This is a genomic window from Nocardia sp. CA-145437 (genome assembly GCF_050956485.1).
GTDB lineage: Bacteria > Actinomycetota > Actinomycetes > Mycobacteriales > Mycobacteriaceae > Nocardia.
Window position 1 is genome coordinate 2,622,481 of the sequence record NZ_CP191204.1, and the last position, 223,517, is coordinate 2,845,997.

The following is a 223,517-nucleotide window of genomic DNA, read 5'->3' on the forward strand; positions in this document are numbered from 1 at the left end:
GGGTGCGCGGAGGCTGAGGTCGCCCCTCCTCGAGGCTGGGACCGCCGCTACTAGGGAAAGCTCTCCGCTCCTCACCGCCCCGAGTTCGCGAGAAGGTCGATCACGTCGAGCGATACGAGAGGAGCCGGATATGGGTGAGGCGGAAATGCGGGAGGTCACGGTGGGTGACGCGCGGGTGCCGTATCGGGTGCTGGGTGCGGGGCATCCGTTGGTGCTGGTGCACGGCAGCGGTGCGGGCGCGCGAGCCTGGGACGGTGTGGCGGGCGCGCTCGCCACCACCAATCTGGTTGTGCTGCCGAATCTTTCGGGCAGTGATCCGGCTCGCGACGATGGCGGTGAGCTCACCGTCGAGCTGCTCGCCGAGCAGTTGGCCGCGGTTGTCGCGGATCTGGGTGCGGGGCCGGTCGATCTGGTGGGGCATTCACTGGGGGCGGTGGTGTCGGCCGCGCTGGCGGCGTGGCGGCCGGAGCTGGTCCGCAGCCTCGTGCCGGTCGCGGGCTTCGCCGGACCGGGTGACGAGTATCTGCGCAACTCGCTGACCGTGTGGCGCGATCTCCTCGGTGACGCGGCTGCTTTCGCGCGGTATTCGATGCTGCTGGCGTTCAGCCGCGCGCACCTGCGATCGATCGGTCACGCCGCGGTGGAGGAGCTCGCCGTCCGGTTCCAGTCCACCCCGGACCGCCGTCGCCAGATCGAACTGGCTCTGCGCCTGGACATTCGGGACCTGCTGCCTCGCGTCCAAGCGCCGACGCTGGTGATCGGGGCGGCCCAGGACGGGTTCCTGCCCGTGGAGAACGCCCGGGAGCTGGCGGCCGCCATCCCGGGCGCGGTGTACGAGGAAATCGATACCGGTCACGTCGTGATGGTCGAGCGGCCGCGCGAATTCGTGAAGCTGGTCAGCGATTTCATCGCCTGACCGGGGTCAGCTGGTCGGCTGCGGTCGCAGGGTGAGGCTCTGCTGGGCGTAGCCGACCGGGCCGCGCAGGTCGTGCAGGACCGTGGTGGTCAGGCCCTGGCCGCTGTGGCCGAACACCACGGAGGTGTCCATCCCGACCCACGGGGTTTCGGGCTGCCGGTACAGGTGGATGGTCATGTCCACGTTCGGGAACATCCATTTCGTGGGTTCCTGCCGGACGGCGATGCCGTTCGCGGTGTCGACCAGCGCGATGTAGGAGGCCAGCGCATCGGCGTCCTCACCCTCGATCAGGTCCACGGCGGTGGTGATCCACGCGGTGGCGCGGCCGGGTTCGGGGACGCCGACCTGCCGGGCCTCGATCGATTCGATGTAGCCGCCGGGCCAGACGGGGGTGAGGGACCACGGTGCGAGCGAGTCGGGGGCCGGCAGCCGGTCCGGTTCGCCCCCGGCGACGATGCCGGTGTCCTGCGCGCCGAGGAACCAGGCCCGCGCGCTGATGGTGTCGCGGCCGCCGATGATCACCGTGGCCTCCACCAGTTCGATGGTGCGGCCCGGCCGGATGGTCTCGACGCGAATCTCGAACTCCTCGAACGCGATCCGGCCGAGGATGTCGAAGCCGATGCGGCTCAGCACCAGGTCGGGGCGATCGGTGCGGGCGCGCAGGATCTCGTGCACGATCAGCCCGGCCACCGGGCTGAAGTGCTGTTCGCCGGAGGACCAGGCGCCGCCCGCGTGGTGAGTGGGGACGAAGCGGTGGTCGCCGACGCGCCGGAAGTAGGCGGTCTCGGGTGCGGTCGTATCCATCACGTTTCTCAACCTACGGGTCGAGTTTTGATCTGGCCAGTCGGTAGACCAGCTTTGTGGTTGATCTAACGAACCCGCCGGGCGGATATGATCGGGCGATGAGTACGACCGTGGACGAGGAAGCCGCCCCCACCGGGCGCGCGGCCCGCCGCCGTGATCGCCGCAAGGCGGAGATGATCGCGACCGCGCTGCAGATCCTGTCCGGCAGCGGCTACCAGGGCATGCGCTTCGAGGACGTCGCGGAACGCACCGACATCGCCAAAGCCACCCTCTACCACTACTTTCCGAGCAAGGACGCGCTGGTCTCGGCCGCGCTGGAGAAGCTCACCACCGATGTGCTGACCCGCCTGCGCGAAGCGCTCGACGCCGCGGCCGACCGGTCACCGGCCGAGCAGCTGCGGATTCTGATCGCCGAACAGCTGCACATCCTGACCGTGCTCTACCCCGAGGTGGGCAAGCTGTTCTCGTTCCCCGCCCCCTGGCCCGCCGAGCACAGCGAGGCCATCAAGACCATGCGCCGCCGCCACGACCGCATGTTCCGCGAGGTGATCGACCGCGGCATGGATTCGGGCGCATTCGATTGCCCCGATCCCGCGGTGGCCCTGCACTGCCTGCACGGCATTCTCAATCACGCCTCGATCTGGCTGCGTCCCGAGGCCGACCCGGACCACCGCATGCGTGACGCGGTGGTCGGCGAATCGCTGCGGCTGTTCACCCGGGGCTGATCGCGACAGGTCACTCCCGGGTGGTACTGCTAACCCGCGACGGGCTCGATCTTGTGGCGCTTGACCAGCAGGATGATCGCCAGCACCGGGTAGAGCAGGATCGGCAGCATGGTGCCCGGATAGAAGGTCTGGCCCGCGGTGATGGCGGTGCCGGTCAGCAGCGAGAAGTCGAACAGGCCGTGCAGCACGGAGTTGAGCACATTGCCGCGGCTGACTCGGCGGATCAGGTAGAAGAAGTAGCCCGCCAGGCTGACGATGATGGCCTGGGGCAGGGCGCTGAGGCCGTGGCCGACCACATTGGTCAGGTGGACCGCGCCGAAGATGATCGACGACCACAGCGCCACGCGGCCCTCGGTGAGTCCGTGCTCGCGCAGCACGGTCACGCCGAGTCCGCGGAACATGCCCTCCTCGCCCCAGCCGACGAACTGGGTGGCGATGAGCAGCAGCAGGACGTACCCGATGCCCTTGTCGGCCAGCTCCCCGTAGTTGATGCCCACCGCGATGGCGGCGATGAACGCGATCGGCACCACCCACACCCACCGCTGGGTCGGGCGGTCGTCGCGCAGAACCGGGCGGAGCCGGCCCAGGTAGGCGGTGACGCCGTAGACGAAGGCCAGTGCCAGCGCGAGCGGGATGATCATTCCGAAGAAGACGCCGCGGCTGGTGTAGAAGTCGCTCTCGCCGGTGATGTTCTTCAGGATGAGGCCGAGGCCCTGGATGATCGCCAGATAGGCGACGACCGCGACCGCGAACAGCCCGTAGGTGAAGGGCCGGCGAGTCGCCGAGGGGCTGACACGGGTGGCATCGGCGGTGCTCATGCGCAGAACCTACCGGTCATTCCTTCCGTTCGGTTGTATTCGGATCGGGCGGATCGACGAGCCTCGCCACCGCCGGGTTGTCTCACCCAGTTGGACGATTCGCCCGTTCCTCTTCCTGCCGACCCGGCGGCTCGTCAGTCTGGTCGGATGCCCATCAGTGTGGAGGGAGCAGCGTGACCGAGCCCGCGCCGCCCGCGAATCCGCTCCGGCTGTCCGAGCTCGGTGCGGACCCGGCGGCGGTGCTGCGGCTGATCACCCATTTCGACGCCTTCGACGAATCCGCCGCGAACGCCGACACGGTGATTCGCGCCGCCGCGCTCCTGGCCGAATGCCCGGCCGGCGCGAGCTGGCCCTCCGGCACCGTGATCCGCTACGACGCCGCGGGCCGGCTGCTCCCCGCCACGGCCGCCCCCGCCGACGCATCCGGCTCGGACCCGGCCGTCTGGCTGGAGCGTCACCCGCCGACCTCGCTTCCGGTGGCGTCGGGCACGGACGGGGGCCACGCGCAGGAAGCGGATCGTGCGCGCGAAGGGACCGCTCTCCGAGTCGATGGCCGACCCGGCGATTGCGGTGCGGATGTCGACGGCACGCGGAATCGTCTGCGCGGCAACGAGGTCCGGACGGGCGCGCAGGAGTCGCCGCCGCAGCAGTGGCCCGCGGATACGTCGGCCCGGCCGCATCCCTTGGACGGCGTGGTGCTCGATCGGCTCCGGCATTGTCTGCGGGTGGTGGCGGCGCGGCAGGTGGCCGATCCGCTGCGGATGGATGATCCGGCGCTGCTGGAAGTGGTGCTGTCGGAGAAGGAGCGGCGGGAGGATCGGGTGCGGGCGATGCGGCTGCTCGGTCTGGATCCCGGCCGCGCCACGCGGGTGCTCGCGGTGACCGGGCCAGGGGCGGCGGAGGCCGTGCGGATCATCGGCGAGCACGTGCCGATCCTGCGGCAGGCGGTGATCGGGGCGACGACGGCCGTGCTGGTCCAGGATCTGGCCGCCCTGGGGGGATTCGACGGTCGCGGCGTGATCGGTCATCTGGCCGCTGTTCTCGGGGCGGGCAGCTCCACGCGGCAGCCCGGCCCCCGTGCGGCGGGTTCCGCGGCGACGCCCCGCGGCGGCGAGGATTCCGCGTCCGGCCCCGGGCGGCCCTCCATGGTGGATCGCGGTCTGTCGGACACCTTGAACGCTGCTGTGGTACAGGCCTTTCCGGCCTCTCAGACTGGCGCGGCCGGTCCCTGGATCGGGGTGGGCGAGCGGTTGCCCGCGCTGGCGGCGGCCGCGTCGTGGGAGCAGGCGCGGCGGGCCTTGCGGTTCGCGTCCTCGACGTGGCACGGGCGCAGGGTGATCGCGTTCGAGCGCTTGGGGGCGCTGGAGCTGCTCGCGGATCTGCCGGTGCAGCGCCTGCTGGGAACCGCGGATGTGACGCGGATCAACGAATTCGCCGCGACCGAGGCGGGTGCGCTCGTGGTCGACACCCTCGAAGCGTTCTGTGTCTTCGGCACGCTGCGGCGCACCGCGACCGAGCTGCATCTGCATCACTCGACGGTGGCCGCGCGAATCGCCCAGGTGGAGGCCGTGATGGGCTGGGATGTCGACGACGCGCTGGACCGGTTCACGGCCACGCTGGTGTTGTTCGTGCGCCGGATGGCGCTGTCGTCCGCGCAGTTGGCGGGTCCGTCCGCGGTCGACCCGACAAGCGTCGGGTCCCGGCGGTGATACCGGCGACGGGCGGCGGGTGATCCGGGTCACGTCGATGGCCGACGATCGATGGGCACGGCACCGCCGCCGTTGCGGGAGAAGGAGATTCACAGCATGGCCATCGTGGAACCCACCAAGACCTGGAAGCTGCTCGAGGAGCGGCTGGCCGTCACCACCAACGAGCGCCACCGTCAGGTGCTCTCGATCGTCATCGATCACATGAAGGCCGAGGCCGTGCCGGATCTCGACGGTCTGATGAAGACCCTGACGGCGGAGCCGGACTACCACTTCTGGCAGTTCGGCCAGGATGTCGGCCCGAAGGGCTGGGACGGCGTGCGCGACTACTACGCGGCGTTCGTGGAGAGCAAGTCCAACATCCTGGAGTTCGAGCTGGACCGCCTGCTGGTCGACGACGACTGCGTGGTCACCGAGGGCTATCTGCGCCAGATCTACCCCGGCGCGTACGCCGCCCAGATCGGCCTCCCGGTCGAGGACCCCGAGGCCGACTACCTGATCTCGTTCCGTCAACTGCTGCTGTGGCCGGTGGACGAGGCGGGTCTGATCATCGGCGAGGACTCCTACCACTCGGGTCCGGTGGAGATCCGCAAGCTGTCGTTCGAGGAACTGCCCAGCGAATACGTCGAACTCGTGTACCCGGGTATGTGACAACGGCGAGACTCGGCAGATGGAAGGCGAATCGGACATGACGGACCTATCAGTGGCGACCCCGGCGACCCCGGCGGCGCCGGCCCCGGTCGAGCGGCGCGCGGACATCGCGAGCCTGCTGCTCGACCGGCTCGGTGACGAGCGGCTCGGCCTGCGCACCCGGGAGCGGGACTGGACCTGGGACGCGGTGGTGCGGGAGTCGGCGGCGCGCGCCGAACTGGCTCGCGACCTGCGGCGCGACGGGCCGTTCCACATCGGTGTGCTGCTGGACAATGTGCCCGACTTCGTCTTCTGGCTAGGTGCGGCCGCGCTGGCGGGCGCGACCGTGGTCGGCATCAATCCCACGCGTGGCAACGCTCAGCTGGAGGCCGACATCCGCTATGTCGACTGCCAGCTGATCGTCACCGACACCGCCGGCATGGCCCGGCTCGGCGCGCTGGACCTGGGCCTGGAACCGGACCGGTTCCTGCTGGTGGACGATCCGGCCTATGCCGAGCGGGTGGCGGCGCACGCGGCCGAGCCGGTCGCGCACGCCGGTGCCGAGGCCCTGCTGCTGTTGCTGTTCACCTCGGGCACGACCGGCACCTCGAAGGCGGTCAAGTGCACCCAGCGCCGCCTGGCCATCCTCGGCTACGCGGCCAGCGACAAGTTCGGGCACATCCGCGAGGACGTGGACTACTGCTGCATGCCGCTGTTCCACGGCAACGCGATCATGGCGTTGTGGGCTCCGGCGCTGGTGAACGGTGCGACGGTGTGCCTGACCCCGAAGTTCTCCGCCACCGGATTCCTTTCCGACGTGCGGTATTTCGGTGCGACCTTCTTCACCTACGTGGGCAAGGCGCTGGGCTATCTGCTCGCCACCCCGGCGACCCCCGAGGATGCCGACACCACCCTGGTCCGCGGTTTCGGCACCGAGGCGTCGGTGGCCGACCAGGCCGAGTTCCGCCGCCGCTTCGGCGCCGAACTGTTCGAGGGGTACGGCTCGAGTGAGGGCCCGGCCCTGGCGGCGCTGGATCCGGAGGCTCCGGCCGCCGCGCTGGGCCGTCCGGCGCATCCGGGCGTGGCGGTCGTGAATCCGGACACACTCGAGGATTGTCCGCGCGCGGTATTGGATGAATACGGTCGCGTATTGAATCCGGACGAATCGGTCGGCGAGATGGTCGACAAGGCGGGCGCGATCGTATTCGAGGGCTATTACAAAAACGATGTCGCGGATGCCGAACGTTTGCGGAACGGTTGGTATTGGACAGGTGACCTGGGCTATATCGACGAAGCCGGATTCCTGTATTTCGGCGGCCGGAAAGGCGATTGGCTGCGCGTCGACGGCGAGAACACCTCGACGCTGTCCATCGAACAGGTCATCCGGCGGCACCCGGCGGTCATCGCCGCCGCGGTCTACGGTGTGCCCGATCCGCGCTCGGGCGACCGTGTGATGGCGGCCATCGAGGTCGCGGACCCGGACGCCTTCGACGCCGCCGAGTTCGCCGAATTCCTCACGGCCCAGGACGATCTCGGCTCCAAGGGTGCGCCGCGCCTGCTCCGTGTCTCCGGCAGCCTCCCGGTCACGGGATCGAACAAGGTGCTCAAACGTGAACTCCAGGAACAGCGCTGGCACACCGGCGAGCTGCTCTTCCGCTGGTTCGGCCGCGGGAAGCCCGAATACGAACCCCTGACCGATTCCGGCAAATTGGAACTCGAAGCCGAGTTCGTCTCATTCGGTAGAGGGAACCTGTTCTAGCCCTGATTCGGTGACCTGCGCGGACTTTCGTTACCATGAAGTTATCGAAGGTTCTGCAGGGAGGGTTGCCTTGTCTCACGACAGTCATGGGTCCGAAGAACAAACGCCGAAGGGGCTCACCGACGGCGCGCCGTTGCACGTCGATCTCACCGATACCGATCGCCGGATTATCGACGCGATCATCGCGCCGTCGCGGGCCTGGTTCAGCCCGCGCTTCTACGGGATGGAGAACTTCCCGCTCGAAGGCCCGGTGCTGCTCGTCGGCAATCACAGCCTGGCGGGCGGCACCGACGCGCCGCTGCTCGCGCACGAGATCCTGGTGCGCCACGATCGGCTGGTGCGGGGGCTCGCCGAGAACGTCCTCATCGACGTGCCGGGGCTGCGAGATGTGTTGCACCGCTGGGGAATCGTGCGCGGCAACCGCCGCAACTGCACCACGCTGCTCGAGCAGGGCGAAGCGGTGGCGGTGTTCCCGGGCGGCGGGCGCGAGGCCATGCGCGGCAAGGGCCAGAAGTATCAACTGGTGTGGGAGGGTCGCACCGGCTTCGCCAAGATGGCCATCGCGACCGGCGCGCCCATCGTCCCGATCGCCATGGTCGGCGGCGACGATGTGTTCGACATCGTCTTCGACGGCGACCACCCGGCCATGTTCCCGGTCCGCAAGGCCGTCGAGGGCCTGGGCCTGCGCTCGACCCTGACCCCGCCGCTGATCCGCGGGCTGGGTCCCACCCTGGTCCCCAAGCCGGAGCGCTTCTACTTCTCGCTGGGCACGCCGATCGACACCAGCCCCTGGCGCGACATCCCCGACACCGACGCCGCGGCGAACGAACTGCAGGCCGTGGTGAAGAAGGCCCTCGAAGGCGAACTGGACTTCCTGCTCGGCGAACGCGACCGGGACCGCGGTCGCAGCCTGCTGGGTCGCGCCCTGGGCCGCTTCGGCCTCTAGATCCGACTCCATGAATCCCCGGTAGGTTTACCCGGGTTCAGGACCTCCGTTCCGCGACGTCAATGGCGACTGTCGCAGTTCGGACCACTTTCTCGGCCCGTGAAGTTAACCTCCGTTCGACTTTCGAGTACGGTATTGAGCACAGGCGATGGTGCCGATGTGGTCACTGTAGGAGGTTGGCGTGGAGCGCACCCTTTTCGAACCCGAACACGAGCTGTTCCGGGAGTCGTTCCGTAAGTTTCTCGATCAGCATGTGGCCCCGAACCACGAGCAGTGGGAGCACGACGGCGTCGTCGATCGCTCGGTCTGGCTCGAGGCCGGCAAGCAGGGATTCCTCGGCATGGCGGTGCCGGAGCAGTACGGCGGCGGGGGCGAGTCCGACTTCCGCTACAACGCCATCGTGACCGAGGAGGTCACCAAGGGCATGTACTCGGGCCTGGGTTTCGGCCTGCACAATGACGTGATCGCGCCGTATCTGCTGGAACTGGCGAACGAGGAGCAGAAGCAGCGCTGGCTGCCCGGCTTCTGTTCCGGCGAGATCATCACCGCGATCGCGATGACCGAGCCCGGCACGGGTTCGGACCTGCAGGGCATCAAGACCCGCGCGGTGAAGGACGGCGACGACTGGATCCTCAACGGCTCCAAGACTTTCATCACCAACGGCATCAATGCCGACATCGTGATCGTGGTCGCCCAGACCGACCCGGCCGCGGGCGCCATGGGCTTCTCGCTGCTGGTGGTCGAGCGCGGCATGGCCGGTTTCGAGCGCGGCCGCAATCTGGACAAGATCGGCCTCAAGGCGCAGGACACCGCCGAGCTGTCCTTCGCCGACGTCCGCGTCCCCGGCAAGAACCTGCTGGGCACCGAGGGGCAGGGCTTCATCCACCTGATGCAGAACCTCCCGCAGGAGCGCCTGTCCATCGCCGTCATGGCCGCCGCCGCCATGGAGGGCTGCCTGGAGCTGACCTGCCAGTACGTGCGCGACCGCAAGGCCTTCGGCAAACCGATTGGCGCACTGCAGAACACCCGTTTCGTGCTGGCCGAGCTGGCCACCAAGACCACCGCGGTCCGGGTCTTCGTCGACCGCTGCATCGAACTGCTCAACGATCGCAAGTTGAGCGTCGAGGAGGCCGCCATGGCCAAGTGGTGGTCGACCGAGGAGCAGCTCGACCTGATCAACCGCTGCCTGCAGCTGCACGGCGGCTACGGCTACATGCGCGAGTACCCGATCGCCAAGGCCTACATGGATGCCCGCATCCAGACCATCTACGGCGGCACCACCGAGATCATGAAGGAGATCATCGGCCGCAGCCTGAAGCTGACCTGACCCGGGTGACGGCCGCCGCGGCAGGTGACCGGAATATGTTCCGCGTCACCGGTTTCCGCGGCGGCCGGGCCCGATGCCGGGTGGCGACGCCCGGCATCGGAGACTCCTCCGATCCGCAGTGGGCCCGAGTGGTCCGCCGGCCGACACGCGATGGGTTGCTCTAATGTTGCCCTGTTGTTGATGGGCTCTGTCAAAATGGTCCGGACCTTGTCTTATGGCTGGACTTTCGCCTCGTCAGCGCAGGCTCCACGGTCGGTAGCTGCTGATGTTCCGGGGCGTCGGCAGAGCATCCTGGAGGAGCCGGGCGTATGCAGGGATCACGGAGCGACCGCCGGACCACCTACCGTGACCTGGATCGGCGCTCGAATCAGCTGGCGCACTTGCTCATCGGACTGCGGGTCGTGCCCGATGCGGTGCTCGCGGTCGGCATGCCGTGCTCGCCGGAATGGGTGCTGGCGGTCACCAAGCGTCCATTTGCCCTGTCTGGGCCCTCGGATCTGTCATGATCCCATCGGGACCGGCGGCGGGCCGGATCACCGAGGAAAGGCGTGTCGCGTGAGTTCAGAGCTGGTTGTCCGCACCCTCGAAGACGGCGTCGCCACCCTCACCCTGAATCGGCCCGAGAAGCTGAACGCCCTGACCGCGGGCAGTTTCGAGGAGCTGCGCGCCCACCTGGACGCGCTGTCCGGCGCGGACGTGCGCTGCATCGTCCTCACCGGCGCGGGCCGCTCCTTCTGCGCCGGGCACGACCTGGAGTCGCTCGCCGCGGGCGACGCCGTGGAATCGCGCTACGACGAGGCCAAGACCGTCACCATGCTCGAGGAGTTCCCGGTCCCGGTGATCGGCAAGATTCGCGGCCACTGCTTCACCGGCGGCCTCGAACTCGCCCTGGCCTGTGACTTCCTGGTGGCCGGTGACACCGCGCAGTTCGGTGACACCCACAGCCAGTGGGGCCTGGCCCCGGTCTGGGGCATGTCGGTCCGGCTCCCCGAACGCGTCGGCATGGCCCGCGCCAAGGAACTCAGCTTCACCGCCCGCCGCATCAGCGGTGTCGAGGCCGCTGACATCGGCCTGGTGAACCACTGCGTCTCCGACGTCGGCCTCGACGAGTTCGTCGCCCGCCTGGCCGCCCAGATCGCCGCCAACTCAGCGGGCTCGAACCGAATCTACAAGTCCCTCTACGCCAATTCCCGCGACCTGCCCCGCGCCGAGGCCCTGCAGACCGAAACCGACCTCCCCTTCGGCATGCCCGACGACGCCATGGAGCGCCTGACCCGGCGCTGACGCCACCGTCCCGGCGGCGCTCCGGGTCAGACCTCGAGGGTTTCCTCGATGTCGCGCAGGCGGTGCCGGGCCAGGGCCAGGTTGCCGCGGGTGCGGTCGATCGCCACGTACAGGAACAGGCCGCGGGAGCGGCGGCCGCGCAGGGGGCGCACCAGGTGGTACTGGTTGTTCAGGGTGATGAGCATGTCCTCGATCTCCTCATTGAGGCCGAGTTGCTCGATGGTGCGCAGTTTGGCCCGCACCACTTCGGTATTGCCGGCCGACGCCACCTCGAGATCCAGGGATTTCGAGCCGCCGAGCATGCCCAGGGGCATGCCGCTGCCGTAGTCGACGACGGCGGCGCCGATGGCGCCGTCCAGCATCATCATGTCCTTCAGGGCAACTTCCAAGTCCGCCATGGGTTTTCCTCTCCTAGCCGTGACGGGTTCTCGCGATCGGTGACGCTACGCCCGTACGGGCCCCACGGTATGTGGTTTGCTGAAGAATTCCGCAAGGTACGCAATTAACAATTTACGCAATCAGATAGAACGGGCGGTCATGAAAAAACGTGCGGGCGCAACCGTTTCCGGTTGCGCCCGCAGGCATCACCTCAACGGGTCAGCCGCAGAGGCTGCCCGGGGCCGTGGCCGCCTCCAAAATCAGCGCGGCCTCCGCGTCCTCGCCCGCGCCACCCGGCAGCCGCGTCGACAGGTGCTCCCGGGGCACGCCGGCCGCCAGCGCCGAGCAGTACGCCTTGCCCAGATCGACGGCCGCGAGCTTCTGGTCCAGATCGACCAGGATGTCCCCGTGCTCCTCCAGGTAGCTGACGAACACCTGCTCCTGCCCGGTGAGCGCGCGCTCCGCGGCGGCCACTCCGGCGGTCGCGCCCATCGTGGCGGCAGCGGCGGCAACCAGTGCGAAACCCGAAGCGAGACGGCTCTTCTTACCCACGAACTCTCCTTCAACATCGAATGAACCCGGCGAGCGTACCGCGCGCCCGGCCGATGGCCTCGTTGTCGAAGGTGACGGGCTCGGACTACTTCAGCGCCGCGTCCAGCAGCGTCACCCCGGCGGTCAACGCCGCGCCGGCGACCGGCCAGCTGGTGCCCGCCGGTTGGGTCGACAGCACCACGACGGCGTACCGGTAGGGCTGATCCGGCGAGGTGCCGACCAAGCCCGTGGTGTCGAGGGTGGTCGACGAATTCAGGTCCATCCAGCCCTGTTTGACCGCCCAGCTCTTGCGGGCGAGAGCGTCGGGGATGCCGAAGAACTGATCGGTGCCGTCGGCGGCGGTCCGCGCGGCGTCGCGCAGCGCGCCCAGGATCAGATCGCGGGTCGCGGCCGGGGCCGTGGTGGTGATGTAGCGGAAGATCGCCACGACATCGCGTGGGGTGGTGAGGGTTTCGCCCCACTGCGCGGTGTCCTCGGGCGCGGTGGTGGCGGTCAGCCCGATCGCCGCGACCATCCGATCGATGATCGCGTTGTTGCCGCCGGCCTCCCAGAGCTGATCGGCGATGTCGTCGTCACTGGCCGAGAGCATCTGGGTCACCTTCGTCGCGGTGTCCGGATCCGATTGCGCGCCTTGGCTTCCCAAGGTATCGAGCGCGATCAGGAGCTTGACCACCGACGCGGTGTAGAACTGCTGGTCGGCATTGAGACTGGCGATGGCCGTCCCGGTGGTGGTGTCCACCACGTCGATCCCGACCGTGGTGCCCGGCGAGGCCGCCTGGATGGCGGTCTGCATCTGCTGGGCGATGGCGGTCACCGAGATGGGATGCGGCGCGGCCACCGCCGCGGTGGCCTCCGGCGCCCGACCCGGACCGGCCTGGTCGTGCGAGGTGGCGAAGGCGGCGGGCGCGCCCAGCGCCGACAAGGCGACCACGGCGACGAGGCCTCCGGTCGCGATCCACGACCACCGTGCGCGCGGGGTGCGGGCCTGAATCGAGCTCATGCTCCATTACATCGACACGAAGCTCGAGACATTTCCAGCGGAAACCTGTCAATTTCCTGTTAAGCACGCGTCGATCTGATCTCGGTTCGGCGACGGCACTGACCGGCTATTTTGTGGCGAACTAAGATAATCGCTGGGTTGGGAACCATTCCGGTGGAGACAACCATGAGCGCATACCGTGAGATCTTCCGAAATGTCCTCATAAGAAGTCTCGCCCCGGTCGGATTCGGGGTGCTGGCGCTGATTGTCCCGGTGTTCGCACACGCCGACGCGGACTATGGAAGCGGCTGTGCTCTGAACTCCGACAACACATCAGCAACTGTGGACTCGCTCCGGTTCGCATGTGCGCCCGAGCAGCTGGACGCGATCTATCGGGACGCCCCGCGCGGCGACGTCCCGGTCGGCGCGAAGGACGGCTGGGTCGCCGCACCCCTCCAGAGGCAGTCCTGGACACCGCTGGTCTGGATCGGCAAGGACTTCTACACCGGTCCCACCGGCGGATACGTGCAGAACCGCCTGACCCCCGCAGGTCTGGAAGCCTGGCCCGCCACGGTCTATGCCGGGCCGTCCGTCGTCGACGGCGGGCCCGCCTGGATCCTCGACTACGCCCCGTCTCCGACCCCGAACGTGTACGACGAGATCCGCCAGGTCACCCCCGGCGTGTGGCTCGGCTACACGTGGTTCCGCCTGGGCGGCAACTTCGTACCGCAGTTGAGTTTCGTCCTGGCCTGAGCCGCCGGCGGCTTCGGATCAGCGCGCACGTAACCGTCGTGCCCGGTGGTCTCGGATTGATAGACGTGGACTCCGTTGTCCACGAAAGGAATTCGATGACCACCTCGCTGCTTCTTCCTGCCCGCGTCCGGGTCGTGCGGTCATGAGCGCGCCCGCGGAAACCGAGGTGTGGGCGCCGGTCGGGCGCACCGTGGGGGCGGTGTGCGCGGTCGGGATCCTCGTGGTCGGGCAGTTGTACGTGGTGCTGCCGGTGCTGAATCGGCTGGCGGCGGACTGGGATACGTCCACATCCGCGGCCACCTGGATGACCACGGCCTTCGGGCTGGCCTACGGGGCGGGCTTCCTGGTGACCGGACCGCTGTCGGACCGGTGGGGGTGGCGGCCGGTCATCGTCGGCGGGCTGACGGCCACCGTGGTCAGCACCCTGCTGGTGGCGGCCGCGCCGGGGCTGGTGACCGGGCTGTCGGCGCGAATCCTGCAGGGGCTCACGGCGTCGTTCTTCGCCCCCGCGGCGTTCGCCTATCTGTCGGAGCGGATCGCGCCGGAGCGCAGGATCTTCGCGCTCACCTGCCTGACGAGTTCGTTCCTCGGGGCGGGGGTGGTCGCGCAGGTGCTGGCGCAGCTCATCGGGAACGCGCTGGGCTGGCACGCGATCTTCGTGGCCGGGGCGATCGCGTTCGCGGTTTCGGCCGTGGTGCTGCGGGTGGTGCTGCAACCGCCGATCCGGTCGGCGGATCCCCTGACGGCCGACGGTGATGCGGGAACCGCTGTGGCGCCGTCGCGGTCGGTGTTCGCGCCGTTCGTGGATCTGCTCCGGCAATCCCGCCTCGCCCTGCTGTATCTGAGCTGCCTGGCGATCCTGGGCTCCTTCGTGGGCGTCTACACCGGCATCCAGCTCGCCCCGCCCGAGGGTGTGGGCTCCGGCAACGGCGCGCTGCTCGCCCTGCGGGCCAGCGCGATTCCCGCCATGGTGGCGATTCCGCTGCTCGCCGGGCGGCTCGGCGGCATCGCCCCGGCCACCCGGCTGGTCGCCGCGCTGGGGACCGCCGCGCTCGCCGTGGCCGTGACCGCGGTGCCGCTCGGCGGGCTCTGGGTGGCGGTGTGGTTGTTCGTGTTCGTCGCCGCCATCGCGGTGGCCGCCCCCGCCGCCGTCCAGACGATCACGGTCCGCGCGGGTGCGGCCCGCGGCGCGGCCACCGCGCTGTACACCTTCGCCCTGTTCGTCGGCGCGAGCGCGGGCCCGCAACTGGCCAATCTCGTGGCCCGGCACGGCTATTCGGCGGTGGCCCTGGCGGTCGCGGCGCTCTCGGCTTCAGGCGCCGTTCTGGCCGCCGCGGCCGGGTTTCGATCGGCGTGGTTGAAATGATTCTCGAAAGTATCTGCCCCCCATACTGTTTCGCTCACGGTCATGAGTTCCAGCGCGAAGCCCCGGCTCGCTGGGCGGCAACCCTCCGGGCGGTGGGGTGCTCCGGGTGACGACCGGATGGCGGCGAGCGTCGCCATAAGCGTCTTGTTCTCGGAGGGAAAATGTCTGTAGCTCAGCTCGATTCAGCGTCCGCGACCGTGGCGGAGGTGGCCGTCGGCGAGGTGCTGCTGGTGGCCGATCGGTTCCGCGGGATCGCCGCGGATGATCGCGCCTTCACCGTGTCCGGTCTGGTGGCCGCGCTGCGCGCGGGTCGCTGGCGGACGGCGGAGGTGCCGCTGACCGTGCGGCTCGGGCAGGGGGTCACCCGCCACGATCTCGACTACGTCGAGCACGTGGCGATCGTGCACGCCCCGGCGGGTTTGCGGGTGGCCGGGGCGGTCGCCGAACCGGCCCCGCGCCACCAGGTGCACAAGTATCAGCACTCGAATGTGCTGCTGGCCGAGCTGGTCCGGGAATCGGAGACCGCGTTCCGGGCGGATCTGCGGATCCACGGCGACAACGAACTACTGCTCGACCATCAGACCGGCGAGCACGTGCAGGGGATCGTGATCGTGGAGGCCGTGCGCCAGCTGTTCCTCGGCGCGTTCGAACTGGAGTACGGCCGCCGCTGGCCCGAACAGCACTTCTACATCGTCTGGAACAGCATCGAATTGGAGTTCAAGTCCTTCCTGTTCCCGCTGCCGGCCACCCTGCACGCCACGCTGACCCCGGTGTCCATCGACGATCCGGGGAAGCTGGAATTCAGCATCGAGGTGGAGGTGCGCCAGCTCGGCCGCGCCGTCGCCACCACCCGCATCGGCTACGCCGCACTGCCCAGCGAGCGCATCTCGCAGATCGAACGGCACAAGGCGGCCAAGGCGATCGCGGCCTACCTCGACGAGGTGGCATGAGCGCGGGCGCGGCGTTCTTCGACGTCGACGAAACCCTGATCACCGTCAAGAGCATGTTCGCGTTCCTGCGGTTCTGGCTGGCCGAGAACGGCGACGACGGCGGCGAATACGCGCGCCTGACCGGGGAGATCCAGCAACGGGCCGCCGCGGGCACACCGCGGGAGGAGGTGAATCGGCACTACTACCGGGCCTATCGCGGAGTCGAGGCCGCGGCGCTGGACGCGGCCGGGCGGCGCTGGTTCGCGGAATTCGCCGCGAGCGACACCGTCTACTACACCGATGCGGTGGAAAGGCTGCGCGCACACCGCGATTCCGGGCACGCCACGGTGCTGCTGTCGGGCTCGTTCGGCGCGGCCGTCGCACCGGTGGCGACGGCGGTCGGGGCCGACCACGTCATCACCACCGTGCCCGTCGCCGACGAGCACGGCGTGCTCACCGGCGAGGTGTGGCGGCCCATGATCGGCGAGGCCAAGGCCGCGGCCGTCACCGAGTTCCTGCGCGAACACGCGATCGCGCGGGAGAACAGTTACGGCTACGGCGATCACGCCAGCGACCTGCCGTTCCTGCGGGCCGTCGCGCACCCCGGCTATCGCGGTGACGACGCGGTGCTCGCCGTCCACGGCACCGGCTGGATCCACCTGTCCGACCGGGTCGGCGCGTCCGTCGACGACCCCGGCCGCCTTCTCTCCGACCAGGAGGTGCTCTCCGTATGGTGACCAAGCGTTATGAACTGACCCCGACCACGCAGGGGCCGCTCTACCCGCCGAGCGAAGTGCTCGACGCGGACGGCGATTTCATCGTCGTGGGATACCTGACCGTCCCGGGGCCCGGCGGCACCGTCACCCGACGCTGGGGGCGGGCCATCGTCGCGGCCGGCACCCCCGTGCCCGCTTTCGGTGGGCTGGCGGCCTACACGATCGTGCGGGAACTGCCCGACGAGTTGTCGGCGGAGGACGCGGCGGGGGTCCTGCACACGCTGCCGCTCCCGCTGCCCGCCAACAACTATCCGGTGGTTTTCGCTCCCGATCAGCTCCCCGAGGCCGCGAGCGTGACGCGGCCGAGCTACCCGTTCCACGAGACGCCCATCCCGGATTTCCGGCCCGAGGACGGACGCAGGCTGACCGGCCCGGTGACCCTGGGGGACTGGCTGCGGGCACGCGGCACCCTGGACGTGACCGTGGACCTGGACGATGCGCGGCAGGCGGAGTTCCGGTTCGAGTTCACCGGGCTCATTCCGGATTCGCTGTACACGGTGATGTCCTTGCGGGCCAAGGACTTGGACCCGGACGCGCCCACCCGGCCCGGGCCGCTGGGCGTGCCCAATGTGTTCGTCACCGACGAGCACGGCACGGCGAGCTATCGTGCGGTGCTGCCCAACCCGTTCCCGGATCCGGCGCTGCCGGGCGCGAACCGCATCATCAGCGTGGTCGTGCTCTGGCAGAGCTACCAGCAGAACTACGGCGGCGCGATAGGGCATTTCGGGCTGGGCGGTGATATCCACGCCCAGCTCAAACTGCCGGACCCGTCCTTCGACGAGTTCCAGACCACCGACTGAGGCCGGTTACCGCGCGGCGCGGTACACCCGTCGCGCGGTGAGCACCAGCGGAATCTGCAGTGGGAGGCGGAGCAGGGCACCGGCTTTCAACGGCAGGGCGCGGTCGCTGCTCAGCCAGTCGTAGGCCATGTACAGGTTGCCGGGGAAGACGGCGACGAAGAGCAGGGCGGCGAGCCGCGCGCCCAGGCCGCGGGTGCGCGGGATCGCGAGCAGGGCGCCCACGGTCAGCTCGGCCGCGCCCGAAACGTGGGTGTAGGCGCGGGGTTCGCCCGGCAGCTGGGGCGGGATCAGGGTGTCGAACGGTTTGGGCATGAGGAAGTGCAGGGTGCCCACACCCAGCAGCAGGCCGGCGAGCGCGAGGGCGCGCCCCCGAATTCCATTGGTGCCGACGGGGTGGATTGTCGCTGGAGAGTGCGACAGATCTGCTGTCATTGGTGCAGCATAACCGGTTGGTATGTATTGCTCGGAGGGCGGCGGGGATCCGCGTTTCCGGGCGGTGTGTCGTCGTCGGCGAGTGGCCGATCACCAAGGGATAGCGCACAATTAGGCTGCCGTCCGGGTCGAGCAGGGGATGTTATGAAGGCGCACAAAGGGCTTGCGATGGCCCTGCTGGTCCTGAGCATGACGATCGGATGCTCGAAGGAGGCCGCCACCCATCCGGCCAACGCGCCCGCTCAGGCGGTTCCGCAGCCCGCGCCCAAACAGAGCAATTCCGCGATCCCGGTCGGGCCCGGACCCCAGGGCACCTACACCGTGCAGGCGCAGCCCGCGCCCGGCAGCTGCCACTACCGCAAGACCGCCGACGGCCAGCCGCTGCCCGACCCGGCCTGCACGCCGGGCGCGCTGAATCCCACAGTGACAGCGGCCAATCTGGCCGACACCATCTGTAAGTCGGGATACACCGCTTCGATTCGGCCCAACAGCACTATCACCGGCCGCGAGAAGACCGAGAACATCAAGTCCTACGGCTACAACGGCGACCCCCGCGACGGCGAGTACGACCACCTCATCTCCCTCGAACTCGGCGGCGACCCCAATGACGCGCACAACCTGTGGGTCGAGCCGCCGTCCCCGGGGCACAAGGACGGGGCGGGGCCGAACAACCCCAAGGACGGCGTCGAGTCCAAGCTGCACACGCTGATCTGCGACGGCAAGGTCGCCCTCAGCGACGCGCAGGTCGCCATCGCGACCGACTGGACGACCGCACTGGCCACGGTGGGCTTCCCTGCCGGCAAGTGAGTGCGGGGCGCGCGTCGGCCCCGGCGTGCCGCCGCGAAACCACCTCACGCTGATGCCACCGGCCTACGATCGAACGATGCCGGCGTCGCAGGACCGCTCGACCATGATCGAGGGCCGGGTCGTGCACAAGCTGAACAACGCCCTGGAGATCACCTTCAGTGTGGGGCCCGAGGACGCGCTGGCCACCGGGGTGCAGGGCGCGGGCAACGGATTCGCGGCCAAGGCCGCCATCCTGTTCGGCTTCAAGAACGGCGGGACCGGCCGCCATCGCATCACCTACGCCGACGGATCGGTGGTGTGGGTGGAGTCCAAGGACTCCGCGCCCACCGTCATCAGCCGCGGTGACGGCACCTCCATCGGCTCGATCCAGCGCGCCGACACCTCCACGGCCGTCGGATCCACGGCGGGAACGCTTTTCCATTTCGTGCCCGACCCGGACGAGCCCCGCACACCCGAACTGTTCCGGCTGCTCGTGCTCGACCGCATGGGCGCGGAGGTCGGCCGGCTCGACGTGGTGCGCACCGCGGGCGGCTGGACCGTGCGCCGGCTCGTGAACGACGTCTACAACGAGTCGTTCTGGTGGGATCGAGCGGGACAGCCGCTGCCGGTGCCGATCCTGGGCACCCGGCTGTGGCTGAAGCACCCGCTCGACCCCGTGGAACGCGATGTGCTGCTGGGGGTGTGCGTGGACATCGCGCTCGGGCTGCGGCCCTACATCACCGCCATGCGCTAGCCGTCAGTCCGCGACCTTGATGATCAGCTTGCCGACGTTCTTGCCGGTGAGCAGACCCTGGAAGGCCTCGACCGCGTTCTCCAGACCGTCGACGATGTCCTCGAGGTAGGTGAGCTTGCCCTCCGCGATCCACTGCGCCGCGGTCGGCCGGAACTCGCCGATCTGATCCCAGAACTCCGACACGATGAAGCCGCGCACGGTCAGGCTCTTGCGCAGGATGTTCGAGGTGAGCAGCGGCAGCCGGTCCGGGCCGGGCGGCAGATCGGTGTCGTTGTAGTTGGCGACCAAGCCGCACAACGGAACCCGGGCATAGGTGTTCAGCCGCGGCAGCACCGCGTCGAACACCGCGCCGCCGACATTCTCGAAGTACACGTCGATGCCGTCCGGGGTGTCGGCGGCCAGCTGCTCGGCGAAATCGGGTGCGCGATGGTCGATCGCGGCATCGAAGCCGAAGCGGTCCCGCAGCAGCGCCACCTTCTCCGGGCCGCCCGCGATGCCGACGGCCCGTGCGCCCTGGATCTTCGCGATCTGGCCGACCGTCGCGCCGACCGGGCCGGTCGCGGCCGCGACCACCACCGTCTCGCCCGGCTTCGGACGGCCGATGGTGAGCAGCCCCGTGTAGGCGGTCAACCCCGGCATGCCGAGCACGCCGAGCGCGGTGGTGAGCGGCGCGGCCGCCGGATCCAGCTTCTGCAACGCCTGCACGTTCTCCACCGAATGCGACTGCCATCCGGCCCAGCCGAGCACGATATCGCCGGGTTGCAGTGCCGGATCGGTGGATTCGATCACCCGCGACACCGCGCCGCCGCACATGGTGTCGCCGACCTCGACCGGCGGCGCGTAGGACGGCGCGTCGCTCATCCGCCCGCGCATGTAGGGGTCCAGCGACAGATACAGCGTCTGCAACAGCGCCTCGCCCGGCCGCGGGGGCTCGAGCTCCACGGTCTCGGTCCGGAAGTTCTCCTGCTCGGGCATCCCGACCGGGCGGGAGGCGAGCACTATGCGGGTGGATTTCATGCGTACATTGTGGCGATTTCGTGGGGATTCGCGCCCGGGTTCGGAGTGCCCGTCCTCGTCACCGGGATTCGCCAGCATGATGGGTGGCATGGCTGAACAGATGAACACATGCGCGGACTGCTGATCCTGCTGGTCGTGCTGGCGATCGCGCTGATCGTCGGCGACCGCGTCGCGGTCGGCATGGCCCAGAACGAGATCGCCCGCCAGATCGCCGCCGATTACAAGCTGCCCGAGCAGCCCAAGGTCACCATCGGCGGATTTCCCTTCCTCACCCAAGCCCTGGATGGCACCTACTCCGACATCGGCATCCGGATCGGTGACTGGAGCGACCCCGATATCTCCGTCCGCGACCTGGACGTCGAGCTCACCAATGTCTCGGCGCCGCTGGGTGATGTCGTCAACAAGCGCACCGAGAACCTCACCGCCGAAACCGCCACCGCCACGGCCCGCGTCCCCTACGACACGGTCCAGCGCTATGCCCCGGCGGGCGTCGAGTCCATCTCCGACAGCCCCGAGGGCCTCCGCGTCGCCGGAACCTTCACCGTGGCCGGTATCCCGGTTCCCGCAACGGTCTTCGTCACCGTGGCTCTCGCCGACACCGGCATCGTCGTGACCCCGACGTCCATCCAAGCGGCGGCGGGTGGCCCCACCCTGTCCCTGGCGGCGCTCAGCGAGTCCCTGACCTTCACCATCCCGCTGGAGAAGCTCCCCTTGGGCGCCCGCCTGACGTCGATCACGCCCGCTTCGGACGGCCTGCACGTCACCGCCGTCGCCCGCACCGTCCGCTTCTCCGACCTGTCCTGAGCCGCTGCCCGGACGGGCCGGAGTCACCGGCCGAACAGCGGCGGCCGCGCCGCCTGTCCGGAGCGTTCAGCTCCGGGGCAGGTCGGCCCAGTCCGGCGGGAGGATTTCGCAGGACACGTAGGCGATTTCGCCGAGACGGGCTGCGGGGACGCCGATCCGGCTCAGCTGGATGAGGCCCTGGGTGGTCATGATGACGCTGGCGCCGAGGGCTGAGAGCAGGGCCTCGTCGGGATGGGGCATGGCCGGGCGGAGCCGGTCTGCCACAGCGGTTTCCATGGCCGTGGTGGTGCGGGTGGCGATGGTGGCCACCTCGGGAATGCGGGTGGCGAGGTGGGCGATGCTGTTGATCATCAGGCAGCCGCGGTGGTCGGGGTGGGCGGCGCAGTCGTCGATGACCGCACGGCAGAGGGTGCGGACGGCGTCGCGCGCGGAGCCGGGAGCCGACTCGACGGTCTCGCGCACGAAGTGGGCGCGCTGCTCGCAGTAGTGCTCGAAGGCGGCCAGGAACAGCCCGCGCTTGCTGGTGTAGGCGGCGTAGATGCTGCCGTTGCCGACACCGGTCGCGCGGGAGACGTCTTCGACCGACGTGGTGTCGAAACCCTTCGCCCAGAAGAGTTCCACCGCGGCGGCGAGCAATGCCTGCTCGTCGAACTGCCGTGGTCTGCCCATGGGGTCACCGTATCAATATCAATCTGCGATCTCGCACACTCGACTTGTTCTGGAGGCTTGACTCCAGAATACTGGTGGACATGTCAGCCAAATCTTCCGATACGAACCGCCGCAGGGTGGGGATCCTCGTCTTCGATGGTGTGAAGATGCTCGACTTCGCCGGTCCCGCCGAGGTCTTCATGGAGGCCAATCAGGCGGTGCACGGCTACGACGTGGTCTTACTGTCCCCGGACGGGCGGGAGGTGCAGACCTCGATCGGCGCGAAGATGGCGGTGAACGGGGCCGCGGCCGAGGCTGGAACCTTCGACACCGTGGTGATCCCGGGCAGTGAGCTGCCCGCCTCGGTGTTCGTGACGCCGGAACTGCGGGCGGCGACCCGGCATCTGTCCGCGCGCACCCGGCGGCTGGTGTCGATCTGCAGCGGGACCGCGGTGCTGGCCGAACTGGGTCTGCTGGACGGGCGACGGGTGACCACGCACTGGAAGTTCGCACCGGACCTGGCCCGCCGATACCCGGCGGTCGAGGTGGACGCCGACGCCATCTTCGTGCGCGACGGAAACCTGTACAGCTCGGCCGGAGTCGCGGCGGGGGTGGATCTGGCGCTCGCGCTGGTGGAGGAGGATCACGGCGCGGATGTGGCGCGGCGGACGGCGCAACTGCTCGTTGTCTACATGCAGCGGGCGGGCGGACAGTCGCAGTTCTCGGCCTCGCTGACCGGTCCGGTGCCGCGCAGCCCGCTGGTGCGCCGGGTCGTCGATCTGATCTGCGCGGATCCGGCCTTCCCGCACACCGTGCAGACCCTGGCCGCGCACGCACAGGTCAGCGTCCGGCATCTGACCCGGCTGTTCCGGACCGAACTCGAACGCTCCCCGGCCGAATACGTGGCCTTCATCCGCTTCGGCGTCGCCCGGGACCTGCTGCACGCCGGGTCCACGGTGACCGAAGCGGCCATGATCGCGGGCTACGGCAGTGGTGAGGCGCTGCGCCGGGCCTTCGTTGCGCGCCTGGGCGTTTCGCCGCGCAGCTACCAGCAGCGGTTCCGGACGACCGGGTCCGCTAGCTGGGCGGATGACCAGGAATCGGCGGTCGCGGCCGTGTCCTGAATCGTGGATTTCGCGGCCGGTAGGGCGGGGCGCCGCGAGGTGTTTCCGGACGAAAATGACTACCGTGGCGCCTGCCCCCATTCCCGGCGTCGCGGAAAGGATCATCATGTCCGGAAACCCGCACCACCTCTCGCTCGAACCGGCCGCCCAGGAGTTCGTGGACGCCACCTCCCAGCCGCCGTTCCTGTACCAGCTGCCCCCCGAGGAGGGTCGCAAAGCCGTTGACTCGGTGCAGGATTCGCCCATCTTCAAGCCCGAGATCGACGAGGAGTGGATCACCGTCGAGGGCGGTCCCACCGGGTCGGTGCGCGCCCGCATCGTCAAGCCGCAGGGCGTGACCGAGCCGCTGCCGGTCATCGTCTACACCCACGGCGCGGGCTGGGTCTTCGGCGACGCGCACACCCACGACCGGCTGGTGCGCGACCTCGCGGTCGGCGCGCGGGCGGCCGTCGTGTTCCCCGAATACGATCGCTCGCCGGACGTGAAGTACCCGGTCGCCAACGAGCAGTCGTATCGAATCGCGCAGTGGGTCACCACCGATGGCGCGAGCAAGGGCCTCGACGCCACGCGGCTCGCCGTCGCCGGCGACTCGGTCGGCGGCAATATGGCCATCGCGCTGACCCTCATGGCCAAGGAACGCGGCGACGTCACCTTCGCCCAGCAGGTGCTGTTCTACCCGGTCACCGACGCCAACTTCGACACCGGCTCCTACCGGCAGTTCGCCGAGGGCTACTTCCTGACCCTCGACGGCATGAAGTGGTTCTGGGACCAGTACACGACCAGCGCCGAGGACCGCGCCCGCATCGACGTCTCGCCGCGTCGCGCCACCGCCGACCAGCTCGCCGGACTGCCGCCCGCCCTCGTCATCACCGCCGAGGCCGACGTGCTGCGCGACGAGGGCGAGGCGTACGCCGCGAACCTGCGCGCCGCCGGCGTCCCCGTCACCCAGGTCCGGTACGGCGGCATCATCCACGACTTCGTCATGGTCAACGCCCTGCACGACACGCACGCCGCGAAAGCCGCTGTGGCCCAGGCCGTCGCGACGTTGCGCGCGGCGCTGTACCCGGCCTGACCACCGACCTCGAGCTCAGGAGCACACCGTATGACCACAACCCCGACCGTCGTCCTGGTGCACGGGGCCTTCGCCGAATCCTCCAGCTGGAACGGCGTCATCGACATCCTTGCCGCCGAGGGCATTCCGGTCCTCGCGGCAGCCAACCCCCTGCGCGGACTCACCTCCGATGCCGACTACATCGCCTCGGTCGTCGACAGCGTCGACGGCCCGGTGGTGCTGGCCGGTCACTCCTACGGCGGCAGCGTCATCAGCGTTGCCGCCCAAGGGAAGTCGCAGGTCACCGCGCTCGTCTACGTGGCGGCCTTCATTCCCGAGATCGGTGAGAGCGCACTGGAACTGACCGGCAAGTTCCCGGGCTCCACCCTCGGCCCGACCACCCGCCCCGCGACCTATCACCGGGCCGACGGCAGCGAAGCCGCCGAACTCTACATCCGCCGGGAAGAGTTCCCCCAGCAGTTCGCCGCCGACGTCCCCACCGCCGCCACCATGGCGGTGACCCAGCGCCCGGTCGCCGTCGCCGCCCTGGAGGAACCGGCCGCGGCCGCCGCCTGGCGAACCATCCCGGCCTTCGCCCTGCTCACCACCGCCGACAAGAACATCCCCGTCGAGGCCCAGCGTTTCATGGCCGAACGCGCCGGGGCCGACACCACCGAGGTCGACGCCTCCCACGCCGTCAGTGTCTCCCGCCCCGACGCGGTCGCCGACCTCATCCTGCGCGCGGTCCGCCACAACCTCTGAGCCCCCTTCCCGACACGAAGCGTGCCTACACTGGGCCCGGTGTCAGCGCCTACCTTGTTCGATACTCCGGTCCTGCATCGACTGCGGGACTGTGAGCGGGTTCTGATCGCCGGGGCCGGTGGAGGTTTCGACGTGCTCAGCGGGCTGCCGATCGCGCTGTCCCTGATCGAGCGGGGGCGCACGGTGTTCCTGGCGAATCTGACCTTCACCGCCGCGAAGCGCACATCGGCGGTGGAGGTCGGACCAGGGGTTTTCGACGCGCGGCCGGATTCCGATGGGCCGCGGCCCTATTTTCCGGAGAAGCATCTCGCCGCGTGGTTGGCCGAGCGGGGATATGGGGACCGGGTGTACCTGATCAAGAAGGGTGGGACGAAGGCGGTTCGCGCCGCTTATCGGTGGCTGGCAGACGAATTGGGCGTCGACGGGGTCGTATTGGTCGATGGCGGGACCGATCTGCTGATGACCGGGGACGAGGCCGGACTGGGGACGCCGGTCGAGGACATCACCAGTCTGCTGGCGGTGCATGCGCTGGATGTGCCGGTGAAGACGGTGGCGTGTGTCGGGTTCGGGGTGGACGCGCATCACGGGCTGTGCCACGCGCATTTCCTCGAGAACGTGGCAGCGCTGGCCACAATGGGTGCCTACCAAGGTGTTTTCGGTTTGACGCCGGGGATTCGGGCCGTGGACGAGTGGCTCGACGCGGTGGCGTACGTGCAGGGGAACACGCCTGATCGGGAGAGCATCGTGTGTGCGTCCATCACCGATGCGGCGCGCGGGGAGTTCGGGGATCACCGGTCGGTGCCGCGGACTCGGAGCGGGGACTACGAGCTGTTCATCAACCCGCTCATGTCGATGGTGTGGGGGTTCGACCTGGACGCCGTCGCGGGACAGGTGTTGTACCGCAACGAGATCGAGGATGCGGCGACACCGTACGACGTCGCGGCCGCCATCGAGGCGTTTCGCGATCGGATCCCGCTACGGGCCAGGCGCGCGATTCCCGGCTGACGAAGCGGGGGTCACGGCTGGAGCCGGTCCGGTTCGCGGTCCTTGCGGGCTCGCCGGGCGCGGAGCCAGCGCCGGGCTCGGAAAGCCAACCAGCCCAGGAAGATGAGCAGCAGCAGGATGGCGGCGAAGGCGAGGACGGGGACGGCCAGGGCCAGGACAGTCAGGAGCAGGGAGGTGCCGTCCTCGGCGGTGGAGACCACCGGATTGCCCACGCCCGCGGTGGTTCCCGTGACGAAGGGGCGCGCCACCGTGCGGCCCGCGTGGACGCTGCCCGCGGTGACCGCGCCCAGGATGGCGGCGACGGCGGGCGGGAGGTTCGCGGAGATGCTGGTCTCGGCGGTGAAGAGGATCGCGCCGGAGGCGGGCGCCACGAGGGTGCCGATGGCGTGCAGGACCGAGTCGATGGCGGGGATCTTGTCACCGATGAGGTCGAAGACCAGCAGCAGGGCGATCACGATCAAGGCCGGGGTGGAGGAGAGCCAGCCGTAGGAGGAGCCGAGGTCGATCCAGCCCATGCGGTCGGCGACGCCCACCACCAGCAGGGGAAGCCAGGCATTGAGCCCCGCCGCGCCCGACAATCCGAACGCGCCGAGGATCGCTCCGACGGCCGATGTGATCTCCATGGGGACCAGTGTGCAGGCAGCGGGGGAGGGCGGCCGGTATTTGGGGCGGTCGCGGGTCCGGTTGCGGGACTGAACGGTTCATTTGAACAGGGCGTTACGGTTTCCCCGCTCCGGGCGGGATCGAGTGGCGGGGTGGGTGGCGCGGCGGGAGAATTTCGTCGTCCGCCCGGGGTGTGCGGTCGGGGAGAGAGGGACCGCTATGGCGGATCGGCGATACCTGGGTGGCGCGTTGGTCGGACGCGTGCGGGCGAAGGTGGCCGAGGACGGGCTGCTGCCGGTCCTGCGGGACATCGGGTTCGTCAGCCTCGGGAAGTACGGGCAGTTCCTGGTGACCGCGGTGACGGTGCCGCTGACCGCGCGGATGCTCGGGGTGAGCGGCGTCGGGCTGCTGGCCATCGGGATGTCGGCGTACTTCCTCGGATCGCTGGTCGTGGATCTCGGGATCAACACCTTCCTGGCCGCGCTGCTCGGGGATGAAGGACTCGATGAACTGCGGGGGAGCTACCTCGCGGTGCGGGCGGCCGGGCTCGGCGCGCTCGGGGTGGCGCTGGCGGCTGGACTGTCGTTCGGTGCCGGAGCACATCTGCGGATGATCCTGCTCGGATTGTTCGTCGGCGGGTTCCTGTCGATGTCCGAGGACTGGCTGCTGGTGGGGCAGGCCAGATTCGGGGCCTCGATGTCGTATCAGATCGCCGGGCGGGTGGTGTATCTCGTGCTGCTGGTCGGGGTGCTGCCACGGCTGCCGCACGCCGAGGTGGTCCTGGTGTGCCTGCTGCTGTCGTCCGCGGTGACGGTCGCGCTGACCTGGTGGGATGCGAACAAGCGGTTCGGGAAACCCGGGCGGCCGAGCAAGGTGGCGATGATCCTGCGCAAGGGCGCGCCCGTGCTGGCCTCCCGGCTGCTGGTGACCAGTTACGGGCAGGGGACGGCCACCGTGTACTCGTCGGTGCTCGACGCCGCCTCGCTCGGGTTGTATTCGGCGGGGGACAAACTCGTGCGCGCCACCCAGTCCCTGCTGGATCCGATCGGGCTGGCGCTACTGCCCCGGATGGCACGCGAGCGCACCGACCCGGGCTTCTGGCGGCACGAGCTGCGCGCCCTGGCCGCCTGCGTGATGGTGGCAGCCGTTGCGGTGGCGGGGATTTGGATCGCCGCGCCGCTCGCGGTGCGGGTCATCTACGACGACGAATTCCGCGCCGTGGTACCGATGCTGCGGGTCGAGGTGTGCATCCTGGTCGCCACCGCCACCACCTCGTTCGTCACCACCGCGATCCTGCCCGTCCGCCAGGACACCGTCGGCATCATGATCGGCGCGGTGATCGGGACCGCGGTGGCGGCCACCGCCCTGCTGCTCACCCTGCGCACCCACTCGGTGTGGACGCTGGTGTGGGGCACGGTGGCCGCCGAATTCTGTGTCGCGGCCTGGTATCTCGCGCGCACCGGGCAACTGGCCGCGCGCGAGCGGCGTCAGCCGGCGCTACCGGCCAGCCACTGATCCCACGGCAGCGTCCAGTCGCCGTTCTGCCACACCTCCAGGGTCGCCCCGCCGGTGTTGTGCACCTCCACCACATCGCCGGGCTGCGCGAAGTTGAAGAACCACTGCGCGTTCTCGGCACTGAGGTTGAGGCAGCCGTGCGAGAGGTTGGTATTGCCCTGCGCCCACACCGTGGAGTCCAGCTGATGCAGGTAGATGCCGTCGGTGCTGATGCGGGTCGCCCAGCCGATGGTCTCCTTGTACCCGAGCCGCGAGTTGATCGGCAGCCCGTACGACGAGGAGTCCATGATCACCGGGTTGGCCTTGTCCATCACCGTGTAGGTGCCGGGCATGGTCCAGAACGTGAACGTCTTGCCCGCGACGGTCTCCGATCCGCCGCGCCCCATGGAGGTGGGCATGGTGCGGATCAGCTGACCGTTCTCGAACACCTGCACCTGTTTGGTGTTGTCGTCGGCGATGGACACATGCGAGGGCCCGATCACGAAGCGCGACTTCGCGTCCTCCTGACCGAACAGCCCGTTGCCGACCTCCACGCCGTACAGGTTGGCCGCCACGTTCACCTTGGTGCCCGTCTTCCAGTACTCCTTGGGCCGCCAGTGCGCATTGCGGTTGTCCAGCCAGTACCAGGAGCCCTCCACCGGCGGATCGGTGGTGACGACCAGTCGCTTCTGCGCGGCCGCCCGGTCCGGGATGTCCTCGTCGAAGTGCGCGACGATGACCATGCCCACGCCGTAGCTGTTGCCGTCGACGATGGCCTGCCCGCCCGTGGTGTTCAGGTACACCTTCGTCTGGTTCTTCGGGTTGATGGTGGTGAAGGTGGAGGTGATCGGCCCGGTGGGACCGGTCACATCGACGCCGGAAGCCTTCAGCGTGTAGGTGCGGCCGTAGCCGAGCTGGTCATTGGGCTTCCACGCGGTCTTGTCCGGCGTGTAGGTGCCCTCGATGACCTTGCCGTCGTCGTTGGTGAGCACGACGTCGGTCAGCACGCCCCCGGTGGTGCTCACCTTCACCGGCGCCGACGGATCCACCTTGTCCGAGCCCGGCGCGGGCGACACCACGATGGACTGCTCGACCGGCGTGCGCGGACCGACCTTCCCGCTCGGGAGATTGGACGAGCACGCCGCCAGCACCAGCGTGAGCGTGACCAATACGCTCGCTGCGGCGTTCGTCCGAAAACGGCGGGGTGGCATGGCTTCCCTCCTGTAATCGCCGTGCGCCGCATCGCTGCACAGCATCTTGTTACTGCCCAGCGTAGTAGATTACTCGCCGTTTTCGATCTTCCAGCACGAGGTCATCCCTGTGAAATGACACCGATGTGAGACCCGCGAGCGACACGCCGGTCGGCAGTGGTCATTTCAGCGCCTGTTCCTTGATAGCGAGTTGCTGTCGCCCCTTCTGGAAGGTCACCTCGCGAATTCCCAGCGCCTGGTGCAGCTTGCCCGCGGGCAGCGTCACCGGTTTGGGCGCGGGCCCGTCGCCGGGTTTTGGTAGGGGATAGGCGGTGGTGGTGCCGCTGTAGAAGGTGACATTGCCCTCGGTCTTCGTGAACAGCTGGTGCACATGGCCGTTGAGGCAGGTGACCGACGAGAACCGCCGCAGGTAGCTGAGCGCCTGCGTGGCATCGTCTGTGCCCCAGCCCCATTGGGGGTACATGGCGAACAGCGGGATGTGGCTGAACACGATGATCGGTGTGTCGCTGGACAACCCGGCCACATCATTCCGGACGAAGTCGAGCTGATCCTGCCCGAGATGGCCGAGGTCCTTCAGGTTGAGCGTATTGACCAACCCGATCACGTGTACGCCCGCGATATCGAAGCTGTACCAGCCGTCACCGCGCGTGCCGTTACCGAAGACTGACCGGTATCGAGAGCCGCCATCATCACTCGAATCATGTTCTCCCGGAACCGTGAACACGTGCGGCGTCGACAACCCGCCCATCATCTGCTTGACCTGATCGAACTGCTCCGCCGTCGCCAGGTGGGTCAGATCACCGGTGTGGATCACGAAATCGGGCTGATAGCCCAGCGAGTTCACCTGCGAGATGGCCTCGGAGAAGGTGTCGGTGACACCGGTGTTCGCGGTCCCGGTGAACCCGATGTGGCTGTCGCTGACCTGTGCGAACCGCAGCGTCGGCCGGGCCGGGGCGGCCGACGCGCCGCCCGCCACGTGCGACACCACCTCGCCGCCCACCACCGCCAGGCCCACCGCCGCGCCGAACCAGGCACTGTGCCGCATGAGCTGGCGGCGGGTCATCCGCTGCGGATCGCGGGAGTCTTCCTCGTAGTCGTCGCCGGGGAGATCGGTGCTCACGGCGTCACCACCACGGTCGCGTGCATGAACGGATGGATCGAGCAGACGTAGGCGAAGGTGCCCGGCTTGGGGAAAGCGAATGTGTAGGTCGCGCCCGTGCCCAGCGTCGGCGAGCGGAAGCTTCCGTCGTTCGCCACGACGGTGTGCGGCTCCTCGTCCTTGTTGGTCCAGGTCACGGTGGTCCCGGCCGTGACGGTCAGCGAGCTGGGTCCGAACGCGAAATTGTCGATGGCGACGGCATCGGGCCCGGCCGGCGCCGCGGGTTTCCCGGCGGCGGAGGTGCCCGCCGCCGAGGTCATCCCGGGCATGGCCGGGCCCCCGCCGTCCGGCACCATGCCGGGCGTGGCGGTGCCGGAAGCGAAGGTGAATCCGGGCGCGGCCGGGTCCGCGGCTTTTCCGCCGCCGGGGGAGCCGCACGCGGTCGCGGTGAGCAGGGCCGCCGCGGCGACCCCGAGGGCGACGGCTACGCGTCGCGGGCTGCGGGTGGGTCTCATGAATCCGGTCCTCCGTCCGGGATGGGTCCGTTCGCTGCTGCGAACCGGTCATCCATGGATAGGGGAGCGGGTTACACGGGAACCGTTGCGCCTGAACGCCATTGACCCTCAGGCGGGCTCGGTGGGCGCGAATACCTCGATGGTGCCGTGGTGCTCGCGCACCTGGACCAGCGGCAGCGGCGCCGGCGCCACCGGCAGCTGATGGGTGACCACCTGACCCTCGATCGAGAACGACGTCGAATGGCAGGGGCAGCGCAGCCGTTCGGCCGGGGCGTCCAGCCACAGCTTGCAGCCCTGATGGGTGCACACGCCCGACACCGCGACCGGATTCCCCTTGTCGCGGCGCACGAATCCGTTCACCGTCCCCACGTCGAAGGCCACCGTCGCGCCCTCCGGCAGATCCGCGGACCGCGCGATCGGCAGCCACACACCGGAATTGGGCGACAGCGGCGTCTGCTGCGCGGCAGGCGGCGAACCCTCCTGGCCGTGTCCGAGCAGGGTGCGATCCACGACCGCGCCGACCGTGGCGGCGGCCGCGGCGGCCGAGGTCCCGATCAGCAGATTGCGGCGGCGATACCCGGTGGGCGACGCCGATTCCGGCTCCGGTTCCTCCATCTCGGCGGCCAGCCGCCGGTGCAGGCCGCTCAGGAACTCCTCGCTGGGCGCGTCACTGCCCAGCCGGGCGGCGCGCAGCTCGATGGCCGCGCGCATCTCCTCGGCCTCGGCCTCGCCGGGGGTGAATCCCGTGGACCGCTTGCCCGCCAGTAGTTCGTCGACGAACCGCCGCACATCCCGCCCGCTCACCGCACACCTCGCTCAGTCAGCTGGGCCGCCATCTGCACCGCCCGATGCTGCAACACCTTCGCATTCGCCACCGTCACCCCGAGGGTCTGCGCCGATTCCCGGATCGAGAGACCTTGCAGGAACCGCAGTTCCAGGATCCGGCGGTAGCGGTCCGGGAGTTCGGACAACACCGCCTTCGCGCGCGCCTCGGCGCCCGAGTCGTGGAACTCCTCCGGCGGATCGTCGGCGATGTCGCCGTCGATGGTGGTGATCTCCCGGCCCATGCGGGCCTTCCAGTGCGCGGCCAGCACGGTGCGGGCGGTGGTCCGCAGGTAGGCCCGCACCTCGGGGACGCTGGCCGTCATGCGCAGCGGTTTCAATGCCGCGGTGAACACCTCGGCGGTCAGATCCTCGGCATCGGGCCGGTTGCCGACCTTGCCGAACATCAACGCGTACACCCACGTCGCGTTGTCGCGGTACACCGCTTCCCAGCCGGGGTAGCTGTCACCGGACACCAGCCGCAACTCCCGACCCGAGCCGGAACTTGCGTCGGGCTGCGTCCGGCGCTCGGATTCGACCCGTCGCACCATGAACCGCCGCTTCCCGCATCCATCGAAGAGCTCGACGCGTGTTCACGTCTGTCAGTAGATAGCGGGCGGGGTTACAGCGCGGCCGTTTCGACCGGATCGGGCACGATCGGTCCCGGACCGTGCCCTAGCGGGCGGGCCGCAGCAGCTCGCCCAGCACCAGCCCGCGGACGGTCTTCGCGGCCACGACCAGCCAGGCGGCGACCAGCAGCGCGTAGAGGGCCACGGCGGTGACCGCGAACAGATCCGCGCCGGTGTGGCCGTAGAGGGCGGTGCTGCCGGTGACACAGCAGCCGAGCGGGAAGGTGAAGCCCCACCAGGTCAGGTTGAACGGCATCGAGGTGCGGGCGTGCCAGGTGACCGCGACCGCCAGGGCCAGCCACAGCATGGCGAATCCCCAGGTGGGAACGCCGAACAGCACGGTGAAGACATCCATGCCGGCGGCGGTGCGCTCATCCACCGCGCCGGGGGCGACACCGGCCAGCGCGCTCGCGGCGGTCACCGACTGGCCCAGCGGGCCCAGCACCAGCCACACGGTCGCGACCATCCCCGCGGGCGGCAGCCCGTGATGCAGCAGCCGCGACCAGATCAGGGTGATGGTGACCAGCGAGGCGATCAGGCTCAGGCCGAACATGGCCAGGCACGCCACGAACATGGTCAGCCGGGCCTGCCCGGCGGGAGTGTGCGGCACCAGCAACGCGCCCAGCGCCGCCGACACCATGGGCGGCACCACCGGCATGAGCCAGCCGCCGAACGCCGAATCGGGGTCGAAGTGGTGCCGGGTGATCATCCGATAGGGGATGCTCGCCGCGGTCAGCAGTCCGAGAACCGTTCCCGCCGACCACAACACCCAGTCGACGGTCACGGCGGCGGACAACCCGATGACGTCCTTGCCCAGCATCAGGGTGCCCGCGCCGACGGTCATCAACGCCATGGGCGCGGCGCCGTAGAACTGCATCATCACCGGATGCATCCCGTGCCCGCGGGCCTCCTCGGGATAGCGCCGCCAGTGCAGCACCCACGCCCCGGCCAGGACGATCAGGATCAGCGAGGCCAGCGCCCACGCGAGAGTCGCGGCGCCCCGCAATCCGGGGAACCGCATCGGCAGGGTCGCCGCCGCGTTCCCGATGATCCCGGTCCCCATCACCACGGCGAACCAGTTCGGCGCCAGGTATCGCAGCGGCTCCCGGCCACCCGAACGTTCCGCGGTCGTCGTACCCACGCGGGCGGCGGTCGCGGCGGGAACGGTTCGGCGGAAGGTCACGGTGGTCATGCCTCCACCTTGGCCCGACCGCACTTCCGCCGGTAGCAGGCATATTCCGATGGATGCATAGACTCGGTCTATGCCCTGGTTCAGTGAACCGATGGGGCCGCCTTGCGCAGGACCTCCAGGAACGCGCGCATCCACTGCGGATGGTCGGGCCAGGCGCGGCCGGTGATCAGATTGCCGTCGACGTGATCCGGGCTGTCGACCCAGCGGGCGCCCGCGGCGGCGATATCCGGTTCCAGGGCCGGGTAGGCGCTCGACGAGCGATCGCGCAGCACCCCGGCCGCGGCGAGGATGAGCGGGCCGTGGCACAGGGCGGCGATCGGCTTGTCGGCCTGGGCGAAGTGCTGGACGATGCGCCGGCAGTCCGGGTCGCCGCGTAGATACTCGGGCGCGCGGCCGCCGGGCACCACCAGGGCGGCGTACTCGGCCGGATCGACCTCGCCGAACGCCAGATCGGCGGGCCAGGTGCGGCCGAGCTTCTCGGTGTAGGTGTCGAAGCCCGAAGTGAAATCGTGGACCACGAACTGGAGTTGTTTGCGTGCGGGAGCCGCGATGTCGACCTCGTACCCCTCCTCCAGCAGGCGCTGGTACGGGTACATGACTTCGAGGTCTTCGGCGGCATCGCCGGTGATCAAGAGCACCTTCGTCATGGCGCACCTCCCAGTCGATGGTATCGGGATCGGCTGCGCGACTGCGGGTTTTCGGTTCAGCGGAGGGTTCTCGGTTCAGCCGACGATCCAGGCGCGCCGATCGTTCGGCACCGGCCGCAGGTGGCGCACCACCGTCAGGTCGGCAGGCGCGGCGTGGAGGGTGTCGTAGCGGTCGAACACCGCGGCCAATTCCGGGGACCAGCGGGCGAATTCGGCGCGGATCGGGCCCTCGGTCTCCAGCTGGCAGACCACGCCCAGGGCGGTGAGGAAACAGCGTGCGAAGGGGGTGAAGTAGGCGGGCATGTCCAGTTGGCGGTGGACGTTCGAGAGCCGGGGCGCCAGGACCGAGCGGACGTGGCCGCGCAGCCAGGCGGTGGTGAGGCGGAACGTGGGCACGGTGAGCGGCTCGCCGACGGCGTCCAACCCCTCGGCGAGCGCGGCCACGTCGTAGTCGCGGCCGGGGCGGACGAAGCCGTGGCGGCGGACCGCCGCGTCCAGTTCCGGGATGCCGCCGTTGAACGCCGCGTCCATCACCTCGCCGACCAGCTCCTCGAACCCCGGGGGCGGCCAGGGCGTGCAGGCCCCGAAATCCACCACGCCCAGCCGCCCGTCCGGGAGGATCCGGAAATTGCCCGGGTGGGGATCGCAGTACAGCAGGCCGGTGCGGGTCCACGCCGACAGCAGGAAACGGATGATCAGCATGCCGACCCGGCTGCGCTCGGCGGGCGTGCCCGACTCGATGATCCGCGAAACCGGTGTGCCGGTAAGCCATTCGGTGACGATCACATCGCCCTGCTGGACGATCACGTCCGGGATGGCGAAGTCCGGGTCGCCCGCGTAGGCCAGTGCGAAGCGGCGCTGATGTTCGGCCTCGGCGACGTAGTCGAGTTCGTCGGCGACGCAGGTGCAGATCGCCTCGGTCACCGCGGGCACGTCCGCCCCGGGCGCGAACACCGTCGCCAGCACCGAGAGTCGGCGCAGCTGTTCGAGATCGGCGAGCACCGCCGCGTGCGCGCCCGGATACATGACCTTCACCGCCACCGGGCGGCCGTCGTTCCACACCGCGCGATGCACCTGTCCGATCGAGGCGGCCGCCGCCCGGCGGTCGTCGAATTCGGTGAACCGCGAACGCCACTGAGCGCCCAGGCCCGCGATCATCGCCTCGTGCACGGTGGCCGGCAGCATGGTGGGCACCGATTCCTGCAGCTGGGTCAGCGCGGTCCGGTAGGGCGAGGCGATCTCGGCGGGCAGGGCCAGCTCGTAGAGCGAGAGCAGCTGGCCGAGCTTGGTTGCGCAGCCCTTCAATTCGCCCAGCACTTCGAAGATGTGCTGGGCGGTGCGCAGCCGGATCTCGGAATCCACCTCGGCGGCCGAGCGGCCCAGGGCGCGTTTGCCGACGCCGGCGGCCTGGCGGCCCGCGAATGCGACCGGGAGACTGGCGATCCGGGCATTGCGGACGGCAGCGCGGATCGGCGGCCCGCCGGGGTCACCCGCTGTCCGTTCCCGGATTCGCCGAATCGACATTGCTCACCCCATTGTGTGCGCGGCAGGGCCATCGAGTGCACGGCAGCGTCAGGGTCTGCGGAATAGCCCATGCACGTGCAGTTTGGCACACCAGAGCCTAAACTGTCTGGGACGTATCCGAAAGTTGTCGAAAGGTGACGGGATGGGTGCCCAGACGGTCGTGGCCGATGTCGCCGACGAGCTCGCTCGCCGCGTCGCGACCGGGGAATACGCACCCGGTGACCTGATGCCGTCGGTGCGCCAGGTCGCCGAGGAATTCGAGATGAACCGGGCCACGGCGCAATTGGTGCTGGGCCGGTTGGAGTCCTATGGTTTCGTCGACGCCCACCGCGGCCGCGGGTTCAGCGTGCGTGACGTGCGCCGCGCCGGTGGGGTGGACGTGTACCGGCGGCTGTTCCGGCTCAGCCTGCACGCGCCCGAGGTCGCCTCGGAGATGTTCGGCAATATCGTGGCCGCCGAACGCGCCATCGTGCTCGACGCCCTGCTCGACTACACCGCCGCGGAGCGCGGCATCGCACCCGGGGAACTGACCGCCCGGGTCGACGCGCTCGAAACCGAGGCTCGCGGCGCGGAACCCGACCGCACCCGCCTGCTCGGCATCGAGCTCGGTCTGGTGCGCGCGATTCTCACCGACCTGGGCCACACCATGCAGCGCGCGGTGCTGAACTCGGTGGGGGAGATGCTGTTCGAGGTACCCGAAGCGGTCGAAGCGTACTTCGCGGTCTCCGCCGATCTGCACGTCCTGGTGTGGCGCGCCCTGCTCGCGGTCTGGGAAGCCGAGGGTGGGCCCTCACCGGCGCAATTGGCGCTGTTCGAGGACCTGTTCGCGATGTACCACGAAAAGGTGCGGGCCCGCTTCGACGAATTGGCGGGTCTGGACCCGGATTCGGGGACCCGTCCGCACAGCGCGACGGCTTAGGCGTCGCGCTGCACGGGACCCACGAAACGGGCCGATATCTCGGGCAATTCGGGCAGATGTCTCAGACGATCAGCCTCCGGCGAGCATGGCCGCCGCCACGAGCGCGCTGATAATGGCTAGCGCCAGCACCGCGAGGATCACCCGGGCGCTCTGGGTGGGTGGTTCGGCGGGCGGTTGGTCGGCCATGCGTTCATCTCCCTCGTAGGTAACGGGTCGTGCGCGGCTATCGTATTCCGGCGGCTCCCAAGATGTTTGGTGTCCCCCGGGTTCCGGCATAAACACTGCCATTTCCCCGGCCGCGCCGGGGAAACCGGGGTGGCCGAATGCGAAACGCACGACCCGCTGACCTACGGTCCGCCGCGCGCCCGCGGCGCCCGACTGTACCGGTCAGTAACGACCGAACAACACCGCCGCATTGTGCCCGCCGAATCCGAACGAATTGTTCAGTGCGAACTCCACTCCGGTCTTGCGCGGCTGCGTGTGCACCACATCCAGCTCCACGTCCGGATCCTGATTCTCCAGGTTCAGCGTCGGCGGAATCACCTGATCACGCAGCGTGAGCACCGAGATGATCGCCTCCAGCGCGCCGACCGCGCCCACCGAATGCCCCAGCGCCGACTTGGGCGCGTACACCGACGGATGCGTGCCCACCGCGGCGGTGATCCCCTTGGCCTCGGCCAGATCCCCGATGCTGGTTCCGGTGGCGTGCGCGTTCACGTGATCCACTTCCTCGGGCCGCACGCCCGCGGATTCGATGGCCCGGCGCATGGCCCGCGCGCAGCCCGCGCCCTCGGGATCCGGGGCGACCATGTGATAGCCGTCGGCGGTGAGACCGGCGCCCAGCAAGCGCGCCAACGGCTTCGCGCCGCGCGCCCGCGCGTGGTCCTCGGATTCGACCAGCAGCAGCGCGGCCGCCTCACCGAACACGAAACCGTCACGGTCCCGATCGAAGGGGCGGGAAGCCCGCTCGGGTTCGTCGAGCCGGGTGCTCAGGGCGCGCGCCATCGAGAATCCGGCGATGGCCACCGGATTGATGTAGCCCTCGACGCCGCCCGCCACCACCATGTCGGCCTCGCCGAGCACGATCGAACGCCAGGCGTGCACCAGTGCCTCGTTGCCGGACGCGCACGCCGAGACCGGGGTGACCAGGCTCGCGCGCGCCCCGATCTCCAGGCCGACCACGCCGGAGACGCCATTGGGCATGGACATCGGCACCGCGAACGGCGAGACCTTGCGGTAGCCGTGGTCACGCATGGCGTCATTGGCGTCCACGATGGTGTCCGCGCCGCCGAGCCCGGTGCCGATGCACACGCCCAGGCGGTCCTTGTCGACGTCGGGGTTGCCCGCCGTGTTCCACAGGCGTTTTCCCATCACGTACGACATTTGCTGCACGTAACACATGCGGCGCTTCTTGACCCGATCGAGTTCGTCGGTCGGATCAGCCGCGAGTTTGCCACCGATGGTTACCGGCAGGTTCAGCTTGGTGATTTCCGGGTCGTCGAGGGTGCTGATGCCACTGGCTCCGGACAAAAGTCCCTGCCAGGTGCCCTCGGTGTCGGGGGCAATCGAGGTCGTCATCTCCACGGCGGTGACCACGACATTTCGGAATCCGCCATTCCGGGTGGAGAATTCTGCGAGGCTATTCACTTTTCGCGTGTCCTTTTCGGCCAATTGGCAAGTCCTGCAGAGAATTCGCGAGCGCCTGCGAGGTTAACCCGAGAATCGCCGGAGTGCGGCACCGACACTCAGAAATGGTTGGTAACCTGCGCGGCCTCCGATGGAAATGCGACCGACCGGATTCGGGCGGGTTCTTCGGCCGCCCGCTCGACTGTCGCGGTTCGGCAGCTCCGGGTACATTGTCTCAGACGGAGATTCGCTGCAAGGAGACCGATCGCATGACCGAGGCCCCGCACCGGCCCACCGTGACCAGCCCGCCCGTGATCGCCCGCCGCTGGACCATCCACGACATCCCCGACCAAACCGGCCGCACCGCCGTGATCACCGGCGCCAACAGCGGACTCGGCCTGCGCACCGCCGAAGCCCTGGCCGCCAAGGGCGCGCACGTCCTGCTGGCCTGCCGCAACGAGATCAAGGCCGCGGCCGCCCTGGAGCAGGTCGGGGCCGCCGCCACCGGACCGAAACCCGAAGTGCTGCCACTGGATCTGGCCGACCTGGCCTCCATCCGCCGCGCCGCCGACCACCTCGATGTCCGCGGTACGCCGATCGACATCCTGGTCAACAACGCCGGAGTGATGGCCCTGCCGCGGGATCAGCGCACCGCCGACGGGTTCGACGCCCAGTTCGGCACCAATCACCTGGGCCACTACGCGCTGACCGGATCATTGCTGCCGCTGCTGCTGCGCGCTCCCGAACCGCGGGTGGTGACCGTGTCGTCCATCGCGGCGTGGGGCGGGATGATCAACTGGCTGGATCCGAACTGGCGGCGGGTGTACGTGCGCTGGCCCGCCTACAGCCAATCGAAACTCGCCAATCTCCTGTTCACCGCGGAACTGCACCGCCGGGCCGGGGCGGCGGGGGTGCATCTGACCGCGGTGGCAGCGCATCCGGGTCTGTCGGCGACCAATCTCTACACGTCCGCGCCGGAAAGGGGTGTGGCGGCGGTCATTGCGGCGATGCAGCAGCGAATGCTGCTCTCGCTGGCCCAATCCGACGCCAAGGGCGCCCTGCCGCAGCTCTATGCCGCCACCACGCCGGGGCTGGCCGGAAACTCCTACTGCGGGCCCGCGTTCGAAGCGTTCGGATATCCGCGCCGGACGCTGCGGAATCCGCTGGCCTACAGCCGTTTCCAGGCGCGGCGGCTCTGGGAGCTGAGCGAGAAGCTGACCGGCGTCACCTACGCCTGGTCCTGATCGTCACGCGCTCCCCAGTCCACCGGCCCCACCCACTACTGAGTCCGCGTGATCGCGAAACAATGTGCCGCAGAACTGAATTGGGAACGTTCACCGGCGGCGCAGGAGCATTCCCCGGAGGTAGGCGGCTTGCCCCGCGTGCTGGATGTCGTCGTCGATGACGCTGATGAGGCGGACGCCGAGGGTGACCGGGGGATCCCAGCGGGTATCGACGATGCGGGGGAGATCGGCGTCGGTGAGAGCGGAGACGTAGGTGATGGTGGCGGCGTGGACGGCGTCGTAGTAGGCGAGGAGGAGGTCGGCGGGGACGTCGGCGAGGGCGGCGACGTCGGTGGGGTTGTGGGCGTAGCCGGTGGCGGTGGCGTCGAAGGGGAGGTCGAAGCGGGTGGACCAGCCACCGGCGGTCCAGAGTTGCTCGGTGCCGGCGACGTCGGCGATGTGGTCGTCCTGGACCCGGGTGAGGTGCCAGATCAGCCAGGCGATGGAGTTGGCGTCGCCGTCGGGCTGGATGCCGAGCTCGGCCTGGGTGAGGTCGGCGACGGCGCCGTGGACGTTCTCCTTGATCCGGCCGAAGGCGTCCACCAGCAGGTCAGCGCTTGTCATGGTTCGATCCGATCGTCGAGGGACGGAGGATGTTCCGGGCTTACTACAGGCTGAACGCGATCGCGCGCAGCACCAGCACGGCGATGAAGACGACGGTGAAGGCCAGGTCGATCTGGACGCCGCCGAGGCGAATCGGCTTGAGGACCCGGCGGACCGGGGCGATCACCGGCTCGGTCAGGCGGTGCACGACATCACGGGCCTTGCGCAGCGCGGGCGGGGTGTCGCCGAGGACGCCGATCCAGTCGATGATCAGGCGGGCGATCAGCAGCAGCATGAACAGCGTCAGGGCGAGCCCGATCAGTGAACCCAGGAATGACATGGCGGCGGACTCCTTCTTCGTGGCCGGCCTTACGTCGATCAACGCCCGGCGTCGGTCGAAAGTGCCCCCATCGTCGACCATGACCGTCCGGTTCGCGGGCGGGCTCGCCGGAGCCGTGCGAGAATCTGGGCTGCTGTTCGCTCAGCTCGCCCGCGACCGCACAAGGAGTCCACGTGCGCATGAAGTATCTGGTCGGCCTGCCGGTGGCCGTCCTCTCGCTGACCCCGGTCGTCGCCGCCGTCGACGCCGCGACCGCCCAGGCCGCCGCGCCGACCTGGACCTGCAACGCCCAGACCTGGGACGGCCAGACCCTGCCCACCCTGACCGTCGACGCCAAGCGCGGCAAGCATCAGGCCGCGGGCGTCGCGCAGACCAAGTGGGGCGGCATCGCCAAGTACGCGACCATCGACTGCAAGCCCAACAACTGAGCCCGGACCCGTCGCGTCAGATGGCGCGACGGTGGTTCAGATAGGCGAAGGAGGCGAGGCCCAGCGGGATCTGGCACCAGAAGGTGAGGAGCCGGAACCCCAGGGCCGCGCCCACCGCCACCCCGGCGGTCAGGCCCGCGACCGCGGTGAGGCCCGCCGCGATGGTGATCTCCTTGGTGGCCACGCCGTTGGGGGACGGTAGCAGCGGTGCCAGCGCCACGGTCACCAGTTCCACCACGAAGGTGTCCGGCAGGCTGAGATCCGCCCCGACCGCGTGCAACACCGCCCACAACGCCACCACCATGAGCAGCGGCTGCAACAGCGCGCAGATCCACAGCGCCGCCGCCCGCCGCGGTCGGAAAGCGGTGGTGGCCACGGACTTCCACGCGAACTCGGCATCGGAACGGGCATGCCGCAGCCGTTCGGGCAGCCGTCGCCAACCGCCCTGCGCGGCCACCCGCCGATGCAGGACCAGACCCGCCACGGCCGCCACGACGCCTGCCGCGATCAGCATCGCGACCATGATCAGCGCTGTGCGCCAGGGGTTCTCGCCCACGAAGTGATGCCACGTACCCGACGTTCGCGCACCGAGGTCGTGCCACGGGGGCTGTGCGCCATGGCGACTCATCAAACTCGGCGCGGCCAGCACCGCGACCACCACCAGCGGCACCCGGACCATGAGCGCGGCGAACCCCATCAATCCCATGGACGCCATCGCCCCGGTATGGCTGAGCCCGGTCCGGCGCAGGAATCGCAGGCGCAGCAACAGTGAGGCCGCGGGCACCAGCCCGATAGCGGGCACCGCGAGCTGCAGGGCGAACAACTGCCCGGTGGTCGGCCGCGCGGGTATGGAGCCGCGCAACATGAAAACCGAGGTGGGCCACAGGGCGAGGGTGGCCAGCGCGGCGACCAGCAGCCAGCGCGGGTCCGCTCCGGCGAGGGCGTGCACTCCGGTCAGGACCGCGTCCCGCTGCCAGACGGCCGCGGCCGCCACCAGCAGGGTGCACACGACGGTGGGCAGGGCCTTCCTCGCTGTTGCGGGAACGGCCGCCATCCGCCTCTCCTCAGGTATCGCAGACGAAATTTCCCCGGTGAATCGCATACGCGGGGGTCAACATTAACGCGATCGGAGGGCCGTGACCAGGGTTGTCCGAATAGTCCTGTGCGCCATCGGCAACGGAACGGTCGTCTTGTGAACGCGCCCCGGTGATACGCCGTATACCCGAGTAGGCTCACGAACGGATGGGGAGACAAGTCGTAATACAGGGACACGACATGACGAAATCCATGATCACCGAGACCCGCGGGACCGGCTCGATGACTCCGGTGGAGTTGCTGGCGGAACTCGAACCCGTGGCGGAAGCGAATCTGAACCGGCATCTGGGGTTGGCCAAGGAATGGCACCCGCACGATTACGTCCCGTGGGACGAAGGCCGCAATTTCGCCGCCATGGGCGGAATCGATTGGGAACAAGATCAATCTCGGCTCAGTCCGGTCGCGCGCGCAGCCATGGTCACCAACCTGCTCACCGAGGACAATCTGCCCTCCTATCATCGGCTGATCTCCCACGCCTTCTCCCGCGACCGCGCGTGGGGCGCCTGGGTCGACCGCTGGACCGCCGAAGAGAATCGCCACGGCATCGTGATCCGCGACTATCTGATCGTGACGCGCGCCGTCGATCCGGTCGCGCTGGAAAACGCGCGAATGATCTGCCTCTCCCAAGGCATCGACGACCCCACCGGGACCGGCGACAACACCATCCTGCACGGCGTCGCGTACGTGACATTCCAGGAGCTGGCCACCCGCGTCTCGCACCGCAATACCGGCAAGGCCTGCCACGAACCCCGCGCCGACCGCATGCTGACGCGCATCGCGGCCGACGAGAACCTGCACATGGTCTTCTACCGCAATATCTGCGCGGCCGCCCTGGACCTGGTTCCCGACGACGCGCTGGCGGCCGTCGCGGCGGTCGTCCAGAACTTCCGGATGCCCGGCGCCGGCATGCCCGAGTTCCGGCGCAACAGCGTCCTCATCGCCAAGTACGGGATCTACGACCTGCGCCAGCACCTCGACGAGGTGGTCATGCCGGTGCTGCGCCGCTGGAACATCTTCGATCGCACCGACTACTCCGGCCGCGGCGAGCGGATCCGCGACGACCTGGCCGCCTACCTGGAGCGCCTCGGAAACGACGTCCTGCGCTTCGAGGAACAGCGCGACCGCGCCCTGGCGCGCGAAGCTGCCCGCCGCGAGGAGTGAACCCCGGCGCCGAAATGTGAACAGCCACCGCGTTGTCCACAGCGCGCCGTTCTCACCGAGCCCACCCGGCCGACCGCCGCTAGGGTGTGGTGCACGACGACAGGGGGGACCATGGCGGACATGCTGCGCGCCGACATCACGGCGTTGCGCGTCATGGCGGCGAGCCTCAGGGGTGAGGCCGACGCCGTCACGAATATCGACCCGGTGGATCTGATCGCGAAAGTCGGGCAGGCCATGCCCAATTCGGCTATCGGCGCGGCCGCGGTCACCGTCGGCGAGCCGCTGCTCGCCTCGCTCGGGCACATGGCGGATCGGCTCAGTTCCTTCGCTGCCGCGGCCGATCACGGAGCCACCACCTACGAGGCCACGCAGCTGGCGCTATCCGCCGAGCTGGACGGGTACCTGCACGCCACCTCCTGACCGGCGGCGTCCAGCCTCGACCGGCACGCGATGCCAGGAAGCAGGTTCGGTAGGCGATCCGGTCACGGGCGGGAGGGGCGGTGGCGCGAGCGAGCCTGTCCCAGGTGTGCGGGTGGGATCCCACGGCCGCCGACCGCGCGAGTACCGCTGTGGTGGAAGCCGATTCGGAGTTCGCCGCGGCGCAGACCCGGGTCGCGCGAGCGGTCGACACCGCCGTTGCCGGGTGGCGGGGAGCGGCGGCGACCGCGGCGGCACTGCGGGCCGTGGAATCCCAGCTGGCGGCGAACCATCTGGGCGCGGCGCTCATCGAGGTCGCGGACGCGCTCGCCGAGGCCGGCGCACTCGATCGGGTGTGCGCGCTGGTCGGCCACATCCGCGACGAGGCACACGACAATGGATGCCGGATCGCCGAGGACGGCACGGTCACCGGCCCGCACTCCCAGATCGGAGACCTGGCGCTGGACTTCATCTTCCAGGCCGGGTTCGACGCGAAGGCGCTGGCCTTACAGGCGCGGCTGGTGCCGCTGCTCGACACCGCCGGGGAGATCGACGAGCGGGTCGCCGCCCGGCTCGCCGCGGCCGCGATGACGTTGGCGCAATTGCGGGCGGATCCGAGCGGCGGTGGGCCGAGTACCCGGATCAGCGGGTTCCTCGAGGGCGCCGCGCTGCTGCCGGAGGATCCGAAAGCGCTGGGTGCGCTGTGGAAGACGCTCGGCCCCGCCGAGCGCGACGAGCTGTTCGCGGCCGATCCGCTGATCGGGAATCGGGACGGCCTGCCCGCGCTCGCCCGCGACCACTACAACCGGCTCGTCGTGCGGAAGCTGCGCGCGGCGGCGGTGGCGGAGGACCGACGGCTGGTCGACCGGCACCCCGACTGGTATCGGGGTGAGAATCTGCCCACCAGCAGCGGGGATTGGACGCGGCTGCGGGAGTGGGAGGCAGCGCGAGCCGAGGCGCTCACCAGGGTCGCGGGATACGAGGCGCTGGAGGCGCAGCTCGGTCCGGCGCCGCGTGGCCGCCTTCTGCTCGCGGTCGACACCGCCGGGCACGGCGCGATCGCACTGAACAATCCGGACACCGCCGCGAATGTGGCGACCTTCGTGCCGGGCACCGGCTCACCGCTCACCGCGATCGGGGTCGGGGTGCGACGGGTCCGAGCGCTGCTGGGCGCCGCCGAACGGTCCGATCCGCTGGCCCGGACATCGGTCATCGCGTGGTACGGCTACGACGCACCACCGGATCTGGCCGGGGCGCTGGGGGATCGGCGAGCCCACGCGGGGGCGCTCGCGCTGGATCGGTTCGAATCCGGACTGCGCGCAAGCCATCTGGGCCTCGCGTCCCATCAGACCGTTCTCGGCCACAGCTACGGGAGCACGGTGATCGGGGCGGCCGCCAGTGGAGCGAACACGCTGGCCGTCGACGACGTGGTACTGGTGGGAAGTCCTGGGATAGAAGTTGACAATGTTTCAGAATTGCGTTTGATGGGTATTCCGGCGGGCCACAACAGCGCGCATGTCTATGCCACTGCCGACCCCGCTGACCCGGTTCCCGCGTTCGGTCAATTAGTACACGGTGTTAACCCGGTCGATCGCGAATTCCGCGCAACGGTTTTCACATCGTCGGGGGCAACTCTCGACCTGCCCGTGTTGCGGGCCTTGCCATTCGATGTGCTGTCGCACGGAAACTACTGGGAGCCGGGCAATCCGGGCCTTCGCACCCAGGGTGACGTCATTGCGGGCCGCTATCGCCAATGAGGCCGAGCGGCCTGTTCGTTGCGCCGAGATAGCCGCAACTGCGGGTAGCGGATTCGTTGCGGACCATGCCGTACCACTACTGTGGGCGGCCGACCAAACTAGTTTGAAACGGTTGGGTTCATGCTAGGGTTTCGTGAAGTTGGAATGGGAAGTCGGAGACAAATGCGCACTGAGAACATCAATAGGAAGTTCAAACTGCATGACGAGCGCAGGATCGCCGCCCAACTTCCCGAGCAACTTGTTGGTTTGGATGTTGTCGGATTTGGGAAACCCGATGAGTTTCCGGGCGAGTTGCTGAACTACTTCGGCGAATTCGCGAACGGCTCGATCCCGCCGCGCTCGCGCATCTACCGCAATGCCCAGCCCAATCTCATCGACGCCTGGCTGCTGGAGCTGTTGCGCGGCGCCCGCATCGGTGACCGCTTCTACCTTCGCACCGGACTCGAGTACTTCCCGTGGGCCGACTGCCGCGTGCTCGACCACCGCTGGCTCGAATCCCTGCGCCGGGTCCTGGGTACCAATCAGGGTTACATCGCGCACGACAAGAGCTCGGCCGTCATGACCCTCGGCACGCAGTACGAGGTGCTCGGCTTCGTGGCGGGCGCGGGCCTGCCCGGCGCCGTCGACGCCGGCCCGGCCGAAGAAGTGCCGACCCGCCGGATCGTCCACGCCCCCGCGGTGGTGGCCGTCCACGATCTGACCCCTGCCGCCGCTCTTGCCGGCACGCCCGATCTGGCTGCCGCCGCCGCGGTGCCGGATCTATCGATCCCCCAGGTCACCGAAGTGATCCCGGCCCCCGAGCCGGCCGCCGCGCCCACCCCGGAGCCGGAAGCCGCCGCGCCGCGAGCCACCGAACCGGTCGCCGCGAAGTCGGAGGCCCCGGCCGACGAAGCGCCCACCCAGCTGCTGACTCGCATCGTGGAGCCGGCCGAAACCGACTGACCGCGCGGCTCACGATCGAACCGGTCGGGCCCGGCGTACGTTGTACCGATTACGCCGGGCATTCACCGAGTTCGAAAGAGCCGATATATGTCGACAATCAATGGGCTGCCCGCCCATGTCCTGCTGGTGCACGCGGTAGTGATACTGGTCCCGCTGACGGCGGGCCTGCTGATCCTGTGCGCTGTGTGGCCCGCGGCCCGCGCGCGGCTGATCTGGCTCGTGGTCGTGCTGGCCGTACTGGTGACAGTGCTGACCCCGATCACGGTCGACGCGGGGGAGTGGTTCCAGCGTCAGCTGGGAATGCCGCCGCTGCTCGACGAACACGCGCGGCTCGGGCGGCAGATGCCGTACTTCGTTGCGCCACTACTGGTTCCGGCCGCTCTGCTCGCCTTTGCGCAGCTGCGGTCCCGGCGGGAACGGCCGCTGGGCCGGGCGCTGGTGGCGGTGATCGCGGTGCTCGCGCTGGCCGCGGGCGGGGCCGCCACCTGGCAGACCTTCCGGGCCGGGGATTCGGGCGCGCACGCGGTGTGGAACGGCGTGGTGAATCACTGAGAAAGCGACTGTCGTGACCCGGCGGCCGGTCTGCGGGGCGGCCACCGAGTCACGACAGTGCGGCACGGTCAGATCTTGCGGATGACCGTGACGACCTTGCCGAGAACCTGGGCGTCATTGCCCGGAATCGGCTCGAACAGGGGGTTGTGCGGCATCAGCCACACCTGGGAACCGGTGCGCTTGAAGGTTTTCACGGTGGCCTCGCCGTCGATCATGGCCGCCACGATGTCACCGTTGTCGGCGACGTTCTGCTGGCGCACGACCACCCAGTCGCCGTCGCAGATGGCCGCGTCGATCATGGACTGACCGACGACCTTCAGCAGGAACAGCGAACCCTCGCCGACCAGTTCGCGCGGCAGCGGGAAGACATCCTCCACCGCCTGCTCGGCCAGGATCGGGCCACCGGCGGCGATCCGGCCCAGCACCGGGACGTAGGTCGGGATCGGGTGGTCGTCCGAGGACTCCGCCTCGGCATTGACCGCGCGGAGCTGCGACACCCCGGCGGTGGCGCGCACCGCCGTCTCGTCCAGGCCCCGGACGTCCACGGCGCGTGGCCGATTCGGATCGCGGCGCAGGTAGCCCTTGCGCTCGAGCGCCCGGAGTTGGTGCGCCACCGAGGAGGTGGAGGTGAGGCCGACGGCATCGCCGATCTCGCGGATGCTGGGCGGGTAGCCGCGGTCGTGCACCGAGGTGCGGATGACCTCCAGGACCCGGCGCTGACGCACGGTCAGATCGGCGCCGGCGCCGGACGATTCGGACAGGGGGCCGTTACCTTCGGGACCAAGGGGTCCGTTCTCACCGTCCACGCCGCCGTGTTCGCTCACCGCCGCCGTCCTCCGTTCACTGCTGTCGCTCACCGGAATTCGTTCCCGCACGCGCCGTGTCGTACGTCCGGGCAACTCGTGACTCGACTGTAGACCGTGTGACGCGAGTGATCAAACATCTGTTCGACGCATGTCGCGGAAATCAGTGACATTGTCGGGCCGCCGTGGTAGAAATTCGAACATCAGTTCATCGAACACATGATCGAGTCAGTTGTCCAGCACTCTGCGGCCCGCCCTACCTTGGAGGTTACTTCGATGCGCGCCATGGTCAGCGAGATCGACACTCTGGAAAGCGATTTGGGATTCGACAGCCTCCCCTCGGCGCTGCGTTCCGATCGGTCGCCGGTCACCCCGTCCGGGGTCTCGGCACACCCCGTCCTGAACCGCCGGCCCTGCCGTGCGCGAGTGCGTCCCATGCCTCGCCCGGGTGTTCGAACCGATCATGTCGTCGTGCGACACGCCGTGGGACGCGCCCGCGGAACGCATCCGCTGGACCGGGTGCAGCGCGCCCAGACCGGCCTCGCCGCGCTGGCGATCACCGCGCTTCTGAGCGCTCTGGCTGTGGCCGGACTGATCGGCCTCGCGCAATTACGCTCCGGTGACTTCGGTGCGCAGACCACGCCGCCCACGGTGCAGACGGTGCAGCCCGCGGTTCGATAGCAGTGGTGATGCTCGGCCGGTTGCCCGGTCGTAGCGGGTTTCCGGGATAGGGATCCCCGGCCACGACGTGGCCGAAATTGCAGATTGAAAACTGAAACGTGTTGCTACCGTCCCCCTGAATGTGACAGAGGCTACATCCGCGCGGCCGCATCGCGGCGCGCGAGCGACAGGGGGCGTAATGCCGAGAGTTCGAGGGTTGGTCCGGGTGGCCGGAGTGCTCACCTGCCTGATGATCGGGTTGGTGACCGCACCGGCGGTGCACGCCGAAACCGGATATGCCGAATATCTGGACCTGCCGTCGGTGAACGGGGACGGCGCGGCGGGCGGCGGCTTGAATCCCGCCCTGCCACTGGACCCCGACACCCTGCGCGGCGCGCTCGACGCCGCGCGTGCGGCGGGGGTGCAGCCTCGGCACTACGCCACACTGCTGCACCAATACTGGCTGGTGGTCGCCACCCGCAATGCCGAGATCGACCTGGCCGGGTGGGATCCCGGACGCGGCGTCGCGGCCAATACCGCCACCTTCACCCAGGTGTACGTGAATTACCTGCGGCTGAACAACTCTCACCCGGAATACTGGTGGACCGGCCTGGCCGGCCTGGCCGGCGGCTCCTTCGCCTCGGGCTTCTTCGACATGGGCGACGTGTCCGCGATCGTCAGCGTGCCGGGCATCCATCAACTCGGCGACGCGGTCGCCGACCTGTTGCGCGGCACGCCCGGGCCGCTGCTGGACGTCCTGCCCTCCGACATCCGCGCCCTGGGGACCGAGGGAGAACGGCTCACCGCCGACGACCTGGCCTGGTACCAGACCCGGCTGATGATCATGCAGAAGCACATCTTCATCGACCAGGTGCCCATGCACGAGGCGTACGCCGCCGCGGGCGCGGCGGGGGTCGAGGAGATGTACCAGGCCGGGGTGCTCGACGAGAACGCCATCACGGCCTGGCGGGAACTGGCCGGTGGCGCCCCGGAAGGGCTCGCCGACGCCGCGCTGCGCATGACCGACCGCGAACAGAACCAGATCATCGCCGACCAGTGGGATGTCACCTCGCACGGTCGCGGGGCCATGGGGCGGGTGCTGACCTACGTCAGCACCATCGCCGGGAAGGCCGCTGTCCCCGGCGTGCGGGCGCCCGGCGTGTTCGCGCCCACCACCCTGACGTCGGGAACCATGTCGCTCCGGGCCCCGCTGCCCGACTTCAACTGGGCCGACCGCGACACGCGGTGGAACTACATCACCAACGACCTGCTGCCCCGCTACCTGGAACTGTGCGCGAACCCGGCCGTCGCGAGACCGGTTCTGGCCGAACCCTTCTCCGCCAAACTGGTCCAGGGGCGGCTGGTCCAGCGGCTGCCGGACCTGCTGGCCGACATGACCTCGCAATGGCGGTTGACGGCCTGATTCGGGCACGCCGACCCGGGCGGACGCCGCCGACCGCGTCCGCCACGGTATCCTCGAGATTGCTCGAGGTTGCTGTGGAACCCAGGCATCGACGAAGGATCCCGGATGCATTGCCCGTACTGCCGCCATCCCGATTCGAGGGTGGTCGACTCGCGTGAGGCCGAGGAAGGCACCGCCATCAGGAGGCGACGTGCCTGTCCGGAATGTGGGCGCAGGTTCACCACCGTCGAAACCGCCATCCTGTCGGTGGTCAAGCGCAGCGGTGTCACCGAGCCGTTCAGCCGCGAGAAAGTGATCCGCGGCGTCAGCCGCGCCTGCCAGGGCCGCGAGGTCGACTCCGATGCCCTGAACCTGCTCGCCCAGCAGGTGGAGGATGCCGTGCGGGCCAAGGGTTCCCCGGAGGTGCCCAGCCACGAGGTCGGCCTGGCCATCCTCGGACCGCTGCGCGACCTGGACGAGGTCGCCTATCTGCGTTTCGCGTCGGTGTACCGATCCTTCAGCTCCGCCGAGGATTTCGAGCGCGAGATCGCCGATCTTCGCAAGCACCGCGACGAGCACGCGGTCGGGGCGACCGCGGAGTAGCAGAGCGTCCCCACCGGGCGCTGCGCCCCGCGTCCCACTGATTCACGGTCCGGCCCCGAGCAATTCGGAGCCGGACCGATCCGTATCCGACGGCGCCGCCGATCGGGATCCGTCAGCGCTGCTGCGGTGGGCGGCGCGCGGCGTCGATCGCCTTCTCGATCCGCTTCGCCGAGACCGGGTACGGGGTGCCCAGCTGCTGGGCGAACAGGCTGACCCGGAGTTCCTCTATCATCCACCAGATCTCGACGATGTCGCGTCCGCCGCGACGGCCCTCCGGGAGGTTGGCGACCAGCCGGTCGTAGGCCGCGTGCACGCGATCGAGTTCGATCATGCCCGCACGGTCCCGATTGGCGGCCGCGGGCAGCGCCTCCAGCCGCAGCCGGGCGGCCTCCAGATACCGTGGCAGTTCCCGCAATCGGGCGCTACCCCACTCGGAGATGAAGCCTCGGAAGGTCAGATCGTCGAGCTGATGGGTGACATCGTCGGTGGCGTCGCGGTCACGGGAGTCGGCGAGGGTGGCGCGCACCCGATGCGCCTCGGCCAGCACCGGAACCACCGAGCGGACGATATTCGCCACCGCGGTGGTGAACCGCGGGCGGACCTTCTCCACCAGGGCCTGGAACTGCTCGGGGCTGCGCACCGGCCCGCCATTGGCGGCGATCAGTTCGTCGGCGGCGCAGGCGCGGCAGTCCTCCACCAGGGCGTCGAGGGTGCCGTACGGATTCTGGCTCAGCGCAAGCCGATCCGTGGGCGGCAGGCCCGCGGTGACGGCGCGGGTACTGGTGGTGATCGCGCCCAGCAGCAGGGCGCGGGTGCCGGTGCGCATGGCGGTGGCCTGCTCGGCGGGGGAGCTGAGCACCCGCACGGCCACGCCGTCGGACTCGGCGACCAGGGCCGGATAGCCGGTGATGGTCTGCCCGCCGACCTGGCGCTTGACCGCGGACGGCAGGGTGCCCAGGGATTCGGAGGTCCACACGGCGGCCGGGGCCCGCTCCGCGGCATTGTTGGCGCGCGCCACCGACTTCGAGACCTGTTCGGCGAGACGGGTTTTCAGCTCGGCCAGACTCTTGCTGCGGGCCGCGATCGTGCCCGACGGGTCGATGGCGGCGAAGGTCATGCGCAGATGGTCGGGCAGGCCCGCAGGGTCCAGCATGGCGGCGGCGATGGTCACCGAGCCCAGCTGGGACAGCTCCCGCGCCAGGCCGGTGCGCAGCGGTTCGGCGCGCGGGGTGAGACGGTCCAGCGCGGCCTTGGCGAAGTCCGGGGCCGGAACCACGGTGCGGCGCAGCTGCTTGGGCAGCGTCTTGATGAACGCCGCGGCCAGCTCCTCGCGCATACCCGGCACCAGCCAGTCGAAGCCGACCGAGCGCACGTGCGCCAGCTGGGCGATCGGAATGTGCACGGTGACACCGTCGTCGGCCTGGCCCGGCTCGAACTGATAGGTGAGCGGGAAGGTCAGCTCGCCCTGACGCCAGCTGTCGGGGTAGGCGGTCGGATCCAGCAGGGCCGCGTCCTCGTTCACCACCGTGGAGGCGGTGAAGTCGAGCAGGCTGGGATCGGTGCGCTGGGTCTTGCGCCACCAGCTGTCGAAGTGCCGTACCGAGACGATGTCCGAGGGGATGCGCTTGTCGTAGAACTCGAACAGCACCTCGTCGTCGACCAGGATGTCGCGACGCCGCGCCCGATGCTCCAGATCGGCGACATCCTCGAGCAATTCGCGGTTGCGCGCGAAGAAGTCGTGCTTGGTCTGCCACTCGCCCTGCACCAGCGCATGCCGGATGAACAGTTCCCGCGACAGCTCCGGATCGATGCGGCCGAAATCCACCCGGCGCTGGGTCACCAGCGGAATCCCGTACAGGGTGACCCGCTCGTACGCGGCCGCCGCACCTCGCTTGGCGGACCAATGCGGTTCGGAGTAGGTGCGTTTCACCAGATCGCCGGCCAGCCGCTCGGCCCACTCCGGTTCGATCCGCGCCGCCGTCCGTCCCCACAGTCGTGAGGTTTCCACCAGCTCGGCCGCCATCACCCACCGCGGCGGCTTCTTGGCCAGCGACGACCCGGGGAAGATCATGAACTTGGCATTGCGCGCCCCGAGGAACTCCCGGCTCTCCGCTTCCCGCACCCCGATATGCGACAGCATGCCCGCCAGCAGCGCCTGATGAATCGACGTCACATCCCACGGCAGCGAGTCATCCGCCGACCCGGCCTTGGCCGCGAGCGATTCCGCGAGTCCGCGCCCGCCGGAGCCGGATGTGCCGCTGCCCGAGCCACCGCCGCGCCCGGACCGCGCGCCACGAGCCGTGTTGCCGGCGGCAGGCGAATCGCCCACGGTCCTGTCGCCCGCGCGCCCACCGCGCCCAGCGTCACGACCGCGCTCGCCATCGGCGCGTTGTGTCCCCCCGGACTGCCGGGAGTCGTTGCCGCGCTTGGCTTCCGGGGTACGGCCCGGGTTCGCACCCGGCCTCGCGTCATCCGCTGCGCCGGCCCCGCGGCCGCGGCGACCACGGGTGGACTCGCCGCCGCCGTCGGATCCGGTTGCGGTGCGGTCGAATTGGGCGTCGGAGCCCTCGGTGTTCCAGCCCAGGCCGCGGGTGATGGTGCGGAGCTGGCCGTGCAGGTCCTGCCATTCGCGGATGCGCAGGTAGTGCAGGAACTCGTCGCGGCACATGCGGCGGAACTGGTTGGAGGACAGGGCATTGCGCTGTTCGCGCAGGTAGTCCCACAGCCGCAGCGAGGACAGGAAGTCCGAGCCCTCGATGGTGAAGCGGGCGTGCTTGGTGTCGGCGGCCTGCTGGTGCTCGACGGGCCGTTCGCGGACGTCCTGAATCGACAGGGCCGCCACGATGATGAGGACCTCCGCCAGGCAGCCGCCGCGGTTGGCCTCCACCAGCATGCGCGCCATGCGCGGATCGACGGGAATCTGCGCCATCTCGCGGCCGATGGGGGTGAGGACGAGTCCGGCGTCCGGGATCTCGCGCCGTGCGGAGGCGTCGGCCTCGGCGCGGGCGAGCGCGCCGAGCTCCTCGAGCAGGGCGATGCCGTCGCGGATGGCGCGGCCGTCCGGCGGTTCGACGAACGGGAAGCCCTCGATGTCACCGAGTCCGAGCGCGGTCATCTGCAGGATGACGGCGGCCAGATTGGTGCGCAGGATCTCCGGTTCGGTGAACTGCGGCCGGGATTCGAAGTCGTCCTCGGAGTACAGGCGGATGGCGATACCGTCGGCGACACGGCCGCAGCGGCCCGACCGCTGCCGCGCCGAGGCCTGCGAGATCGACTCGATCGGCAGCCGCTGCACCTTGGTGCGCATGGAGTAGCGCGAAATACGCGCCGTACCAGGGTCGATCACGTAGCGGATGCCCGGCACCGTGAGCGAGGTCTCGGCCACATTGGTGGCCAGCACCACGCGCCGCCCGGTGTGCGCCTCGAACACCCGGTGCTGCTCGGCCGCCGAGAGCCGCGCGTACAGAGGCAGGATCTCGGTGCGCGGCAGGCGCAGATCACGCAGCGAGTCGGCGGTGTCACGGATCTCGCGTTCGCCGGACAGGAAGACCAGGATGTCGCCGTCGCCCTCGGCCTGCAGTTCCCGCACCGCGTCGCCGATGGCGTCGGTGGGGTCGCGGTCGACGATCGCGGTGTCCTCGTCGTCGGGATCCGCGGAGGTGACCGGAACCTCCAGCGACAGCGGCCGATACCGGACCTCCACCGGATAGGACCGGCCCGAGACCTCGACAATCGGTGCGGGCGTGCCGTTCTCGTCACTGAAGTGCCGCGCGAACAACTCGGGATCGATGGTCGCCGAGGTGATGACGATCTTCAGATCCGGCCGCTGCGGCAGCAGCTGCTTGAGATACCCGAGCAGGAAGTCGATATTGAGGCTGCGCTCGTGCGCCTCGTCGATGATGATCGTGTCGTAGCGGCGCAGCAGCCGGTCGCGCTGGATCTCGGCGAGCAGGATGCCGTCGGTCATCAGCTTCACCAGCGTGCGATCCGACGCCTGATCGGTGAACCGCACGGTGTAACCGACCACGTCGCCCAGTTCGGTGTTCAGTTCCTCGGCGATGCGCTCGGCCACCGTGCGCGCGGCCAGCCGCCGCGGCTGGGTGTGGCCGATGGTGCCGCGAATCCCGCGCCCGAGCTCCAGACAGATCTTGGGCAGCTGCGTGGTCTTGCCCGAACCCGTCTCACCGGCCACGATCACGACCTGGTGTGCGGCGATGGCCGCGGCGATGTCGTCGCGGCGCGCGGAGACCGGTAGCTGCTCGGGGTAGGCGATGGCCGGGATGGCGGCGCGGCGGGATTCCACCCGGCGCTGGGCGGCGTCGAATTCGGCTTCGAGGGAGGTGAGATCGCCGCCGCGGGCCTTGTCGAGCCGGCGACGCAAGCGATGTTCGTCGCGGATCGAGAGATCGGCCAGGCGGGAACGAAGCTCGCGAGAGGTGGCGGCGGTCCTGGTCATTGCACTGTCAACGATAGCGAAGAGTCGGTCCGTGCCGGTCGCCGCGGTCTCGGATCGCCCGGTCGCACGCTTGCCGGAAGTGTGCCGCATCGGCGTATCGTCCGCATTCGAGTGGTTCGTCATGCGACGATCTGGGCCATGGTCGTCAGAGGTGGTACGCCCTTGTGGATCCGGGCGCTGCGGGTCGTCTTCGCCGTTGTGGGCATTGTCGCGCTGGTCTGGATCCCGCTGCGCAACCTGGATAATCCGAACTACTCGTACCTGAACTTCTTCAGCTACTTCACCATCCAGTCCAACATCATCGGCATTGTCGTGCTGCTGGTCGGCGGCCTGCGCGACCCCGATGGCCGCCGGTGGGAACTGGTGCGGGGCGCGGCCACCCTCTATCTGACGATCACCCTCATCATCTACGCGCTGCTGCTGTCGGACATCGACGTCCAGCTGACCGAGAAGTGGATCAACGACATCCTGCACCGGCTGATCCCCGTCGTGCTGATCGCGGACTGGTTGCTGGTGCTGGCTCCCGGCATCAAGCCGACCGTCAAGCTGGTCCTGGGCTGGCTCGCCTATCCGTTGGCCTACGGCGCGTACGTCCTGATCCGCGGCCCCTTCGCCGACTGGTACCCCTACCCGTTCATCGACCCCCGCGAGCAGGGCTACGGCTCCCTGACCATCGGCTTGGTGGTGATGGCCGTGGTCTTCGCGATCCTCGGTGTGATCGTGGCCGCGGTGACCGGCGTGGTACCCCGGGCGGTCGCCCGCCGCTGACCCCGCGGGCTCAGAGCGCGCGGGTCATGAACACACTGTGCGGGTCCTCGGTATAGTCCGCGAACGGCCCGCAGTGCTCGAACCCGTAGCGCTCGTACAGCCGCACCGCGGGCCGATAGAACTCCGACGATCCGGTCTCCAGGCTCAACCGCGCGTACCCGCGAGCCTCGGCCTCGGCGAGGATGTGCCGCAACAACTGTGACGCGACTCCGCGCCCGCGATACCCGGCCGTGGTCCGCATGGATTTGATCTCCCCATGCGTCGGATCCAGCTCTTTGAGCGCCCCGCATCCGGCGAGCTCGGTCCCGTCCCACGCGGACCAGAAGGTGATCTCCGGCTTGCGCAGCGCCGCTACGTCGAGCGCGTGCATGCTGTCGTCCGGCGAGTTCGCCAGCATCTCGGCGACATGCGCTTCGAGCAAACCGACCACCTCGGGCCCGGTCAGATCATCGACCACAATCCGCATGTCGTCAGGCTAGCGAGCCGCCGTCCCGGGCCCTGAGCGGACTGACCTGGAGCGCCAACTCGCCGACCTGGCGTGCCGCCGGGCCCCGGGTGCCCTGTGCGCAGCCGCCCGACGGGCGACACTCGGTGTGGCCGGAAGGGTTTCGTGATCTTGTCGGGTTACTCCGCCGGTATTCGGAGCGTCGTGGGGCGAACCGTGAGGTGCACATTTCCGAGAGTGCCGGCGCGGGGCGTCGGATACGTGCACGGCGGCCCGAAGCTTGAAGACGGCCCGGTAGCCGCAAGGCTCCGGGCCGTTGCCATGTCCGCGCCCGCAGTCCGATCAGCGCTCGGCCATACCTGCGGTCAGCGCTCGGCGACACCAGCCTCCAGGGCGCTCAGGCGCGCGTCGAAGCTGCGCATCTCCTGCAGGATGCCCTTCATGGCTTCGGTCATCTGCTCGACGGAATAGCGCAGCAGGTTCAGGTTCGCGCGTAGATCGGCGATCGGGTCGACGGGATCGTCGATTCGGCGCGGGCGCTCGGCTCGACTGTGACGCATGGAGTGACTCCTCTGTTCATTGTCTCGATACGAACGTTTCAGGGGAGCCGGGCGAGTGAATCGGCTGGGTAATCGGTCACGAGTGGCGGTGCGGGGGCGGGGGATTCGGCAGCGCAAGTTCCGGGCGGCGCGCGCCGGGGATGTCAGCATGGAAGGGGAGCCGGTCGCCGCGGTGAGAGGTGGTGGGGCGTGGGGTTGTTCGTGGAGCAGTACGGGCTGGTGCGGTGGAGTGCGGTGATCGCTTTCTGCTCGGCCGCCGCCCTGGTCGTCGCCAGGCTGGCACGGGGACGGCCGGTCGGGTGCGACGGGCCGCGAGCGGATCGCGAATCCGATGCCGCGCATCTGGTGATGTGCCTGGTCATGGTGGGAATGCTGGTGTTCCCGACCGCCGTCGACGCACACGCGGTGCGCGGGGTGCTGACGGCCATGGTGGTCGTGTACACGCTGGTGCTGGGGGAACGGATCCTGCGGTGGCGCAACGGGATCGGAGACGCCGGGGCGGGTACCGCCGGGGCGTTCGCCTATCACGTGCTGGCGGCCGCGGCCATGCTGTACGCGATGAGCGGGCCCGGGGCGCACGAGCACGGTGTGTCCGGGCACGGGGGACCCGCGCCCGCCCCGCTGCTGGCGCTCGCGGCGCTGTTCGCACTCGACGCCGTCGTCATGCTGATCCCGGGCCTGCGCCGCCGTTTGCCGGGAGTGTTCCCGCACCCTGTCACCACGGCCGGAGCCCCGGCCGTGGTGCCGCACCTGGTGATGGACCTCGGCACCGCCTACATGCTGGTGGCGGCCGCCGCCGGATGAGCCGCCGCCCGTTCCGGCGCAGCCGGGGGCCGTTCGACCTGTTCACCGTCCTACGGGGTTAGATAGTGAGCAAAGGTCGGTTCGCCCGGTTGGGGGTGGCCGGTATCGGGTGATGGAGGTGCTCTGGATGGGTTCGCTGTGGCATGGCTTCGCCGATATGGGTGCGGTCGAGCGGGACGGGTCGTTCGTGGTGGCGCGGGGCGAGGGCGCCCGCATCTGGGACGAGGGTGGCACAGAGTATCTCGATGCCACCGGCGGACTCTGGTTCGCCAATGTCGGCCACGGCCGCCGCGAGATCGCCGACGCGGTGGCCGCGCAGCTGACCCATGTCGCGCACTACTCCAACTTCGGTGACCTGGTCTCGCCGGTGACCCGCGATCTGGCCGAGCGGCTCTCCGCGCTCGCCCCGGTACCGGGCAGCAAGATCTTCTTCACCTCGGGCGGCTCCGACGGCATCGACACCGCCGCCAAGCTGGCCCGCCGCTACTGGCAGGAGATGGGCCGCCCGGAGAAGACCATCCTGGTCGGACGGCAGAAGGCGTACCACGGCATGCACGTCGGCGGCACCTCGCTGGCCGGGATTCCGGTCAACGGCGAGGGCTACACCGGCGTCTTCATGCCCGACACCCGCACCATCGAATGGGATCAGGCCAAGGCGCTGACCGCGCTGATCGAGGAGCTCGGCGCGGAGCGCATCGCGGCCTTCTTCGCCGAACCCATCATCGGCGCGGGCGGCGTCTACCTGCCGCCGGAGGGCTATCTGGCCGAGGTCCGCCAGATCTGCCGCGACAACGACATCCTGTTCGTCGCCGACGAGGTCGTCACCGGCTTCGGCCGCATCGGCGGATCCTGGTTCGCCTCCTCGCGTTTCGGCCTGGAACCGGATCTCATGACCACCGCCAAGGGCCTCACCTCGGGCTATGTCCCGATGGGCGCGGTCTTTATCGCACCCCGCATCGCCGAGCCGTTCTTCTCCGGCGGCGTGTGGTGGCGGCACGGCTACACCTACGGCGGTCACGCCGGCGCGGCCGCCGCGGCCATGGCCAATCTCGACATCTTCGAGCGCGAGAACCTCTTGGAAGCCAGCAAGAACCTGGAAACGCTACTGCACGAGCACTTCTCGCCGCTGGCCGACCACCCGCGCGTGGCCGAGGTCCGCAGCGGCCTGGGCGCGGTCGCCGCGGTCCAGCTCGCCGATCCGGCCGAGGCGCTCGGGATGGTGAAAACCCTGCGCGCGCACGGTGTCTCGACCCGTGCGGCCGGTCAGGGCGCGCTGCAGATCTCGCCGTCGTTCGTCATCACCGAGGCCGAGGTCGTGCAGATGGCCACCCGGTTCGCCGCCGCTCTGGGCTGAGCGGCGACCGGATCAGTGATCGTGCCCGCCGGACAACTCTCCGGCGGGCACGTGGCGTAGCCGGGCCACGGCCAGCACCGCCACCAGCAGCGCGCCGACCGCTGCCACCCCTGCGGTGACGTGCACCCCGTGGATGAAGGCCGTGCGTGCCGCGACCAGCACCGTCGCGCCGACGTTGTCGGGCAGCGTCGCCGCCACCTGTACCGCCTCGCCGAGGGTCTCGCGCACCGCGTCCGCGCCGGGCAGACCGTGCGGCAGCGAGTCGGCGAGATCGGCCCGATAGATGGCCAGACTGATGCTGCCGAGTATCGAGATGCCCAGCGCGCCACCGAGTTCCGCGCCGGTCTCGGACACGCCCGAGGCTGCTCCGGCCTGCTCGGGCGGCGCGGAGCCGACGATCAGTTCGGTGGTGATGCCGAAGACCGGCGCCAGCCCCAGCGCGATGAGCAGCGACGCGACCACCGCCGCGACCGGTCCGCCGTCCACCGTCAGCCGGGTGAGCATGGCCAGACCGATGGCGGCCAGCACCATTCCGGCCCCGATCAGATACGCGGGCCGCACCGCGCGCACGATGCGCGGGGCCGCCTGCGAGCCGATGATGAACCCGACACTGGACGGCGCCATGGCGACGCCCGCCGCCATCGGCGTCATGTCCAGCGCCAGCTGGAAGTACTGGGCCACGAACAGGAAGTAGCCGAACGCCACGAAGATGGCGATCACATTGATGCCCAGCGCCGTCCGGAACGCGCCGAGCCGGAACAGCCGCAGATCCAGCATGGGATCGGGTCGCGTGAGCTGCCGCCGCACGAACAGCGCGCCCGCCACCAGGCCGCCCGCGACGGCCACCACCGCCACCGGGCCGAGGCCGTCCTGCGCGACCGTCTTCATGGCCAGCACCAGCGACACCATGGTGACCACACTCAGTGCGGCACTGGTCAAGTCGAGCCGCCCGGCCTCGGGATCGCGGAACTCCGGCAGTACCCGGGGACCGAGCACCAGCAGCAGCGCCATCACCGGGACGGCCAGCAGGAACACCGACCCCCACCAGAACCGTTCCAGCAGTACGCCACCCAGCAAGGGGCCGACCACGCCGCCCGCGGAGAACGCGCTCACCCAGGTGCCCACGGCCAGCGACCGCTGGCGGGGATCGCGGAACATGGTGAAGATCAACGACAGTGTCGAGGGCGCGATGGTCGCACCGGCGACACCGAGCAGCGCCCGGCACCCGATCAGGAACTCGGCGGTGGGGGAGAAAGCCGCCACCACCGACACCGTTCCGAACAACACGCCGCCGGCCAGCAGCAGACGTCGCCGCCCGATCCGGTCGCCGAGCGTGCCCATGGTGATCAGCAGACCGGCCAGCATGAAGCCGTAGACGTCGATGATCCAGAGCAGTTGCGCGCTGCTGGGATGCAGCGTCGAACTGATCTGTGGCACCGCCAGATGCAGCACCGTGAGATCCATGGCGTAGACCAGGCAGGCCAGCGCGAGCACGCCGAGGCCGATCCATTCGCGGCGCCCCGCCAGCTCCGGCCGCTCGCGTGCGGCTGTGACGAGGGCGGTATCCACGACGAATCGTCCTTCCGGTGGGGGTGTGGCCGCGGGGGCGACGGCGCGCCCTCCACCATCTCACCGCCCACCGACCGACGCGCAACCGAATTTCGGCCCGGCAGTGGCAGTATGCTGCGGAAATGGTCGAATTCGAGAGCTACCGGGCCAATCTCGAGGTGGCCGACCTCACGCCCACCGTCGAATTCCTGCGCGATGTGCTGGGCTTCGAGGTCGAGGTGGACGAGCCCGCGATGGGATTGGCGCTGCTGCGGCGCGGCGGGGTCGGGCTCGGGGTGGTGCGCACGCCGAATCCGGCGGTCAACGAGACCACCGCGGGATATGTCGGCGTGGCCGATGTGGACGCGCTGTACGCGCATTGCCTGCGGCACGGCGGCGAGATCACCGCCGAACTGACCGAGCACCCCTGGGGGCTGCGCGATTTCGTGCTGCGCATTCCCGGCGGCCACCGGCTCGCCTTCGGTCAGCGCATCGCTCGGTGAGTCTCTAGATCACGATGGGATGGTCGGCGACTACCCGCCCGCCGATCCGGGCCCAGCCGTCGGAGTCCCATTCGGTGAACAGCTGCGAGCCCTGCCCCTGCGTGATGTGCAGGCCGCGGGTGAGCAGCGCGGTCAGCTCGATGGCCGCCGAGCCGGTGGCGTCGTCCTCGGGAATTCCCAGGCCCGGGGCGAACATTCGGGCGCGGACGCCGGCCCGCGATTCGTTGGTCCAGGCCCAGCAGTAGTGCTGGCCGCCGGGGAAGTCGGCCGGGTCGAGGGTGGCGAGCAACGCCGGATCCTCGAACTGGTGGAATTCGAACGACGGTGACCAGGCGGCGCGGGCGCGGGCCCAGGCCATACCCTCGGTGAGCGCGACCTCGACCGGCCCGGCCGGGACATCGATGACCTTCACCGGCGTGCGCTGCTCGTTGAGCCACCACGCGGCGCCGATGCTGGGCAGCCCGGCGAAGGACAGTTCGACCGCCGGGGTGTAGATGCGCATCGCCGCCCGCCCGTCGGCCGGGTCGTCGACCACCGCGGTGAGCGCCTGGCCCACGCGGGCGGCGAGCGCCTGATGGTCGATGTGCTCCACGGCGGAGCGGCGGACGATGCCGAGCGGGCTGCCGAATCGACCGGCCGCGTCGGTGAACACACGCACGACCTCGATCTGGGCGCTATCACTTTCCGGAACGGTCATGTCACGCGAGCTTACCGACAGTTATCGATTCGCGGGAGGTCCACAGGCATCGAGCATGTCGACCAGGGCGCTCTTCTCGGTGGGTTGCACGCTCAATCCCCAGCGCTCCTTGATGCTGACCCAGCGGCGCGCGTACTCGCACTGGTACGCCTGCCGCGGCTGCCACTGATCCGGTGACTTGGAGCCCTTCTCCTGATTGGCCTGCTTCTGGACCGCGAGCAGATTGCCGACGTCGTTGGCGAACTTCTCGCGCTGCTCGGGCTGCCACTGCGAGGCCCCCGAGCGCCAGGCGTCGCCGAGCGCGACCACGTGGTCGATCTCGATATCGGAGGATGTGAAGCGGTCGTAGGGAATTCGCTCCCCGGTGTAGGGATCGTCGAGTGTCCCCGACAGCACCAGGCACGAATTGCTGTCGCCCACACGGGTTTCCGTGAGGTCGCGCTTCATCACCTGTTCGCGTGCGGTGCACCCGCCGCTGAGCGCCGGCTCGCCGCCGCGCCCGGACCAGCCGGGGCCGAAGGCGTTGCGGTCGTAGGTCTCCCAGTTGCGGTTCCACGCGACGGGGAGGCGGTCCAGTCCGGCCCGCGCCCGGGCGGCGTCGAGGATCGGGGTGCCCGCCTGCTCGGGCGGCGGGGGCGAGTCGGCGGCGGGGGTCTCGTGGCGATTCAGATACAGCGCCAGGCCACCCGCGGAGAGCGCGATGAGAAGCACGGAGGAGGCGAAGAGTCTGCGCCGGCGACGCCGGGCTGGGGTCCGGGAGCGCGGAGGCATGCGGGGGAGTCTAGGTGGGCAATTCGGATGTTTCGGGCATTGTTGCCGGATTGCAGCAATCTACGGGCAAATATGCAGGCAGAGGAGACGAGGGGCCGGACACCCTGTGGTGTCCGGCCCCTCGCCGAGAATCCGCGTCCCGGGCAACGCCCGCGATCGACTAGACGGAGGCCGTGGCCAGCGCCTCGGTCGACGCCACGGCCTGGCCCACGCCCGCCACGATCGCGGCAGCGCGCAGCGCCTCGAAGATCACCTCGCGCGACACGCCCGCCTCGCGCAGCGTGTGCTCGTGCGCCTCCAGGCAGTGCTGGCAGCCGTTGATCGAGGAGACCGCGAACGACCACAGCTCGAAATCGACCTTGTCCACGCCGGGAGTGCCGATGATCTGCATGCGCAGGCCCGCGCGCAGATCGTCGTAGCGGCCCTCCAGGAATGCCTTGCCGCGGTAGAACACATTGTTCATACCCATGATCGACGCGGCGCCCAGCGCGGCGTTGTACGCCTCGGCCGACAGCACGTCGGCCGCCTCCTCGGCGATCTCCCGCAGCGTGGTCGCGGACTTGGTGGCCGCGGCCGAGGCCAGCAGGGTGCCCCACAGCTGCTGCTCGTTGAGTACGGTGCTGCGCGCCATGGAGGACAGGTTGAGCTTGAGGTCCTTGGCGTACTCGGGCAGCGAGTTCTTCAGATTATCGATGGTCACGACGAAATTCCTTACGAGCCTTGCTTACACCGACGCGGTCATGAGCTCGCCGGCCTGGATGGTCGGGTCGCCCTTCTTCCAGTTGCAGGCGCACAGCTCGTCGGACTGCAGGGCGTCGAGCACGCGCAGCACCTCGTCGACATTGCGGCCGACCGAACCGGCGGTGACCGATACGAACTGGATCTCGTTGTTCGGGTCGACGATGAAGGTGGCGCGGTCGGCGACGCCGTCGGCGTTGAGCACGCCGGTGGCCGCGGCCAGTTCCCGCTTCAGGTCGCTCAGCATCGGGAACGGGAGCGTCTTGAGCTCCTCGTGCTGGGCGCGCCACTGGAAGTGGACGAACTCGTTGTCGACGGAGGCACCCAGCACCTGCGCGTCGCGATCGGCGAACTCCTCGTTCAGCTTGCCGAAGGCGGCGATCTCGGTCGGGCACACGAAGGTGAAGTCCTTGGGCCAGAAGAAGACGATGCGCCACTTGCCGGCGTAGTCGTCGCTCGAGATCTGGGTGAAGTAGTCGTCGGGCTGCTGAGCGTTCACCTTCGAGAGATCACCGCCGATGACAGCCTTCAGGTTGTACGCGGGGAACTGATCGCCGATGGTCAGCAGTGCCATGAATGCTCCTCGTTGTAGTCATGCCGATTGTGTCGAGACTTCTGTATACGATCCTGGCCGAACAGCGGTGAGAGGTAAAGGTGATCGGTCGCACTACACTCATAGGCGTGACTGATCAAACTTATCAGCCCACCCTGTCACAGCTGCGTGCGTTCGTGGCCGTCGCGGAGTACCGGCACTTCGGTACTGCGGCGACCCGGCTTGGCGTGAGCCAGCCCACGTTATCCCAGGCGCTGGCATCACTGGAAAACGGACTGGGGCTGTTGCTGATCGAGCGCAGTACGCGCCGTGTGCTGGTCACCGCCGACGGCAAACGTTTGCTGCCGCAAGCCATCGCGACCCTCGAGGCCGCTGACCGATTTGTCGCGTCGGCCGCCGGAGAGGGGCTGCGCGGCACCCTGCGGCTGGGCATCATCCCGACCGTCGCCCCCTACGTGCTGCCCACCCTGCTGCCCGAATTGCGCAGGCGGGTACCCGCTCTCGCGCCGCACGTCATCGAGGACCAGACCGCCCGTCTGCTCGACGGCCTGCGCTCGGGCGTGCTCGACGTGGCCATGCTGGCGCTGCCCGCCGACGCGCCCGGCCTCGTCGAGATACCGCTCTACACCGAGGAGTTCGTGCTGGTCGTGCCGCGCGGCCACGAGCTGGCCGGCCGCTCCGACCTGACCCCGGCCGACCTCGACGCGCTGCCGCTGCTGCTTCTCGACGAAGGCCACTGCCTGCGTGATCAGACCATGGACCTGTGCCGTACCCACGACGCGCACCCGGGCGCGGTCGGCGACACCCGCGCCGCGTCGCTGGCCACGGTGGTGCAGTTCGTCGCGGGCGATCTCGGCGTCACCCTGATCCCGGCCATGGCGGTCCCGGCCGAGACCTCACGCGGCACCCTGGAGGTGGCGACCTTCGCCGCGCCCGCGCCGGGCCGCACGGTCGGGCTGGCGTTCCGCTCCTCCACCGCGCGCGGCGACGACTACGAGCTGCTCGCCGAGATCATCCGCGAGGGCCGTCCGCGCTGAGCCCTCGCGCCGGACCGGCCCGCCGGGCGCCACGACAAATCCGACAACCTGCGCGGTTGCGTCACTCTGGGGTGTCTGAAACGCTCGAGCCATGCGCGTCCATCACCTCAACTGCGGCACCATGGGATTCGGCGTCATCGATCACTGCCTGCTCGTCGAGACTCGCGACGCGCTCGTGCTCGTCGACACCGGGTTCGGGCTCGAGACCGTGCGGCAGCCCGGAAAGATGCTGGGTGCCAGCCGTTTCCTGATGGGCGCGAAACCGTCCGAGGGCGAGACCGCGATCCGCCAGATCCAGGCGCTGGGCTACGACCCGCGCGACGTCCGGCACATCATCCTCACCCACCTCGACCTGGACCATTCCGGCGGACTCTCGGACTTCCCCGAAGCCACCGTGCACATTCACGGACCCGAATTCCGGGCCGCCACCGCCACGCCCACCCTGTCCGAGAAGCTGCGCTACCGGGCCGCGCAGTGGGCGCACGGACCCAAGTGGATGGTGAACGAGGTCGAGGGCGGCGAGGACTGGTTCGGCTTCACCGCGGTGCGCGACCTGCCCGGGCTGCCGCCGGAGATCCTGGTGGTGCCGCTGCTCGGTCACACCCGCGGTCACGCCGGGGTGGCCATCGATCACGGCAACGGATGGCTCCTGCACGCCGGTGACGCGTTCTTCACCGAATCCAGCATCCACCCCGAGGAGCCGTTCACGCCGTTCTGGTGGAAGGTGTACGAGACCGGGTCCATCGCGGGGGAGGCGTACCGGCTGAACCAGCGGCGATTGCGGGAACTGCGGAAGCTGCACGGGGACACGGTGACCGTCGTCAACTCCCACGACGCGGGGCTGTTCGCGCGAATCGCCGGGCGATGAACGACCGGTGGGCACGGAGGCTTCCGGCCGCGAGTGATCCACTGTTCGTCTACGGCACCCTGCGGTTCGAAGCCGTGCTGACCGCATTGATAGGCCGCGTCCCGCGGATGGAGCCCGCGCGATTGATCGGGCGGCGGGCCGCCGCGCTGCCCGGGCGGGCGTATCCGGGACTGGTCACCGCGACCGACGCCGTGACAGCGGGCTTCGTGCTCACCGGGCTCACCGCCGACGACTGGCGGGTGCTCGACGCCTTCGAGGACGACGAGTACGACCTGACCCCGGTGTCGGTGCATCTGGGGGAGCGCGTCGGGTACGCGTGGACCTACACCTGGACCGCCGAGGTCGCCGAGGCCGATTGGTCGGCCGCCGACTTCGAGGCCGGGCACCTGCCGTATTACGAGTCGAAATGTGCTGCGTGGCGGCGGGATCTGGTCCTGCTCAGCGAGACTGTATGACACGGGACACACTCGTGCGGTAGAAGTTGGTCGCATGGATGCACAGGGCACTGATCGGACCGTGACGGGCGCGCGCTCGCAGGCGCTCGGAGATCTGCTGCGGCGCAGCGCCGCCCGGGTCCCGGACAAGACGGCGCTGGTGTGGCGCGATCGGCGCGAGAGCTACGCGGATCTGGACGCGGCGGTGAACCGGGTCGCGCACAGCCTGGCCGATCGCGGTGTGGGGCAGGGGGATCGGGTCGCGATCTACTCGCACAACTGCCGCGAGTTCGTGCTCCTCTACGTCGCGCTGGCCCGGCTGGGCGCGATCTCGGTGCCGATCAATTTCATGCTCACCGCCGACGAGGTGGCGTTCATCCTCGAACACAGCGGGGCGGTCGGTTTCATTGCCGAGGACGGCCTCGCCGAGCCGGCCGAGGCCGCGGTGAAACAGCTGGGCGACGGCCAGATCCGGCTGCTCGGCCGCATCGGCCTCGGCGACCTGCCCACGACGACCGGATGGGAGGACGTGAGCGCCTGGGAAACCCATTCCGACGCCTCCGCCCCCGAGGTGTTCGTCGCCGACGACGACCCCATCCAGATCATGTACACCTCCGGCACCGAGTCGCGCCCCAAGGGCGCGGTGCTGTCGAGCCGCGCGCTGATCGCGCAGTACACCAGCGTCGTCGTGGACGGCCGTATGAGCGCCGACGACATCGAGGTGCACGCGCTGCCGCTGTACCACTGCGCGCAGCTGCACTGCTTCCTCACCCCCGACCTGTGGCTGGGCGCGACCAGCATCCTGCTGCCCGGCCCCGACCCGGCCACGGTGCTGCGCACCATCGAGACCGAACGGGCCACCAAACTGTTCTGCCCGCCCACGGTGTGGGTCTCGCTGCTGCGCCACCCCGACTTCGACGGCTACGACCTGTCGTCCCTGCGCAAGGGCTACTACGGCGCGAGCATCATGCCCGTCGAGGTGCTGCACGAACTGGCCGAGCGCCTGCCCGGCGTCGGCCTGACCAACTTCTACGGCCAGACCGAACTCTCGCCGCTGGCAACGGTTCTCGCACCCGAGGATCAGCTCGCCAAGCCCGGGTCGGCGGGCCGCCCGGCGCTCAATGTCGAGACCCGGGTGGTCGACGACGACGACAATCCGGTCGGCGTCGGTGTCGTCGGCGAGATCGTGCACCGGTCCCCGCAGGCCATGCTCGGTTACTGGAACGATCCCGCCAAGACCGCGGAAGCCTTCCGCAACGGCTGGTTCCACAGCGGCGACCTGGGCGTGCTGGACGCCGACGGGTACCTCAGCGTGGTCGACCGCAAGAAGGACATGATCAAGACCGGCGGCGAGAACGTGGCCAGCCGCGAGGTCGAGGAAGTCCTCTACGAACACCCGGACGTCTCCGAGGCCGCCGTGGTCGGCATCCCGCATCCGCGCTGGATCGAGGCGGTCGCCGCGATCGTGGTGGCGCGCACCGGAATCGAGCCGGACGCGGCCGCCGTCCTCGCCCACTGCAAGCAGCGCCTCGCCGGATACAAGGTCCCCAAATACGTGACCTTCGTCGACGCGCTGCCCAAGAACCCCAGCGGCAAGATCCTCAAGCGCGAATTGCGCACGCGGCACGCGCATCTGGCCGCGCAGGACTGATCACCCGATCAGATCCACATGGGCGATGTTCGCCCGATCGCCGGGGTCCGCACTCGGGGCCCCGGCGAACCAGGCGTCGAGAATCTCGCTCAGCTGCGCGCGCGAGGTGAGGCGCAGACTCAGCGCCAGCACGTTCGCGTCGTTCCACTTCCGTGCTCCCTCAGCGGTATACGCGTCCACACACAGCGCCGCCCGCACCCCGGCGACCTTGTTGGCGGCGATGGACGCGCCGGTGCCGGTCCAGCAGCACACGATCGCCTGCTCGGTCCGGCCGTCGGCGACATCGCGCGCCGCCGCCTCGCAGGCCCACGCCCAGTCGTCGCGCTCGTCGGGATCGAGAGCCCCGTGCACGGTCACCTCGTGCCCGCGCGTCCGCAGCTCCTCGACCACGGCCGTGGCCACCCCGGTGTCCTCGTCTGCGGCAACCGAAATCCTCATGCGGTCGTTCTCCTCATCGAGGGCCGGGATCGGGGGGACTAGCGGTTGGTGACGCGCGCCAGCGCTTCGGGATAGCGCGCCCCGGCCACCGATTCGGCCGGTGCGGCGGCTTCGATACGGGCCAGATCCTCCGGAGACAGCACGATCTCGGTCGCGGCCACGTTCTGTTCGAGGTAGGCGCGGCGCTTGGTGCCGGGGATCGGGACCACGTCGTCGCCGCGGGACTGCACCCAGGCCAGGGCCAATTGCCCCGCGGTGACGCCCTTCTCGTCGGCCAGTTCCCGCAGGGCCGCGACGATGGCGAGATTGGCGTCGATATTGCCGTCGGCGAACCGGGGCAGGCGGCGGCGCATGTCATCGGCGGGCAGGTCGGCGGTGGAGGTGATCGCGCCGGTGAGGAAGCCGCGGCCCAGCGGCGAGAAGGGCACGATGCCGATCCCGAGTTCCCGGCAGGCGGGCACGATTGCGGCCTCGATGTCGCGGGTCCACAGCGACCATTCGCTCTGCAGCGCGGTCACCGGGTGGACGGCGTGGGCGGCGCGGATGGTGTCGGCGGAGGCCTCGGAGATGCCGAGGTAGCGGACCTTGCCGGCCTGCACGAGCTCCGAGAGCGCGCCCCAGGTCTCCTCGATGGGCACGTTCGGGTCCACGCGATGCTGGTAGTAGAGGTCGATGTGGTCGATGCCCAGCCGCGCGAGGGACTCGTCGCAGGACTGCTTCACATACGCGGCGTCGCCGCGCGCGCCGAGCGTGCCCTGCTCACCCCAGACGATGCCGAACTTGGTGGCCAGCACGACGCGGTCGCGGCGGTCGGCGATGGCGCGGCCGAGCAGTCGCTCGTTGGTCTCCGGGCCGTAGACGTTCGAGGTGTCGAGCAGGGTGACGCCGAGGTCCAGGGCCCGGTGGATGGTGGCGATGGACTCGGCGTCGTTGTCCTGGACGCCGTAGGCGCCGCTCATGCCCATGCAGCCGAGGCCTTGGGCGCCGACGGTCAGCTCGCCGAGCTTCCTGGTCGCGATCATGCGATGAATCCTCCTCGGTAGGAATGGAATTCGCGGCGGTTCGCCGCCTGCCCACGACGCTACGACCTGGAGTGCGCTCCAAGTCAACCGCGTCGCGGGATCAGCGGCGGTTGGGCAGGTGGTGATGCAGCAGGACGGTGAGCTGGGTGCCCGCGTCGGTGAAGGGAAGGGCGGATTTCAGGGCGCGGCTCTGCACGATCGCGCCCTCGATGACCGAGAGGGCGAAGCCGGACAGGGAACAGGCGGTGGCGCGCTCGATGCCCGCGTCGACCAGGCCGTCGGCCAGCCGGGCGGTCCATTCGGAGAAGGCCTGACCGGCGGCCGATTGCAGGGTCGGGTCGAGTTCGTCGAGGGCCGCGGCCATCATGAACGATCCCGCGCGGAACTCGCTGGTCTCGAGTTGGCCGCGCCAGAAGCCGAGTAACTCGTCGACCCACCCGTCGAGGGAGGGCGCGACCGGCAGCGCGTCGGACATGCGGCTCACGTGGGAGTAGACCATGCGCGACACGATGCGGGCCGCGGTGGCCACCAGCTCCCCCTTGCCCGAAGGAAAGTGCTGGTAGAGCGAGTTTCGGGAGGCGTTGCTGCGTTTGAGGAGTTCGTTGAGACCGGCCGCGTGCACGCCGTGTTCCTGGACGGTGGTGATGGTGCTCGCGATCAATCGGGCGCGTGGTCCCGCCGTCATTGCAATTTCCTCCAGCCCTTGTGTGAACCGATCGGTCCATGTTAAACCTAACCCATGTGGACCGATCGGTTCATATGGGAAAAGAGGAAATCCGCGCATGTCAGCCCAGATCGCCACCGCCACCCCGGTAGCCCACGCCGCCCTGCTCGGCCTGGGCGTGTACCGGCCACGCCGGGTGGTCCCCAACGCCGAGATCGTCGACCGCATCAACTCCTCCGACGAATGGATCCGGACCCGCTCCGGCATCGAGGCCCGTCACTGGGCCGATGACGACGAGACCATCGTCGGCATGAGCACCGCCGCCGCCCGCGACGCGCTCGACGCCGCCGGGGTCACCGCCGAGCAGATCGACGCGGTCATCCTGGCCACCTCCTCGCAGATGGTGTTGGGACCGTCCGCCGGAGCCGTGGTCGCGACCGAACTCGGCATGCACGACACCGCCGCCTTCGACGTCTCGGCCGGGTGCGCGGGCTTCTGCTACGCGCTCGCCAACGGGGCCAACCTGGTGCGCGCCGGTCAGGCCCGCCACGTGCTGGTGATCGGCGTGGAGCGGCTCTCGGACCTGCTCGACCAGGACGACCGCACCTGCGCGTTCATCTTCGCCGACGGTGCGGGCGCGGTCGTGGTGGGCGCCTCCGACGTCGAGGGCATCGGGCCGGTGGCCTGGGGCTCGGACGGCAGCCAGACCGCCGCGATCAAGCAGGACAAGGACTTCAAGACCTACTTCGCCGAGGTCGCCGCGGCGGAGGCGACCGGCGGCACCACCGAGCGGCCCTACATCCGGATGAACGGCGCGGCCGTATTCCGCTGGGCCGTCACGTTCTTGGAGAAGGCCTGCCGCGACGCGCTGGACCAGGCCGGCGTGAACGTGGAGGATCTGGACGCGTTCGTGCCGCACCAGGCCAACGGGCGCATCACCGACGCGCTGGTGCGGGCGCTGCACATGCCCGAAAACATCGCTGTCGCACGGGATATCGCGGAGGCGGGCAACACCAGCGCCGCGTCGATCCCGATGGCGATGGAGCAGCTGCTGCGCTCGGGCGCCTCGAAGCCGGGCGACACCGCGCTGCTGCTGGGCTTCGGCGCGGGCCTGGCCTACGCCGGTCAGGTCGTCACGCTCCCCGCGATCGCGTGACGGACGGTCCACGGGCAACGAAATCCGTTGTGTGAAACGACGAAAAACGAAGCGCCCCGCACAGCCAGGCTGTGCGGGGCGCTTCGCTACGGAGCGGATCGATTAGACGGTCACGCTCACACGCAGCGCGTGCGGCTCGATCGCGCCGCGGACCAGGGCCCGCTCGTCGATGGTCTCGGCCTTGTAGGGCAGGGTCGACAGCGTCTCGGTCATCTTCGCGACCGGGTCCGCGATGGCGGCCGGGGTACCGAAGATGAACGTCCACTCGTGCTCGTCGCTGACGTAGGGAACGACGGTCTCGAACAGGTTGTGGAACCGGGTCCACGAACGCTTCAGGGTCTCGTTGCGCCACATGGTCTGACAGCCGGCCTGCGCGGCGAGCACGCCGCCCTCGGCCAGCAGCGCCTTACAGCGGTTGAGGAAGTCGTCCTCGTAGAGGCGGTTGTGCTGCGCGTCCTCGACCCGCTCGTCCGGCAGGTCGATGCAGATCATGTCGTAGCGCACGCCCGCGGCCTCGGCCTTGGCCAGGAAGTCCCAGCCGTCGGCGTAGTGCATCTTGATCGGGCCGGTCTGCGCGACCGCCTCGGCCAGGTCGGCCAGGGAGTAACCGTAGGGGAGGTGCTCGGCGCACAGCTCCACCTCCAGCTGGTCGATGTCGACGTGGTCGACGAGCGAGGCGCCCGCGGCCACCGACATCTGCGAGGCGACACCCTCACCGGAACCGATGATCAGCACCTTGTCCAGCTTCGCGGCCAGCGCGTACCCCGGGACCAGCATGGCCTCGTGGTAGGTGAGCTGCGAGAACTCGGTGGACTGGCGGTCGTCGTCGGAGAACAGGGAGATGCCCTGCTCGGTCCTGGCGATGACCATGTGCTGGTACGGGGTGTTGGTGTCGACGATGGTTTCCGTCGTGTTCCACACCCGGGTCAGACCCTCGCCGACCGGCTCGTGGATCCGGCGGGCGGTGTGGCCGCGCTGGATGACCTCGATGTTGACCGACCCCGGGGACAGCTCCTGCTGCAGCAGTTCGACGGCCTTGGTGGCGCCGGAACCGATGCTGCCGCAAGTGAATACGTCGACGAAGATGTCGCCGGACTCAGGGTAGGTGTGGATCGAGGCGTGCGACTCGGCGAGCAGGGCCAGGATGGTGACACCCTGCGGCTCGAACTTCTTGCGCACGACATCGCAGATGGTCACCCCCGCGGCGACCAACGATTTTCGAAGCGCGGTTTCGAGTCGTTCGAGGTCGTCGCAGAGGGCAGCGTCGACACCACCGAACTCGGCCAGCACGTGCCAGCCGGTGAATTCTGCCGTGATCATGGCTAAAACTCACTCTCGCTCAGCGCCAGTGACATGGACTGTCAGTGGCGGAAAACCGTTGAAGGACACCGACGAATAGCTCGCCGTATAGGCGCCGGTCTCGAGGATCCGAACGGGATCACCGGCTCGCAACGTGGTCGGAAGGAGGACACGCGTGCGTTGATAGAGTACATCGTCGCCATCACACGTAGGACCAGCGACTACCGCCTCGTCCTTCGGATCCGCGTCCCGATCGGTTTCGAATCGGTAGGCGATGTACTCGTTCTCGGTTTCGGCCATGCCGTTGTAGCGGCCGATATCGAGGTATATCCAGCGCCGCCCGTCCGGCGCTCGGCGAACATTCACCACTTCGGCGTGGATCACACCGGTGTTGCCCACGAGGGCGCGACCGGGCTCCACCACCAGGGCGGTGTGTTCCGGGAGATAGCGGGCCGCCGCATCGGCGATCGCCGCACCCAGCTCCGAGACCCCCGGAGCCGGATCGGCGTACGAAATCGGAAGTCCCCCACCGATATTCACCGCCGTCACTGGAATGTCTTTGATCGCCAACGCTTCCGCGATGGCGCCGGCCTGCTCGATCCCGATGCCCCAGGCCTTCGGGTCCAGCTGCTGCGAGCCGACGTGGAAGTATGGGCCGACCACCGTCAGGCCCAGATCGTGCGCCCGCACCAGCAGCCGCTTGGCCTCACCCGGCGCGCAGCCGAACTTGGTCCCGAACGGGGTCTGCGACTGCGGGGCCGAGGACAGGAACCGGCACTCGACCTCCGAGCCCGGCGCATGCTCGGCGATGCGCTCCAGATCGTCCTCGGTGTCGAAGGCGTAGCGTCGCACGCCCGCCGCGTAGGCGGTGGCGATCTGGGAGGCCTTCTTGATCGGATTGCCGTAGCACATGACGGCCGGATCCACGCCCTGCGCGAGGCAGAGCTCGATCTCACCGACGCTGGCGACGTCGAACTCCGCGCCCTCGTCGTTCAGCAGCCGGATGATCTCCGGCACGGGACTCGCCTTGACGGCGAAGCGAATTCGTGCCGCAGGTAGGGCGGCGTGCAGTGCGCGATAGTTCGCGCGGACCTTGTCGAGGTCGATGACCAGACAGGGCGACTCGGGCATGTTTCGACCGGGCAATCTAAGGGAACTCTTTTCTGTCGGCCAGGGCGGCAGGGACTCAGGCAACCTGCGAGACAATACACGCGTTGAGCCTCGAAAAACGAACCGGTGGACGATCGATTACGTCACTCTAACGCCGGGATTCGTTCATCTGCCCGAGGTGGCGTCTGACGAGAGTGTGACGGCGGACGGCCCGGGCCCGCACTCGATCGGCGGCCGCCGGGAGTCAGCCCGCGGTGATCGACAGATCGTCGAAGACCACTTCGCCCGCGGCGTCGGACTCGGCCAGATCCACGATGGCGTCGATTGACCAGCCGTGGTCGCCATTGGGGTCGTCGAGCACCTGGCGGACATCCCAGAATCCCGGCCGCTGCTCGACCCGGAACAGCTGTGGCCCCCGGGCGTTCGGACCGGTCCCGATGGTGTCGTATTCGTCGAAATAGGGTGCGAGTTCGGCCGCCCAGTCCACGTCGTCGCCCATGTCCTCGAGCGCGTCCCAGTGTCGCAGCGCGGCCAGATCCACCCGCCGGAACATGGCATTGCGCACCAGGACCCGGAACGCCCGCTCATTGGCGCTGATCGGGCGCACTGTCTCCGCCCCGAACGCCACCTGCTGCTCGTCGCCCTCGGCGCCGGGATTGGTGAGCTGCTCCCATTCGTCGAGCAGGCTGGAGTCGACCTGCCGGATCAGCTCGCCCAGCCACTCGGTGATGTCGTCGAGTTCCTCGGTGCGGGCCTGCTCGGGCACGGTCCTCCGCAGCGCCCGGTAGGCGTCGGCCAGATACCGCAGCACCACGCCCTCGGAGCGGGCCAGCTCGTAACCCGACACCAGTTCGGCGAAGGTCATGGACCGCTCGACCATCTCACGCACCACGGCCTTGGGGGAGGGCTCGAACTCCGACACCCAGGGATGCCCGGCCTTGTAGGTCTCGAACGCGGGCTCGATGAGTTCCGCGGCCAGGGGTTTCGGCCAGGTGACCTCTTCGAGGAGCTCCATGCGCTCCTCGTACTCGATCCCGTCGGCCTTCATCTCCGCGACCGCCTCGCCGCGCGCCTTGTGCTGCTGGGCCATCAGCAGCTGGCGCGGATCCTCGAGGGTGGACTCGATGAGCGAGATCACGTCGAGGGTGTAGGTCGGCGACTCCTTGTCCAGGAGTTCCAGCGCGGCCAGCGCGAACGGCGAGAGCGGCTGATCGAGCGCGAAGTCGCGCTGCAGATCCACCATCAGCCGGGCGTGCCGGCCGTCGGCGTCGGGTTCGTCGAGCTGTTGCACCACGCCCGCGTCGCGCAGCGCCCGGTACAGCCGGATCGCCTTGAGGATGTGCCTGCGCTGCGCCGCGCGCGGCTCGTGGTTCTGCTCCAGCAGGTGCCGCATGGCGTAGAAGCAATTGCCCTTGCGCGCAATCACATTCAGCAGCATCGAGTTGGTGACGTTGAACCGCGACACCATGGGTTCGGGCGAGGCCGCCACCAGCCGGTCGAAGGTCTCCTCCGACCAGGACACGAAACCCTCGGGCGGCTTCTTCTTCTGGACCTTCTTGAGCTTCTTGGGGTCGTCGCCCGCCTTGGCGATCAGGCGCGCGTTCTCCACCTCGTGCTCGGGGGCCTGCACCACGACGGTGCCCATGGTGTCGTAACCCGCGCGCCCGGCCCGGCCCGCGATCTGGTGGAACTCGCGGGCATTGAGCCGCCGCGTGCGCACGCCGTCGTACTTGGTGAGCCCGGTCAGCATGACCGTGCGGATCGGGACGTTGATGCCGACGCCGAGGGTGTCGGTGCCGCACACCACCTTCAGCAGTCCGTCCTGTGCCAGCTTCTCGACCAGGCGGCGGTACTTGGGCAGCATGCCCGCGTGGTGCACGCCCACGCCGTGGCGGATGAACCGCGACAGCGTCTTGCCGAAGCCGGTGGCGAAACGGAATTCGCCGATGGCCGCGGCGATCGCCTCCTTCTCCGCCTTGGAGGACATGTTCACGCTCATCAGCGCCTGCGCCCGCTCCATGGCCGCGGCCTGGGTGAAGTGCACGACGTACACCGGCGCGAGGCTGGTGGTCACCAGATCCTCGAGCGTCTCGGTGATGGGGGTGCGCACGTACGAGAAGCTCAGCGGCACCGGCCGTTCCGAACCGGCGACGATGGCGGTCTCGCGCCCGGTCCGCCGGGTCAGGTCCTCGGCGAAGAAGTCGACCTCGCCGAGGGTGGCCGACATGAGCAGGAACTGGGCCTTGGGCAGCTCGATCAGCGGCACCTGCCACGCCCAGCCGCGATCGGGATCGGCGTAGTAGTGGAACTCGTCCATGATGACCTGGCCGACATCGGCCGCCGCGCCCTCACGCAGCGCCAGATTGGCCAGGATCTCCGCGGTCGCGCAGATGATGGGCGCGTCCGGGTTCACCGCCGCGTCACCGGTCACCATGCCGACCCGGTCAGCGCCGAACACCTCGCACAGCGCGAAGAACTTCTCGCTCACCAGCGCCTTGATCGGCGCGGTGTAGTAGCTGCGCTCGCCCTTGTTGAGCGCGGCGAAGTGCGCGCCGATCGCGACCAGCGACTTACCCGACCCGGTCGGCGTGTTGAGGATGACGTTGGACCCGGTCACCAGTTCCAGCAGCGCCTCTTCCTGGGCCGGGTAGAGGTTCAGGCCCTCCGAGCCCGCCCAGTCGGCGAAGGTCTCGTACAACCAGTCCGGGTCCACGTCGGAGACGGCACGGTCGGGAACCAATTCGGACAGCTGCACGCCGACAGACGTTACCGGTCGGCGCCGGGTAATCCCGCAACGACCACTACCGCAGCGGCGGGTTCTCCGGTCCGTCACCGTCGGCGAACCCGGCCTGCTCGGCCAGGAAGCGCTCGAACTCCGCACCCAGCTCGTCGCCGGTGGGCAGATCGTTCTCACTGGCCAGCAGGCTGGACTGGCGTTCCTGGGCGGTGACGAAGCTGTCGTACTGCCGCTCGAGCGCGGCGACCACGGTCTCCACCTCGGAATTGCCCGCGATCTGCTCGTTGACCTGTTCGCGCACCCGCGCGGCGGCGTCGGTGAGCGCGGCCAGCGGCAGTTCCAGGCCCGCGTTCTCGGCCACGTTCTCCAGCAGCGTCTGCGCGGCCTCCGGGTAGGCGGTCTGGGTCAGGTAGTGCGGCACGTGCACCGAGAAGCCGACCGACTCGTGTCCGTGCTGGGCCATCCGGAACTCCAGCAGCGAGGACGCGCTGCCGGGCACCTGCAGCTCACCGGGCCAGCGCTGATGCTCGCCGACCAGGTCGGAGTCCGAGGCGTGCGCGGTGACGCCGAGCGGGCGGGTGTGCGGGATGGCCATGGGGATCGCGCTCAGGCCGATGGTCCGGCGCACGCCCAGCTGTTCGGCCAGCAGACGCACGGCGGTGACGAACCGCTCCCAGCGCAGATCCGGTTCCAGCCCGGCCAGCAGCAGGAACGGCGTGCCCGCGGTGTCCTTGAGCGCCCACAGGCTCAGTTCCGGCTCGGTGTAGTCGGCGAAGTGATCGGTCTTGAAGGTCATGAGCGGACGCCGCGAGCGGTAGTCGAGCAGTTCGTCCATGTCGAACGAGGCGACCAGTTCGTGCTCGAGGCTGTCCTTGAGATGCGAGGTGGCCAGGCGTACCGCGTGTCCGGCGTCGGTGAAACCCTCGAGGCCGTGCACCAGGACCGGGCCCGAGCCGTCGGGAGAGGACAGCTGCGGAGCCGGGAATTCCAGCTCGTACATTCGCGACTCGTAGTCCATCGCGTACTCCTTCCTGCGTGGCCCACTTTCGCGACCAACCCCATTGTCCCTCATGCCCATGACAGGCGCGCAGCACCCGCACCCGCTGTGCAACACGCCGACCCCGGACCCGCATTCCCGCCGTCCCGGCGCGCGGCGTGGCATTCGGTGTGAACAGCCGATTTTCGGCATAGTGGGCCGAGTGACCGAGCCCTCCGCACCCCCCGTACGCAGCACCCGCAGGACCGCGCGGATGGTGGGGATCGTCACGCTGGGCACGGTGCTGGCGGCCTGCGCGACCACGGTCACCGGGCATCCGACCGCCGTGCGCAATCCGGCGCCGGTCGCCACCGCCGACCAGACGCTCACCGCGATGCTGCCCGATCCCTCGAAATTCCCGTCGCGCTATACCGCGGTGGTGCTGTCGCCGGAGACCGCCGCCCAGGCCGCGTACGACCTCGAGGGGTATCTGCCGGGGGCGCAGGTGGATCCGAGCACGTGCGTGCCGGTCGCGCCGAAGACCGGTCCGGCCGTGTCGGTCGGGACCGACGACCACGGCCAGGCGACGCTCACGGTGGTGCTGACCCGCCCGGGCAAGCCGCTGTCGACCCTGCGGGATCAGTTGCGGCAGTGCGGGACCGTGAAGGTCGGGCATACCGGGGTGACGTCGGTGGTGACCACACAGCTCGATCCGCCGCCGCCGGTCATCGCCGACGATTCGCTCGCCCTGCGCCGGACGGTCGGACCGGAGAATCGGCCGGGCGGCCCGGAGAACCGCGATGGCCTCACCCGCAGCATGCAGACGCTGATCGGTCAGGTCGGCGAGGTGCGGGTCGCTGTGACGTACATGACTTCCGGGTCCACCTCCGATACCGAGGCGCTCGACACCCTGTTCACCGCGGCCGTCCGCAAGGTGCGCAAGGGCTGAGCGTCCCCGGGGCCCGGGAAGCCGCGGGAAAGGGAGCCGACCCTGCCTGCTCGGCTCCCGGACCCATCAGCAGGCGGGAAGCGGCTGGTTCGAACCCGAGTTGGAACCGCTGCCGCCCGAGCCGGTGCCCGAGCCGCTGTCGCCGGAGCCGGAGGCCGAGCCGCTGCCGCCCGAACCGGTGCCCGCCGAACCACCCGACGAGCCCGGGATCAGCGAGGAGATCGGCGGGCAGGTTCCGCCCTTGCCGACGATGTAGACAGTCTGCGAGGTGCTCAGCCCCTGGCGGACGCCCACGGTGTAGGTGCCGTCATTGGTCGGGTGCCAGGCCAGGTTCGCGGCCGCGCCGGCGCCGTAGGAGACGGGGGTGAGGGTGCCGATGACCGCGCCGTTGACCAGGAAGTCGACCGGGGTCAGCTGGTCGGCGCCGGTCAGCGAGGCCTGGATGACGCAACCGTCGGCGACACTGCACGGCTTGTCGCTGGTGAGGCCCGCGACATTGACGTCCGAGATGGCGGCGCCCGCCGGGGCGGCGAGCATGGAACCGGCCACCACGGCGAGCGCGACGGCCGCCGTCGCACCCGCGGCGGGCCGTCGCAGATCTGGGTAGAGCTGTTTACTCACGGAGAATCCTTTCGGCGCGTTGAAGGGGTCGCGCCGGGCGGACTGTAACAGTGGCGGACTGTGAAAGTTCACGAAATCGCCAGTGCTGCAACATCATTCGATTTTCGCATAACAGAGAAGCGGTTACTCGCCGGTACGGTAGCGGGTGACGAGCTCCGCGCCCAAGCGCGCCAGTTCCGCACGCACCGATTCCGGCTCCACCACCTCCACGGCCGCGCCCCAGCCGGCCAACTGCTGGGCGATCATGAGCGCCGTCGGCGCGGTGACCGTGGCCCGGACCCGCCCGTCGCCGGTGGGGCCACCCAGAACGCAGTGCCGCCCTTGCTGTTTGCGCAGCACGGGGGCCAGCTCGGCGGTGATCAACACCGTCGCAGCGAGTGAGGAACGCTGCCGTTCGACCTCCTCGACCACCTCCGACCAGGCTGTCGACAGGTCGAAATCCTCCGGCCGGGAGGCGATCTCGCCGGTCGGCTCGGCGCTCGCGATCCGGTCCACGCGGAAGGTCCGCTGCCCGTGCTCGGTTCCGGCGACCAGGTACCAGATGCCGTCCTTGTCGACCAGGCCCCACGGATCGACCAGCCGCTCGGTCCGCTGTCCGGCGCGGTCGTAGCGCAGCCGGATCCGGCTGCGGCGCACCACCGCCCGCTGCAGCTCGTCCACCAGGGCCGGTGGCCGGTCGTCGGGTTCGCCCCAGCGGGCCGGGTCCACCACGATCGCGCCCGCCGCCGCCTCCGCGGTGTCGCGGAAGGTGGGCGGCAAGGCGCGCAACAGCTTCCGCAGCGCGGACTTGGTGGCCGGGCTCGCCGTCGCGACCGGGCCCAGCAGGAGGAACAACGCCTGGGCCTCGGGGCCGGTGAGACCGCTCAGGTCCGTGCGCGCGCCGCCGACCAGCGCCCAGCCGCCGCCGCGTCCGGGCTGCGGGTAGACCGGGACACCGGCTGTCGACAGGGCTTCCAGGTCCCGGCGCGCGGTCGCCACCGACACCTCGAGCTCGGCCGCCACCTCGGCCGCGGTCACCCGGCCCCGGGTCTGCATGAACAGCAGGGTCGCCACCAATCGATCCGCGCGCATGGCTGGAATTCTGCCCGGAAAAGTGCTCATTCGGTGAGCACTTTGCGCGCGACGATGGTGTGGTAACCAGCTGAACCGACCGAGGAGAACCGCCATGCTGCGTGGAATGGCCACCGTCAACTACTTCGCCGACGATCTCGAGGCGGCCAAGGACTGGTACAGCGAACTGCTCGGCGTGCGGCCGTATTTCGCCGTGCCGGGCGGGTACTACGAGTTCCGCATCGGTGACTACCAGGCCGAATTGGGCATCATCGCGGGCAAGTTCGCGCCCTCGCACCCGGATGTCCCGGGTGGTCAGATCGTGAACTGGCATGTCGACGATGTCGCCGCCACCTTCCGGCGGCTGCTCGGCATGGGGGCGACCGTGTACGAGCCGATCATCGAGCGCGGTGAGGGCACCGGTTTCGTGACGGCCTCGGTGGTGGACCCGTTCGGCAATGTCCTGGGGATCATGTCCAATCCGCACTACCTGGCGATCCTGGCCGAGTCCCGGCCCGCCTAGGCGTCTTTCGTTGCACACGGTCTCCTTCCGGCGCTGCCGCGGGGCAGTGCCAGGCGGACACTAGCAGCGGAAACCTGGCCGGGCGGGCGAAATGAAATGATTGCATTTCAGGTTTGCGTGCCGAGGGCTCGGCGCGGGTGCCCGGGCCCGGCGGCCGCGCGGGCGGGCGGACGATACCAACGGGCACCGACACAGTCCGCGCTGCGGCTCCCGGGCCACGCCGAGTACTCCACGACGCGCGATCGGGGCGATGAATCATCCACAGCCCCAGCGAAACCCGAGGTCGGCGATCGGGGACGGGTGCCGGCCGGGCGCACGCTCGACGGCATGAACGCACCCATCGAGCCCATGCCGCCCGTCGAGCCCACCCCGCCGGTCGAACCGGCTCCGCTCGCCGAGTTCACGCCGCGCCCGGCATCGGGGCTGTCCGATCGCCCGGATACCGCGACTGACCCGCCGTTCGAGGATCCGGGGGAGTGCGGGCCGCGGCTGCGCGAGCCCGGTGACCTGATCGCGGCCGTCCCCGCGATGCTCGGCTTCATGCCCGCGCGGTCCTTGGTGGTGACCGTGCTGCGGGCGGACCCGGAGTCGCCGGAGGCCGCGGCGGTCGAGGTGGTGACCCGCATGGATCTCGACAATCGGGGCCGATCCGCGACCGGACTGCTGGTCGAGCGGGTCGCCGGAATCTGTGTGCGGCACCGGGCCGTCGCGGCGCTGGCCCTCGTGATCGACGACCGCGCGACCGAACCCACCGGCCGGCATGCGGGGGTGCGGGCACGCAAATACGGTGACCTCGTCGCCGCCCTCGAACATCGGCTCGACGCGGACGCGGTGCCGCTGGCCGGAGCGTGGGCCGTGCAGGCCATCGGGCCGGAACTGCCGTGGTGGACGCTGTCGGGACCGTGGTCGCGCGGGCTCCAACACGATCCGGCGACCTCGATGGTGACCCTGCGCCACGTCCTCGACGGCCGCCCGCTGCGTGGGTCCCGCCGGGAGTTGACCGACCTGCTCGCGATCGACCCCGTGGCGCGGGACGCGACCGCCGCCGCCCTCGGGATCGCGGCCGCCGCCGCGGCCCGGCGGCCGGCCCGGCTGGTGCAGCACGGCGATCCGCGGGTGCGACTGCGGCTCGAATTGTGCCGGGTGCTGGGCTATCTCGAACGGGTCGAGGCCGGGCTCCGGCTCACCCCGGTCGAGCTGGCGGATCTGGCCGTGGCGCTCCGGGATCCGGCGCTGCGCGACATCATGTTCGGGTTGGCCCCGGGCCCGCACGCCGACGGCGCGGAAGCGTTGTGGACCCAGCTGACCCGCGCGCTGCCCGATCCGGATCGCGCCGAAGCGGCAGCGCTGCTGGGCTATTGCGCGTACACGCGGGGTGACGGCCCCTTGGCCGGCGTGGCGCTGGACGCCGCGCTGACCGCGGATCCGCAGCACCGCATGGCGAGCCTGCTGGAACTGGGCTTGCAGACCGGCATGCCGCCGGAGCGGTTGCGGCGGCTCACGGACTCCGGTCGTGAGACCGCCGCCGATCTGGGCGTGCGCCTCGGGCCGGAGCCGCGGTGATCACACCGCGGACCCCGGACCGGTCCGGAAGGGCTCAGCGGGCGCTGTGCGCGCGGTCGCCGAGAGAGCGCAGGAATTCCCAGGCGTCGGAGACGATCTCGTCGAGATCGGTGTGCTCGGGCGTCCAGCCGAGTTCGGCGATGGCCTTGGCGCTGGAGGCGATCAGCACGGCCGGGTCACCCGCGCGGCGCGGAGCGTCGACCGCGTTGATCGGCAGCCCGGTCACCCGTGCGCAGGCCGAGATGACCTCGCGCACCGAGAAACCGGTGCCGCTGCCCAGATTGAAGATGCGATGCGCACCCGGCTGCGACTGCTCGAGCGCCTTCAGATGCGCCTGCGCCAGATCGCGGATGTGGATGTAATCGCGCACCGCGGTGCCGTCCGGCGTCGGGTAGTCGGTGCCGAACACCGAGATCGACTCACGATGACCCAGCGCGGTCTGCAATACGAGGGGGATGAGATGGGTTTCCACCACACGGTTCTCGCCGAGCCCGGCGTAGGCGCCGGCCACGTTGAAGTAGCGCAGGCTGGTCGCGGCCAGGCCGTGCGCGGCCGCGTACGAGGTGATCGCGTAGTCGATGGACAGCTTCGACGCGCCGTAGGGATTCGTCGGCGCCTTGGGGGCGTCCTCGACGATCGGCACCTGCTCCGGCTCGCCGTACACCGCTGCGGTGGAGGAGAACACCAGCTTCGGCGTGCCCGCCGCCCGCATGGCCTCGAGCAGGGCCAGGGTCTTGACCACATTGCCGTGCCAGTACTTCTCCGGCGCCACCACCGATTCGCCGACCAGCGACTGGGCCGCGAAATGCAGCACCCCGTCGAAGGATTCGGCTGCGATCAGTTCGGTGCCGACGGCGGCGATATCGCCCTCGACGAACTTGACCCCGGCCGGGACGCCGTCGGCGTTGCCGGTGGACAGATCATCGACGACCACGACCTCGTGGCCGTCCTCGAGCAGAACCTGCGCGCACACGCCACCCACGTAGCCGGCGCCGCCAGTTACCAGAAGCTTCACGGATCAGACCAACTTCACCTGGACGGCGTGCGCCATCTCGTCGGACAGTTCGAATCCCTCGTGCCCGGGCACCGAGATGACCACCGCGCCCGGCTTGTTCTCCACGGTGACGCGGGCATCGGGCACCACACCGGCCTGACGGAGCTGGTTGATGGTCTCCGGGTCGGTCTGGATGTGCTCGGACAGCCGGCGCACCACCACGGCCTGGGCCTGCCCGGCGGGCAGGTCGCTGAGCCGGACCAGCTTCTCCTCGGACCCGGCGGCGGGATCGATGCCCAGTTCGTCCAGGCCCGGAATCGGATTGCCGTAGGGGGAGGTGGTGGGGTGGTTGAGCACCTCGACCAGGCGGCGCTCGACCTCCTCGCTCATCACGTGCTCCCAGCGGCAGGCCTCGGCGTGCACGTTCTCCCACTCGAGACCGATGATGTCGACCAGCAGACGCTCGGCCAGCCGGTGCTTGCGCATCACGGCGACCGCCATGGCGCGGCCCTTCTCGGTCAGTTCGAGGTGGCGATCACCGGCGACGTTCAGCAGACCGTCGCGCTCCATCCGCGCGACCGTCTGGCTCACCGTCGGGCCGCTCTGCTCGAGGCGTTCGGCGATGCGCGCACGCAGCGGCGTGACGCCCTCCTCCTCGAGGTCGTAGATGGTACGGAGGTACATCTCCGTGGTGTCGACCAGATCCTTCACCTGTTAAACCCCTTCGTCGGCACGAATTCTACCCATGCACGGCGGCTGCACCGGGCGACAGCTTATTTCGCGAACGCACGGTCAACAGCCAGGACGGGCAGCGTGTTCCCAGCAGGTTTGCTCGGTGGCAGCCTGCCATCCCGGTACGACAGCCCGGCGGGCACCGCGGTGTGCCAAGCCTACGAACCGGCGCGACGCATTAGCGTGGCAGGTATGCCTGGCCGAGCTGGTGGTGAACCGAACCTCGCAGTGGATGGAACGGTCGTATGGACCGATCGATTCCTCGACTACACCTGGACCCCCGAGCACCCCATGCGCCCGGTGCGCCTGCAGTTCACCATGGCGCTGGCCGACGGACTGGGCCTGCTCGATGGCGTGGAGCAACTCACACCGGACGCCGCGGGTGAATCGGAGTTGCTGCGCGTGCACACCCACGACTACATCGAGGCCGTCAAGCACGCGCGGCAACCGCTGGGCTCGGCGCCCACCGCCCCGCCCTACGGACTCGGCTCGGCCGACAACCCGGTCTTCCCGCACATGCACGAGGCGGCGTCGGTGATCGTGGGCGGCACACTGGCCGCCGCGCAGGCGATCGCGGCCGGGCACACCCGCCGGGCGGTGAGCATCGGTGGTGGTATGCATCACGCCATGCCGGCCTCGGCAGCGGGGTTCTGTGTGTACAACGATGTAGCGGTGGCGATTTCGTGGTTGCTCGACAACGGTTTCGACCGCATCGCCTATCTCGATGTGGACGTGCACCACGGCGACGGGGTGCAGCGGGTGTTCTACGGTGACCCGCGAGTGCTGACGGTGTCCATCCACCAGCACCCGGCGACCCTGTGGCCCAATACCGGCTGGCCGGAGGAGACCGGCGTGGGCGCGGCCGAGGGCACCGCCATCAATCTGCCGATCATGCCCGGCACCCGGGATTCGCTGTGGCTGCGCGGGTTCCACGCCGTGGTGCCGGGCGCGCTGGCGGCGTTCCGGCCGCAGATCGTGATCAGCCAGTGCGGTGTCGACACCCACCGCGAGGATCCCCTGGCCGACTTGGAACTCAGCATCGACGGTCAGCGCGCCGCCTTCCTGGCCATGCGTGAGCTCGCCGACCGGTACGCCGAGGGCCGCTGGCTGGCGGTGGGTGGCGGCGGGTACGGCCTGATCCGGGTGGTGCCGCGGGCCTGGACCCACCTCTTGGCCACCGCCTTGGATCGCACCATCGACCCCACGACCGCCACGCCGCCCGAATGGCGTGAGCTGGTCGGCCGATACGCGCCCATGGTGGCGGTGCCCGAGACCATGGGCGACGGGGCCGACACGTCGTTCGCGCGCTGGGACGGCCCCGGCGGCGGCCGCGACACCGGCGACGAGCGCGTGGACCGCGCCCGCCGGGCCCTCGACACATCCGTATTGGCAACGCGCCGGGCGAGTTTCGGCCTGCTCGGCCTGGATCCGGAGGATCCCCGTGACTGACCCCTCCCACTCCGCCGACCCGGCCGCGGTGTCCGGCAACGGCAGCGTGCCCCCGGCGCCGGCTCCGCCGCTGCCGCCGGACACCCCCGGCACCCCGGTGAATCCGCCTCCGCCGCCGGAGCATTGGTTCGCCGACGTGCTGGCCTCCGACGGCGGCGTGGTCGGGCTGCGGCCCATCACCCCCGACGACGCCGAGGCGCTGGAGCGCTTCCACACCGCGCTCTCCGACCGCACCCGCTACCTGCGCTACTTCGGACCGTACCCGCGGATGACGCCCAAGGACCTGTACCGGACCACGCACGTGGACTACCGCGACCGGGTCGGGCTGGTGACCGAACTCGGCGACGAGATCATCGCGGTGGGCCGCTACGAGTACCTGGCCGACCGCCCGGGACCGCGCGCGGCCGAGGTGGCGTTCGTGGTCGCCGACGAGCATCAGGGCCGCGGGCTGGGCTCGATCCTGCTCGAACACCTGGCGGGCGCGGCCGCGGAGAACGACATCGAGACCTTCGTGGCCGAGGTGCTCGCCGAGAACAACGCCATGGTGCAGGTGTTCCGCGACGCCGGTTATCAGGTGCAGCGCAGCCGCGACGGGTCGGTGCTGCACCTGGAATTCGCCATCGACCCCACCGAAGCGCTGCTGTCGGTGCGCGATTCACGTGAGCGGGCCTCGGAGGCGCGCAGCGTCGGGAACCTGTTGTCGCCCAAGTCCATCGCGGTGATCGGAGCCACCCCGTCGACCAGCCGGGTGGGTGGCGCGGTGCTGGCCAACCTGCTCTCGGGGGCCTACCAGGGGCCGGTGTTCCCGGTGAACCGGAACCGCACCGCGGTGCGCGGTGTCCGCGCGTATCCGACCGTGCGCGACATCCCCGACGAGGTCGATCTGGCCGTGATCGCGGTGCCCGCCACCGAGATCGGGTCGGTGCTCGACGATTGCATGGCCAAGGGCGTCAAGGGCCTGGTCGTGTTGACCGCCGGATTCTCCGAGACCGGTCCGCACGGCTATCAGGCCGAACGCGATCTGGTCGACGCCGCGCGGGCGCACGGCATGCGGGTGGTGGGGCCGAGCGCGCTCGGCATCGCCAACACCGATCCGGCGATCGCGTTGAACGCCACCCTCGCTCCGGTGCTGCCCGGGCGCGGCCGGATCGGATTCTTCTGCCAGTCGGGCCCCCTCGGCGCGGCCATCCTGGGCGAGGCCGCGGCCCGGCAGCTGGGGCTGTCGACCTTCGTCTCCGCCGGCAACCGCGCCGACGTCTCCGGCAACGACCTGCTGCAGTACTGGGACAGCGACCCGGACACCGATGTGGTGCTGCTCTACTTGGAGACCTTCGGCAATCCGCGCAAGTTCTCCCGCATCGCGCGCCGGGTGGCGCACACCAAACCCATTGTGGCCGTGAACAGCGGCCGCAACGCGGCGCGGGTGGACGGGGATCAGGATCTGGATCGCTCGCTGGTGCGCAACCTGTTCGCGCAGGCCGGGATCATCCAGGTCGATTCCATCACCGAGCTGTTCGACTGCGCCATGCTGCTGGCCTATCAGCCGCTGCCCGCCGGTCCTCGGCTGGCGGTGATCGGCAACAGCGCCGCGTTGAGCTGGCTGGCCGTCGACGCGGCGCGCGGTGAGGGCCTGACCGTGGACGAGCCCACCGACCTCGGGCCGCAGGCCGGTCCGGCGGACTACCTGACCGCGGTGGCCGCCGCGACCAGCGATCCGGCGGTGGACGCGGTGATCGTCATCTACTCGCCGCCGGTGCCCGCCGCCGTGGCCTCCTTCGCCGAGGCGATTCGCGCGGGCGCGCAATCGGATCCGGCGACCCCGGTGCTCACCACCTTCGTCGCCGATCAGGGCATGCCGAACCTGCTCGCGACTCGGGGGCTGGGCGGCATCCTCGAACGTGGCTCCATTCCGTCCTACGGCGACCCCGAGCGGGCCGCCCGCGCGCTGGGGCGGGCGCGGCGCTACGCCGAGTGGCGCACCCGGCCGCTGTCGCCGATCGCCCGGCCCGGCGGCGCCGACACCGCGCGGGCGCGGGAACTGGTGGCGCGGTGGATGTCCGACGACACCACCGCGTGGCTCACCGACCTGCAGGCCGCGGAACTGCTGGGCTGCTACGGGATCGACGTGGTCGAGTTCCGGGAGGTTCGTGACGCCGAGGCCGCGGTGGCCGCCGCCGACGAACTGGGGTTCCCGGTGGCGGCCAAGGCCACCGGCGAGATCTGGCGCAACCGGCCCGATCTCACCGGCGTGCGCCTGGACCTGTGGCGGCCCGACGCCGTCCGGCGGGCCTTCACCGACCTGGCCGAGATCTCCGGCAACCCGGTGCACATTCAGCGCATGGCCACCAAGGGCGTGGGCTGCACGTTCCGGGTGCAGGACGACCCGTCGTTCGGTTCGGTCATCAGTTTCGGCCTGTCGGGCACCATCATCGACCTGCTCGGCGACCGGGTGTACCGGGCGTTGCCGCTGACCGAGGCGGAGTCGGCCGAGCTCATCGACGCGCCCCGGGCGGCCCCGCTGCTGTCGGGCACTGTCGGCGGGCGCGATCTCGGCAAGCCGGTCGACAAGGGCGCGCTGGCCGAACTGGCGCAACGGATCTCGGCGCTCTGCGACGACCTGCCGGAGGTGCGAGAGTTGCAGTGCGAACCGGTGCTGGCCTCGCCCGAGGGCGCGGCGGTGCTGTACGCGCGGGTGCGAATCGGGCCGGAACCCAACCGGTTCGACATCGGGCCGCGCCGGATGGGTTGAGCAGTAGCCGAACTCGGAGAGGTGAACGTAGTGCAGGCGAATCAGATCGAGACAGCGACCGCGCCGCTGCGCGACGACATCAGGTTCCTCGGCGGCATTCTCGGGGACACCATTCGCGACCATGAGGGCCCGGAGATCTTCGACCTGATCGAACGGGTCCGGGTGGAGGCGTTCCGGATTCGCCGCTCGGAGGTGGAGCGCAGCGCGGTCGCGGACATGCTGCGCGATGTCGACATCCGCACCGCCATCCCGGTGATCCGCGCGTTCAGTCACTTCCTGCTGCTGGCCAACCTGGCCGAGGACCTGCAGCGCGATCGCCGGCGCGCGGTGCACGTCGCGGCCGGGGAGCCGCCGCAGGATTCCAGCCTGGCCGCCACCTACCAGAAGCTCGACGCCTCCGGGCCCGACGGGGCGGTGGTCGCCGACCTGCTGTCGGACGCGCTGGTGTCACCGGTCATCACCGCGCATCCGACCGAGACGCGGCGGCGCACCATCTTCGACGTGCAGGGCAAGATCACCGACCTGATGCGGCAGCGGCAGCGCTACAACAGGTACGAGCCCGAGTTCGCCGAGCTCGAGATCGACATCCGCCGCCAGGTGCTGCAACTGTGGCGGGCGGCGCTGATCCGATTGGCGCGCTTGCGGATCCAGGACGAGATCGACGTGGGGCTGCGGTACTACGACCTGACGCTGTTCGACGTCATCCCGCGCATCAACGACCAGGTGCGGGCCGCGTTGCGGTCACGCTGGCCGGGGCACGACCTGCTGGCCCGGCCGATCCTGCGGCCCGGCTCGTGGATCGGCGGCGACCGCGACGGCAACCCCAATGTGACCGCCGACGTGGTGCACCGCGCCACCCACCGCGCGGGCACGGTCGCGTTCGAGCGGTACCTGAGCGCGCTGGTCGAGCTGGAGAAGACGCTGTCGCAGTCGGCGCGGCTGGTGCCGGTGACACCGGCTCTGGCGGTGCTGGCCGACGCCGGATTCGACGAGTCGCCGCAGCGGGCCGACGAGCCGTATCGCCGGGCCGTGCGCGCGATCCGGGCCCGGCTGAGCGCCACCGCGATCCGGGCGCTGGGCGAGCTCCCCGCGGACGGCGTCGATGCCGGGGCGCTGCCCTACGACGGGCCGGGGGAGTTGCTGGCCGATCTGGACATCGTCGACGCGTCCATGCGGGCGTCTGGGGACGGACTGCTGGCCGATGATCAGCTGGCCTCGGTGCGATCGGCTGTGGAGACCTTCGGGTTTCACCTCCAGGGCCTGGACATGCGCCAGAACTCCGAGACCCACGAGCAGGTGGTGGCGGAGCTGTTCGCCTGGGCCGGAGTGCATCCCGACTACGCCTCGCTCGACGAGGACCAGCGGGTAGCGCTGCTGTCGGCCGAATTGACCACGCGCCGACCGCTGGTCGGGCCCGCCGCGCGGCTGAGCGACCTGGCCGCCAAGGAGCTCGCGGTGGTGCGCGCCGCCAGGAACGCGCTCGACGACCTGGGCCCCGACACCGTGCCCAACTACATCATCAGCATGTGCACCTCGGTCAGCGACATGCTCGAGGCCGCGCTGCTGCTGAAGGAGGCGGGCATTCTCGATCCGGGCGACGCGGACACCGCGCCCTCCAGCCCGGTCGGCGTGGTGCCGCTGTTCGAGACGATCGATGACCTGCGCCACGGCGCCGACATCCTCTCGGCCGCGCTGGAAGTGCCCGCCTATCACCGCCTGGTGGTCGCGCGCGGCATGCAGCAGGAGGTCATGCTCGGCTACTCCGACTCCAACAAGGACGGCGGGTACCTGGCCGCCAACTGGGCGCTGTACCGCGTCGAGCAGAACCTGGTGGACGTGGCCCGCAAGACCGGAATCCGATTGCGGCTCTTCCACGGTCGCGGCGGCACCGTCGGCCGTGGCGGCGGCCGCAGCTACGACGCCATCCTGGCCCAGCCGGCCGGGGCGGTGCGCGGCGCCCTGCGGCTGACCGAACAGGGCGAGGTCATCTCCACCAAGTACGCCGATTCCGGGACCGCGTATCGCAATCTGGAGGCGCTGGTCGCGGGCACTCTGGAATCCACCCTGCTGGATGTGGAGGGGCTGGGCGCGGAGGCCGAGCCCGCCTACGAAATCCTCGACGAGCTGGCCGAATCCGCGCGCATCGCGTACTCGAAGCTGGTGCACGAGACCCCGGGCTTCGTCGAGTACTTCCGGGCCTCCACCCCGGTGGCCGAGGTCGCGGACCTGAATCTGGGCAGCCGGCCCGCCTCGCGTAAACCCACCGACTCCGTCTACGACCTGCGCGCCATCCCGTGGGTCATGGCCTGGAGTCAGTCGCGGGTCATGCTGCCCGGCTGGTACGGCACCGGGACCGCGTTCGAGCAGTGGATCGGCGACGACCCCGACCGCCTGGCCACCCTGTCGGACCTGTACCGCCGCTGGCCGTTCTTCAACACGGTCATGTCGAACCTGGCTCAGGTGATGGCCAAGGCGGACATGGACATCGCCGCCCGCTACGCGGACCTGGTGCCCGATGAAGCCTTGCGCGACACCGTCTTCCGCATGATCTGCGACGAGTTCGCCCGCACCGCACGGATGCACGCCGCCATCACCCGCGCCGACGAACTGCTCGCCGACAACCCGGCCCTGGCCGAGTCCATCCACAATCGCTTCCCGTACCTGGAACCGCTCAACCAACTCCAGGTGGAGCTACTCCGCCGCCGCCGTGCGGGGGACACCTCCGAACTCGTGGAGCGCGGCATCCTGCTCACCATGAACGGTCTCGCCACCGCCCTGCGCAACTCCGGCTAATCGATCCAGGGCCCTGACCCGGAAACCTGGGGCGGCCCGGTTGAGTGGAATGTCTGAATTCCACACTCTGCGAACGCTCCTGTTCGTGAACCTCGCGTACGGGGTTCGCGAACAGGAGTAGCGCATGGGCGCAGGCCATGCGATCGCCCGCGAAATCGGCAGGGGCGCAGTGGTTTTGATGGCGACCGGCGCCTTGGCCGGGCTGGCGACATCGACCGTGTCGGCGTCGGCGTCGGCGTCGGAAGTCGCCGTGACCCTCACCGCTGAGGGCTGATGGTGGGGTTTGACGCGTAGGTAATTTCCTACCTATTGTGGTCGGGTGCCCTACCGCTTGAAATCCGGAGACGCCGATCGTGTGTTCGGCGCGCTGGCCAATCCGACCCGGCGCGACATCCTCGAGCTGCTGCTCGAGGGTGAGCAGTCGGTGCAGGTGATCGCCGAGCGTTTCGACATGGCCCGGCCCAGCGTGTCGGAGCACCTGAAGGTGCTGCGGGACGCGGGCCTGGTGGCCGAGGACAAGCGTGGGCGGCAACGGTTCTACCGCGTGGAACCGGACCCCTTGCACGACGTGCAGTCCTGGCTCGATCCGTTCGAACGGTTCTGGCGGGCCAGGCTGCGTGACCTGGGCGCGGTGCTCGACGCCATGCCCGACGATCCCCACGATCCCGACGAGAAGGACCGACGATGACCGGCGACACCACCAGAATCGAACTCGACCAGTTCTATCCGCACCCGCCCGCCAAGGTGTGGCGGGCGCTCACCACCCCGGAACTCATGGGGCAGTGGATGATGCGGCCGGTCGGGTTCGAGCCGGTGGTGGGCACGGTCTTCGAGATGACCACCCAGCCCATGCCCGGCCAGAACTTCTCCGGCGAGATCCGCGGCCGGGTGCTCGAGGTCGTCGAGCCGGAACTGCTCACCCTCACCTGGAACGACGCCAAGGCCGAGCAGGAGACGGGCTGGGTGATCAGCTGGACCCTGCGTCCCGAGGGACATGGCACCCGAGTCCTGTTCAGCCACAGCGGCTTCGACCCCGAGGATCCGGTCATGCAGCGCGCTCGCAGCATCATGGGCGGTGGCTGGCGGGGCATGCACGACCGGCTCGGCTCGGTCCTGACAGCCGGCTGACCCCGGCTCAGCCCCCGAATTCGGTGCGGTGGTGGCGCACCCAGTCGGCGTAGGTGCGGGGCGCGTGGCCGAGAACCTGCTCGACATCGCCGGTGACGATCGCGTTCCCGCCGTCGCGGACGAAGGCCTGACCGGCCAGGGCGCCGTCCGCGTATTCCTCGGACATGCCCGATTCGAGCATGAATCCGCGGGCCACATCCAGGGGAATGTCGGTGACCTCGACAGCACGGTCGAGCGCCGCCGCCAGCACGGCGGCCTGATGATGGGTGGTCAGCGCCGCGGGACCGGTGAGGGTGTAGATCCGTCCCGCATGGTCGTCGGAAAGCAGGACTTCGGCCGCCACCGCCGCGACATCGCGCGGATCGACCACGCCCTGCGCGCCGGCGCCGGTCATGTTCGGGACCGGCTGACCGGTCTGGATCGGCGCGACCCAGCTACGTGTATTGGAGGCGAAACTGCTGGGCCGCAGGATGGTCCAGTCCACCCCGCTCTCGCGCACCGCCTGCTCGCCGGGCAGATGCCAGGTGCCGACGCGCCCCAGCTCCGGATCCCCGGTGCCGATCGCGGACAGCTTCACCAGGCGGCGCACCCCGGCCGCGCGCGCCGCCGCGACCAGCGCCCGATCCAGTTCCACGTAGTCGGGGCCCAGCAGCCCGACCAGGAACGCAGCCTCCGCGCCGGCGAAGGCGGCGGCCATGGAGTCGGTGTCGGCGTAGTCGCCGCGCACCACCTCGACTCCTGCCGGAACCCGCGCCTGCTCCGGATTCCGGGTCACCGCACGGACTTTCACGTCCCGCTCGGCCAACAACCGGACGACTTCACTGCCGATGGTGCCCGTGGCACCGGTGATAACGATCATGTCCATCACCCTGCCGCCGGGCCCTGCTCGCGAGATAGGAAAAACCGGCACAGCCGGACCGGCCGATGCTGCCTAGAGTGGATTCGGTGACCACCGCGCACACTCTGGCCTCCGTCGTGTCCGCCGAGGACCTCGAGCACCGCACGACGCCGCCCGCCGGTCTGCGCCCCTGGATCGCCGAGATCGCCCACATCCCGACCACCGATCCCGGACCGGTCGCCTTCAGCCACCTGCCTCTGGCCGCCACTTCGATCGTGTTGCGCCGCGAGGCATCCGGCCGCCGCGACGCCTGGGTGCTGGGCCCGCGCACCCGCGCCACCTACGCCCACCCGGAGCGGCCGGCGGGCTGCACCCGCATCCGGCTGGCCCCCGGAGCCGCCCAGCCGCTGCTCGGCGTCCCGGCGGCCGAGCTGACCGATCGGGTCACCCTGCTGTCGGCGCTGCCCGGCCCGGCGGCCGAGCTGGCCGACGTGCTGCTGGAGCTCGACCCGGACGAGGTGACGGCCTTCCTGGAAGCCGAACTCCCGCACCGGGTCACCGAGGATCCGGTGCGCCGCGACCATCGTCGACTCCTGAATTCGGCGGTGACCGCCATGGACACCACCGCACCGGTCGGCGAGCTCGCGACCGGGCTGGCGGTCTCCGAACGCCAGCTCCGCAACCTGTTCACCGCCGGAATCGGCGTGTCGCCCAAGCACTACGCGCGCATCACCCGGCTGCGTCAGGTGCTGGCGGCGGGCGGCAATACCCCGTGGTCGGATCTGGCCCACCCCTCGGGCTACTACGACCAGTCCCACCTGAGCGCGGACTTCCGCTCGCTCATGGGCGTCGCGCCGACCGCCTACTTCCGCGGCGACGTCCCGGCCCCGACGCCGTGCCAGGCGCTGACCCGGCGCTAATTCAGGGCAGCGTGATCAACGGCTGGGTGTCGCCCGCGGGCCACAGTGTTTCGATGACGGCGGTGAGCCGGATGCGGGAGTTGCCGAGGCTGCCGGTGAAGACGCGGCGGCCCGCGGCGGCGTCGCGCAGCTCGGTAGCGTCGGTGAGGGCGAGCGCACGCGCCCAGGTGACCAGCTGGATATTCGACTCGGCGGCGGGTAGATCCGGGTGGACGATGCCGCAGAACTCGGCCTCCGCGCCGGTGGGGTCCAGCCGGGCGCGGCAGTCCCACATCCAGCTCACCGGCGGGAGCGGCTCACCGGCGATCTGGCTCGCATAGGTGTTCACCTGCTGCGACAGGGTGTCGATGGCAATCATCGTCAGCGAATCGGTCACGGGCGACAGATTCCCATCCCCGAGAGCCGGTGCCCCGCAATCCCACTCGTCCCGCGTGTCGACGGGGTCCGGACACGGAAACGCCGGCCGACTCGGCTCGCCCGGAGGGGGACGTACGGGGGAGCGAATCGGCCGGCGAAATCGGGCCAGCGCCTCGAGATGGCCGGATGACCGGTGTGGAGCCGGGCAGGGGGACCGGCTCCACGAGGTCGGAACCGCGGGACTAGCTGGCGTAGGCGCGCAGGCGGTCGGCGCGCTCGCCCTTGCGGAGCTTGGACATGACCTCGCGCTCGATCTGGCGGACCCGCTCGCGGGAGAGCCCGAAGAGCTTGCCGATCTGGTCGAGGGTGCGCGGCTGGCCGTCGTCGAGGCCGTAGCGCAGCCGGATGACCTGCTGTTCGCGCTCGTCCAGGGTGGCGAGCACGACGCGCACGTCGCGGTGCAGCAGCCCGGCGATGACCGCGCTCTCGGCGGAGGTGGCCTCGGAGTCCTCGATGAAGTCGCCCAGCGGAGCCTCTTCGTCATTGCCGACCGGCATGTCCAGCGATACCGGGTCGCGGCTGTGGTCGAGCAGATCGGCGATCTTGTCGACCGGAATGCCGGATTCGCGCGAGAGTTCCGCGTCGGTCGCCTCGCGGCCCAGCTGCTGGTGCAGCTCACGCTTGATGCGCGCCAGCTTGTTCACCTGTTCGACCAGGTGGACGGGGAGGCGGATGGTGCGGGACTGATCCGCCATACCGCGGGTGATGGCCTGCCGGATCCACCAGGTCGCGTAGGTCGAGAACTTGAAGCCCTTGGTGTAGTCGAACTTCTCCATCGCGCGGATCAGACCCAGGTTGCCTTCCTGGATGAGGTCCAGCAGCGGCATGCCACGACCGGTGTAGCGCTTGGCCAGCGAGACCACGAGGCGGAGGTTGGCTTCCAGCAGGTGCTGGCGGGCGGCCTGACCTTCGCGAACCAGGATCGCCAGATCCTTCTTCTTCGCGGCGGACAGGCGCTTGCTCGTCTCCAGCAGGTGCTGAGCATAGAGGCCCGCCTCGATGCGCTTGGCCAGCTCGACCTCGTCGGCCGCCGTGAGCAGCGCCGTCTTGCCGATCCCGTTCAGGTACACACGTACCAGGTCGGCGGCGGGGCTTGCGGCGTCGAGGTCTTGTTCGCTGGTGCGCACGTCAGTGGTGGCGGGGCTTGTCATGACTTGCCTCCTGTCGGTGGTGTCTCGCTCCGTACAACGGGCCCGACTTCAGGAAAGTTCCCCGCCGGAGCCGGTGTAAACCGCACCTGAGCTGCGGTTTTTACGGTGCACGGCTGAGAAGTTCCTGAGAAGCGCGGATCGCCGGGAACCCGGGCCGCCGGCGGACGGGCCCTCGGTGACCGGGTGGTTGCCGCCGCAGGGACCCGAACTTCGCGATGCCGCAATCGAATACGTGTGAACGGCCCTTGCCGGGGGCGTCGTGAAGCGAGTACGCGATAGAACGAAACGGGGTTCGAGCGCATTCCCCGGCCCGACCGGATCGGTATCCGCGCGACATTCGATCGTGACCGACCTCACCGCCGGTCAGCGCGGGTTTCCTGCGGAAACGCCGACGGCCGCCGGGGAGTCCGGCGGCCGTCGCGGGGTGGATCGAGGGGGCTCAGTTCGGATGCACGAGCCCGTGCCGGACCAGTCCGGCGACCACGGTCATGGCAGCGGTCTCGAAGTCGGGCGTCGCCGCGTCCCCGGTCTCGCTGAAGGCCAGCAGGTCGACCAGTTCGCGCAGCGGGAGCCCGTCGGGCCGCATTCCGGCCAGCAGGGCGGCCGTGGTGTCGTCGACCTCGTGCTGCCAGCGCGGCCCGTCGCCGCGGTGCAGCCGGGCCACGGCCTGCGCCCAGCCCTCGTCGCCGGGGAGATAGACGCGTTCGAGCGCGGTGGCCGGATCGACCCGGTAGCGCGAGTCGAGGATCAGGTCCGGGTCGGCGGCCGCGGCGCGCAGCCAGGCCGAGCGCTCGAAGTAGGCCAGCGCCTCGGGTCCGAGCGGGCCGTCGAAGCCGTGGGTGAGGTCCTCGGCGAGCAGCTCGGTGGGGCCGTCGATGGCGCGGAGATAGACGAAGCCGAAGCCGATGCCCTCCACCTCGGATTCCCGGAAGGCGTCGAGCCAGCGTTCGGCGCGGGCCTGGGCGGCGGGCTCGCGCGGGTCCAATCCGGCATCGCGCAGCCAGGTTCCGACGTAGAGGGCGGGGTCGGCGATATCGCGCTGCACGATCCAGGCGTCGATGCCCTGGTCGGGCAGCCAGCTCGCGACCCGGCTGCGCCAGTCCTGGCCTTCGTGGTGGACCCAGGACGCCAGCAGCGCCGCGGTGCCGCCGGGGTTGAGCAGCTCCGGGATGCCGGAGATGACGAGTTCGCTGGCGCCGTCGAGAGCCAGGCCGGAGTCGCGGTAGGTGTGCTCGACCCGGGCCGGGCCCACCACGAACGGGGGATTGGCCACCACCCGGTCGAAGCGGCGGCCCGCGACGGGCTCGAACCAGGAGCCTTCCAGCAGCTCGATATCGAGGTCGTTGAGCGCGGCGGTGGCCTCGGCCAGCCAGATGGCCCGCTTGTTCACGTCGGTGCCGGTGACGCGGCGGCCGTAGGAGGCGGCGTGCACAGCCTGGACGCCGCAGCCGGTGCCGAGGTCGAGCACCGTGCCGGTGGCGGCGGTCGGGGTGGCGCGCAGCAGCGAGAGTGAGGCCTGGCCCACACCGAGCACGTGGTCGGCGTCGAGGGCCCGGCGCCGCATGGAGTCGTCGAGGTCCGACAGCACCCAGCGGGTGCCGTGGCCGAGGTCGAGGGGGCGCAGGTCCAAGGCGGCGCGGATCTCGCCACCGTCGCGCTCGATCAGCCCGGCGGCGGCGGCGCGGTCCAGGTCGACCGGCGAAAGGGCCGCTGCCGCTTCGCGTTCGGGGACCGGATCGCCGAGCAGCAGCAGCCGCACCAGGGTGCCCAGCTCGCCGAGGTCGGCGGCCGCCCGGCGGATCGGGACGGGTTCGCCGCGGCCGAGGGCGGCGTGGGCCGCGTCGCCCAGCGCCTCGAGCAGAGTGTCCGCGTTGTAGCGGACGCGGGTCAGCGCCGCGCGGAGATCGGGCGCGAGGTCGGCGAGCAGTGACGATGTGGTCGTCTGGTTCGTCGGCATGTACGGAACTCTGCCACCGCTACCCGTGGGCATCCGGCAGTGGGCTCGGTTGCGGGCGTTCGAGCCGGGCGACCGGGTCGCCCGGACCCAAGGAAACCGGTTGGTTGCTGGCCGCCGTTCCCGCCGAATCCCGGCTCACTTGCCGATGAATTCATGATCTCACCTGCGGTTATTCGACCTTGTTACAACCACTTTCGTTGCTACTGTGACCGGCATCACCAGGAGGTATCGCAGTTGACAACTGAAACCCAGACCGGCGGACCGGATCCCGACTGGCCTCAGGTCTTCGACAGCCCCGAGTTCCAGAGCCTGCGGCGGCGCTTCCGCCGCTTCGTCTTCCCCATGACCGCCCTGTTCCTGGCCTGGTACGCGCTGTACGTGCTGCTCGCCGACTACGCGCACGGCTTCATGTCCCACAAGGTGGGCGGCAACATCACCGTCGGCCTGATCTTCGGCCTGCTGCAGTTCGTCTCGACCTTCGTCATCACCGGCCTCTACGTCCGCTACGCCGACCGCACCCTCGACCCGATCGCCGAGGGGATCCGCGCCGAACTGGAAGGGCCGACCCGATGACCACCTATCTGGCCGCCGCCGTCGAGGGCAGCCGTCCCGGCCTCAACATCACCATCTTCGCGATCTTCGTGGCCATCACCCTGGGCATCGTGGTGTGGGCCAGCCGCGACAACCGCACGGCCGCTGACTATTACGCGGCCGGCCGTGCCTTCTCGGGCCCGCAGAACGGCATCGCCATCTCCGGCGACTACCTGTCCGCCGCCAGCTTCCTCGGCATCGCCGGGGCCATCGCGCTGTACGGCTACGACGGGTTCCTCTACTCCATCGGATTCCTGGTGGCCTGGCTGGTGGCGTTGCTCCTGGTGGCCGAGTTGCTGCGCAACACAGGCAAATTCACGCTCGGCGACGTGCTGGCCTTCCGGATGCGGCAGCGGCCGGTGCGAGCCGCGGCGGCCACCTCGACGCTGGCGGTGAGTCTGTTCTATCTGCTCGCGCAGATGGCGGGCGCGGGCGTGCTGATCTCGCTGCTGCTGGGTGTATCCGGTTCGGCGGGACAGAATCTCGTGATCGCCGTGGTCGGTGCGATCATGATCGTCTACGTGCTCGTCGGCGGGATGAAGGGCACCACCTGGGTGCAGATCGTGAAGGCTGTGCTGCTCATCGGCGCGGCCGCCGCCATGACCGTGTGGGTGCTGGGCCGCTACGACTTCAATTTCTCCAGCCTGTTGCAGGACGCGGTGAACCACGGTGGCAAGACCGGCGCGAAGCTGCTCGAGCCGGGCGCGAAGTACGGCAAGACCGGTACCAGCAAGCTCGACTTCCTCTCGCTCGCACTGGCTCTGGTGCTGGGCACCGCCGGGCTGCCGCACGTGCTGATGCGGTTCTACACGGTGCCGACGGCCAAGGAGGCGCGCCGCTCGGTGGTGTGGGCGATCGGGCTGATCGGCGTCTTCTATCTGTTCACCCTGGTGCTCGGCTACGGCGCGGGCGCGCTGGTGGGGCCGGAGAAGATCGCCAAGGCGCCGGGCAAGGAGAATGCCGCCGCGCCGCTGCTGGCGTTGGAGCTGGGCGGGCCGGTGCTGCTGGGATTCGTTGCGGCCGTGGCGTTCGCGACGATTCTGGCGGTGGTCGCGGGGCTGACCATCACCGCGTCGGCGTCGTTCGCGCACGACGTGTACGCCAATGTGCTCAGGCGTGGCCGTGGTGAGGGCACGGATGCGGGGGAGGGCAAGGACGGCGAGGTGCGGGTCGCGCGGATCACCGCGGTGGTGATCGGCGCGCTGGCGATCGTGGGCGGCATTCTGGCGAAGAATCAGAATGTGGCGTTCCTGGTGGCGCTGGCGTTCGCGGTGGCCGCCTCGGCAAACCTACCGACCATTTTGTATTCATTGTTCTGGCGGCGCTTCAATACCGCCGGCGCGCTGTGGAGCATCTACGGCGGACTGGCCGTCACCATCGTGCTGATCGTGTTCTCCCCGGCGGTCTCAGGAGCGCCCACCGCCATGATCAAATCCCATGACTTCCACTGGTTCCCGCTCGCCAACCCGGGCCTGGTGTCCATCCCGGTTTCGTTCGCTCTGGGCTGGCTGGGAACCGTGCTGTCCAAGGAGCACGACGACGGCAAGTACGCCGAGATGCAGGTGCGATCGCTGACCGGCATCGGAGCGGAAAAGGCTGTGCAACACTGATGTCCGAATTAATTGGCGGAAAGTTCGCTGAAAAGCGTTTCAGAATTTCAAGATCAACAATTTGAAGATCAAAAATACTGCCCCGCAACGAGGTTGGGCTGTGTATGCTATTGATCATGCACGGCCCCACTACGAGGTGGGATGACGGCGAGGCGGTGTCGTATTGGACCTCAACAGGCTCCGGATGCGGAGGGCGACTGCAATTGCGATCGCTTTCGGCGTACTGGCATTGATGGTCACTGGTGCGTTGGATCGATTGTTGCTGGGTGTTTTCATGGCTACCGGTCTGACGCTCGGCTGGGTTAATGCCCGGCTCACGTGGATGTCCATCGTGCGCATCACTGATGCGGAAACTCCTAGCAAACAGAAGTTGGCGCTGTCCTCGGCGTCTCGATTGATCATTCTGACCGGGCTGTCGATTCTGGTGGCATTCCTGACCCGTCCCTACGGCGTCGGAATCTTCTTCGGGCTGGCGGTCTTTCAGCTGATTCTGGTTCTCCATACGGCTCTGCCCGAGGTGAAAGGGCTTCGACAGCAGTCATGAGCATCTACGCCATACTGGCCGCCGAGGAACCCTCGGGTGAGGCCAAGATCCACGTCGGCGATCACGCCCAGGCGCACCTGCTGGGCATGACCTTCAATGTCGACACCATCGTCTCCACCGCGGTGGCCGCGCTGATCGTGCTGGGCCTGGCCTTCTATCTGCGGGCGAAGATCACCTCGGGCGTGCCCAACGGGGTGCAGCTGTTCTTCGAGACCATCACGGTCCAGATGCGCTCCCAGGTGGAGACCGCCATCGGGATGACGGTCGCGCCGTTCGTGCTGCCGCTGGCGGTCACGCTGTTCACGTTCATCCTGCTGTCGAACTGGTTGTCGGTTCTGCCCGTTCAGTACGGTTCGGGCGAATTGATCGCGCCGCCGGCGTCCGACTTCAACTTCACGCTGGCGCTCGCCCTGTTCGTGTTCCTGCTCTATCACGCCGCGGGCGCGTGGCGGCGCGGGGCGGGCGGGCACGCGAAACAGCTGCTCAAGGGCCACACCGGCTGGGGTCCCATGGTTTTCATCAATGTGGTCGAGGAAATCGCCAAGCCGCTGTCGCTCTCCTTGCGACTTTTCGGCAACATGTTCGCGGGCGGCGTCATGGTTTCGGTGATCACGTTGTTCCCGTTCTGGATCAGCTGGGGGCCGAATGCCGTCTGGAAACTCTTCGACCTGTTCGTCGGGGCGATTCAGGCGTTCATCTTCGCCCTGCTGACCATTCTGTACTTCAGCCAGTCTATGTCGCTGGAGAGTGAAAACCACTGAGCGGCTTCGGCCGTTCGGCGTTGCGCCCATTTGGGTTGCATCTATTTTTCAAAACAAGGAAGTGAACAATGGCAGACCCAGCAACCGCGAGTATCGTTCAAGGCGCCCTCATCGGCGGCGGCATCATTCTGGCGGGCGGTGCCATCGGTGCGGGCATCGGTGACGGTCTGGCCGGCGCGGCGTTGATCAACGGCGTCACCCGGCAGCCGGAGGCGGAAGGCCGCTTGCGCGTGAACTTCTTCCTGACCGTCGGTCTGGTCGAAGCGGCCTACTTCATCAATCTAGCGTTCATGGCACTGTTCGTATTCGCTACTCCCGGTAAGTAGAAGTCATCATGTCTCCCAGAACGGATGTGGAGGCCGCGGGGAACTTTCTGGTTCCCAACGGCACCTTCGTCGCCGAGTTATTGATCTTCCTGATCGTGCTCGCAGTCATCTGGTTCTTCGTGGTTCCGCCGATCCGAAAGGTGCTGGCGGAAAGGGAGGCACGTGTCGAGGTCACGACGGCGACCGCCAAGGAAGCCAGCGAAACCTTCGCCGAAGCCGAAGCGCGCTACGAGGCAGCCCTCGAGAAGGCCCGACTGGAAGCGGCCGACATCCGCAACCAGGCCCGGGCCGAGGGGCGGGCAATCCTCGAGGGAATGCGCGGCGAGGCCCAGAAAGAGGCCGACCAGATCGTGGCCGAGTCCACGGCGCACCTGCGCGCCGAGGCCGACCAGGTCGCCGCCGAACTACGCGAAGCCGTCGAACCACTCGCTCAGGACCTGGCCGGCCGGGTCCTGGGCGGGAACGATCGTGCCCGGACCAGTGCGGGCCAGCAGAGAGGACGGGGGTCTGCATGATCCTCACCGATACCCATCTCGCCGAGGGTATTTACCACATCACCTTCGATTGGCCCGTCTTCCTCAGTCAGCTGTTCGGCTTCGCCGTCATCGTGTGGTTCATCATGAAATACGTTGTGCCACCGGTGAAGAAGATCATGAACAACGCTCAGGACCAGATCCGCAGGCAACTCGAGGAGAGCGAAGCGGCGGCCGATCGGCTGGCCACCGCCAAAGCCGCCTACGACAATGCCGTCGCCGAGGCCCAGGCCGAACTCGAGCGTATGCGCGAGGAGGCCCGCGCCGACGCCGACCGCATCATTCTCCAGATGCGCGAGGCCGCCGCGGCGGAGGTGGAGCGGGTCCGCAAGCAGGGCCGCGATCAGATCCTGCAGTACCGCAGGCAGATGATCCGGGACCTGGAACAGGATCTGGCGGCCGCCATGCTCGCGCTCACCGAGGAGAAGGTGCGCGAGCAGATCGGATCACCGCAGTCCCGCGCCGACAGTATCGAGAGATTCCTCGAAGATCTGGAGGCGCTGGCCAATTCCGGTGAGGCGCGGCGCCAGCCGCAGACCGAACGGAAGTAACACCAACCCTCGGTGGGGCTCTCGGGGATTCCCGAGCCCTGCCCGAGCTCGAGCCCGGCACCCCGGATCCGATCCGGGGTGCCGGGCTCGTTCATGCCGGTTGGCGACCGGTGAGGCAGTAGGGCAGGCCCGACGGGTCGGCCATGACGAGCCAGTGCTTGCCCTGCTCGACGCGGCGCGCGCCCAGACCCTCGTGCCAGGTCGCGGTGGCTTCGATATCGGTGCAGGCGATATCGGGGTGCGCGGAGGTGGGCCGGTCCTCGCCGAGGCGCTGCAGCAGGAGCTCGAGGGGGAGTCCGGGGCGGGCCGAGAGGCGGGAGAACTCCGGCAGGCTGGCCGGTTTCCAGGCCCACCCGGTCAGCTCGGTCCAGAAGCGGGATTCGGTGTCGTAGTCGCTCGCCCCGATGTCGAGGCAGATCTGATCCAGCCGGCTGCGATCGCCGGACGGCCCGGTGACGGTGGGCGTGAGCGGGCCGGTGGCGTCGCGGAACGGCGTGAAACAGAACGGCATTCCGGCGGGGGAGCGCAGCACGGCGTAGCCGATGCGCTCGGTGAGGATGTAGTCGCCGTCGAGGGTGGCGCCGAGCTGTTCGGCGCGTTCGGTGGCGGCCACGACATTGTCGACATCGAGGTCGAGGTGGATGCGGCCCGGCCCGCCGGTGGACTGCATCTTGAGCGTGGGTGCGCCGGAGTCCGGCAGCAGCGTGAGGAATTCGTCGTGTTCACCGCGCGGCGCCGACCGTGTGGTCGCGGTGACTCGGGTCCAGAATTCGGCGCAGTCGTCGAATTCCGCGGCGGGCCGGTCGAGAAAGGCCCATACCCAGCGAATGGTCATGCTGTCTCCAGAGTTTCGCGCTTGCGGAAGGTCTTACGGTAGGTCAACGGCGGCACGCCCAGTTCGGAACGCATGTGATGGCGCAGTGAGGCGGAGGTGCCCAGGCCCGCGTTGCGCGCCACCTCGTCGACGGGCAGGTCGGTGGTCTCGAGCAGATGCCGGGCGTGCCGGACGCGCTGCTGCAGGATCCAGGCGCCCGGCGCCATGCCGGTCTCGGCCTTGAAGCGGCGGGTGAAGGTGCGCACGCTCATATGGGCGTGCGCGGCAAGGGCGTTCAGATCGAGTTCGTCGTCGAGGTGGTGCAGCGCCCAGCGGCGGGTGGGCGCGGTGCCGTCGCTGCCGGCCTCGGGGACCTGTCGTTCGATGAACTGCGATTGGCCGCCTTCCCGCCACGGCGGCACCACGCAGTAGCGGGCCGCGCCATTGGCGGCGGCGGTGCCGTGGTCGGTGCGGATCAGGTGCAGGCACAGGTCGATTCCGGCCGCCAGTCCGGCGGAGGACCAGAGGTTGCCGTCCTGCACGAACAATTGGTTCTCGTCGAGGGCGACCCGCGGATACAGGGCGCGGAACTGGTCGGCGAACCGCCAGTGCGTGGTGGCGCGGTGGCCGTCGAGCAGTCCGGCCGCGCCCAGCACGAACGCTCCCGTGCAGATGGACACGATGCGTGCGCCGGGGCGGATGGTGGCGAGGGCGTCGGCGAGCTCGGGTGGCAGCGTGCCGTCCTGCCGCGGCCCGGGGATGCGGGTGCCGGGCACGATCACGGTGTCGGCGAGCGCGAGCAGTTCCGGTCCGTGCCCGGGGATGACCGTGTATCCGCCGACCGCTGTGATGCCGCCGCTGCCGAGACCGCAGATGCGCACGTCGTAGAGCGGTTCGCCGTCCTCGCCCGTGGCCGCGCCGAGCACCATGGACGGAATGGTCATGTCGAAGCCGACGGTGGGTTCCAGGACCAGGACGGCGACGAGGTGGGGTGCCTGCACGGTGTCTCCCCTCACGGTTGGCTAGATCTTGACGCATTGTGGCATTCAGGCCACTCGTGCCGGTAGGGGATTTCGGTCACGCTCGATCGGTGAGCGAACTGAAGGATGACCTGGACCGGGAATCGCCGGACGGCGGCACGGTCTGGGCCGAGGCGGAGTCCACCGTTGATCGGGCGGGATCCGGCTCGGGCACAGGCGCGGCGGGCGAGCCAGGCGACCTCCCGATGCGCGGGGGATTGCACCCGGCCTGGATCGTCGCCGTGGTCGGCTTCATCGCGCTGCTGGGCGCGGCCGGATTCCGCTCGGTGCCCGGCGTGCTCATGGATCCGCTGCATCAGGAATTCGGCTGGTCACACGGCACCATCGGGGCCGCGGTCTCGGTGAATGTGCTGCTGTACGGCCTGATCTCGCCGTTCGCGGCGGCGCTCATGGACCGGTTCGGCATCCGCCGGGTGGTGGCGTGCGCGCTGGTGCTGATCGCGGCCGGGGCGGGGCTCACGGTGTTCATGACCCGGCCGTGGCAGCTCATGGCGACCTGGGGCCTGCTGGTGGGAGTCGGGGTCGGGTCGATGTCCATGCCGTTCGTGGCCACCATCACCGGCCGCTGGTTCGTGAAGCAGCGCGGCCTGGTCACCGGTGTGCTGACCGCGGCGGGAGCGACCGGGCAGCTGATCTTCCTGCCGTTGATCGCGAGCCTGGCGCGCGATCACGGCTGGCGCACCCCGTCGATCGTGGTGTCGGTGGCGGCCTTGGCGGTAGTTCCGCTGGTGTTGCTGTTCATTCGCGACTTCCCCGGTGATGTCGGGGTGCGCGCCTACGGCGCGGAGCCGGGCAGCGCGGTCGGGGTGCGGACCACGGCTCCCGGTGGTGCGGCGCGGGCGCTCACGGTGCTGGCCGCCATCGTCCGCAAGCCCGTGTTCTGGATGCTGGCGGGCGGTTTCGCCATCTGCGGGGCGTCGACCAACGGCCTGATCGGCACGCATTTCGTGAGCGCCGCCCACGATCACGGCATGCCCGCGACCACGGCCGCCGGGCTGCTGGCCGTGGTAGGCGCGTTCGATGTCGCGGGCACCATCGCCTCGGGCTGGCTCACCGACCGCCTGGACTCGCGCTACCTGCTGGTCGCCTACTACACGCTGCGCGGGGTCTCGCTGCTGTTCCTGCCGGTGCTGTTCGGGCCGGACGTGCAGCCGAGCATGTGGGCGTTCATCATCTTCTACGGCCTGGACTGGATCGCCACCGTGCCGCCGACGGTCGCGTTGTGCCGCAAGCACTTCGGTGAGGACGGTCCGGTCGCGTTCGGCTGGGTGTTCGCCTCACATCAGATCGGTTCGGCGCTGGCCGCTTTCGGCGCGGGCGTGATCCGGGACGTGCAGGGCAGTTACACGACGGCGTGGTTCGTAGCGGGTGCCCTGTGCGGTATCGCGGCACTGCTGTCCGCGGCCATACCCGCCCGCCGGACGGCGGCGGGGGAGTCGGGGCTCACCCCTGGAAGCCCTTAGGGGTCGGCGTTCCGTCGATGGACTTGTGCGGTCCTGATTCCAGGGCGGTCTGATCGCGCCGCCCGTCCCAGCGGCTCGGCTCGTCGCTGCGGCGGGGTGGCCGGTCGTTGGCGATCAGGACCGCGATCCACGGCAGCGGCACCGAGACGCCGATGATCAGCAGCGAGATCCACCAGCTGTGCCACAGCCCGTAGGCGGCTGCCGCGCCGATCAGGCATGGGATGCGGAACGCCATGATGGTGATGTACCGCCGCACCCGGTCCCGATGCTGCTGTTCGAGCGAGGTCTGCGCCTCGGTGATCAGGGCAGGATGCTGTTTCCCCTCGCCCGGGAAGTACCCCTGGGAGGGCCGGGGAGGTTTCGGGATCGAACCGGCGGGGTGGAACTCGACGTCCGGGCGACCCTCGCCGCTACTGCCGTCGGCCTGGGATTCGCCGTCACGCTGCATACCCCGAGTCTTCCACTACAGCGCGTCGGATGCACACGCCGCCCGCCCGGTGGCAAGCCGACCTGGCATCATTGAACCCGTGAGCACTGACACCCTGGTCCGTCCGGAAGAGACCACCGACAACTCGACCGACAACGACACCCCCAAGGTCTTCCACTACGTCAAGAAGAACAAGATCGCCGAGAGCGCCGTCATGGGCACCCACGTCGTGGCCCTGTGCGGCGAGGTCTTCCCGGTGACCAAGTCCGCCAAGCCCGGCTCCCCTGTCTGCCAGGAGTGCAAGCGCATCTACGAGCAGATGAAGAAGGACTAGCTCCTCCTCGCTTCAGCGGCGCGCGGCCGGCCGGTGATCGCGCCCGGCTTCGGCGGGCGCCAGGCGCGCGCCGATCTCGCGGGCGACGCGGTGGCCGGATTCGGCGGCGCCGTCCATGTAGCCGGCCCATCGGGTCGCGGTTTCGGTGCCTGCCCAGTGCAGTGGGCCGATGGGGGCTCGGAGGGCGGGGCCGAAGCGGGTGAGCGTGCCGGGGGTGGTGAAGGCGCCGTAGCAGCCGCGGCTGTATTCCTCGTCGGCCCAATCGCGTTCGATGAAGGCAATGGGGTTGCGGGCCTGCGGGCCGAAGTATCCGGCGAGGTCGTCGAGGACCTGGGCGCGGCGCGCGGCGGGGTCGAGGCGGGCGCCGAGGTCGGCGTGGCGGCCTTCGAGGAAGCCGACCAGCACGGCGGGGGAGTCTCCGGGCAGGGTGTTGTCGAAGACGGTGCCCAGCGGTCGCTGATCGCTGTTGGCCTGGCCGCTCAGACCCGCACGGCGCCAGAAGGGCTCGTCGTAGACGACATTGAACTTGATGACGCGGCCCATCGGCATACGCTGGATGAGCTGGTCGCGATCACCCGGCAGGCCGGGGGTGTAGCGGATGCGGGCCGCCAGGGGCGGCGGCACCGCGACCACGGCGCGGCGGGCGCGCACCGTCATCCCGCGTGCTGTGACGACGACTCCCGTTGCGTCCCAATCGATGTCGGTGACAGGTGCGTCGAGGACGATCTGGTCCGCGAGTTCCTCGGCCAAGCGCAGCGCGATGGTCTGTGAACCGCCCACGATGCGGTCCTGCTGTGCTCCGCCCCGGGTATTGATCAGCGCGTCCAGTCCGCCCGCCGCGTTGATGTAGAAGGCGGCCCACAGCGCGGACAGATCCTCGGGCCCGGCGGAGAAGACCGCCTCGGTGATCACACGCAGGAAACTCCGCCCGCCGGTGGTGCGACCGGCGTGTTGCAGCCAGGTGGCCAAGGTCTGGGCGTCCAGTTCGGCGGCCCGGTCGGCGTGCCACGGCGCGTCCGTCGGGACCTGGCGCGCCAGGCGGTCCAGTCGCCATTGCAGCTGCGCGAAGTCGGCCAGCGCCAAGGGGTTCAACTTGGGGATCCGGCCGACGTATTCCGAACGGCCGCCGCCGATTTCGGCGATATGACGACCCGTGTCATAGGTGGGGAAGGTGGTCAGGACCAGCTCGTCGATCAGCCCGAGGATCTGATCCTGCCCCGGTCCGACCCACTGCCCGCCGACCTCGATCGGTGCGCCGCCCGGTAGCTCCTGGTTCAACAGCCGCCCGCCGACCCGGTCGCGCGCCTCGAGTACGAGCACCTCGGCCCCGCCCCGCGTGAGGTCACGAGCGGCGAGGAGGCCCGCGATGCCCGCCCCGATGACAACGACGTCCACTGACTTCTCCATGACAACCAGCCTTCATACAGCGTGTATCTGACATACGGACTGTATGTGATATTCATTCTGTATGGAATCCTTTCGCGGGAAATACGCGGAGAACACCAGGCAGGCCCTGCTCGAGACGGCCGGGCAGCTGTTCGCCCACCGTGACTACGCGGATCTGTCGGCGGAGGAACTGGTCCGCGCCGCGGGCCTGACCCGCGGCGCGCTGTACCACCATTTCGACGGCAAACGCGGCCTGTTCGAGGCGGTCGTCGACGACTGGGAAAGTCGCGCGGCACAGCGCATCCGCGCCGCCATCGAGTCGGCCTCCGCGCCCTTCGACCGCGTCGACCGCGGTGTGGAGGAGTTCCTGAACGTCTGCGCCGAACCCGACTACCGCCACATCGTCCTGCTCCAGGGCCCGATCGGACTGGGCTGGCAGCGCTGGCGCGAACTGGATCAGCGCCACCTCGGCAGCCTGATCGTCCAGGCGGTCCGGAATCTGCTGGAGGCCGGACTTATCCGGCCCCACCCGGCCGAACTCATCGCGGGCGCCTTCTACGGCGCGCTGACCGAACTGTCGCTACTGATCACCGATAGCGACGACCCGCACCAGGCGCGCAGTCGGGCCGAGGCACTCGTGCACGACCTCCTCGGCGGATTGGCCACCGGCGCAACGGAGAAGGGCCCGGCCGGCTCCGAGTAGTCGGCCCGAGGGTCCGTCAATGGGCCGCGACCGTATCGGTCGCGCCTCCGCGTCCCGATGCCGATGACGGGATCGAGGTCAGTGCAGTACGCCGGCCAGGAAGTCCAGCTGGTCGGCCGCCGCCCGGCGCTGCCACGGGCCCTGATAGATATCGAAGTGGTCGACGGGGTACTCGCGGATCTGTGCCCGCCGCCCCGCCTTGGCTGCCGCGCGACGGGCGGCAGCGGGTGGCGCCACGCTGTCGTCGGTGCCGACCTGCACCAGGATCGGGCACCGCAGCTGTCCGGCGAAAGTGATCGGCCGGTTCAGGCCGACCTCCAAGGCCGCTCGTGCGCACACCTCGTTGCGCCAGGTCGGTCCGGCAACCGGGAGCACGGCTTCGACGGCTCCAGGACTACTCATCATGGCCGCCGATCCGGGCGGACCGACAATCGGCACATGATGGGGTGACCGGCCGATCAGGGCGCGCGAGAGATCGCGCAGACCGTGCCCGGCGGCGCGCGCCAGCCCGCGGAAACCGCTGCGGTGCACCACATGTGCCAGGGTGGCGAGACCGTCCATGGCGGGCGTGATCGCCACGATCGCCGCGATCCGCCGATCCTGGGCGGCGACCACGACCGCGTGGCCACCGGAGTACGAGGTCCCCCACAGCACGATGCGATCGGGATCGACGCCGGGCAGGCGCCGGGCGGCGGCGATGGCGGCGTGATAGTCCTCGCGTTGCCGCCGATACGAAACATGCTGCCGTGGAGTGCCTTCGGAGTCCCCGAAGCCGCGGTAGTCGAACACCAGCACATCGAACCCGGCGGCCACGAAATCACCGGCGTAGCCCAGCAGGCCGGTATCGCGTGTGCCGCCGAAGCCGTGCGCCATCACCACACACGGTCGTTCGGGCGCGGCGCCGATCCCGGAGAAATGCCATGCGGCGCAGCTGGTTCCGTGGCTGGTGAAGGTGATGCTCCTCATCGGTCTCCGCCCGTCGTGGTCGCGAGTGCCGGTGTCTCGGCGGAGCCGGGCGCACCGGAGGTGAAGCGCAGGGCCGCATCCTGGATCGATCCGCCGCGCAGGCGCTCGGCGTCGCGTTCGTACGCCATCTCGACCGACCACGGGCCGGTCGTGCCCGCCCGCGGGAAGCCCTCGATTCCGCGCTGGACATACCCCGAGTTCAGATCGCCCACCAGCGGTACGCGCCCCATACCGGGGTCGGCAGCCACCGGCGCGACGGTGTGAAAACCGTTGGCGTCCATGTGATCGAGCAGACGGCAGAAGTGCTCGCTGACCAGATCCGCCTTCAGCGTCCAGGCGATATTGGTGTACCCGACGACGAACGCCAGATTCGGCACCTCGGACAGCATCATCGACTTGTAGACCGTCGTCGACGGCAGATCCACCTCGCGTCCGTCGACCTCGAGCCGAATGCGTCCCAGCGGCGAGAGGGCGAAACCTGTTGCGGTGACGATGATGTCGGCGGTCAGGTGCTGCCCGGACTCGAGCTCGATGCCGGTCGGGGTGAACCGTGCGATCCGGTCGGTGCATACCGAGGCGCGCCCACTCGAGATCGCCTGGAACAGGTCGCCGCCCGGAACCACGCACAGCCGCTGGTCCCACGGGTTGTAGCGGGGCGTGAAATGGGTGTCGACATCGAAATGCGCGGGCAACTGCCGCCGCACCAGGCCGATCAGCAACCGGCGCGTCAACCGGGGAGCGCGCTTGCACGCCTTGTAGATCCCGCGAGTCATCGCGATGTTCTTGCGCCGGATCATCGCCGCGGCGCGCTCGTGGCCGAACACCGTGTTCAAGGCGTTGGCGATGACGTCCTCGGCGGGCATCGAGAAGACGTAGCTCGGCGAGCGCTGCAGCATGGTGACGTGAGCGGCCTTGTCCGCCATGGAGGGGATCAGTGTCACCGCCGTCGCGCCGCTGCCGATCACGACGACGCGTTTGCCGGTGTAGTCCATCTGCTGCGGCCAGTGCTGCGGGTGCACGATCCGGCCTTCGAACTCGTCGGCCCCCGCGAAATCGGGGGTGTAACCGGCGCTGTGGTCGTACATCCCGGTGCCCAGGAACAGGAATCGCGCGGTGAACCGCACCGGCTCGCCGCCGGTCCGTTCGGCGAGCACGGTCCAGCGTGCGGTCGATGTGGAGAACCGCGCCTCGAGCACTCGGTATCCGAGCCGAACGTGTTCCGAGAGACCGTTTTCGGTGACGGTGTCACGCAGGTAGTCCAGGATCAGGTGCCCGTCCGCGATCGACTTGCGATGCGTCCACGGCTTGAAGCCGAAACCGTAGGTCGGCATGTCCGAGTCCGAGCGGATGCCCGGATACCGGAACAGGCTCCACGTGCCGCCGACGGAATCGCGGGCCTCCAGGACCGCGAACGTGGTGCGCGGGCGGCGCGTGGCGAGGTGATAGGCGGCACTGATGCCGGATACTCCGGCGCCGATGATCAGCACGTCGAAATCGGTCGTGCCGGTATGGCTGGATTGCGTTGTCACGAATGGTCTCCTGGCCGCGGGCTGTGATTCAGTTCACCCTAGGAGCGGCTCCGGCCCGTGGGTATGTCCGCAGAGCCGCACTTTGCCTTCGAATATGTGCTGCGGCACACTGGCCTCATGAACAGTCCCGCCCCGGCGCCCGAGCTCATCGACCTCATGGGCCGGGTGGCCGAGCTGATGCTGGCCGACCTCGACCAGTTGGTCGCGGAGATGGACGCTGCCGAGATCGAGTTGACCCCGATGGTCGGTGCGGACGCGGCCCTGGTGGCGGACATGTCGGCCAGCAATCGCGCCAATGCGGCACGGCTGCTCACCATTTTCGCCCGCCGCGAGGCCCGGCTGTCCGCGATCGACGTCCCACCCGAGGCGCTCGACGTGGCGCGCACGGTCGCGCGCCGCGGACTGGATCTGGATGTGATCTTCCAGTCCTATCGGCGCGGGCAGAACATCGCGTGGCGGCACTACCTGGCCCATGCCACCCGTATCGCCGGCACCGGCCCGCTGCTGGTGCCGTTGCTCGAGGTGTCGGCGCAACGCATGTTCGAGTACGTCGATCAGGTTGTCGCGCGGGTTATCTCGGTCGCGCAGCGGGAGCGCGAGGAGATCCTCGGCGGGGCGCTGGCGCGCCGAACCGAAACCATCCGCCTGATCCTCGACGGCGCGCCGATCGACAGCCGCCGGGCCGGCGAACGGCTCGGATACGACCTGGCCCGCACCCATATCGCGCTGGTGCTCTGGTCGGCCTCGGCCGGTGAGGTGCAGGGCGCGCTGGAATCCGCGGCCACCATGCTGGCCCGGGCGGCGGGGGCGCGGCCGCCGCTCACTCTCTCCGCGGGCGGTTCCGCGCTCTGGGCGTGGATGAGCGGCGACACCCTGCCCTCCATCGATGTCTTGCGTGGCGCGTGGGATGCTGCGCAGCCGGGCATCCGGGTGGCGGTCGGGCCGCCGCGTTCGGGTATCGCCGGATTCCGGCGTTCGCACGAGGCCGCGCTGGGAATGCACAATCTGCTCGCCGGGCATCCCGACGCTGCCCCGGTGACTCTCTTCCGTGATCTCGAGGTCACCGCGCTGGCGGCGCAAAACCCGCCCCGCGCAGCGGAATTCGTCGCCGACACGCTGGGCCCATTGGCCGCGGACACCCCGGCGGCCTGGCGACTGCGCGAAACATTGCGGGTATTCCTGGATGAGGCCGAGAACGCACCGCGCGCCGCGGCGCGGCTGCACACCCACCGGAACACGGTGCTACAGCGCGTCGCCCGCGCCACCGAGCTGCTCGGCTACCGGCCGGGTGAACGGCGGCTGGCGGTGGAACTCGCCCTGGAGATCGCGCATCGGCTCGGAACCCGGGTGCTGTCCCAGGCCTGAACCCCGTTCAGCGAACGCGGTGAAGACTCGCGAGCACGGCCTTCCCGGCTTGCTCGCCCGATTCGGCTGCCTCGGCGAGTGACGGCATCTCGAGTTGATAATCGCCTGCGAGGTAGATGCTTCCGAGCGGGGCGCGCAACGCCGGCAGTGAGGTCTTTCGCCCGGCTGCCCAGAAGGGTACGACCCGATGGTGCCGCCGCACGATGCCATCGCTCAGCTTCCCCTCGAGTTCGGGGTACAGGGTGATCAGGTCTTTCGTGAACCGCGAGACGACCTCGTCGTCGGACAGGGCGAACAGCTTGTCGGCCTGGGCGCCGCCGGCGAAACAGGCGAGTGCTCCACCCGGCTTCCGCTCGCCGGCGGTGCGCATCGCCGCGGCGTGATTGAACATCGCTTGGAACGACATCTGCGGGGTCGAGACGCCGAAATAGTTGTCCCAGCGTTGCGGACCGACCTCGTCGGTGAAGAACCCGACGACCAGGTAGCGACCGTAGGCGATGTCGTCGAAAGCGGTCCGGTACCGCTGGGGGAGGTCCGGGATGATCCGCTCGGCGATGTCGGCCGGCACGGTGACGATGGCGTGCCGGGCACGAAGGCGCACCGGTCGATCACCGTCGAGGTACTCGACGACCACGTCGTCACCGTCCTGCCGGACCGACCGCACGACCGAGTTCAACCGGATGCGGTCGCCGAGGTCTTCCGCCAGCACGTCGGTCAATGTCTGGTTGCCGCCCACCGGCAGCGAGAAGTTCGGAACCTTCTCCGGGTCGGTCAACGCGATGCCCACCGACGTGACGAACTGGGTGGCAGCGGTTTCCTCCACCTCGCAACCCATCCACTGCGCCGCCCATGACCGGACGATGTCGGCGGCCAGCTCGGACCGGACGCCCTTCAGCAGATAGGACGCCGACTTGGCATCGAGCTTGGCGCGAAGACGTCGCGCGAATCGGCTCTGCGACTCCAGGAACGGTGCGACCGCGAGAATGCGTGCGCCGACCATGGCCATGCCGATCCGGTCCATCAGGGACATTCGCGTCCGGAACATGAGAGCGACGGGATTCGCGGTGTCCACCAGTCCGCCATTGAGGTACAGCGCGACGCTCTTGCCCGCGAGCGAGCCCCGTTCGATGCCGTGACGGTCGAGGGCATCGATCAGCGCGCCGGTGCCTTCGGTGAATTGCGTGCCGACATTGATCCAGTAGTCGCCCTGCCGGACGGTCTCGACCCGTCCGCCGGCGCGATCGCTGGACTCGAGCACGACCACCTCCGCCTCTCGCGCCAGCGTGGTCGCTGCCGCCAGGCCCGCCATTCCCGCGCCGACGACTACTACCTCGGTGGATTCCTCACGCACTTCCTGCGCTGCCATTACGACTCCTGACTCTGGCGATCATGAGTGCTACCTCATGAAATTAACTCGAACTCGAATCGTATTCGAATTCGGATCCCTGTGCCACCCTCCAGCGCGGGTGCGGGCGGCCCGCCTTGATACGATCTCGAATCGTGTTCGATAATCGGCAGAGTTCCCGGACATCCGTTCGCCCCGCCCCGGTGCAACGCCGTGGCGTGGAACGCGTGCAGGCCATTCTCGATGCCGCCGAGAACCTGCTCGCCGAACAGGGTTACGACGCGGCGACTCTCAAGGCGATGGGGGAGCGAGCAGGCATTCCGCTCGCCTCGGTCTACCACTACTTCGCCGATCGCGCCCAGGTCGAGACCGAACTCGCACAACGGCATCTGCGCGAACTCGACGCACGGGTCGGCGCGATGCTGGACGCCGCGCCCGCCACGTTGGCGGAGATCTGCGATGCCATCATCGACGTATACCTCGGGTACTTCCGGGAGCACCCGAGTTTCGCGGTGCTCTGGTATGCCGGGCGTAATTCGACACTCGGTGAGTTGGCGAGCATTTTCGATGTGGCGCAGGCGGCTCGATTGTGGCGGCACCTGGTGGACCGGGACCTGATCCGGCCGGACACCCCGGAACTCGTCGTCGAGCTGGCATTCGAGGCCGGCGACCGGATTTTCGACGTCGCCTTCCGGAAGGATCCGAACGGCGACGACGTCACCCTCGAACAGGCCAGGCGGCTGGTCTCGGTCTACCTGTCGTCCTACGCGCCGGAGGGCTGAACCGCGGTTCGGTCCGGGGCCGGAATTCGTTGGCGGCCACCGTTGCTGTCGTACAGCGCGCGATAGGCGTAGTAGTACACGACCATCTGGCACGCCCAGGTGGTGAGGGCCAGGATGTAGAAGATCGTGTGGTGCTCGTCGTCGCCGGGGATGCGGTAGAAGTCGTAGATCCCGGCGATCGCCGCCGCCGCGGCCGTGACGGCCACGACCGCGAGCGCCTTGCCGTGTTCGCCGACCCGCCACAGCCGCCGGGCGAAGTAGAGCAGGAACAGGCTGGTCAGGGCATTCATGGCGACGTAGAAGATGGACCCCGCCAGGCCGAGTTCATCGGCGAAGCAGGACATCACCAGTCCGCCCACGATGGCCAGCCCGAAGACGCTGACATCGACGGCGAGCGACGGCTTGAACCCGTGGGTGACCTGCATCAGACCCAGGACGAGAATCACGGTGATTCCGATCGACCGGGAGAACGCGTCGAAGAAGAACGCGAGGTGATACATCGGGCTGGTTTCGCCGGCGCCGACGAGTCCGAAGACGAGGAAATTGGTTCCGGAACTCGCGACGATGATCCATTCGAGGCCGAGCAGATAGTTTCCGTAATTCCGGATGAACTTCCAGCCGTAGCTGAATCCGGCGACGATCATCAGCAGATCGGCGAGCGCGTACAGTGCGGTTTTCAGATCCATGATCAACCCCGGGTCCTAGTGCGAGACGTCGAAGATCTCGTCGCGCGGGGTGCCGACGCGTTCGAGGCCTTTGTAGAAGCGCTCCGGCTCGGCCCATTCCTCGGGCGTGAAAACTCCTGCGCGCGTGCCGGGTTGCTCGTCGAGCGCCACCACCATGAACGCGGCGCAAGCCGTTCCGGTCGCCGCGGCCATATCGGTGAACAGATAGGTGCCGGGTCCACTGACCGGGGTGCGCCGGCTGACCGTCGTCGGTAGTCCGTTTCGGAGTCCGGTCACCTCGACCTTCAGGCCGGTCTTGTGGGGAAAGGTATGGCCCACCGCCGCCAGCGCGACGAACTTGATCAGTTCCGTGCGGGTGGCTTCTCCGGTGCGCACGAGGTTCCGCAATCCGGATAACGCGTTGCGCCAGCCCTGGACGTTGCCGAACTTGTTGGTCATCAGGGCCTCGAGGAAGTCGATGGCCTTCACCATGGGCATCGTGCCCTTCTGCACGGCCAGTCCGACACCGCGGACGATGCCGTTGTAGGGCGCCGGATCCAGTCCGCCGAAACATCGGATGTTCTTGGCGTCCGGGTACTTTCGGGGCAGGGTCACCGGCTCGGGGTGCGCGGTCTCGTGCACCATGGTCAGTCCCAGTCCGCCGCCCAGCTCCGTCCAGCGGGTCTCGACCCAGGACTGGTGCAGCACCGGCCCGCCGTTCTCCCAGGTCATGCAGGGGCCGGCGGCGACCCGCAGCATGTGGTCGAGCACGGCGCGGCCGATGGAACCGCGTTCATCGCCGACCACCCAGTACACGTCGATATTGTCGACCCGGTCCAGTTCCGCGGCCGCGTCGGCGACCAGCACGTTGGTGAAGCCGGGCGACGCGCCGCAGCCGATGTACATCGGCACCCCGGCCGCTACCGCGTCCTCGTGCAAAGACAGTGCGTGCAAGGTGCTTTCGATGTCGTCGTCGAAATCGAGATACGGCACCCCGGCCTCCAGGCATGCCGCCATCACCGGGCCGGCGGTGCGGATGTACGGACCGGCGCCGAGCACGACGAGCGCGGCCCCCTCGATGGCGGCGCGCAGTCCTTCGCGGTCGTACAGGTCGAGCCGCGCGGCGCTCGCGCGGCCCGGCGGCAGCCGCCGTACCAGCTGTTCGAGCAGTTCGGGGCGGATGTCGTAGAGCGCCAGCTCCCAGTCGCCACCGGCGACGGCGAACCGTTCGATGGCCAGCCGGCACATCTCTCCCGCGGCCCCGATGAAGACGATTCGTTGGGTCCTCATGGTCGTTCTCCTGTGGGTCATGGCCCGTCCGTGGCCCGGGCCTATCTCGTAGTCGAATCGAGTTCGAGTTTGAGTAGGATAGTGCGGCCGCGAGACTTGCGCCAGACCCCGCGTCGGGATGTGCGCCCGCACAATCAGCACCCATATCGGTGAGCGCCGGCACATGGTGTTCATCGCCCTGGCCACGCAGTATCGACATCGACAGTGACCGGGGTCATAGCGCCCCGATATCGGGATGAATCAAGAGAGGTGCCGATCGTGTACGACTACGTCGTCGTAGGCGCGGGGTCCGCCGGATCCGTGCTGGCCAGCAGATTGTCCGAGGACCCGAGCGTGCGCGTGGCGCTGATCGAGGCCGGGCCGCGGGACACCGCCGAGGAGATTCACCTGCCGATCGCCTTCCCGTCGCTGTTCAAGGGTCCCCTGGACTGGGACTACGACTCCGAACCCGAAGCGGGACTGCACTTCCGCCGCGCCTACCTGCCGCGCGGCCGGGTGCTGGGCGGATCCAGCTCCATGAACGCGATGATCTACATCCGCGGAGCGCGCGCCGACTACGACGGCTGGGCGGCGAACGGCGCGGACGGTTGGAGCTACGACGAGGTGCTGCCGTACTTCGTGAAGGCCGAGGACAACGAGCGCGGCAAGGACACCTACCACGGCGCCGGCGGCCCGCTGTCGGTCAGTGACAGCCGGTCGGAACATCCACTGGCGGAAGCGTTTCTGGACGCGGCCGAACAAGCCGGTCATCGTCGCAACGACGACTTCAACGGCGCCACTCAGGTGGGAGTGGGCCGGTATCAGGTGACGCAGCGCAACGGGATGCGCTGCAGCGCCGCCGTCGCCTATCTGCATCCGGTGCTCGAGCGCCCCAATCTGACCGTGCTCACCGATGTGCTCGCGCACCGGGTAGTGGTCGAGAAGGGCCGCGCCACGGGCGTGGTGGTCGGCCGAGGCGAGGGCGTCGAAGTGATTTCCGCTCGACGGGAGGTCATTCTGACCGCGGGCGCGTACGGGTCGGCGCAGCTGCTGTTGCTGTCGGGCATCGGCCCGGCCGAGCAGTCGGCGGCGTTCGGGTTCGAGGTCGTCAGCGATCTGCCGGTCGGCGAGAACCTGCAGGACCACCTGTCGGTGTTCCTCAACTACCGGACCGACCGTGAGTCGCTGATGACCGCGCTCTCGTTGGAGAACCTCGGCCTGCTGGAGAACGCGGGCCGTGGTCCGCTGACCTCCAATATCGGTGAGGCGGGTGGATTCGTCGAAACCCGAACCGGACTCGCGGGACCCGACATCCAGTTCCACATGGCCCCGGTGCTCTTCCACGGTGAGGGCATGGGCGTCGCGACCGAGCACGGCTACGCGTTCGGCCCGTGCCTGGTCAACCCGGAGAGCCGTGGGACGCTCACGCTGCGCTCCGCGTCCTCGGCGACCGCGCCGCGCATCCACCACAACTACCTCGCCACCGAGGCCGATCGCGCCGGCGTGATCGCGGGTCTGCGCGCCGCCCTCGACATCGCCGCGCAGCCCGCGCTGCGCGAGCTCACCACCGGCGAATTCCTCACCCCGGCGAGCGATTCCGACGCCGACCTGCTCGACTTCGCGGCGCGCACGGCACAGACCCTCTATCACCCGACCTCGACCTGCGCCATCGGCGCGGTCGTGGACCCGCGACTGCGGGTACTGGGCGTGGACGGCCTGCGGGTGGCCGACGCGTCGGTCATGCCGTCGGTGGTCCGCGGCAACACCAACGCCCCCACCATCATGATCGCCGAGAAGGCCGCCGACATGATCGTCGAGGACGCCGATTCCGCCGGAGGTCACTCATGACCGGCACGGTGACCGCGACGGCCGACGCCGCCGTCGCCGCGCTGCGGAACGGCGAAATTCAATGGGCGCGTACGTCTTTGTCCGCGCGCCGGGTGCTGCTGGACGAGATCCATGCCAATACCGCCAGGTTCGCGCAGGAGTGGGTGGACGCCGCCGCCCGCATCAAGCAGCTGTCCCCGGACTCGCCGCTGCTGGGTGAGGAATGGGTCAGTGGACCGTACTCCTTGCTCACCGCCACCACGGCGCTCGCGGAATCGCTGCTCGCCCTGGAGGAGGGGCGCAGCCCGGTCGACGGCTACCCCGTGCACGCCGCGCCCGGCGGTCGCACGGCTGTCGACGTGTTCCCGCACGGCCTGTTCGATACCTTGCTGCTCAACGGTTTTCGCGCCGAGGTCTGGTCGCGGCCCGGCGTCGACGCCGAGACCGTGCGCGCCCGTGCGGGGCTCGGACAGCTGACCCCGACCGCGACCGGCGGCGTCGGCGTCGTGCTGGGCGCGGGCAATATCTTCTCCATCGCCCCGCTGGATGTGCTGTATCAGCTCTACGCCTACAACCGCGTGGTGGTGTTGAAGCTCAACCCGATCACCGATCCGCTGTTGCCGGTCTTCGCGAAGATCTTCGCGCCGCTGGTCGAGCGCGGCTTCCTGCGCCTGATCACCGGCGGACCGGACATCGGGGCGGCCCTGGTGCACCACTCCAATGTGAGCGCGGTGCACATGACCGGCAGCGCGGTGACCCATGACGCGATCGTGTTCGGCTCCGGCGTCGAGGCCATGCGGAACCGGGCCGCGGGCACACCGCTGCTCACCAAACCGATCACGAGCGAATTGGGCGGCGTCTCACCGACGATCGTGGTCCCCGGCCGCTGGTCGGCCGCGGATCTGCGCTACCAGGCCGAGCACCTGGCCACCCAGCGGTTGCACAACAACGGGTACAACTGCGTCGCCGCCCAGGTCGCGGTGATTCCCGCCGACTGGCCGCAGAAGGACCGATTCCTGGACGAACTGCGCGCGGCGATCGAACGCGCGCCGCGCCGGTCCGACTACTACCCGGGATCGGCGGATCGGGTGGCGGACGCGTGTGCCGCCTATCCGCAGGCGCAGCGGATCGGCGCACGGGTGCTGATCGAGGGCCTGGCGCCCGAGCGCGACGAGCCCGCGTTGCACACCGAGTACTTCGCGCCGGTCCTCGGCGTCATCGAATTGCCCGGCGGCCCAGCCGAATTCCTGGACCACGCGGTCCAGGTGTGCAACGCGGAGATCGAGGGCACGCTGGGGGTGAACCTCATCGCCCACCCCGCGACCATGCGTGAGCTGGGCGACCGGTTCGACGCCGCGGTGGCCGCGCTGCGCTACGGCACCGTGGCTGTCAACGCCTGGACCGGCTTGGGCTACCTCACCGCCCGCGCCACCTGGGGCGCGTTCCCGGGGCACACCATCGCCGACATCCAGAGCGGAATCGGCGTCGTGCACAACGGATTGCTCATCGCCGACCCCGAACGCACCGTGGTGCGCGGTCCCTTCCGGCCCGCCCCGAGATCGGTGCTGAACGGCGAGTTCACGCTCTCGCCGAAGCCGCCGTGGTTCGTCACCAACCGCACCGGCGCCACCACTCTGCGACGCCTGACCGGCTTCGCGCACAAACCCGGTTTCGCCGCCTTGCCCGGGATCTTCGCCTCGGCGCTGCGCGGTTGAGCCCGCTCGGTCGACCCGGCCGATTGCCAGAGAACAGCTCGCACGTGCCGGCGGCGGCCCCGCCGGCACGCTCACAGGGAGAAAGAACGTCATCATGAATTCAGGCCGCCTCGCCGGGACCGTCGGATGACCCCCGCGATCGTCCGTATCCCGCGCTCGTACAACCCTTTCGAGCGATCCGCGGTGGAGACCGACGAACGGGGTATCGCGCACTACGCCGATCTGCCCGCCACGTTGGTGGAGATGCTGCGCGCGCACGTCGATGCCCGCCCCGAGGCCGAGGCGGTCGTCGAGGTCGGCGGTGAGCGGCTCACCTACGGGCAGCTGTGGGATCGCGCGGCGCGCGTGGCCGGTGGGCTGCGCGCCGCGGGTGTGCGACCCGGTGATCGGGTCGCCATCCGGTATCCCGCGGGCGTGCGGTGGGTGCTCGCCTTCTGGGGCACGGTGCTGGCGGGCGGGATCGCGGTGCCGGTCAATACCCGGTCGGCGGAGCCGGAGGTCCGGTACGTGCTGGACGACGCGGGCGTCACCGTCGAGCTGACGGCCGATTCGCCCCTGCCGGACGGTGACCCGTACCTGGCGTCCGCGCTCAGGACCGGCGAAGTGGCGGCACTGTTCTACACCTCCGGCACGACCGGACACCCGAAAGGTGTGCCGACCACGCATGAGGCGTTCATCGCCAACGCCGAGAACATGATTCGCTGTTCCGGGATCGCCCGCGACAGCGGACCGGCCCTGCGCACCCTGATCTCCGTCCCGTTGTTCCACGTCACGGCCTGCAATTCGCAGCTGCTGGTGGCCGCCTACGCGGGCGGGACCTCGGTGATCCTGCCCGCGCTGGATCTGCCCACACTGATCGATGTGCTCGAGGCGGAGCGGATCTCGTTCGTTGTGAGCGTGCCCGCCGTGTATTCCCTCCTGCTTCGTCACCCGGAGTTCGCCGGAGCGGACAAGTCCGCGGTCCGCACCGTCGGCTACGGCGGCGCACCGATCGCGCCGTCGTTGGTGCGGGCGCTGAAAGCCGCCTTCCCGCAGGCGTCTCTGATGAACGGCTACGGCATGACCGAGACGGCGGCGGTGATCACCGTGCTGCCCGATCCGGACGCGGCCGCGCACGCGGATTCGGTCGGGTACGCCGTGCCGACGGTGGATATCGCGATCGCCCCGATCGGCGATGACCCCACTGTCGGGGAGCTGGTCGTCCGGGGCGCGAATGTCACCGCCGGCTACTGGAACAAGCCGGTGGCCACCGCGGACGCGATTGTCGACGGCTGGCTGCACACCGGGGATATCGTGCGTGTCGACGAGGCCGGGCGGGTGCACATCGTCGACCGGATCAAGGACATCATCATTCGCGGTGGCGAGAACGTCTCGAGCGTCGAGGTCGAGGCAGTGCTGCTCTCGGCCCCGGGGGTCGCAGACGCGGCGGTGCTCGCGGTGCCCGACGACGTGATGGGGGAGAAGGTCGGGGCCGTGCTCTTCGGCGACGTGGCCGCCGTCGATATCGACGCGGTGCTCGCGCACTGCCGCGATCACCTCGCCGACTTCAAGATTCCGCAATTCGCCGCGGTCCGCACCGAGCCCCTGCCGCGCAATGCGGGCGGCAAGCTGCTCAAGAACCAGTTGCGTGAGCAGGTGCGCTGGGGCGCCCCGCTGCGCTAGCCGTCCGCCTACGAAGGAAATTCACCCACTCATGACCCCATTCGATCTCACCGGCCGTACCGCGATCGTCACCGGCGCGTCTCGCGGTATCGGTCTCGCCGTGGCGAAAGCCATTGCGGCGGCGGGCGGAAACGTCGTCCTGACCTCCCGCAGCCAGGAGTCGGCGGACGCCGCCGCAGCCGAAGTCGGGGGCGCCGCCCTCGGTGTCGGCGCGCACGCCGCCGACGAACCGAGCGCCCGGCGGTGCCTGGACGCGACGCTCGAAAGATTCGGCAGCATCGACATTCTCGTCAACAATGCCGGAACGAACCCGTCCTACGGGCCCGTCATCGACCAGGATCATGCCCGGTTCGCCAAGACCTTCGAGGTGAACCTGTGGGCGCCGATCCTCTGGACCGGACTGGCGGCCCGGGCGTGGATGGGTGAGCACGGCGGCGCCGTCGTCAATATGGCCTCGATCGGCGGCCTGGTGTACGAACCGAACCTCGGGCTGTACAACGCCTCCAAGGCCGCGCTGATCCATCTCACCAAGCAGCTGGCCCTGGAGCTGTCGCCGCGGGTGCGGGTCAACTCCGTCGCGCCGGGCGTGGTGCGCACCACGCTGGCCGAGTCGTTGTGGAAAGAACATGAGGGACAGTTGAATTCGAGCATCGCGGCGGCCCGGATCGGCGAGCCCGCCGATGTCGGCTCGGCGATCGCCTTCCTGGTGTCCGACGCCGCGAGCTGGATCACCGGGGAGACCTTCGTGATCGACGGCGGACAACGCCTCGGTGACGCCGCGCTGTTCCGGGCGGAGGCGGCGGCCCATGCCTGACACCACGACGGCGCCGGGTATCGACATCGATGCGGTGGCGCACTGGCTGGCGACCCTGCGTATCGACTGCGCGCCGCCGTTGCGGCTGCGGCGGATCGGCCAGGGCTACTCGAATCTGACCTATCGCCTCACCGACGCCGGAGGCCGCGCCTGGGTGCTGCGCCGTCCGCCGCTGGGGCAGCTGGTGAATTCCGCTCACGATGTGGTGCGTGAGGCCCGCATCATGGCGGCCCTGGCCGACACCGGCGTACCGGCTCCCCGAATCCTCGGTATCGCAACCGATTCGGAGATCGCGGACGTACCCGTCGTGTTGATGGAGTTCGTCGACGGCCTGATCGTCGACACGATGGAGGTCGCCGAGACCCTGACTCCGGAGGGCCGCCATCGGATCGCCACCGCGCTGCCGGGCACCTTGGCCAGGATTCACGCCGTCGACCTGGCCCGCACGGGCCTCGCGGACTTGGCGAGTCACACGCCGTACGCCCGACGTCAGCTCAAACGCTGGGCCGGACAGTGGGATCTGACCAAGACCCGGGAGTCGGCAGCGGTGGACGCGCTCACCCGGCGGCTGTCGGCCGCGATTCCCGAACAACGCGAAATCAGTCTGGTGCACGGCGATTTTCACCTGCGCAACCTGATCACCGCACCCGAGACCGGACGGGTGACGGCGGTGCTGGACTGGGAGCTGTCCACCCTGGGCGATCCGCTGGCCGACATGGGCAGCCTGCTCACCTACTGGCCCGAACCCGGCGAGCCGTCGGTCGGCGTCTTCGAAGCCTCCACCCTCGAAGGCTTCCCCGACCGCGCGGAAATGGCGCGGCTCTACCTCGCCGCCACCGGCCGTGACCCGGCCGCCCTCCGGTACTGGCACGCGTTCGGCCTGTGGAAGCTCGCGATCATCGCCGAGGGCGTCCGCCGCCGGGCGTTGCACGACCCGCACAACGAATCCGCCGCGGGGACACCGACTCTCGCGCACATCGACGGCCTCGTGCACAAGGCCGGCGAGATCGCCGACTCCGCCGGGATCTGACGCCGATGAGCCCACTCGACATCGCCATGATCGAATTCGCCGCCGAGTGGGCTCCCTTCGGCGGCAACGACGAAGAGGCGTTCCTGCGCTTCGGACTCGGACCCGCGGAATTCCACGGCCGCCTGACCCGCCTGCTCGCCTCCCCGGCCGCCCGGACGCTCGACAACACGACGATCGCTCGGCTCCGGGATCAATGCGCCGATCGCTCGGCCGGCCGGTAGCCGGGACCCCCACCCCATCCGATGCCCTTCAACCCGCGCCCCCGGACGACACCGGTGCGCGGGTATGACGCGTTATGCGCGGTCCGTGCCGGTTTCCGGCGCGAGCGGTCCGTACAGCGCGGATATCCAGATGTTGTAGAGCGCGTCGACGACCCGCTTCGGATCCGCCGGCGGCGTGTGCCCGAAGGACTGGGTCAGATAGCGTTCGTCCATCCAGACCAGGGCCCGGGCGGTTTCGGCGGCGTCGAGTTCGGCGCTGATGCGGCCGGCGTCCTGGTCGTCGATGATCCGCTTGGCAGTCGCTTCGATGAAAAGTTGCACCAATCCGTGGTAGGCGGCCTCGACCTTCTCGTCGCTGCCGGCCGCGTCGGAGAGTGCGCGCAGGACCGCGCCGTGCCGCAGATAGACATCGGCCAGACCTTCGAAGGCCGCTCGGGCGTCGTTGAGCAGATCGGTCCCCACCAGCCAGCGATCGATCATCTCCGACAGTTCTTGCCCGAGTTCGTCGGTCACCCGGAGGGCGAGGTCGTGGCGGTCACGGAAATGCACGTAGAACGCCGGCCGCTTGAGCCCGGTCCGGCTCATCACGGCGTCGACGGTCATCTCGCGGAACGGCCGCTCGCGCAGGAATTCCCTTGCGGCGTTCAGAATCTCGCGTTCCGATTCCTTCGGATCGTGCTTCGGACGTCTGCTCATCGTCTCCCCACTACATCACGACATCGGTGATTACGCGAAGCCGCCGCCGGGCGTGTTCACCCGGCGGCGGGAATCCACCGTCATCTGGCCGGACCGGCACCGACGACAGATCGATCGCACTCCGTCCGTTCGTTGTGGCGCCGCATCGCGCGATAGGCGTAGAAGTACGTCATCATCTGGAATCCCCAGGTCGCGAGCGCGGCGATGTAGAACAGCGTGTGGTTCTCGTCATCGCCGGGGATGTGATAGAGGTCGTAGGTGGCGGCGATGACGAACCCCGCGGCGGTCGCGATGACGACCCGGACCGCTTCTCCACGCGCATCGATGTTCCAGAGCCGCCGCGCGAAAGAGAGCAGGAACACCGACGTGACGACATTGACCGCGATGTAGAAGACCGCTTCCGCGATACCGACGCGATCGGCGAATATCGACAGGAACAGGCCCGCGACGGTAGCCAGCGCGAAGACACCGATATCGGTGGGCAGCGAGGGCTTGTAGCGGTGCGTCACCCGCATCAAGCCCAGCACCAGAATCAGGGTGATTCCGACCGACCGGGAGAACGCGTCGAAGAACAGCGCGATGTGATACATCGGACTGGACCGGTGCGCACCCGTCAACGCGAAGACGAAGAAGTTGGTGCCGGAGGTCGCGACGATGATCCATTCGAGGCCGAGCAGGTAATTTCCGTAGTCCCGGATGAACTTCCAGCCGTACGTGAACCCGGCGAAGACCATCCAGAGATCGGCGAGCAACAGCAGTGCGTCTTTGAGTTGCATGTTCATCTCGCCAATCGATCGGACAAGCGGTCGCCGAACCAGCCGAGATCCAGCGCCGGTGAGCTGACGAAGCTGGGCCAGAATCCGCCCCGGCCGTGCCATATGGTTTCCAGGTCCGCGGGCATGGATTCACCCGTGAGCCGGCCGGCCAGCAGATGGCCGACATATTGAGCCTGCGCGAAGCCATGTCCGTTGCACGCCAGCGAGTACAGCACTCGAGGCGAGGCTTCCCCCGCCACCGGCAGCCACGTGGAGCTCATGCCGATCCAGCCGCCCCACGCCCGTCGCGGAGCGACATCGCCCAGCCCGGGAAAACGGTCCCGGAAGCCGCGAACGAGATCGTCGACGACTCGGGTCGACGGCGTCCGGGCGAGCAGCGGTCCCCGGGTCGTCTCCAATCGCCGGGTGCCGAACACGATCGTGTTCCGGGGAGTGACCCGGTAGCTCTCGAGAATCATGTGGGCGGTCACCATCGGGGCGCGGCTGGTCCAGCCGATGTCGTCCAGGCGTTCCGGCGCGATCGGCTCGGTCTCCACCAGGGAGGTCCAGACCGGCGAGACCAACCGGCGCGGGCTGATCGCGAGGTCTTTGCCGTAGGCGTTGGTGGTGAGCAGCGCCTGGTTCGCGTGCACCCTGCCATGAGCGGTCCGGATGGTCACCCCGGTGTCGCCGTCGGTGACCTCCTGCACGCGGCTGCGCTCGAATACCCGTGCCCCCGAGGCCAGGACGACGTCGCGCAGTCCGAAGGCGTACTCGGCCGGGTTCAACGTGCCGCCGACGCCTTCGCGCATACCGCCGAGGAAGCCGTCGGGCAGCCCCGCCTCCGGTCCCTCGACGAACTCCGCCGACGAGCCCGCCTCGGCCATGATCCTCGCGTTCCGCCGCGCCTTGCGCAGCTGACCCTTCGAGATCGCGGCCTGCACGATGCCGGCCTTCTCGAACTCGCAGTCGATGCCCCGGTGCGCGATGGTGTCCTGGGTGAACTCCACCGCGGATTCGGCGAATTGGAACAGCGCGCGAACCTTGCTGCGGCTGAACAGCATTGCCAGCAGAGCGGGGTCGGCGGCGATCGAGTTGGTCACGTAGCCGGCGTTGCGTGAGCTGGGGCCCCACCCGCAGGTTTCGGCTTCGAGCAGGACCACATCGCGCCCCGACTCGGCGAGCCGCAGCGCCGCCGACATGCCTCCGACGCCGCCCCCGATCACGGCGACATCGCAGGTGGTTTCCTCGGTTAGTGCGGGCACGGCGGTGACAGGTGGTGCGGTCCAACCGGTTTCGGTGAGGAGATCCATGCCCGTCACCGTTCGTTCGGGCTGGCCGAGGCGCCCACCCTCGCCACGGTCAGCGCGGTGCTGGGCGTGACCACCGCTTCGACGACCTCGCGGGGTTTCGATCCGCCGGTCTTGGCGAGCGCCGCGTAGAAGCGTTCCGGATCGGCCCAGTCCTCGGGCGCCAGCACACCGGAACGGGCACCGAGTCCCTCGATGGCGAGCAGCATGAACGCCGCGGTCGCCGAGCCGGTGGCCGAGGCCATGTCGGTCCACGCGGTCCCCGGACCGCTGACCGGCACCCGGCGCACCGAAACCACCTGTTCCCCATCCCGTGTGCCGGTCACTCGGACGTAGTTGGTCCCGCGGAACTCGGGGTGTTTGCCGCCCGCCGCGGCGGCCAGGTACTTCAGCACTTCGCCGGCGCCGATCTCGCCGCGACGAACGGTGCCCCACAGCCCCGACAGCGCGTGCTTCCACACCCTGGGCGAGCCCACCTTGTCGGTCATCACGTCGTTGACGAAGTCGATCGCCTGGTCCATCGAGATCTTGCCCTGTTGCACCGCCACCGCGATGCCGCGCATGATCCCGTTGACCGGCGGCGGGTCGAGCGCGCCGAGCACCCGGATCCGATCGGCGCCCGGCCACCGTCGCGGCATGGTCACCGCCTCGGGATGGGCGCATTCGTAGAGCCGGTAGGAATCGCCGAGGGTATTGCCCAGTGCGACCACATCCGTTTCCAGGAACGTCTGATGGATCACGGACTGCCCGTGCTCCCAGGTGTGACAGGGTCCGGCATAGCCGCGGATGGCGTGATCGAGCACCGCGCGGCCGTAGGGCACCGGCCCCTCGTCGCCGGTCACCCAGCACACATCGATGCGGTCGACGGTGTCCATATCGCGGGCGGCGTCGGCGGCCATCACATTGGTCAGGCCGGGCGAGGCGCCGCATCCGACGAAGATCGGCACCCCCGCCTTCCGCGCCCGGGCATCGAGGTCCATGGCGGTGAGGGTGCTTTCCTCATCGTCGTCGAGGTCGAGGTAGGGCACCTTCTTCTCGATGCACGCCTGCATGACCGGCTCCGCGGTCTTGTTGTAGGGCCCCGCGCCGAGCACGACGAGCGCGGCACCCGAAATCGCCTTGCGGAGCGCGACCTTGTCGAACAAGTCGAACGAGCCGACCGTCACGCCCGCGACGGGCAACGTGGCGACGAACTCCTCGAGCACATCGGGCCGGATGTCGTACAACTCCAGCTTCCATGCGCCGTGCCCGGCTGCTCGGGCGAAGCGATCGATCGCGACGCGGCACATATCGCCGGCCGCGCCGATGAAGACGATTCTCTTTGCTGTGGTCATGGTCACAGGCTAAAACGCTACTTACGTCGTGTCAATGACACGGCGTAAGTTTAATTCCGCTGATACATGATCGACATTTCCCCTGGTCATCCAACTGGGCCGAGTAGGGCAGGGCGTTGTGCGCTCGCTCGGGCCTGGTCGCCTCGTACCGTGTGAGCCATGAGCGAACGCGTGGTGATCATCGGTGGGGACGCGGCGGGGATGGCGGCGGCGTCGCAGGCGCGCAGGTTGCAGCCGGTCGGGGAGTTGGAGATCGTCGTTTTCGAGCGTGGGCATTTCACCTCGTATTCGGCGTGCGGGATCCCGTACTGGGTGGGCGGGGAGGTCGGCGGGCCGGACGAGCTGATCGCACGGACTCCCGCCGAGCATCGGGCGCGGGATATCGATCTGCGGCTGCGGACCGAGGTGCTGGAGATCGATGTGCCGGGGCGGCGGGTGCGATCGCGCGGGCTCGACGGCGGGCGGGAGGATTGGACCGGCTACGACAAGCTCGTGATCGCCACCGGCGCGACGCCGATCCGGCCGGAACTGCCCGGTATCGATGCGGCCGGGGTGCACGGGGTGCAGACCCTCGATGACGGGCAGGCGCTCATCGACACCCTCGAATCGATCTCGGGACGGCGCGCGGTGGTGGTGGGCGCGGGGTACATCGGCGTGGAGATGGCGGAGGCGCTGATCAATCGGGGATTCCAGGTCACCATGATCAACCGGGGTGCCGAGCCGATGTCCACGCTCGATCCGGACATGGGTGCGCTGATCCGGAAGGCCCTGCAGGGCATGGGAGTTCAGGTCATCGGCGATACCGAGCTGACCGCGGTGCGCACCGACGCGCAGGGCCGGGTCACCGCGGTGGCGACCGACGATGCCGAATATCCCGCCGATGTCGTGATTCTCGGCATCGGAGTGCGCCCGGCCACCGACCTCGCCCGAGCCGCGGGACTCCCGCTCGGGGAATCCGGGGGTCTGCTCACCGATCTCGCGATGCGGGTGCGCGGACACGAGAACATCTGGGCGGGAGGCGATTGCGTGGAGGTGCTCGACCTGGTCTCCGGCTCCGAACGCCATATTCCGCTGGGCACCCACGCCAACAAGCACGGCCAGATCATCGGTGCCGGTGTGGGCGGCGACTACGGCATCTTCCCCGGCGTGGTGGGTACCGCGGTGAGCAAGGTGTGCGATCTGGAGGTCGCCCGGACCGGTCTGCTTGAACGGGACGCGCACGCCGCCGGCCTGCAATTCGTCACCGTCACCATCGAATCCACCAGCCGCTCCGGCTATTTCCCGGGCGCGGCTCCGATGACGGTGAAGATGCTCGCCGAACGTCGCACCGGCCGCCTGCTCGGTGTCCAGATCGTCGGCCGCGAGGGTGCGGGCAAGCGCATCGATATCGCCGCCGTGGCCCTCACCGCCCGCCTCACCGTCGACCAGATCGTCGCCCTCGACCTCGGCTACGCCCCACCCTTCTCCCCGGTCTGGGATCCGGTCCAGGTCGCCGCCCGCAAGGCCGTCGCCGCGGTCCGCTTAGACGCCACCCGGTAGCGCTCCTGACCTGCGCCGCGGGCTGACCCGCGACGCCGGTCCGTTCGGGCACATAGACTGCCGTCATGACCGCGGCGCGTGAGATCCCCGATCCCTGGGCGGTGGGCCGCGCGAGGCAGCACTGGGTCCCGTCGCGGGGATTGAGCAACGGGCTCGACGCGCGAGGCTGGGGAATCCTCGCCGACCTCGACGAGTCCCAGGTCTATCGGGTGCTCTTCGCACTCTCCGATATCGGTGTGGCCGCCTACGTCCTCCCGGTCCGCGTCACCGTGCTCGAGGCCGGAGACCCGGAGGTCCTGTGGCGGCTGTGGGTCGACATCCCGCGGTATCGCGCGGCGGAGGACCTGCTGATGGTCCTGCTGCGGCACGGCCGCAGGCGCCGTTCCGATCGCCCCGCCCCGGCCCGTCGCCGCCGTCGGCGCGTGCCGCTGGTTCGCGAACGCTGAGCTCCGGGTCAGATGGCGTCGAATTGCGCCAGCACGTCGAACGCGCTTTCGGCGGTACGGCGTTCCAGCTCGATCTCCGCTTCCACGGCCGGTGCGAGCGACGGATTCTCCAGCGCGAGACCGTTGGCGAAGATGGTGGTGTTGGCCGCCAGGTCGGCGAACACCAGCATCGGCTTGGTCGCCACACCCTGACCGAGCGCGGCGTCGAGTCCCTCGCCGAGGAAGTAGAAGCGCCACAGCGGGCCCAGCTTCGCGCGGTAGATCCGGTCGGTGCGCTCGGTGATGACGTCGCCGATGCTCGCGATCCCGGCGACGATCGTGAAGTAGTCGCCCGCGTCGGCCGGAGTGGAGCCCGCCGCGGCCACGGCCCGGGGCAGGTCGACCACCAGGTGCGCGTTGTATCCGGCCAGCGCGACGCGGGCGGGGGAGGCCGAGCAGTCGGCGGCCGCGGCGAAGTAGTTGCGCCAGTGCGGTTCCGGGGTGCCGCCGCTGAATTCCGCGTGCACATTGTCGAGGAACCGGCGCAGCAGATCGAAGCTGACCCGATGGGCGTATTCCGGATCGGCGAACGCCCGCGGATTGTGCTGGAGCGGCATCACGGCGAGCTGCTCCACCGTGTCCAGGCCGGTCGCGAAGGTGCCGCGCCGATCGGTGTGGCGTTCGAGGATCTCGGTGAGGCCGTGATCGCGGGCCACCGCGTCGTCGAGCCGCGCGAGCTCGTCATCGCCGGCGAGGGCGCTGGTATCGGAGAGTCGCACGATCTCGTCGATCTCGGCGGGGGACAGGGTGGGCGCGCAGTCCGACGGTTCGGCCGGCGCGGCGAACGCGATCGCGGGAGTGACGATCGTGGCTGCGGTGACGGACAGGGCGGCCAGGGAACGCGCAAATGCATTGAGCACGATGGATTTCTAGCAGGAGTCCCCGCGCGAGTACAGCCTGACACTCCTGAGCAGCGGGCCGATCTGTCAGGCGAGGCCGGGCAGATGCTCGAGGGGCTCACGCTGAGGGTCGAGCGGTTCACGCGGCGGGTCGCTGACCCGGTCGGCCGGTGGCGTTGGGGCGGACCGGGATTCGGCGGGTGGGGCGTCCGCGGGGCGGATTCCGAGGAAGAACTGCATGCTTCCCGGGTAGGACGGGTCGTCGGTGACGCCGTAGAGCTGGGCATTGATGGTGTACTCGTGGCCGGTCACGGGGTCGCGCAGGCGCATCGCCGGCTCCGGTCGGCCGTAGCTGGCGGGGGCTTCGTCCCACAGTTCCCGGACGATGTCGAAACGGGAGAGTTCGGCGAGGAATTCGCGGGCCCCGTCGGCGGCGCTGTTGTCGGAGAGCAGTCCCCGCAATCCTTGGACGGCGAACCGGATCTCGTTGTCCAGGTCCGGGAGTACCCGGCGGGAATTGTCGTCGGTGAGATACCAGTGCAGGAGATTGACGCCGATATCCAGTCCGGGGAAGGACCGCCGGTAATTCTCGTTGCACGCCAGCACTGTGCCCCGGATATCCAGATAAGCGGCCGGATTGGGTTCGTGCAGAACCAGCGCCTGCCGCATTTCCGGGCTGACCGCCGCCGTCAGCTCCTCGCTGGTCGGGAGCGCGGTGTGGCCGAGTCCGGCCAGGTCCAGCAGGTGCCGTTGTTCGGCGGACGAGATCGGGCTGTGCCGGTCCAAGTGTCTGACGATGGCCGCGACCACCTCGTGGCCGGGATGGGTGCGGTACCCCTTCTCCAAATGCACGATGTAACTGGCGCTGGTCCCGATCCCGAATGCCAGCCGCTCCCGCGAGATTCTTCGCGCCCGCCGCAATCTGCTCAGCAGCGCCCCGAACGTGGGCGGTCGTAACCGGGGTTCGTCGAGCTCCGGATTCACCTGCAGCATTGCGCCATCCCACCGTGTCGGATCAGCGCGGCAACCCATCCGAGTGACCCACATGTTGCCAAGCCGATCGAATATGTAAATCCGCCCGAACGTAACACCCGGGAAAGGACTTCCGGATATTCGACACGACCCGAAACCTCACGCTTCGTCAGTCGTCCGCCGTAGCAACAGGTTTCGCCGCCTCAGCAAATATCCGACATATGGGACATTGGAAACAATTACCCCACAATGGTATCCATCGAGCTCAGCGCAGCGAGTAGACGTAGCGGCTGGTGGGGATGACGTCGATGTCGCGGTCGGCGCCGAAGCGGGAGGTGCTGTCGAGCATGTTGGAGAGGCGGCGTTCCAGTTCGGCGTCGTCGCCGCCGCTGCCCCAGTAGGCGTGCGGGTCGGACATGGCCTCCATGGGGAAGAGTTCCTCGACGATGGCATCGGCTCGAGCGCCGGCGGTCATGGTGGCCAGCACCGGGTTCTGGATGTAGCCGACGGCGGCTTGATTCTCCAGGGAGACCCGGGTGTGGTCGCCGATCCAGGTCTGCAGCCACTCGTCTCGGGGCATGCCCGGGGGGATGCGCAAAATCGCGATGCGGGCCAAGGCTTCCGCACGGGCGCCGCTGTCGGTGCGGGGCGGGGTCACCGGCGTGTACTCGTCGACCAGGAAGCCCTCGAGGCGATCGGCGAGCGGTCGCAGCAGCGAGGTGACGAAGTCGGCGTCCTCCACGCCGCGCATGGTCACCACGGCGTCGACGGGCGTGTCATAGGTGCAGAACCAGAGTTCCGAGGCGGCGACGTACTCGTCGCGGATGTTGATCTGCAGTTCGCTGACACCGGAGCGGGCCAGGGTAATCCGCAGGTCGCGGTCGTGCAGATTGGTCTTCAGTTCGGCCCCCCACAACAGATACGTCAGTTTCATAGCTTCACTCACCGTTGTGTGATGTGGATCATCCTGCGTACTGGACAGTAACCCAGACAATCCGCCGATCACCAGGTGATCTCGGTCACTGGGACCGATGACCGGCGCGGGAGCGTGAGCTGGTGAAACGCTTCCCGGCCGGTGTCGTCCTCGACGCGGCGAGGCGGAACCGACGGACTCAGCAGTCGGAGACGATGGGCCAGATGGTGCCGACATTGGACCGCGAGACCCAGCCCTTGTGGCCCGCGCTGTTCTTGATGTAGACCCACAGGTTGCCCGCGTTGTTCTTCTCGGTGCACACCACCTTGATCGCGGCGCCCTCGGCCACGGTGTATCCGGTGTGGTCGCAGCTCGAGGAGTTTCCGGTGTACAGGTTGTAGGTGTTGTAGGGGCCGTCCATCACCGAATCGCCGTAGATCGCGTGGCCCACATCGCTGGGGTACCAGTTGCACGCCTGCCCCGCCTGCGCGGCGGGCGCGGCGAACACCGACAGACTCGTCGATCCGATCGTCACCGCTGCCGCCAGCAGAAGTCTCACCTTCATGACAGTTCCTTTCCCTTCCCGCACACGACAATCCATGTGCGAGTCAGGAGAACGTAAGGGGCGCAGAGCTTTTGGCTCAACCAGATCAGGCTGGCAACTAATTGTCAGCGCTCGGCGAGCGGCGATGTCAGGTCGGCGAAATCCCCGGTCCGGGCCAGCGCGCGCAGCAGCTGGAGCAGATCCTCGGGCGGGGCGGTGAGCCGTCGGCGGGTGAGGTCGAGCCAGCCTCCGGTCGAGGTGACCGTGGCCGCGACTCTGCCGTCGGCGCGGGTGAAGGTATTGCGCAGCACGAAGCGCGCGCCGTCGGGTGCCAGGCCGGCCAGTTCCAGGGTGAGTTCGGCGGGGTCGAGCAGGCGCAGCTCGGCGCGGTAGTGCAGCTGGTCGGTCTGGATGACCGGTCCGAGGCCGCGGCGCGCGAATTCGGCCGCGGAGAAGCCGGATCCGGTGAAGTACTGCATCCGGCTGTTCTCCGCCGCCGCCAGATAGGCATTGGTGCGCATGTGGCCGTTCTGGTCCATATCCGACCATTGCGGGTGAAACGGGATCGCGAAGATGGTTCGCTGCCGGGCGTTAGCTAGCTGATCGCTCATGCGATCCATGCTCGGACCACGGGCTCGTATGATCCAGTTCAATCTTTGAACCACGGTCGGTGAGGAGCCGGGATTACGCTGGCCGGATGAGTGGTTACGGTCAGTTCTGCGCGGTCGCGCGGGCCCTGGAGGTGCTGGGCGAGCGATGGACGCTGCTCGTCGTGCGGGAATTGCTGATGGGCGCGTCCTCGTTCGGCGACATCCGCCGGGGCTTGCCGCGCATCCCGAAGGCCACGCTGTCGGCGCGATTGCGGGCGCTGCGGGCCGCCGGAATCATCGACGCCGACTACCGGCTCACCGAGACCGGCTCGGCGCTCGCGCCGGTCGTGCGGGAGCTGGCCCGGTGGGCGGTCACCACCGACGCCGTCGCTCTCGCCGAACACGACCTCGACACCGCCGCGCTGACCTGGGACATGCAGCGCCGCATCGATATCGACGCGCTCCCAGCGCAACCGGTCGTGCTCGCGCTGGAATTCTCCGATCGCCCGCCCGCCGACCGCCGCTTCTGGCTGCACTTGTCCCGCCGCGGCGTCAACCTCTGCCGCGACGACACCGGCGCCCCGGTCGACCTCTGGCTGACCGCGCCGACCGAGACCCTGACCCGATGGTGGCTCGGCGAAAGCCGGTGGGCCGATGTCCTCGGCCACCCCGGGGTCCGCCTGCACGGCGACCTCGCCCTGCAACGCCGCCTGCCCGCCTGGTTCCGGCGCTATGCCTTCACCCCGGATGCTCTCGCATCCGCGAGCGGCTGAATCGATCAGGCGCGCCCCGGTTCCCGCTGGGTGTCGGGTGTCGCGGATCGGTCGGACGCAGGTGTTCGCACTGCCCGGTGGCGGCACCCGCCACACTGGCTGGATCGCGGCCGGGCTGTTGCCGACGGTCGTGGGCGGCGTCGGCGGGTTCGAGTGCCAGATCGTGCCGCTGGAACCGACCGTCCATGCCGATTTTCGATGCAGCGAACCTTTGGCAATCGAATCTCCCGCTCGGCGTCGGGGTGGGAACGATGTGCCGCTCTCGATCCTGTGTGTGGCGGGCGGGGTTCGATTCCCGAGGGCTGGTTGCCTGAGCTTTGCCAGGTTTTCATCCTATCTGCTCTTTTTCAACTCGGGCACTCGACCAGTCACTACTGTTCGTTCGATTGGTACCAAGTGGAAGGGGATTGGTGTCCGGCATGGTCGATTTGATCGAAATCATGTCTCCGGCTATGCCGAGTTTCGGGGAGTTTCTTCGGCACCTGCGGGATGAGCGGAGTCTGTCTCGGGAGGGGTTGGCGAGGTCCGCGGGTGTCAGCGCCAGCTACATCAACCACCTGGAGATCGGACGCCGTGACCACCCGACTCGGCCGATAGTGGAGGCGCTGGCCGGGAATTTGGAACGGGCGCTGCCACTTTCGCAGGACGAACGGAGATACTTGTTCGACCTGGCGGGACTACCGGATATCGAGGTGCCCGAAGTCGCCGATCTGCGTGCCGATATCTCTCCTGAGATGCTGCGCCGGATCGACCGCTGCGGATCCGATCCGGCCGGGTACTTCGATTTGCGCTGGAATATCTTGGCGCTCAACGACGCGGCCCACCAAGCATTCCCGGGATTGCGGGAAATCGGCAATGTCATGCATTGGTTGCTGTCGGACGGGCGTTCGGGCGCCGTGCTGGCCGAGCACGACCTGGTCGTGGAGTCGGCCGTGGCCGCACTCCGCGCGCGTATCGCTTTGCCCTGCAATGCCGTGTGGGCGGGTCAGTTACTGGCCGACCTGTGCCGCTATCCGGAATTCGCCGGGCGGTGGGCGGCCGGGCGAGTTGCCTACTCGCTGGCGCAACCCGCGGTCAGGCTGCGAGATCGAGTGTCCGGCAAGCTATTCCGACTCGATCTGCAACTCTACGACGTCGACACCGCCCGGCATCCCGGCTGGACGCGGATGTTCTGGGGAATCGGGGCGCGGTGAGGTAGTGCGGGGCCGCGCGGGCTTCGCCTCACCCAGCAGCTCGTCCTGAACGACCTCGAGCATGCAGGTGTTGTTGTCGAGCAACCCCAGCAGCTCGTCCAGCTTGTCGTTCTTCATCCAGCCATCGTCCCGCGCCCGGGTCGGGCAGACAAGGGAAAGGGCCGCGGACCGCACTCTCGTGCACGACCCGCGGCCCCGGCGGTTGCCCGTGGGCGTCCACGGTTACCTGCGGCGCCGGCTCCGGGCGACGACGACCGCGATGAGCACGCCGCCGATGACGACGACGATGGCCCCGACCGCCGCGGCGATCAGCAGCAGCGTCGAATTCGACCGCGAATCCGTGGAATCCGCCGCGACCGGCGCGCCCGGCGTCCTGCCCGACGGGGACGTGCGGCTCACGCTCGGGCCGGAGTGCTCACCGAAGATGTCGGCGGTACTCGTGTAGCGCGGACCGCTTTCCTCGGTGCCGCCGACGGTCAGATCCAATCGCACCGGGACGGGTGTGTTCGAACCCATGGTGGTGTGGTTGGAGCCGACCTTGACCGAGATGTAGTACCAGCCCGCCAGTGCTTCCTTGTGCGACTCGTACCGGTCGGCGGCGCGGTTGGCGTATCGGATCGGCGTGGTCGCCAGCGCCTTGTTCGAGGGCAACACCGTGTCGCTGCCGGTGTAGGCGCCGGTGTCCGAGCCGATCTCCTCGCGGATCGGGTTGTAGAGCGCGGTGCGGATATTGGAGACGTTGTCCGATCCGCGCGCGCCGTTCCCGCCGTAATCGACCCGGTACGACAGCGCCTGACCCCAGTCCAGATGCACCCGGTAGAAGACGAATTCGCCCGGCCGCACCACATCGGTGTAGCGCCCGCCGCCCGGGAGGTCGGCGGCGACGGTGAATGAAGCACCGCCCGACACCGGTGTGCCCGGTCCGCTCTGCTCGACGAAGGTGATGGGCTTGGCGGCCGCCGCGGGCCCGGGGTCGGTCACGCCCGGTTCGATCGCGAAGAGCAGTTCGATCGGAAGCCGTTCCGGCGTACCGGTGGCCACCGTGTCCCACTCCAGCTGGAAGAAGTACTTGCCGCCGCCCTTGCAGGTGTCGGAGGGGTTCTCGCGTTTCTGGGTCGCCAGCTCGAACGACTTCGCCACCGTCATGGCCACGCCGTCACTGGAACTGGTGGTCTGCTGGAACTCGTAGAGATTGCAGTCCTTGCCGTCCGCGCCGAAGGCGCGCATCCGGATGACGTTCATGTCCTCGACGACGCCGACACCGGCGACCCGCGGAAACGACACGGTGCCACTGAAATACGCGGTCGCGCCGTCCGGGATGTCGATACCCCAGTAGCGCTTCTCCTTCTGGCCGATGGTGTCCAGGTACAGCCCGGGCGTCGCCACCGGGGCGGTGTCATGGCTGCCGGTGCCGGTGATCGGCGTGCCCACCGCCTTGTAGTTGCGCAGTGCGGAGGCGGTGACGCGCGGCAGCGTGCGCTGCAGTGCGGCCCCGTCGGCGGCGTCGGTGTAGGTGCCGCCGGTGGCCTGGGCCATGCAGGTCAACTGCGCCCGCGCTTTGCCGTCCACGGCGAAACCGATGGTGTGCAGCACCAGATCCAGGCCGCGCTGCTTCAATTCGGCCGCCACCTCGCAGGGGTCGGGCGGGGAGCAGGTGTCGTCACCGTCGGAGACCAGCACGATCGAGCGCGGTCCCGAAGTCGGCAGGGCCGCGGCGGCTTGCCGCAGCGCGGTGCCCATGGGCGTCCAGCCGCGCGCCTTGACGCCGTCGACGGCGCTGCCGAGCGCGGCCCGGTCGAGGGTCTCGGGCTTGTGCAGGACCTGCACGTCCTGGCACCCGGCGGCCTTGTCCGCCTCGGTGTTTCCGGTGCCGGTGCCGTACACGGCCAGCCCGACCCGCGATTGGGCAGGTGCGGTGTCGACGAACGAGTGCACGGCGATCTTCGCGGCGTCCATCATGGTGCCCGCCGGATCGGGCCGTTCCATCGATCCCGAAGCGTCCAGGATCAGCATTGTCGGTGCGTAGTCCGGTGTTTCCTCCGCCGCCGCGGGCACCGTGACCCCGGCCAGCGCGATGAAACCTACGGCGGCAGCGGCCGCCCAGTGTCGGAGTGTTGCAGTGGTATTCGTCATCGTCCTCGTCTATGGGTCGTGATTCAGAACGAAACAGACATTACGGACATTCAATGGATGGTGGGACACCTGAATTTGCGGGGCCTACAATCCCGGCGTGAGTCTCACCCCCGCCGACCTGGTCGGCTATATCGATCGCGATCTCGACAACGATCTGGTGCGCTGGTTCCCGGACGCCGAGCCGGTGCGGATCCCGGAGGAATCCCGTCCCGTCGCACCGTTTCTCGCCCGTCTGGACGATGAGCACGCGGCGGCGCTGGCCGCGTTCGACGACCGCGTCCGATCGGGACGCATGCCGCAGTTCCTCGACATCTTCGACTGGTCCTACGCCTTCGATTTCGCCGGAAACGACTGCGGCATCCTCGATTCGGACTACTCGACCGAGCTGACCGACGACGACGTGTACTCCGTCGGCGCCGACGGCGGCGGCAATCTGTACGTGGTGCTCACCAATGGTCAAGTGGCCGTGTGGTTTCACGAGGAAGAGGTGGTCGAGGACGGCACCCGCTTCGACAACCTCGATGTCTTCGTCTGGTCCTTCGTCCGCTACAGGGCCGTGCGGGCAGGCGTGCTGGAGCGCTCGGCGGTGGAGGCGGACTTCCTCGCTCTGGGCCAGGACGGCGCGCTCGAGCCGGAACTCGGGCTGCTGCGCCTGATGAAGTAGTCGGGGATCAGGCGCTCGGCCGCTTCCCGAAGGTGCCGAGCAAGGCGTCGGCCTCCGCGTGCACCCGGGCGCGCAGGGCCTCGACCACCGCGGCCACCTCGGGGCGGCGCAGGGTCTCGGCGCGCGAGACCAGCCAGTAGGTGAGGCGGACGCCGACCTGGTCGGGCAGTACGCGCACCAGGTCGGCGTGGCGGTCGGCCATGAAACACGGCAGCAGGCCCAGGCCCGCGCCGGCCCGGGTCGCCTCCACGTGGACGAAAACATTGGTGGAGGAGATGGATTCGCGCATGGCCGGGGCGAATCCGGAGGCCAGGTCCAGGTCGTCGACCTGGAGCATGGAGTCGATGAAGTAGATCAGGGGATGGTCCGGCAGGTCCGCGACCGAGGCGGGAGCGCCGTGCTCGGCCAGATACGCCCGGGACCCGTACAGGCCCAGCACGTAATCGCCCAGGCGCAGGGCCTCGGCGCGGCGGAGCCGGGGTTCGCCGACCACGACCTCGAGATCCAGGCCCGAGCGCTGCGGGGACGCGCGCCGGGTGCCGGTGACGATCTCGACGCTGATCCGAGGGTGCGGGCGCTGGATGTCCGCGATCGCCGGGGCGGCCAGGTAGGCGCTGAAACCGTCGGTCGCCGACATCCGGACCACGCCTTCGAGCACGCGCTCGCCGCGCGCCCCGGTGAGGGACTTGACCGCGGATTCGACGGATTCGGCGGCCCGCAGGGCGGCACGGCCCAGATCGGTGAGTTCCCATCCACCCGAGCCGCGGTCCAGGACCCGTCCGCCGAGCGCCCGTTCGAGCGCTGCGATGCGGCGCGAGATCGTGGTGTGGTTGATGCCGAGTTCGTCGGCCGCGGAGACGTATCGACCGCTGCGGCCGACCGCGAGCAGCACCAGCAGATCGTCGGGGCTCGGGGTGGCGGAGGTCGCGCTCATTTCTGCATATTTGCAGATATCGGTTGCGAAAGTGGTTATTGCAGCGACTTCGGTCTGCACGAATACTCTCCTTCAGTGCTGTGGGCTGCGTCACAACGCGGCCCGTGTGTGAAGGAGATCAGGCATGAGCGTCCGAGAAGCGGTGCGGCAGGCGGGAACCGGTCCCGCCGCACTCCGGAGGGTGGTGGCGGCCTCCATGGCCGGCACCGTCGTGGAGTGGTACGAGTTCTTCCTCTACGGCACCGCGGCGACGCTGGTGTTCAACAAGGTGTTCTTCGCCAAGGGCACCAGCGATCTGGATGCCATCCTCGCCGCGTTCATCACCTACGCGGTCGGCTTCGCGGCGCGCCCGATCGGCGGAATCGTGTTCGGGCACTTCGGTGATCGGCACGGCCGCAAGAAGCTGCTGCAGCTGAGCCTGGTGCTGGTCGGCGCGGCCACCTTCCTGATGGGCTGCCTGCCCACCTTCGCGCAGGTCGGCTACCTGGCTCCGGTGCTGCTGGTGACGCTGCGATTCATCCAGGGCTTCGCCATCGGCGGCGAATGGGGCGGCGCGGTACTGCTGGTGGCCGAGCACAGCCCGAGCCGGGGCCGCGCGTTCTGGGCGTCGTGGCCACAGGCGGCGGTGCCGCTCGGGAACATGACCGCCACCGTCGTGCTGCTGGTGCTGACCTCGTCGCTGTCGGACGCGGCGTTCCTGTCGTGGGGCTGGCGGGTCGCCTTCTGGCTCTCGGCGGTGGTGGTGCTGATCGGCTACTACGTGCGCAGCAAGATCACCGACGCGCCCATTTTCCTTGCGGCGCAACAGCAGGCGGAGCGGGAGAAGGCCGATTCGTTCAGCCCGTTCGAGGTGCTGAAGCGCTACCCGCGCGGTGTGTTCACGGCGATGGGCCTGCGCTTCGGCGAGAACATCATGTACTACCTGGTCGTCACCTTCTCCATCACCTATCTCAAGGTGCACGTCGGCGCGAACACCAAGGTGATCCTGTGGTGGCTGCTGGCCGCGCACGCCGTGCATTTCCTGGTGATCCCGCTGGCGGGGCGGCTCAGCGACCGATACGGGCGCAAGCCCATCTATCTCATCGGCGCACTGGCGGCGGGGACCTGGGGCTTCTTCGGATTCGCGATGATGGACTCCAAGCACAATGCCCTGATCCTGCTCGCCGTCATCATCGGGCTGGTGTTCCACGCCCTCATGTACGCGGCGCAGCCGGCGATCATGGCCGAGATGTTCCCCACCCGCATGCGGTATTCCGGTGTGTCCCTGGGCTATCAGGTGACCTCCATCGTGGCCGGGTCGCTCGCGCCGATCATCGCGGTGAAGCTGCTGGACGTCTACAAGTCCGCGGTGCCGATCGCCGTGTACCTGGCGGCCGCGTGCGCGGTGACCGTGATCGCGGTGCTGTGCGCGAAGGAGACGAAGGGCCTCGACCTCGAGGCCGTCGACCGCGCCGACGCGGAAGAGACCGCGACGCAGGCTGATTCGAAGACGGTGAGCGCATGAGGCCGGGCGATCGCGGCGAGGGTGACCTACACGGGCGGACGGTGCTGGTCACCGGCGGCGGAAGCGGGATCGGCGCGGCGTGCGCGCGGGAACTGGCCCGGCACGGCGCGGCGGTGCGGGTCGCCGACATCGACGGGGTGGCCGCCAAGACGGTGGCCACCGAGGTCGGCGGCACCGCATGGGAAGTCGACCTGTCCGACGTCGCCGCCCTGGAGAACCTGGAATTGGACGTCGACATCCTCGTCAACAATGCCGGCGTCCAAACCGTCGCTCCCATCACCGAATTCCCGCCCGAACGGTTCCGGACCATGCTCGCGCTCATGGTGGAGGCGCCGTTCCTGCTCACCCGCGCCGCGCTGCCGCACATGCAGCGGCAGCGGTTCGGGCGGATCGTCAACGTCTCCTCCGTGCACGGCCTGCGCGCCTCGGCCTTCAAGTCCGCGTATGTGACGGCCAAGCACGCCCTCGAAGGTCTGTCGAAGGTGACGGCGCTGGAGGGCGGGCCGTTCGGGATCACCAGCAACTGCGTCGATCCGGGCTACGTGCGGACCCCCTTGGTGGACAAGCAGATCGCCGATCAGGCCAAGGCGCACGGGATCGCCGAGCAGGAGGTGGTCGAGACCGTCATGCTGACCGAGAGCGCGATCAAACGGCTCGTCGAACCGGAGGAGGTCGCCTCGCTGGTCGGCTGGCTCACCTCCGACATGGCGGGCATGGTGACCGGTGCTTCGTACACCATGGACGGTGGATGGAGCGCACGATGACAGGGATCTTCGCGCCGGCGGGCGGCCCCGAGCCGCAGTGGACACCGGGACTCGACGTCATCGAGGACGCGCGGATCACCCGGTTCGCGCGGTTCGTCACCGCGCGGACCGGCGTGCGCCTGCCCGACTATCGAGCGCTGTGGCAGTGGTCGGTCGATGATCTGCCCGGCTTCTGGCGAGCGGTGTGGGACTGGTTCGAGCTCGGCGACGTGCCCGGTGCGGTGCTGGCCGACGACTCCATGCCGGGAGCCCGCTGGTTCCCCGGCGCCACGGTCAACTACGTCGATCAGGTGGTGCGGCAAGCGCGCACCGACCGGCCCGCCATCGTGACATTGCGCGAGGACGCCCCGCCGGGCGAGCTGTCCTGGACGGAATTGCTCACGCGCACAGGCGCGCTCGCCCGGTCGCTGCGCACCCTGGGTGTCGGACCCGGGGATCGGGTGGCCGGGTACCTGCCCGATATCGCCGAGACGGTCATCGCCTTCCTCGCCACCGCGAGCATCGGCGCGATCTGGAGTGTCTGCGGGCAGGACTATTCGGCCCAGGCCGCGCTCGACCGGCTCGGGCAACTGGAGCCGACGGTGCTGATCACCGCCGACGGCTACCGGTACGCGGGCCGGGCGCACGACAAGCGCGACGAGATCGCGGCATTGCGCGCCGGATTGCCCACCCTGCGGGCGACCGTGGCGGTCTCCCGGCTCGGGCTCGCGGTGAACGGAGCCCTGACCTGGGACAGCGTCGCCTCGATGGAGTGGGCCGGGTCCGGAATCGACACGGTGGCAGTGGATTTCGACCACCCGCTGTGGGTCCTGTACTCCTCGGGCACCACCGGAAAACCGAAGGGAATCGTGCACGGGCACGGCGGGGTGCTGCTCGAACACCTGAAATCGCTGTCCCTGCAATCGGATATCGGGCCCGAGGACACCTTCTTCTGGTACACCAGCCCGTCCTGGATGATGTGGAACTACCAGGTCGCCGGATTGCTCGTCGGGGCCACCATCGTCTGCTACGACGGCAGCCCCGCCCACCCCACGCCGGACGGATTGTGGCGGTTGGCGGCCCGCACCCGCGCGACCGTGGTGGGCACCAGCCCCGGATACCTGCTCGCCTGCGAGAAAGCCGGCGCGGCACCGGGCCGCGACCACGACCTGTCAGCCCTGCGGTCGGTCGGCGTCACGGGTGCGGCACTGCCGCCGTCGTCCTCACTCTGGGTGCGCCACGCCGTGGGTGAGCACGTGCCGGTGTCCTCGATCAGCGGCGGCACCGATGTGGTGTCGGCCTTCTGCGGCGGCGTGCGGACGGTGCCGGTCTGGCCCGGGGAGCTGTCCGCCCCCTATCTCGGTGTGGCGCTGGACTCCTGGGACGAACACGGCCGCCCCACCCGGGGCGAGGTGGGGGAGCTGGTGATCACCGCGCCCATGCCGTCGATGCCGCTGCGATTCTGGAACGACCCCGACGGCGCCCGATACCGCGAGGCGTACTTCGACGCCTACCCCGGTGTGTGGCGGCACGGGGACTGGATCACCCGCACCGAACGCGGCAGCGTGATCGTGCACGGCCGTTCGGACTCCACCCTCAACCGCAACGGGATTCGCATGGGTAGCGCGGACATCTACCGAGCCGTGAGCGCCCTGCCCGAGATCGCCGACGCGCTGGTGCTCGGCGTCGAGCAGCCCGGCGGCGGTTATTGGATGCCGTTGTTCGTCGTGCTCGCCGACGGCGCCGAGCTGACCGACGAGGTGCGCCACCGGGTGAATACGGCCATCCGCAGCGAACTCTCGGCGCGGTACGTACCCGACGAGATCATCGCCGCCCCGGGCATCCCGCACACGCGGACCGGCAAGAAGCTCGAAGTCCCGCTGAAGAAACTCTTCCAGGGCCGTGATCCCGGCGAGGTCGTCGCGCGCGGGGCCGTCGACCGCCCCGAACTACTGGACTGGTTCGCGGCACTGCGGCCCGGGTGACCCGTCCGGCTCAGGTGATCGCCCGGGCTCCGGATCACTCGATTCCGGCGCGGGCGGTCTGCGCGACTGCCACCAGTCGCGGAGCTGATCCCAGCGGGTGGCGCGCGCGGGCCAGAACTCCTCGACGCTGGCATTGAACTCCGCGCCGAGGATGATCGCGAAGCCCAGGAAGAAGGTGAACAGCAGGAAGGCGATCGGGGCGGCGAGCGCGCCGTAGGAGATGCCGGTGCGGGTGATCCAGGCCAGGTAGCGGCGCAGGCCCTCGCTGGCGGCCATGAAGAAGACGCCCGCGACCAGTGCCCCGCCGAAGAGGCGATGCCACGGCAGGGTGCGGTGCAGCGCGGTCTTGTAGAGGAAGGTCAGCCCGACGATCAGCAGCAGACCGGTGGCCGGGTAGTAGAAGGCGTCGATCAGGCGCAGACCCGGTTCGCGCCAGCCGTGCGGGAGGACCCGGCCCATCAGGGTCGGGCCCAGCGCGATCAGCGGCAGGATCAGCACCGCCACGACCAGGAAGCCGACATAGAGCAGCAGCGCGAAGATGCGCTGCCAGACCGGGTGGCGGGCGGTGGCCTGGCCGTGCGCGGCGGTGATGGCGTCGACGAAGGTCGCCATCGCCGAGGACCCGGCCCACAGCGACAGCACGAAGCCCACCGACACCACACCGCCGTGACCGCGTTGCAGCACGTCGTTCACGGTCGGCTGGACCAGGGTGTCGACCACGCTGGGGCTGAACGCCTTCCGTGCGAAGCTCACGATCTTGGACTGCACGATGCTCACGGTGTTCGGCCCGAACCAGTGCCCGACATAGCCGAGGCTGCCGAGCAGACCCAGCAGCAGCGGGGCCAGCGACAGGGTCTGCCAGAAGGCGGCCGCCGCGGATTTGGCGAAGATGGAGTCGCCCCACGCCTTGACCGCGACGTGCGTCACGAGCTGCCGGGTGCGACCCCAGCGGGTGTCGGCGAGCACGACGGGGGCGCCGGGCGGGGACGCGTCGGCGTGTTGCGGAGATTCGTCGTGCGCGTTCATCGTGGTCCAAGCATCGCCTACCAGGGCTTCGAATGGGATGGGACCCGCAATGTGTCGTGCGGCACTCGAAGGGGCTGTGTCGGATTGGAAAGCAGTCGGTCGCACTCGCTAATCTCTTCCGAGTGACTTCGGGTGGTGGCGGTTCGCTACGTGCATGGCAACGCAGGGCGCTGACGAAGTATCTGACTGCCAAGCCACGGGACTTCCTCGCCGTCGCCACGCCCGGCGCGGGTAAGACGACCTTCGCGTTGCGGGTGGCCGCCGAGCTGCTCAACGACCGCACGGTCGACCAGGTGACGGTGGTCGCGCCCACCGAGCACCTCAAGCATCAGTGGGCGGCCTCGGCCGCGCGCACCGGCATCCAGCTGGATTCGAACTTCTCCAACTCGACCGGTTCCACCTCGTCGGACTATCACGGCGTGGTCGTCACCTACGCGCAGATCGCGTCGCATCCGTTCAAGCACCGGGTGCGCACCGAGAACCGCAAGACGCTGGTGATCATGGATGAGATCCATCACGCCGGCGACGCCAAGAGCTGGGGTGAGGCGGTCGAGGAGGCGTTCAGCGACGCCACCCGCCGCCTGCACCTGACCGGAACCCCGTTCCGCAGCGACGACTCCAAGATCCCGTTCATCACCTACGAGGCCGACGAGTCCGGGTTCGAGAAGTCACGCGCCGACCACACCTACGGCTACTCCGAGGCGCTCGCCGACGGTGTCGTCAGACCCGTGGTGTTCCTCGCCTATTCCGGCGAGGCGCACTGGCGGGACAGCGCGGGCGAGGAGTACTCGGCGCGCCTGGGTGAACCGTTGAACGCGGAACAGACCGCGCGGGCCTGGCGCACCGCCCTGGACCCGGCCGGCGACTGGATGTCGAAGGTGCTCACCGCGGCCGACACCCGGCTGCGGCAGTTGCGCGCCACCGGCATGCCCGACGCGGGCGGGCTGGTGATCGCCACCGACCAGGAGAAGGCGCGCGACTACGCCGAACTGCTGGAACACATCTCGGGCACCAAACCGACCATTGTGTTGTCCGACGATCCGGACTCCTCCGACCGCATCGGCGAGTTCAGCAACAACACCGACCCGTGGATGGTCGCGGTGCGCATGGTGTCCGAGGGCGTCGACGTGCCGCGGCTGGCGGTCGGCGTGTACGCCACCAGTGCCTCCACCCCGCTGTACTTCGCGCAGGCCATCGGTCGTTTCGTGCGTGCCCGTAAGGCCGGTGAGACCGCGAGCGTGTTCCTGCCGTCGGTGCCGGTGCTGCTGGACCTGGCCGCGCAGCTCGAACTGCAGCGCGACCACGTCATCGGCAAACCGCACCGCGAGGCCGACGGTCTCGAGGACGAACTGCTCATCGACGCCAACAAGCAGAAGGACGAGCCGGGCGAGGAGGAGAAGAAGTTCATCGCCCTCGCCGCCGACGCCGAACTCGACCAGGTCATCTACGACGGCGACTCCTTCGGCACCGCCACCTTCTCCGGCAGCGACGAGGAAGCCGACTACCTCGGCATCCCGGGCCTGCTCGACGCCGACCAGATGCGCGCGCTGCTGCGCGAACGCCAGTCCCGCCAACTCCAGGACCGCAGCGCCGCCGCCGAGGCCCGCCCGTCCGGGGCCGGCGTGGAGGCGGCCGCCGAACGCGCCGCCACCGCCGACCGCCTGGGGGAATTGCGCCGCGAACTCAACAGCCTGGTCGCCATGCACCACCACCGCACCGGCAAACCGCACGGCGTCATCCACGGCGACCTGCGCCGCGAATGCGGCGGCCCGCCCACCGCGCTGGCCACGGCCGACCAACTCTCGCAGCGCATCGCCGCCCTGCGCCGGGTCTGAGCCGGGCGTCCCGCGCCCGACACGGACGAGAGCACTTGTCGCCGACCGCGTCCCGACATGTCTGTGACGATGCCGGATCCGGTCATCGCGGCGCGATCTCGGCCGGCATCCACCGCAGGTGCGGACCCCGCCGATCTCGATGACGGTGTTCGTCGCCGACTGATCGAGACATCGGCGCGCGGCCGGGCGACGTGACCGGCCGAGCCGGATGGGACGAACGGCAACGCCGGCGTGAACCTGGCGCGCGGGGTAGGTGAGGCTGAGGCCGGTCCCGGGGCGAGGGCCGGGCGAGAACCGCCGGTCCGTGACGAGAGCGCATGTCGCGGACCGCATCCCGCCGTGGCGGCGTGGCTAGGCGATCCGTAGTTCGACGACGACGGGGTCGCCCGCCGCGAGCCCCTCGGCGGTGCGCACCGCCTTCTTCATCGGCAGTACGTAGGTGCCGCGCTTGCTGTCGGGAAAGATCGAGGTGGACCAGCGGCTGGTGCCGACGGTGACCTTCACCTTGACCGAGCCGAATCCGGCGGCGGTGTGGCCGTAGAGTTCGTCGATCTCGTCGGTGACGGCCTCGGGCAGGCTCACGAAGTGCCACGCGGCCTGGGCTTCCCATTCCCAGAGCTCGGCGGTGAACGTGTACGTGGACTTCGCCATGCCCCGACGATAGCCGCGAGGACCGACAGGTTCGGGGTGCGACGCTCAGCGGGTGAAGTAGCGGGCCGGGGAGACGCCGACCTCGCGGTGGAAGGCGGCGACGTAGGCGCTCGGGGTGGAGTACCCGACCCGGGCCGCGATCCGGGCGACCGGCAGACCCGAGGCCAGCAAGGGCAGCGAGGCGGCCAGCCGGAGCTGGGTTCGCCACTGGCCGAAGGTGATTCCGGTCTCGGCGAGGAAGCCCCGGGCCAGCGTGCGGGGACTGGTGGCCACCGCGTCCGCCAGTTCGGCCAGGGTGCGCTGGTCGGCCGGGTCGGCGCGCAGCAGCTCGGCGACCCGGCGGGTGCGCGGCTCCTCGGGGGTGCGCGCGCCGATGGGGATCACCTCCACCGGATCGAGCAGGTCGAACACCACCGCCTCGGTGCGCTCGCGCTGGGCGTCGGTGGTGGTGGTCGCGGTCAGGTGCAGGAACAGTTCGTGCAGGAGCCGATCCACGCGCAGCATCACCGGGTCCGGATAGTGCACCGGCGACTGATCGGGGGTCAGGAAGATGCCGTGCATGATCGCGCCCTCGAGGGTGCCGGTCCGGTGGACCGTCCCGCCGGGGATCCACAGTGCGCGCGTCGGCGGCAGCACCCAGTGTCCGCCCGGTGTCTCGACGGTCAGCACTCCCTGTGCGGCCCAGGCGATCTGGTGCTGCTCATGCTCGTGTTCGTCGAACCAGTACCCGGCGGGCAGTGTGCCGAGGCCGAAGACCATGGCGGTCGGCCCCGGCGGCGGGGCCAGCACCCGGGTCTGACCGTTTGGCGACATAATCTGTCACTGTAGTCCCTCGCGGCCATGCATGCCTCGTTCTAGCGTTATGGCCATGGGGATGAACTACTTTCACCAGCTTCTCTGCCGCTCGAGCACCTGGGAGCGGGCCAGCGCGAACCAGATCGTCCCGTGGGCGTTGCGGGACATCGACCTCGGCGACAACGCCCTCGAGATCGGACCCGGCTACGGCGCGAACGTCGACACCCTGCGCGCCCGCGTCCCCGCCCTCACCGGCCTCGAGATCGACCCGGCCCTGGCCGCCCGCCTGCGCACCCGCAAGGCCGGCACGATGCGGATCATCGAGGGCGACGCCACCGCGATGCCCTTGCCCGGCACCGAGTTCAGCTCCGTGCTCAGCTTCACCATGCTCCACCACGTCCCCACCCCCGCCCTGCAGGACGAGCTCTTCGCCGAGGCTTTCCGGGTCCTGCGCCCCGGCGGCGTCTTCGCGGGCAGCGACGGCATCGACCGCCTCACCTTCCGCCTCATCCACCTCGGCGACACCTGCGTCCCGGTCCCGCCCGAGACGATGCGGGCCCGCCTCGCCCGCGTCGGTTTCACCGACATCGAAGTCCACAGCGCGGCAACCTACTTCCGCTTCCGCGCCCGCCGCCCCGAGTAGGCCGGACTGCCGCCGCTGACCGGCCCCTCAGGTCCGAAGCGTGGTTGGACGGCCACCCCGGCCGGCGCTGGTGAACCCATTGCCGCACAGCGCGGTTGGGCCCGCCGGGTGGCGCGGCGACCCCCATCGGCACGTCTTGCCGCCGCTCAGTGAAGGACGGCTGATTGCTCAGCCGAAGAACACCGCCGGGTCGAGGGCGTCGATAGGCGTCCAGCGAGGAATCGAGATCGGGGCTTCGGCGTCGGCGGCCGGCGGGTCGAGGCGGTAGCCCTGCAGATCCAAGGCGAGCCAGGGGTTCTCGTCGATCAGCCGCACGACCGCGTAGCAGGCGGCCAGCATGTGCAGGCAGCGGGCGTTGCGGGCGCGGCAGGAGCAGTCGGTGGCCGCGAGGATCGGGGTGACCGAGATGCCCGCGGCGAGGACCGCGGCGTGCAGATCGTCGCTGAGGGTGAGGCTGTCGGCGGGGACCACGGCGGCGATGGCGTCGATGGTGGAGCGCGGGAACGAGGTCAGTTCCAGGTGGGTCACCGAGGCTTCGGAGCCGCGGTGGATGTGGGCCCGGACCACCGTGCCCTCGATCTCGGTGCGGACGCCGTTGTTACGGGCGATACTGCGGGCGCGGGGGAGCAGCGGCTCGGGTTTGGTGAGGTTCAACGGTTCCGCGAGCCGGACCCAGTCCTTGCCCCAGGCGGTGTATCCGAATTCGTTGTCGGCCATGTCAGTTCCCCCGCTTCCGGCGCAGCAGTCCCAGCAGTCGTTCGTCGTCGAGGCGGGCGAGTTCGGCGACACCCGCCGCGTCGGTGAGGTCGGTGAGCGCGGACTTGCGGTCGTGCATGCCCGCGATGTGCTCCTCGATGGTGGTGCCCGAGGTGAGGGTGGTGATGGTGACGGTGCGGGTCTGCCCGATGCGGTGCGCGCGATCGGAGGCCTGCGCCTCCACGGCCGGATTCCACCAGCGGTCGTAGTGCACGACGTCGGCGGCCCGAGTGAGGGTCAGGCCGGTGCCCGCGGCGCGCAGGCTCAGCACCAGGATCGGTGGGCCATCCGGGGATTGGAAGCCGGAGACGATCTCGGCGCGCTGCTCGGCGTTCAGTCCGCCGTGAAAGAACGGCGCCGCCACCCCGAACTCCTTGGCGCAGTGCCGGACCAGCAGTTCGCCGGTCTTGCGGTACTGGGTGAACACCAGTGTGGGGGAGTCGTTGTCGAGGTTGCCGGCCAGGATGTCGGAGCAGACGTCGAATTTGCCGGAGCGCCCGGCCAATTCGCTCAGGTCCCCGGTGATCAGCCCGGGGTGATTGCACACCTGCTTGAGTTCGGTGAGCACGGCCAGCACCCGGGTGTGCCGTTGCGCGCCGCTGCCGAAGCCCTGGGCCTCGGCGCGGTCCAGCAGCTGGTCGTAGATCCGTTCCTGTTCCGCGGTCAGGTCGCACACCAGGTCGGTGTGGATCTTGGGCGGGAGGGTCGCGGCGACCTGGGTCTTGCGGCGCCCCAGCACAACCGGCTCGAGGGCGTCGCGCAAGCGCAGCACCGCATTCGCCGAGCCCTCGCTGATGGGCCGCACGAACCGCCGCCGGAACTGCGCCTTGTGGGTGAACTCGCCGGGCACGACCAGGTTCAGCAGCGCCCACAGTTCGTCGAGGTGGTTCTCCACCGGCGTGCCGGTCAACGCGATGCGCGCGTCGGCGGGAATCGCCCGCGCCGCCTTGGCGACCTGGGTGCGCGGATTCTTGAGCACCTGAGCCTCGTCGAAAACGACGCTCGCCCAGCGTTGCCCGGCCAGGGCCTCGCCGTGCCCGCGCAGGGTCGGGTAGCCGGTCACCACGATGGCGCCCGCGTCCGCGTCCGGGGCGTCGCCGCCGCGCCAGGCCACGGCCCGCAGTCCGGGTGCGAATCGCTCGATCTCATGCGTCCAGTTGCCGACCAGTGATGTTGGACACACTACGAGTTGTGGCCCGTCTCCGGCCTTCCCGAGGAGGTAGCCGATGGCCTGCACGGTCTTGCCGAGGCCCATCTCGTCGGCCAGTACCGCGCCGCCGTGTGTGGCGGTCGTCTCACGCAGCCAGGTGATGCCGCGCGCCTGATACGGCCGTAGCTCGGCCTTCAGCCCGGAGCGCAGCTCGGCGCTCAGCGCGACGGTGTCGCGCAGCGCCCGCAGGGTCCGGGCCGCGGACACCACGGCCGTTCCGGTGGCGTTGGGGACGGCGTGCGCGGCCGTGGGCAGGAGGCGGATCTCGAGGCCGTCGTCGAGGGCTTCGCGTAACCGATGTATTGATTCGCCGGGATTGGCGATAGCCAGAGTGCATAACCGTTCCGGTTCCACCAGAGCGCATTCCACGTCGGCGACGCCGATGCCGTCGCGGTCCGGGACGGCCAGGGCGAGGGTCTGCACCTCACCCAGTTCGCGCGGCGCGGGTCCGGGACCGTGGCCGGTCCACGTCCAGAGCGCGACCATATGACGATCCAGCAGGTAGGTGGCTTGCGAGGTCTGCGGCACCCATCCGTTGTACCCGGCCGGACTTGTCGGGCGCACATGACGCTTCTCGCGTTGCGCGCAGTACTTTTCACGTGTCTTCGGCCACAGTTGTGATCGCTACCACGTTTTATAGCAGCCATGCATAGCGAAAGCGGGCGACCTGCCGGTCGCCCGCTTTCGGGGTTTTCTGTTGGGAAGATGGAATTGTCGTGAGTTGGGAGGAGCTGTTACAGCGCCGGTGCCGACTCCGAGTCGATCACGGCCTCGAGCTCACGAAGACGGTCCATGTGCTCATTGGCGTGATGCTGGCAGAAGAGCAACTCTCCACCTGCGGGCAAGGTCGCGCGCACGCGCGCAGCCGCCCCGCAGCGGTCGCAACGATCGACCGCGGTCAGTGGGGTGCTTGTCAGGGTTCCTGGCATGACTCCTCCGTCCTGGCTCTGGGTGTTCACGCACCGTTCGCCTGGTGTGGGGGCCCGCGGACCATTCCGCGAACCTCGCTACCGCTACTTCCCAGCAGTGGCTTGTTGACTACTCTGTCAGACGTTCGGCGAGAGGACTTTGTTCCCGTGCAGTTTCCCGTGTGTTTTCAGTAACACGACCTGGGATTTCGCTGAAAGCGAACAGGTCCTGGTGACTGCCCATTAGGACGGAGGAACCTCCCGTTCGAACACGCTGATCGAGTTGTCTATCGGGAGACTACCCGGGCGCACCGACACTCACACTCCGATTGGCTGTCGTGCCCTGCGCGCCAGCAAACCGTAATCAAGGCGGCTGAATCGGAGACCTGGCCGCGACCGGCGCGACCTCGAGTTCACCGGGGGCCTCGATACCATCAGGGGGTATGCCCTTCCTGCATCGTTCGCCCATCGCGAACGGCCGCGCCGCTCGGCGTGTTCAGAACCAGGATTCGTCGAGTTCCACGGTGGTGCGATCGCCGGAGTCGAGCAGGTCGAATTGCGGTGCGGTGCGGGGGAGTTCCCAGCGGAAGAAGTACCGCGCGGCCAGTCGCTTGCCGTGGCCGAAGGCCGACTCGGGCAGCGCGTGAGCGGCCACCGCCTGCTCGAGCCAGATCCAGGCCAGCACCACATGGCCGAACGCCTCCAGATAGACCGCCGAATTGGTCAGCGCCGCTTCGGGGTTGCCCGTGCCCCACAGGCCCGCCGTGGTGGCGGCCAGCCGGCCCATGGCGGCCTCCAGGGCGTCGGCGAATCCGGCCAGCTCGGCGTCGCCCGCGCCGCGGGCCGCGGCGCCGGTGGCCGCCATCGTCTCCAGCAGGGCCGCCAGGGCGGCGCCGTTGTCGAGGGTGACCTGCCGGCCGAGCAGGTCCATGCTCTGAATGCCGTGGGTGCCTTCGTGAATCGGGTTGAGGCGATTGTCGCGGTAGTGCTGTTCCACGTCGTAGTCGCGGGTGTAGCCGGCGCCGCCGTGGATCTGGATGGCCAGGTCGTTGGCGGTCAGGCACCACTGGCTGGGCCAGGACTTGGCGATCGGGGTCAGGATGCGCAGCAGCGTGCCCGCCCGCTCGCGGCCGGATTCGGTTGCCGCGGTGCGGTGCTCGTCGACCAGCTTGCCGCAGTAGAGCTGCAGCGCCAGCGCGCCCTCGGCATAGGCCTTCTGCGCCAGCAGCATGCGCCGCACGTCCGGGTGCTCGATGATCGGGACCTGCGCGCCGCCGCGGGCGCTGACCGGGCGGCCCTGCGGGCGGGTGCGCGCGTAGTCGAGCGACTTCAGGTAGCCGGTGTAGCCGAGCGCGGTGGACGCCAGGCCGACGCCGATGCGGGCCTCGTTCATCATCGTGAACATCTGCGCCAGACCGTGATTCGGCTCGCCCACCAGATAGCCGACCGCACCCGGCTCGCCGCCGGGGGTGAAGTTGCCGTCGCCGAACACCGGCGCGGTGTTGACGGTGCCGCGCCAGCCCATCTTGTGGTTGATGCCCGACAGCACGACATCGTTGTGCACGGTCGGTTCGCCGTCGGCGTCGGGCAGGAACTTCGGTACTACGAACAGTGAGATGCCGCGGGTGCCCTCCGGCGCGCCCGGGATCCGGGCCAGCACCAGATGCACGATGTTCTCCGACAGTTCGTGGTCGCCGCCGGAGATCCACATCTTGTGTCCGAACACGCGGTAGGAGCCGTCCGCCGCGGGCACGGCCCGGGTGGTGATGTCGGCCAGGCTGGACCCGGCCTGCGGCTCCGACAACGCCATGGTGCCGAAGCTGCGGCCCTCCAGCATGGGGCGCACGTAGGCGTCGATCTGCTCCGGGCTGCCGTGCGCGGCAAGCAGATTCGCGTTGCCGGTGGTCAGCAGCGCGTAGGCGGCGGTGCCGACATTGGCCGCGTGGAACCACGACATGCACGCGGTGTAGACCGAGTGCGGCAGCTGCATCCCGCCGACCTCGTAATCCATTGCCGCGCCGATCATTCCGGCGTCGGCGAAGGCTCGCAGCGCCTTGCCGACGGCGGGGATGATGTGCACGCGCTCGCCGTCGAAGCTGGGCTCGTGCAGATCGTTCTCGCGATTGTGCGGGGCGAAGTAGGCCGCGGCCAGGTCCTGGCACAGGCGCAGCACCTGGTCGAAGGTGTCGCGGGAGTGGTCGGCGAAGCGGTCCCGGGTGGTCAGGGACTCCACGTCGAGCCAGTCGTAGAGCAGGAACTCGAGGTCGCGCGCGGACATGATGGTGGAGGGGTTCATGGTTCCTCGGACGGTCGGGTACGTGAAGTCGTACCTGACGGTCTACCAGATGACCGGTCCGCCGCGCTGACCAGCATCGACGCGCCGAAACCTACCGGAGCTGGTTCAGGGTCGGTAGGGAGTTCCGGTAACTCCGCGCACGGATGGCCGAACCATCACCCGACGCCGCGCGCACTGTCACGACCGCGCCGTCGCGCCTGCCTAAGGCACCGTCGCGATCGCACCGCGTGGCGGCCGCGGTGGGCGCGGCCGAAGTGTCCGGGCGACTGGCCCTTCCAGGACAGATTCGCCTGGGGGAGTGGGGTTTCCAAGGTGACGGTCTGGAATTCCATGCGGGACCGCGGCATCGAGAAGCGCACGTCCTCGACGCCGAAGACCGCGCCGAACATCTCGTAGATGGGGTGGGTGTCGAGAGAGAGCTCGACGCGCACGGCGGGGACGCGGGTCGGAATAAGGTCCTGCTGGACGGTGGCGATGGCCGCCGGTCGCCGCGGGACGCGCCGCCGCCCGCCTCGCCCCCGCCCGGGTCGCCATCAAACGACGTCGGCCCGCAGGTGGCCCGGCCCCAGCCGTACCGAGTCGCGCCGAGCCGATGCGGATCGGCCGCCCTCGCCTAGATTGGACGGGTGGGAATCGAACAGGACACGACACCGGCCACCCTGCTGCACATCTGCTCCCGCGACGAATGGGAGAGCGCCCGCGCCGCAGGCGAATACCGCGCGCCGTCGCTGGCCGAGGCCGGATTCATCCACCTGTCGGCCCCGTACCAGGCGCACCTGCCCGCGAATCGCCTCTTCGCCGGCCGGACCGATCTGGTGCTGCTGCACCTGGATCCCGCCGCGCTCGGTTCGCCGGTGAAATGGGAGCCGGGTGTGCCCACCGATCCGGATTCCATGCTGTTCCCCCACCTGTACGGCCCGCTGCCGCTGGCGGCCGTCACCGCGGTGACCGATTTCGTGCCCGGACCCGACGGCGGCTTCGCCCCGCTGGAAGCGAACTGATCACGCCCCGGACGCAGCTCCCCGCGATTCGAGCGGGTTGTCCTAATCTGGACCTGTGAACGTCGATGTGACTGCCCTGCCCGGTATCGGTGTCCGCAAGGACTTCGAAGTCAGATCGGGCCGGCGGATCGGAGTCGTCGCGCACCGGGACGGCGGAATCGACCTCATCGTCTCCCAGCGCGACGACCCGGACGCCTGTATCGCGCAGGTGCCGCTGACCCCGGACGAGGCCGCGGTGCTGGCCAACCTGCTGGGCGCGCCGCAGCTGGTGCAGCAGCTCAGGGAAGAACACTCCGACCTACCCGGGATCACCACCCGGCAGCTCAGCGTCAGCGGGAGCTCGCCGTATCGAGGGCGCATGCTCGGGGAGACCGCCATGCGGACCCGCACCAAGGCGTCCATCGTCGCGATCATGCGGGCGGGGCAGGTACAGCCGTCGCCGGGTCCGGATCAGGTGCTCGACTCCGGGGACATCCTGGTCGTGGTCGGAACTCCGCACGGGCTGGACGCGGCCGCTCGCATCCTGGCCGACGGCTGAGCCCGGTGGACTCGACCGGCCTAGCCCTGTTCGAACTCGGCGCGATCTTGTTCGCGCTCGGCATGCTGGGCCGGCTGGCCGCTCGCTTCGGCATGTCGCCGATCCCTCTCTATCTGCTGGGCGGCCTGGCCTTCGGTCAGGGCGGCATCGTGAAGATGAAGGCCGCCACCGAATTCGGGCACATGGCCGGCGAGATCGGCGTGGTCCTGCTGCTCCTGCTGCTCGGGTTGGAGTACACCGCCGCCGAGTTGGTGACCGGTCTGCGCCGCTCCTGGGTGGCGGGTCTGCTCGACATCGTCGCCAATGCCACGCCGGGCGTGGTGGTCGCGCTCATGCTCGGGTGGGGCCCGGTCGGCGCGGTGACCATGGGCGGCGTCACCTACATCTCGTCCTCGGGCATCGTCGCCAAGGTGCTCAACGACCTCGGGCGGCTCGGTAACCGCGAGACGCCGGTGGTGTTGTCCATCCTGGTGTTCGAGGATCTGGCCATGGCGGTGTATCTGCCGATCCTCACCATGATGCTGGCCGGGCTGAGTTTCGCCAGCGGACTGCGATCGCTGGCCATCGCGCTGGTGGCGATCACCGTGGTGCTCATCGTGGCCCTGCGTTACGGCCGCTACGTGTCGGCCATCGTGGACAGCAACGACCGGGAAGTGTTCCTGCTCAAGCTGCTCGGCGCGGCGCTGCTGGTGGCGGGCGCGGCTTCGGCGCTGAAGGTGTCGGCGGCGGTCGGGGCGTTCCTGCTCGGCATCGCCATCTCCGGATCCACCGCCCAGGAGGCGGCCAAACTCCTCGAACCCCTGCGAGACCTGTTCGCGGCCATCTTCTTCGTGGCCTTCGGGCTCAATACCGACCCCACCGCGATTCCGCCGGTTCTGGGCTGGGCGGTGCTGCTGGCCGTCGTGACCGCGCTGACCAAGATCGGCACCGGGTGGTGGGCGGCCTCGCGGCAGGGGATCCGGCGGATGGGCCGGGCGCGCGCGGGCGCGGCGTTGGTGGCGCGCGGCGAATTCTCCATCGTCATTGCCGGGCTGGCGGTTTCGGTGGGTGGGGTGGATCCACGGCTGGCGGCGCTGGCCTCGGCCTACGTACTAATGATGGCCGTGCTCGGCCCGATCGCGGCCCGCGTCGTCGAGCCCGCCATCCGGCTGGTCCAACGCGACCGCGGGCGGATCGATCCCGTCCCCAGCTGAATTCGCGTTGTTTCCGGCCGTATCGGTGGGTCGCGTCCCACCGGTGGCGGCCGGATTCCGCTTCGCCGCCTTGCGCTCGCGCACCGCGATCAGCCGGTGCGAGAGCGCCACCGCGACCGCGCCCACCGCGAAACCGATGAGCAGCGCGAAGAAATGGCCGTAGTCGGTGAACGTGCGCCCGTGCCACACCCCGTACCCGTACCAGACCAACATGGCCAGCGCCCACATCCAGCGGGCCGGACCCCGCAACCGGAAGGCCAGCACCGCCAGCATGGCCGAGATGCCGTAACTGGGGCCGACGTCCGAGGCGAACGCCACCCGGGTCGGGATCAGCTGCTTGTCCAGTTTGTGCGCGATGCCGAGCACCGTGATCAGGGTCGCCCCGACATGGCCGATCGCCACCACCACGATCCAGCGCAGCGAACCCAGCCACCGTTCGGCCAGCGCCATCAACGTGATCAGGATGACGATCTCGCCCCAGGGGAAGCCGCCATCGGTCCAGAAGGCCGAGGCCACCAGCACCTGGATCGGATCCCGCTGCATATTGCGCAGATTCGTCGAGGCCGAGAAGATCAGCCGCCGGCCCACGATGTCGCTCGCCCCGCGCAGCGTCCACCAGGTGATGAACAGGGTGAACGCGTAGGCGATACACGCCGGGGTGACCGCGAGCAGATCGCGATAGGCCTGGATCCCGCGTCGCACCCGATGCGGCTGCGCCCACCACTGGACGAGTGCGCCGAACCGCTCACCCAGGTCAACGGTCCGCAGCCAGGGCGGCTGATAGGTGCCCAATGCCATTGCGTCATGCTAACCCGAGGTCAGGGCCCGGTCAGTGCATCGCCGCGACCCGCCTGCGCACCGCGACCGGCGCGATCGAGCCGTATTCGGCCACGGTCACGGCGGTGCCGCGCTCCATACCCGATCCATGACCGGGGTCGCAGTCGCCGCGAGCCGCGATCACGGGTCATGAGCACCTGCGCGGATCGTGCTCGGCCCGGGGCGATGGCGGCGCGGCGGCGGGGGACTACCGTCGATGCGGTGCGCGGGCATTCGATCGGCCGGTGCGCGAGTATTCGATGCTGGAGCCGTTGTCAGGAGGGGTGACCGGGTGCGGATGTTTCGGGGCGTCGTGCTGTGGGCCGGGGCCGTGGTGGTGGCGCCGTTCCTCGGATTCACCGGATACACCCTCGGGCGGGCCCGGCGGGCGCCGCGGCCGGGCGCGGAGGTGGTGGTCGTGCTCGGCTGCCGGCTGCGCGGCGACAGGGTCTCGCCCATGCTGGCCCGGCGGCTGGATCGGGCGCTCGAGGTGATCCGGGACGAGCGGGGGCGCAGGCCGCTCGTGGTCGTTTCCGGCGGGCAGAGCGGCCGCGATACCGTGCCGGAGGCGATGGCGATGGCTGATTACCTTGTGGCGCACACGATTCCGGCGACGGGCATCGTCGCGGAGAATCGGTCCCGGAACACCGAGGAGAATCTGCGGTTCACCGCCGAGGAACTGGACTCGCTCGGCATCGACCCGCGCGTGGCGCGAATCACGGTGGTCACCAGTGATTTTCACGTATTGCGTACGCGGCGGCTGGCTCGGCGGCTGGGGTTGCGGGCCGAAGTCACCGGGGCGCGGACCACCCGTCTGCTGACCCGCAAGTCCTTCGCACGCGAATTCGTGGCCGTCCTCGTCTCGCTGGGCCGGAACGGATAGTCGCGCGATCAGGTGTGCCGGCCTGCGGCGGGGGCTGCTCAGTTGGCCGCGCCGCGCAGGTCCAGACGGCGCATCACCCGGTCCACCACATCCGGCGGGACGCCGGGTTCGCGGCGGGCGGCCAGAGCTTCGGCGCGGCCCGCTTCCAGTACGTCACTGGTGATGGCCCGCATCTTGGCGGTGAAGGCGATCGCGCGGTCGGTGGCCATGCGGGCATTGCTGTCGGCGGCCTCGGGGTCGGCGTGGGCGAGGCGGCGTTCGAAGCCGGACCGCAGCCGGTCGTAGACCTCTTCGGGCAGGTGCTCGGTCTGTGAGATCTCTTCCAGGCGTGCGAGTTCGGCCTGCAGCACCCGGGTCCAGAGCTCGCGTTCGATGACGCGTTCCGCGCCGGTGTCGGCCCGCACGCCGGTGGCGCGCACCACCGCGGGCAGGGTCGGGCCTTGCAGCAGCAGCGTGAACAGCACGACCGCGAAGGCCGTGAACAGGATCTCGGTGCGGCCCGGGAACGGTTTCCCGGTGTCGGTGGTGAACGGAATGGCCAGCGCGAGCGCGACCGTCGCCACCCCGCGCATACCGGCCCACCAGGTGACCAGGGTCTCGCGCCAGTTGTAGGGCTCGTCGCGATCGCGGGCGCGCCACCAGGATTGGAAGAGCTTGGTGGTGATCAGCAGCCAGATCAGTCGTAATCCCACCACCACCGCGATGACGACGGCGGCCCCGCCGAGGAAACGCGGCCAGTCCGGTCCGGAGTCGCGCAGCACCGTGCTCAGTTCCAGTCCGATCAGCCCGAACGCGAACCCGGTGACCAGCATTTCGGTGATCTCCCAGAAGGAGTCGCCGACCAGGCGGTAGTCGCTGTCGCCGAAGTCGGTGGCGGCGTCGGTCAGGTACATCGAGCACACCAGCACCGCCAGGACCGCCGACCCGCCACGCGATTCGGAGAACCCGTACGCCGCGAACGGCAGCAGCAGCCCGAGCGCGACCCGCCACGGGGCCTCGTCGAGCCGTTGCATGAGTTTGCTTCCGGCCCAGCCGAACAGCAGCCCCACCGCCGCCCCGACCAGCGCCGACACCCCGAAGTCGAGCAGTGCGCCCCAGGCGGAGAAGGTGCCCGACACCACCGCCTGCACCGCGACCGTGTACAGCACGATCGCGGTCACGTCATTGAACAGCCCCTCGCCCTCGAGCACCGCGACCAGTCGCCGCGGCAGCCCCAGCCTGCCGGCCAGCGCCGACACCGCCACCGGATCCGGCGGCGCCACCAGCGCGCCCAGCGCGACCGCCGCCGCGATCGGGACGGCCGGATACCAGAGGTGGAAGGCCCAGGCCACGGCCACGGTGGTGACGATGACCAGCACCACGGCGCGCAGGCTGATGGCCGCCCAGTTCTCGGCGAACTGCCGCCACGAGGTGCGTCGCGCGGCCGCGTACAGCAGCGGCGGAAGGACCAGCGGCAGAATCAGTTTCGGTTCGATCTGGATATTGGGGACCTGCGGGATGAGCGCGAGCACCACGCCGAAGGCGGTCATCAGGACCGCCGGGGCCTGGCCCAGCCGTCGTCCGAGCGGCTGCGCGAGGATGGTCGCGAACAGGACCGCGAAGATCAACTCCAGCTGATGGTGGTCCACGGCCCTCAGTTTGCTGTGGATGCGCCTGAAAGTCGAACACCGCAGACCGATTCTCAGCGAACGCGACCCGTGATTCTCAGGCTGCCGGGCAGGTGGTTCTCAGCCTGCCCGGCCGGGCGGTTCAGCCCGCGCGGTAGCGGTCCGAATGCCAGTCGCCGGGGACGGCCATCTCGTGACGGCCGGGCGCCTGATAGTCGGCGGCGGGCGGATACAGGCCCGCCGTCCGGTAGTCGTGCGGTACGGGTTCGTCCTGGCCCGAGCCGCGCGCGGCGGCCGCCGAGCCGGCCTGCAGCGACCAGCCGGGACGGTGTTCCGGGGCGGGCCGGGTTTCCGGCATGGGCCGTGCGGGACCGGGCATCATCGACCGTTCGTCCACCTCGGTGAGCCCGACGTGGATGAGCAGCACCAGCGTCACCATGCTGACGCTGATCATCAGTGGCGCCAGCAGCTCCATCGCGCCCGCGCCGTGCGGGGTCTCGGCGTGGTCCATGTGGTGCGCGTTCATCGACGCCATGCCGGTGTAATGCATGCCGCACACCGCCACGCCCATGATCAGGGCCGCGCCGATGGTCGCCCAGATGCCCGTGATGACCAGGGTGAACCACAGCGCGACGGTCGCCGCGACCACCGCGATCACCATCGACAGCGTGACGATCCAGACGTCGTAGCCGATCATGGCGTCCGACTTCATGGCGTACATGCCCGAATAGTGCATCGCGCCGACGCCCAGGCCGGTGACCGCGCCGCCCGCGAACAGCGAATAGCGGCCGAACGGCTCGCGCGCCACCACGAACAACCCGGCCCACACCACCAGGATCGAGATCACGGCGCTGAGCAGGGTGAGCGGTACGTCGTAGCGGATGACGGCGCCGCGAATGCTGAAGCCGAGCATCGCGATGAAGTGCATGACCCAGATGCCGGTGCCGCCGATCGCGATCGCCGCCGAGATGAGCCAGCCGCCGCGCCCATCCCCTGTCCGAGCGCGCGCCGTACACCGCAGACCGAGCAGCGATCCGGTGACGGACATGATGTAGGCCAGGACGGGGGTGATCCATCCATAGCTGAAGTGGTGAATTTCCAGCACTCGAACTCCATTGCCAGAACAGGGGTTTCGCAATCGCAGTCGCGACGGGGGCACACTACCGGGCATGATTCGAATTGGGAAATTGAAAGGGAATGTTTCATCTAAATTAATTCCGGCTGGGACGTTTCCGGGTGGACAGCAACCTGCTGGTTGCCGGAATGTCATGTCCCCGTGCGACTTTGGCTGGTGCGACCGATTCGAATCATGTGTCATACGCATGACGACTGGGCAGATTCTGTGGCGTAGTTATCATTCGGCAGCATTGTCGGCGAACGGCTTTCGCCGCGACGCCGGATCGTGTCGCGTAGCGTGCCGATCCGGTAACCCTTCGTTCACGGCCCAGGGGCGGCGCATGACCACGCGACTGACGACATTCACCAATGACGGACTCGCCTTCGATGTCGTCGACGAGGGTCCGCTCGACGGCGTCCCGGTCGTGCTGCTGCACGGGTTTCCGCAGACCGCCGCCCAGTGGGCGCGACTGACGCCGCACCTGCACGAGCGCGGCTACCGCACCATCGCGCCGACGCAGCGCGGCTATTCGCCCGGGGCCCGGCCGCGCGGCCGGGCCTCCTACCGGGTCAGCGCCCTGGTCTCCGATATCGCGGCGCTGATCAGGACCCTCGGCGCCGGGCCGGTCCATCTGGTCGGGCACGACTGGGGTTCCACGGTGGCCTGGTCCACGGCCGCCACCCATCCGCATCTGGTGCGCACCCTGACCTCGGTGTCGGTCGCGCATCCGATGGCGTTCATGCGGTCGATGGTGAGCAGCACCCAGTTCTTCCGCACCTTCTATATGGTGCTGTTCCAGCTTCCGTGGCTGCCCGAAGCCGTGATCACAGGACTCTTCCGGGCTCTCGACGCGCCCGGCAATCCGGAGCGCCGGGTGCGCGCGCTGGCCGTGTCCGGCATGGACGAGGACCAATTCGACCGGCTCGCTCGCGATGTCATCGCCGCCGGGGCGCTGCCGTACGCGCTCAACTGGTATCGCGCCATGCTCATCGTCGACCCGCGCGAGACGACGCGGAAGATCACCGCCCCCACCACGCACGTCTCCAGCACCCGGGATCCGTTCATCGCCGCCAAGTCCGCCGCCCTCACTCCCGATTACATGGCCGCGCCCTTCACCCATGAGATCCTCGACGCCACCCACTGGATCCCCGAGGAACGCCCCGCCGAACTCGCGGCCCTCATCGCCGCGCGCGCCGCCACCGCCTGAACCGGCCGCCCCGCACGCGTGTCGTTGTCCGATCCCGGTGGCGCGCAACGGTCATTATGAGGGGGACCGTGCCGGGTGCGCACCCGGCCGGAACCGATCAGGAGGCTGTAGTGAGCGACCACGAAGTGAAGATGATCATCCTGTCCACCGATGACCTGGACGAGTCGATCAGCTTCTACACCGAGACCCTGGGCATGCCGTTGAAGTTCCGCGACGGCGCGCATTTCGCGGCGATCGACGGCGGGCCCATCACCCTGGCGCTGGCCACCGCCGTCGACCACCCGATCCACGGGCAGGTGGTCGTGGGCATCAAGACCGCGGACGTGGACGCCGCGGCCAAGGCGATCGAGGCCGGCGGCGGCGGCATCGTGACCGCGCCCTACAACGACGCGCACGAGCGCCGCGCGGTCGTCTACGACAACAAGGGCAACGGTCTGGTCTTCTACAGCCCGCTGCCGAAGTGACCGCCGGCTACCGCACCGAACTACTCCGCCGCCTCGCCTGACTCGCGCGCGGTCTTGCCGCGCGAGGCCAGGGAGGCCGCCGCCGCGACGGTCGGCCAGGGCTTGGGTCGCGGCGGCTTGGTGACGTCGGCCCGAATCAGATGGTCGCCGTAGGGTTTCGCGGCCTCCTCGTCGAGGCCGTGATCGGTGATGAGGGTGTGGATCTCGTCGAGTCCGGCGACCCGGGCCAGGGCGCGGTGGCCGAACTTCGAACTGTCGACGACCACGGCGGTGGAGCGCGCGGTCGCGATCATCGCCCGCTTGACCGGAACCTCGAGGGTGTTCGTATTGGTGATCCCGGCGTTCGTATCCACCGCGTCCGCGCCGAGGAATGCCCAGTCCGCCGCGTAATCGCGCAGGAACTCGACCGTGCGGTCGCCGGCGAGGGTGTAGACCGAGCCGAGCAGTTCGCCGCCCGCGACCAGCAGCCGGAAGCGTTGCAGGCCCGCGATGTACTCGGCGATGCGCAGATCATTGGTGATGACGGTGAGATTCTCGCGGCGGCTCAACGCGACCGCGACCTCGTAGGTGGTCGAGCCGCTGTCGAGGATCACCGTGTCACCGTCGGCGACCAGGCCCGCGGCCACGCGCGCGATGGCCGACTTCTCCTGCAGCCGTGTGTTTCTCTTCGCCGAATACGGCAGATCCGAGGTGACGCCCGGGATGGGCCGCGCGCCGCCGTGGGTGCGCTGGATCTGGCCGTCGCGTTCGAGCGCTTCCAGGTCACGGCGGATGGTCGAGGTGTCCACTCCGAGCTCGCGGGCGAATTCCTTCGCCTCGACGTAGCCGTCGGTGGTCAGCCTGTCGAGGATCTGACGCCGGCGGGTGCTGGAGAGCAACGGACCTCCTGAAGGGTTGTCGAGCCATCGTCGCCGTCTCGGATGGTACGCGATCCTGCGCGAAACATTGACAGCAATCGGCCCCGGCTGCATGATTTCGTGCAACATCTGCTCGAAAACGAGCAATCGCAGACTGTGTATGGCAGAGGTATTCCTATGAGTGATCCGTTGCAGCTCCTCGCCCGAGAAGGTGTCTCCCTCTGGCTGGACGACCTGAGCCGCGGCCGGATCGAATCCGGTGGACTGGCCGAATGGGTCGAGCGGGGCATCACCGGCGTGACCACCAACCCGGCGATCTTCGAGGCCGCCCTGCGCGGGTCCGAGCAGTACGGCACGCAGCTGCGTGAATTCGCGCAACTCGGCATGGGCACCGCGGACGCCGCACGCATCCTCACCAGCTGGGACGTGCGGGCCGCCTGCGACGTGCTGCGGCCGGTGCACACCGCGACCGACGGGCTCGACGGCTACGTGTCCCTCGAAGTCGATCCGGCGTGGGCGCACGACACCGATCGCACGGTGAGCGAAGCGGTGCTGCTGTCGTGGCTGGTCGACCGGCCCAATCTGATGATCAAGGTTCCGGCCACGCCCGCCGGACTGCCCGCGATCACCGCCATCCTGGGGCGCGGGATCAGTGTCAACGTGACGCTCATCTTCTCGCTCGGGCGGTATCGGGATGTGCTCGACGCCTTCCAGGCCGGGCTGGAGCTGGCGCGCGAGAACGGGCACGACATCGCCCGGATCGCTTCTGTCGCTTCGTTCTTCATCTCGCGGGTGGACTCCGAGGTCGATGTCCGGCTCGACGCGCTGGGCACTGACGCGGCGCGGGGGGTGCGTGGCCGCGCCGCCATCGCGAACGCGGTGCTCGCCTACGAGGCGTTCGAGCAGACGCTGCGCGGGGAGCGCTGGGCGGCGCTGGCCGCGGTGGGTGCGCGGCCGCAGCGGCCGTTGTGGGCGTCGACGGGGGTGAAGGATCCCGCCTACGACGACACCCGCTACGTGGTGGATCTGGTCGCGCCCGGGACCGTGAACACCGTGCCCGAGCCGACTCTCGCGGCGGTCATCGATCACGGCAAGGTGGTCGGCGACCAGGTCACCGGCCGCTACGACGACGCGCACCGGGTGTTCGCGGAGCTCGACGTGCTCGGCATCGACATGAACGACATCTCCGCCAAGCTGGAGCGGGAGGGCATCGCCAAGTTCCAGCAGGCATGGCGCGAGCTGATCGCCGGCGTCGAATCGGCGCTGGCCGATCGTGGCGCCGCGGTGCGGGGATGACCGGCTCCCCGGCGTGGGCGCGGCTGGCCGCGCACCGCGAAGAGTTTGCGGGAGAGCGGATCTCGGAGCTGTTCGGGCGGACGCCCGATCGGGGTCCGGCGATGACCGTCGAGCACGACGGGATCGTGCTGGACTATTCGAAGAATCTGGTCACCGGTGAAACCATCGACCTCCTGGTCGAACTCGCCGCCGAACGTGGCCTGGCCGCGGGCGTCGAGGCGATGTTCACCGGTGCGCCGATCAATGTCACCGAGCGGCGCGCGGTGCTGCACACGGCGTTGCGCGCGCCCGCGGACGCGGTGGTGGAGGTCGACGGCGTCGATGTCGTGCCCGCCGTGCAGCGCACCCTCGAGCGGATGGCGGGGTTCGCGCAGGCCGTTCGGTCGGGGGAGTGGCGTGGGGCGACGGGGGAGCCTATCGAGGCGGTGGTCAATATCGGGATCGGAGGTTCGGATCTCGGACCGGCGATGGCGTGCCTGGCATTGCGTGAATACGGCACGGGCACACTGGAATCGCGATTCGTCGCCAATGTGGACGGGCATGATCTGACCCGGGCGCTGCACGATCTCGACCCGGCGACGACGCTTTTCGTGGTGTCGTCGAAGACATTCACCACCGTCGAGACTCTCGCCAATGCGCGGGCGGCCCGGGATTGGCTGGTCGACGCGCTGGACGATCCTGCCGCTGTGGCCAAGCATTTCGTCGCGGTGTCGGTGAACGCCGCGGAGGTATCGTCCTTCGGCATCGATCCGGCCAATATGTTCGAGTTCTGGGATTGGGTCGGCGGGCGTTACTCGCTGAGCTCGGCGATCGGACTGTCGGTGATGATCGCGATCGGCGGTGAACAGTTCCGGTCGTTCCTCGCGGGCGCGCATTCGATGGACGTCCACTTCCGCACCGCGCCGGCGCATCGCAACCTGCCGATCCTGCTCGGGCTGCTCGGGATCTGGTATCGCAACTTCTGGGACGCCCAGACGCACGCGGTGCTGCCCTACGATCAGCGGCTCGCCCGGCTGCCCGCGTATCTGCAGCAGCTCGAGATGGAGAGCAACGGCAAGTCGGCCGATCGGGACGGGAATCCGGTCGCTGTCGGCACCGCGCCGATCGTATGGGGCGAGCCCGGCACCAATGGCCAGCACGCCTTCTTCCAGCTGCTGCATCAGGGAACCATCACGGTCCCTTGCGATTTCATTGGCGTCCTCACGCCCGCGCATGATCTGATCGGGCACCACGACCTGTTGATGGCGAACCTGTTCGCCCAGTCGCAGGCGCTGGCCTTCGGGCGCGCCGGCGACGACGCGGGGGAGTACCGCGTGTTTCCCGGCAACCGGCCGAGCAGCACCCTCCTGCTGGATGAGCTGACCCCATATTCGCTGGGCGCGCTCGTCGCCCTGTACGAGCACAAGGTGTTCACGCAGGGATGGATCTGGAACATCAACTCGTTCGACCAGTGGGGCGTCGAACTCGGAAAGATCCTCGCGACACGCCTTGTCGACGATATCGAGTCCGGATCCGCACTGTCACATGACAGTTCGACCAATGCCCTCATCGAACGTTACCGCCGCCTGCGCAAGGCGGCCGATCACCCTGAGAAAGCGGTACCGCGATGACCCTGAAGATCGGCTACAAGGCCTCCGCCGAGCAGTTCGGCCCCCGCGACCTCGTCGAATACGCCGTGCGCGCCGAGGAGTTGGGCCTCGACAGCGTGGTCGTCTCCGACCACTTCCTGCCCTGGCGGCACAATGGCGGGCACGCGCCCTTCGCCTTGTCGTGGATGTCGGCCGTCACCGAGCGCACCAGCCGCGTCCAGATCGGCACCAGCGTCCTCACCCCGACATTCCGTTACAACCCCGCCGTCATCGCCCAGGCCTTCGCCACCATGTCGCTGCTGTCCAACGGGCGCGTCATGCTGGGTGTCGGCACCGGGGAGGCGCTCAACGAGATCGCGGTCTCCGGCCGGGAATGGCCGGAATTCAAGGAACGCTTCGCCCGCCTGCGCGAAGCCGTCAGCCTGATGCGCAAACTCTGGACCGAATCCGATGTGTCGTTCGAGGGTGAGCACTTCACCACCGTGAAGGCCAATATCTACGACCGCCCCGAGCAGCCGGTCCCCGTGTACATCGCGGCGGGCGGCCCGGTCGTCGCCAAGTACGCGGGCCGCGCCGGCGACGGCTTCATCTGCACCTCCGGCAAGGGCATGGAGCTCTACAACGACAAGCTCATGCCCGCCGTCGCCGAAGGCGCGGCCGCCGCCCACCGCGACCCGTCGACCATCGACAAGATGATCGAGATCAAACTCTCCTACGACCGCGATCCCGAACTGGCCCTGGCCAATACGCGTTTCTGGGCGCCGCTGTCGCTGACCCCCGAGCAGAAGCACAGCGTCGACTCCGCCGTCGAAATGGAAGCCCTCGCCGACCAGCTCCCCATCGAGCAGGTCGCCAAGCGCTGGATCGTCGCCTCCGATCCGGACGAGGCGATCGCGGGCATCAAGCCGTACCTCGACGCGGGCCTGAACCACCTCGTCTTCCACGGCCCCGGCCACGACCAGGAACGCTTCCTCACCCAGTTCGCCACCGACCTCCTCCCGCGCCTGCGCGAACTCGGCTGAGCCACCACCGATCTCCGCTCCGAAGGATCCCCCCATGCATATCGGAATGGTCGGCGCGGGCCGAATGGGCTCCGGCCTGGCCCGCCGACTGGTCCGCGCGGGCCACACCTACACGGTCTACGACCCCAACCCCGCCGCCGTCGCCACCCTGACCGCCGACGGCATCCCCGCCGCCGGTTCCCTCCCGGAACTGGTTGCGGCGCTGCCGAAACCGTGCACGGTCTGGACCTGGTCCCCGCCGAGCTGACCGGCACGGTCGTCGACGACCTGACGCCGCTGCTCGCCGCCGGTGATGTCGTCATCGACGGCGGCAACTCCTTCTACCGAGACGCCGTCGCCCGCTCCCAGGCCTTGTTCGAGCAGGGCATCCACTACCTCGATGTGGGCACCAGCGGCGGCACCTCAGGCCTCGACCGCGGCTTCTGCCTCATGATCGGCGGCCCTGCCGAAGCAGTCGAACGCCTCGACCCGATCTTCCGCACTCTCGCCCCCGGCATCGACGCCGCCCCACGCACCCCCGGCCGTGACGGCATCCCCACCCCCGCCGAACAGGGCTACCTCCACTGCGGCCCGTCCGGCGCGGGCCACTTCGCGAAGATGATCCACAACGGCATCGAGTACGGCCACATGGCGGCCCTGGCCGAGGGCATGTCCATCCTCCGCGCCGCCGGAACCGGTGTAGCCGAACCCGATTCGCCCACCGCCCCCGCCTACGCCTTCGACGTCCCCGCCCTCCTGGAACTCTGGCGCCGAGGCAGCGTCATCACCTCCTGGCTCCTCGACCTCACCGCCACCGCCCTCCACACCGACCCCGACCTCACCGAATTCACCGGCCACGTCCCCGACTCCGGCGAAGGCCGCTGGACCGCCCAAACCGCCATCGCCCTGGCCGTCCCCGCCCCCGTCCTCACCACCGCTCTGTACTCCCGCTTCGCCTCCCGCGACGGCGGTTCGTACGCCAACAAGTCCCTGTCCGCCATGCGAAAAGCCTTCGGCGGCCACACTGAACACCGCGCATTCGCCGAATGACCAGCTGATTCGGTCGATCAGCAGGAGGACGCCGAACTGGCCGGATGCCGAACGCCAGCCGCGGAATGCGACGGGAGAACCGCCCCGACGTGTTCCGCGAACCGCACGACGGGGACCGGTGGGGTTACGGGCTCGATCCTTTGATCACGCTCTCCTATGACGAGCTGATCCTCTGAGCGGATGGCGTCCCGTATGTCGTCTCCGAGGTCGTGCTTCTGTGGAAAGCGAAAGCCCTTCGAGTCAAAGACGAACCAGGCTTCCTGTACGCCCTCCCTGTGATGGATCGATCACGGTTGCCCAGCCGGCTGTCATGTGTCCACCCGGCCATCCTTGGTTGGGATACTCCAGGGGTACAAGGGGTCATAAGAGACTCAGGGTTCGGTGTTGGATTCCTTGTCCGCGGGACCAGACGGTTGGTTCACTCAAGGGGATGCTAGCCAGTTCATTTTGGAGCCGGAGTAGTTAGAATTCTCTTCGCGACATCAGCTGTGCTGATCTGGCTCTGAGGTGATGGGGGAGTAGCAACGCGATGGAGAAAGTTGTCCTTGTGTTGGTGCACGGCATCGACTCAGACGGTCATTCCTGGGATCGGTTGATCGAGCTTCTCGACGGTGATGACAAGCTCCGTGGGAACTTTTCGATTTCCAACTTCGAATATCCGACCGGCAAGGCCGAATGGCGTTCCAAACGCAGCTTCCCGAATATCGCCGCGATCGCGCGCGGTCTGGCTACCAGGTTGAAAGAAACAGTGCCGCAGGATATTCCGGTCGTGTTCGCCGCGCACAGCCAAGGCGGGCTAGTCGTACAGCGGTATCTGGTACAGGAGCTCGACGCGGGCCGGGGTGAGGAGTTGCGGCGCGTAAAACGTGTACTGATGTTCGCAACACCCAACTCGGGGTCGGAATACGCGTCGATGCTTCGTAAGATCGCCGGTCGATTCGTATCCAACGCCCAGGAAGCAGAACTCAGGCCGATCGCCGAACAGGTCACCGACACCCAGAACAAGCTTCTCGATCGTGTCGTGAACGCCGCGGCACTGACTGCTACGACTACGCCGATACCGTTCGAGGCCTATGCCGGGCTGTCCGACAACGTGGTCAAGCACACGTCGGCTACCTTCGTCTTCCCATACCGCGGCGCGCTCAGCGGTGACCACTCGTCGATCATTCGACCGCGCGACCGCGAGTCCGAAGTCTATCGAATCGTGCAGGCGCGCTTGCTGAACGAAATCAATGTGCCACAGCCCCCAGGCTCGCCGCCGGCTGGACGCGACCAGCGCTCGGTCATCACACGGGCATTGTCGGAGATCAACTCGCTCGGCAAGTACAGCGGCAGGCACGCGTTCGTGGCCGGAATGCCTCCGAGAATCAAGAACTACGTGGTGCTGAGCCCGGACAACCCGCCGATGCTGGACCTTAGACAGATCGTCGACGTTTGCCTCCGATATGAGGCGACCGGGCGTGGGGACTTGATGACGGCGATGAGTGAACTGCTCGAAGCCGCTGATCCGGCGGTCGGTCGTGCTATCGCAGCGGTCGAGGAGTCCTGGCCGGTCCGATGATGAGCACTGAACCAGCACCGCCCGCGCAGGCAATCGCCCAGGCGCTGGCACGGATCACGGCCCTGGCGGGCTACGGCGGGCGTCACGCCATGGTTGGCGGTATGCCGGAGTGCATCAAGAGCCGGATGACCTTCGATGCCGACCACCCGCCGGTACTGGACCTGCGGCGCCTGGCCGAGGTGTGTTTGAAACATGAAGGTCTGGGTTACCGCGAGCTGACCGAGGGGCTGCGGACCTCGTTCGATCCGTCCGATCATGCTGTGCAGCAGGCACTGTCGGTGATCGAGGAGCAGTGGCCGACCGCGCGGCGCAAGCAGCCGCGCGATCGCCTACTCGAAGTCAACCGCACCCTGGACGGTCTGGCCGGCCAGCTGGCCAACGTCGTTCGGCGCGAGCTCAAGGACGAGGTGCGGCGTTGGCGGGTCGACTATCCGCCGATCCTCGGGGTGCGTTGGCGGGTCGCGCCGGATCGGCTGATCGTTCCGTGGGCTGAAGTCCCCGTCGGTCAGGACGAGCAGACGTTGCAGCGCGGCGTATTCCAGGACATCGCCCAGCTGTACGAGGAGATTCCCTCAGGACGCCTGGCGGTCCTCGGCAAGATCGGCTCCGGCAAGACCACGCTCGTGAACTTCCTGGCGCTGGCCATGCTGGGGGAGGAGGCTTCGCGGGATCCCGCGACTCCGGTGCCGGTCATCTTCAACCTCGCGTCTTGGAATCCGCAAAAGACCGGCATCTACAAATGGATGGCCGGGGTCATCAACCGAGACCATCCCGGCATCAGCATCGAGGACGGCGGTCGGCTCCTGGCCGGCAACCGCATTCTGCCGATCCTGGACGGTCTGGACGAATACAAGCATGTGCCGCGTCGTGCTGATGCGCTCGAGGCATTGAGTGATGTCGATATCCCGCTTGTGGTGGCCTGCCGTGTCGACGAGTACAGCGAAACCGTTCAACAGAGTCGTCCGCTGCGCAGGGCATGGGCGATTCAGCTCGAACCGCTGACCCTGGACGACGTCCGGGACTTCCTGCCCGCCAAGGCGCATTCCCAGGAGGGGCGACAGCTGTGGCGTGAGGTCCTCGACCGTATGGGACAGGAGGAACCCGATACCGAGGTTCTTCGCACCGTGCTCGACAGTCCGTTGATGGTGTCGCTGGCACACGTCATGTACGGGTCAGCGGCGGCGCACAAGAATCCGCTGGAATTGGTTCGAACTACCTGGCAGAGCCCCCGGGAGCTCGAGCGTCACCTGTGCGCCGGATTCGTCGACACGCTCTATCCCAAGTCCAGGAACGACACCCCACCCGGCTATGAGGGCAACGAGCGGCCCAAGCGGTATTACGCTCCCGCCGACGCCAAGCATTGGCTGCACTTCATCGCGGGTCAGGTCGAGGACGGCGAAATACAGTGGTGGAGACTGGGAAATGGGGCGTCCCGTGCTCTTCGGCTGATGATCTTCGGTGTGTGCGCTGGACTGATGGGTGCGGCCGCGGGCCTGGCCATCGCTGGCCGGGTAACGTTGCTCGGCTTGGCGCCGCCCATCGGCGGCACAGCGGCAGGATTGGTACTGGGCGCACTCGCTGGCGCTGCGTACGGCTGGATCTACCAGGGCGAACGGCCGATCCAGGTGCAGCTTTTCAGCCGGGCGGGCAGGCGGAACCTGCGCTATGAGCTTGTCAAAGCTCCCCTGTACGGCATCACCGCGGTCTGTGTCGGCTACCCCCTGGTTGTCTTGGGGCTGCACGCATCCGGGCGCTGGGGCTGGTTCCTTTTCGTTATCGGCGGCATCGTTGCGGCGATTCCGCCCTCCCTGGTTCAGCACTGGGCAAAGCAGCCCGGCCGCAAACCTCTGATCACCGAAATCCAGATCGCCAGTAGCGGTGGCGCATTGACCTGTGTGGTGCTGGCGCTGATCGGCGCAATCCTCGACCGGTGTGCCGGTCCCTTCTCGATCTGGCTCGCAGCGGCGGTCGTTTACGGCGTTCTGCTCGCCTTCGTCTATGGTCCGCAGGCCCCTATCGACGCCAACGAGCCTGCCACTCCGATCGAGATGGTCGGCAACAGCCGCCGCCACTTCGTCTACTACACGTCAGTGATCGGTGTGACGTACACGGCGTCAACGATCTTCGTGATCGGACCGACCCTGACCGGCCTCGTCGGTGCGGCAACCTACGGTGCGGTCGTGGCGGTTGCTGCGGGCGTCGCCAACAACGCCTGGGGTCGGTGGGCACTGCTGACTCGAGGCTGGCTCCGTATGACCGGGGATCTCCCCACCGATCTTCTGCCCTTCCTCGAGGAAGCCCACCGCCGTCACATGTTCCGCCAATCCGGGGCCGTGTACCGCTTCTCCCACGAAGCGCTCGAACGTTACCTGCGGGAACTGTCGCCCGAAGCGTGGTCCGACCGCGAACACTGACCTAAGCGGCCGGCTGGGGCGCTTTCGGTCAACCAGTTTGGGATGACTGTCCGGACGTAGTCACTGATGCATTCCAGGGTTGGGCTGGAAAGGATCTCACCGAGAAAGTAGATGCTGTCCCGGCCCTGGATCGCATCCACGTCCTCGAGCCAGCCGTCCCGGATCGCCCGGGAGCTCGGGTACGCAGGCCATTCGGCGATCCGCTCGGCGACGAGTTCTGGTTCGGGGAACAGGAAGAGGCTGTCCTTGGCCAGAGACCACGCCTCGGCGTCGGAGATGGAGAGGTCGGAATTGCTGAAGCAGACCCAGTAGGGGCCGGGATGCTGCTTGTTGACGGCGGTGATCCGGTGCAGTGATTGTTCGGGGTCGGTGTCGGTGAAGCTGCCGTAAGGGTTGATCAGCCAGAAGCCCAGGGGCTCAGCCGAATCGGGGTGACGGGGGAATGTGAGAGGTTCGTGATCCGCGCGGATCAGATAGCGCCGAGTCCACACCGGTGGGCAATTCAGCTCGCAGAACAAGGTGTGGGCGTCGCTGGTGCGGAAGCTCCGCCCCCGCCTTGAGAACATCGACGTTCTCATACCCGAGCCGCCGCAGCCCAGCCGCCACCAGGACGCCCGTCTGACCTGCTCCGACAATGCACACGCGCGCCGCGGGATCCATCGAAACTCCTTGCGGCGCTACGAGTATGCGCGCCGGAGCTGCACCGTCCCGCCGAACCCCCACGGTCTGTTTCTGTGCACAGCCCGCAGCTGATCACCGCAAGCTCGCGGCGCAGAACTACGGGCCGTCAGAGGTGGAGGGCCACCTGACCGGAGTCGGTCTTCCAGTACTTGCGGTTCAGCTGGGCTTTGCCGGTGCCTTCGGTGTACGGCACGAGCACGGGCAGGCCATTGGTCGGCTTCAGCGTCACGGACCAGGTCTCGACCCGGCCCGAGCATTGCAGGGTCACTCCCGGCGGCGAGCTGGTCAGCTGGATCGTGCCGCTGCCGCTGGTGCCCATCTGCGCGGAAACATCGAGATATCCGATTCCGCCGTCGCACAGATAGGTTCCGGTGGCGTTCAAGCCATCGGGCGTCGACGTCACCACGGAATTCAGCGTGATGAACTCGTCCTCTTGGGCGGCACTCGCCGGGCCCGATCCCAGCAGCGTCATCGCGGCCCCCACGACCGCGACCACCGCACACCTGGTAACAAACATCGCGCAACCTCCTGAAACATCAACTGCCACGGGAAGAATCGCTCTAGATGGTAACCAGCCGCAGCTCAGGCCACGCAGAATTCGTTACCTTCGGGATCGGCCATCGTCACCCACGTGAACGGCCCCTGCCTCCCGTCATGCAGCACCTTCGCGCCCATCCCGATCAGCCGCTCGACCTCCGCCGCCCGCTTCTCGTCCCCGACCCGAATATCCAGGTGCAGCCGGTTCTTCGCGGTCTTCGCCTCGGGCACAAGCTGAAACAACACCCGCGGCCGGTCAGGATGCCGAATCGCCCCACCGATCTTCCACACGAGTTTCCCCCGATGAGTGGTCGTCTCCTCCTCGGTCGCATGCCCCTGCTCGACCATGCTCCGAATGAACCCCTCATCCTGCGGCTCGACCTCCCACCCGAGCGCCTCCGCCCACCAGTCGGCCTGCGTATGCGGGTCGGAGCAGTCCACGACGACCTGAAACTCATATCCCATGCCCGGCACCCTAACCGCGTACCCCGACAGCGAGCGTCACCTCCTCAACGCGGGTATCCGATGTCGCCGATATCGCCGTCGAGATCGGCAAATTCGACCTCGGGATTGAGCCGCGCCACCACAGCCGGCGTCAACGGTCGCAGCGCGTACACGTGCTCCACCTCCGAAAGGCTGACGGTGGTTCCGTAATAGTCCTCAGCCCATCGCTGGTATGCCTGCGGCCTCCCTTCGATCAGCAGCTCGAACAAGCCTTCCCCGCCCCGATCGGACACGCCTCCGTCCCGCTGCCTCACCGGCTACGCTGCAACTGAAATGGCTCGCGGCAAGAACGAAGGACCGAGACAGGTCGAACTCATCGGCCCATACGCCGGTGTATTCACCTACACCACAGGCGCCGCCCTGACGCTGCTCGGCCCCATCCTCGGCCTGACCGGCGACGGGTGGGCCGACGGCCTGTGCGCCGGCGTCTTCACCTTCCCGATCGGCCTGGCTCTGGTCGCCAGCACATACGAATGGCGCCGAGCAGAGCGACGATTCCAAACAGTCGGAGTTCCCGGCACCGGAGAAGTCCTCTCCGTCAACGAGATTCACCCCGGCGGCGAAAACCCGGACACAGCCGACCTGACAATCCGCATCACCGGCCCCACCCTCGACTCCTTCACCGCGGAATGCACCCTCGACAACCACTCCGGCCTGACCCGCGGCCACACCTTCAACCTCATGGTCGACCCCACCGACAACTCCTTCGCCATCGGCTTCGACCACCTCTTTCCCCAGGGCGACGACGAGGAAGATCCGCAGAAGGACTGAGTCATTCGCTTCCTGGCAAATGGCTCGACCGAGACGGGTTCGGCTGCGTACGGTGCCGGCATGTGCATCTACCCGAGCCGGACACATCGCGTCTGCCTGCACTGCCGGGTCTCCTACAAGGGCTCGATCGGAGTCGGCTCAGGCCGGTGTGTGCGATGTGCGGGGGAGCTCATCGACGCGGGGCCGCACCTCGAGGTGCCCAGAAGAGCCGACACGGCCGGGTGGCGAGCCCTCACCGCTGTCCTCGACTCCGGCCTGACCTTCTACGGCGGTTGCTGCGGCACCGGTCCCGGCTATCGCCCGCGTACTCCGCGCGAGGTTCGCGAGCGGCTGGGGCTGGCCGAACGCGAGGGCATCCCGGTCGCCGACGCGTTGGCCACCGCCGACCCCGCCGACTCCAGAACCCTTGCGGCGATGAGGCACTGACCCGAGCTGATATGTCGGTGCGCCATGCGACCATGCCGACATGTCACTGGAGTTCTTCAACGGGTTGTCCGGAACGCTGTCGATCGAGCTGTCCGAGCCGACGATAGACATCGCGGCGAACCTCTCGAATCAGCGGGCGAAAGCGACTGCGGAGATCAAAGAGCTCTCGTTCGCACCGCAGGTCTTTCAGGACAACAGCTTTCGCGACCTGACCGCTGATGAGCTCGAGCGGGTGGTTCTGGAATCGACCATGCTGAATCTGCAGGGTGAGGGTGAACCCGTCGCCCACTCGGCGCCGAACGGCACATGGTTCACCGTCCGTGACCTGATCGCCGCTATCACCGAAACGGAGCGGCGTACTCGCCCCCAGTCGCAGTGGTTCGGCGGCATCGACGTGCATCACGTCTTCTTCGAAGGCATCGACCAGGAGGAAGGCGGAACCTGGAGAATCTTCTGGGGATCGTGAGGGGGGTGGTCGAGCGTTAGGGTGCGCAAGACTCGATTGGAGAGTTGTGCTGTGCTACAAAGCAATCAGGATCGAATAGAACGCGAGGTGTCAGGTGTCCTTCGAACAATGGTGCACACGTTGGGAATCGGTACCGCTGTCGGAGGCGGCGGAGCGCTACGACATCGGTGAAGCCAGCGACACCCGCGTGGAGGATCTGGAGGAAGTCTTCGGGGAAGAACCGGAGTGCTTCTTCGTCCACCAGGGTGACCTCACCATCGACGGGCCCTTGTCGATCGGGAACGACCCCGATCTGGCACCGGACACCGTGTACGTGATCGACGGCGACCTGACGGTCAACGGTCCGATGCGCATGCTGAACGGAGACGTCTACACGCCTCTGTATGTCACCGGTTCGGTCACCGCACAGCACCTGATGTGCCTCATGGACAGCAATCTGTTCATCGGCGGCTCGCTCACCGTCGGGGGCCTGTTGATGACGGAACTCTCCGACATGGGGCTGCTCGTCGTCCACGGGGCGACATCGGCGGGCGCATGGCTCGAAACCTGGGACAGGGGCGAAGTCGCGTTCAACGGGGATCTGAAGGCCCGGCATCTGCGCGTATCCGGCGGCGACTACCTCGAGGACGCGAACGCGGATGACGCGGCCGACATCCTGCTGCCCGAGTTCCTGGACGATGACGCTGAAGATGCCGCGAAGAAGCTCTGGGCAGCCGCGCTCGAAGGGAGTCCTCTACTGCGCCACTGACGTCCGGTCAGCGGATCGGCATCCTGCTGGAGAACGTATCCGCGCTCAAGGGTGCGGCGGCGGGCTGCCCACACCGGTCTCGGGCGGATTACCGCCGGGACCCCGCCCGCCGCGCTGGTCTGAACCATTGCCTGGCGGCTGCCCGGAACCACTGCCTGGCGGCTGCCCGGAACCATTGCCGGACTGGGCATTCTGTGACTTCGCGGCAACGCCGACCGTCAGCCCCGAAGAGGGAGTGCCTGTCACCGTAGCGAGTTCGGCATCCCAGCCGTCGCCGAAGACATTGTCGGACGACAGCGATACACCGCTCATCGTGGAGATGCTGCGCGAGTAGCCGGAGTCGGAGGCGTAGACCGAGGTACACACGTCCTGTGGCAGTGCGATCTGCGAAGTGAGACGGGCATTTTCGCCCGCGACTGCGTTGGCCAGCGAGTCGTAGATCTCGAAGTGGATGTGCGGCCAGCGGCCCGAGTAGCAGGCGGGGAAGATCGAGGTGAAGGTGACGGTGCCGTTCGCGTCGGCGACTTGCACACCGCGTAGATAGTTCTGATCGGTGATTCCGCTGCTGTACAGCGAGTAGTTGCCGTCGCGGTCGCAGTGCCAGACGTAGACGGCCATGCCCGCACCGGCCGCCCCGTTCTTGGTGAGGTCCTCGAGATTCAGTGTGAGCGTCAGTGGAACGCCTTTGGCCACACCGGAATACGCGCCGAAACTGGTAGTGATGTCTGAACGCACCACCCCCGACTCGATCAGCACATTCGGTCCGTTGGAACCGTCGCCCGGGTAGGGCCCCGCCGTTTCCTGCGGTGTGGCGGCCGTCGTGCCGGAGCCGTTCGCCGCCGAGCTGGTAGCGCCGCTCGTCGCCGACGCGTTCGACCCGCCGCTTCGCGAGCAACCGGCCGCCACCGCCGCGACACCCGCGGCCCCGACCGCCCGCAATGCGCGCCGCCGATTCATCAGCCGCATATCGTGCGCCAGCCCGAGATCGTGCTCATGCCGCTCGTGACCACCGCCGGAATGCTGTTCCACCGCAGACCTCTTTCGTCGTCCTCACTGTTCGATTTCGAACCGTATGGAGCCCCGCGCCGCCTCGACCTCGGGCGAAGCTGTGAAGTAGCCGAGAGAAGCGGTGGTTCTCGGATCAGGTGCGCGACCCGCTCTCAGCCGGAAGCTCGTAGATCGTCTGCTCGAAGCTGGTGGGCCGGCGGTCCAGGGCGCATCCTAATGTGGGTCGGCCGAACGATCAGCCGTCGCACAAAGGCGTCGACGCCCGCACCAACGCCGCAGCATGCAACGCGTCGAGCTGCTTGCTCCCGGCGACGGCGACCACTCCCGCAGCGACCCGCGCCGGACAATCGACCGCAGCCAATTCCATTCGGTCAGAGGCTAATTCGGTGATTATTGCGGTATTCAGCCCATCGATCACCGGCCGCACACCCATGAGATCCATACCCGGCACCCCAGCCGCCGCCAGCCCATACCGCCACTCCGTCACCAACCCCCGCTGCACGAGTTTGTTGGCCTCGATCTGTCCCTGAAAAACCTCCCGCACCAGCTCGCCGGGCAACCCCCGCTCCGCCCCCGCCTGAGCCATCGCGTCATAAATCGCCGCCTCCCGCCCGGGATCGTCGATCACCGGCTCAGCCCCATCCCGAACCGCGGCCTCCCATTTGATCGCCGCGACGGTATCCGCGGTAGCGAGCCGCTCCGCAAGCAACCCCACCAGCCGCTCCGCACTCCCGGCGTCCGCCTCGGCCACGCCGCCTTGCCCCGCCAACAGAACCATCGCCGCGGCAGCCGCAGTCGCCAGATTCCTCATAGCCCTGGTGCTTCCCACGCGCCCACGCTACCCGGACGACAAGAATCACCTGGTCTATGACAGGGTCGGCGTGGTGAGTCTTGGTTCGCGATAGCATTCGTGCCGATGTTCTTTCCCCCGATCGACCCGTACGCCGACGGAATGCTCGAGGTCGGCGACGGAAACCAGGTGTACTGGTGTGCCAGCGGTAACCCGGTGGGTCGGCCGGCGCTGGTGGTGCACGGCGGGCCTGGCAGTGGGAGCAGCCCCGGTCCTCGGAAGTCGTTCGATCCGAACATTTTTCGGATTGTGCAGTTCGATCAGCGCGGTTGCGGACGGAGCATTCCGAGCGCCGCCGACCCGGCCACCGATATGGCGGTGAACACCACCGAACACCTGATCGCCGACATGGAGCGGCTGCGTACCCACCTCGGCATCGACCGCTGGCTCCTCTACGGCGGCTCCTGGGGTTCGACGCTCGTCCTCGCCTACGCCGAGCGATACCCGGAACGGGTCACCGGGATCGTGCTGATCGGCGTCACCAGCACCCGACGCCGCGAGATCGACTGGCTGTACCGCGATCTCGCGCGGCTGCTGCCCGCCGAGTGGGAGCGATTCCGGGCCGCCGTGCCCGGCGACGGTGACCTGGTCGAGGGCTACCGCCGGCTGCTGGAAGACCTGGACCCAGCGATACGTCGCAGCGCCGCGATCGAGTGGTGTCGCTGGGAGGACGCGGTGATCGCACACGAATCCCTGGGCAGCCCAGGGCAGTACAGCGCCAAGCCGGACGACGCCATGCTCGCCTTCGTCCGGATCTGCACGCACTACTTCGCCCACGCGGCGTGGCTCGACGAAGGTGTGCTGCTACGCGAGGCCTGGCGGCTGGCCGGGATCCCCGGCGAACTGATCCACGGCCGCCTCGATCTCAGCGCCCCGGTCGAAACGGCGTGGGAACTCGCGAAGGCCTGGCCGGACGCCCGCCTACGGATCATCGACGACTCCGGCCACACGGGGAGCCCCGCCATGGGCGAGGCACTCGCCCACGCCGTCTCCCGCTTCGCGCAGCCCGAAGCCGATCCGATCAGCTAGGACAACGGAATGGCACCATTATCGGTCCGGCTGTGCCCTGAAGAGTTGGCCCACTTCGACCGCCGCGCGCGCGTCGGGCGTGCTGATCTCGAAGTACTGTTCGGGCGACACATGGTGGAGCGAAGCCACTATGGCGGCGGGGATGGATTGGATTTTCGTGTTCAGGGCGCGGACGTTCGCGTTGTAGAGCCGCCTGGCGGCGGCGATTCGATCCTCGACATCGCTCAGTTCGCGCTGCAATGCCCCATAGTTGTGGATGGCTCCCAGGTCGGGATACTGCTCGGCGAGAGCCGACAGTTGCGACAGCGCTGTGGTCAGAGTGTTCTCGGCTGTTGCGATCCCGTCGAGATCAGCGCTGGTTCGGCCCGGGCCGGTGGCGAGTGCGCGCGCGTGATTCCGCGCAGTTGTCACGGCCTCCAGGGTTCCGCGCTCGAATGCGGCGGCACGCTCGACCGTGGCCACCAGATTCGGCACCAGGTCGTGGCGCCGCTGCAATTCGACATCGACCTGCTGCCATGATTCGGCGATCAGATTTCGCAGCCGAACGAAATCGTTGTGCACGGCGAAGTACCACAGAATCGCGACCAGCGCGATGGCGGCAGCAATGACGATGACAGCGGGGCTCATGCGATGGTCCTTGTCGCGGGTGTTCCGTAGTCGTTCCACACGAATCGTGGGATGCCGTCGGCGATTATGCGCATCGCGTCGAATACGCCACCGATCTCGTGCGGCCGATTGCCGAGGGTGGTGATGCCGACGAGAAGATCTCCGACGATCTCGAACTTGGTCAGGGTCACCGCGCCGCCATGCTGTCCGGCGAGGTCCACCAGCTTGCCGATCGTGCGGGGCGTCAGGACCGCGTGTGCGAACGCAGGGTTCGAGGAATGCACCGAGAACTGATCATTGAAGTTGGCCGATTCGAACTCCACCCGATCGCCGATGCTGCCGTCCAGCGTCACGCCGACCGTCATTCTCGGCAATGCCGTGGGGAGCTTCATGGTGAAGACATTCCGATAGTGGGTGCTGACATTGATCCGGTTGTTGTGCAGCCAGGTCAGATGGAAGAAGCGCGCCGGATAGGTGCCGACCGTGCCCTGCATCGTGTCACGGACCCGGAAGCGTCGTGCCCGGCCGATGGTGAACGGCGGGAAATCCCATGCGGGCACCGGCCAGTCGCTCACCCGACGGTAGACGAACCCGTGTTCCTCGGCCCACCCCGCAGTCCACCGCTTACGGAGCGATTTCACGATGATCCCCGCGGGCACGAACGCCAGCAGCGGAGTGGCGGGCAGCAACACCCACGAGAACGGCCGCCCGTGATCATGCCACCACCGATACTGCGCGATCACCAGCACAGCAAAAGTCGTCAACGACAACGCATTCAGCACGCGTGGCCGAGACCAGAACGAACCGCTCTCCCCGCTCGATGTCCCACCGCTCGTATCGCTCATGATTCCCCCTACCCAACCCACTGCTGGACAGGGACAGCCTCGGCGATCAAGTCGTGCCTAGGCAAACTATTTGCGTGTGGCCCACGCGGCGTCGGATATGAGAAAGGGCCGCCGAGCAGCAGCTCAGCAGCCCTTCTCAGAACTGGACTAGTCCAGGTAGTCGCGCAAAACCTGCGAGCGGCTGGGGTGGCGCAGCTTCGACATGGTCTTGGACTCGATCTGGCGGATGCGTTCGCGGGTGACGCCGTAGACCTGGCCGATTTCGTCCAGGGTGCGGGGCTGGCCGTCGGTCAGGCCGAAGCGGAGGCGGACGACGCCTGCTTCACGCTCGGAGAGCGTTTCGAGGACCGACTGGAGCTGGTCCTGTAGCAGGGTGAACGACACCGCGTCGACGGCGACGACAGCTTCGGAGTCTTCGATGAAGTCACCGAGTTGGGAGTCGCCCTCGTCGCCGATGGTCTGGTCCAGCGAGATGGGCTCACGCGCGTACTGCTGGATTTCCAGCACCTTCTCCGGCGTGATGTCCATTTCCTTGGCGAGCTCTTCCGGGGTGGGCTCGCGGCCCAGATCCTGAAGGAGTTCGCGCTGGATGCGGCCGAGCTTGTTGATGACCTCGACCATGTGCACGGGGATGCGGATGGTGCGGGCCTGGTCGGCCATGGCGCGGGTGATGGCCTGACGGATCCACCAGGTGGCGTACGTCGAGAACTTGTAGCCCTTGGTGTAGTCGAACTTCTCGACCGCGCGGATCAGACCCAGGTTGCCTTCCTGGATGAGGTCCAGGAACGCCATGCCGCGGCCGGTGTAGCGCTTGGCCAGCGAGACCACGAGGCGGAGGTTGGCCTCCAGCAGGTGGTTCTTGGCGCGGTTGCCGTCCCGCATGATCCACTGCAGGTCGCGGCGCGACTGCACGGGCAGCTTCTCGCCCTTGTCGGCGAACTCGCGCAGCTTCTCCGTGGCGTAGAGGCCGGCCTCGATGCGCTTGGCGAGCTCGACCTCCTCCTCGGCGTTGAGCAGCGCGACCTTACCGATCTGCTTCAGGTACGCGCGGACCGAGTCGGCGGAAGCGGTGAGCTCGGCGTCCTTACGGGCCTGGCGCAGCGCCTCGGATTCCTCTTCGTCCCAGACGAAGTCACCGGACGCCTTGTCCTTCGCGGACGGCTCGTCGGCCTCCTCGGAGTCGTCGGCCTCGGCGGCGGCGGCAGGCGCGGCGGCCTCGCCCTCCTCCTCGTCGACGGACTCGTCGACGATCTCCTCGTCCTCGAGCTCGTCCTCGTCGAGCTCGATGTCACCCAGGTCGTCGAGTTCCAACGACTCGTCGTCGATGGCCTCGTCGCCCTCGCCACCCTCGGCACCGGGCTCGGCCGCCTTCTTCGGCGACGCCTTCTTGGCGGCCGTCTTCTTGGCGGTCGCCTTCGTGGCCTTCTTGGCCGCGGTCTTCTTGGCCGCGACCTTCTTCGCAGCGGCCTTCTTGGCCGGAGCCTTCTTGGCGGCGGCCTTCTTGACCGCGGGTGCTGCGGTGGTGTCTGCTGAGTCGGCGGCTGCTGCCGAATCGGCGGTGTCCTGGGTATTCGTGGCTACCACGTACGCCCTTTCGTGACGGTCTCGTGCGGCGTCACGCCAGAGTGATCATCCGGCGGAGCGGTTCTGTCGGGGGGATAAGCCGGCTCTCGTGCCGGTGTCGGTTTCCGGCTCACCGCCGGGCATGCGTTCCATTGTAACGATCGAACCAGCTTACTTACGGTGCGATACCGGCTGACACCGCCATGGCGGCTCCGACGATGCCCGCGGTGTTGCGCAGAGCGGCCGGCACCACGGGGGTTCTGTTGGTGAGCAACGGAATCCACTCCTGGTGATCGCGGCTGATGCCGCCACCGGCGACGAACACGTTCGGCCAGAACAGGTTCTCCAAGGTGACCAGCACCTTGGACACCTCCACGGCCCACTCCGGGTAGCTCATGCCGACCCGATCCTTGACCGACGCGGCCGCCCGATGCTCGGCCTCGCGGCCGTCCACCTCGATGTGCCCGAGCTCGCTGTTGGGCATGAGCACACCGTTATACATGACCGCCGAACCGATACCGGTGCCGAAGGTGAGCAGCATTACCAGACCGCTGAGATCCTTTGCCGCGCCGTAGCGGTCCTCGGCCATGCCCGCGGCGTCCGCGTCGTTGAGCACCGTCACGTCGCGGCCGCCGAGCGCCACCGAGAACAGGTGCCGGGCGTCGATGCCGATCCAGGTCTTGTCGATATTGGCGGCCGTGCGCACCTGGCCGTGCAACACCACACTGGGCATGGTGATGCCGACCGGGCCCTCCCAGCCGGCCTGCGCGACCAGCTTGGCCACCGACTCGGCGACCGCGTTCGGGGTGGCCGGGTGCGGCGTCGCGATCTTGATGCGCTCGTAGACCAGCTCACCGGTCGCGAGATCGACCTCGGCGCCCTTCACACCGCTGCCACCGATATCGATGCCGAACGCGTGCCCGGGATCGGACATGGACCACACCTCGTTCTCTCCCTCGACCTGCACCTTGTGTCGTGCACGACAAGCCTAATGCGCGCGATGCCGGATCTGTGCTGCGATGGAGCTCGTGCCGGAATCGAATTTCACTTCCACCGCCCCCACCGACGCCACGAACACCGACACTTCAGACATAGCCGAACTGCGCCGGGTCGCGGTGCATCTCGCCGAGACCGCCGCCGCCCACGTCCGCGAGCGCCGCCCGCAGGTCTTCGGGCCGGGCGCGCACGCCACCGCCGCCGTGCAGTCCAAGTCCACCCCCACCGACCCCGTCACCATCGTCGACACCGAGACCGAGCAGCTGGTCCGCAAGCTGGTCGCCGAGCTGCGCCCCGGCGACCGGGTGGTCGGCGAGGAGGACGGCGGCACCATCGCCGACGACCCGGACCTGGTGCACTGGGTGGTCGACCCCATCGACGGCACCGTCAACTTCGTCTACGGCATCCCGTCCTACTCGGTGTCGGTGGCCGCGGTCCGCGGCGGCCGACCGGTCGCGGGCGCGGTCGCCGACGTCGCGCACGCCGTCACCTACAGCGCCGGGCTGGGCCTGGGCGCGCACCGCGCCGACTCCAGCCCCGACGGCGCTGCCCCCGGCGGCGACCCGGTTACGTTGCGCGCCAACCCGGTCGACACGGCGTCCATGGCGCTGGTGGCCACCGGCTTCGCCTACGCCACCGAGCGCCGCACCCGCCAGGGTGAACTGATTGGCAAGGTGCTGCCGCACATTCGCGACCTCCGCCGCTTCGGTTCGGCCGCCCTGGACCTGTGCGCGGTGGCCGAGGGCCGAACCGACGCCTACTTCGAGCACGGCCTGAACCTGTGGGACTGGGCCGCGGGCGCGCTGATCGCCACCGAGGCGGGCGCACGGCTGATCCTGCCGCCGGAGCTCGACTCGCCGGGCACGGCAGGCGATTTGGTGTCGGCGGCAGCGCCCGGCATCGCTGACGAACTGTTCGGCATGTTCGAACGGTTCGATGTCACCACCCCTATCCCGATTCCCTGACAGAGGGCTGGACAGCCGATCGCCGCGACCGAGGCGGTCGCGGCGATCGATTCGTCCCGGGGCATCGGGCCCCGGGGCATCTATTCGACTGTGACGGCGCGAGTTTCGCGGACGGCGCGAACGGTCAGAGCCGCGCCGTCGCGAAAGAGATTCTCAACACTTCGCGTGGCGCGCGGCGTCGAGCAGCTTCGGGTCCACCGCGGGCGCGGTGCCCGGCGTCGGGTTCTTCAGCGCCCGCAGCACCTCTTCGGCATCGGTACTGGGCCGGATGTCGCGGAACAGCGAGCCCAGCACCATGTCCACGGTCTCGTCCTGGCGCTGATCCTCGATCAGCTCGGCGCAGGGCACGACCAGCTGGACCGCGGCCGCGGCGGGCCGTCCCTTCACACCGAAGCGGATCTGCCCGGTGCACTCCAGGTCGCCGTTCACATAGACCGGGTCATTGCCGATCTGCACGTCCGGGGCACTGGCGAAACCGAGATCGCCCAGCTGGGAGGCCACATGCGCGGCCTGGCCGCGCTGTCCGTTGGCGTTGAACACCCGCACCTTGGAGGCCGCCAGCGCCGCGGGCTGCACATCGCGCAGCCGCGAGTTGCCGACCCGTTCGCCGAGCGGCGTGGGCTTGGCCGCGGCGGTGCTGGAGGCGGGGCTGGGGGAGTTGCAGGCCATCGCGCCCTGGTCACCCTCGCTCGTCGTCAGCGCCTTGAACCACACGACGACGCAGATCAGGGCGATGACGCCGACCATGGCGGCCCAGGGCTCCCAGCGTCGGCGAATGAACGTCCGCCCAGTCGGATCGGTCGTTTTACCTTGGGTGATCAGTGAAACCACGCCCACACTCTACGAAAACGTCGGGAATGTCGCGTGAACGGCTGCGGCAAGTCGGGCACCGGTGTGGCGCCCGGGGTGTCGCGAAGGTGGAGGGGAGGTCTCGAGGCGGTGCGGAAGATCTCGGACAGTTCCCTCAGCGGTGACGATTGCCCCTCAGTTTCAACTCGCGCGGGTTTTGATTGCGACTTTGGTCCCGGGGTCCGCTATTGTCTGGCGGCCCAGATCGTACAACCCAGGTGAATCTGGGGTTCGATTTCGGGAACAACAAGGGCATGTCCTGCGTTGACCGAGCGCGATCCGGTGCGGATGAGGAACTATCCGGCCCGGATCTGTGACCGGTGTACGCGTGACGTACACCACGGGCGGGGCGGTACCGCGGCCCGATCAGGCTCCGGCAGGAGGCGGTCGGACGGGTGCCGGTCCGGGATATACGGAGTGAGGACGAGGGGAAGACGACATGGCAACCGACTATGACGCACCGCGGCGCAATGAATCCGACGATGTTTCGGAGGACTCGCTGGAGGAGCTGAAGGCTCGCCGCAACGAAGCCGCGTCCGCCGTCGTGGATATCGACGAATCCGATACCGCGGAGTCGTTCGAGCTTCCCGGCGCGGACCTTTCCGAGGAAGTGCTCTCGGTCCGGGTCATCCCGAAGCAGGCGGACGAATTCACGTGTTCGAGCTGCTTCCTGGTGCACCACCGCAGCCGCTTGGCCAGCGAGGCCGGCGGTCAGCTGATCTGCATGGACTGCGCCGCCTAAGGCTCGGTCCCTCGGAGCGTGTCCGGCCAGCCCGCGCTCGGTTCGCCGAGCGCGGGCCGGGCCGGATCGCGCAGTACTTCTCAGGAAATGTGATCGAAGGGGATCAGGCCGATTCGGCCGCGTTCTCCAGGCCGAGCGCTGCGATCACACGTTCCGGATGACGCGTGCTGACCAGCCAGTACGGCGTCGGATCCTCGGGATCGTCGAGGACGAGCAACACCATGGGCCCGATCCAGGCTCGATGCTGGACGAAGGCGGCGGGGTCGAGTTGTCGACCCAACGCCGCACTCTTCGCGCTGGCCGGAACCGGCGCAGCCCGCTTGACGAAGGTCGCGGGCAGATGCGCGCGGCCGGTGCGCAGTTCCGGGACGCCGTCCGCGTCCGGGGCCACTTCCAGGCGATGACGCGAGAACCACAGCAGCACCCACGCCGCGACGGGGAACAGCAGCACATAAGGCAGCCAGGCCCGCACACCCGGTGCGCCCATGTGGATTTCGGCTGCCAGCAGTCCGGTCACGACGAGCGCGGCCGGCCACCACCACAGCGGCACCCAGAGGCGCTCGGTGTAGAGGGGCTTGGTCTGCGGCTGAGGTTTCACCTGAGGGGGCTGGTCGGACACGACCTCAGACTAGGTCAATGGCTGTTGCTCGACGGCGGCGGAGTCGGGTGCCTGCGTGGTTACGCTCCGCTACCTACTCCGGCCCCGTCGACTCCGCCGCGGGCGGTCGAACGCGTAGGCTCGGCGCACGTGACCGGTATTCCACCTATTCCCCTGCTGCGGCTCGATCCCGGCATCCCCGTACCGACGCGTGCTCACGAGGGCGACGCCGGCGTGGACCTGTGCACCACCGAGGACGTCATCATCGAACCGGGGGAGCGGGTGCTGGTCGGTACCGGCATCGCGGTGGCCCTCCCGATCGGCACGGTGGGGCTGATCCATCCGCGCTCCGGGCTGGCGGCCAAGGCGGGCCTGTCGGTTGTCAACACCCCCGGCACGGTCGACGCGGGATACCGAGGTGAGATCAAGGTATGCCTGATCAACCACGATCCGCGCACCGCGATCGAGCTCCGGCGAGGTGACCGCATCGCACAATTACTGGTGCAGAAGGTCGAGTTGGTGGACTTCGTCGAGGTGGAGACCCTCGACGACACCGCGCGCGGCGCGGGAGGATACGGATCCAGCGGTGGGCATGCCAGCCTCGCGCAGTCCGGTGGGGCGGGTCAGGCGACCGGCAAGGAGGCATGACGATGGTGTTCGGACGCAAGAAGAGCAAGGGCGGCGACAGAGACGACGCGCCGCAGTACGACGACGAGTACGCCGAGTACGACGAGTACGAGGACGAGTACGACGAAACCGCCGACGCGGCAGACGAATACGACGACGAGCCGGCGCCCGCGCGCGGCCCCGAGATCGGCCCGTACGACTACGAGGACGTCGCCGACCGGCTCGAGGCCATCGCCGAACAGCGCCTGGACCTGGGCTCGGTCATCGTGCCGGTGCCGCCGGGCGGGCAGCTGCAGGTCGAGATGACCCCCGACGGCACCCCGCAGGCGGTGCACCTGGCCACCCAGCACGGCCGCATCACCGTGGCGGCGTACGCCGCGCCCAAGTCGGCGGGCCAATGGCGTTCGGTGGCAGCCGATCTCGCGGAGACGCTGCGCAAGGACGGCGCGCAGGTGTCGGTGGTGCAGGGTCCGTGGGGCCGCGAGCTGCACGCCATCACCCAGGGCGCGGATCTGCGGTTCATCGGTGTGGACGGTCACCGCTGGATGGTTCGCCTCGTGGCGGCGGGCCCGACCGGCGCGGCGGACGAGAACACGCCGCTGGTCGCCGCCGCTCGCGCGGTCATGGGTGAGACCGTGGTCCGCCGTGGCGACGAGCCGCTACCGGTCCGCGAACCCCTCCCCGTGGTCCTACCCCAGGAGCTGGCCGACCAATTGGCCGCCGCCCACCAGCAGCAGCTGGCGGCCCAGCAGCAGGCCATGCAGGCCCAGATGGACGCCATGCAGGGCGGTCCGGCCTTCCAGCCCGAGCAGGCCCCGACCGAGCCGCGGCGCGGCGCGGAGGGCTCGGCCATGCAGCAGCTGGGTCTGAACTGACCGAGCGGTAGAGGTCCGCACCGAGCTGTCCGGGTCGCGATCACCGACCCGGATTCGGCTCTGACACACGACGAAACGGGGCATCGCCACACGGGCGGCGCCCCGTTTCGCTGTCAGCGGAATCGGTGTCCGCGCGGCGGACGGCCCGGCCTCGGACCCGGCGAACACGGTCGGCTGGGCCGGAGTTGTGCTGCGCTGGGCCGGAGTTGTGCTGCGGTGGGCCGGAATTCGGTCAGGGGGTGGTGACGCGGCGAGGGAAGAGGGCATTGATGCCACGGGTACCCAGAATCGAGGGGTCCGAACCCAACTCGTCGAGGGTGATCCGGTGCAGCGTGGCGTGGGGGAGGTGCGCGGCCCACTGCTCGGCCACCGCCAGCGGGTGCACCGGGTCGTCGACCGCGGCGATGATCTCGACGGGTGCGCTGACCCGGCTGAGCAGCCCGGGTTCGGGCCAGGCGTAGGCGGCGGCCTCCTCCAGGGCGGACGGCAGTTCGGGCCACTGGGAGGTCCAGGAGCGGGTCAAGGCGTCGGCCAGCCAGGCGGGGCTGGATGCGCGCATCCGGTCGATGACGGCGTCGAGGCCGTCGGCGCGCAGCTGGGCGGCGGTGGCGGCGGCGGACAGGGCCGCGGGGCAGCCGGTGGTGTCGGCGCCGGTCCAGGCGGGCAGGGCGGCGACCACGCCGAAGGCCGAGTCGGGGTGCTCGGCGGCCCAGTCCACGGCGACGGCCGCGCCGAGCGAGATCCCGGTGACCAGGACGGGTCCGGAGCGGGCGGCGGCGTCGAGGGCGGCCCGGTAGCTCTCGATCACGGCGCGCGGGTCCGGGTCGACCGCCAGGAACGGCAGATCCAATGCGGCGCAGGCGGATCCGAAGGCGCGGCGGGCGAAATGGGCGTCGGAGCCGGTTCCGGGCAGGGCGACGGCGACCGCCGGACGGGGAAGATCGGGCACCGGCCGACTGTAGCGGGGACGGGCGCGCGTGGCGGGTGCAGCCCGTCCCATCTACAGTGGCGGAGGTACGGCCACGAGCGGCCGGGTGGCAAACCGCCCGGTCGACGTGGAAGGAACGAACGACGTGAGACCCACGCCGTCCGAGCTCTACAGGAGAGCGTGCGAGATGCCATCCGCGGGTGGGAAGGACACCCCGTCAGGCTATTTCCGGCGGCTCGGCCGCAGACTGACGGAGGACCTGGATCGTTTGGATGCCGAGGAGCTCGCCGAGACGTCGGAGGCGTCGGGCGCGTCCCGGGCATCGGAATGCCGGCGTGGTGAGGAAGTCACCATGGTCGGCCGGCTCCGCAGTGTCGAGGCCTGTCCCAAGGCCCGCGGGGCGGAGGTCGCCGCCGAATTCTTCGACGGCACCGACAGTGTGGCCCTGGTGTTCATCGGCAGGCGTCGTATCCCGGGAATCGAACCGGGCCGTCGTATTCTGGTCCGCGGCCGCGTCGGTGAACGCGATGGCGGCAAGGTCATCTACAACCCCTACTACGAACTGCGCGGGAATTCCTGACACTCATGCCGAACCCCACCAGCAGCGGCGACGAGGGCCGCGGCCCCGCCGAGCCCTTTGGCGCGCCCGCCTTCGATCCGCCCACGGTCCAGCTCAACGCGGTACCGGAGGCCGGTGAGACCCCGTGGCGGCTGGACAAGGCGCTGCTGGACGACGACATGCAGGCGATGGTCGACGCCGAACGCGCCGCCGACCAGGACCATGAGGGCGCCGAGGACGGCCCCGAGCCCACCCTGCTCGAGCAGATGGGCGGCCTGTCGGGCCTGATCTACTCCTCGCTGCCGGTACTGGTGTTCGTGCCGGTGAATTCGCTGCGCGGCCTGACCGCCGCGATCTGGGCGTCGCTGGCCGTGGCCGCGGCGATCCTGGTGTGGCGCTTGGTGCGTCGCGGTCCGATCCAGCCCGCCATCTCCGGTTTCCTGGGGGTGGGCGTGTGCGCGTTCATCGCCTACCGGATGGGTGAGGCGAAGGGCTTCTTCCTGTTCGGCATCTACGCGAGCCTGGTGTACGGCGGGGCGTTCCTGCTGTCGCTGGTGGTGCGCTGGCCGTTGGCGGGCGTGATCTGGGGCGCCCTGAACGGGCACGGCACCGGGTGGCGTTCGGACAAGCGCGCCATGCGGCTCTATGACATCGCGACCGCGGTGTGGGCGCTGGTGTTCGTGGCCCGGTACCTGGTGCAGAACCACCTGTACGCGGCCAACAGCACCGGTCTGCTCGCGGTGGCGCGCATCGCCATGGGGTGGCCGTTGACCGCGGTGGCGGCGTTGGTGACCTTCTGGGCGGTTCGCAAGGCCGGTCATCTGCCCTCTGCCAGGGCGAATGCGGCCGGGGCCGCGGACTCCGCCGTCTAGCTCAATCGTCCATTTCGGGCACTTATCGCGCTAAATCCGCGTCGCGCAACACCTTCGGGGCCGTCGGGGGACGGAAGGGGGTGACCAACCCACCCCTGGGGTACCTATTTCGGCGGCCTCCCGGCGAGCACGATCTTTCTCAGAAGCTCTCACAGGCTACGGAGAAAGGAACGCGGTGTTGAGTACCGACGGCAAGGCAGTGGCAGCGCAGGAACGGGGCGAGGGGCTCGGGACCGCGGTGCAGATTGCAGCCTCGCGCCGGCACCCGGCGGGGCGGGGAGGCAGCAAGTCCGGCAGTGTGGCGACCTCGGAGTCCCGGCGCGCCGCAGCGGAATTGGAGAAGCTGATCGGCCCGGCCGCCGCCGGTGACCGCGCCGCCGTCTCCGAGATCCTCAAGATCGTGTACCCGCTGGTGCGCCGCTACTGCGCGGCTCGCATGGGCGGCGCGGGCCACCTGCACGTGACCGCGGACGATGTGGCGCAGGAGATCTGCCTGGCGACGGTGCAGGCCATCCCGCGCTATCGCGACCAGGGCAAGTCCTTCCTGGCCTTCGTCTACGGCATCTCGGCGAACAAGGTGGCCGACGCGTTCCGGCGGGCGCAGCTGCACCCGGCCTACCCGGTGGCGGAGTTCCCCGACGCCCCGAACACCGAGGCGGGCCCGGAGGAGCGGGCGCTGGCGATGGAGACCCGTCGCGCCACCCGCGACCTCATGCAGGTGCTGTCCTCGACCCACCGTGAGGTGCTGGTCATGCGGATCGTGCTGGGCTGGACCGCGGCCGAGACCGCCGAGGCCATCGGCACCAGCCCGGGCGTGGTCCGGGTCATGCAGCACCGCGCGCTGAACCGGCTGCGCGCCGAACTGCGGGAGGCGTCCTGAGGGTTCGGGGGGTGAAGACGGCGAATGGGCCGGGCGCAGGGGGTGCGCCCGGCCCATCGCCGTATGCGGGGGTCGCGGGTCAGGCGGTGGCTTCGGCCGAGCCGAGCCCGTTGACCCCATTGACGCCGAGCGTCTTGCGCAGCTCGTCCTCGGCCTCGATGGACGTGACGAACAGCAGTTCGTCCTCGCCTTCCAGCGGATCGTCGGCCTGCGGGACGATGACGCGCCCGCCGCGCAGGATGGTGACCAGGGCGGCGTCGCGGGGCAGGGTGAGGGTGCGAACGGCCTTGCCCGCCAGGGGGGTATCGGTGGGCAGGGTGATCTCGACCAGGTTGGCCTGACCCTGGCGCAGCGTCATCAGTCGCACCAGGTCGCCGACCGAGACCGCCTCCTCGACGAGCGAGGCCAGCAGCCGCGGCGTGGACACCGCGACGTCGACGCCCCAGGAGGAGTCGAACAGCCACTCGTTGCGTGGGTCGTTGACCCGGGCCACCACCCGCTGCACCCCGAATTCGGTCTTGGCGAGCAGGCTGAACACCAGGTTCACCTTGTCGTCGCCGGTGGCGGCGATGACCACGTCGTAGGTCTCGAGTCCGGCTTCCTCGAGGGTCTCGAGCTCGCAGGCGTCGGCGTGGGTCCAGACGGCGGCGGGCGCGCTGGTGGGGTCGATGTGGTCGAGGCGGCGCTCGAGCAGCATGACCTGGTGACCGCCGCGTAGCAGTTCCTGGGCGATGGAGCGTCCGACGGCTCCGGCCCCGGCGATGGCTACCTTCATCGGGATTCCTTCACGATCAGTGCTCGGGGGCAGGGGGATTGGCGGCCAGGGCGACGGCTTCGCCCACGGTGCCGGAGGTGGCGGCGATGTAGACCAGGTCGTCGGCCTGCAGCATGGACTTGCCGGTGGGCAGGACGCCCTGCCCGAAGCGGATGACGAAGGCCACTCGGGCGCCGATGGCCTCCTCGAGATCGTGTACCGAACGCCCGTACCAGTTCTCGTGCACGTCGAGTTCGGTGACCGCGACGGTCCCCGTGGGGTCGCGCCAGGTGGTGGTGGATTGGTCGGCGACCAGGGTGCGCAGGAACCGGTCGGTGGTCCAGGGCACGGTGGCGATGGTGGGAATGCCGAGGCGCTCGTAGACGGCGGCGCGTTTGGCGTCGTAGATGCGGGCGACCACGCGCTCCACGCCGAAGGTCTCGCGGGCGACGCGCGCGGAGATGATGTTGGAGTTGTCGCCGGAGGAGACGGCGGCGAAGGCGCCGGCGCGTTCGATTCCGGCCCGGGTCAGCACATCTCGATCGAAGCCGACACCGGTGATGCACAGGCCCGGGAAGTCGCGGCCCAGGCGCAGGAAGGCGCTCGAGTTCTGATCGATCACCGCGACCTCGTGGCCGATGCGGACGAGGGCGCGGGCGAGCGAGGATCCGACCCGCCCACATCCCATGATCACGACGTACACCGTACGAACCCCATTCCCGAAAACCGTGGTGTGCGGTCTGGTTGCTTGATCGAAATATCGGCCGGGTGGCAACCGTACCGCTCGAGTTTCACTGCGGGCACTTTCCCCCTCCGGAACATGTTCAAACCGGAACCGGAAAAACCTCACAGCGCCCGAGGTCACCCTACGGCCGCGGACCGGCCACGTCGCGCCGCGAACACGGTCCCCCGCGGACTGACCTATGCTGCCAGGAGTGTCGAAGTTGACGACGGCCGCCAAGCGCATGCTGGTGGGCCGCCCATTCCGCAGCGATTCTCTCGGTCATACGCTGCTGCCCAAGCGGATCGCGCTCCCGGTCTTCGCCTCGGACGCGCTGTCTTCGGTGGCATACGCGCCCGAGGAGATCTTCCTGGTGCTGTCGGTGGCCGGTCTGTCCGCCTACGTCTACGCACCCTGGATCGGTCTGGCGGTCGCGCTGGTGATGGCGGTCGTGGTGGCCAGCTATCGGCAGAACGTGCACGCCTATCCCTCCGGCGGCGGCGACTACGAGGTCGCCACCAAGAATCTGGGACCCACCGCGGGGTTGACGGTCGGCAGCGCGCTGCTGGTCGACTACGTGCTCACGGTGGCGGTGTCGATCTCCTCGGCGGCGTCCAATATCGGGTCGGCGGTGCCGTTCGTCTCGACGCACAAGGTGCTGTTCGCGGTGTCGGCGATTGTGATCCTCACCGCGATCAATCTGCGTGGCGTGCGCGAGTCCGGCACGGCGTTCGCGATTCCCACCTATGCCTTCATGATCGGCATGTTCATCATGCTGATCTGGGGTTTCGTCCGGATCTTCCTGGGCCAGACCGTGCACGCCGAGTCGTACGGGTTCGGGCTCAAAGCCGAGGACGAGCATCTGTTCGGCCTGGCGTTCGTATTCCTCATCGCCCGCGCCTTCTCCTCCGGCTGTGCGGCGCTGACCGGTGTCGAGGCCATCTCCAACGGTGTCCCGGCCTTCCGCAAACCCAAGTCGCGCAATGCCGCGACCACCCTGCTGCTGCTGGGCTGCATCGCGGTCACGCTGTTCATGGGCATGATCGTGCTCACCCAGAAGGTCGGCATCGTCTACGCCCACAACACCTCGGACCTGATCGGCGCGCCCGCGGGCTACGAGCAGAAGACCCTGGTGGCGCAGCTGGCGGGGGCGGTGTTCTCCGGCTTCCCGGCCGGGTTCTACTTCATCACCATCGTCACCGCGCTGATCCTGGTGCTGGCGGCCAACACCGCCTTCAACGGTTTCCCGGTGCTGGGTTCGATTCTGGCGCAGGACCGTTTCCTGCCGCGTCAGCTGCACACCCGTGGTGACCGGCTGGCGTTCAGCAACGGCATCTTGTTCCTGGCGGGTGCGGCCATCGCGTTCGTGGTGCTGTTCGGCGCGGAGGTGACGCGCCTGATCCAGCTCTACATCGTCGGCGTGTTCGTGTCGTTCGTGCTGAGCCAGACCGGCATGCTGCGGCACTGGACCCGGTTGCTGCGCACCGAGACCGATCCCGCTCAGCGGATGCGGATGAAGCGGTCGCGAGTGATCAACGCCGTCGGCCTGACCATGACCGCGACCGTCCTGATCATCGTGCTGGTCACCAAGTTCCTGGCGGGCGCCTGGATCGCCATCATCACCATGGCGGCGATCTTCGGCCTGATGAAACTCATTCGCCGCCACTACGACTCCGTGTCGCGGGAGCTGGACGAGGCCGACTGGGACGCGGTGCTGCCCAGCCGCACCCACTCCATCGTGCTGGTGTCCAAGCTGCACATGCCGACCCGGCGCGCCCTGGCCTACGCCCGCGCCACCCGGCCCGACACCATCGAGGCCATCACGGTCAATGTCGACGAACCCGACACCCGGGCGCTGGTGCGCGCGTGGGAGTCCAGCGATATCGCGGTGCCGCTCAAGGTGATCGAATCGCCGTACCGTGAGATCACCAAGCCCGTGGTGGATTACGTGAAGCGCGTGCGCAAGACCTCACCGCGCGACGTGGTCACCGTGTTCATCCCCGAATATGTGGTCGGTCACTGGTGGGAGCAGCTGCTGCACAACCAGAGCGCGCTGCGCCTGAAGGGGCGTCTGCTGTTCGAGCCCGGCGTCATGGTGACCAGCGTCCCCTGGCAGCTGTCCTCGTCGGCGGGGCGGGCTCACCCGAGCCGTGTGGTCAACGCGCCCGGTTCGGTGCGTCGTGGTTTCGGGGACGAATCGTGAGCGGACCCGACTGGTACGGCGAGGTCTTCGAGGTTCGTCTCGGCCCGCCGGGCCACGGCGGATTCTGCGTGGCCCGCCACGAGGGCCGCGTGCTGTTCGTCCGCCACGGCCTACCGGGCGAGCTGGTCCGCGCCCTGGTCACCGAGGATCGTGGCGGCTCGTTCTGCCGTGCCGACGTCATCGACATCCTCGACCCGTCGCCGGACCGCGTCCCCGCCACCTGCCCGGTCTCGGGCCCCGGCGGCGCGGGCTGTTGTGACTTCACCTTCGCTACCCCCGAGGCGCAGCGCGCCCTCAAGCATCAGGTCGTCGCCGACCAGCTGCGTCGCCTCGCCGACTGGGAGCCGGACTTCACCGTCGAACCCATCCCGGTGCCCCTCGGGCTGCCGACCGGTGCGGCGGCGCAACCGGACTCCCGCACCGGACTGATCGCCCTGCCGGGCAGTTCCGGACGGACCCGTGGCGTGACCACGAGTCTCGGCGCGACCCTGCTGGCGGGCTCGAGCCCCGAATCGCAGCCGACCGCGGGTGCCTCCGAGCCTGCCGTGCCCGAAAAGGCTCAGTCGGGACCGGTATCCGAATCGCGCGCCGGGGGCCGCCCGGACACGGGTGTCGCGCCGGGCCGGATCGGGGGAGTGGCCACGCATGTCGCGAGCGCCCTCATCGGCAGTTCCGCGACGCACGACGCCGGGCCCGGACACGGCGTGCGGCTGGTCGGGCCGCCGTCGGCGGACGCGTATGCCGGCGGCTGGCGCAGCCGGGTGCGGCTGGTGGTGGACGCTGACGGGCGGGCCGGGGTGCACCGGTATCGGAGCACCGAGGTGATCACGGATCTGGGGTGCCCACAGCCGATGGCGGGGGCCATGGAGGGGATCGCCGAACGCGAGTGGACGCCCGGGGCCGATCTTGTGGTGGCCGTCGACGGGGACGGGATGCGGCATCTGGTCGAGATCGCGCCCGCCGGGGACGAACGCAGTGGGCAGCGGGAGCGGCGTGAGCGGGGCGGTCGCGCCGGGGATCGGCGCAGTACCGCCGCGCGGCGGGCGGCGGCGCACAGCGCCCGGACCGAGCGGGTGGTGGATGGCACCGGGCGGGCGGTGCAGTATGTCGCCGAGCGCCGGTGGGAGCTGTCGGCGACCGGGTTCTGGCAGCCGCATTACGGTGCGGCGCAGTGCTATTCGGATGTGGTGGCCGAGTGGGCCGATGCCGCGCCGGGCGCGCTGGTGTGGGATTTGTACTGCGGTGTGGGCGTGTTCGCGGCGCGACTGGCCGGGCAGGTCGGCGACACCGGTGTCGTGCACGGTGTGGAGTTCGCCCGCACCGCGGTCAGCGAAGGCCGGGCCGCGCTGCGGGATATGCCGTGGGTGGATCTGACCGCGGAGCGGGTCGAGCGCTGGATTCACGAACAGTCCGGCGCCGCACCGGATGTCGTGGTCCTTGACCCGCCGCGCGCGGGTGCGGGCAAGGACGTGATCAACGCCCTGAGCGAGCATTCTCCGCGCCGCATCATCCATATCGGTTGCGACCCGGCCTCTTTCGCCCGCGACGTGGGCCTCTACCGCTCCGCCGGGTACCGCCCCGTGGCCCTGCGGGTCTTCGACGCGTTCCCCGGCACTCATCACGTCGAGTGCATCGCCGCCTTCGAACGCTGACCTCCGGGATCGGGGAGCTGTCATCGCGGGATTCCCTCCGATTCCCCGCCTCGACCGCTCCCTGATCTTGTTGTGGCGCAGGTGGGTTGGCGGGCGGCGGCGTCGGGGGCTGCGCCAAGATGTTGCCCATGAGTACGTTGTCGGATCCGACGCTGGCGTCGGTCCTGGAACTGATCTACGGGGATCAGTCGAAGTTCCACTCGCTCGAGGCTCTGCTGCTGGGGGTGGATCTCAAGCGGCCGGAGTACGGGGTCCCGATGTGGGTGAACGCCGACAGCTACTGGGGGCGGCTGGTGAGTCCGGTGTACGGGGCGCGGGTCGCAGCGCAGGGCGGGAACGCGGAGGCGGATCGGGCGCTGCTGGATCTGGTCGAGGTGACGGTGTCGCGCTTCCTGCGGGGGGAGTCGTTGCAGCGCAAGAGTCTTCCGGCGTGGATGCCGGAGCTGCGCCGGGCGCTGCTGGCCGACGGGTATCGCATGAAGGTCGACCGGGTGACGGGGGAGGGCCCCGACGGAACCGTGCGCTGCCGCCTCAAACCCACCGGCGAGCTGCCGGTGCGGCTCGCCGACCGGGTCACCCTGCTGGAGACCGAGTTGGAGGTGCGCGGCCAGCAGACCGCCCTCGACCATCTGCGTGCCGCCGTCAAACACTATGGGCGCGGCCGTTTTCCGGCGTGTGAGAAGCGTCTGCGTTCGGCCCTGCTCCAGGTGACCGCCTACGCCACGGGCACCGGCGACCTCGACGGCACCCGCAATGTCCGCCACCTCGTCGACACCGGCCGCCTCACCATCGCCGAGGGCACCCGCCTGCTGCACGACCTGCGCGGCCTGACCGACGAGGACCCGTTCCCGCACCGAACCAGGGCCGACGCCACCAGATTCCGCGTCCAGCTGACCCTCGTCCACGCCACCGCCCTGCTGGCTCGAGTCCAGCACTGAATCGAAGCTAGGCGAGCTGCCAGGTGACGCGGATGCTGGTGGACAGCTCGCTCTCGCCGAGCTCCACCGGCATGGCCGGGGCCCCTCCGGCTTTCGCGGCGGCGGCGAAGGCGATGCGCGGGGCCGGGGTGGGTCCCGAGATGTTCTCGGTGATCTCGACGATCGGCCCGAGTGTGCGGCCCGCCCGCGATACGTACTGTTCGGCCTTGCTCACCGCGTGATCCCAGGCTTCGTCGCGGGCACGGACCATCAGCGATTCCTCATCGGCCACGGTCAGCGTGAGCCCGCCGAGCCGCACATCGTCACCTCCGGCGGCGACGGCGTGGGCGATGATCGCGGCGGGCCCGCCGTCCTTGCCGGACTCGGCTTCCCCGTCGGGCCCGGCGATGTCACGCAGTGTCACGGTCAGCGACGTCCCCGCCGTATAGCCGACCAGCTTCTCCCGATTGCCATCGGTCCATACGGTTTCCGCCCGCACGGTGAGCCCGCTGGTGGAGATGTCGCGTCCCTGTACTCCGTCCCCGCGTAGCGACTGGATCACCGCGTCGGCCTGTTCCCCGGCGCGCGCGTAGGCCGCGGCCACGGTGTCGGCGCGGGTGTCCACGGAGATGGCTACCCGCATGATGTCCGGTGTCGCACTGGCGCTCCCGGATCCGATCATCGTGATGGTGCCGACGTTATCGCTGGTCACGCGGTCCTCCTCGGTCGATGCGGGCGCAACCCAGCCGATGCTACCGACGTCGGGTGACCCGTCGCCCGTGCCGCGCGGACGGTCCGCCTCAGGCGGCCGGATGTCCGGTGCCCGTGGCCTCGGCGAGGGTGTCGGCGAGTGAGCGTGCGCCCGTGGCGATCTCGCTCGCCGCGGCGAGGTCGAGCCGCAGGTCCAGGTCGGGGGTGTCGGCAGGTCCGTCGTGGTGGGTGAGGCCGGTCTCGGTGATCACGTAGTGGAAGGCGGTGTCGCCGATACGGACCGTGACCGTGCCCGCGGGGACGAGTTCGGCGACGGCCCGCCCGAGGGGGAGCGCGAACCAGTGGGCGCGGACGGCGTCGGTGGCGCGCTGCTCGCCGAGCTGGGCGGTGCCCCAGGCCGAGAGGGTGTCGAGGACCGGCCGCAGCGCCGCGCCGGAGTCGGTGAGTTCGTAGAGCGCGGTACCCGCCCTGGGCCCGATGCGGCGTTTGGTGAGAATCCCGTCACGCTCGAGGTCCTTGAGCCGGGCGGCCAGCACATCGGTGCTGATGCCGGGCAGGTCGGCGAACAGGTCGCTGTAGCGGCGCGGGCCCGAACAGAGTTCGCGGACCACCAGCAGATTCCACCGGTCGCCGACGATGTCGAGGGCGCGGCTCACGGTGCAGTAGTGGTCGTAGCTTCGGCGTGGCACGATCCCACTGTAACCAACAACTTGGAAATACCAAGTGCAAACTTGGAAATTCCAAGTAGAGTGTGCGGCAACCACACCGAGAAGAGGTCGTTCATGCAGGTGAAGCAGTCGAGCAAGCTGTCGGGCGTGTCCTACGAGATCCGTGGACCGGTCGCCGAGCATGCCGCACGGCTGGAAGCCGAGGGGCATCACGTCGTGAAGCTCAATACCGGTAACCCGCTGCCCTTCGGCTTCGAAGCGCCCGCCGAACTGCTCCAGGACATGGTCCGCAACCTGCCGCAGTCCAGCGGCTACTCCTCGTCCAAGGGCCTGCTCTCGGCGCGCCGCGCGGTGGTGCAGTACTACCAGACCCTGGGTCTGAGCGAGATCGACGTCGAGCAGGTCTTCCTCGGCAACGGCGTCTCCGAACTGATCATGATGGCCATGACCGCGCTGCTGGAGAACGGCGACGAAGTCCTCGTTCCCGCACCGGATTTCCCGCTCTGGACCGCCGCCACCGCGCTCAACGGCGGCCGTCCGGTGCACTACATCTGTGACGAGCAGGCCGACTGGATGCCGGATCTGGCCGATATCGAAGCCAAGATCACCGACCGCACCCGCGCCCTGGTGATCATCAACCCGAACAACCCCACCGGCGCGGTGTATTCGCCGGAGGTGGTGCGGCAGATGCTGGAGATCGCGCGCCGCCACAACCTGGTGGTCTTCTCCGACGAGATCTACGACAAGATCCTCTACGACGACCTCACCCACACCGCGACCGCGGCCCTGGCCCCGGATGTGCTGTGCCTGACCTTCTCCGGGCTCTCGAAGTCCTATCGCGCGGCCGGTTTCCGCGGCGGCTGGCTGGTGGTCTCCGGCCCGGTCGAGCACGCCGAGAACTATCTCGAGGGCCTGACCATGCTGTCCGGGCTGCGTCTGTGCGCGAATGTGCCCGCGCAGCAGGCGATCCAGGCCGCGCTCGGCGGCCACCAGAGCATCTACGACCTGACCCTGCCCGGCGGCCGCCTGCGCGAGCAGCGCGACCGCGCGTGGGAGGCGCTCAACGCGATCCCGGGCATCTCGTGCGTGAAGCCCAAGGGCGCCCTGTACGCCTTCCCGCGCATCGATCTCGACATGTACAAGATCCACGACGACGAGCAATTCGTCCTGGATCTGCTGCTGCGCGAGAAGATCCACATCGTGCAGGGCACCGGCTTCAACTGGCCCCGCCCCGACCACTTCCGCATCGTGACGCTGCCCCACGCCGACGAACTCGAAGCCATCATCGAGCGCATCGGCCGCTTCCTGGCCACCTACAAGCAGTGACAATTCACCGAGTGGCACATCCTGGAGGGGATATATCCGATTCCGCCTCCAGCATGTGCCACTCGGCGGATCAGGCGGGGCGGCCGGCTGTCATGCCGCCGTCTACGACGAATTCGGCGGCGTTGCAGTAGCTGGATTCTTGGCTGGCCAGGAAGACGACCACGTCGGTGACTTCCTGGGGGGTGCCCAGGCGGGCCAGGGGGTTGGCCGCGCGATCGGCGGTGGTGCCCTCGGGGACCCCGATCATCGGGGTCAGGATTCCGCCCGGGTGCACGGAATTCACTCGAACCCCGTGCGGGGCGAGCTCGATCGCCGCGGACTTGGTCAGCCCGCGCACCCCGAACTTGGAGGCGGTGTAGGCGTGCGCGCCCGGCACGCCCTGGATCCCGGCGGCCGAGGAGATGTTCACCACCGACGCGGGCCGCGCCGCCACCAGAGCGTCACGGGCGGCGGTCAAGCCCAGGAACGGGCCGGTCAGATTGATGGAAAGCGCGCGCTGCCACTGTTCTTCGGTGTATTCGCCGAGCGGTCCGAAGTCGAGGATGCCGGCATTGTTGATCAGCACGTTCAGCTTGCCGAACCGTTCGACGGCCGCGTCCACCGCGGCCCGCCAGTCCGCGGCGCTGGTCACGTCGAGGTGGATGAACGCCGCCGCGTCACCGAGTTCGGCGGCCAGCTTCGTCCCCGCCTCGTCGGAGATGTCGCCGATGAGCACCGAGGCGCCCTCGGCCACGAACGCGCGCGCGTGCGACGCGCCCATTCCCGATGCGCCGCCGCTGATCAGGGCGACCCGCCCGTCGAGCCGTCCGCTCATGCCGTGTCCATTCGAGCCTGAGCGGAGCCCTCCGTGGTTACGCTCCGCCGCCGCCTCCGGGCTTGCCCCGCTCATGCTCGTTGCCTTCCGTCGAAATCGATGATGGTCCGCTCCGGCCGGAACACGCAGCGGGTGGAGGTGTAGATCGTGGGCATGCACTTGTTGCAGTGCACGCAGGCGGACTGGGTGCCCGCCTCGGATTGGATGCGCCGCAACAGGTCCGGTTCGCGCAGCAGCGCCCGGCCCATGGCGACGAACTCGAAGCCCTCGGCGCGGGCCAGGTTCATGGTGTCGAGATTGGTGATGCCGCCCAGCAGGATCAGCGGCATGGACAGTTCCCGGCGGAACTGGCGGGCCCGCTCCAGCAGGTACGCCTCCTGGTACGGGTACTCCTTGAGGAAGGCGCGCCCGACCACCTTGAAGCCGAGCCGTGCCGGACCGGGCAGGACCTCGGCGAATTCCTTGCGCGGCGCGTCGCCGTGGAACAGCAGCATCGGGTTGAGCAGGGAACTGCCCGCGGTCAATTCGAGCGCGTCGAGGGCGCCGTCGGCTTCGAGCCAGGCGGCCACCTGCACGCTCTCGGGGATGGTGAGCCCGCCGCGGCGGCCGTCCTCCATATTGAGTTTGGCGGTCACCGCGAGCCGGTCGCCGACGGCTTCGCGGACGGCGCAGGCGATTTCGCGGGCCAGCCGGGCCCGGTTGACCAGCGGCCCGCCCCAGCGGTCGCCGCGCCGGTTGAGCAGCGGGCTCAGGAACGAGCTGACCAGATAGTTGTGGCCGAAATGGATTTCGACGGCGTCGAATCCGGCCTGTTCGGCGAGCAGCGCGGCCCGCGCGTGCGCGGTGATGAGTTCGCGGATCTCGGCGTCGCCGGGCACCTTCATGGCCTTCATGCTCAGCGGGCTGAACAGGGGGCTGGGCGCGAGCGCGGGCACTCGGTTGGAGGCGGCATTGGCGACCGGTCCGGCGTGCCCGATCTGCGCGCTGGCGGCCGCGCCCTCGGCGTGCACGGCGTCGGTCAACTCCCGCAGTCCGGCAACGGCTTCGGGCCGCATCCAGATCTGGTGCCGGTCGGTGCGCCCGCCCGGCGCGACCGCGCAGTAGGCGACCGTGGTCATGCCGACCCCGCCCGCGGCGACCTCGCGATGGAAGTCGATGAGCTCGGGGGTGACCAGCGCCTCGGGGGTGCGGCCCTCGAAGGTGGCGGCCTTGATCACCCTGTTGCGCAGGGTGATCGGGCCGAGTTTCGCCGGTGCGAAGATGTCGTTCATGGTTGTTCTCCCGATGCGGTGAGTCCGGCCACCACGAAGGTGCGCAGGGCCGTGAGCGCCGATTCCGGCATGCCGTGATCCTCGATCTCGGGTGCGCCGAATCGCATGATGATGAGGTCGAAGGCCAGCATCCAGCGCTGCGCGGCCTGGCCCCGGGACAGTTCGGGCAGCAGCGGCGCCCAGGAATCCATCTGGAACCACGGCCCTCGCCAGGTGGTCAGATGCCGTCCCAGGACGAAGCGGGCCAGCAGCCGTAAGTGCAAGCGCCCCAGCGGATCCGCCGCCAGCGTGACGAACGGCGCGAGGATGGCGTCCACCACCGTGGGCACCGAATCGCGCCCGCCCCGCGCTCCGGCGAGTCCCTCGGCCCACAACGGCCCGAGCCGATCCTCGATGAGCGCGCCGACCAGCGCCTCCTTGGACCCGAAGTGGTAGTGCACGGCCGCCGGATTGGCCCCGGCCGCCGCGCACACCGCCCGCACCGAGACCTCGTCGTACGGCTCGGTCAGCAGCAGTTGCTCCGCCGCGGCGATCAGCCGTTCCCGCGTTCCCGCGGACACCTTCTCGACCATGCCAAGCAGTGAAACACGGTTCCATCAGTATTTCAATCAGTGATTGAAATACTGATGGAAGCGGTCCCGGTGAGCGGCTACTCGCTCTGGGCCCACGCGGCGACGGGCAGTGTCAGATACACGCCGATCGTGGCGTCGACGAACTTCTCGATATCGGCCAGCAGCCGGTCACAGCGCTCCTGCCGGTTGTCGGCGCGGCTCGCGAAGTACTTCGACCGGATCTCGATGACCACGTCCAGTCCGGACCGGTCGAACGTGCCCAACGGCCGGAAGCGAATCTCCACGTCCCCGGGCTGCAGATCCCCGTCGTAGGGCTCCTCGGGGCACTCGACCGCCTGCGACACCAGGTGGGGCAGCCATTTACCCAACTCCCGCAGGATCGTCTCGGGCAGTTCCGCCTTGTGGGTCACCTCGACGAGGGGCATCGCCCCAGTCTATGGAGCGCGATTCAGCGGGCGTCGAGGGCGCGCGCGACCAGCAGCAGCATGTCGATGATGGGCTTGGCGGCCAGACCCGGGACGGACGTGGAACCGGTGTGCTCGAGCCGTAAGACCTTCGTGGCCAGCGCTTCCCGGATCGCCGTCGCCTCGGCCTCGTACCGGGCGGGCCACCGCCGGTCGTACTCCTCGAGGATCACCGGCGCCGAGTAGGGCCGCACCTCGACGAGGAAGGCGTCGGCGATGGCGTCGTCGTCCATCGTGGCCATGGCGTCAGCGCAGGGGTCAGGAGGTGCGGACGCTGGCGATGATCTGCTTGGCCTGGTCGGCGGCGAGCTCGCCGGTGGTGCCGCGGTCGGCCAGGATGGCCAGCACCAGCAGGGCGTTCTTGGGGCCGGTGAAGGCGAAGGTGTAGATCGAGTAGGTGGTCGTGGTGCAGCCGGCCGGCTCGGGCTTCCAGCTGCCGGAGGTCTCCACCTGCTGGCCGGCGATGCCGCTCTTGGTGGTCACCGCGCTGGGCGCGCCCGCGGCGCCGCCGGACTTGTCCATGTAGCCGCCCTGGGCGGAGATCTTCGCGATCTTGAGCGCGGCCGCGGCCGGATCGCTGCCGTCGGCGCGGGTGACGTAGGCGAGCGACCGGTACGCCGAGCCGGGGCAGTAGCCGCCGCCCTCGGTGGCTTTGCCGTGCCCGGTGAACGTGCCGTCGATCCCGCTCTGCGGCACGGTGTCGGACGGGTCGCCGACCGACCAACCGCTCGGCACGTCGTAGCTGACGCCGTAGGCCGGAACGGCCACCGTCCCCGCGCCCGGCTTGGGCGCACCGGACTTGGACGGCCCGGTCGACGGTCCTCCGGAGCGGCTGGTGGGAGCCGGGCCCGTGGTGGTACCGGGAGCGGCGGTGGTGGAGCTCGACGAGTCCCGGGTCAGCGCGTACGCCGCGATCCCGCCGCCGACGACTACGATCACGGCCACGATGGCGGCCAGCACGATCCAGGTGCGATTGCCTCCGCCGCCCGGCGTGGGCTGCGACTGTCCGTACCCCGGAACGGGCTGCTGGCCAAAGTAATTCGGTGCCGACTGCTGACCCGGGTACGCACCGGGCGGGTAGCCGGGAACGGGCTGACCGGGGTAGACCGCCGCCGGATCCTGTCCCGGGTATCCCGGAATCGGCTGCTGCCCTGTGTATACCGCCGTCGGCTCATAGCCGGGCGGGTTCGGGATCGGTGTTTGGCCGGGGTAGACCGCGGTTGGTTCGTAGCCGGGCTGGTTCGGAACTGGCGCTTGCCCGGGGTAGATCGCAGTCGGTTCGTACCCAGGATGATTCGGGGCCGGTGCGTTGCCGGGGTGCACCGCCGTTGGTTCGTAGCCGGGCTGGTTCGGAACTGGCGCTTGCCCGGGGTAGATCGCAGTCGGTTCGTACCCAGGATGATTCGGGGCCGGTGTGTTGCCGGGGTGCACCGCTGTGGGCTCGTATCCGGGCTGGTTGGTCACCGGGTTCTGGCCGGGGTACGCGGCGGTCGGTTCGTAGCCGGGGTGATTCGGGACGGGCGCTGGTCCCGGGTGGACGGCCGTCGGGTCATAGCCCGGGTGGACCATGGTCGGGTCCGGCGTTATCGGCTGGTGCCCAGGGTAATTCGTGGTCGGCTGTTCGCCCCAGGCGCGGTTCGGGTCCTGCGGGGAGTGCGCGGGCGTCGCCGGGCTGTCGGGGTTGCGCCACTGATCATGGTTGTCCGTCACGGTGTTTCGCCCCTCGTCCCCGGCTCGTCGCCTGTCGGGGCCCACCCTAGCGGCTGGGTATCAGGCGTGCTCGGCGGGCGTGTCCGGGTCGGCCGGGGGCGCGGGGGACACGCGGATGACTCCCGCGTCCAGGTCGAGGCTCACGCGCGGCTGGTGCAGCTGGCCGCCGCCGTCCTCGCTGCCGTCGTCCTCGAGCTTCTTGCCGGGGAACAGTTCACCGAATACACCCACGGATCCACCATAGCCGTCAGCCGCGGTGGTAGCGCGGACCGTGATAGCCGTAGCCGCGCCGGCCCCGCGCGAACACGAAGAACAACACCGGGAACAGGAAGAACGGGAAGATGTGGGTGACGATCGCGAACACCAGCGCGAGCACCACCAGCGCGCCCGCCCCGACCGGCACCAGCGGCAGCGCGCGGCGCGGAGCGGGCGGCGCGGCCTGGACCCGCGGTGCCGGAGGTTGCGGCCGGGGTAGGTCGCCGAACAGGACAGCCAGCTCGCCCGCGGTTTTCGCGGCGTAGGCGCGTCCCACCCGGTCGTCGTATTCGGCGAGGTCGAGGCGGCCGGCCGCGAAATGCTCACCCAGCGCGGCGGCCGCCTGCTCGCGTTCCGCGGTGCCGACACGCACGGTGGGCGGTCCGTAGACCGCGGGATCGAAATCGGTCATGACATCCGCCTCGTGGGAGGGAAGGAATTTCGTTGTCCGCCAGCGTAGGCGTGTTCCCGGCGGCGCGCCTGCACGCGTTGGCGTAATCGGGCGTACGCCCGCCGACGTATCCGGCGCCCGCTCGGCGGTGGCCCGGTCGCGGGGGCCGCCGGGCGGCCCCGATGATCGGCCGCGCGAGCACTCGCAATCGCACCGTCCCGCGAGCAGTGGCGGTCGCATCGTCGAGCCAATTCCGGGTGTCGCGCACGGTGGGCGCACGAGCCCTCGAGCCGGCGGGGGTCGGCGGAGTGCTGCCGTGGTCAGGCCCCGTCGTGTGCCGAGACCGCGCGCACGGCCGCCTCGGCCTGGGCGTACGCCGCGGCCGCCAGCCGTTCCAACAGCGCGAGCTTGATCTCCGGGGCCTGGTCGGTGAGCTCGTCGAAGCGTGCGGGCGGCAGCACGGCCAGCCGGACGGTGGTCTCGGCGTACACGTCGTTGGCGTAGCGCATGTCCGCCAGCATCGAGGTCTCGCCGAACGACATGCCCGGGGTGAGGGTGATCAGCCGGTGCCGGCGGTGGTCGCGGTCGGTGAAGGTGAACCGCACCCGTCCGTCGAGGATCAGGAACAGCCCGCAGCGTTCGCTGTCGCGGGGCACGATGAGTTCGCCGCGCGCGATGGTGCGGGTCTCGAATTCCTTTGCCAGCCGCTCCCGCTCGTCGGCGGGCATGTCGGCGAGCGCGGGATGCTGGTCGACGGTGAGGGCGGCGGGCTGTCGCTGCCCGGCGGGCCGATGCTTGTCGAGCATGAGTTGTTCGCACCATTCGGTGGCGGCGTCGCGGTCGATGAACACCCGCCCGTGCACGTCGGCGGGATCCAGACTGGAGGCGAGCTGTCCGAGTTTTGCGTCCGGATCGACCAGTCCCACAGGGCAACCGGCGGTGGCCAGCTCGGTGCGCAGGTCCTCGATCATGCGGACCGCGATCGGGCTGACGTCGCCGACTTCCTTCAGATCCAGGACCAGGGCCTCGAGTTCACCGGCGGTGTCCTCGACGGCGCGCACGGCGGATTCGGCTCCGGCGAACAGCAGGTCGCCGTGCAGTTCGAAGATGCGCGCGCGGTCGCCGAATTCGTGCAGCACCGCCAGTTCGTCGGGGTCGCGGCGCAGCCGGGAGGGCGCGTCGGCGACGGTGTAGGCGGTCCGGATGGCGGTGTGCGCGGCCCGGGTCACGTGCAGGAAGTGCAGTCCCAGCCGGGTCGACAGTTCCCGGCACGCCTTGACTCCGCGCACGCTGCTGCCGTGCGCGTCCAATCGCGGTGAGTACACCGCGATTCCGATCTGTCCCGGCAGTACCGCCAGGATGCCGCCGCCCACACCGCTTTTGGCGGGCAGTCCGACGGTGGTCACCCAGTCCCCGGCCGCGTCGTACATGCCGCAGGTGGTCATGACCGAGAGCACCTGTTGGACGAGCGGTCCGGTCAGGGCGCGTTCCCGGGTGAGCGGGTTGACGCCGTTGTTGGCGAGGGTGGCGGCCATGACGGCCAGATCGCGGCAGGTGACGTCGATCGAGCACTGCCGGAAGTAGCGGTCGACCGCCTCGTCCGGTTCGACGTCGATGATGTCGGCCCCGCGCAGCAGGTATCCGATGGCGCGATTGCGGTATCCGGTGCGCGCCTCGGAGGCGTACACGTCCTCGTTCATGGTCAGTTCGCGTCCGGCGAATCGGCCGTAACTGCGCCGGATTCGGGCGAATCGGTCGGCGGCATCGGTCCCCTTGACGAGTCCGGCCGCCGCGATGGCCCCGGCGTTGATCATCGGATTGCGCGGCCGCTGGGTCCGCGGATCGAGGCTGATCTCGTTGAACGGCTCGCCGGTCGGCTCCACGTCGATGCGCCGAGCCACTTCGGCCGGCCCCTGATCGGCGAGGGCGAGCGCGTAGGTGAAGGGCTTGGAGATCGATTGAATGGTGAAGGCGGCGTCGAGATCTCCGCTGCCGTAGATACGCCCGTCCGCGGTTGCCAGGCAGATGCCGAACGAATCGGGTTGCACGGCGGCGAGTTCGGGAATGTAGTCGGCGAGCGTTCCCGACGTGTCGGCGCGACAGAGCTCGTACACTTCCTCGATGATGCGCGCCACGACGCCGCCGGAGGGGAGCACAGGCCCAGCGTAACGGGCGTAATCTGTGTTGAGCCTCACATCTGTCACGGATGTCGCAGGTGGTGTTTCGTTCCTGGCATCGGGGGCCGGAAAGGGCTCCGTAGACTGTTGCAAACACAGGAGACATCCGGAGGGAGCAATAGCCGTGGGAGTGCTTTCCCGGGTCGACATGCCCGAGGATCTGCGCCGGCTGTCGGTACCGGAGTTGCAGGAGCTGGCCGAGGAGATTCGCGAGTTCCTGGTGCGCAAGGTCGCCGTCACCGGCGGGCACCTCGGGCCGAACCTCGGCGTCGTGGAGCTGACCATCGCCCTGCACCGGGTTTTCGACTCGCCTGCCGACCCGATCATCTTCGACACCGGGCATCAGGCCTACGTGCACAAGATCCTCACCGGCCGCAAGGACGGGTTCGACACGCTGCGCAAGGAAGGCGGGCTGTCGGGGTATCCGTGCCGCGCCGAGAGCGCCCACGACTGGGTGGAGTCCTCGCACGCGTCGGCCTCGCTGTCCTACGCGGACGGGCTGGCCAAGGCGTTCGCGCTGACCCGGCAGAAGCGGCACGTGGTCGCGGTGGTCGGTGACGGCGCGCTCACCGGCGGCATGTGCTGGGAGGCGTTGAACAATATCGCCGCCGGGCAGGACCGCTCGGTCATCGTGGTGGTCAACGACAACGGCCGTTCCTACGCGCCGACCATCGGCGGTCTGGCCGAGCGGCTCGCGGGCCTGCGCACCCAGCCCGCCTACGAGCACGCGCTCGACGCCACCAAGCGGATCGTGCAGAGCATTCCGCGCGTGGGGGATTCGGCGTACTCGATGCTGCACGCCATCAAGACCGGCATCAAGGACGCGGTCGCCCCGCAGGAGCTGTTCAGTGATCTCGGGGTGAAGTACGTGGGCCCGGTCGACGGGCACGATCAGGTCCAGCTGGAGGCGGCGCTGCGTCGCGCCAAGGACTTCGGCGGTCCGGTCATCGTGCACGCGGTGACGCAGAAGGGTCGCGGGTACAAACCGGCCGAGGATCACGAGGCCGATCAGATGCACGCCATCAATCGGATCGATCCGGAGACCGGTGTGCCGGTGGGCGGCCCGTCCGGGCCGAGCTGGACCTCGGTGTTCTCCTCGGAGCTGATCGCGCAGGCCGAGCAGCGGGACGACATCGTGGCGATCACCGCCGCCATGCCCGGACCGACCGGTTTGACCCCGTTCGGAAACCGCTTCCCGGACCGCATGTTCGACGTCGGCATCGCCGAACAGCACGCCATGACCTCCGCGGCCGGCATGGCCCTGGGTGGTCTGCACCCGGTGGTGGCCATCTACTCCACCTTCCTCAACCGCGCCTTCGACCAGCTGCTCATGGATGTGGCGCTGCTGAAGCTCCCGGTGACGCTGGTGCTCGACCGCGCCGGCATCACCGGTGACGACGGCGCCTCGCACAACGGCATGTGGGACCTGTCGGTGCTGGGCATCGTGCCCGGCATCCGGGTCGCGGCGCCGCGTGACGCGGTGCGCCTGCGCGAGGAGCTGGGGGAGGCCCTGCACATCGGTGACGGGCCCACCGCGATCCGCTTCCCCAAGGGCGCTGCCGTCGAGGAGATCGAGGCGGTCGAACGTTTCGAGGATGTCGACGTGCTGCGCCTGCCCGACACGGGCGACGCCGCGTACGTGCACGCCGATGTGCTGCTGGTGGCGGTCGGCGCGTTCGCCGGGCTCGCCCTGGAGGTCGCGGATCTGCTGGCGGCCGAGGGTGTTTCGGTGACGGTGGTCGACCCGCGCTGGGTGCTGCCGGTCTCGGACACGCTGGTGAAGCTGGCCGGGAACCACCGGCTCGTGGTCACCCTGGAGGATTCGGGTCTGCACGGCGGTATCGGTTCGACGGTGTCCGCGCGGCTGCGCAGCGCGGGTGTCGACGTGCCCGCCCGCGATCTCGGTGTGCCGCAGCTCTTCCTGGACCATTCCGCGCGCGGCAAGATCCACCAGGATCTGGGCTTGGTGCCCGGTGAGGTGGCGCAGCGCGTGCACGGCTGGCTCGGTGCGGTGTCGACCGGCGACCTGACGGCCTCCGGTGATGATCTCGCCGAAGCGCTGTTGCCCGCCGTCGAGTAGCCGGCCGACCGACGCCGGGTGACCGGCTCGCAGCTCACGGACCCGCGATCCTCGGATCGCGGGTCCGTCTTTCTAGGCGGAGCTGGACTTCTCGCGTAGATTCTGTAACAGGTTACAGTTTTCTGGTCAGGAGTTCGGATGTCGTTTGTGCTGGTCGAGAAGCCGCGTCCCCAGATCGCGCTGGTCACGTTGAATCGGCCGGAGCGGATAAACGCCATGGCGTTCGATGTCATGGTGCCGCTGCGCGAGGCCCTCGAGGAGGTCTCCGCCGACAACGAGGTGCGCGTGGTCGTGCTCACCGGCGCCGGGCACGGCTTCTGCTCGGGCGCGGATCTGCAACACGCGGGCAAGGTGCCGGGTGTAGAGGGCTTGACGCGCACCACCATCGGCCGCCGCTCGATGGAACTGCTCGACAATGTGATGCTCACGATCAAGCGCATGCACCAGCCGGTGATCAGCGCCATCAACGGCGCGGCCATCGGCGGCGGCTTCTGCCTGGCCATGGGGACCGATATCCGGATCGCCGCGGAGGACGCGTACTTCCGCGCCGCGGGCATCAACAACGGTCTCACCGCCGCTGAACTCGGCATCAGCTACACGCTCCCGCGCGCCATCGGCTCGACCCGCGCCTTCGAGATCATGCTGACCGGCCGCGACGTCGACGCCGCCGAAGCCGAGCGCATCGGCATCGTCTCCCGCGTCGTCCCCGGCGACAAACTCCTCGAGGCTGCCTACGACACCGCCGACCAGATCCTGCGCTGGAGCCGCAGCGGCGGCGAACTCACCAAGCGCCTGCTGTGGAGCGGTCTGGAAGCGGGCAGCTTCGAATCCCACATGCAGACCGAGGGCATGGCCCAGCTCTACGTCCGTCTCACCACCGAGAACTTCGACGAGGCCGTCCGCGCCCGCCGCGACCGCCGCCCACCCAACTTCCTGGACTGAGCGACGGCCGGATCCCTCGGCTCCCTGCCGAGCCGAGGGGCGGATCACCGGCGGCTGCCGCTACCGGTCGGGAACAGCTGCGAGCTGCCCGAGCTGGGACCGATGACGATCTTGGGGAGCGCCGCGCTGCCGGAGATCGTGCCGTCCCCGTGGCAAGGGGCCTGCGCGGGCGGCGTGACGCTGGTCGAACCTGGCGGCGCGGCGACGACGGTGACGGTGGCGTCGGCGAAGTAGGAGCCCTTGATCACTCGGATCTTGTGCGTTCCCGAGGTGGTCGGAAACCAGGTGATCTGCGTGTAATCGTGGATCCCGTCGGAGACGCCGGTCGTCACGGTGCCCGCGACGCACGCTCCGTTGTCGAAGGCGTCCACGAAGCGGTTGGTCTCCGCTCCGTCGAGTCCGTAGTCCGTCCCGTACGGAGCGGAAATCGTGTACGCCTGGCCCACCACATACGACCCCGGCGTCACGCACGGTGCCGATGCTGCCGGGTCCGACGGGCAAGCCAGGATCTGGACCGGACCGATGTCCGCGAGCGCGATCGGCGCGGTCAACGCGGTAACCGCCGCACCAACGGCCAAAGTGGTTGCGCCCCAGCCGATATGTCGCAACGTCCGGTTCTTGTTCGCCATTCGTGAGCTCCTTCTGCATCCCCTGGGTGTGGGGGTCGGCAGAATCTATCCCGCGCGCCCCGGGTGATGAGAAGGAAGCGGAAAACCCATGTGCCCCAACTTCTTTGGGCCACAGAGCAGGGGGCCGCGAGGGTGGCTCGGCGACGTCCGCCGCTACGCCTTCGGGTAGAGGGCTTCGCTGAGGCGCGGCACGGTCAGGGCGCGCTGCCAGGGGCGGGCGCCGCCGACGGAGAGGAAGTCCTCGATGAGGGTCGGGGCCTCGCCGTTGGTGACGGATTTGGGGAGGCCGTCCCAGCACATGCGGCGGAGCAGGTCGGGGGTGAGGAGGTTTTCGACGGGGACCGCGACCTCGGTGGAGAGTTCGGTCATGGCGGCGCGGGCGCGTTGCAGGCGGGCGGCGGCGGCCGGGTCGCGGCGTTCCCAGCGGTTGACCGGGGGCGGGCCGTCGAAGGGCTGGGTGAGCGGGGGGAGCTCGGTGTCGGGGAGGGCGCGGGCGCGTTCGACGGCGCCGAGCCATTCGCGGGAGTAGCGGCGCTGGCGGGGGCCGCCGAAGATCGGCAGGGCGCGCAGGGCGGCGATGGTCTTGGGCTCGCTGGTGGCGGCCGAGACGATGGCCGAGTCGGGGAGGATGCGGGCCGGGGCCACGTCGCGCAGGCGCGCCAGGCGGTCGCGGGTCGTCCATAGTTCGCGGACGATGGCGAGCTGGCGGGTGCGGCGCAGGGTGTGGATGCCGGAGGTGCGCCGCCAGCGGTCGGCCTTGGGGCCGGAGGGTTCGGCGGTGCGGACGTGCTCGAATTCCTGTGCGGCCCACTCGGATTTGCCCTGGTCGGACAGGTCGGCGGCGACGGCGGCGCGCAGTTCGAGCAGTAATTCGACGTCGAGGGCGGCGTAGTTCAGCCAGTCGTCGGGCAGCGGGCGGGTGGACCAGTCGGCCGCGCCGTGGCCCTTCTTCAGTTCGCGGCCCAGCAGCTTCTCGACCATGGCGGCCAGCCCGACCCGCTCGTATCCGGCCAGGCGTCCGCCCAGCTCGGTGTCGAACAGTTCGGCCGGGTACAGCCCCAGCTCGGCGAGCCCGGGCAGGTCCTGGTCGGCGGAGTGCAGCACCCATTCCAGGCCGTTGATGGCGTCCGCGAGCGGGGCCAGGTCGCCGTCGACGGGGATGGGGTCGATGAGGAAGCTGCCGGCGCCCTCACGGCGCAGCTGGATCAGGTAGGCGCGATTGGAGTAGCGGAAGCCGGAGGCGCGCTCGGCGTCGACCGCGAGCGGGCCGGTGCCGGCGGCGAGGCGGCGGGCGGCCGCGACCACTTCGGAGGCAGAGTCCAGTACCGGCGGTACACCGTCCACTGGCGCGAGCAACGGTACCGCGGCAGTGGCTTCGGGTTCATCTGGTACGGACATGGTCTTGAACTCTACGGGTTGGGCAAGGGCGAGCCGCGTCACGTCGGTGAAACGACCGGCCGTGACACTGCGTCGGGCCATGGGGAATCGTACTCATCGGCTAGCGATTTCGTTGCAGTACAGATGTTCTCGCAGGCGAGAGGGGGTTTCCCGCCCGGACGGGCGGGAATTCGGCGAGCGGTGGGCGCGACCGGGGCCGCAACTACTCGGTGCCCTCGCCCCGGCGCACGTCCAGTCGGGTGACCCCGGCGGGCGGCAGCCCGGCCGCGTAGGCCAGCACCTCGCAGAACGCCTCCACGTGCGGGCGCAGGTTGGTGTCGGTGACGGTCCAGGAGGCCCGTACCTCGAGCTGGTGGGCGCGTGGCGGCCCGGCGATGTCGCCGTAGCGGACCGAGCTGGTGGCGGTCACCGTGCCGCCCAGGGCGGTGAACGGGGTGCGCGAGTCGAGCGCGTCGACCAGCCAGCTCCACGCCACCTCGGGCAGCAGGGGGTCGGCGGCGAGGGCGGAGTCGATATCGGCCTGGCAGTACGCGACCAAGCGGAACACGCCGTGCCAGGCGTCCTGCCCGGCCGGGTCGTGCAGCAGGATCAGGCGGCCGAACGCGTCGCCGTCGGAGTCGACGGGCACCACATTGCTGTCGGGTCGCGTGACTTCCGCGCCGAGGGCGTAGGAGTACGGCGCCAGGCGCTGGGGCGGGCGGATCGGTGCGAGTTCGATGCGGGGATGCACTGACGCGGTTCCCATGGCCTCGACCGCGGCGCGGAACCGGGCTGGTTCTTCGGGCTCCGGGGTCGGGGCAGCGCCGTCGCGGAAGTCGAGCGGTGTCACGAAACGCAACCGTAGACCTCTCGGGCACCCAGCAGTGCGAGGCGCGCCGCCGCGCCCCTTTACGATGGGCGGCGATGACTACTCACGCCCGCCGCCAGCTGACCGATGCCCCGTTCCTCGCCGCCGCCACCGGTGGCGTGCCGCATCGGCGTCCGGTGTGGTTCATGCGACAGGCCGGTCGGTCCCTCCCCGAGTACCGGGAGGTGCGTGCCGGAATCGGCATGCTGGAATCGTGTTTCGACCCGGAACTGGTGTGTGAGATCACCATGCAGCCGGTCCGCCGCCATCAGGTCGACGCGGCAATCCTGTTCTCCGACATCGTGGTTCCGCTCAAGGCCGCGGGCATCGACCTCGACATCGTGGCCGGTGTCGGCCCGGTCGTGGCCGACCCGGTGCGCACCGTCGCCGACGTGCGCGCCCTGCCGCGGCTGCGCCCCGAGGACGTGGGCGCGGTCACCGCGGGCGTGAAGCTGCTGCTCGACGCCCTGGGCGAGACCCCGCTCATCGGATTCGCCGGTGCCCCGTTCACTTTGGCGTCGTACCTGGTCGAGGGCGGGCCCAGCAAGAACCACGAGCGCACCAAGGCGATGATGCTCGCCGACCCCGAGACCTGGCACCAGCTGCTGGGCGTGCTCACCGACATCACCATCGAGTTCCTGCGCGCGCAGATCGCCGCGGGCGTGGACGCGGTGCAGCTGTTCGACTCGTGGGCGGGCGCGCTGTCGCTGGCCCAGTACCGCGAATACGTTATGCCGCACTCGGAACGGGTCTTCACCGAGATCGCCGACGCCGGCGTGCCGCGCATCCACTTCGGTGTCGGCACCGGAGAACTGCTGGGCGCCATGGGCGAAGCGGGCGCGGATGTCGTCGGCGTCGACTGGCGGATCCCGCTGAACGAGGCCGCCCGCCGGGTCGGCCCCGGAAAAGCGTTGCAGGGCAACCTGGATCCGGCCGTCCTCTTCTCCGGACCCGCTGCCATCGACGCGGAGGTCCGCCGCATCGCCCGCGAGGCCGACGAGGCGATCACCCTCGGTGCGAAGGGTCACATCTTCAACCTGGGCCACGGTGTCCTCCCCAACACCGACCCGTCGGTCATCACCGACACCGTCGCCCTGATCCACAGCCTCCCCACCCCGCTCTGACCACGGCGGTGCGGGCCTGAGCGCTGCTCTCGGGCGACGTCGGCGCGGCACCCACGAGCGCGTGCGGGCGACCGGTCGGGCCGCTGTCGCCGGTCGCCGGCTCGGTGTGGAAGATCCGCCGGGCGAGATCGCTCGGTCGCGCTCGGACGGTCACAGCGGGCCGGTCGGGCGATGATCCTTCGGACGCTCCCGCGCGTGGACGATGGCCGGTCCGGGTTGGCGCGTACGGGTACGCCAGGGCGCGGGAACAGGCTCGCGGACGTGGCACCGACGCGGGGCGGGCCGGGCGGCGGGAGTAGGTTTGGCGTCGGAGCGGCTCGACGTCGAGGTGCGGGTCGCGCGCTGCGAGCCGTGCGTTCGCGGCGGTGACGAGCGGGCGAGGAGTGGTCGATGCGGGTCGCGGTGGTCGGTGGCGGGATCAGCGGGCTGGTGGCCGCGTACCGGCTGCGTCAGGCCCTGGGGGAGTCGGCGGAGCTGGTGCTCGTCGAGGAGCGCGACCGGGTCGGGGGGATTCTGCGGACCGTCGACATCGACGGGGATCCGGTGGATCTGGGGGCCGAGGCGTTCGTGGGACGACGGCCCGAGATCCCGGAATTGATGCGGGAATTGGGGATCGAGGATCAGCTCGTGTTCCCGGCCGGAAAGCGGCCCCTGGTGTGGTCGGAGGGGACCGGGCATCGCCTGCCCGAACGCACCCTGATGGGTATTCCCGCCACACCGGAATCGCTTGCGGGACTGGTGGATGCGGACACCCTGGCCCAGGTCGAAGCGGAGCCCTCGCGGCCGCTGTGCTGGAAGCCGGGCGCGGATGTCTCGGTGGGGGACCTGGTCGGTGACCGCTTCGGCGAGCAGGTGGTGCGTCGCAGCGTCGACCCGCTGCTCGGCGGAGTCTATGCGGGCCTGGCGAATTCGATCGGCGTGCGCGCCGCCCTGCCCACCCTGGCCGCGGCCCTGGATCGGGGCGCGACCAGCCTGACCCGGGCCGTCTCCGAGGCCCTCCCGCCCCCGAGTACGGCCCCGGTGTTCGGCGGCATCCGCGACGGCTACCGCGTCCTGCTCGACGCCCTGCGCGCCGCCGCCGACGTGAAGTCCGAAACCGGCACCGCCGCAACCCGTCTCACCCGCACCGCGACCGGCTGGCAGCTGGACCCGATCGGCGAGGTGGACGCGGTCGTGCTCGCGACCCCCGCCCCCGTGACCGCGCGTCTCCTGCGCGAGGTGGCCCCCGACGCCGCCGACCTGGCCGCCGGTATCGAACTCGCCTCCTCGGCCGTGGTCGCCCTGACCCTGCCCGCCGACACCGCCCTGCCGGACAACTCCGGCATCCTCGTCGCCACCGGTGAACCCTTGCGCGCCAAGGCCTTCACTCTTTCCAGCCGCAAATGGCCCCACCTCGCCACCCGTGACGTGGCCCTGGTCCGCGCCTCCTTCGGCCGCTTCGGCGACGACTCCACCCAGTCCTGGTCCGACGCCGCCCTCACCACCGCCGCCGTCGAGGATCTCGCCACCGTCACCGGCGCCGACATCCGCCCCCTGCACGCGGTCGTCCAACGCTGGCCCGGCGGCCTCCCGCAGTACGCCCCCGGCCACGTCACCCGCATCCTCGACCTGCGTTCCACCACAACGGATCTCCCCGGCCTGGCCCTCGCGGGCGCCTACCTCGACGGCGTCGGCGTCCCGGCCTGCGCCGCCAGCGGCAGCAAGGCCGCCGCCCGCATCGCCGCCCACCTGGCCTGAGGCGCTCGCCCTGATCCTCGGCGGCTGGATCCCCACTCGGCCGTGCCGACCCGCCGCTGAGGATGGCCTGCGCCACTGGATATCTGCCGCCGCGGGAACGCCCTGCGGCGCTCGCCCTGATCCTGTTGGGGGCGGATCCCCGCCCGGCCGTGCCGACGCGCGGCTGAGGATGGCCTGCGCCACTGGATATCTGCCGCCGCGGGGACGCTCTGCGGCGCCGGATATCCGCCGAGCGTGCCCGGCGGTGCGCGCCGGTGGTGTCAGTGATCGTCGAGTGTCATCGTGCGACGAGGTCGGCCGGGTCGGTGTTCGCGCCGCACACGACAACCGCCACCGTCTCGCCGGGCGAGGGGACGTAGACGCCGGACAGCAGGGCTGCCAGGGCGGTCGCGGCTCCGTGTTCGACGGCGAGTCGCCGAGTGTCCCACAGGGTTTGGCGGGCGGAGGCGATCTGCTCGTCGGTGACCAGGACCGACCGGACGTCGCCCGCGGCGGCGGCGGACAGGGCGATGGGGGTGACGCGGCGCGCGCCCAGGGAGTCGGCGGCGACGGAGTCGATGTCGACGTCGACGGGTGCCCCGGCGGCGAGGGCGGCGTTGAAGGCGCGGCAGTTCTCGGGTTCGACGGCGACCACCCGCACGCCGTGGTGGTTGGCGGACACCGTGATTCCGGCGAGCAACCCGCCGCCACCGACCGCGACCAGCACGGTGTCGAGGTCCGGGAGCTGGGCGACGATCTCCTCCAGGAGGGTCCCCGCGCCCGCCGCGATGTACGGGTCGTCGTAGGCGTGGGAGCGCAGCGCCCCGCTGACCGCCGCGAACCGCTCGCATTCGGCGGCCGCCTCGGCGTATCCGCCGTTGCCGCACAGCACCTGCGCGCCGTGCGTCCGGAGCCGAGCCAGTTTGACGGCGGGGGTGGCGTCGGGCAGGAACACCGTGGCGCTGGAGCCCACCAGTCGCGCCGCCCACGCTCCCGCCACGCCCGCGTTACCGCCGGAGGCCAGCGTGATGCCGACCCTCGGCAGCCGCCCCCGGGCCTGGTGCGCCAGCACGAAATTCGCGGCCCCCCGCGCCTTGAAACTGCCCGTGTGCTGCATGTGCTCGAGCGCCAGCCAGACGTCCCCGGCCACCGGCACCGTCTCGGTGTCCGCCCGGGCGAGCACGACGGACCGGGTGTGTCCGGCGATCCGTTCGGCCGCGGTCGTCACGTCGGCATGGGTCAACTGCACGTGCGCTCTTTTCGCTCGATCTGGTCAGACTTCCGGTCGGGCACGTTGTTCCGCGCGCACGGCCTGCGGGAACCCCCGGGCCGATCGACCCCCTGGTTACACTGTAACTTACGATGGATACATGCCCAGGAACTCCCAGTCGCTGGCCGAGGCGACTCCCGAGGCGATCGCCCGCGCGGGGTTGGAGATCATCGAATCCCGAGGCGCGAGCGAGCTGAGTTTCCGCGGCATCGCCGCGCATCTGCGGGTCTCGCACACTACCGTGGTGCGCCGCGGCGGCGGCGATTTCAACGGCCTGGTCGAACTCGTGGCGGACGTCCTGGCCCTGGACCTCCCCGAGGTTCCGCCCGGCTCCGGCGACTGGTCGGAGTCCACCGAGCGCCGGTTCTCGGCCTGGTACGACCTGCTCACCGCCTACCCGGGCCTGGTCATGCTGCGCGGCCCGCGCCCGTGGGTGGGTCACCGCATCCTGGCCCGGCTCACCGAACCGCAACTGGCCGACAACATCTCGCTCGGGCTGACCCCGGAGCAGTCGTTCTTCGCCTACCGCGAGTGCTATCTCTACACGCTGGGCTGCGCGAGCCTGGTCGAGTTCCGCGACCGCAAACCCACCCAGCTCGCCACCCGGGGCCGCCTGGCCGCCCTGGATCCCGATGAATTCCCGATCATGGCAACCCATCTGGACACCGTCACCGAATTGCTCACCAGCGACGCCGTCTTCCACGACGGCCTGCGCCGCATCATCGCCTCCTGGGCGGCCACCGCCCGCTGAATCCGCTGTCCGTCCTGCCCGATTCCGGGCGGTCGGAGGGGCAGTGGCACGATGGGGGCCATGGCGCGACTCGACTTCAAGGCCCTCAACGACACCATCCGCTACCTCATGTTCTCGGTGTTCCAGGTGGAGCCCGGCGAGCTCGGTGAGAACCGCACGGCGGCGATCAAGGAGGCCACGGCCTTCTTCGAGTCGCTCGAGGAGCGCGGTGTCGTGGTGCGCGGCATCTACGACGTCGCGGGTCTGCGCGCCGACGCCGACTTCATGATCTGGTGGCACGCGGAGCAGATCGAGGATCTACAGGCCGCGTACTCCGATTTCCGCCGCGTCACCGAGCTGGGCCAGATCTCGAACCCGGTGTGGAGCCAGGCCGCGCTGCACCGCCCGGCCGAGTTCAACAAGTCCCACATCCCCGCGTTCCTGGCGGGCGAGGAGGCGGGCAACTACATCTGCGTGTACCCGTTCGTGCGCTCCTACGACTGGTACCTGCTGCCCGACGAGGATCGTCGCAAGATGCTCGCCGACCACGGCAAGGCCGCCCGCGACTACCCGGACGTGCGCGCCAACACGGTCGCGTCCTTCGCCCTGGGCGACTACGAGTGGATCCTCGCGTTCGAGGCCCCGGAGCTGCACCGCATCGTGGACCTGATGCGCGATCTGCGCGCCACCGAGGCGCGCCGGCATGTGCGCGAGGAGATTCCGTTCTTCACCGGTCCGCGCGTGGAGCTCGAGCAGCTGATCAACGCGCTGCCCTGACGTGTTCGGCGGGTTGCCGCGGCGGTCGTTGCCGCACGGTAACCCGCTGCCTGCCCGCAGAATTCGGGGCATGCGCGACATCGGGGGCCGCCCATAGAGTTTCTGCGAGCCGATCCGCCTGTGCCGCCCGAGGGGTGTGGCCCGCGCGTGGTCGGTTCGACGCGGTAGCGCTTGTTTGCGGGCGCGGGACATCTCTCGCCCTCGAACACGTGCTCCCCGCGGCGCATCGCGACTGGCCGGGTTCGAGAAGCCACATCTGACAGTTGCCGGTCGATAGCCTCAATAGGTGCACACCCTCGACTCCGCGATCGTCGACATCAATGACGCCATCGTGCACGGCGTTCATCATCCTCACCGCGAATCCGGTGAGGTCGGAGCGTCGCGGCGCCGACATCACCCGGCGCTCGCTCGAGCAGACCCTGGGCGCGTGGTCGGGTCACACGCTGACGGTGATCGTGGTGATGCTCGCGTTCAGTTCTCTGATCGGCAATTACTACTACGGGGAGGCTGATGTCGAATTCCTGACCACCAGCCGGCCGGTGCAGCTCGGTTATCGAATGCTGGTGCTGCCGGCCGTATTCGGCGGTGCGCTGGGGTCACCGAACCTGGTGTGGAATCTCGTCGATGTATTCATGGGCGTGATGGCGCTGGTCAATCTGGCCGCGAAAGATCCGGTATATGTGCACAACTCGGATATAGCGGACCCGTCGGGTGTCGAATGCCGGCAGGACTCGCCGATGCGGCAGTCGGCATGGGAGCCCGACAGACTACTGTGAGCGCGATCGATTGGTCTGCAAGTTTGTCTCTACCGACATCGGAGGGCTTTGCATGGCGAAAGAATTGACGCAACTCGAGCTGCTGACCGAATTGGAACCGGTCGTCGGCCAGAATATCGATCGGCACCTCGCCATCGCCAAGGAGTGGAATCCGCACGATTACATTCCGTGGGACGAGGGCTACAACTTCGCCGCGATGGGCGGAACCGATTGGGAGCCCGGGCAATCCAGGCTCTCGGAGGTCGCCAAGGTCGCGATGATCACCAATCTGCTCACCGAGGACAATCTTCCGTCCTACCACCGCACCATCGCCGAGAATTTCTCGATGGACGGCGCGTGGGGCACCTGGGTGGGCCGCTGGACGGCCGAGGAGAACCGCCACGGCATCGCCATGCGCGACTACCTGGTCGTCACCCGTGCGGTCGATCCGGTCGCGCTCGAGCACGACCGGATGGTGCACATGACCCGCGGCGTGAACGCGCCCGTGGGCTTCGGCGGGGTGATGGACCAGGTCGCCTATGTCACCTTCCAGGAGCTCGCCACCCGCGTCAGCCACCGCAGCACCGGCCGCGTGTGCGAGGACCCGGTCTGTGACCGCCTGCTCGCCCGCATCGCCGCGGACGAGAACCTGCACATGATCTTCTACCGCAATGTCGCGGGGGCCGCGATCGACCTCGCCCCGGATCAGGCCATCGAATGCATCAATTCGGTGGTGATGAACTTCGCGATGCCGGGCCACGGCATGCCGAACTGGCGGCGCAACGGCGTACTCATGGTCAAGCACGGCATCTACGATTTACGGCAGCACCTCGACGAGGTCCTGTGGCCCGTGCTGAAGATCTGGAAGATCTTCGAGCGCGACGACTTCACCGCGCGCGGCGAGAAGGCCCGGGAGGAACTGGGCCTGTACATGGAGAACCTCGAGAAGGACGTCATCCGATTCGAGGAACAGCGGGCCCGCATCCTGGCGCGGGAAGCGGCCAAGGCCGAGAGCGGTCTCGCCGCCAGCCGGTGAGCTCAGCTGGTGGAGTCCTCCGCGGGCCGCAGTCGCAGTGAGAGGGAGTTGATGCAGTAGCGCTTGTCCGTGGGCGTGGGGTAACCCTCGCCCTCGAACACGTGCCCCAGGTGACTGTGGCAGTTGGCGCACAGCACCTCGACGCGTCGCATGCCCAGGGAGTCGTCCTCCACCAGCACCACCGCGTCCGACTCGGCCGGGTCGAAGAACGACGGCCAGCCGCAGTGCGAATGGAATTTCTCGGTGCTGCGGAACAATTCGGCCCCGCAGGCCCGGCAGGAGTAGACGCCCTCGGTCTCGGTGTCGGTGTATTCGCCCGTGAACGCCCGCTCGGTGCCCGCTTCGCGCAGGACGCGGTATTCGTCCGGGGTCAGTTTGGTGCGCCATTCCTGCGGGGTGAGCTGGATGCGCGGGACCGGCAGAGCGGTCGGGGTGGGTTCGGCGTCGGAACTCATGGCTCCACGCTAGTACGCCGCGCCTGCCTTGGTCCGGGGCGCGACGACCGGTTCCGGTTCGGCGGCGGCCCACTCGGGGTGCATCCAGGCCGGGTCCAGGGACTTGCCGGCCCGCAGCCGGCCCTCGCGCTTGGCGGCCAGGTAGCGATCACCGAGGACGCAGAACGCGACGATGAGCAGCAGGCCCCAGCCGAAGGTGGTGCGCAGGTACTCGACCACGCGGCCGGGGTGCTGCCAGCGGTCGGAGAGCCACTTGTCGTAGGACATGAACCCGAACACCGCGACCCAGGCGGGCCAGTTGCGCATCACCGAGTTCGGCAGCACCACGGTCATCAGCAGCGGGAACAGGTACATCGAGTAGTACATCTGGCCCAGCGAGCCGAGCAGCAGGGTCGCGGTGATCATGATGCCCGCCGAGGTGCACACGAAGAACACCTCGTCCTCGCGGTAGTAGCGGTACAGCATCCACAGCGTGAGCGCCACGATGGCGGCCATGGCGATCCGGATGACCCAGACCAGCCAGTCGGCGACGCCGTAGTAGGCGCCGTTGCCGACGATCGCGCTGTTGAAGTAGTCGCGCGACTCGGTCAGGTAGGGCAGCGTGTGCGACCAGAACTGGTCGAAGTCGACGATCAGCGGCCATGCGATCAGGTTGAGCGCCACCGGGATTCCGAGCGCGGTGATGAACACCTTCCACTGCCCGCGGGCCAGCGCGATCAGCAGCAGCGGCGCCAGCAGCGGCCCCTTGACCGCGATCGCCAGGCCGAGCGCGACGCCCGCCCACAGATCCTTGCGCTTCAGGATCAGGGGGATGAACACCATCATCGACAGGAACAGGCAGCCGTTGATATTGGTGAACACCAGCGTGTTCGTGACCGTCTCGGAGGCGAACATGCCCAGCAGCAGCGCGGGCGCGGCCACCGACTTCAGCGAGTAGTCGAACAGCTTGAGCAGCAGGTACCAGGCCAGCAGGATGGCGATCGCGTTGACCAGGATGAACCCCCACCGCGACTTCTCCGGGTCCAGGATGGCCAGCGGCGAGATCAGCAGCGTCCCGCTCGGCGGGTACAGGTAGTGGGGGTCGGTGGTGTCGTAGTTCTCACCGTAGATGGCGTGGTGGTTGAGGAACGCCAGCGAGGCGTTGTACACCGGACGGAAGTCGTCGGTGATGAACCCGTTGACAGCCTTGATGAACACCCGGTTCAGCACCGTGAGTATCGCGAACGGCCACAGGACGAAGTTCAGTACTTCGGATGTGGTGCGAGCGGTGCGGGGCTCGAGCTGGCGAAGGAACACTCGGGCACGGTACACCGAATCCCCGCGTCACACATGCGCCGACTCCCCCGCCTCCCCGAATATTCAGCGGGTGGCTCGGGTCCCGTCGCCGGTTTCGCATCCGTGCCGGCGGCTGGGAGCCGAACCGATTCTGGGCGTACCCGGGGAGTTACCCCGACCGTTGCGAGATCAGTGGTCGCGTTGGCCTACGGAGGGACAGCTCGACGCACCATCGTCGCGAAGGTCGGCCTTGCCGGACCAGGGTGTCGGCCGCCGCTGAGGGACAGCCGACGGGTCGTCGCCGGCGCGGTCGGCCATAGTCGATGGAGGTTGCCGGTCCCTATTCTCGAGCCCGCGAAGGCGCGCGGCCGCGGTGTCAGGCGGGGCACGCGGTGCCGTCGGCGGGGAGCTTTCCTTCCTTCAGGTAGTCGGCGAGGGACTGCTGGGCGCAGCCGGAGTGGGCGAAGGTCGGGTGGCCCCAGCCCTGCCAGACGACGGTGGCGGTGCGGGCTCCCGCGGTGCCGAGGGCACCGGTCACGGTGGGGCGCCCGTCCTGGCCGGTGACCGGGTCGGCGCTGCCGCCGATGACCAGCACCGGAAGGGTGAGCTTGTCGGGCAGTGCCATGGGGGTGGCGGCGGGCCAGGCCGAGCAGGCCATCAGGTCGATGGCCGCGACCTTGCCGAACACCGGATAGTGGGTGGCCCAGGCGGTTTCGAGTTCCTTGGCCTTGCCGGGGGTGGAGGGCTCGTGATTGTCGGTGCAGCGGTTGACGTATTCGCCGTCGGTGGCGATCGCGGCGGTGGCGCGCAGCACGAACGGGGTGATCGGGCCGCGGTCGCCCTTGCCGAGGGCGGTCAGGGCGTCGGCGAATTCGGTGATCTGCTGGTTGCCGTGGGCGCGGGAGTCGCCGAGGTAACCGCTCAGCGTGGTCACGAACGCGGAGGCGGACAGATCGGGCAGCTGCCCGGCGGCGGCCCGGTTGGCGAGGTCGACGACCGTCGCGCGCGGATCGGCGCCGAGCGAGCAGTTCAGGGAGGCGCAACGCTGCGCGTAGGCGGTGAGCGCGGCCTCCTGGCCCTTCACCTTCTGCTCGGCGCGCCCGTTGGCGTCGAGCCCGACAGCCTGGGGCGAGTCGAGGATCAGACGGCCCAGTTTCGGTCCGTACTTGCGCGCGTAGTTCAGCGCCACGTTCGCGCCGGTGCCGGTGCCCAGCAGCGCGATGTGGTCCACCTGCAACTGCTTGCGCAGCTGTTCGATGTCGTCGGCGGCGTGCGGCGCGTCGTAGAGGCCCTGGCCCGGGGCCAGGAAGTCCAGGCAGGCCACGGTGGCCTCGCGGCCGGCGGTCGCCATGGCGTCCACGGGATCGGTTGTGCCGCGCGTGAATTGGGCCTGGTCGGCCAGCACCCGGCGTTGCGGGTCGGTCATACAGCTGACCGGCACCGAGCTGCCGATGCCGCGCCGGTCCACCGCGATGACGGGCCGCGCGGCCAGCAGCGCGCTGGCGGGCCCGGCCGCGAGTCCGGCCAGGGTGGAGGTG

At 69.0% G+C, this 223,517-nt stretch carries 226 protein-coding genes, 2 pseudogenes and 1 riboswitch (1 of these 229 running past the window's edge); of the genes and pseudogenes, 117 read left to right on the plus strand and 111 right to left on the minus strand.

Annotation, left to right across the window (positions count from 1 at the left end; genetic code table 11):
- Positions 1-130: 130 nt before the first annotated feature.
- Entirely contained in the window at positions 131-916 is a 786-nt protein-coding gene (locus ACQPYY_RS11910) for an alpha/beta fold hydrolase (protein WP_433593772.1), read from the plus strand.
- A 6-nt stretch (positions 917-922) separates the two neighbouring features.
- On the opposite strand, the gene ACQPYY_RS11915 is transcribed toward ACQPYY_RS11910, so the two are convergent.
- On the minus strand, positions 923-1,720 hold the full coding sequence (locus tag ACQPYY_RS11915; RefSeq protein WP_433593773.1) for a thioesterase family protein: 798 nt from the start codon (positions 1,718-1,720) through the stop codon (positions 923-925).
- A gap of 98 nt (positions 1,721-1,818) precedes the next feature.
- Here ACQPYY_RS11915 and ACQPYY_RS11920 point away from each other — a divergent pair, with 98 nt between their 5' ends.
- Positions 1,819-2,445: a TetR/AcrR family transcriptional regulator gene (locus ACQPYY_RS11920; RefSeq protein WP_433593774.1), complete on the plus strand. Its 627-nt coding sequence runs from the start codon at positions 1,819-1,821 to the stop codon at positions 2,443-2,445.
- A 29-nt stretch (positions 2,446-2,474) separates the two neighbouring features.
- Here ACQPYY_RS11920 and ACQPYY_RS11925 read toward each other — a convergent pair whose 3' ends face one another.
- Entirely contained in the window at positions 2,475-3,263 is a 789-nt protein-coding gene (locus ACQPYY_RS11925) for a CPBP family glutamic-type intramembrane protease (protein ID WP_433593775.1), read from the minus strand.
- Between the two features lie 1,160 nt (positions 3,264-4,423).
- Between ACQPYY_RS11925 and ACQPYY_RS11930 the strand changes: the two are divergent.
- The 7 genes and pseudogenes from ACQPYY_RS11930 to ACQPYY_RS11960 form a co-directional block, all read left to right on the plus strand.
- Positions 4,424-4,972, plus strand: a pseudogene (locus ACQPYY_RS11930) (PucR family transcriptional regulator); the annotation flags it as partial.
- Between the two features lie 96 nt (positions 4,973-5,068).
- Positions 5,069-5,620: a nuclear transport factor 2 family protein gene (locus tag ACQPYY_RS11935; RefSeq protein WP_433593776.1), complete on the plus strand. Its 552-nt coding sequence runs from the start codon at positions 5,069-5,071 to the stop codon at positions 5,618-5,620.
- Between the two features lie 37 nt (positions 5,621-5,657).
- Positions 5,658-7,358 (plus strand): AMP-binding protein, encoded by a 1,701-nt coding sequence (locus ACQPYY_RS11940; protein ID WP_433593777.1) that lies wholly within the window; start codon positions 5,658-5,660, stop codon positions 7,356-7,358.
- 70 nt (positions 7,359-7,428) lie between these two features.
- Positions 7,429-8,304: a lysophospholipid acyltransferase family protein gene (locus ACQPYY_RS11945; protein ID WP_379096574.1), complete on the plus strand. Its 876-nt coding sequence runs from the start codon at positions 7,429-7,431 to the stop codon at positions 8,302-8,304.
- 181 nt (positions 8,305-8,485) lie between these two features.
- Complete coding sequence (locus ACQPYY_RS11950) at positions 8,486-9,631, plus strand: acyl-CoA dehydrogenase family protein (RefSeq protein WP_433593778.1); 1,146 nt, start codon at positions 8,486-8,488, stop codon at positions 9,629-9,631.
- Positions 9,632-9,939: 308 nt separating this feature from the next.
- Positions 9,940-10,137, plus strand: a complete 198-nt coding sequence (locus tag ACQPYY_RS11955; RefSeq protein WP_433593779.1) for an AMP-binding protein — start codon at positions 9,940-9,942, stop codon at positions 10,135-10,137.
- Positions 10,138-10,186: 49 nt separating this feature from the next.
- Positions 10,187-10,915, plus strand: a complete 729-nt coding sequence (locus tag ACQPYY_RS11960; protein ID WP_379096582.1) for an enoyl-CoA hydratase/isomerase family protein — start codon at positions 10,187-10,189, stop codon at positions 10,913-10,915.
- Between the two features lie 26 nt (positions 10,916-10,941).
- Here ACQPYY_RS11960 and ACQPYY_RS11965 read toward each other — a convergent pair whose 3' ends face one another.
- The 3 genes from ACQPYY_RS11965 to ACQPYY_RS11975 all read right to left on the minus strand — a co-directional run bounded on the left by ACQPYY_RS11965 (position 10,942) and on the right by ACQPYY_RS11975 (position 12,845).
- Positions 10,942-11,313 carry a hypothetical protein gene (locus ACQPYY_RS11965; RefSeq protein WP_379096585.1) on the minus strand — a complete coding sequence of 124 codons (372 nt, stop codon included), beginning with the start codon at positions 11,311-11,313 and terminating at the stop codon, positions 10,942-10,944.
- 199 nt (positions 11,314-11,512) lie between these two features.
- Positions 11,513-11,845, minus strand: a complete 333-nt coding sequence (locus tag ACQPYY_RS11970; RefSeq protein WP_379096588.1) for a DUF732 domain-containing protein — start codon at positions 11,843-11,845, stop codon at positions 11,513-11,515.
- Between the two features lie 85 nt (positions 11,846-11,930).
- Positions 11,931-12,845, minus strand: a complete 915-nt coding sequence (locus tag ACQPYY_RS11975) for a hypothetical protein (RefSeq protein WP_433593780.1) — start codon at positions 12,843-12,845, stop codon at positions 11,931-11,933.
- A 165-nt stretch (positions 12,846-13,010) separates the two neighbouring features.
- Between ACQPYY_RS11975 and ACQPYY_RS11980 the strand changes: the two genes are divergently transcribed.
- From ACQPYY_RS11980 to ACQPYY_RS12000, 5 genes are all read left to right on the plus strand, one after another.
- Positions 13,011-13,577 (plus strand): hypothetical protein, encoded by a 567-nt coding sequence (locus tag ACQPYY_RS11980; protein ID WP_433593781.1) that lies wholly within the window; start codon positions 13,011-13,013, stop codon positions 13,575-13,577.
- Between the two features lie 142 nt (positions 13,578-13,719).
- Positions 13,720-14,943, plus strand: coding sequence for an MFS transporter (locus ACQPYY_RS11985; RefSeq protein WP_433593782.1), 1,224 nt, complete (start codon positions 13,720-13,722; stop codon positions 14,941-14,943).
- A gap of 38 nt (positions 14,944-14,981) precedes the next feature.
- Positions 14,982-15,091: riboswitch (SAM riboswitch) on the plus strand.
- 13 nt (positions 15,092-15,104) lie between these two features.
- Entirely contained in the window at positions 15,105-15,893 is a 789-nt protein-coding gene (locus ACQPYY_RS11990) for an AfsA-related hotdog domain-containing protein (RefSeq protein WP_433593783.1), read from the plus strand.
- Entirely contained in the window at positions 15,890-16,609 is a 720-nt protein-coding gene (locus ACQPYY_RS11995) for an HAD family hydrolase (protein ID WP_433593784.1), read from the plus strand. The genes ACQPYY_RS11990 and ACQPYY_RS11995 overlap by 4 nt, the downstream gene beginning before the upstream one ends.
- Positions 16,603-17,448, plus strand: a complete 846-nt coding sequence (locus tag ACQPYY_RS12000) for a hypothetical protein (RefSeq protein ID WP_433593785.1) — start codon at positions 16,603-16,605, stop codon at positions 17,446-17,448. Before ACQPYY_RS11995 ends, ACQPYY_RS12000 begins: the two co-directional genes overlap by 7 nt.
- Before the next feature lie 6 nt (positions 17,449-17,454).
- On the opposite strand, the gene ACQPYY_RS12005 is transcribed toward ACQPYY_RS12000, so the two are convergent.
- Positions 17,455-17,880 (minus strand): DoxX family protein, encoded by a 426-nt coding sequence (locus tag ACQPYY_RS12005; protein ID WP_433593786.1) that lies wholly within the window; start codon positions 17,878-17,880, stop codon positions 17,455-17,457.
- A 144-nt stretch (positions 17,881-18,024) separates the two neighbouring features.
- Between ACQPYY_RS12005 and ACQPYY_RS12010 the strand changes: the two genes are divergently transcribed.
- Together ACQPYY_RS12010 and ACQPYY_RS12015 are read left to right on the plus strand one after the other, a co-directional pair.
- The gene (locus tag ACQPYY_RS12010; protein WP_433593787.1) at positions 18,025-18,687 is read left to right on the plus strand and encodes a hypothetical protein; all 663 of its coding nucleotides are present in this window, start codon (positions 18,025-18,027) and stop codon (positions 18,685-18,687) included.
- A 76-nt stretch (positions 18,688-18,763) separates the two neighbouring features.
- Entirely contained in the window at positions 18,764-19,420 is a 657-nt protein-coding gene (locus tag ACQPYY_RS12015; RefSeq protein WP_433593788.1) for a hypothetical protein, read from the plus strand.
- A gap of 3 nt (positions 19,421-19,423) precedes the next feature.
- Here the strand turns inward: ACQPYY_RS12015 and ACQPYY_RS12020 are convergent, their stop codons facing one another.
- Positions 19,424-20,437, minus strand: coding sequence for an NADP-dependent oxidoreductase (locus ACQPYY_RS12020; protein WP_433593789.1), 1,014 nt, complete (start codon positions 20,435-20,437; stop codon positions 19,424-19,426).
- Positions 20,438-20,545: 108 nt separating this feature from the next.
- On the opposite strand from ACQPYY_RS12020, the gene ACQPYY_RS12025 reads away from it, so the two are divergent.
- Complete coding sequence (locus ACQPYY_RS12025) at positions 20,546-21,241, plus strand: LmeA family phospholipid-binding protein (RefSeq protein ID WP_379096617.1); 696 nt, start codon at positions 20,546-20,548, stop codon at positions 21,239-21,241.
- Between the two features lie 66 nt (positions 21,242-21,307).
- On the opposite strand, the gene ACQPYY_RS12030 is transcribed toward ACQPYY_RS12025, so the two are convergent.
- Positions 21,308-21,910 (minus strand): TetR/AcrR family transcriptional regulator, encoded by a 603-nt coding sequence (locus ACQPYY_RS12030; RefSeq protein WP_433593790.1) that lies wholly within the window; start codon positions 21,908-21,910, stop codon positions 21,308-21,310.
- Positions 21,911-21,990: 80 nt separating this feature from the next.
- On the opposite strand from ACQPYY_RS12030, the gene ACQPYY_RS12035 reads away from it, so the two are divergent.
- The 4 genes from ACQPYY_RS12035 to ACQPYY_RS12050 all read left to right on the plus strand — a co-directional run bounded on the left by ACQPYY_RS12035 (position 21,991) and on the right by ACQPYY_RS12050 (position 25,831).
- Positions 21,991-23,013 carry a GlxA family transcriptional regulator gene (locus ACQPYY_RS12035; protein WP_433593791.1) on the plus strand — a complete coding sequence of 341 codons (1,023 nt, stop codon included), beginning with the start codon at positions 21,991-21,993 and terminating at the stop codon, positions 23,011-23,013.
- Between the two features lie 106 nt (positions 23,014-23,119).
- Complete coding sequence (locus ACQPYY_RS12040) at positions 23,120-24,085, plus strand: alpha/beta hydrolase (RefSeq protein ID WP_379100171.1); 966 nt, start codon at positions 23,120-23,122, stop codon at positions 24,083-24,085.
- A 30-nt stretch (positions 24,086-24,115) separates the two neighbouring features.
- The gene (locus ACQPYY_RS12045; RefSeq protein WP_433593792.1) at positions 24,116-24,826 is read left to right on the plus strand and encodes an alpha/beta fold hydrolase; all 711 of its coding nucleotides are present in this window, start codon (positions 24,116-24,118) and stop codon (positions 24,824-24,826) included.
- Between the two features lie 39 nt (positions 24,827-24,865).
- Positions 24,866-25,831 carry a DUF1152 domain-containing protein gene (locus tag ACQPYY_RS12050; RefSeq protein WP_433593793.1) on the plus strand — a complete coding sequence of 322 codons (966 nt, stop codon included), beginning with the start codon at positions 24,866-24,868 and terminating at the stop codon, positions 25,829-25,831.
- 11 nt (positions 25,832-25,842) lie between these two features.
- On the opposite strand, the gene ACQPYY_RS12055 is transcribed toward ACQPYY_RS12050, so the two are convergent.
- Positions 25,843-26,454: a DUF4126 domain-containing protein gene (locus ACQPYY_RS12055; RefSeq protein ID WP_379096632.1), complete on the minus strand. Its 612-nt coding sequence runs from the start codon at positions 26,452-26,454 to the stop codon at positions 25,843-25,845.
- Positions 26,455-26,683: 229 nt separating this feature from the next.
- On the opposite strand from ACQPYY_RS12055, the gene ACQPYY_RS12060 reads away from it, so the two are divergent.
- Entirely contained in the window at positions 26,684-27,949 is a 1,266-nt protein-coding gene (locus ACQPYY_RS12060) for a lipopolysaccharide biosynthesis protein (protein WP_433594627.1), read from the plus strand.
- Here ACQPYY_RS12060 and ACQPYY_RS12065 read toward each other — a convergent pair.
- The 8 genes from ACQPYY_RS12065 to ACQPYY_RS12100 form a co-directional block, all read right to left on the minus strand.
- Positions 27,922-29,139 (minus strand): L,D-transpeptidase, encoded by a 1,218-nt coding sequence (locus tag ACQPYY_RS12065; RefSeq protein ID WP_433593794.1) that lies wholly within the window; start codon positions 29,137-29,139, stop codon positions 27,922-27,924. The two genes, ACQPYY_RS12060 and ACQPYY_RS12065, sit on opposite strands and share 28 nt — an antisense overlap.
- A gap of 160 nt (positions 29,140-29,299) precedes the next feature.
- A complete protein-coding gene (locus ACQPYY_RS12070; RefSeq protein ID WP_433594628.1) occupies positions 29,300-30,202 on the minus strand; it encodes a metallophosphoesterase family protein in 903 nt (300 codons plus the stop codon).
- Between the two features lie 53 nt (positions 30,203-30,255).
- The gene (locus tag ACQPYY_RS12075; RefSeq protein WP_379096641.1) at positions 30,256-30,753 is read right to left on the minus strand and encodes a cupredoxin domain-containing protein; all 498 of its coding nucleotides are present in this window, start codon (positions 30,751-30,753) and stop codon (positions 30,256-30,258) included.
- Between the two features lie 108 nt (positions 30,754-30,861).
- Complete coding sequence (locus ACQPYY_RS12080; protein ID WP_433593795.1) at positions 30,862-31,557, minus strand: Rieske (2Fe-2S) protein; 696 nt, start codon at positions 31,555-31,557, stop codon at positions 30,862-30,864.
- A complete protein-coding gene (locus ACQPYY_RS12085) occupies positions 31,554-32,126 on the minus strand; it encodes an RNA polymerase sigma factor (protein ID WP_433593796.1) in 573 nt (190 codons plus the stop codon). The genes ACQPYY_RS12080 and ACQPYY_RS12085 overlap by 4 nt, the downstream gene beginning before the upstream one ends.
- Before the next feature lie 124 nt (positions 32,127-32,250).
- Positions 32,251-33,396, minus strand: a complete 1,146-nt coding sequence (locus ACQPYY_RS12090; protein WP_433593797.1) for a TDT family transporter — start codon at positions 33,394-33,396, stop codon at positions 32,251-32,253.
- A gap of 80 nt (positions 33,397-33,476) precedes the next feature.
- Positions 33,477-34,043, minus strand: coding sequence for a DJ-1/PfpI family protein (locus ACQPYY_RS12095; protein ID WP_433593798.1), 567 nt, complete (start codon positions 34,041-34,043; stop codon positions 33,477-33,479).
- 75 nt (positions 34,044-34,118) lie between these two features.
- Positions 34,119-35,567 (minus strand): ABC1 kinase family protein, encoded by a 1,449-nt coding sequence (locus ACQPYY_RS12100; protein ID WP_433593799.1) that lies wholly within the window; start codon positions 35,565-35,567, stop codon positions 34,119-34,121.
- Between the two features lie 142 nt (positions 35,568-35,709).
- Between ACQPYY_RS12100 and ACQPYY_RS12105 the strand changes: the two genes are divergently transcribed.
- Positions 35,710-36,486, plus strand: coding sequence for a winged helix-turn-helix domain-containing protein (locus ACQPYY_RS12105; protein ID WP_433593800.1), 777 nt, complete (start codon positions 35,710-35,712; stop codon positions 36,484-36,486).
- Positions 36,487-36,873: 387 nt separating this feature from the next.
- Here the strand turns inward: ACQPYY_RS12105 and ACQPYY_RS12110 are convergent, their stop codons facing one another.
- Positions 36,874-38,133 (minus strand): KasA/KasB family beta-ketoacyl-ACP synthase, encoded by a 1,260-nt coding sequence (locus tag ACQPYY_RS12110; RefSeq protein WP_433593801.1) that lies wholly within the window; start codon positions 38,131-38,133, stop codon positions 36,874-36,876.
- A 248-nt stretch (positions 38,134-38,381) separates the two neighbouring features.
- Here ACQPYY_RS12110 and ACQPYY_RS12115 point away from each other — a divergent pair, with 248 nt between their 5' ends.
- Positions 38,382-39,356: an oxidoreductase gene (locus ACQPYY_RS12115; protein WP_433593802.1), complete on the plus strand. Its 975-nt coding sequence runs from the start codon at positions 38,382-38,384 to the stop codon at positions 39,354-39,356.
- A 90-nt stretch (positions 39,357-39,446) separates the two neighbouring features.
- On the opposite strand, the gene ACQPYY_RS12120 is transcribed toward ACQPYY_RS12115, so the two are convergent.
- A complete protein-coding gene (locus ACQPYY_RS12120) occupies positions 39,447-39,959 on the minus strand; it encodes a mycothiol transferase (protein WP_433593803.1) in 513 nt (170 codons plus the stop codon).
- A 43-nt stretch (positions 39,960-40,002) separates the two neighbouring features.
- Positions 40,003-40,278, minus strand: a complete 276-nt coding sequence (locus tag ACQPYY_RS12125; RefSeq protein WP_433593804.1) for a YggT family protein — start codon at positions 40,276-40,278, stop codon at positions 40,003-40,005.
- A 173-nt stretch (positions 40,279-40,451) separates the two neighbouring features.
- Between ACQPYY_RS12125 and ACQPYY_RS12130 the strand changes: the two genes are divergently transcribed.
- A complete protein-coding gene (locus ACQPYY_RS12130) occupies positions 40,452-40,706 on the plus strand; it encodes a hypothetical protein (RefSeq protein ID WP_379096671.1) in 255 nt (84 codons plus the stop codon).
- Positions 40,707-40,722: 16 nt separating this feature from the next.
- On the opposite strand, the gene ACQPYY_RS12135 is transcribed toward ACQPYY_RS12130, so the two are convergent.
- Positions 40,723-41,760 carry a lysylphosphatidylglycerol synthase transmembrane domain-containing protein gene (locus ACQPYY_RS12135; RefSeq protein WP_433593805.1) on the minus strand — a complete coding sequence of 346 codons (1,038 nt, stop codon included), beginning with the start codon at positions 41,758-41,760 and terminating at the stop codon, positions 40,723-40,725.
- 221 nt (positions 41,761-41,981) lie between these two features.
- On the opposite strand from ACQPYY_RS12135, the gene ACQPYY_RS12140 reads away from it, so the two are divergent.
- The 5 genes from ACQPYY_RS12140 (at position 41,982) to ACQPYY_RS12160 (ending at position 46,630) form a co-directional block, all read left to right on the plus strand.
- Positions 41,982-42,962: an acyl-ACP desaturase gene (locus tag ACQPYY_RS12140; protein WP_433593806.1), complete on the plus strand. Its 981-nt coding sequence runs from the start codon at positions 41,982-41,984 to the stop codon at positions 42,960-42,962.
- A 111-nt stretch (positions 42,963-43,073) separates the two neighbouring features.
- On the plus strand, positions 43,074-43,382 hold the full coding sequence (locus ACQPYY_RS12145) for a hypothetical protein (protein ID WP_433593807.1): 309 nt from the start codon (positions 43,074-43,076) through the stop codon (positions 43,380-43,382).
- Positions 43,383-43,462: 80 nt separating this feature from the next.
- On the plus strand, positions 43,463-45,136 hold the full coding sequence (locus tag ACQPYY_RS12150) for an alpha/beta hydrolase (RefSeq protein ID WP_433593808.1): 1,674 nt from the start codon (positions 43,463-43,465) through the stop codon (positions 45,134-45,136).
- Between the two features lie 291 nt (positions 45,137-45,427).
- On the plus strand, positions 45,428-46,078 hold the full coding sequence (locus ACQPYY_RS12155; protein ID WP_433593809.1) for a hypothetical protein: 651 nt from the start codon (positions 45,428-45,430) through the stop codon (positions 46,076-46,078).
- 87 nt (positions 46,079-46,165) lie between these two features.
- Positions 46,166-46,630: a DUF2231 domain-containing protein gene (locus tag ACQPYY_RS12160; RefSeq protein WP_379096689.1), complete on the plus strand. Its 465-nt coding sequence runs from the start codon at positions 46,166-46,168 to the stop codon at positions 46,628-46,630.
- Between the two features lie 68 nt (positions 46,631-46,698).
- Here the strand turns inward: ACQPYY_RS12160 and lexA are convergent, their stop codons facing one another.
- Positions 46,699-47,391 (minus strand): transcriptional repressor LexA, encoded by a 693-nt coding sequence (lexA, locus tag ACQPYY_RS12165; protein ID WP_433594629.1) that lies wholly within the window; start codon positions 47,389-47,391, stop codon positions 46,699-46,701.
- Between the two features lie 318 nt (positions 47,392-47,709).
- On the opposite strand from lexA, the gene ACQPYY_RS12170 reads away from it, so the two are divergent.
- The 3 genes from ACQPYY_RS12170 (at position 47,710) to nrdR (ending at position 50,098) form a co-directional block, all read left to right on the plus strand.
- Positions 47,710-48,114 (plus strand): hypothetical protein, encoded by a 405-nt coding sequence (locus ACQPYY_RS12170; RefSeq protein ID WP_433593810.1) that lies wholly within the window; start codon positions 47,710-47,712, stop codon positions 48,112-48,114.
- A 178-nt stretch (positions 48,115-48,292) separates the two neighbouring features.
- Entirely contained in the window at positions 48,293-49,516 is a 1,224-nt protein-coding gene (locus ACQPYY_RS12175; protein ID WP_433593811.1) for a hypothetical protein, read from the plus strand.
- 105 nt (positions 49,517-49,621) lie between these two features.
- Complete coding sequence (gene nrdR / locus ACQPYY_RS12180) at positions 49,622-50,098, plus strand: transcriptional regulator NrdR (protein ID WP_357282979.1); 477 nt, start codon at positions 49,622-49,624, stop codon at positions 50,096-50,098.
- Between the two features lie 112 nt (positions 50,099-50,210).
- Here nrdR and hrpA read toward each other — a convergent pair whose 3' ends face one another.
- Entirely contained in the window at positions 50,211-54,554 is a 4,344-nt protein-coding gene (hrpA, locus tag ACQPYY_RS12185) for an ATP-dependent RNA helicase HrpA (RefSeq protein ID WP_433593812.1), read from the minus strand.
- A gap of 138 nt (positions 54,555-54,692) precedes the next feature.
- On the opposite strand from hrpA, the gene ACQPYY_RS12190 reads away from it, so the two are divergent.
- Positions 54,693-55,322, plus strand: coding sequence for a Pr6Pr family membrane protein (locus ACQPYY_RS12190; RefSeq protein WP_433593813.1), 630 nt, complete (start codon positions 54,693-54,695; stop codon positions 55,320-55,322).
- A 10-nt stretch (positions 55,323-55,332) separates the two neighbouring features.
- Here the strand turns inward: ACQPYY_RS12190 and ACQPYY_RS12195 are convergent, their stop codons facing one another.
- Both ACQPYY_RS12195 and ACQPYY_RS12200 read right to left on the minus strand, forming a co-directional pair.
- Positions 55,333-55,788, minus strand: coding sequence for a GNAT family N-acetyltransferase (locus ACQPYY_RS12195; protein ID WP_433593814.1), 456 nt, complete (start codon positions 55,786-55,788; stop codon positions 55,333-55,335).
- 344 nt (positions 55,789-56,132) lie between these two features.
- On the minus strand, positions 56,133-56,327 hold the full coding sequence (locus ACQPYY_RS12200; RefSeq protein ID WP_433593815.1) for a hypothetical protein: 195 nt from the start codon (positions 56,325-56,327) through the stop codon (positions 56,133-56,135).
- A 189-nt stretch (positions 56,328-56,516) separates the two neighbouring features.
- On the opposite strand from ACQPYY_RS12200, the gene ACQPYY_RS12205 reads away from it, so the two are divergent.
- A complete protein-coding gene (locus ACQPYY_RS12205) occupies positions 56,517-57,131 on the plus strand; it encodes a DUF5134 domain-containing protein (RefSeq protein WP_433593816.1) in 615 nt (204 codons plus the stop codon).
- A gap of 127 nt (positions 57,132-57,258) precedes the next feature.
- Positions 57,259-58,485: an aspartate aminotransferase family protein gene (locus ACQPYY_RS12210; protein WP_433593817.1), complete on the plus strand. Its 1,227-nt coding sequence runs from the start codon at positions 57,259-57,261 to the stop codon at positions 58,483-58,485.
- A 12-nt stretch (positions 58,486-58,497) separates the two neighbouring features.
- Here ACQPYY_RS12210 and ACQPYY_RS12215 read toward each other — a convergent pair whose 3' ends face one another.
- On the minus strand, positions 58,498-60,054 hold the full coding sequence (locus ACQPYY_RS12215; RefSeq protein WP_433593818.1) for an MFS transporter: 1,557 nt from the start codon (positions 60,052-60,054) through the stop codon (positions 58,498-58,500).
- Positions 60,055-60,176: 122 nt separating this feature from the next.
- Here ACQPYY_RS12215 and ACQPYY_RS12220 point away from each other — a divergent pair, with 122 nt between their 5' ends.
- Positions 60,177-60,536, plus strand: coding sequence for a VOC family protein (locus ACQPYY_RS12220; protein ID WP_379096719.1), 360 nt, complete (start codon positions 60,177-60,179; stop codon positions 60,534-60,536).
- Positions 60,537-60,540: 4 nt separating this feature from the next.
- On the opposite strand, the gene ACQPYY_RS12225 is transcribed toward ACQPYY_RS12220, so the two are convergent.
- The 4 genes from ACQPYY_RS12225 to ACQPYY_RS12240 form a co-directional block, all read right to left on the minus strand.
- Complete coding sequence (locus ACQPYY_RS12225; protein WP_433593819.1) at positions 60,541-61,233, minus strand: PhzF family phenazine biosynthesis protein; 693 nt, start codon at positions 61,231-61,233, stop codon at positions 60,541-60,543.
- Positions 61,234-61,254: 21 nt separating this feature from the next.
- The gene (locus ACQPYY_RS12230) at positions 61,255-62,004 is read right to left on the minus strand and encodes an HNH endonuclease family protein (RefSeq protein WP_433593820.1); all 750 of its coding nucleotides are present in this window, start codon (positions 62,002-62,004) and stop codon (positions 61,255-61,257) included.
- 160 nt (positions 62,005-62,164) lie between these two features.
- Positions 62,165-62,704 (minus strand): carboxymuconolactone decarboxylase family protein, encoded by a 540-nt coding sequence (locus ACQPYY_RS12235; protein ID WP_433593821.1) that lies wholly within the window; start codon positions 62,702-62,704, stop codon positions 62,165-62,167.
- A gap of 24 nt (positions 62,705-62,728) precedes the next feature.
- Positions 62,729-63,316, minus strand: a complete 588-nt coding sequence (locus ACQPYY_RS12240; protein WP_213556646.1) for a peroxiredoxin — start codon at positions 63,314-63,316, stop codon at positions 62,729-62,731.
- 107 nt (positions 63,317-63,423) lie between these two features.
- On the opposite strand from ACQPYY_RS12240, the gene ACQPYY_RS12245 reads away from it, so the two are divergent.
- The 4 genes from ACQPYY_RS12245 (at position 63,424) to ACQPYY_RS12260 (ending at position 67,285) form a co-directional block, all read left to right on the plus strand.
- Entirely contained in the window at positions 63,424-64,332 is a 909-nt protein-coding gene (locus ACQPYY_RS12245; RefSeq protein ID WP_379096732.1) for a LysR substrate-binding domain-containing protein, read from the plus strand.
- A gap of 91 nt (positions 64,333-64,423) precedes the next feature.
- Positions 64,424-65,200: an MBL fold metallo-hydrolase gene (locus ACQPYY_RS12250; protein WP_433593822.1), complete on the plus strand. Its 777-nt coding sequence runs from the start codon at positions 64,424-64,426 to the stop codon at positions 65,198-65,200.
- Positions 65,197-65,655, plus strand: coding sequence for a gamma-glutamylcyclotransferase family protein (locus tag ACQPYY_RS12255; RefSeq protein WP_433593823.1), 459 nt, complete (start codon positions 65,197-65,199; stop codon positions 65,653-65,655). Before ACQPYY_RS12250 ends, ACQPYY_RS12255 begins: the two co-directional genes overlap by 4 nt.
- A gap of 34 nt (positions 65,656-65,689) precedes the next feature.
- Positions 65,690-67,285 carry an acyl-CoA synthetase gene (locus tag ACQPYY_RS12260; protein ID WP_433593824.1) on the plus strand — a complete coding sequence of 532 codons (1,596 nt, stop codon included), beginning with the start codon at positions 65,690-65,692 and terminating at the stop codon, positions 67,283-67,285.
- Here the strand turns inward: ACQPYY_RS12260 and ACQPYY_RS12265 are convergent, their stop codons facing one another.
- The 3 genes from ACQPYY_RS12265 to ACQPYY_RS12275 all read right to left on the minus strand — a co-directional run bounded on the left by ACQPYY_RS12265 (position 67,286) and on the right by ACQPYY_RS12275 (position 69,430).
- Entirely contained in the window at positions 67,286-67,723 is a 438-nt protein-coding gene (locus ACQPYY_RS12265) for an RpiB/LacA/LacB family sugar-phosphate isomerase (RefSeq protein ID WP_433593825.1), read from the minus strand.
- 38 nt (positions 67,724-67,761) lie between these two features.
- Positions 67,762-68,745 (minus strand): aldo/keto reductase, encoded by a 984-nt coding sequence (locus ACQPYY_RS12270; RefSeq protein WP_433593826.1) that lies wholly within the window; start codon positions 68,743-68,745, stop codon positions 67,762-67,764.
- Between the two features lie 100 nt (positions 68,746-68,845).
- Complete coding sequence (locus ACQPYY_RS12275; RefSeq protein ID WP_379096750.1) at positions 68,846-69,430, minus strand: TetR/AcrR family transcriptional regulator; 585 nt, start codon at positions 69,428-69,430, stop codon at positions 68,846-68,848.
- Positions 69,431-69,527: 97 nt separating this feature from the next.
- On the opposite strand from ACQPYY_RS12275, the gene ACQPYY_RS12280 reads away from it, so the two are divergent.
- Complete coding sequence (locus tag ACQPYY_RS12280; RefSeq protein ID WP_433593827.1) at positions 69,528-70,565, plus strand: beta-ketoacyl-ACP synthase III; 1,038 nt, start codon at positions 69,528-69,530, stop codon at positions 70,563-70,565.
- 102 nt (positions 70,566-70,667) lie between these two features.
- Here the strand turns inward: ACQPYY_RS12280 and speD are convergent, their stop codons facing one another.
- The 4 genes from speD to ACQPYY_RS12300 form a co-directional block, all read right to left on the minus strand.
- Positions 70,668-71,882: an adenosylmethionine decarboxylase gene (gene speD, locus ACQPYY_RS12285; RefSeq protein WP_433594630.1), complete on the minus strand. Its 1,215-nt coding sequence runs from the start codon at positions 71,880-71,882 to the stop codon at positions 70,668-70,670.
- Positions 71,883-71,894: 12 nt separating this feature from the next.
- Complete coding sequence (locus tag ACQPYY_RS12290; protein ID WP_379100179.1) at positions 71,895-72,995, minus strand: type III PLP-dependent enzyme; 1,101 nt, start codon at positions 72,993-72,995, stop codon at positions 71,895-71,897.
- Between the two features lie 223 nt (positions 72,996-73,218).
- The gene (locus ACQPYY_RS12295) at positions 73,219-75,687 is read right to left on the minus strand and encodes a DEAD/DEAH box helicase (protein ID WP_433594631.1); all 2,469 of its coding nucleotides are present in this window, start codon (positions 75,685-75,687) and stop codon (positions 73,219-73,221) included.
- Positions 75,688-75,775: 88 nt separating this feature from the next.
- Positions 75,776-76,729 (minus strand): proteasome assembly chaperone family protein, encoded by a 954-nt coding sequence (locus tag ACQPYY_RS12300; RefSeq protein WP_379096757.1) that lies wholly within the window; start codon positions 76,727-76,729, stop codon positions 75,776-75,778.
- A 181-nt stretch (positions 76,730-76,910) separates the two neighbouring features.
- Here ACQPYY_RS12300 and ACQPYY_RS12305 point away from each other — a divergent pair, with 181 nt between their 5' ends.
- The gene (locus ACQPYY_RS12305) at positions 76,911-77,636 is read left to right on the plus strand and encodes a sensor domain-containing protein (RefSeq protein ID WP_433593828.1); all 726 of its coding nucleotides are present in this window, start codon (positions 76,911-76,913) and stop codon (positions 77,634-77,636) included.
- A 66-nt stretch (positions 77,637-77,702) separates the two neighbouring features.
- Here the strand turns inward: ACQPYY_RS12305 and ACQPYY_RS12310 are convergent, their stop codons facing one another.
- Together ACQPYY_RS12310 and ACQPYY_RS12315 are read right to left on the minus strand one after the other, a co-directional pair.
- Positions 77,703-78,257 (minus strand): hypothetical protein, encoded by a 555-nt coding sequence (locus tag ACQPYY_RS12310; protein ID WP_379096763.1) that lies wholly within the window; start codon positions 78,255-78,257, stop codon positions 77,703-77,705.
- A 123-nt stretch (positions 78,258-78,380) separates the two neighbouring features.
- Positions 78,381-79,328, minus strand: a complete 948-nt coding sequence (locus tag ACQPYY_RS12315) for a helix-turn-helix transcriptional regulator (protein ID WP_379096765.1) — start codon at positions 79,326-79,328, stop codon at positions 78,381-78,383.
- 94 nt (positions 79,329-79,422) lie between these two features.
- On the opposite strand from ACQPYY_RS12315, the gene ACQPYY_RS12320 reads away from it, so the two are divergent.
- Complete coding sequence (locus tag ACQPYY_RS12320; protein ID WP_433593829.1) at positions 79,423-79,830, plus strand: VOC family protein; 408 nt, start codon at positions 79,423-79,425, stop codon at positions 79,828-79,830.
- A 327-nt stretch (positions 79,831-80,157) separates the two neighbouring features.
- Positions 80,158-81,393, plus strand: a complete 1,236-nt coding sequence (locus ACQPYY_RS12325) for a DUF4192 domain-containing protein (protein ID WP_433593830.1) — start codon at positions 80,158-80,160, stop codon at positions 81,391-81,393.
- 34 nt (positions 81,394-81,427) lie between these two features.
- Here ACQPYY_RS12325 and galE read toward each other — a convergent pair whose 3' ends face one another.
- Both galE and ACQPYY_RS12335 read right to left on the minus strand, forming a co-directional pair.
- Positions 81,428-82,408 carry a UDP-glucose 4-epimerase GalE gene (galE, locus tag ACQPYY_RS12330; protein ID WP_433593831.1) on the minus strand — a complete coding sequence of 327 codons (981 nt, stop codon included), beginning with the start codon at positions 82,406-82,408 and terminating at the stop codon, positions 81,428-81,430.
- Between the two features lie 3 nt (positions 82,409-82,411).
- Complete coding sequence (locus tag ACQPYY_RS12335; RefSeq protein ID WP_357093423.1) at positions 82,412-83,098, minus strand: metal-dependent transcriptional regulator; 687 nt, start codon at positions 83,096-83,098, stop codon at positions 82,412-82,414.
- Positions 83,099-83,311: 213 nt separating this feature from the next.
- Between ACQPYY_RS12335 and ACQPYY_RS12340 the strand changes: the two genes are divergently transcribed.
- The 6 genes from ACQPYY_RS12340 to ACQPYY_RS12365 all read left to right on the plus strand — a co-directional run bounded on the left by ACQPYY_RS12340 (position 83,312) and on the right by ACQPYY_RS12365 (position 91,238).
- A complete protein-coding gene (locus ACQPYY_RS12340) occupies positions 83,312-84,568 on the plus strand; it encodes an acetoin utilization protein AcuC (RefSeq protein WP_433593832.1) in 1,257 nt (418 codons plus the stop codon).
- 46 nt (positions 84,569-84,614) lie between these two features.
- Positions 84,615-87,317 carry a GNAT family N-acetyltransferase gene (locus ACQPYY_RS12345; protein ID WP_433594632.1) on the plus strand — a complete coding sequence of 901 codons (2,703 nt, stop codon included), beginning with the start codon at positions 84,615-84,617 and terminating at the stop codon, positions 87,315-87,317.
- A gap of 30 nt (positions 87,318-87,347) precedes the next feature.
- Positions 87,348-90,110, plus strand: coding sequence for a phosphoenolpyruvate carboxylase (ppc, locus tag ACQPYY_RS12350; protein ID WP_433593833.1), 2,763 nt, complete (start codon positions 87,348-87,350; stop codon positions 90,108-90,110).
- Positions 90,111-90,234: 124 nt separating this feature from the next.
- Positions 90,235-90,384, plus strand: a complete 150-nt coding sequence (locus ACQPYY_RS12355; RefSeq protein WP_433593834.1) for a hypothetical protein — start codon at positions 90,235-90,237, stop codon at positions 90,382-90,384.
- 45 nt (positions 90,385-90,429) lie between these two features.
- Complete coding sequence (locus ACQPYY_RS12360; RefSeq protein WP_379096787.1) at positions 90,430-90,798, plus strand: ArsR/SmtB family transcription factor; 369 nt, start codon at positions 90,430-90,432, stop codon at positions 90,796-90,798.
- Positions 90,795-91,238 (plus strand): SRPBCC family protein, encoded by a 444-nt coding sequence (locus tag ACQPYY_RS12365; protein ID WP_433593835.1) that lies wholly within the window; start codon positions 90,795-90,797, stop codon positions 91,236-91,238. Before ACQPYY_RS12360 ends, ACQPYY_RS12365 begins: the two co-directional genes overlap by 4 nt.
- A gap of 7 nt (positions 91,239-91,245) precedes the next feature.
- Here ACQPYY_RS12365 and ACQPYY_RS12370 read toward each other — a convergent pair whose 3' ends face one another.
- A complete protein-coding gene (locus ACQPYY_RS12370; RefSeq protein ID WP_433593836.1) occupies positions 91,246-92,097 on the minus strand; it encodes an NAD(P)H-binding protein in 852 nt (283 codons plus the stop codon).
- An 86-nt stretch (positions 92,098-92,183) separates the two neighbouring features.
- Here ACQPYY_RS12370 and ACQPYY_RS12375 point away from each other — a divergent pair, with 86 nt between their 5' ends.
- On the plus strand, positions 92,184-92,996 hold the full coding sequence (locus tag ACQPYY_RS12375) for a helix-turn-helix domain-containing protein (protein ID WP_433593837.1): 813 nt from the start codon (positions 92,184-92,186) through the stop codon (positions 92,994-92,996).
- 1 nt (position 92,997) lies between these two features.
- Here ACQPYY_RS12375 and ACQPYY_RS12380 read toward each other — a convergent pair whose 3' ends face one another.
- The 3 genes from ACQPYY_RS12380 to ACQPYY_RS12390 form a co-directional block, all read right to left on the minus strand.
- On the minus strand, positions 92,998-93,372 hold the full coding sequence (locus tag ACQPYY_RS12380) for a hypothetical protein (protein WP_379096800.1): 375 nt from the start codon (positions 93,370-93,372) through the stop codon (positions 92,998-93,000).
- Positions 93,373-93,595: 223 nt separating this feature from the next.
- Positions 93,596-94,564, minus strand: coding sequence for a sigma-70 family RNA polymerase sigma factor (locus tag ACQPYY_RS12385; protein ID WP_357093448.1), 969 nt, complete (start codon positions 94,562-94,564; stop codon positions 93,596-93,598).
- Positions 94,565-95,003: 439 nt separating this feature from the next.
- Positions 95,004-96,521 (minus strand): DUF7059 domain-containing protein, encoded by a 1,518-nt coding sequence (locus ACQPYY_RS12390; protein ID WP_433593838.1) that lies wholly within the window; start codon positions 96,519-96,521, stop codon positions 95,004-95,006.
- Positions 96,522-96,755: 234 nt separating this feature from the next.
- Here ACQPYY_RS12390 and ACQPYY_RS12395 point away from each other — a divergent pair, with 234 nt between their 5' ends.
- The 7 genes from ACQPYY_RS12395 (at position 96,756) to ACQPYY_RS12425 (ending at position 101,437) form a co-directional block, all read left to right on the plus strand.
- Positions 96,756-97,094: a DUF485 domain-containing protein gene (locus ACQPYY_RS12395; protein ID WP_357093453.1), complete on the plus strand. Its 339-nt coding sequence runs from the start codon at positions 96,756-96,758 to the stop codon at positions 97,092-97,094.
- On the plus strand, positions 97,091-98,722 hold the full coding sequence (locus tag ACQPYY_RS12400; protein WP_433593839.1) for a solute symporter family protein: 1,632 nt from the start codon (positions 97,091-97,093) through the stop codon (positions 98,720-98,722). The genes ACQPYY_RS12395 and ACQPYY_RS12400 overlap by 4 nt, the downstream gene beginning before the upstream one ends.
- Positions 98,723-98,906: 184 nt before the next feature.
- A complete protein-coding gene (locus ACQPYY_RS12405) occupies positions 98,907-99,266 on the plus strand; it encodes a hypothetical protein (RefSeq protein ID WP_213561291.1) in 360 nt (119 codons plus the stop codon).
- Entirely contained in the window at positions 99,263-100,027 is a 765-nt protein-coding gene (gene atpB / locus ACQPYY_RS12410; RefSeq protein WP_379096811.1) for a F0F1 ATP synthase subunit A, read from the plus strand. The genes ACQPYY_RS12405 and atpB overlap by 4 nt, the downstream gene beginning before the upstream one ends.
- Before the next feature lie 68 nt (positions 100,028-100,095).
- Positions 100,096-100,353, plus strand: coding sequence for a F0F1 ATP synthase subunit C (locus ACQPYY_RS12415; protein WP_040810042.1), 258 nt, complete (start codon positions 100,096-100,098; stop codon positions 100,351-100,353).
- An 8-nt stretch (positions 100,354-100,361) separates the two neighbouring features.
- Positions 100,362-100,868 (plus strand): F0F1 ATP synthase subunit B, encoded by a 507-nt coding sequence (locus tag ACQPYY_RS12420; RefSeq protein WP_357093465.1) that lies wholly within the window; start codon positions 100,362-100,364, stop codon positions 100,866-100,868.
- On the plus strand, positions 100,865-101,437 hold the full coding sequence (locus tag ACQPYY_RS12425) for a hypothetical protein (protein WP_379096815.1): 573 nt from the start codon (positions 100,865-100,867) through the stop codon (positions 101,435-101,437). The genes ACQPYY_RS12420 and ACQPYY_RS12425 overlap by 4 nt, the downstream gene beginning before the upstream one ends.
- Before the next feature lie 91 nt (positions 101,438-101,528).
- Here ACQPYY_RS12425 and ACQPYY_RS12430 read toward each other — a convergent pair whose 3' ends face one another.
- Both ACQPYY_RS12430 and ACQPYY_RS12435 read right to left on the minus strand, forming a co-directional pair.
- Positions 101,529-102,272, minus strand: coding sequence for a VOC family protein (locus tag ACQPYY_RS12430; RefSeq protein WP_379096818.1), 744 nt, complete (start codon positions 102,270-102,272; stop codon positions 101,529-101,531).
- Positions 102,269-103,195, minus strand: coding sequence for a GlxA family transcriptional regulator (locus ACQPYY_RS12435; RefSeq protein WP_433594633.1), 927 nt, complete (start codon positions 103,193-103,195; stop codon positions 102,269-102,271). The genes ACQPYY_RS12430 and ACQPYY_RS12435 overlap by 4 nt, the downstream gene beginning before the upstream one ends.
- A gap of 281 nt (positions 103,196-103,476) precedes the next feature.
- Here ACQPYY_RS12435 and ACQPYY_RS12440 point away from each other — a divergent pair, with 281 nt between their 5' ends.
- Positions 103,477-104,754, plus strand: a complete 1,278-nt coding sequence (locus ACQPYY_RS12440) for an MFS transporter (protein WP_433594634.1) — start codon at positions 103,477-103,479, stop codon at positions 104,752-104,754.
- Here ACQPYY_RS12440 and ACQPYY_RS12445 read toward each other — a convergent pair.
- Complete coding sequence (locus tag ACQPYY_RS12445; protein WP_433593840.1) at positions 104,735-105,202, minus strand: DUF3099 domain-containing protein; 468 nt, start codon at positions 105,200-105,202, stop codon at positions 104,735-104,737. The two genes, ACQPYY_RS12440 and ACQPYY_RS12445, sit on opposite strands and share 20 nt — an antisense overlap.
- 79 nt (positions 105,203-105,281) lie before the next feature.
- On the opposite strand from ACQPYY_RS12445, the gene ACQPYY_RS12450 reads away from it, so the two are divergent.
- Positions 105,282-105,515, plus strand: coding sequence for a DUF3039 domain-containing protein (locus ACQPYY_RS12450; protein WP_357283025.1), 234 nt, complete (start codon positions 105,282-105,284; stop codon positions 105,513-105,515).
- A 12-nt stretch (positions 105,516-105,527) separates the two neighbouring features.
- Here ACQPYY_RS12450 and ACQPYY_RS12455 read toward each other — a convergent pair whose 3' ends face one another.
- Positions 105,528-106,922, minus strand: a complete 1,395-nt coding sequence (locus tag ACQPYY_RS12455; RefSeq protein ID WP_433593841.1) for a flavin monoamine oxidase family protein — start codon at positions 106,920-106,922, stop codon at positions 105,528-105,530.
- A gap of 61 nt (positions 106,923-106,983) precedes the next feature.
- On the opposite strand from ACQPYY_RS12455, the gene ACQPYY_RS12460 reads away from it, so the two are divergent.
- Positions 106,984-107,604, plus strand: a complete 621-nt coding sequence (locus ACQPYY_RS12460) for a TetR/AcrR family transcriptional regulator (protein ID WP_433593842.1) — start codon at positions 106,984-106,986, stop codon at positions 107,602-107,604.
- A 78-nt stretch (positions 107,605-107,682) separates the two neighbouring features.
- On the opposite strand, the gene ACQPYY_RS12465 is transcribed toward ACQPYY_RS12460, so the two are convergent.
- On the minus strand, positions 107,683-108,570 hold the full coding sequence (locus ACQPYY_RS12465) for an alpha/beta hydrolase (protein WP_433593843.1): 888 nt from the start codon (positions 108,568-108,570) through the stop codon (positions 107,683-107,685).
- Positions 108,567-110,099, minus strand: a complete 1,533-nt coding sequence (locus ACQPYY_RS12470; protein ID WP_433593844.1) for a flavin-containing monooxygenase — start codon at positions 110,097-110,099, stop codon at positions 108,567-108,569. Before ACQPYY_RS12470 ends, ACQPYY_RS12465 begins: the two co-directional genes overlap by 4 nt.
- Positions 110,100-110,216: 117 nt before the next feature.
- Between ACQPYY_RS12470 and ACQPYY_RS12475 the strand changes: the two genes are divergently transcribed.
- Positions 110,217-111,464 carry a PucR family transcriptional regulator gene (locus ACQPYY_RS12475; protein ID WP_379096840.1) on the plus strand — a complete coding sequence of 416 codons (1,248 nt, stop codon included), beginning with the start codon at positions 110,217-110,219 and terminating at the stop codon, positions 111,462-111,464.
- Positions 111,465-111,471: 7 nt separating this feature from the next.
- On the opposite strand, the gene ACQPYY_RS12480 is transcribed toward ACQPYY_RS12475, so the two are convergent.
- Complete coding sequence (locus ACQPYY_RS12480) at positions 111,472-112,830, minus strand: flavin monoamine oxidase family protein (RefSeq protein WP_433593845.1); 1,359 nt, start codon at positions 112,828-112,830, stop codon at positions 111,472-111,474.
- Between the two features lie 134 nt (positions 112,831-112,964).
- Between ACQPYY_RS12480 and ACQPYY_RS12485 the strand changes: the two genes are divergently transcribed.
- The gene (locus ACQPYY_RS12485) at positions 112,965-113,591 is read left to right on the plus strand and encodes a TetR/AcrR family transcriptional regulator (protein WP_379096844.1); all 627 of its coding nucleotides are present in this window, start codon (positions 112,965-112,967) and stop codon (positions 113,589-113,591) included.
- Here the strand turns inward: ACQPYY_RS12485 and ACQPYY_RS12490 are convergent.
- Both ACQPYY_RS12490 and ACQPYY_RS12495 read right to left on the minus strand, forming a co-directional pair.
- Positions 113,573-114,277, minus strand: a complete 705-nt coding sequence (locus tag ACQPYY_RS12490; protein ID WP_433593846.1) for a transporter — start codon at positions 114,275-114,277, stop codon at positions 113,573-113,575. The genes ACQPYY_RS12485 and ACQPYY_RS12490 overlap by 19 nt on opposite strands.
- Positions 114,278-114,292: 15 nt before the next feature.
- The gene (locus tag ACQPYY_RS12495; protein ID WP_433593847.1) at positions 114,293-115,546 is read right to left on the minus strand and encodes a saccharopine dehydrogenase family protein; all 1,254 of its coding nucleotides are present in this window, start codon (positions 115,544-115,546) and stop codon (positions 114,293-114,295) included.
- A 258-nt stretch (positions 115,547-115,804) separates the two neighbouring features.
- On the opposite strand from ACQPYY_RS12495, the gene ACQPYY_RS12500 reads away from it, so the two are divergent.
- The 6 genes from ACQPYY_RS12500 (at position 115,805) to ACQPYY_RS12525 (ending at position 122,794) form a co-directional block, all read left to right on the plus strand.
- Positions 115,805-117,373 (plus strand): GMC family oxidoreductase, encoded by a 1,569-nt coding sequence (locus ACQPYY_RS12500; protein WP_433593848.1) that lies wholly within the window; start codon positions 115,805-115,807, stop codon positions 117,371-117,373.
- Entirely contained in the window at positions 117,370-119,067 is a 1,698-nt protein-coding gene (locus ACQPYY_RS12505) for an aldehyde dehydrogenase family protein (protein ID WP_433593849.1), read from the plus strand. Before ACQPYY_RS12500 ends, ACQPYY_RS12505 begins: the two co-directional genes overlap by 4 nt.
- A 126-nt stretch (positions 119,068-119,193) precedes the next feature.
- On the plus strand, positions 119,194-120,729 hold the full coding sequence (locus ACQPYY_RS12510) for a class I adenylate-forming enzyme family protein (RefSeq protein WP_433593850.1): 1,536 nt from the start codon (positions 119,194-119,196) through the stop codon (positions 120,727-120,729).
- 31 nt (positions 120,730-120,760) lie between these two features.
- Positions 120,761-121,543, plus strand: coding sequence for an SDR family oxidoreductase (locus ACQPYY_RS12515; protein WP_433593851.1), 783 nt, complete (start codon positions 120,761-120,763; stop codon positions 121,541-121,543).
- Positions 121,536-122,573, plus strand: a complete 1,038-nt coding sequence (locus ACQPYY_RS12520; protein ID WP_433593852.1) for a phosphotransferase family protein — start codon at positions 121,536-121,538, stop codon at positions 122,571-122,573. The genes ACQPYY_RS12515 and ACQPYY_RS12520 overlap by 8 nt, the downstream gene beginning before the upstream one ends.
- Before the next feature lie 5 nt (positions 122,574-122,578).
- Positions 122,579-122,794, plus strand: a complete 216-nt coding sequence (locus ACQPYY_RS12525) for a DUF3263 domain-containing protein (RefSeq protein WP_379096868.1) — start codon at positions 122,579-122,581, stop codon at positions 122,792-122,794.
- Between the two features lie 72 nt (positions 122,795-122,866).
- Here the strand turns inward: ACQPYY_RS12525 and ACQPYY_RS12530 are convergent, their stop codons facing one another.
- The 4 genes from ACQPYY_RS12530 to ACQPYY_RS12545 all read right to left on the minus strand — a co-directional run bounded on the left by ACQPYY_RS12530 (position 122,867) and on the right by ACQPYY_RS12545 (position 126,889).
- On the minus strand, positions 122,867-123,490 hold the full coding sequence (locus ACQPYY_RS12530; RefSeq protein WP_433593853.1) for a TetR/AcrR family transcriptional regulator: 624 nt from the start codon (positions 123,488-123,490) through the stop codon (positions 122,867-122,869).
- Between the two features lie 80 nt (positions 123,491-123,570).
- Positions 123,571-124,266: a transporter gene (locus ACQPYY_RS12535; protein ID WP_433593854.1), complete on the minus strand. Its 696-nt coding sequence runs from the start codon at positions 124,264-124,266 to the stop codon at positions 123,571-123,573.
- 2 nt (positions 124,267-124,268) lie between these two features.
- The gene (locus tag ACQPYY_RS12540) at positions 124,269-125,558 is read right to left on the minus strand and encodes an NAD(P)/FAD-dependent oxidoreductase (protein WP_433593855.1); all 1,290 of its coding nucleotides are present in this window, start codon (positions 125,556-125,558) and stop codon (positions 124,269-124,271) included.
- Positions 125,559-125,563: 5 nt separating this feature from the next.
- On the minus strand, positions 125,564-126,889 hold the full coding sequence (locus ACQPYY_RS12545) for a saccharopine dehydrogenase family protein (protein ID WP_433593856.1): 1,326 nt from the start codon (positions 126,887-126,889) through the stop codon (positions 125,564-125,566).
- Between the two features lie 159 nt (positions 126,890-127,048).
- Here ACQPYY_RS12545 and ACQPYY_RS12550 point away from each other — a divergent pair, with 159 nt between their 5' ends.
- Positions 127,049-128,428 (plus strand): FAD-dependent oxidoreductase, encoded by a 1,380-nt coding sequence (locus tag ACQPYY_RS12550; RefSeq protein ID WP_433593857.1) that lies wholly within the window; start codon positions 127,049-127,051, stop codon positions 128,426-128,428.
- Positions 128,429-128,493: 65 nt separating this feature from the next.
- Positions 128,494-128,874 carry a hypothetical protein gene (locus tag ACQPYY_RS12555; RefSeq protein ID WP_433593858.1) on the plus strand — a complete coding sequence of 127 codons (381 nt, stop codon included), beginning with the start codon at positions 128,494-128,496 and terminating at the stop codon, positions 128,872-128,874.
- 8 nt (positions 128,875-128,882) lie between these two features.
- Here the strand turns inward: ACQPYY_RS12555 and ACQPYY_RS12560 are convergent, their stop codons facing one another.
- The 5 genes from ACQPYY_RS12560 to ACQPYY_RS12580 all read right to left on the minus strand — a co-directional run bounded on the left by ACQPYY_RS12560 (position 128,883) and on the right by ACQPYY_RS12580 (position 132,792).
- Positions 128,883-129,773 carry a DUF5995 family protein gene (locus tag ACQPYY_RS12560; RefSeq protein WP_433593859.1) on the minus strand — a complete coding sequence of 297 codons (891 nt, stop codon included), beginning with the start codon at positions 129,771-129,773 and terminating at the stop codon, positions 128,883-128,885.
- Between the two features lie 66 nt (positions 129,774-129,839).
- The gene (locus tag ACQPYY_RS12565) at positions 129,840-130,745 is read right to left on the minus strand and encodes a helix-turn-helix domain-containing protein (protein WP_433593860.1); all 906 of its coding nucleotides are present in this window, start codon (positions 130,743-130,745) and stop codon (positions 129,840-129,842) included.
- A gap of 244 nt (positions 130,746-130,989) precedes the next feature.
- On the minus strand, positions 130,990-131,658 hold the full coding sequence (locus tag ACQPYY_RS12570; RefSeq protein ID WP_379096894.1) for a hypothetical protein: 669 nt from the start codon (positions 131,656-131,658) through the stop codon (positions 130,990-130,992).
- Positions 131,659-131,836: 178 nt separating this feature from the next.
- Positions 131,837-132,202: a hypothetical protein gene (locus ACQPYY_RS12575; protein WP_379096897.1), complete on the minus strand. Its 366-nt coding sequence runs from the start codon at positions 132,200-132,202 to the stop codon at positions 131,837-131,839.
- 104 nt (positions 132,203-132,306) lie between these two features.
- Positions 132,307-132,792 (minus strand): thioesterase family protein, encoded by a 486-nt coding sequence (locus ACQPYY_RS12580; RefSeq protein WP_379096900.1) that lies wholly within the window; start codon positions 132,790-132,792, stop codon positions 132,307-132,309.
- Between the two features lie 86 nt (positions 132,793-132,878).
- Here ACQPYY_RS12580 and ACQPYY_RS12585 point away from each other — a divergent pair, with 86 nt between their 5' ends.
- Together ACQPYY_RS12585 and ACQPYY_RS12590 are read left to right on the plus strand one after the other, a co-directional pair.
- The gene (locus tag ACQPYY_RS12585) at positions 132,879-133,544 is read left to right on the plus strand and encodes a winged helix-turn-helix transcriptional regulator (protein WP_379096903.1); all 666 of its coding nucleotides are present in this window, start codon (positions 132,879-132,881) and stop codon (positions 133,542-133,544) included.
- Positions 133,545-133,963: 419 nt separating this feature from the next.
- Positions 133,964-134,737 carry a helix-turn-helix domain-containing protein gene (locus tag ACQPYY_RS12590; RefSeq protein ID WP_433593861.1) on the plus strand — a complete coding sequence of 258 codons (774 nt, stop codon included), beginning with the start codon at positions 133,964-133,966 and terminating at the stop codon, positions 134,735-134,737.
- A 222-nt stretch (positions 134,738-134,959) separates the two neighbouring features.
- Here ACQPYY_RS12590 and ACQPYY_RS12595 read toward each other — a convergent pair whose 3' ends face one another.
- A complete protein-coding gene (locus ACQPYY_RS12595) occupies positions 134,960-136,870 on the minus strand; it encodes a vWA domain-containing protein (RefSeq protein WP_433593862.1) in 1,911 nt (636 codons plus the stop codon).
- Between the two features lie 97 nt (positions 136,871-136,967).
- Between ACQPYY_RS12595 and ACQPYY_RS12600 the strand changes: the two genes are divergently transcribed.
- Entirely contained in the window at positions 136,968-137,534 is a 567-nt protein-coding gene (locus ACQPYY_RS12600) for a hypothetical protein (RefSeq protein WP_433593863.1), read from the plus strand.
- A 7-nt stretch (positions 137,535-137,541) separates the two neighbouring features.
- Here ACQPYY_RS12600 and ACQPYY_RS12605 read toward each other — a convergent pair whose 3' ends face one another.
- Complete coding sequence (locus ACQPYY_RS12605; protein ID WP_379096911.1) at positions 137,542-138,468, minus strand: LysR family transcriptional regulator; 927 nt, start codon at positions 138,466-138,468, stop codon at positions 137,542-137,544.
- A 124-nt stretch (positions 138,469-138,592) separates the two neighbouring features.
- Here ACQPYY_RS12605 and ACQPYY_RS12610 point away from each other — a divergent pair, with 124 nt between their 5' ends.
- From ACQPYY_RS12610 to ACQPYY_RS12620, 3 genes are read left to right on the plus strand one after another with little or no spacing between them, the layout of a single operon-like run.
- On the plus strand, positions 138,593-139,972 hold the full coding sequence (locus tag ACQPYY_RS12610; protein ID WP_379096914.1) for an MFS transporter: 1,380 nt from the start codon (positions 138,593-138,595) through the stop codon (positions 139,970-139,972).
- Positions 139,969-140,736, plus strand: a complete 768-nt coding sequence (locus tag ACQPYY_RS12615) for a 3-hydroxybutyrate dehydrogenase (protein ID WP_433593864.1) — start codon at positions 139,969-139,971, stop codon at positions 140,734-140,736. The genes ACQPYY_RS12610 and ACQPYY_RS12615 overlap by 4 nt, the downstream gene beginning before the upstream one ends.
- The gene (locus ACQPYY_RS12620) at positions 140,733-142,700 is read left to right on the plus strand and encodes an acetoacetate--CoA ligase (RefSeq protein ID WP_433593865.1); all 1,968 of its coding nucleotides are present in this window, start codon (positions 140,733-140,735) and stop codon (positions 142,698-142,700) included. The genes ACQPYY_RS12615 and ACQPYY_RS12620 overlap by 4 nt, the downstream gene beginning before the upstream one ends.
- Here the strand turns inward: ACQPYY_RS12620 and ACQPYY_RS12625 are convergent.
- Positions 142,665-143,726 carry a YihY/virulence factor BrkB family protein gene (locus tag ACQPYY_RS12625; protein ID WP_433593866.1) on the minus strand — a complete coding sequence of 354 codons (1,062 nt, stop codon included), beginning with the start codon at positions 143,724-143,726 and terminating at the stop codon, positions 142,665-142,667. The genes ACQPYY_RS12620 and ACQPYY_RS12625 overlap by 36 nt on opposite strands.
- Positions 143,727-143,848: 122 nt before the next feature.
- Here ACQPYY_RS12625 and ACQPYY_RS12630 point away from each other — a divergent pair, with 122 nt between their 5' ends.
- Positions 143,849-145,561 carry a DEAD/DEAH box helicase gene (locus ACQPYY_RS12630; RefSeq protein ID WP_357093597.1) on the plus strand — a complete coding sequence of 571 codons (1,713 nt, stop codon included), beginning with the start codon at positions 143,849-143,851 and terminating at the stop codon, positions 145,559-145,561.
- A 351-nt stretch (positions 145,562-145,912) separates the two neighbouring features.
- On the opposite strand, the gene ACQPYY_RS12635 is transcribed toward ACQPYY_RS12630, so the two are convergent.
- Positions 145,913-146,212 (minus strand): DUF1905 domain-containing protein, encoded by a 300-nt coding sequence (locus ACQPYY_RS12635; RefSeq protein ID WP_433593867.1) that lies wholly within the window; start codon positions 146,210-146,212, stop codon positions 145,913-145,915.
- A 45-nt stretch (positions 146,213-146,257) separates the two neighbouring features.
- Positions 146,258-147,025 (minus strand): helix-turn-helix domain-containing protein, encoded by a 768-nt coding sequence (locus ACQPYY_RS12640; RefSeq protein ID WP_433593868.1) that lies wholly within the window; start codon positions 147,023-147,025, stop codon positions 146,258-146,260.
- 55 nt (positions 147,026-147,080) lie between these two features.
- Here ACQPYY_RS12640 and ACQPYY_RS12645 point away from each other — a divergent pair, with 55 nt between their 5' ends.
- A complete protein-coding gene (locus ACQPYY_RS12645) occupies positions 147,081-147,650 on the plus strand; it encodes a class I SAM-dependent methyltransferase (RefSeq protein ID WP_433593869.1) in 570 nt (189 codons plus the stop codon).
- Between the two features lie 168 nt (positions 147,651-147,818).
- Here the strand turns inward: ACQPYY_RS12645 and ACQPYY_RS12650 are convergent, their stop codons facing one another.
- The 5 genes from ACQPYY_RS12650 to ACQPYY_RS12670 form a co-directional block, all read right to left on the minus strand.
- Complete coding sequence (locus ACQPYY_RS12650; protein ID WP_433593870.1) at positions 147,819-148,367, minus strand: hypothetical protein; 549 nt, start codon at positions 148,365-148,367, stop codon at positions 147,819-147,821.
- 1 nt (position 148,368) lies between these two features.
- Positions 148,369-150,102: a DEAD/DEAH box helicase gene (locus ACQPYY_RS12655; protein WP_433594635.1), complete on the minus strand. Its 1,734-nt coding sequence runs from the start codon at positions 150,100-150,102 to the stop codon at positions 148,369-148,371.
- A 248-nt stretch (positions 150,103-150,350) separates the two neighbouring features.
- Complete coding sequence (locus ACQPYY_RS12660; protein WP_246597932.1) at positions 150,351-150,545, minus strand: DUF7455 domain-containing protein; 195 nt, start codon at positions 150,543-150,545, stop codon at positions 150,351-150,353.
- 475 nt (positions 150,546-151,020) lie between these two features.
- Entirely contained in the window at positions 151,021-152,820 is a 1,800-nt protein-coding gene (locus ACQPYY_RS12665) for an acyl-CoA dehydrogenase (protein ID WP_433593871.1), read from the minus strand.
- A 155-nt stretch (positions 152,821-152,975) separates the two neighbouring features.
- Complete coding sequence (locus ACQPYY_RS12670; protein ID WP_433593872.1) at positions 152,976-153,251, minus strand: hypothetical protein; 276 nt, start codon at positions 153,249-153,251, stop codon at positions 152,976-152,978.
- Between the two features lie 201 nt (positions 153,252-153,452).
- Here ACQPYY_RS12670 and ACQPYY_RS12675 point away from each other — a divergent pair, with 201 nt between their 5' ends.
- From ACQPYY_RS12675 to ACQPYY_RS12685, 3 genes are read left to right on the plus strand one after another with little or no spacing between them, the layout of a single operon-like run.
- Positions 153,453-153,821, plus strand: a complete 369-nt coding sequence (locus ACQPYY_RS12675) for a DUF952 domain-containing protein (protein WP_433594636.1) — start codon at positions 153,453-153,455, stop codon at positions 153,819-153,821.
- 55 nt (positions 153,822-153,876) lie between these two features.
- On the plus strand, positions 153,877-154,359 hold the full coding sequence (locus ACQPYY_RS12680) for a cation:proton antiporter regulatory subunit (protein ID WP_357283060.1): 483 nt from the start codon (positions 153,877-153,879) through the stop codon (positions 154,357-154,359).
- A 5-nt stretch (positions 154,360-154,364) separates the two neighbouring features.
- Positions 154,365-155,552 (plus strand): cation:proton antiporter, encoded by a 1,188-nt coding sequence (locus ACQPYY_RS12685; RefSeq protein ID WP_357283061.1) that lies wholly within the window; start codon positions 154,365-154,367, stop codon positions 155,550-155,552.
- Here ACQPYY_RS12685 and ACQPYY_RS12690 read toward each other — a convergent pair.
- Both ACQPYY_RS12690 and ACQPYY_RS12695 read right to left on the minus strand, forming a co-directional pair.
- The gene (locus tag ACQPYY_RS12690) at positions 155,451-156,350 is read right to left on the minus strand and encodes a rhomboid-like protein (RefSeq protein ID WP_433593873.1); all 900 of its coding nucleotides are present in this window, start codon (positions 156,348-156,350) and stop codon (positions 155,451-155,453) included. The two genes, ACQPYY_RS12685 and ACQPYY_RS12690, sit on opposite strands and share 102 nt — an antisense overlap.
- A 31-nt stretch (positions 156,351-156,381) precedes the next feature.
- Positions 156,382-156,513, minus strand: a complete 132-nt coding sequence (locus ACQPYY_RS12695; RefSeq protein ID WP_433593874.1) for a hypothetical protein — start codon at positions 156,511-156,513, stop codon at positions 156,382-156,384.
- Between the two features lie 153 nt (positions 156,514-156,666).
- Between ACQPYY_RS12695 and ACQPYY_RS12700 the strand changes: the two genes are divergently transcribed.
- Positions 156,667-157,251 carry a YdcF family protein gene (locus ACQPYY_RS12700; protein WP_433594637.1) on the plus strand — a complete coding sequence of 195 codons (585 nt, stop codon included), beginning with the start codon at positions 156,667-156,669 and terminating at the stop codon, positions 157,249-157,251.
- Positions 157,252-157,289: 38 nt separating this feature from the next.
- Here the strand turns inward: ACQPYY_RS12700 and ACQPYY_RS12705 are convergent, their stop codons facing one another.
- Together ACQPYY_RS12705 and ACQPYY_RS12710 are read right to left on the minus strand one after the other, a co-directional pair.
- Positions 157,290-158,879 carry a Na+/H+ antiporter gene (locus ACQPYY_RS12705; protein ID WP_433593875.1) on the minus strand — a complete coding sequence of 530 codons (1,590 nt, stop codon included), beginning with the start codon at positions 158,877-158,879 and terminating at the stop codon, positions 157,290-157,292.
- Between the two features lie 121 nt (positions 158,880-159,000).
- Positions 159,001-159,963 carry an MHYT domain-containing protein gene (locus tag ACQPYY_RS12710; protein ID WP_433593876.1) on the minus strand — a complete coding sequence of 321 codons (963 nt, stop codon included), beginning with the start codon at positions 159,961-159,963 and terminating at the stop codon, positions 159,001-159,003.
- A gap of 352 nt (positions 159,964-160,315) precedes the next feature.
- Between ACQPYY_RS12710 and ACQPYY_RS12715 the strand changes: the two genes are divergently transcribed.
- The gene (locus tag ACQPYY_RS12715) at positions 160,316-161,182 is read left to right on the plus strand and encodes an alpha/beta fold hydrolase (RefSeq protein WP_433593877.1); all 867 of its coding nucleotides are present in this window, start codon (positions 160,316-160,318) and stop codon (positions 161,180-161,182) included.
- Between the two features lie 110 nt (positions 161,183-161,292).
- Complete coding sequence (locus ACQPYY_RS12720) at positions 161,293-161,646, plus strand: VOC family protein (RefSeq protein ID WP_357283067.1); 354 nt, start codon at positions 161,293-161,295, stop codon at positions 161,644-161,646.
- A gap of 20 nt (positions 161,647-161,666) precedes the next feature.
- Here the strand turns inward: ACQPYY_RS12720 and ACQPYY_RS12725 are convergent, their stop codons facing one another.
- Positions 161,667-162,524 (minus strand): DeoR/GlpR family DNA-binding transcription regulator, encoded by an 858-nt coding sequence (locus ACQPYY_RS12725; protein ID WP_379096963.1) that lies wholly within the window; start codon positions 162,522-162,524, stop codon positions 161,667-161,669.
- Positions 162,525-162,680: 156 nt separating this feature from the next.
- Between ACQPYY_RS12725 and tal the strand changes: the two genes are divergently transcribed.
- The 7 genes and pseudogenes from tal to ACQPYY_RS12760 all read left to right on the plus strand — a co-directional run bounded on the left by tal (position 162,681) and on the right by ACQPYY_RS12760 (position 171,414).
- Positions 162,681-163,799 (plus strand): transaldolase, encoded by a 1,119-nt coding sequence (gene tal, locus ACQPYY_RS12730; RefSeq protein ID WP_433593878.1) that lies wholly within the window; start codon positions 162,681-162,683, stop codon positions 163,797-163,799.
- A complete protein-coding gene (pgi, locus tag ACQPYY_RS12735) occupies positions 163,796-165,409 on the plus strand; it encodes a glucose-6-phosphate isomerase (protein WP_433593879.1) in 1,614 nt (537 codons plus the stop codon). The genes tal and pgi overlap by 4 nt, the downstream gene beginning before the upstream one ends.
- Entirely contained in the window at positions 165,406-166,410 is a 1,005-nt protein-coding gene (gene fgd, locus ACQPYY_RS12740) for a glucose-6-phosphate dehydrogenase (coenzyme-F420) (protein WP_379096972.1), read from the plus strand. The genes pgi and fgd overlap by 4 nt, the downstream gene beginning before the upstream one ends.
- 34 nt (positions 166,411-166,444) lie before the next feature.
- A pseudogene (gene gnd, locus ACQPYY_RS12745) lies at positions 166,445-167,439 on the plus strand (phosphogluconate dehydrogenase (NAD(+)-dependent, decarboxylating)).
- Positions 167,440-167,483: 44 nt separating this feature from the next.
- Entirely contained in the window at positions 167,484-167,615 is a 132-nt protein-coding gene (locus ACQPYY_RS12750) for a hypothetical protein (RefSeq protein WP_433593880.1), read from the plus strand.
- Between the two features lie 353 nt (positions 167,616-167,968).
- Entirely contained in the window at positions 167,969-169,000 is a 1,032-nt protein-coding gene (locus tag ACQPYY_RS12755) for an effector-associated domain 2-containing protein (RefSeq protein ID WP_433593881.1), read from the plus strand.
- The gene (locus ACQPYY_RS12760; RefSeq protein ID WP_433593882.1) at positions 168,997-171,414 is read left to right on the plus strand and encodes a hypothetical protein; all 2,418 of its coding nucleotides are present in this window, start codon (positions 168,997-168,999) and stop codon (positions 171,412-171,414) included. Before ACQPYY_RS12755 ends, ACQPYY_RS12760 begins: the two co-directional genes overlap by 4 nt.
- On the opposite strand, the gene ACQPYY_RS12765 is transcribed toward ACQPYY_RS12760, so the two are convergent.
- The 4 genes from ACQPYY_RS12765 to ACQPYY_RS12780 all read right to left on the minus strand — a co-directional run bounded on the left by ACQPYY_RS12765 (position 171,366) and on the right by ACQPYY_RS12780 (position 173,345).
- On the minus strand, positions 171,366-171,980 hold the full coding sequence (locus ACQPYY_RS12765) for a hypothetical protein (RefSeq protein ID WP_433593883.1): 615 nt from the start codon (positions 171,978-171,980) through the stop codon (positions 171,366-171,368). The two genes, ACQPYY_RS12760 and ACQPYY_RS12765, sit on opposite strands and share 49 nt — an antisense overlap.
- Positions 171,981-172,201: 221 nt before the next feature.
- Positions 172,202-172,591 carry a hypothetical protein gene (locus tag ACQPYY_RS12770; protein WP_433593884.1) on the minus strand — a complete coding sequence of 130 codons (390 nt, stop codon included), beginning with the start codon at positions 172,589-172,591 and terminating at the stop codon, positions 172,202-172,204.
- Between the two features lie 86 nt (positions 172,592-172,677).
- Positions 172,678-173,097, minus strand: coding sequence for a VOC family protein (locus ACQPYY_RS12775; RefSeq protein ID WP_379096981.1), 420 nt, complete (start codon positions 173,095-173,097; stop codon positions 172,678-172,680).
- Between the two features lie 44 nt (positions 173,098-173,141).
- Positions 173,142-173,345 (minus strand): hypothetical protein, encoded by a 204-nt coding sequence (locus tag ACQPYY_RS12780; protein WP_433593885.1) that lies wholly within the window; start codon positions 173,343-173,345, stop codon positions 173,142-173,144.
- Between the two features lie 64 nt (positions 173,346-173,409).
- On the opposite strand from ACQPYY_RS12780, the gene ACQPYY_RS12785 reads away from it, so the two are divergent.
- The 4 genes from ACQPYY_RS12785 (at position 173,410) to ACQPYY_RS12800 (ending at position 175,547) form a co-directional block, all read left to right on the plus strand.
- Positions 173,410-173,907 carry a hypothetical protein gene (locus tag ACQPYY_RS12785; protein WP_433593886.1) on the plus strand — a complete coding sequence of 166 codons (498 nt, stop codon included), beginning with the start codon at positions 173,410-173,412 and terminating at the stop codon, positions 173,905-173,907.
- Between the two features lie 60 nt (positions 173,908-173,967).
- Positions 173,968-174,333, plus strand: a complete 366-nt coding sequence (locus ACQPYY_RS12790; protein ID WP_433593887.1) for a hypothetical protein — start codon at positions 173,968-173,970, stop codon at positions 174,331-174,333.
- Between the two features lie 40 nt (positions 174,334-174,373).
- Positions 174,374-174,799 (plus strand): hypothetical protein, encoded by a 426-nt coding sequence (locus tag ACQPYY_RS12795; RefSeq protein ID WP_433593888.1) that lies wholly within the window; start codon positions 174,374-174,376, stop codon positions 174,797-174,799.
- A gap of 94 nt (positions 174,800-174,893) precedes the next feature.
- Complete coding sequence (locus ACQPYY_RS12800; protein ID WP_433593889.1) at positions 174,894-175,547, plus strand: hypothetical protein; 654 nt, start codon at positions 174,894-174,896, stop codon at positions 175,545-175,547.
- 45 nt (positions 175,548-175,592) lie between these two features.
- Here ACQPYY_RS12800 and ACQPYY_RS12805 read toward each other — a convergent pair whose 3' ends face one another.
- Both ACQPYY_RS12805 and ACQPYY_RS12810 read right to left on the minus strand, forming a co-directional pair.
- Complete coding sequence (locus ACQPYY_RS12805) at positions 175,593-176,513, minus strand: intradiol ring-cleavage dioxygenase (protein ID WP_433594638.1); 921 nt, start codon at positions 176,511-176,513, stop codon at positions 175,593-175,595.
- Positions 176,514-176,790: 277 nt separating this feature from the next.
- Complete coding sequence (locus ACQPYY_RS12810; RefSeq protein WP_433593890.1) at positions 176,791-177,366, minus strand: chorismate mutase; 576 nt, start codon at positions 177,364-177,366, stop codon at positions 176,791-176,793.
- Between the two features lie 105 nt (positions 177,367-177,471).
- Here ACQPYY_RS12810 and pip point away from each other — a divergent pair, with 105 nt between their 5' ends.
- Entirely contained in the window at positions 177,472-178,434 is a 963-nt protein-coding gene (gene pip / locus ACQPYY_RS12815; RefSeq protein ID WP_433593891.1) for a prolyl aminopeptidase, read from the plus strand.
- A gap of 18 nt (positions 178,435-178,452) precedes the next feature.
- Here pip and ACQPYY_RS12820 read toward each other — a convergent pair whose 3' ends face one another.
- From ACQPYY_RS12820 to ppgK, 4 genes are all read right to left on the minus strand, one after another.
- Positions 178,453-179,061, minus strand: a complete 609-nt coding sequence (locus ACQPYY_RS12820) for a LemA family protein (protein ID WP_433593892.1) — start codon at positions 179,059-179,061, stop codon at positions 178,453-178,455.
- On the minus strand, positions 179,058-179,804 hold the full coding sequence (locus ACQPYY_RS12825) for a DUF3137 domain-containing protein (protein WP_433593893.1): 747 nt from the start codon (positions 179,802-179,804) through the stop codon (positions 179,058-179,060). Before ACQPYY_RS12825 ends, ACQPYY_RS12820 begins: the two co-directional genes overlap by 4 nt.
- 228 nt (positions 179,805-180,032) lie before the next feature.
- Positions 180,033-181,469: an RNA polymerase sigma factor gene (locus ACQPYY_RS12830; RefSeq protein WP_433593894.1), complete on the minus strand. Its 1,437-nt coding sequence runs from the start codon at positions 181,467-181,469 to the stop codon at positions 180,033-180,035.
- Between the two features lie 154 nt (positions 181,470-181,623).
- Positions 181,624-182,382 (minus strand): polyphosphate--glucose phosphotransferase, encoded by a 759-nt coding sequence (gene ppgK, locus ACQPYY_RS12835; RefSeq protein WP_379097015.1) that lies wholly within the window; start codon positions 182,380-182,382, stop codon positions 181,624-181,626.
- An 85-nt stretch (positions 182,383-182,467) separates the two neighbouring features.
- Between ppgK and ACQPYY_RS12840 the strand changes: the two genes are divergently transcribed.
- Complete coding sequence (locus ACQPYY_RS12840) at positions 182,468-183,409, plus strand: inositol monophosphatase family protein (protein WP_433593895.1); 942 nt, start codon at positions 182,468-182,470, stop codon at positions 183,407-183,409.
- Between the two features lie 153 nt (positions 183,410-183,562).
- Here the strand turns inward: ACQPYY_RS12840 and cei are convergent, their stop codons facing one another.
- Positions 183,563-184,240, minus strand: coding sequence for an envelope integrity protein Cei (gene cei, locus ACQPYY_RS12845; protein ID WP_379097019.1), 678 nt, complete (start codon positions 184,238-184,240; stop codon positions 183,563-183,565).
- A gap of 457 nt (positions 184,241-184,697) precedes the next feature.
- Here cei and ACQPYY_RS12850 point away from each other — a divergent pair, with 457 nt between their 5' ends.
- On the plus strand, positions 184,698-185,000 hold the full coding sequence (locus tag ACQPYY_RS12850; protein ID WP_040859007.1) for a DUF4193 domain-containing protein: 303 nt from the start codon (positions 184,698-184,700) through the stop codon (positions 184,998-185,000).
- Between the two features lie 103 nt (positions 185,001-185,103).
- Here the strand turns inward: ACQPYY_RS12850 and ACQPYY_RS12855 are convergent, their stop codons facing one another.
- Positions 185,104-185,619, minus strand: a complete 516-nt coding sequence (locus ACQPYY_RS12855) for a DUF3093 domain-containing protein (RefSeq protein WP_379097021.1) — start codon at positions 185,617-185,619, stop codon at positions 185,104-185,106.
- Between the two features lie 129 nt (positions 185,620-185,748).
- Here ACQPYY_RS12855 and dut point away from each other — a divergent pair, with 129 nt between their 5' ends.
- Together dut and ACQPYY_RS12865 are read left to right on the plus strand one after the other, a co-directional pair.
- Positions 185,749-186,246, plus strand: a complete 498-nt coding sequence (gene dut / locus ACQPYY_RS12860) for a dUTP diphosphatase (RefSeq protein ID WP_379097023.1) — start codon at positions 185,749-185,751, stop codon at positions 186,244-186,246.
- A gap of 5 nt (positions 186,247-186,251) precedes the next feature.
- A complete protein-coding gene (locus tag ACQPYY_RS12865; RefSeq protein WP_433594639.1) occupies positions 186,252-187,100 on the plus strand; it encodes a DUF3710 domain-containing protein in 849 nt (282 codons plus the stop codon).
- Positions 187,101-187,332: 232 nt separating this feature from the next.
- On the opposite strand, the gene ACQPYY_RS12870 is transcribed toward ACQPYY_RS12865, so the two are convergent.
- Positions 187,333-188,049, minus strand: a complete 717-nt coding sequence (locus ACQPYY_RS12870) for an alpha/beta fold hydrolase (RefSeq protein ID WP_433593896.1) — start codon at positions 188,047-188,049, stop codon at positions 187,333-187,335.
- 166 nt (positions 188,050-188,215) lie between these two features.
- Here ACQPYY_RS12870 and ACQPYY_RS12875 point away from each other — a divergent pair, with 166 nt between their 5' ends.
- The 3 genes from ACQPYY_RS12875 (at position 188,216) to ACQPYY_RS12885 (ending at position 190,339) form a co-directional block, all read left to right on the plus strand.
- Positions 188,216-188,608 (plus strand): OB-fold nucleic acid binding domain-containing protein, encoded by a 393-nt coding sequence (locus tag ACQPYY_RS12875; protein WP_357283100.1) that lies wholly within the window; start codon positions 188,216-188,218, stop codon positions 188,606-188,608.
- Positions 188,609-188,775: 167 nt separating this feature from the next.
- On the plus strand, positions 188,776-189,459 hold the full coding sequence (locus ACQPYY_RS12880) for a DUF3159 domain-containing protein (protein ID WP_433594640.1): 684 nt from the start codon (positions 188,776-188,778) through the stop codon (positions 189,457-189,459).
- A gap of 298 nt (positions 189,460-189,757) precedes the next feature.
- Entirely contained in the window at positions 189,758-190,339 is a 582-nt protein-coding gene (locus ACQPYY_RS12885; protein WP_357195933.1) for a sigma-70 family RNA polymerase sigma factor, read from the plus strand.
- 79 nt (positions 190,340-190,418) lie between these two features.
- Here ACQPYY_RS12885 and ACQPYY_RS12890 read toward each other — a convergent pair whose 3' ends face one another.
- The gene (locus ACQPYY_RS12890) at positions 190,419-191,114 is read right to left on the minus strand and encodes a potassium channel family protein (RefSeq protein ID WP_379097030.1); all 696 of its coding nucleotides are present in this window, start codon (positions 191,112-191,114) and stop codon (positions 190,419-190,421) included.
- Positions 191,115-191,130: 16 nt separating this feature from the next.
- A complete protein-coding gene (locus ACQPYY_RS12895) occupies positions 191,131-191,796 on the minus strand; it encodes a potassium channel family protein (RefSeq protein ID WP_213556565.1) in 666 nt (221 codons plus the stop codon).
- A 232-nt stretch (positions 191,797-192,028) separates the two neighbouring features.
- Here ACQPYY_RS12895 and ACQPYY_RS12900 point away from each other — a divergent pair, with 232 nt between their 5' ends.
- From ACQPYY_RS12900 to ACQPYY_RS12910, 3 genes are all read left to right on the plus strand, one after another.
- The gene (locus ACQPYY_RS12900; RefSeq protein WP_379097034.1) at positions 192,029-194,017 is read left to right on the plus strand and encodes an APC family permease; all 1,989 of its coding nucleotides are present in this window, start codon (positions 192,029-192,031) and stop codon (positions 194,015-194,017) included.
- Positions 194,014-195,669 (plus strand): class I SAM-dependent RNA methyltransferase, encoded by a 1,656-nt coding sequence (locus ACQPYY_RS12905; protein WP_433593897.1) that lies wholly within the window; start codon positions 194,014-194,016, stop codon positions 195,667-195,669. The genes ACQPYY_RS12900 and ACQPYY_RS12905 overlap by 4 nt, the downstream gene beginning before the upstream one ends.
- A gap of 128 nt (positions 195,670-195,797) precedes the next feature.
- Entirely contained in the window at positions 195,798-196,607 is an 810-nt protein-coding gene (locus ACQPYY_RS12910) for a hypothetical protein (protein WP_433593898.1), read from the plus strand.
- A 7-nt stretch (positions 196,608-196,614) separates the two neighbouring features.
- Here ACQPYY_RS12910 and ACQPYY_RS12915 read toward each other — a convergent pair whose 3' ends face one another.
- Positions 196,615-197,298 (minus strand): SIMPL domain-containing protein, encoded by a 684-nt coding sequence (locus ACQPYY_RS12915; RefSeq protein ID WP_433593899.1) that lies wholly within the window; start codon positions 197,296-197,298, stop codon positions 196,615-196,617.
- Positions 197,299-197,386: 88 nt separating this feature from the next.
- Positions 197,387-197,986, minus strand: coding sequence for a winged helix-turn-helix transcriptional regulator (locus tag ACQPYY_RS12920; protein ID WP_379097043.1), 600 nt, complete (start codon positions 197,984-197,986; stop codon positions 197,387-197,389).
- Between the two features lie 21 nt (positions 197,987-198,007).
- On the opposite strand from ACQPYY_RS12920, the gene ACQPYY_RS12925 reads away from it, so the two are divergent.
- Positions 198,008-199,291 (plus strand): pyridoxal phosphate-dependent aminotransferase, encoded by a 1,284-nt coding sequence (locus ACQPYY_RS12925; protein WP_379100203.1) that lies wholly within the window; start codon positions 198,008-198,010, stop codon positions 199,289-199,291.
- Between the two features lie 70 nt (positions 199,292-199,361).
- Here the strand turns inward: ACQPYY_RS12925 and ACQPYY_RS12930 are convergent, their stop codons facing one another.
- The 9 genes from ACQPYY_RS12930 to glsA form a co-directional block, all read right to left on the minus strand.
- Entirely contained in the window at positions 199,362-200,105 is a 744-nt protein-coding gene (locus ACQPYY_RS12930) for a glucose 1-dehydrogenase (RefSeq protein WP_433593900.1), read from the minus strand.
- Between the two features lie 71 nt (positions 200,106-200,176).
- Positions 200,177-201,376, minus strand: coding sequence for an NADH:flavin oxidoreductase (locus ACQPYY_RS12935; protein WP_433593901.1), 1,200 nt, complete (start codon positions 201,374-201,376; stop codon positions 200,177-200,179).
- Positions 201,373-201,948: a TetR/AcrR family transcriptional regulator gene (locus tag ACQPYY_RS12940; protein WP_357283118.1), complete on the minus strand. Its 576-nt coding sequence runs from the start codon at positions 201,946-201,948 to the stop codon at positions 201,373-201,375. Before ACQPYY_RS12940 ends, ACQPYY_RS12935 begins: the two co-directional genes overlap by 4 nt.
- Positions 201,949-202,025: 77 nt before the next feature.
- Positions 202,026-202,373 (minus strand): hypothetical protein, encoded by a 348-nt coding sequence (locus ACQPYY_RS12945; RefSeq protein WP_379097053.1) that lies wholly within the window; start codon positions 202,371-202,373, stop codon positions 202,026-202,028.
- A gap of 23 nt (positions 202,374-202,396) precedes the next feature.
- Positions 202,397-202,654 carry a GrpB family protein gene (locus tag ACQPYY_RS12950; protein WP_433593902.1) on the minus strand — a complete coding sequence of 86 codons (258 nt, stop codon included), beginning with the start codon at positions 202,652-202,654 and terminating at the stop codon, positions 202,397-202,399.
- 16 nt (positions 202,655-202,670) lie between these two features.
- Complete coding sequence (locus ACQPYY_RS12955; protein ID WP_433593903.1) at positions 202,671-203,372, minus strand: hypothetical protein; 702 nt, start codon at positions 203,370-203,372, stop codon at positions 202,671-202,673.
- 810 nt (positions 203,373-204,182) lie between these two features.
- Positions 204,183-204,353, minus strand: a complete 171-nt coding sequence (locus ACQPYY_RS12960) for a hypothetical protein (protein ID WP_433593904.1) — start codon at positions 204,351-204,353, stop codon at positions 204,183-204,185.
- 16 nt (positions 204,354-204,369) lie between these two features.
- Positions 204,370-204,789 carry a DUF1707 SHOCT-like domain-containing protein gene (locus ACQPYY_RS12965; RefSeq protein WP_379097065.1) on the minus strand — a complete coding sequence of 140 codons (420 nt, stop codon included), beginning with the start codon at positions 204,787-204,789 and terminating at the stop codon, positions 204,370-204,372.
- A gap of 299 nt (positions 204,790-205,088) precedes the next feature.
- On the minus strand, positions 205,089-206,924 hold the full coding sequence (gene glsA / locus ACQPYY_RS12970) for a glutaminase A (protein ID WP_433593905.1): 1,836 nt from the start codon (positions 206,922-206,924) through the stop codon (positions 205,089-205,091).
- Between the two features lie 145 nt (positions 206,925-207,069).
- Between glsA and dxs the strand changes: the two genes are divergently transcribed.
- Together dxs and ACQPYY_RS12980 are read left to right on the plus strand one after the other, a co-directional pair.
- Entirely contained in the window at positions 207,070-209,025 is a 1,956-nt protein-coding gene (gene dxs, locus ACQPYY_RS12975; RefSeq protein WP_433593906.1) for a 1-deoxy-D-xylulose-5-phosphate synthase, read from the plus strand.
- Between the two features lie 138 nt (positions 209,026-209,163).
- On the plus strand, positions 209,164-209,967 hold the full coding sequence (locus tag ACQPYY_RS12980) for an enoyl-CoA hydratase (protein ID WP_433593907.1): 804 nt from the start codon (positions 209,164-209,166) through the stop codon (positions 209,965-209,967).
- A gap of 44 nt (positions 209,968-210,011) precedes the next feature.
- On the opposite strand, the gene ACQPYY_RS12985 is transcribed toward ACQPYY_RS12980, so the two are convergent.
- The 3 genes from ACQPYY_RS12985 to ACQPYY_RS12995 all read right to left on the minus strand — a co-directional run bounded on the left by ACQPYY_RS12985 (position 210,012) and on the right by ACQPYY_RS12995 (position 212,823).
- Entirely contained in the window at positions 210,012-210,596 is a 585-nt protein-coding gene (locus tag ACQPYY_RS12985) for a hypothetical protein (RefSeq protein ID WP_433593908.1), read from the minus strand.
- Between the two features lie 153 nt (positions 210,597-210,749).
- Complete coding sequence (locus ACQPYY_RS12990) at positions 210,750-211,994, minus strand: HRDC domain-containing protein (RefSeq protein ID WP_379097077.1); 1,245 nt, start codon at positions 211,992-211,994, stop codon at positions 210,750-210,752.
- 202 nt (positions 211,995-212,196) lie between these two features.
- Entirely contained in the window at positions 212,197-212,823 is a 627-nt protein-coding gene (locus ACQPYY_RS12995) for a DUF3000 domain-containing protein (RefSeq protein ID WP_357093771.1), read from the minus strand.
- 74 nt (positions 212,824-212,897) lie between these two features.
- Between ACQPYY_RS12995 and hemE the strand changes: the two genes are divergently transcribed.
- Positions 212,898-213,965 carry a uroporphyrinogen decarboxylase gene (hemE, locus tag ACQPYY_RS13000; RefSeq protein WP_433593909.1) on the plus strand — a complete coding sequence of 356 codons (1,068 nt, stop codon included), beginning with the start codon at positions 212,898-212,900 and terminating at the stop codon, positions 213,963-213,965.
- Between the two features lie 390 nt (positions 213,966-214,355).
- Positions 214,356-215,702, plus strand: coding sequence for a protoporphyrinogen oxidase (locus tag ACQPYY_RS13005; RefSeq protein ID WP_433593910.1), 1,347 nt, complete (start codon positions 214,356-214,358; stop codon positions 215,700-215,702).
- A 277-nt stretch (positions 215,703-215,979) separates the two neighbouring features.
- Here ACQPYY_RS13005 and ACQPYY_RS13010 read toward each other — a convergent pair whose 3' ends face one another.
- Complete coding sequence (locus ACQPYY_RS13010) at positions 215,980-216,930, minus strand: serine/threonine dehydratase (RefSeq protein ID WP_433593911.1); 951 nt, start codon at positions 216,928-216,930, stop codon at positions 215,980-215,982.
- A gap of 121 nt (positions 216,931-217,051) precedes the next feature.
- Here ACQPYY_RS13010 and ACQPYY_RS13015 point away from each other — a divergent pair, with 121 nt between their 5' ends.
- The 4 genes from ACQPYY_RS13015 to ACQPYY_RS13030 all read left to right on the plus strand — a co-directional run bounded on the left by ACQPYY_RS13015 (position 217,052) and on the right by ACQPYY_RS13030 (position 220,249).
- Positions 217,052-217,702, plus strand: coding sequence for a TetR/AcrR family transcriptional regulator C-terminal domain-containing protein (locus ACQPYY_RS13015; protein WP_433593912.1), 651 nt, complete (start codon positions 217,052-217,054; stop codon positions 217,700-217,702).
- A gap of 60 nt (positions 217,703-217,762) precedes the next feature.
- Positions 217,763-218,458, plus strand: coding sequence for a hydrogen peroxide-dependent heme synthase (hemQ, locus tag ACQPYY_RS13020; RefSeq protein WP_433593913.1), 696 nt, complete (start codon positions 217,763-217,765; stop codon positions 218,456-218,458).
- 320 nt (positions 218,459-218,778) lie between these two features.
- The gene (locus tag ACQPYY_RS13025) at positions 218,779-219,234 is read left to right on the plus strand and encodes an alanine:cation symporter family protein (protein ID WP_433593914.1); all 456 of its coding nucleotides are present in this window, start codon (positions 218,779-218,781) and stop codon (positions 219,232-219,234) included.
- A 52-nt stretch (positions 219,235-219,286) separates the two neighbouring features.
- Positions 219,287-220,249, plus strand: coding sequence for an acyl-ACP desaturase (locus ACQPYY_RS13030; RefSeq protein ID WP_433593915.1), 963 nt, complete (start codon positions 219,287-219,289; stop codon positions 220,247-220,249).
- A gap of 2 nt (positions 220,250-220,251) precedes the next feature.
- Here the strand turns inward: ACQPYY_RS13030 and msrB are convergent, their stop codons facing one another.
- From msrB to ACQPYY_RS13045, 3 genes are all read right to left on the minus strand, one after another.
- Positions 220,252-220,704 carry a peptide-methionine (R)-S-oxide reductase MsrB gene (gene msrB, locus ACQPYY_RS13035; protein WP_433593916.1) on the minus strand — a complete coding sequence of 151 codons (453 nt, stop codon included), beginning with the start codon at positions 220,702-220,704 and terminating at the stop codon, positions 220,252-220,254.
- Positions 220,705-220,713: 9 nt separating this feature from the next.
- A complete protein-coding gene (locus ACQPYY_RS13040) occupies positions 220,714-222,000 on the minus strand; it encodes a glycosyltransferase family 87 protein (protein WP_433593917.1) in 1,287 nt (428 codons plus the stop codon).
- Positions 222,001-222,355: 355 nt separating this feature from the next.
- Positions 222,356-223,517, minus strand: the 3' portion of a protein-coding gene (locus ACQPYY_RS13045) for an alpha/beta fold hydrolase (RefSeq protein ID WP_433593918.1). Its footprint extends 401 nt past the window's final position; the window shows 1,162 of its 1,563 coding nt (coding positions 402-1,563); the start codon falls outside the window, past its right edge; its stop codon occupies positions 222,356-222,358.

Excerpts from the sequence above, each read along its gene's own strand:
- ACQPYY_RS11910 (WP_433593772.1), top strand. The coding sequence starts at position 131 with ATGGGTGAGGCGGAAATGCGGGAGGTCACGGTGGGTGACGCGCGGGTG.
- ACQPYY_RS11915 (WP_433593773.1), bottom strand. The coding sequence starts at position 1,720 with ATGGATACGACCGCACCCGAGACCGCCTACTTCCGGCGCGTCGGCGAC.
- ACQPYY_RS11920 (WP_433593774.1), top strand. The coding sequence starts at position 1,819 with ATGAGTACGACCGTGGACGAGGAAGCCGCCCCCACCGGGCGCGCGGCC.
- ACQPYY_RS11925 (WP_433593775.1), bottom strand. The coding sequence starts at position 3,263 with ATGAGCACCGCCGATGCCACCCGTGTCAGCCCCTCGGCGACTCGCCGG.
- ACQPYY_RS11935 (WP_433593776.1), top strand. The coding sequence starts at position 5,069 with ATGGCCATCGTGGAACCCACCAAGACCTGGAAGCTGCTCGAGGAGCGG.
- ACQPYY_RS11940 (WP_433593777.1), top strand. The coding sequence starts at position 5,658 with ATGACGGACCTATCAGTGGCGACCCCGGCGACCCCGGCGGCGCCGGCC.
- ACQPYY_RS11955 (WP_433593779.1), top strand. The coding sequence starts at position 9,940 with ATGCAGGGATCACGGAGCGACCGCCGGACCACCTACCGTGACCTGGAT.
- ACQPYY_RS11965 (WP_379096585.1), bottom strand. The coding sequence starts at position 11,313 with ATGGCGGACTTGGAAGTTGCCCTGAAGGACATGATGATGCTGGACGGC.
- ACQPYY_RS11975 (WP_433593780.1), bottom strand. The coding sequence starts at position 12,845 with ATGAGCTCGATTCAGGCCCGCACCCCGCGCGCACGGTGGTCGTGGATC.
- ACQPYY_RS11980 (WP_433593781.1), top strand. The coding sequence starts at position 13,011 with ATGAGCGCATACCGTGAGATCTTCCGAAATGTCCTCATAAGAAGTCTC.
- ACQPYY_RS11985 (WP_433593782.1), top strand. The coding sequence starts at position 13,720 with ATGAGCGCGCCCGCGGAAACCGAGGTGTGGGCGCCGGTCGGGCGCACC.
- ACQPYY_RS11990 (WP_433593783.1), top strand. The coding sequence starts at position 15,105 with ATGTCTGTAGCTCAGCTCGATTCAGCGTCCGCGACCGTGGCGGAGGTG.
- ACQPYY_RS11995 (WP_433593784.1), top strand. The coding sequence starts at position 15,890 with ATGAGCGCGGGCGCGGCGTTCTTCGACGTCGACGAAACCCTGATCACC.
- ACQPYY_RS12000 (WP_433593785.1), top strand. The coding sequence starts at position 16,603 with ATGGTGACCAAGCGTTATGAACTGACCCCGACCACGCAGGGGCCGCTC.
- ACQPYY_RS12005 (WP_433593786.1), bottom strand. The coding sequence starts at position 17,880 with ATGACAGCAGATCTGTCGCACTCTCCAGCGACAATCCACCCCGTCGGC.
- ACQPYY_RS12010 (WP_433593787.1), top strand. The coding sequence starts at position 18,025 with ATGAAGGCGCACAAAGGGCTTGCGATGGCCCTGCTGGTCCTGAGCATG.
- ACQPYY_RS12015 (WP_433593788.1), top strand. The coding sequence starts at position 18,764 with ATGCCGGCGTCGCAGGACCGCTCGACCATGATCGAGGGCCGGGTCGTG.
- ACQPYY_RS12020 (WP_433593789.1), bottom strand. The coding sequence starts at position 20,437 with ATGAAATCCACCCGCATAGTGCTCGCCTCCCGCCCGGTCGGGATGCCC.
- ACQPYY_RS12025 (WP_379096617.1), top strand. The coding sequence starts at position 20,546 with ATGCGCGGACTGCTGATCCTGCTGGTCGTGCTGGCGATCGCGCTGATC.
- ACQPYY_RS12030 (WP_433593790.1), bottom strand. The coding sequence starts at position 21,910 with ATGGGCAGACCACGGCAGTTCGACGAGCAGGCATTGCTCGCCGCCGCG.
- ACQPYY_RS12035 (WP_433593791.1), top strand. The coding sequence starts at position 21,991 with ATGTCAGCCAAATCTTCCGATACGAACCGCCGCAGGGTGGGGATCCTC.
- ACQPYY_RS12040 (WP_379100171.1), top strand. The coding sequence starts at position 23,120 with ATGTCCGGAAACCCGCACCACCTCTCGCTCGAACCGGCCGCCCAGGAG.
- ACQPYY_RS12045 (WP_433593792.1), top strand. The coding sequence starts at position 24,116 with ATGACCACAACCCCGACCGTCGTCCTGGTGCACGGGGCCTTCGCCGAA.
- ACQPYY_RS12055 (WP_379096632.1), bottom strand. The coding sequence starts at position 26,454 with ATGGAGATCACATCGGCCGTCGGAGCGATCCTCGGCGCGTTCGGATTG.
- ACQPYY_RS12065 (WP_433593794.1), bottom strand. The coding sequence starts at position 29,139 with ATGCCACCCCGCCGTTTTCGGACGAACGCCGCAGCGAGCGTATTGGTC.
- ACQPYY_RS12070 (WP_433594628.1), bottom strand. The coding sequence starts at position 30,202 with ATGACCCGCCGCCAGCTCATGCGGCACAGTGCCTGGTTCGGCGCGGCG.
- ACQPYY_RS12075 (WP_379096641.1), bottom strand. The coding sequence starts at position 30,753 with ATGAGACCCACCCGCAGCCCGCGACGCGTAGCCGTCGCCCTCGGGGTC.
- ACQPYY_RS12085 (WP_433593796.1), bottom strand. The coding sequence starts at position 32,126 with ATGGTGCGACGGGTCGAATCCGAGCGCCGGACGCAGCCCGACGCAAGT.
- ACQPYY_RS12090 (WP_433593797.1), bottom strand. The coding sequence starts at position 33,396 with ATGACCACCGTGACCTTCCGCCGAACCGTTCCCGCCGCGACCGCCGCC.
- ACQPYY_RS12095 (WP_433593798.1), bottom strand. The coding sequence starts at position 34,043 with ATGACGAAGGTGCTCTTGATCACCGGCGATGCCGCCGAAGACCTCGAA.
- ACQPYY_RS12100 (WP_433593799.1), bottom strand. The coding sequence starts at position 35,567 with ATGTCGATTCGGCGAATCCGGGAACGGACAGCGGGTGACCCCGGCGGG.
- ACQPYY_RS12105 (WP_433593800.1), top strand. The coding sequence starts at position 35,710 with ATGGGTGCCCAGACGGTCGTGGCCGATGTCGCCGACGAGCTCGCTCGC.
- ACQPYY_RS12115 (WP_433593802.1), top strand. The coding sequence starts at position 38,382 with ATGACCGAGGCCCCGCACCGGCCCACCGTGACCAGCCCGCCCGTGATC.
- ACQPYY_RS12120 (WP_433593803.1), bottom strand. The coding sequence starts at position 39,959 with ATGACAAGCGCTGACCTGCTGGTGGACGCCTTCGGCCGGATCAAGGAG.
- ACQPYY_RS12125 (WP_433593804.1), bottom strand. The coding sequence starts at position 40,278 with ATGTCATTCCTGGGTTCACTGATCGGGCTCGCCCTGACGCTGTTCATG.
- ACQPYY_RS12135 (WP_433593805.1), bottom strand. The coding sequence starts at position 41,760 with ATGGCGGCCGTTCCCGCAACAGCGAGGAAGGCCCTGCCCACCGTCGTG.
- ACQPYY_RS12140 (WP_433593806.1), top strand. The coding sequence starts at position 41,982 with ATGACGAAATCCATGATCACCGAGACCCGCGGGACCGGCTCGATGACT.
- ACQPYY_RS12145 (WP_433593807.1), top strand. The coding sequence starts at position 43,074 with ATGGCGGACATGCTGCGCGCCGACATCACGGCGTTGCGCGTCATGGCG.
- ACQPYY_RS12160 (WP_379096689.1), top strand. The coding sequence starts at position 46,166 with ATGTCGACAATCAATGGGCTGCCCGCCCATGTCCTGCTGGTGCACGCG.
- ACQPYY_RS12170 (WP_433593810.1), top strand. The coding sequence starts at position 47,710 with ATGCGCGCCATGGTCAGCGAGATCGACACTCTGGAAAGCGATTTGGGA.
- ACQPYY_RS12175 (WP_433593811.1), top strand. The coding sequence starts at position 48,293 with ATGCCGAGAGTTCGAGGGTTGGTCCGGGTGGCCGGAGTGCTCACCTGC.
- nrdR (WP_357282979.1), top strand. The coding sequence starts at position 49,622 with ATGCATTGCCCGTACTGCCGCCATCCCGATTCGAGGGTGGTCGACTCG.
- hrpA (WP_433593812.1), bottom strand. The coding sequence starts at position 54,554 with ATGACCAGGACCGCCGCCACCTCTCGCGAGCTTCGTTCCCGCCTGGCC.
- ACQPYY_RS12190 (WP_433593813.1), top strand. The coding sequence starts at position 54,693 with ATGGTCGTCAGAGGTGGTACGCCCTTGTGGATCCGGGCGCTGCGGGTC.
- ACQPYY_RS12195 (WP_433593814.1), bottom strand. The coding sequence starts at position 55,788 with ATGCGGATTGTGGTCGATGATCTGACCGGGCCCGAGGTGGTCGGTTTG.
- ACQPYY_RS12200 (WP_433593815.1), bottom strand. The coding sequence starts at position 56,327 with ATGCGTCACAGTCGAGCCGAGCGCCCGCGCCGAATCGACGATCCCGTC.
- ACQPYY_RS12210 (WP_433593817.1), top strand. The coding sequence starts at position 57,259 with ATGGGTTCGCTGTGGCATGGCTTCGCCGATATGGGTGCGGTCGAGCGG.
- ACQPYY_RS12220 (WP_379096719.1), top strand. The coding sequence starts at position 60,177 with ATGGTCGAATTCGAGAGCTACCGGGCCAATCTCGAGGTGGCCGACCTC.
- ACQPYY_RS12225 (WP_433593819.1), bottom strand. The coding sequence starts at position 61,233 with ATGACCGTTCCGGAAAGTGATAGCGCCCAGATCGAGGTCGTGCGTGTG.
- ACQPYY_RS12230 (WP_433593820.1), bottom strand. The coding sequence starts at position 62,004 with ATGCCTCCGCGCTCCCGGACCCCAGCCCGGCGTCGCCGGCGCAGACTC.
- ACQPYY_RS12240 (WP_213556646.1), bottom strand. The coding sequence starts at position 63,316 with ATGGCACTGCTGACCATCGGCGATCAGTTCCCCGCGTACAACCTGAAG.
- ACQPYY_RS12250 (WP_433593822.1), top strand. The coding sequence starts at position 64,424 with ATGCGCGTCCATCACCTCAACTGCGGCACCATGGGATTCGGCGTCATC.
- ACQPYY_RS12255 (WP_433593823.1), top strand. The coding sequence starts at position 65,197 with ATGAACGACCGGTGGGCACGGAGGCTTCCGGCCGCGAGTGATCCACTG.
- ACQPYY_RS12260 (WP_433593824.1), top strand. The coding sequence starts at position 65,690 with ATGGATGCACAGGGCACTGATCGGACCGTGACGGGCGCGCGCTCGCAG.
- ACQPYY_RS12265 (WP_433593825.1), bottom strand. The coding sequence starts at position 67,723 with ATGAGGATTTCGGTTGCCGCAGACGAGGACACCGGGGTGGCCACGGCC.
- ACQPYY_RS12270 (WP_433593826.1), bottom strand. The coding sequence starts at position 68,745 with ATGATCGCGACCAGGAAGCTCGGCGAGCTGACCGTCGGCGCCCAAGGC.
- ACQPYY_RS12275 (WP_379096750.1), bottom strand. The coding sequence starts at position 69,430 with ATGACGGCGGGACCACGCGCCCGATTGATCGCGAGCACCATCACCACC.
- ACQPYY_RS12280 (WP_433593827.1), top strand. The coding sequence starts at position 69,528 with ATGTCAGCCCAGATCGCCACCGCCACCCCGGTAGCCCACGCCGCCCTG.
- ACQPYY_RS12290 (WP_379100179.1), bottom strand. The coding sequence starts at position 72,995 with ATGCCCGAGTCGCCCTGTCTGGTCATCGACCTCGACAAGGTCCGCGCG.
- ACQPYY_RS12300 (WP_379096757.1), bottom strand. The coding sequence starts at position 76,729 with ATGGACTACGAGTCGCGAATGTACGAGCTGGAATTCCCGGCTCCGCAG.
- ACQPYY_RS12315 (WP_379096765.1), bottom strand. The coding sequence starts at position 79,328 with ATGCGCGCGGATCGATTGGTGGCGACCCTGCTGTTCATGCAGACCCGG.
- ACQPYY_RS12320 (WP_433593829.1), top strand. The coding sequence starts at position 79,423 with ATGCTGCGTGGAATGGCCACCGTCAACTACTTCGCCGACGATCTCGAG.
- ACQPYY_RS12325 (WP_433593830.1), top strand. The coding sequence starts at position 80,158 with ATGAACGCACCCATCGAGCCCATGCCGCCCGTCGAGCCCACCCCGCCG.
- ACQPYY_RS12340 (WP_433593832.1), top strand. The coding sequence starts at position 83,312 with ATGCCTGGCCGAGCTGGTGGTGAACCGAACCTCGCAGTGGATGGAACG.
- ACQPYY_RS12355 (WP_433593834.1), top strand. The coding sequence starts at position 90,235 with ATGGGCGCAGGCCATGCGATCGCCCGCGAAATCGGCAGGGGCGCAGTG.
- ACQPYY_RS12365 (WP_433593835.1), top strand. The coding sequence starts at position 90,795 with ATGACCGGCGACACCACCAGAATCGAACTCGACCAGTTCTATCCGCAC.
- ACQPYY_RS12370 (WP_433593836.1), bottom strand. The coding sequence starts at position 92,097 with ATGATCGTTATCACCGGTGCCACGGGCACCATCGGCAGTGAAGTCGTC.
- ACQPYY_RS12385 (WP_357093448.1), bottom strand. The coding sequence starts at position 94,564 with ATGACAAGCCCCGCCACCACTGACGTGCGCACCAGCGAACAAGACCTC.
- ACQPYY_RS12390 (WP_433593838.1), bottom strand. The coding sequence starts at position 96,521 with ATGCCGACGAACCAGACGACCACATCGTCACTGCTCGCCGACCTCGCG.
- ACQPYY_RS12400 (WP_433593839.1), top strand. The coding sequence starts at position 97,091 with ATGACCACCTATCTGGCCGCCGCCGTCGAGGGCAGCCGTCCCGGCCTC.
- ACQPYY_RS12405 (WP_213561291.1), top strand. The coding sequence starts at position 98,907 with ATGCGGAGGGCGACTGCAATTGCGATCGCTTTCGGCGTACTGGCATTG.
- atpB (WP_379096811.1), top strand. The coding sequence starts at position 99,263 with ATGAGCATCTACGCCATACTGGCCGCCGAGGAACCCTCGGGTGAGGCC.
- ACQPYY_RS12415 (WP_040810042.1), top strand. The coding sequence starts at position 100,096 with ATGGCAGACCCAGCAACCGCGAGTATCGTTCAAGGCGCCCTCATCGGC.
- ACQPYY_RS12420 (WP_357093465.1), top strand. The coding sequence starts at position 100,362 with ATGTCTCCCAGAACGGATGTGGAGGCCGCGGGGAACTTTCTGGTTCCC.
- ACQPYY_RS12425 (WP_379096815.1), top strand. The coding sequence starts at position 100,865 with ATGATCCTCACCGATACCCATCTCGCCGAGGGTATTTACCACATCACC.
- ACQPYY_RS12430 (WP_379096818.1), bottom strand. The coding sequence starts at position 102,272 with ATGACCATTCGCTGGGTATGGGCCTTTCTCGACCGGCCCGCCGCGGAA.
- ACQPYY_RS12435 (WP_433594633.1), bottom strand. The coding sequence starts at position 103,195 with ATGACCATTCCGTCCATGGTGCTCGGCGCGGCCACGGGCGAGGACGGC.
- ACQPYY_RS12440 (WP_433594634.1), top strand. The coding sequence starts at position 103,477 with ATGCGCGGGGGATTGCACCCGGCCTGGATCGTCGCCGTGGTCGGCTTC.
- ACQPYY_RS12445 (WP_433593840.1), bottom strand. The coding sequence starts at position 105,202 with ATGCAGCGTGACGGCGAATCCCAGGCCGACGGCAGTAGCGGCGAGGGT.
- ACQPYY_RS12455 (WP_433593841.1), bottom strand. The coding sequence starts at position 106,922 with ATGGAGAAGTCAGTGGACGTCGTTGTCATCGGGGCGGGCATCGCGGGC.
- ACQPYY_RS12460 (WP_433593842.1), top strand. The coding sequence starts at position 106,984 with ATGGAATCCTTTCGCGGGAAATACGCGGAGAACACCAGGCAGGCCCTG.
- ACQPYY_RS12465 (WP_433593843.1), bottom strand. The coding sequence starts at position 108,570 with ATGAGGAGCATCACCTTCACCAGCCACGGAACCAGCTGCGCCGCATGG.
- ACQPYY_RS12475 (WP_379096840.1), top strand. The coding sequence starts at position 110,217 with ATGAACAGTCCCGCCCCGGCGCCCGAGCTCATCGACCTCATGGGCCGG.
- ACQPYY_RS12480 (WP_433593845.1), bottom strand. The coding sequence starts at position 112,830 with ATGGCAGCGCAGGAAGTGCGTGAGGAATCCACCGAGGTAGTAGTCGTC.
- ACQPYY_RS12490 (WP_433593846.1), bottom strand. The coding sequence starts at position 114,277 with ATGGATCTGAAAACCGCACTGTACGCGCTCGCCGATCTGCTGATGATC.
- ACQPYY_RS12495 (WP_433593847.1), bottom strand. The coding sequence starts at position 115,546 with ATGAGGACCCAACGAATCGTCTTCATCGGGGCCGCGGGAGAGATGTGC.
- ACQPYY_RS12505 (WP_433593849.1), top strand. The coding sequence starts at position 117,370 with ATGACCGGCACGGTGACCGCGACGGCCGACGCCGCCGTCGCCGCGCTG.
- ACQPYY_RS12510 (WP_433593850.1), top strand. The coding sequence starts at position 119,194 with ATGACCCCCGCGATCGTCCGTATCCCGCGCTCGTACAACCCTTTCGAG.
- ACQPYY_RS12515 (WP_433593851.1), top strand. The coding sequence starts at position 120,761 with ATGACCCCATTCGATCTCACCGGCCGTACCGCGATCGTCACCGGCGCG.
- ACQPYY_RS12520 (WP_433593852.1), top strand. The coding sequence starts at position 121,536 with ATGCCTGACACCACGACGGCGCCGGGTATCGACATCGATGCGGTGGCG.
- ACQPYY_RS12525 (WP_379096868.1), top strand. The coding sequence starts at position 122,579 with ATGAGCCCACTCGACATCGCCATGATCGAATTCGCCGCCGAGTGGGCT.
- ACQPYY_RS12530 (WP_433593853.1), bottom strand. The coding sequence starts at position 123,490 with ATGAGCAGACGTCCGAAGCACGATCCGAAGGAATCGGAACGCGAGATT.
- ACQPYY_RS12535 (WP_433593854.1), bottom strand. The coding sequence starts at position 124,266 with ATGCAACTCAAAGACGCACTGCTGTTGCTCGCCGATCTCTGGATGGTC.
- ACQPYY_RS12540 (WP_433593855.1), bottom strand. The coding sequence starts at position 125,558 with ATGGATCTCCTCACCGAAACCGGTTGGACCGCACCACCTGTCACCGCC.
- ACQPYY_RS12545 (WP_433593856.1), bottom strand. The coding sequence starts at position 126,889 with ATGACCACAGCAAAGAGAATCGTCTTCATCGGCGCGGCCGGCGATATG.
- ACQPYY_RS12550 (WP_433593857.1), top strand. The coding sequence starts at position 127,049 with ATGAGCGAACGCGTGGTGATCATCGGTGGGGACGCGGCGGGGATGGCG.
- ACQPYY_RS12555 (WP_433593858.1), top strand. The coding sequence starts at position 128,494 with ATGACCGCGGCGCGTGAGATCCCCGATCCCTGGGCGGTGGGCCGCGCG.
- ACQPYY_RS12565 (WP_433593860.1), bottom strand. The coding sequence starts at position 130,745 with ATGCTGCAGGTGAATCCGGAGCTCGACGAACCCCGGTTACGACCGCCC.
- ACQPYY_RS12570 (WP_379096894.1), bottom strand. The coding sequence starts at position 131,658 with ATGAAACTGACGTATCTGTTGTGGGGGGCCGAACTGAAGACCAATCTG.
- ACQPYY_RS12575 (WP_379096897.1), bottom strand. The coding sequence starts at position 132,202 with ATGAAGGTGAGACTTCTGCTGGCGGCAGCGGTGACGATCGGATCGACG.
- ACQPYY_RS12580 (WP_379096900.1), bottom strand. The coding sequence starts at position 132,792 with ATGAGCGATCAGCTAGCTAACGCCCGGCAGCGAACCATCTTCGCGATC.
- ACQPYY_RS12585 (WP_379096903.1), top strand. The coding sequence starts at position 132,879 with ATGAGTGGTTACGGTCAGTTCTGCGCGGTCGCGCGGGCCCTGGAGGTG.
- ACQPYY_RS12590 (WP_433593861.1), top strand. The coding sequence starts at position 133,964 with ATGGTCGATTTGATCGAAATCATGTCTCCGGCTATGCCGAGTTTCGGG.
- ACQPYY_RS12595 (WP_433593862.1), bottom strand. The coding sequence starts at position 136,870 with ATGACGAATACCACTGCAACACTCCGACACTGGGCGGCCGCTGCCGCC.
- ACQPYY_RS12605 (WP_379096911.1), bottom strand. The coding sequence starts at position 138,468 with ATGAGCGCGACCTCCGCCACCCCGAGCCCCGACGATCTGCTGGTGCTG.
- ACQPYY_RS12610 (WP_379096914.1), top strand. The coding sequence starts at position 138,593 with ATGAGCGTCCGAGAAGCGGTGCGGCAGGCGGGAACCGGTCCCGCCGCA.
- ACQPYY_RS12615 (WP_433593864.1), top strand. The coding sequence starts at position 139,969 with ATGAGGCCGGGCGATCGCGGCGAGGGTGACCTACACGGGCGGACGGTG.
- ACQPYY_RS12620 (WP_433593865.1), top strand. The coding sequence starts at position 140,733 with ATGACAGGGATCTTCGCGCCGGCGGGCGGCCCCGAGCCGCAGTGGACA.
- ACQPYY_RS12625 (WP_433593866.1), bottom strand. The coding sequence starts at position 143,726 with ATGAACGCGCACGACGAATCTCCGCAACACGCCGACGCGTCCCCGCCC.
- ACQPYY_RS12635 (WP_433593867.1), bottom strand. The coding sequence starts at position 146,212 with ATGGCGAAGTCCACGTACACGTTCACCGCCGAGCTCTGGGAATGGGAA.
- ACQPYY_RS12640 (WP_433593868.1), bottom strand. The coding sequence starts at position 147,025 with ATGTCGCCAAACGGTCAGACCCGGGTGCTGGCCCCGCCGCCGGGGCCG.
- ACQPYY_RS12645 (WP_433593869.1), top strand. The coding sequence starts at position 147,081 with ATGGGGATGAACTACTTTCACCAGCTTCTCTGCCGCTCGAGCACCTGG.
- ACQPYY_RS12650 (WP_433593870.1), bottom strand. The coding sequence starts at position 148,367 with ATGGCCGACAACGAATTCGGATACACCGCCTGGGGCAAGGACTGGGTC.
- ACQPYY_RS12655 (WP_433594635.1), bottom strand. The coding sequence starts at position 150,102 with ATGGTCGCGCTCTGGACGTGGACCGGCCACGGTCCCGGACCCGCGCCG.
- ACQPYY_RS12660 (WP_246597932.1), bottom strand. The coding sequence starts at position 150,545 with ATGCCAGGAACCCTGACAAGCACCCCACTGACCGCGGTCGATCGTTGC.
- ACQPYY_RS12665 (WP_433593871.1), bottom strand. The coding sequence starts at position 152,820 with ATGAACCCCTCCACCATCATGTCCGCGCGCGACCTCGAGTTCCTGCTC.
- ACQPYY_RS12690 (WP_433593873.1), bottom strand. The coding sequence starts at position 156,350 with ATGGCATTGGGCACCTATCAGCCGCCCTGGCTGCGGACCGTTGACCTG.
- ACQPYY_RS12700 (WP_433594637.1), top strand. The coding sequence starts at position 156,667 with ATGTTTCGGGGCGTCGTGCTGTGGGCCGGGGCCGTGGTGGTGGCGCCG.
- ACQPYY_RS12715 (WP_433593877.1), top strand. The coding sequence starts at position 160,316 with ATGACCACGCGACTGACGACATTCACCAATGACGGACTCGCCTTCGAT.
- tal (WP_433593878.1), top strand. The coding sequence starts at position 162,681 with ATGAGTGATCCGTTGCAGCTCCTCGCCCGAGAAGGTGTCTCCCTCTGG.
- pgi (WP_433593879.1), top strand. The coding sequence starts at position 163,796 with ATGACCGGCTCCCCGGCGTGGGCGCGGCTGGCCGCGCACCGCGAAGAG.
- fgd (WP_379096972.1), top strand. The coding sequence starts at position 165,406 with ATGACCCTGAAGATCGGCTACAAGGCCTCCGCCGAGCAGTTCGGCCCC.
- ACQPYY_RS12750 (WP_433593880.1), top strand. The coding sequence starts at position 167,484 with ATGCCGAACGCCAGCCGCGGAATGCGACGGGAGAACCGCCCCGACGTG.
- ACQPYY_RS12755 (WP_433593881.1), top strand. The coding sequence starts at position 167,969 with ATGGAGAAAGTTGTCCTTGTGTTGGTGCACGGCATCGACTCAGACGGT.
- ACQPYY_RS12760 (WP_433593882.1), top strand. The coding sequence starts at position 168,997 with ATGATGAGCACTGAACCAGCACCGCCCGCGCAGGCAATCGCCCAGGCG.
- ACQPYY_RS12765 (WP_433593883.1), bottom strand. The coding sequence starts at position 171,980 with ATGTTCTCAAGGCGGGGGCGGAGCTTCCGCACCAGCGACGCCCACACC.
- ACQPYY_RS12775 (WP_379096981.1), bottom strand. The coding sequence starts at position 173,097 with ATGGGATATGAGTTTCAGGTCGTCGTGGACTGCTCCGACCCGCATACG.
- ACQPYY_RS12785 (WP_433593886.1), top strand. The coding sequence starts at position 173,410 with ATGGCTCGCGGCAAGAACGAAGGACCGAGACAGGTCGAACTCATCGGC.
- ACQPYY_RS12790 (WP_433593887.1), top strand. The coding sequence starts at position 173,968 with ATGTGCATCTACCCGAGCCGGACACATCGCGTCTGCCTGCACTGCCGG.
- ACQPYY_RS12795 (WP_433593888.1), top strand. The coding sequence starts at position 174,374 with ATGTCACTGGAGTTCTTCAACGGGTTGTCCGGAACGCTGTCGATCGAG.
- ACQPYY_RS12805 (WP_433594638.1), bottom strand. The coding sequence starts at position 176,513 with ATGCGGCTGATGAATCGGCGGCGCGCATTGCGGGCGGTCGGGGCCGCG.
- ACQPYY_RS12810 (WP_433593890.1), bottom strand. The coding sequence starts at position 177,366 with ATGAGGAATCTGGCGACTGCGGCTGCCGCGGCGATGGTTCTGTTGGCG.
- pip (WP_433593891.1), top strand. The coding sequence starts at position 177,472 with ATGTTCTTTCCCCCGATCGACCCGTACGCCGACGGAATGCTCGAGGTC.
- ACQPYY_RS12820 (WP_433593892.1), bottom strand. The coding sequence starts at position 179,061 with ATGAGCCCCGCTGTCATCGTCATTGCTGCCGCCATCGCGCTGGTCGCG.
- ppgK (WP_379097015.1), bottom strand. The coding sequence starts at position 182,382 with ATGTCCGATCCCGGGCACGCGTTCGGCATCGATATCGGTGGCAGCGGT.
- ACQPYY_RS12840 (WP_433593895.1), top strand. The coding sequence starts at position 182,468 with ATGGAGCTCGTGCCGGAATCGAATTTCACTTCCACCGCCCCCACCGAC.
- ACQPYY_RS12850 (WP_040859007.1), top strand. The coding sequence starts at position 184,698 with ATGGCAACCGACTATGACGCACCGCGGCGCAATGAATCCGACGATGTT.
- ACQPYY_RS12875 (WP_357283100.1), top strand. The coding sequence starts at position 188,216 with ATGCCATCCGCGGGTGGGAAGGACACCCCGTCAGGCTATTTCCGGCGG.
- ACQPYY_RS12880 (WP_433594640.1), top strand. The coding sequence starts at position 188,776 with ATGGTCGACGCCGAACGCGCCGCCGACCAGGACCATGAGGGCGCCGAG.
- ACQPYY_RS12890 (WP_379097030.1), bottom strand. The coding sequence starts at position 191,114 with ATGAAGGTAGCCATCGCCGGGGCCGGAGCCGTCGGACGCTCCATCGCC.
- ACQPYY_RS12910 (WP_433593898.1), top strand. The coding sequence starts at position 195,798 with ATGAGTACGTTGTCGGATCCGACGCTGGCGTCGGTCCTGGAACTGATC.
- ACQPYY_RS12930 (WP_433593900.1), bottom strand. The coding sequence starts at position 200,105 with ATGAGCGGACGGCTCGACGGGCGGGTCGCCCTGATCAGCGGCGGCGCA.
- ACQPYY_RS12935 (WP_433593901.1), bottom strand. The coding sequence starts at position 201,376 with ATGAACGACATCTTCGCACCGGCGAAACTCGGCCCGATCACCCTGCGC.
- ACQPYY_RS12940 (WP_357283118.1), bottom strand. The coding sequence starts at position 201,948 with ATGGTCGAGAAGGTGTCCGCGGGAACGCGGGAACGGCTGATCGCCGCG.
- ACQPYY_RS12945 (WP_379097053.1), bottom strand. The coding sequence starts at position 202,373 with ATGCCCCTCGTCGAGGTGACCCACAAGGCGGAACTGCCCGAGACGATC.
- ACQPYY_RS12950 (WP_433593902.1), bottom strand. The coding sequence starts at position 202,654 with ATGGCCACGATGGACGACGACGCCATCGCCGACGCCTTCCTCGTCGAG.
- ACQPYY_RS12965 (WP_379097065.1), bottom strand. The coding sequence starts at position 204,789 with ATGACCGATTTCGATCCCGCGGTCTACGGACCGCCCACCGTGCGTGTC.
- ACQPYY_RS12980 (WP_433593907.1), top strand. The coding sequence starts at position 209,164 with ATGTCGTTTGTGCTGGTCGAGAAGCCGCGTCCCCAGATCGCGCTGGTC.
- ACQPYY_RS12985 (WP_433593908.1), bottom strand. The coding sequence starts at position 210,596 with ATGGCGAACAAGAACCGGACGTTGCGACATATCGGCTGGGGCGCAACC.
- ACQPYY_RS12990 (WP_379097077.1), bottom strand. The coding sequence starts at position 211,994 with ATGTCCGTACCAGATGAACCCGAAGCCACTGCCGCGGTACCGTTGCTC.
- hemE (WP_433593909.1), top strand. The coding sequence starts at position 212,898 with ATGACTACTCACGCCCGCCGCCAGCTGACCGATGCCCCGTTCCTCGCC.
- ACQPYY_RS13005 (WP_433593910.1), top strand. The coding sequence starts at position 214,356 with ATGCGGGTCGCGGTGGTCGGTGGCGGGATCAGCGGGCTGGTGGCCGCG.
- ACQPYY_RS13015 (WP_433593912.1), top strand. The coding sequence starts at position 217,052 with ATGCCCAGGAACTCCCAGTCGCTGGCCGAGGCGACTCCCGAGGCGATC.
- hemQ (WP_433593913.1), top strand. The coding sequence starts at position 217,763 with ATGGCGCGACTCGACTTCAAGGCCCTCAACGACACCATCCGCTACCTC.
- ACQPYY_RS13025 (WP_433593914.1), top strand. The coding sequence starts at position 218,779 with ATGACGCCATCGTGCACGGCGTTCATCATCCTCACCGCGAATCCGGTG.
- ACQPYY_RS13030 (WP_433593915.1), top strand. The coding sequence starts at position 219,287 with ATGGCGAAAGAATTGACGCAACTCGAGCTGCTGACCGAATTGGAACCG.
- msrB (WP_433593916.1), bottom strand. The coding sequence starts at position 220,704 with ATGAGTTCCGACGCCGAACCCACCCCGACCGCTCTGCCGGTCCCGCGC.